Below are 200566 nucleotides of genomic sequence, written 5' to 3' on the forward strand. Positions count from 1 at the left end.
AGGGGGTCAAAACCATCAGAAAATCCACGATTTTCGTTTTGACCCCCTACCCCCGACTGATGCCCTGCTCCAAAACCAACAAGCCAAAAAAGGGCGAATCAAACAATGAACGCGACCGAAGGCACCCTGTTCTGGGGATTCCTCATGGTATACGGCGTGGTGATGTATGCGCTGTCGCCAAAAAGCAAAAACGCCAACTCGTTTTACAAAGGCGCCGACGATCAAGGCAACCCGGTTGGTCAGTGGTCACTGACCGCCAGTATCTTCATCAGCTGGATCTTCGCCAAGTCAGTTACCAACGCAGCCAATCTCGGTGCCAGTTATGGTGTGGTGGGTGGCCTGGCCTACGCCAGCTATTGGTTGTCGATACCCGTGGCTGGTTACGTGATCTACCTGATACGAACCCAAACCGGCGCCCGCAGCCTGCAAGAATTCCTGACCTCTCGATTCGGCCGCCTGGCCAGCCTTGCCTTTGCCGCCGCGATTCTGATTCGGCTTTATAACGAAATCTGGAGCAACACCGCAGTCGTCGGAGGTTACTTCGGCTTGCCGGGTGACTGGGAGTATTACGCGGCAGCGATGTTGTTCACCTTCTTTACCCTGGCCTATAGCCTCAAAGGCGGGCTGCGGTCCTCGATTTTTACCGATGTCATTCAAACCTTTGTGTTTGTGTTCTTCGTCGGTGCGGTGTTGTTTCTGATTCTGCCTGAAAACGACACCGGGGCGTTGCTGACCAACGGCGAGTTCCGGTTGGAAGCCGGAGCCGATTTGTTGTTGGTGGCGTTACTGCAAATGTTCAGCTACCCGTTTCACGACCCCGTACTGACCGACAGAGGCTTTGTGAACAAAGAGAAAACCATGCTCAAAAGCTTTGTGGTGGCGGGGCTGCTTGGCTTCTTGGCCGTGTTCATCTTCAGTCTGGTGGGGGTGCATGCCCGGTTGCACGGCATTGAGGTTGTGGGTAACGCGCCGGCGGCGGTGGGTCAGTCGTTGGGGTTAGCGGCGTTGTTCTTCATGAGTGTGGTGATGATGACGTCAGCCGGTTCCACGCTAGACTCCACTTTTACGTCTTTGGCGAAATCTCTGGCCGTCGATCTGCCGCGTTTGATCAAACGTGCCGGCGCCAAATTGCCCAGTATCCGTGTAGGTGCTGTGGTGATGGTCGTTTTTGCGTTTTTAGGCAATGTGCCCATGTTTGCAGGCACCGATATCCTGAAAGCCACTACCATCTCCGGCACCATGGTGATGGGGTTGGCACCGGTCTTCCTGTTCTACGGTTTTACCCGTTGGTCACCGTGGAGTTTTCATCTGAGTTTCTGGACCGGTCTGGGTTTGGGCGTTTTGATGACCATTGGGTTGATTCCGCAGAGTTGGGCCATCGGTGAAGGTAAATACGCGTTGTTGTTGGGGGTAAACGCGTGGGGCATTTTGATGTGTACTGCCGGGTTCTTTTTGCCGTTGGTCGTGCGCAAGCTGGCGGGGTTTTGGTTGGCTGGACGTAAGGGCGACTCCGGTGTGTGGTAACGATACGCGGTTTCGTTTAGCCGGTGTGCAGACGGCGATGTTTGGAGCCCTAAAGGTTTTGCCGGTAGTTGTTTTTGTTGGCGCGATTTTGAGTGTTGGTCTATGTTTAGGGTTAGTAGGTCTAATTTCGCCTGAAAGCCTGTGTCGCAGTGGCTGCAGAGGTTTTTTTGTGTGTATTCTGGCCGTTTTTAGTGCACGGAAAGCGAGAATTGGCTCGTGGGTTCAGGGTGCGATCTCTGGGCTAAATCGGACTTTTGCTTGAAATATATTTCGTGCTCTATATAATTTATGCCTAAATTTTGACGTGAAACGACAAAACATGACCTCTGAAGGATCGAATACCACCGCCATCACCCTGCGTAAACCAACCAAGGATGATGGCTTCAGGCTCCACCAGTTGGTGGCGGAATGTCCTCCGCTGGACCCCAACTCGATTTACTGCAACCTCCTGCAGTGCAGCCACTTTGCCGAAACCGGCGTGGCCGCGGAGAAAGACGGCGACTTGGTCGGCTTTATCTCCGGATACATCCCTCCCCAGCAGCCCGAAACAGTATTTGTCTGGCAAGTGGCCGTACACGAGAAAGGCCGTGGACAAGGCTTGGCCAAGCGGATGCTGAAAGAAATCGTGGGCCGTGACGCTTGTAAGGGCGTTACCCATATGGAAACCACGATTACGGAAGACAACGACGCTTCCTGGGCTTTGTTCCGCTCGTTCGCCCGTGACCTAGGTGCAGAGCTCACCTACCACGAGCACTTCGAGAAAGGCACCCATTTCGGTGGCAAGCACGATTCCGAGTTCTTGCTGCGCATCGGACCTTTTACGAAGCCTGTCTGAGAGCTCTGATTCACAGCGAGTGAATCTTGACCGAGATTTTATACAGCCCGGGCCGCCCGAGGTGGGCCTGTTATGTGGCTGAAATAAACGCCCGGTAGGTTTGTTGCGACCGACACGTTTTACCAGCAAGCCGCCGAGCACAACCTCGAACCTACTATGCTAAGAGGCAAGACAATGGAAATTTTTAAGTCTACTGAATCCGAAGTACGTGTTTATTCCCGCGCCTTTCCGGTGGTTTTTAACCGCGCCAAGAACGCGCATTTGTACACCGAAGACGGCAAGCAGTACCTGGATTTTCTGGCCGGTGCCGGTTCCCTGAACTACGGCCACAACAACGACACCCTGAAGAAAGCGCTGCTTGAATACATCGAAGCAGACGGAGTGAGCCAAGGCCTGGACCTGTTCACCACCGCCAAGCAGGACTTTATGCAGTCCTACAAAAAGAACATCCTTCAGCCCCGCGGCTTGAACTACAAAATGCAGTTTACCGGCCCGACCGGTACCAACTGTGTCGAAGCGGCCATGAAGCTGGCCCGTAAGGTGAAAGGTCGTACCAACATTATCTCTTTCACCAACGGTTTCCACGGTGTGACCACCGGTGCTGTCGCGGCTACCGGTAACAAACACCACCGTGGTGGCGTAGGCATGCCGCTGGGCAATGTCGATTTCATGTTCTACGACGGTTACCTGGGTGAAGATGTCGATTCCCTGGCCATCATGGACAAAGTGCTGTCAGACAGCTCTTCCGGTATCGAAACCCCGGCTGCCGTAATCGTGGAAGCGGTTCAGGGTGAAGGTGGCTTGAACGCTGCTCGCGCTGAATGGCTGAAAGGTTTGTCGGAGCTGTGCGAGAAGCACGACATTCTGTTGATTCTGGACGACATTCAGGCGGGTAACGGCCGTACCGGTGAGTTCTTCAGCTTTGAATTTGCAGGCATCAAGCCGGACATCGTGACCGTTTCCAAGTCTCTGAGTGGTTACGGCCTGCCAATGGCACTGGTGCTGTTCAAGCCGGAGCTGGATATCTGGGAGTCCGGTGAACACAACGGTACCTTCCGTGGTAACAACATGGCTTTCGTGACCGCCCGTGCCGCCATCGATGCCTACTGGAAAGACGACTCTTTTGCCGATTCGGTGAAAGCCAAGGCGAAAGTGCTGGGTGATGAGCTGCAGGCGATTTGTGATCGTTACCCCGGCGAATTCAAGGTGAAAGGCCGTGGTCTGATGCGTGGTATCGAAGCTGCGAATGCCGACGTCACTGGCCCGATCACCAAGCTGGCGTTCGAGAAAGGTCTGATCATCGAAACCAGTGGCCCGAATGACGAAGTGATCAAGTGCCTGATGCCGCTGACTACCAGCGAAGACGATCTGCGCCGTGGTGCCCAGCTGCTGGGTGAAAGTGTCGATGAAATCATGCAGAAGGGAATCAGCGAGGCGTCTTAAGGCGCCCGCACTGATTTACTCCTATTCTGTAGATGGCAGAGGCAATTTTATGACTACGGCACAGCACACCGTCGAGAAAATCGGCGGTACCTCCATGAGCAACTACGAGGCCGTACGCGACAATATTATTATTGGTAATCGCGATAAGGCGGACCTCTATCAGCGGATCTTCGTGGTGTCGGCCTACGGTGGCGTCACCAACGAACTGCTGGAACACAAGAAAACCGGTGAACCGGGCGTTTATGCCCTGTTTGCCGATGCAGAATCCGATTGGGCGTGGGGCGACGACCTCACCACCCTGATCAAACTGCTGACCGACATCAACGGCGACCTGTTTGCAGACCCCATGCTGAAACAGCAGGCCGACCAGTTTATTACCGACCGCATTGAAGGGGTTCGGGGTTGCCTGATCGACCTTCAGCGCCTGTGTTCCTACGGTCAGTTCCAGCTGGAAGAACACCTGCTGACGGTGCGGGAAATGCTGGCGGGTATTGGCGAAGCCCACAGTGCTTTCAATACCGCGTTGAAACTTCAGCAAGAAGGCATCAACGCCCGCTTCGTTGACCTGACCGGCTGGCGTGACAGTGAATTGCTGCCGCTGGATGAAAAACTGCAACAGGCGTTCGACAATGTAGACCTGAGCCGCGAACTGCCGATCGTGACCGGTTACGCCCAGTGTAAAGAAGGTCTGATGCGTACCTTCGATCGTGGTTACAGCGAGATGACCTTCAGTCGTATTGCGGTCATGACCAACGCCTGCGAAGCGATCATCCACAAAGAGTATCACTTGAGCTCTGCGGACCCGAACATCGTGGGTGAAGACAAGGTGGTTCCACTGGGCCGCACCAACTACGACGTAGCCGACCAGTTGGCGAACCTGGGTATGGAAGCGATCCACCCCCGTGCCGGTAAGGGCCTGCGCCAGAACGAGATCCCCCTGCGGGTGATGAACACGTTCGAGCCAGAGCACACCGGTACGCTGATCACGGGCGATTACGTCAGTGAAAAGCCGCAAGTTGAAATCATTGCGGGTGCCAAGGGCGTTTTCGCCATCGAAGTGTTCGATCAGGACATGCAGGGTGAGCCGGGCTCTGACCGCGCTTTGCTGGACATCCTGTCCCGCTACAAAGTGCGTTTTATCTCCAAAGACACCAACGCCAACACCATTACCCACTATGTGGATACCACGCTCAAGCATGTGAAGCGGGTGGTGAAAGCGATGGAAGAAGCCTTCCCGAATGCCGAGCTGAGCACCCGAAAGGTGGCTTTGGTTTCAGCCATTGGCAGCGATATGAAAGTGCCGGGTATTCTGGCTCGTTCGGTCAAGTCGCTGGCTGATAAAGGCATCAGCGTACTGGCGATTCACCAGTGCATGCGCCAGGTGGACATCCAGTTCGTGATCGACGAAGACCACTACGACTCTGCAATCGCTGCGTTGCACGGTGCGCTTATCGAGCCCCACAACCACGAATATGCAATTGTCGCGGCGTCTGAGACGCCCTGAAAATTACCCGCAGACGAACACGGTCGCTTCGTCTGCGGGTAATGGAGGTTGTCTTGCCTCCCGATCGGGCGCCCGGTCCGCCGTTCTATAGATGGCCGGGTGTGTCCGATCACCTCCTCCTGAGTTTCCTTCTCTGTTTTTCTCTCCGAAACTTAAAGCGATAAGGCTTTGCATTCTTGATGCGCTTTGCAGCTAACCAGATGGTCATTCACCATGCCGGTGGCCTGCATGAAGGCATAGACAATGGTGGGGCCAACAAAGTTGAAGCCGGCCTTCTTCAAGGCTTTGGACATAGCTTCCGATTCGGGCGTGGTGACGGGAACCTCTTCAATCGAGCCCCAGTGATTTTGTATCGGGCGATGATTCACGAATTTCCAAAGGAATTCCGAAAACTCTACGCCCTGCTCTTGCAGTGCCAGGTAGGCGCGTGCGTTTCGAATGATGGATTGCACCTTCAGGCGGTTGCGGATAACCCCTGGGTCATTCAGCAGTCGGGCCTGATCCTGTTCGGTGAACCGGGCGATCGTTTCCGGATCAAAGTTGGCGTAAGCCGCCCGGTAGGAGTCGTGTTTGCGCAAAATGGTTAACCAGCTTAGCCCGGCTTGCTGGCCATCCAGACACAATTTTTCAAACAGTGCCTGATTGTCATACTCGGGTCTGCCCCAGACCGTATCGTGGTAATGCACGTAGAGCGGGTCTGTGCCGCACCATGGGCATCGCTGCTGAGTGTCAGGCATGGTTGCTCCTAGCGTTTGGCCCGAATCGTCCGATGGTAGAGTGGGTCCCAAATGGTGTCCAGAGGCTCGGCCGGTGCCAGGCTGTAATCCTCTGGTGGCGGCTCCAGCAAGGTAACGGCCGGCCAATTGGCCTCCAGGTCGGGATTGTTGGTTTGATACACCAGCGTGGCGAGAAACCCTTCGACGTAACAGCCGCAGCTTTGCCACTGTCGGTCGGGCTGATCCCCGTACAGCTCGAAGTCTTTTCGAACTTCCAGTGTTTGCAGGTTCCCGGCAATGCCCCGGCGTGTGGCCTTCAGCCAAGCTTCTTTCAGGGTCCAGACCTGCAGAAAATTGTAGGGATCGTTTGCCCGCAGTAACCATTCTTGCTCAACCGGTGAAAACCACCGCTTGGCAACGCCCTGCCAATCCGGCTTACGTTGGCTGGGTTCAACATCTATGCCCAACGGCGTTGGACCAATCGCTACCGCATTGAGCCCCTGGCTGTGGCTGAGGGACATATGCCAGCCGACCGGAAACTGCGAGGCTATGGGGCGGCCATCAACAGGGAAGCACTGTTCTGCGGGTACGTTGCCGCTTTTGCCCAAGCCTTGGCGAATCAACCAGCGGCTGGACAAATATTCTCCACGGCGTGGGCCATCCAGCTTTGCCAACGAGTCTCGCTCAAACGCGGTCAGCCAGTCCGGCAAAGAATCCGGTACGCTCGAAATTTGATGGCACAGCCAGATTTGCGGTGTTTCAGGGTTGTAGTCGTTGGATCGTCCAGGCATCCGCTTCTCTCACGTATTCAAATCGGTCGTGAAGCCGGCTGGGTCGTCCTTGCCAGAATTCGATTCGCTCCGGAACCACTCGGTATCCACCCCAGAAATCAGGCAGAGGAATTTCGCCAGAGCTAAACTTGCGTTTCATTTCCGCAACTTTTTGCTCGAGTAAACCCCGTGATGTAATGGCTTTGCTTTGCTCGGAAACCCAGGCACCTATCTGGCTGCCGCGAGGTCTTGAGGTGAAATACCTCAGTGATTCCGACTTACTGACTTTCTCGACCGCGCCTTGAATGCGTACCTGACGGTTCAGGCCGATCCACGGAAACAGCAACGCAGCGCGTGGGTTCTGGTCGAGCTCGCGCGCTTTTCGGCTACTGTAATTGGTGTAAAAAACAAAACCGTGGTCGTCGAAATACTTCAGCAGCACGGTCCGGATATCGGGCATATGATCTGCGCCGCAGGTGGCTAAAGACATCGCATTTGGCTCCAGAATACCAGCCTTGCGACTGTCTTCGAACCAGTTTTGGAACTGAATCACAGGGTCGTCATGCAAATGTTCACGGTCCAGGCCCTCACTTTCAAAGTCCCGACGCATATCGCCGATATCCATAGAGCTGTTCTCCGTTGGCGGTCACAGGAGTTTTTAAGGTGTTGAGGATATAGGGTTCGGCGGCGGCTGTCAGGTATGGCTGACAAAGCCGTTGTGTGAACGCTATGCTTTAGTGATGACCATAACGGGTAAGGGAGAGTTTTGTGGGCCAATCAGCGGCAGCAAGTCATAGGGTCAGAAATCTGTTGATCGGGTTGTGTGTTTTGCTAGTGCTGTATGCGCTGGCTGGATTTCTGTTGCTGCCGTGGTGGCTGGAGAAAGAGTTACCGGGCCAGTTGAAAGACAAAATGGGTTGGCAGGCACAGGTTTCGGACATCCGGTTTAACCCGTTTCTGTTCAGCCTGGAAGCCGACAAGTTTTCGGCCCGGGACGACGATGACCGGCCCGTTGCCGCGTTTGAACATTTGCGTGTCAATCTGGATGTGTTGCATCTTGCCAAAGGTGTGGTGGGGTTTGATGAAATCCGCCTGATCAAGCCCGACGTGCGGCTGGATCTATTGGAGAATTACTCCATCAATTTCGTGCGGGACTGGCAGCAAGCGAACCCGGAAATCGAGGTGGACGCACCCGAGACGGATAAAGAAGCGTCTGAGCCACCTAAGCTCTACTTCCGGCACTTGGCTATCGAAAATGGCCGGTTATTATTCCGAGACTTTACTCATGATGACACCGTCGAGTTGGAGGTGGAGCCGCTGGATCTGGCCGTTGACGATCTGTCCACCTGGTCGCGCAGTGAAGAGGACAGCCGCTACTCCATTCAGGCGGCCATTGGTGATCAAACCCTTGAATGGGAGGGTGAGCTGAGTATTAACCCATTGTATTCCGAAGGCCGGGTTCGGTTTTCCGATGTGAATTATAGAACGTTGTCCAAGTATCTGGAGCCTTACCTACCTTGGCAGTTACAGAATGGGCGGGTTACGGTTGAGTCGGATTATTGGTTGTCAAACGAGCGGGGTTTTCAGCTGCAAACGTCCAACGGTGAGGTCGAGCTGAAAGAGCTGGCGTTCGCGTTGGCTGAAGACATAGACGAGCCGGCGTTGACCCTGGAAGCCCTGTCGGTGGGTGGCATCGGCTTCGATCTGGCCGGCCAGGAAGCGCAGGTCGGTATGGTAAAGATTGAGCAGCCGATGGTGTCGGTTGCCCGGCGAGCTGATGGCAGCATTGACTGGCAAGCCTCATTGAAGTCTGTTGAGACAAGGTCAGCGGCTGAAACGCCGCAGAGCTCTGCCCCGTCGTTCCAGTGGGAGGTCCAGGGTGTTGAGTTAACGCAGGGTCGCTTGCGTTGGCGGGATGAAGCGGCTGTGCAGCCTGCAGAGCTGGAGTTGGTGGATCTGGAGGTTACCTTGGGTGAACTTTCGTACCGGACAGACGAGCCGGTGGACTACCAACTCTCCACCAAGCTGGCCAGTGGCGGGCAACTTACCGCCAAGGGCCAGCTTACCCCCACCCCATTCAACTTCGAAGCGGCATTGGCAGGCTCTGGCATTGCACTGGCTGCGGTTGAGCCCTACATACAGATGGGAGCCAACGTTGCGGTGGCGGATGGTTTACTCGGTTTTGACGGCAATCTGGACCTGGACGGGCAAGACGATCCGGTAACCGGCACCTTCAGCGGTTCGGCGCAAATTACCGGCTTTGATCTGCGCCTGCCGGATCAAGAGGGCGAATTGGTGTCCTGGCAGTTGCTGCGATTGGCACCGGTGGAATTCAACGTTAACCCGGCCCGTTTGGAGATTGGCACGGTCACGCTCGAGCAGCCTGCTCTCAATCTGGTTCGGGTAAAAGGCGGTGCTCACAACGTCGAACGTATTGTTAAAACCGGGCCCGATGCGCAGGCCAGCGAGCAATCCTCAAATGAGGCTTCTGCGGCGCAAGGTAATGACGAGCCGGCGTTTATATTCCGGATTGGCGAGTTGCTGATTGATGAGGGTTCGGTGGGGTACACCGACCGAACGCTCACCCCCGTTTTCTCGACCAGCTTTGAGGCGTTATCGGGTTCTGTCAGTGGTATCAGCAACGTGCCGCCCCAACAGGGGCTGGTCAATCTGCAAGGCGAATTGGCCGGCGGTGCGCCGGTAAAATTCGAAGGCTCGTTGGGCGCTTTGGGTACCGACGAAACCAGCGATCTGAAGCTCACGATGGAAGGCTTGTCTCTGCCGGTACTTTCCCCTTATCTCGGGCGTTATTTGGGGTACGCCGTTGATGCCGGAAAACTGGATCTTGAGCTGGATTACGAAATCACCGGTACCAACTTGAAGGCCTCGAATCAGTTAGTTCTGGATCAGATGCGACTGGGGCAATCGATCGCCAGTGAAGAAGCCGTTAACGCGCCGGTAAAATTGGGGCTGGCCTTGCTGACTAATCAGCAAGGCATTATCAAAGTGGATTTGCCGGTAGAGGGCGATATCACAAATCCGGATTTCCGAATTGGTCAGGTGGTGATGCGCACCTTTGTGAATCTACTGGTCAAAGCGGCCGCATCTCCGTTCAGCATGCTCGGCTCGCTGGCGGACTTTGCCGGGTTCGGCAGTGAAGAGCTGGGCCGTGTCAGCTTTGTGCCCGGTGAAATCGCTTTAGCGGACGGCGAGGCGGAGAAAATCGCAGCCTTGGCTAAGGCGTTGAACGATCGGCCGGATTTACTGCTGAGCATTCGTGGTGCAGCGGCACCCACAGTCGATGGGCTGGAGCTGCTGAAGGCACGCTTGAGAGCAGTCGGAGAAGCCGTCACCGAAGAAGCCTGGGCCCAAGCCCAGCAGGAGTACCGGGCCGGCGAACGCCAATTGCCACCGGAAGCGTTGAGCCAGCTTGCAGCCAAGCGTGGGCAAGCGATTTACCGGTTATTGAAGGACACTCACGGAGTGCCCAGTGGCCAGTTGTTCACACTGGATACGTTGCAGCACTCGGAATTGGACGAACAAGGGAACGTGATCGTGCCGTTCACACTGGATGTGCGCTGATTGCGGTCCAACAGGAAACTGGAATGAGTTTGAAGAAAACGCCCGTAAGCCATTTTTTTGCCTATGTGTCCCGGCTGCGCTGGATCAAACGCTGGGGTTTGATGCGCAATGCCATTGAAGAAAACGTAGCAACCCATTCCTGGGAAGTCGCCACCATTGCCCATGCACTGGCGCTGATCCGCAACACGCAATTTGGTGGTCAGGTAAATGCTGATCGCGTTGCGACCGCTGCGCTCTATCACGATGCCACTGAGGTGATTACCGGTGATATGCCGACGCCAGTGAAGTACCACTCAAAAGTGATGCGGGAAGCGTTCGGCGATATTGAACACAAAGCTGAAAGTGAACTGTTGGCGTTGCTGCCCGATGAGTTGCAGGATGCTTTCTCGCCTTATCTGCGGGAATCGCAGTGGAGCGTGGAAGAAAAAGAGTTGATTAAATCTGCCGACCGGTTGTCTGCGCTGTTGAAGTGCCGGGCCGAAATCCAGACCGGTAATAAAGAATTTGAGCCGGCGGCCGAGCAAATTCTCCGCCGCCTGCAAGAAGACGCGTTGCCGGAAGTGATGTACTTCCTTGACGTGTTCGCGCCCAGTTATGAGCGCCCGCTGGATCATCTACTGGGTTAGCGAGCGCTCATCGCCTTTCAGTTGGTGCCAGCGGAAGCCACCATGCCGCTGCGCAAACCGTCACGCACTACATCTTCGGGGCTGCCCGCCAGTTCCCGGAACATGCCCATAGAGCCCAGCAGCGCGGTCGATTCGTAAGGCACGAACACGCGCTCGCCGTCTTGCGCCATGGTCGGCAGGGCTTTGATGTAGCTTTGGCCCAGCAGGTAGCCCACAACCGTGCGCTTGTTTTCTTCGTTTTCGCCAATCGCATTCAACACCAGGCGAATGGATTCCTGCTCACCCTGAGCCCGCAGGATGGCGGATTCTTTATCGCCCTGAGCATTCAGGATGGCAGATTCACGCTGGCCCTGAGCCATAGCAATCGCCGCGGCTTTTTCACCCTCGGCCTCGGTCACCGTGGCACGACGCTTACGCTCGGCGGCCATTTGCAGGCGCATGGCCTCTTCCACTTCTTCCGGCATGCTGATGTCTTGCACTTCCACGCGCGTAAGCTTCACGCCCCACTTCGATGCGGCTTCTTCCATCTCGGCCTGAATGGCGCTGTTCACTTCGCTGCGGGATTCAAACAGCTTGTCGAGCTCCATTTTGCCGACCACCGAACGCAGCGTGGTTTTAGCCAGCACTTCCACCGCCTGGCTCATGTTGGCGACTTCGTACACGGCACGGCGAGGGTCGATGATCTGGTAGTAAAGCGCGCCATTGATTTTCACCGTCACGTTATCGGTGGTCACCACCGGCTGGCCGGGGAAGTCCATTACCGTTTCCCGGCGATCGATGCGGACTTCATCACTGGTTACCGGGTGGTATTCCTCACCCATGCGCATGTAACGAATCATGCTGATCGGGCGGGGCTTTTCGATAAAAGGAATGATGATGTTGATGCCGCTCTCGAGTACGCGGTTAAACGAACCCAGCCGCTCGATAACCATGACTTCGGATTGGCGAATAATCACCAGACCTTTGGCAATAACGAAAATGCCGACAGCGACAATAATTAAGCTGATAACCAGCCCCGGAGTAATGAATGCTTCCATGTTTAACCTTCCTGTTTGGGTTGAGCTAGGTGCACGATGGCGGTGGTGCCATCAAACTTGTCGAAAATCACGGCGGTGCCTTCAGGCAAGTCAGGGCTACTGCCGTCGGAGAATTTCAGACGATAGAAGTCGCCGTTGACTTTGATGCCGGTGGCACCATCAAAACCACGCAGCAGTGTCCGATACGTTTTGCCATGTTCAACACCGGTGCCGGTGGTGCCGTAAGCCACGCCTTTGGGCGAAAAACGAGGGCGTATCCAGCGAATGGCAACGGGCACCAATATGCCCGACATGATACCCATGGTGACCAATTGCCATTCAAAGGGGGCACCCAGAAACGACACCAGGGCCGTCAGCGCGGCCGCAATACCGAGCGCCAGCAGCAAAAGTACGCCAGAGGTGAGTTCGGCAAGGCTGAGAACCAAAGCCAGAATCAGCCATAAGTGGGTAAGACTCCATTCCATAATCAGTTCCAAGCGAAGGGCATGAATTTACAAGAAGTTTGATTGTAACCAAAGGGTTCGCTGCCGTCTCGAACTGCCTTGCGTTTAACCCGCGACAAAACTGCTAGGGAAAATCCGGTTGCGTGTTTTATAGTCAGGGTATTGCACGACAACAACTAGATAGAAGCCTGATCTAAGGCAGACTCTGTATGCATATGTTAAACCACCCGGATTTGGGCAAGGCGATGACGCTGAGCCGGTCCGGGCTGAGGGATAACCACCGCCGATCGCTCGCCCGGTTTTTGTTGTGGGTGACGGGCTTGGCTCTCATGGTGTTCGCCACTCTGCAATTGTTCAATGGCTACCCGTGGGTATCGGCCGTTGAATTTGTATTTGGCGGCCTGGCGTTTGTTGGTGTTGCCCGTATCAACCACACCCCGCATTTCGAGCGCTGGGTTTACGGTTACCTGTTTACCCTGTTCTCGTTTTTTATTGTCATCATGCTGTTGCCGGATGCCTCCATGGCGGCGTTTGTTTGGGTATTGATGATGCCTGTACTGGCGTATCTTTTGCTGGGAAGGCGCGAAGGCATGATGTTGAGCGTGCCTTTCATGATTTTGGGATGCGTTGTCTACGTCGTTTTTCTCAGTGGTATCGAGGGCCTTAGCTCTGCCGAATTCGTCATTGATTTCCTGAATATGGTGCTGTGTAGCAGCCTGATGCAGGTGTTCATGTATATGTACGAGGCCCGCCGCGAGGAAGCCGAACAGCGTTTGATCGAAGTGGCACAAACGGATGCACTGACCGGGCTGGCCAATCGAGGGAGTTTTCAGTCGACGCTGACACGTACTATCGCCGAGAGCGAACGCAGCAACACAGCGTTTGCGTTGGTGATGATGGACATTGACCACTTCAAAGCGATCAACGATACCCACGGTCATGAAGCTGGCGATTATGTTCTGCAGGAAATCGGCCAGTGCCTGCAGGAACGGCTGCGCACAACGGACTTTGTAGGTCGCCTGGGCGGTGAGGAGTTCGGCCTGATTTTACGGGATGCCCAGCCTGAAGCGGCCTATGAACTCATTGAAGAGCTTCGGCAGCGAATAGCCGCCCGCAAGGTACGTTTAGGCGGTGCGGACATAGCTGTCACCGCGTCATTTGGTCTGGCGCAATGGCCCGAAGATGGCCGCCAGGCAAACACCCTGTTCTCGGTGGCCGATCAGCATCTATACCGGGGTAAGCGAGCAGGTCGAAACCAGGTGACCTCGTCGTTCAATACGCAACCCACGCAAGAGGGTGCAGCGGCTGGAGGTGAGGGCTGAATACGGTATGCTTACGCCGACCGATCATGTTGCTCGAGGAATTATCGAATCATGTGTGAACTGCTGGCCATGAGCGCCAATACCCCGACAGACCTGTGTTTCAGCTTTACCGGTCTCACTCGCCGGGGCGGCGAAACCGGGCCGCACAAAGACGGTTGGGGCGTGGCCTTTTACGAAGGCAAGGGCATTCGCTGCTTCCACGACTCCGATGCCAGCGCCAGCTCGCGCCTCGCCGAGGTGGTGCAAACCCATCCGATCAAAAGTGAAGTGGCGCTTTGTCACATTCGGCAAGCCAATGTCGGCGAAATTTGCCTGGCCAATACCCACCCGTTTATCCGAGAACTCTGGGGCCGTTACTGGGTCTGTGCCCACAACGGCCAGCTGACTGGTTTTCGGGCACCGGAGGGGTTTTACGAACCGGTCGGCAGCACCGACAGCGAGGCGTTATTCTGCGATATGCTGAATCATCTGCGCAGTCATTGTCACCGGGACTACAGTCTGGAACAGGTGGTTGAGCGGCTGGTTAAATTGTCTTCGCAATACGCCAGCCAAGGTGTGTTTAATCTGTTGCTGAGCAACGGCGATTGGCTGTTTACCTATTGCACCACCAAAATGGCCAGCATTACCCGCCGGGCTCCTTTCGGCCCTGCCCGATTGAAAGACACCGATGTAACCATCGACTTTGAAGCGGAAACCACCCCGAACGACGTCGTCAGCGTGATCGTTACCGAGCCGTTAACCACCGATGAGAAGTGGGACATCTACCAGCCCGGAGAATGGCGGTTGTGGCGACAGGGTGAAGTAGTCATGAGAGGTGGAGTAGAAAACTAGGAATTGGTTGAGCGTATTTATCTCAAATATTGATCCGGGAGGACGCAGAAAAACATGATAGAAACTGGCAATACCCACAGCAAGATTATTGGTTACCTGCTCTGGATTTTCGGATTTTTGGGCTCGCACCGTTTCTATTACGGCAAGCCCATTACCGGCACCATCTGGTTTTTCACCCTGGGTTTGTTCTTCATTGGTTGGATCATCGATTTGTTCCTGATTCCGGCGATGGACCGTGAGGCCGACAGTCGGTTTCAGCAAGGCCAAACCGATTACAACATTGGCTGGATATTGCTCACCTTTCTAGGCGTGTTTGGGGTACATCGCATGTATATGGGCAAGTGGATAACCGGCATTATCTACCTGTTTACCGGCGGTTTGTTCTTCATTGGCGTGTTGTACGATTTCTGGACTCTGAACAGCCAGATTTCCGAACGCAACAGCGAAGGTCGCTTCGGGTAAGGCAAGCGGCAAACCGCACCCCCGGGGTTAAGGGTGCGGTCCTCTCAACGATTTCACGGTGTCTTCCAACATTTGGGCGCTGGCGTCTTCCGGGTTCACGGGCTGAGCGGCCAGAAGATGAATGCGCGACCAGAAACGCTTGGGCAAATGTGTGAGCGCCGGCCCGCCGCAATGACTGAAAACGCTGCCCCATAACCCGCGCAGGGCAAGGGGTACCACGGGCACCGGGCGGCGTTGCAAAATAAGCTCCACACCGGACCTGAACGCCGCGACTTCGCCATCCGAGGTCAACCGCCCCTCCGGGAAAATGCACACCACGTTACCAGCCGCCAGTTCCTCATCGATCCGTTCGAACGCCGCCTCGTAGATCTCTGGTACTTTTGCTTTCGGGCCGATGGGGATGGTTTTGGCCATGCGGAAGAACGTGCCCAGCACCGGTGTCGAAAAAATATGGTGATCCATCACAAAGCGAATCGGCCGCTTGACCGCGCCGGCAATTACCGGTGCGTCCATGTAGGACACGTGATTGCAAACCAATAGCACGGGCCCTTCCTCGGGAATGCGGTCCAGATGGTGATGTTTCACCCGGTAAATCGTGTGCGACATCATCCAGATGATGAAGCGCAGCGTGAACTCCGGCACCTGCTGGTACACAAAGGCAGCGACCAGCAGGTTCATGATCGAGAGCACCAAGAAAAACTCCGGAATGCTGAGCCCGATCACACCAAGCATCAACATGCCCAACAGGGCGCTGGCGACCATAAACAGGGCGTTGAACACATTCAGCGCCGCAATCACCCGGGCCCGGGTTTCCGGTGGGGTTTCCTGCTGGACAAACGCATACAAGGGCACGATAAACAGGCCGCCAGAGACACCGATACCCAACAGATCCAGCGCAACCCGGCGGTAACTGCCATCGGTAAAGATCATCCACCAATCTGACGGCACGGGTTGTGCTGGCATGTGCAGGTAGAGGTCGATACCGAACAGACTCAGCCCAAGTGAACCAATAGGAACAATGCCGAGCTCTACCTTGTGGCCAGACATACGCTCACAAACCATGGAGCCCGTCGCAATCCCGACCGTGAAAATGGCCAGCAACACCGTAACCACGGTTTCATCACCGAGCAGTTCATCTTTGGCGAAACCCGGGAACTGCGTCAGGTAGGCCGCGCCCAGAAACCAGAACCAGGAAATCGCCACCACGCTCAGCAGCACGTTGTGGTTGTCTTTGGCGATGGCCATCAACTTCCAGGTTTCTTTCAGCGGGCTGAAATTGATCTTCAGGTCTGGCGCAGCCGCTTCGGCCTTCGGAATCTTCAACGCGGAAACCAGCCCCAAACCCGCAACCACCAACACCGCGATGGCGATCATCGGACCCGGTAGCGGCGCTTTCATCATCACCCCGGCCACCAGTGTGCCGAGCAAAATGGCCACGAAGGTGCCCATCTCCACCAGCGCGTTGCCACCCACCAGTTCGGAGTTATCCAAAGCCTGGGGAAGAATCGCGTACTTAACCGGACCAAAAAAGGCGGACTGAACCCCCATCAAAAACAGCAGCAACAGCAACATCTCGTGCCAGCCGAACCACAACCCAACCGCGGCCACCACCATGATGGCAACCTCCGCCAACTTGACCCAGCGAATAATCCCCGACTTCTCATAGCGGTCGGCAATCTGGCCCGCAATCGCGGAGAACAGGAAAAATGGGAGGATAAACAGCATGGCCGCCAGATTGACCACCACGCTGGAAGAAAGACCAAACAGCCCACCGGCGTTGTAGGTCACCAACAACAACAGCGTGTTTTTGAAAAGATTGTCGTTAAACGCACCGGCAAACTGGGTGACAAAAAACGGTGCAAACCGCCGTTCCGACAACAAACGAAACTGGCTGTGATCTTCCATAACCTGGGGCACTCCGAATCCGCGGGGGTTTGCCGCAGACTATACGCGGCACCACACCCGGTCAAGCGCCTTGAGACGGGCCCCCTAAGCCGCCTGAAACTCCGCTAGACCGGCCGATACCGGAAGCTCCAGCAGAATGCGATCACCGTCCAGCAGCACCGGGTAAGTCTTAAGCCGCACGCCGTCATCCTCGAGACAAAGCCCGGAACGCAAACTGAAATGCTGCTTATACAACGGCGAAGCCACCACCGGCTCACCTCCTACATCCCCGGTAATTCCCCGTGCCAGCACGTTCGAACCACTGAACGGGTCGGTATGACTGACTGCAAATAACGCAGGCAACCGATGCGGCAAATAAAACACCGCAACCGGCCCGGCCTTCGTCCACACCGCAATGCCGGAATCCGGCACCAAGTCTTCAACGGTACAAACCACATCCCAACGAGTCTGAGCTTTCATAGATTTTCTCCAATTATTTATGCTTTCTAGTAGTTCACCAAGGCCTATGGGCCAGGTGGTGTGGGGATGCTTTTCTGCAGGAAAAAAGATGTCTGAGCGAAGCGAGTTATTTTTTCCGAAAGAAAAGTATCCCCATGCCGCCGGGCGCCGCCCCCACAACCAAAACAGGCTACAAAGAGGCCAACTCCAAAACAGGCCGACGCTGCCCCCGCTCCGAAGTCCACTGCTGCACCGGATCCTTCCGCTCCGGCGCATTCACAAACTCCCGGAAACGCTTGCGCTTTTCCGGATCCTCAACCGCCGTCTTCCACTCACACTGATACGTGTCCACAATCTCCGCCATGTGCTGCTCCAACTCCGCACCAATGCCCAAACTGTCCTCCAACACCACCTGCTTCAAATACTCCAAACCGCCTTCCAGGTTCTCCAGCCAAACACTGGTGCGTTGCAACCGGTCCGCCGTGCGAACATAAAACATCACAATCCGGTCAATCGCCTGAATCAGCGCCTCATCGGACAAGTCCGTTGCGAACAAATCCGCGTGCCGGGGCCGCATGCCGCCATTACCGCACACGTACAGATTCCAGCCCTTCTCCGTGGCAATCACCCCGAAGTCTTTGCTTTGCGCCTCGGCACACTCCCGAGTGCAGCCCGACACCCCCATCTTCACCTTGTGAGGCGCTCTCAGGCCCTTGTAACGGCTCTCCAGCAGAATCGCCATGCCGACACTGTCCTGCACGCCATAACGGCACCAGGTGCTGCCGACACAGGACTTCACCGTACGTAGTGACTTGCCATAGGCGTGCCCCGTCTCGAAACCTGCTGAAATCAGCTTTTCCCAGATCTCCGGCAACTCGCTCAACGTGGCTCCGAACAGATCAACCCGCTGACCACCGGTGATCTTGGTGTACAGGTTGTACTCTTTCGCCACCTCGCCCAGCACGATCAGCTTGTCTGGCGTAATTTCTCCGCCGGGGATACGCGGCACGATGGAATAGGTACCGTTCTTCTGCATGTTCGCCATGAAAGTGTCGTTGGTGTCCTGTAACGGCACATGGTCGGTGGCCAGAATGTGATCGTTCCAGCAACTGGCGAGAATCGAGCCCACCGTAGGTTTGCAGATATCGCAGCCCTGACCTTTGCCGTACTGATTCAGCAGGCTGCGGAAGGTGCGAATGCCGTTTACCTTCACTAGATGGAACAGCTCCTGACGGGTGTAGGGGAAGTGCTCGCACAAATCGGTGCAGACCTCCACACCCCGCTTCTCCAGTTCGCTGTCCACCACCTTCTTCAGCAACGCGGTACAGCCACCGCAGCCGGTGCTGGCTTTGGTTTCGGCTTTTACGCCCCCCAGATCCGTACAACCGGCATCAATGGCGCCACAGATGTCGCCCTTGGTGACGTTGTGGCAGGAACAGATCGAGGCGGTGTCGGGCAGCGCATCGGCACCCAGGGTGGGTGCACCGCCCTCGGTTTCGGGCAAAATCAGCACTTCCGGATTACCGGGTAGGTCCAAACCGTTGAGCGCGTATTGCAGCAAGGTGTCATAGTGGCTGTTGTCTCCGACCAGAATCGCACCCAGCAGCTTTTTACCGTCGGAGCTGACCACCATGCGCCGGTAATGCCCCGTTTGTTCGTCGTGGAAACGGATGTTACGCGCACCCGCGGTCTGGCCGTGGGCATCGCCAATGGAGCCGACATCCACGCCCAGCAGTTTCAGTTTGGTGCTCATGTCGGCACCGGTGAAGGCGGCCTCGTTGTCGTTGTTCAGGGCCGCCGCGAGGGTGCGGGCCATGGTGTAGCCCGGCGCCACCAAACCAAAGATTCGGTTGTTCCACAGCGCGCATTCGCCGATGGCGTGAATCTTCGGGTCGGAGGTGGTGCATTGATTGTTGATGACAATGCCACCGCGCTCGCCAATCTCCAGACCGCAGTCCCGAGCCAGAGTATCTTGTGGCCGAATGCCGGCGGAGAACACGATCAGGTCAGTCTCCAGGTGACTGTCATCGGAAAAGTTCATTCTTAGCCGGGCATCAGTGCCGGGCACGATGGCGGTGGTGGCCTTTTCGGTGTGCACCTGAACGCCCAGCTCTTCGATCTTGTATCGGAGTAAAGCACCGCCTTGGTCATCCAATTGAACCGGCATCAGGCGCGGCGCAAATTCCACCACACTGGCCTGCAAACCCAGACTCTTGAGGGCGTTGGCGGCTTCTAAGCCGAGCAGGCCGCCGCCCACCACGACACCGGTTTTTGCGTTATTGGCGCTGCTGCGGATGGCGTCCAGATCGTCCAGAGTCCGGTACACGAAACAGCCGTCGTGATCGTTGCCGGCAATAGGGGGAACAAACGGGTAGGAGCCGGTGGCGAGTATCAGCTGGTCATACTGATAAACACCTTTGGGCGTGCTCACCACCTGATTGTAACGGTCGATGGCAGTGACCTGTTCGTTCAGGTGCAAGTCAATGTCGTTGGTTTCATACCAATCGACGGTACCCATTGCCAAGTCTGAGTGACTGGAACCCGCGAAGTATTCGGACAGGTGCACGCGGTCATAAGCCAGCTGTTTCTCTTCCCCAAAAACCAGGATCTGGAACGAATCAGCTGCGGGGCTCTGCACAAATTGCTCGAGAAAGTGATGGCCGACCATGCCGTTGCCAATCACGATCAGGGTTTGTTTACTCATGGTGTGTTCCTCTCTCAAGGCAGCGCTCAGGCTGCTGCTTCACAATAGGGTTGGCCGAAAGCAATGGCGTTTCGGTAATCGGAAATGTCTTGGGCGCTGCGAATCAGGTCCGTGTACCAAGCGCCGTTTGTGGTGTCGCCCAGCAACATGGCACCGACCACGCGGTTGCGTTCAATCAACAGTCGGCCATAACGGTGTTTGGGGCCATCGCGCCATTGAATGGTTTCGGTATCAGGACCGGGTTCGACACGGCCGCAGGAATAAATCGGAATGCCACTGATCTTCAGGCGAGTGGGTATTTCAACCGGTGCAAAACCTTGGGCATCGGTCTGCTGGCAGAGATGTTCGGCCAGTGCTCGAGCTTGCTGGAAGCCGGGTTCCACCAGCCCGAAGGTTTGGTTGTGAAACTGGCTGCACTCGCCAAGCGCGTAGACAGCGGGATGGGAAGTGCGCATTTGCTGATCGACGCAAATGCCGCGCTCGCAGTGCAAGCCGGCGGCAGCGGCCAGTTCGGTATTTGGCGTAATGCCCGTAGCAATAACCACCAGATCGGTGGTGAGCAAGGTATCGTCATGCAGTTGAACGGCTTTGACCTGCTGTTTGCCCAGCAAGGCCTTGGGTGCATAACCGGTCAGGACACTCAGGCCGCGGTGCTCCAACAGAGCTTTCAACATATCGCCGGAGGTGCGATCCAACTGTCGGTTCAGCACGTGGCTGCTTCGGTGTAATAGCGTCACCGTCATGCCTCGTGCCCGAAGGCCTTCTGCCGCTTCCAGACCCAGAAAACCGCCGCCGATCACCAGGGCGCTCTGGCAGTACCTCGTTTTTTCGATCATGGCGCGGGTGTCCGACAAGCTCCGGAACATCAACACGTCATCCAGTTCTTCACCGGGTATGCCCAGAGACGAGGGGTTAGAACCGGTCGCCAGTATGAGCTTGCTGTACGGTTGAACGAATCCGTGGGCTGTGACAACCCGGCTTTGCTCAACCTCAATGCGGGCGATGGGTTCGTGATTGCGCACCTCGATCTGATGTTGCGAGAACCAATGGGCGGGTTTGAGGGCAAGGTCGGTTTCGGTGACCTCGTTGGCAAGTAGGGAAGACAGCTGTATGCGGTTGTAGGCCGACACCGGCTCGCCGTTAAAGACCACGATCTTGCTAAAGGGGTGACCATTGGCGACGAGATGTTCGATCAGGCGTTGGGCCACCATGCCGTGGCCGCAGATCACCAAGGGAGCGGTTGGGTGTGTGGTCATAATGAGCGCCTTTCCTGATTCAAAAAAAAGCCGGAGCACCGCTGTCTCCCGAGAGAGCGCGATGATCCGGCGCCAATGCCAACAACAATGATCTTTTGGTTCAGCCGTCCTTAGCCGATTCGTCGTCCCTAAAATATCTAATGCGATCTCCGTGCCAGTTTTTAAAGTCTGTAAATTTCAATCAGTTGAAGGATTTTTTTGCTGGTTTTCTAGGTTGTGCCTGCCCTTTGCTGGGGCGCGATGCCCGACGATGAAGCTTTTTGGGGCTGGCCTGTTAATTGCTCAGTTGATTCTTAGCGATGCGAATCAGCCATGGCGATGACAGGAGCAATAACGTGAGCAAGACATCGGGTTCGGCCAGACCACAAGCGGCTACCGCAGCAGACTTTCTGATCGCTTCGCGACAATGCGAAGTGCGCAGCCTCGAGTACTTTTTATTGATGGGGCGCTTGGTGCAAAGCAGTGGGCACCTGATCCATGAATTGCAGCGAGAACGGGGGATCAGTAGCCTTTATCTAGGCTCGGCCGGCCAACGCTTCAAGGGCGAGCGTGCGCACCTCATCGTGGGAACCAATGAGCGGGCAGAGCTGTTCAATCAGGCCTTGCGCGATATCCAGCACGAGTTAATCAGCCATCCGGTCAGCAGTCCGTTACTCGGCCATATTGCCCGTGCCCTTCATGCTTTGGGGCAGCTAGAGGCTATCCGCCATCGAATTGAAGCGCAGACCATTGAAGCGCAAGAGGCGGTGGGCTGGTTCTGCGATACCATCCACCAGTTGATTACCGTGGTGTGCGAGGCCGCAGACACGGTTGTGGAACCTTCCATTGCGGGTTTGCTGGTCGCTCTGGTGCAGGTGATGACCGGCAAGGAATACTGCGGGCAGGAGCGGGCGGCTGGCTCCACGGGGTTTGCCCGCAGGCGTTTTGATCACGCACTGTCTCGGCGCATGATGCACCTTGTTGAAGCGCAGGATCGGTGCTTTGACGTGTTCGTTGCTCATGGCCCCGGGGACAGTCTTGCACTTTGGCGGCAGCTGCGTGCGCACCCTCGTGAACTTGAAATAGAACAGTTGCGCCAGATGGCTGTTTCGATTGGCCCATACAAGCCCTTGGCACCGGAGCTGGCAGAGCGCTGGTTTGCTTTGATGACGGAGCGAATGGACGATCTGAAAACAATTGAGGACGCCGTTGAAAGTGCTTTTCACCATCGCTGCGTGGAACGGTATACCGAAGCCCGACGTTCGTTAGCGGATCAGGCAACGCTGTTGGCTTCGTTGGAGCAAAACGTGCAGACAAGCCGGTCGATCCTGGACTTGATTCAGGAACAAAATCGCAGATTGCAGCAGATGTCCGACGAGCTCCAGTTCGCAAAAGAAGCGCTGGAAGAACGACGGACTCAGGAAAAGGCAGTACTGCTGTTGATGGAGCATCGCAATATTGATGACGACGAAGCACACAGACTGTTGCGCAAGCTGGCGATGGATCAGGGCAAGCGCCTGCCAGAGGTTGCGCGTGCGCTGATTGCCACGGCAAACGTGCTGATTTGAACGCCGATGCCCGGGCTTTGCCAATGCAAAGCCCGGGAGAAGGTCATGCTGTGGCCTTAGCCGGAGTGGAATCGGAAGGAGCCTTTTGTTGGCTGCTTCGGCGTGTATTGATGGATTCAAACTTCCGCTGTTTCTCGTACAGAAACGACAGCACTTCCTGGCGGTAATGCACATATTCGGGGTTATCGGCCAGCGCGACCCGGTCGCGAGGCCGCGGTAACTCAATCCGAAGGTCTTCACCAACGGTGGCTGAGGGGCCATTGGTCATCATGATGATGCGATCCGACAGCAACACGGCCTCGTCCACGTCGTGGGTGATCATGATGACCGTATTGTTCAGCTCCTGCTGGATGTCCATCAAGGAATCTTGCAGGTGGGCACGGGTTAAGGCATCCAGTGCCCCGAACGGTTCGTCCATCAACAGTACGCTGGGTTTCATCGCCAGTGCCCGGGCAATGCCGACCCGTTGCGCCATGCCCCCGGAAATTTCGCCGGGTCGTTTGCCGGCGGCGTGGGCCATATTCACTAATTCCAGATTGTGCAAAATCCACTCTTTCCGTTCCTGCCGGCTCATGGTTCTTTTAAACACCTGCCGTACCGCGAGTTCGACGTTTTCGTAAACGGTCAGCCACGGCATCAACGCGTGGTTCTGAAACACCACGGCGCGCTCCGGCCCGGGGGAATTTACTTCGTGCCCGTCCAGAACGCAGCCCCCTTTGGAGGCTTGAAGCAGCCCGGCCACAATATTAAGCACGGTGGATTTGCCGCAACCCGAGTGCCCGATCAGCGACACAAATTCGCCCTTCCGGATTTTCAGGTTCACGTTGTCGAGCGCGATGAACGGCCCTTTTGCTGTATCAAACGCCATTTCAACGCCCGTCAGTTCAAGATGTAATTTAGCCATGGAATTCACCTTATTCGCTTGCGGAGTGCCGAGAACGGCCTCTTCCAAAGTCAGATTCACAGAGTCGTGCTCAGTGGCCTTCGTTCCAGGCCACCTTTCGCTGAATCAATTGCATCACTCGGTCCAAAACAAACCCGATAAACCCGATGGCGAGCACCGCCACCATAATGCGGCTGAGTGACTGGCTGCTGCCGTTCTGGAATTCGTCCCAGACAAATTTGCCCAGGCCCGGGCTCTGGGCCAGCATCTCTGCGGCAATCAGCACCATCCAGGCAATTCCCAGTGATACCCGAAGCCCGGTGAAAATCATCGGTATTGAGGACGGTAGAACCACTTTACGAACATGGCTCCAGAACGACAGGTTGAGTACCCGGGATACGTTAAGAAGGTCTGGATTGACTGCCGCTACGCCAACGCTGGTATTAATCAGCGTGGGCCATAAGCTACAGAGGGTGACGGTGATCATCGAGGTCAGGAACGACTTCTCGAACATCGGGTCGTCGCTGACATAGGTGGCGGAAACCACCATGGTCACCAGCGGCAGCCACGCCAGAGGTGACACCGGTTTGAAGACCTGAATCAAAGGATTCACCGCTGCCTGAAAGTGTCGGTTCAGCCCGAACAGGATGCCCAGCGGAACGGCGATCAGTGCCGCCACCAGAAAACCCGCAAGGACCGTGATCAGGCTGGTGCCAATTTGGTCAATGAAGGTGGGGGCGCCGGGGTAGTCACGGATGCGGACTTCGGCGTCCGGGTTGTCTGCCAGAATGCGCGCGTTGCGCTGCTCTTGCATGGTGATGAAGCGGTCGGCCTTCGCGCGCTGATTCGAATGTTCCTGCCACAGCTGGCCGGCCTGCTCCCAAACCTGTGCCGGTCCGGGAAAGGTGCCCAGGGAGGTGTTTACCTGAGGCGCAGCCAGATGCCAGAAGCCCACGAACACCAAGATGCCTACAAACGGGAGGATCAATTGGCGGCCTGATGCAGCCAGATTCGAGGGGGCGAAGTTCTCAAGCAGCTGCCTTAAGCTGACATTCATGGCCTGGCCGAACTTTCCGGTGAGTGAATTCATCTACATTCCCCCTTTAAGGCGTCTGGTCAGCTTTCAGACCGATCTCGAAACGATCGATGTAAGCGTTGGGTGTTTTCGGTGTGAAGGGCACACCGTCAATAAGCGCGCCCTGAAACGGACGCTCGAAGTTCTCTTCTGAGAAGTCCGGGAAATCGCTGGCGGCCAGCAGACCGTCGTCGATCAGTGACTGGGCTGCTTGGGCGTACAGGTCGCCCCGGTATACTTTTGCAGCGGTTTTCATGTACCAGTCGTCGGGCTTGGGTTCGGGAATCTGGCCCCAGCGGCGCATCTGCGACAGGTACCAGATAGCATCGGACGGGTAGGGGTAGGTGGCGTGATAGCGGAAGAACACGTTGAAATCAGGCACCTCCCGAACATCCCCTTTCTCGTACTCAAAGGTTCCGGTCATGGAGTTGGCGATGACTTCTGCATCGGCCCCTACGTAGCTGGACTGGGCGAGAATCTTGACCGCTTCGGCGCGGTTTGCGTTGTTATTCTCGTCGAGCCAATGGGCCGCCCGGATCAGGGCGCGCAGCAAGCGGAGGTGCGTGTTCGGGTATTTTTCTGCCCATTCTTCGGTCACCCCGAAAACCTTCTCCGGGTTGTTCGGCCAGATTTCGTAGTCGGTAATGACCGGTACACCTACATCCTTGAACACAGCCTGCTGGTTCCAGGGCTCACCCACGCAGTAGCCCTGAATCGTTCCGGCTTCCATGGTTGCGGGCATTTGTGGTGGGGGCGTGACCGAAAGATGCACATCGGCTTGTAGGGTGCCACTGGTATCTCCGCTCTGGGGCGCATAATAGCCGGGGTTCAATCCACCGGCAGCGAGCCAGTAGCGCAGTTCATAATTGTGGGTGGAAACCGGGAAGACCATGCCCATTTTGAAGCGCTCGCCGCGATCACGATACTGGTCGATGACGGGCTTCAGGGTTGCGGCACTGATGGGATGGGCCGGCTTGTCGCCGTCCAGGGCAAGCTGGGGTTTCATGGTTTCCCAAACGTCGTTGGAGACGGTGATGCCGTTGCCATTCAGATCCATGCTGAAGGCGGTGATGATATTGGCCTGCGTGCCATACCCGATGGAGGCACCAAGAGGCTGACCCGCCAGCATGTGGGCGCCGTCCAGCTCGGAGGTGATCACCCGGTCCAGCAACACTTTCCAGTTGGCTTGGGCTTCCAGTTCAACAAACAGCCCTTCATCAAGGAAGTAGCCCTGTTCCCAGGCAATCGCCAGAGGCGCCATGTCGGTAAGCTTGATGAAGCCCAGCTTGAGATCCGGCTTTTCGGCGGGGCCTATCCCGGCCTGTGCGAATGAGGCCAGGCCCAGCAGCAATACGGTGATGCCTGACCGAAGGTGTTTCAGGGTTCTTGCCATGATGTGACTCGCTCTGATCTTCAGCATCCTTCTTTAACGCAAAAGCGCCTACCCTCCGTTACCGGAAAGCAGGCGCCTTTGCCCGAGAGGAGTGCTGTCGTGTCTTGATGGTTCATAAAGTCTTCAGCACAAGCTGTGCCAGCGGCCGGAAACCATAGAGCTCATCGTGCCTGAGGGGTGAATTGATGCTCGCCAGTGCGAATAGTCGTGGCGGTGAATTGGTGCGTGCTGGTGCAAAAAAGCCGGCGATGCACCAGCGTGATTCTTTTTTATCTGATGGCAGCCCCTTTAACGCTCCGTGTTCGGGGCTGGCCTTTAAATTGCTTCAGGTATGCCAAGTCAAACCGCTAAAGAAGCAATCTAAGAGGACTCAGCGTGAGCCAGAATCCGAATGCGTTAATTCCCGCCGCCACCACTTGCCCTTATTGCGGGGTGGGTTGTGGCGTTCTGGCCCGAGCCGATGGTGTTGAAGGGGATCGCAGCCACCCGGCAAATCAGGGGCGGTTGTGCGTGAAAGGGTCGGCGCTGCACGAAACGCTGGCCCCCGAGGGCGACCGGGCGTTCGCCCCCAAAGTGGCCGGGCAGGAAGTCAGCTGGGAGCATGCTATCGGCCAGGTGGCGACTGTCATCCGCAAAACTGTTAGCGAACACGGCCCCGAGGCTGTGGCCTTCTATTTGTCGGGCCAGCTTTTGACCGAGGACTACTACGTAGCCAACAAGCTGGCCAAGGGATTTATCGGCACGCCCCACGTGGACACCAATTCCCGACTGTGCATGTCGTCGGCAGTGGCAGCTCATAAGCGAGCTTTCGGTGAAGATTGCGTGCCGGGCTGTTATGAAGACCTGGAACTGGCAGATTTGCTGGTGCTGGCCGGCAGCAACGCAGCCTGGGCGCACCCGGTGTTGTATCAGCGTATGAAAGCGGCGCACCGGGCCGGGCGCAAGGTGGTGTTGATTGACCCTCGTGAAACCGCAACCCGTGAGTTGGCGGACTTGCATCTGAAACTGCGCCCCGGCACCGATACCCTGCTCTTCAACGGGCTTTTGGTGTGGTTACACGCACAACAGGCCTTGGATGCGGAGTATCTGGCCGAGCACTGCGGTGGCTTTGAGGAGACTCTGCAAGCAGCCATGCACTCAGGCCCTGATCTGCAAGCGGTGGCTCTGGGGTGTGACCTTGCCGTAGAGGACGTGAAAACGTTTTACCAATGGTTTGCCGAAACCGGGCGCACGGTGACGGCTTTCTCTCAAGGCATTAACCAGTCGGTCGCGGGCACCGATAAGGGCAACGCGATCATCAATTGCCATCTTGCCACCGGGCGTATCGGCAAGCCCGGTGCCGGCCCTTTCTCGTTAACCGGGCAGCCCAACGCCATGGGAGGCCGAGAGGTAGGCGGCCTGGCGAACACCTTGGCTGCTCACATGGAGTACGACACGCCGAAAGCTCGGCAGCTGATTTCAGACTATTGGCAAACCGACAGGCTGGCGGACGGGCCGGGTTACAAAGCGGTGGATCTGTTTGATGCGGTGCACCGGGGGGACATCAAAGTGCTCTGGATTATGGGCACAAACCCGGCCGTGAGCTTGCCAGACAGCGTGCGCATTCGCGAAGCGCTGGCTCGTTGCGAAACGGTGATCGTCTCGGACTGCGTGAGTGCCACCGATACCACCGCCTTCGCCGACATCCTTTTACCTGCGGCCGGTTGGGGCGAAAAAGATGGTACCGTGACCAACTCCGAGCGCCGAATGTCGCGGCAACGTCGGTTTCTTCCGTTGCCGACCGGGGTTAAACCGGATTGGCAGATTATCAGCGAGGTTGGTCAGGCGCTGGGCTACACACAGGCGTTTGGTTATCACAAGCCTGTGAATATCTTTCGGGAGCACGCCGCCTTGTCCGGGGTGGATAATTCCGGAACCCGAATGTTCAATATTGCGGCGCTGGCTCAGTTGACGGATGAAGCCTACGAGCAGATGCAGCCACTCCAGTGGCCCATTCGCGTGGATGAGTGTGGCGCTTTGCAGCAGACCGCCCGCCTGTTCCGTGATGGCCGGTTCCCGACACCGGACGGCCGTGCCCGGCTGGTGCCCGTGCATGCACAGAGTCCCGGGCAGCAACCCGGGGAGCATTACCCGTTGGTGGTGAATTCCGGTCGCATCCGGGACCAGTGGCACACCATGACCCGAACCGGCTTGGCATCGAAACTGTTTGCCCACCGGGAGGAGCCGTTTATTGAGGTGCACCCCGAGGACCTGTCCCGTTATCGGTTGTCTGAGGGCGAATTGGCCGTTTTGGCCGGGCCGACGGGCCAGTATGTGGGCCGTGTAAGGTCTGCTTTTGGTCAAAGGCCGGGAGAAGTCTTTGTGCCCATTCACTGGAACGGCCAATTTGCTTCTTCGGCTTTGGCGTCTGAGTTGATGGACGCAACGGTCGATCCGATTTCCGGGCAGCCTGAGAGCAAACACGGTATCGCGAGCATTAAGCCATTGAGCACCCGGTGGCAGGCGCGGTTGATGCTGTCCGGCGACCAGACTGGTCTGCCCACCCCCATGGCGGCATCGTTCGATTACTGGAGTCGTCAGGTGTTGGGCCACAGCAGCGCGTGGTGGCTGGCGGGCAGTCACCATGGGGACTGGCTCGCGCTAGGCTGGCAGTGTTTCGGTCGAGAACCGGATCTGGTTATGGAAGATACCGCGCAGGGTCGTTTCCGGGCAGTCTGGTTGGACGCCGGGCGGCTGCAGGCGGTGCTTTTGGTTGAGAAAGAAACGGGTGCAATGCCCGGCATTGAATGGCTGGACCAATGTTTCGCTGAGACAGAGGTCAGCCTGGAACAACGCTGGTCTCTGCTGGCGGCCGGCCGTGCCGATGTCGAACCAACGGGTGCGTTGGTGTGCAGTTGTTTTCAGGTGGGTGAAAACGCCATTCTGCGGGCTATTGAAGCAGGCTGCGACAGCGTGGAAGCATTGAGTGAGTCGCTGAAATGCGGGAGCAATTGTGGGTCGTGCCTGCCCGAAGTGCGCGCCCTGCTGACATTGGCGCAAGCGGATGTGGCCGCGCCAGTCGATGTGTCAGCCTAGCGCTTCCAACAAGGCAAACGGAACCCGATACAGCAGGTTTCTGGGTTGGTGCGGGACTTCAACGGTGCAGGTTTTCCGGTTCACCCGGACGATCCTGCCTTGCTTCTGTTTGCTACCACGCCCGAAGCGCACCGGTTCTCCGGCTTGCCACTGAGCTTTGGCCTGATGCGGTGTTGGTATTGCAAACACATCGCGGGAAAGCGGGAGCGCCGCTTCACTTGCCTGCTGCGCCAGAAAATCCCGTGCTGCATCGGCACCGCCACTGGCGTGGAGTTGGTCCAGCACTTCGTAAAAGTGACGGTTATGGACCGAGCCATAATGGCGTTGCCCAGCGCTGTATTGCAGTAAATGGGCGAACTCATGGCAGCAAGTATGCGCCAGAAGATTTAGTTCGCTGACCTCACCGCCAAAATAGCCCCGTTCGCGAATTTCCCGGGAAGACAGCCAGCCTTGGGCCGTCTCCGGCTGACGCTTGGCCGCAATCATGCGCACACCGTAGTTGATCAGATGCTGTTTGGTGCGCGGGTCGTAGCTGTGGTAAGTGGCCTGTCCCGATCCGACTCGCAATAGCAGACCCGCTTGGCTATTGCGCGCCTGCACCCAAGCCTGCGCCGGTTGCCAGAGAATGGTCCGGGTGGTTTGGCACATGAGGGTGCCGATTTGTTTGCTTGTCTGAAGAGAACTGAACATGAGATCCCCAAGTGTTTGGGGCATGTTAGACAGGAAGGCGTGAGGGCTCAATCAAAAACGGCCAGCCCGAAGGCTAGCCGTTTTGGCATGATCGAACCTGAGGGATCAGGCTTCGATCGGCGAACGCCAGTCGTCCGCACCGGAAGTGCCGGCAACGGCGTGCTCCCAGGTGACCTTGCGGTAGGACAGAGACACGGTAACCAGCTGAGTGAAGTCAGCGTTGGCTGCGTCCTGGCAGTGAGGCATGTTGCAGTCGATGTCGATGATGGTGGCATCTTCCAGGATGGTAGAGAAGAAATGCTCCTGCTTACCTTCAACGGAAGTGCGGTACCACTTCAGCTCAACCTTGGGCAGCATTTCGCCGGAAGCCAGAGCGTTGTACATCAGCGGGGTGGACTTGTTCAGAGCGGAGGTGAACTTGAACGGCTTGTGAACGCGCTGACCGGAAGGCTGACCAGACTGAGGATCAGTCGGAACGGTAACAACGTGGCTGAATTCCTGAACCAGCACTTCGTCTTCATGACCTTCAACGTAGATGTTACCTACGGAGTCGGAAGTGAATGCACCAGCGGTGATGTTGCCCTGAGTTTTACCTTCGATACTGATATAACAAGGAGTTGGCATAGTCTGCTCCATGACGTGTGAATGAATAATGGTCCGTTGGGTGATCCCTGGACGCGATTATAGATAACAAGGACTGTGCCAGATTTATTAATGTTTTTAAAAACAATGGGTTGAAGTTTCTTGGCGTGGTGTGAGCAATCGCCTGAGCAAGTGCTTGCTTAGATGGTGGGCGAACACTTGCTGGGCAGGCGAAAAGTTGCCCGCACTGATTGATGGTGGGGAGAATCAGCGCAGCTGGAAACGAACCGGCAACGCATAGGTGAAGCTTTCGCCGCGCATTTCCGCGGGCACTTTCGGTAGGGGCGCCGCTTTGGCCAGCATTTGCATGGCGGCGTCATCTAACAGAGTGTGACCAGAACTGTCGCGTAGGGAGTGGTCAATTAGCGAGCCATCCCGGCGGAATTCGAACACCACAACCGGAGCGCCTTGCTGACCGAGGCGGCGCGCCCTTCGGGGATAGTTGTAGTAGCGGGCCAAGTGCCGGCTGAGTTTGTTCAGATAACTCTGGATTTCCGACGCACTGCCCGCGGTTTGCAGTGGCACGGATGTCTGCTGTTGTTCGGCCTGGCCTTCGTCACCGGAAGACACCGAGGTTTCTGTGGTTGGTGTTTTCGGGGGTTCCGGTTCTGAGGGCTCAACCGGGGCTGGCGCAGGCTCCGGGTCCGGCTCGACAATGGGCTCTGGCTCTGGCTCTGGCTCTGGCTCTGGCTCTGGCTCTGGCTCTGGCTCTGGTTCAGGTTTCGGCTCAGGTTTTGGCTTTGGTTCAGGTTTGGCGACCGGCTGGGGAGCAGGAGACGGCTCGGGCTCGGCAACCGGCTCCGGGGTTTGGCGCCCTGCCAGGCTGATCTTAATCGCAGGGGCGGAATTCACCGCGTTGTCTCCCAGGGTGGGGAGTTGCAGCGGTTGGTTAGGCGCGGCGAGCGCCAAGGCGGCCACCGTGGTGCCAACGGCAATCGCCAGAAACAGAACTTTGAGGCCTTTGGGTGGCGTGTTCATGCGCCCGGCTCCGTTAACAACAACACTTCGGTGTAGCCCCCGTCTTCCAGCACCCGCAACAGGTGCTCCAGATCCACCATTGTGAGGCTTTGGTCTGCCGCGAGTTTCAGCGGTTCCGAAACGTCCGGCTCTGGCAGTGCGGCCAGCAAGGTGTCTTCCGTGAGTGTGCTGCCGTTGACCTGCCACTGACCATCGGCTTTCACAATCAGATCGGCCTCCGGTGCCTGCTCCTGTGCCGATTGGGTGCCGCCGGGCAATTCCGGAAGAGGCTCCTCGGTCAGTTGCCCGGCCACAATGAAGAACATCAGCAGCAGAAAAACCAGGTTGATCAATGGCAACAGCGCGTCTTCAACCCGGTCCAGCAGGCCTTTTCCGGACGTGGTCGGTGGTGGTACCAGTGCCGTCATGGGGTTTCACGCTTCCAGTGCGCGGTAATGCCAGCGTTGTCGAGTGCGCTCAGGGTGCGGGTGAAATCGGCCAGCGCCGAGTCGGGCGTGGTGCTCAGATTGGCTTCGTCGATGCCAGCGGCCTTCAAGGCCGGGAGCAATTCCGGCAAGGAATACGGGTTCTCTCGCCACAGGATGGAGCCGCCGGCGGATATCTGCAGTTCTGGCAAGGGCTCGCCCGCTTCGCTCTGGCGGTCTTGGGTGCTGTTGGCCAGTTCAAGATGGTCCAGCGGCATCAGCCGTGTGGTCAGCATGAAAAACACCAGCAAAATAAACACCACATCAATCAGTGGTGTAATCCGAATGGGCATTGGCCGGCTGGGCCGGGGCTCAACCAGCTGCATGAGCAAGGCGCGAGTTGTTATCGAAATGATCGGACGCAGGGTTTGATTCTGTTACCGCTACTTCCGCCTGCTTTGGTTCGGGCTGAGTCGCATCGGCTGTGGCGGCGACGATATCGTCAGCTGGCAGCACGTTAAATACACTCACCAATGCACTGTTGATGGTTTTGTGGATCCGGCGTAAGCGAAACTCGATCCATGCTGCCAGCGCAGCAAATGGAATTGCCACCACCAGCCCCGCTGCTGTTGTGGCCAAAGCCTCGTAAATACCCCCGCTGAGCTGGCTGGCGTTGGCCCTGCCCTCGGTAGCTGCCATGGCACTGAAGGCTTCCATCATCCCCATCACCGTGCCGAGCAGACCCAGCAGGGGCGCAAGTGCGGCAATCACTTCAATGATTTTAAGCGGTGCTTCAAAGGGTTCGAGCGCGTTCTGGGCGTCTCGTACCGCGGTTTCCCGTACTGCCGCAATGTTGGTGCCTGACTGGCAAGCCGACATAGTATTGACCAGCAAGTGCATCAAAGGATTAGCACGCCCGAAACGGCTGGCATTGGCACGAGTAGCTTCTACCCGGGTGTCGGCAGGTGATTGCTGCCATTGTGCAACGAGTCGCTGCAGCGGCTTGGTAAACCGGGGCGTGTAAAACGCGCCAAACAACATAAGGTAGAGAAAGGTAGCCACGCCGATAAAGGCAATAGCGATCAAAACGACCATCACAGGGCCGCCCATGCTGATTAATTCGGCAAGAGGGCCGTTATCGGTGAGGGCGGATAGAGTGCCTTGGGATGAAAACATACGTGCTGTCCGATCGATGGATAATTGATCGAAATGGTAATGATTATCAGTTGAATTGCAAGTTACGATTGCAGAGAGTGTTGGTGGCTAAAGCAGGCTCAAGCGTCAGCCTGTGGCCGCTTGCCACAAAAGTCTCAGCGCCAGCAAAGTGAGCACCACATTGAAGGCGGTGCTGAACCAGCGGTTGCTCATGGTTTTCAGGATATGGAGCCCAATCCAGGTGCCTGCGAAGCCGCAGGCAATCATGGCGAGGATAAACAGCAGCCAATCGGAAAAAACAAAACCGGTAAATCCGAATATGAACGCCTTGGGAGCGTGCTGCAGGGTCATGGCAGTGGCGAACGTGGAAACGGTTTTGAAGCGGTCTTCATGGATCTGTTTGATAAACGCGGCTACCAGCGGGCCGGTGGCGCCAACAAACAGGCTGATGAAACTGGTAATGCCGGAGGCAATAAAAATACCGGCATTGCCGAAAGAGGTTTTAGGCAGTTTCGGACCCCAGCACAGATACAGCACAAACACCGCAATGGAAAGCTGCCAAAGCTGCGCAGGCATATCGATCAACAGCCAGGCACCGAGTGCCGCGCCCACCAGCACGCCGGGGGTAAACGCGAGGATCACGCGCCAGTCTATATGGTGCCAGGTTAGCACCGCCCTGCCAGAGTTTGAGCCCAGTTGAATCATGCCATGAACGGGAATAATGGCCGCCGCCGGCATCCACGACGCCATTAGCACCAACAGCAATACCCCACCCCCGGCGCCTAGCATTGCGGTGAGCATGGAGGTTACGACAGATGCCCCAAGCAGGAACAAGGCGACGGCAGAGCTGAGGGCTTCGGGAAGTAGGGGCAGGTCCATGGCACTCACTTTGGTAATGACGTAAGCTCCTGAGTTTCCGGTTTATACGATAAATGTCTATAGGTCTTTGGGTATATAACAACAACAGGGTTACCGATGAAACAGTCTGAATATCTGAGCTATGACGCCACAGCCTTGGCAGATTTGATGCGCAGGGGTGAAGTGACTTCGCACGAAGTGGTGGCAGCGGCCATCGAGCGCGCCAACACCGTCAATGGCAAGCTGAACGCAATCTGCCAGCCACAATTCAGTGAAGCGAAGGTGCAATCGTTTCCCGCTGACGGTCCGTTTGCCGGTGTTCCCTTGTTGTTGAAAGATCTGGCTCAGGAGCAGGCGGGCTACCCTTGTACCTACGGAAGCCGGGCTTATCGCGACCATGTGCCGGCCCAGGATTCAGAGTTTGTTCGCCGTGCTCGCAAGGGTGGCCTGGTGTTTCTTGGCCGTACCGCGACCCCTGAATTTGGTCTGAAAGCCGTGACGGAATCGGAGCTTTGGGGGCCCACTCGAAACCCATGGGATCTCAGCCGAACGCCCGGTGGCTCCAGCGGCGGTTCCGGTGCAGCGGTTGCTGCCGGCATTGTGCCTATGGCGGGCGCCAATGACGGCGGTGGCTCGATTCGCATACCGGCCGCGTACAACGGATTGTTTGGTCTGAAGCCTTCTCGGGGGCGCATTTCACCGGGGCCTAACGTGGGAGAAGCCTGGACAGGCGCCTCTGCCGATCATGTGGTGACCCGCACGGTACGGGACAGCGCGGCCATGCTGGATATCTTGGCGGGGCCGGCCAGCGGCGACCCGTTCCGAATTCCCGAACCGGAAACGCCGTGGCTGAAGGCGATGCAGCAATCGCCGGGTAAACTGAAAATTGGTGTCTTTACGGCATCGCCCTACGGCACCGACGTTGCTCCGGAGTGCGTAGCGGCGGTAGAAGAAACCGCCCGCCTGTTGGAAGGCATGGGCCACGAAGTGGAATACGCCCGCCCCGAATTTGACGGCCTGGCTCTGGCCCGCTGTTACCTCTCTTTGTACTTTGGCGAGGTTTCGGTGATGGCCCAGCGCGCCAAGGAACGCTATGGCGCGACCGACAAAGAGTTGGAGCTGGATACCCGCCTTCTGGCGATGCTGGGTAACACCATGCCTTTGCCCGACTACGTTGCGCGGCGGCAGCAGTGGAATGATTTCTCCCGTGCGCTGGGGGCTTATTTTGCTCGGTTTGATCTGTATCTGTGCCCCACAGCCGGGCAACTTCCTGCCAAAATTGGTGAGCTTGATACGCCTGCACATCTGAAAGTCGCTGCGAAACTGATGTTGGCTCTGAAAGCCGGTAAATTGGTACATCGCAGCGGTCAGGTGGACCAGATTGCCATGGAGAGCCTGGCTCGCACGCCGTTCACCCAGTTGGCGAACCTCACCGGAACACCGGCTATGTCCGTGCCGATGCACTGGACTCAAAGCGGCCTGCCCGTTGGCGTGCAGTTTGGTGCGGCGCATGGTGGCGAAGCCCGGTTGTTGCAGCTGGCGGCTCAGCTGGAAGAAACGAATCCGTGGTTTGAGAACTATGAGCGCCTGAACGACGTATTCTGAATGACGCGGCAGGATTTGGGTGCAGGGTTGAGATCTGCGCCCAAGCCCCCACGTTTATCTTTTCTACAGTGAACACGCTATGCTGTATGTCAGGGGCAGGTCCCCTGACCACTCTGATGGCATCGAGGAGGCGAGCATCTTATGAACCAATCGATGGCAATCGACGATCTGGTATCCGTAGCACAGGCGGAAGCCATGGGGGAGTTAGATGCCCCGATGATGGCGATCGTGCTGTCCAGTGACCAAAGCTATGACCTACCCATCCAATCTCTGGAGACCGATGCCGACAAGGCCCGTTGGGGTTTGATTCTGCGGGCTGCGCGAGAACACGTAGAGGCCGACGCGGTCGCTGTGCTGTACCCGGCCTGGACAACGGTTCGGCGTAAACCCACCGAAGAGCAAGCCGTGGAAGCGGCGGTTGACGATGAAGAGCACCCGGAAGACGACGCCGGCCCCATCGACACCTTGTTTGTGCAATTGCACACGCGGGAGCGCATCTATTGGCGAGGTTTTGAGCAAATCAGAGATCCCCGGCACCAGCGCATCATCGGTTTCCGGCGCATCAAGGCGTTATCGTCCGACTACGACCGAGACAGTGCTCCCAACATTGCGGCATGGCTGAATACATTGTTCGAGCCTCTGCCTGATGAAGGCGAAGAAACGGCGATCGATCGCGAGCTGGCAGACCTGCTGGAAGAACCGGAGGTCAGTGCCGCACTTTATCCCCGGCAGTTGCGCTCTCTGCACTGATGGAGTGAGCGCCTAACGCTACGGGTAAGGGCAACTACCCACAAACGGCCCTTGGACAGTGGTTCGGGTTTGGCCGCCGAATACGTTATAATCGGCGGCTTTCACTCTGCCCCACGACGCTTTGACGAAAGCGCTTATCCAAGGCACTGACCATGATTGTATTTGACGAGGTAAGGAAGTCGTACCAGGTGGGTGGCCGGGACATTCCCGCGTTGCGCCCGACCAGTATGACCATCGAAACCGGTGAAGTTTTTGGCATTGTCGGCCATTCCGGCGCAGGCAAATCGACACTGATTCGACTGATTAATAAGCTCGAGCCGGTATCCGGTGGCCGCATTCTGATTGAAGGCGAAGACATTACCGGCTATTCCGCCGCGGAACTGCGTGCTTTTCGCCGCAAAGTTGGAATGATCTTCCAGCATTTCAATCTGCTGTCCTCGAAGACGGTTGCAGATAACATCGCCTTTCCGATGAAGCTGGCCGGTATCTATAGCAAAACCGAGATTCGCGAACGGGTCGAAGAGCTGCTGGCACGGGTGAGTTTGAGCGATCACGCCAACAAATACCCTTCGCAGCTGTCTGGCGGACAGAAACAGCGAGTGGGCATAGCACGGGCACTGGCCTGCCGACCGACCGTATTGTTGTGCGACGAAGCGACCAGTGCACTGGACCCGCAAACGACCCAATCGGTATTGAAATTGCTGGCGGATATCAACAAAGAACTGGGCCTGACCATCGTCCTGATTACTCACGAGATGGACGTGGTACGCCGGGTGTGCGACCGGGTTGCCGTGATGGATGCCGGGCGTGTGGTGGAAATGGGTCCGGTCAGTGAAGTGTTTCTGCACCCCCAACACCCGACCACCCGGGATTTTGTACTGGAAAGCGAGAGCATTGACGGCGATGAGCTGCAGGAAAACCTGCAAAAAGCGGATGGCCGGATTCTGCGCCTGACCTTCAAGGGCGAGTCAACCTACAAGCCTCTGCTGGGCAAGGTGGCCCGACAGTCCGGCGTTGACTTCAGCATCTTGTCCGGTCGTATCGACCACATCAAAGACACCCCCTATGGCCAGCTGACCCTCTCTCTGATCGGCGGCGATGTTGAGGTGGCCTTGAAAGCCCTCGAAGCCGCAGATGTACACGTGGAGGTGGTGCGCTGATGGAAGCTTTAATGGAAACCCTGATGGGCAACGTCGATTGGGCCGAGATTGGTATCGCCAGCTGGGACACCCTGGTGATGGTGGGCATGTCGCTCTTGTTCAGCGTACTGATTGGCCTGCCGATAGGTGTGCTGCTGTTCCTCTTCGGCAAGCGCCAGTTGCTCGAACAACCGGTGGCCTATGCGGTGCTGTCGTTTGTGGTGAACGTGCTGCGGTCGGTGCCGTTTATCATTCTGCTGATCGTGATGATTCCGTTCACGGTGATGCTGATCGGCACCTCTCTGGGTGTGGCTGGTGCGATCCCGCCGTTGGTGGCAGGTGGTGCGCCCTTCTTTGCCCGCTTGGTTGAAACGTCACTCCGGGAAGTAGACCGGGGCATTATCGAAGCCACACAGGCGATGGGCGCGAACATCCGCCAGATCGTATTCGGTGCCTTGCTGCCTGAAGCACTTCCGGGCATCATCGCGGGTATTACTGTTACAGCGATCACCTTGGTTTCTTATGCCGCTATGTCTGGTGTCATCGGTGGTGGTGGTTTGGGCGATCTGGCCATTCGATTCGGTTACCAGCGTTTCCAAACCGATGTGATGGTCATTACCGTCGCTCTGCTGGTGATTTTCGTGCAGTTGCTGCAAATGGCGGGTGATCGTCTGGTGCTGTATTTCAGTCGTAAGTAATCAAGAATAATGAACTTTTAAAGTAGGAGCATGTGTAGATGATTCTGAAGAAAACACTGGTGGCCTTGGCCGCCGCAGCGACTTTCTCAACCGCGGTATCCGCAGAATCACTGTCGGTAGCCGCGACTCCGGTACCTCACGCCGAGCTGCTGGAATTTGTGAAGCCGACGCTGGCGGAGCAAGGTGTCGAGCTGGACGTAAAAGTGTTCACCGACTACGTTCAGCCAAACATTCAGGTTGACCAAAAGCGGATGGATGCGAACTTTTTCCAGCACCAGCCGTACCTGGACGAATTCAATGATGGCCGTGGCACCAGCCTGGTCACCGTAACGGGCGTGCACGTTGAGCCGTTCGGTGCCTATTCCACCAAGATCGAGTCTCTGGACGATCTGGAAGAAGGTGCGGTTGTGGCTATTCCGAACGACCCCACCAACGGTGGCCGTGCCTTGCTGCTGCTTCAGAAAGCCGGTCTGATCACGTTGGAAGATGAAAGCAAAATCACCGCCACTCCGCGTGACATTGCCGACAACCCGAAAGATCTGGATTTCAAAGAGCTGGAAGCCGCCACTCTGCCGCGTATCCTGAATCAGGTAGACGTTGCCCTGATCAATACCAACTACGCGTTGGAAGCAGGCCTGAACCCGTCTGAAGACGCCCTGATCATTGAAGGCTCCGAGTCTCCGTACGTCAACATCCTGGTTGCGCGTCCGGACAACAAAGACAGCGAAGCCATGCAGAAGTTGGCTAACGCATTGAAATCCGATGCGGTTAAAGACTTCATCAAAGAAAAGTATGAGGGCGCGGTTGTTCCGGCTTTCTAAGCACCGGCGATTGCTAACTCATTGATACAAAAAAGGGCAGGTGTTTCACCTGCCCTTTTTACGTTTATAACCCGTAGCGATTAATCACCGCCCCAGTTGGTTTTGGGGTCTGGCGTCATCCGCAGGTAAGACTTAACGGCCTTATAGCCTTTCGGGAAACGCTGTTTGATTTCGTCTTCATCCTGAAGCGAGGGCACGATTACAACATCACCGCCCCGTTCCCAGTTGCCCGGTGTGGCCACTTTGTGGTCGTCGGTCAGCTGCAGGGAGTCGATCACACGCAGAACTTCGTTGAAGTTCCGGCCGGTAGATGCCGGGTACGTGATGATCAGGCGGACTTTTTTGTTCGGGTCAATCACGAACAGAGAGCGAACCGTCAGGCTGCTGTCTGCATTGGGGTGGATCATATCGTACAGCTCGGAAACCTTGCGATCCTGGTCTGCAATGATCGGGAAGTTCACCGTGCAGCCTTGGGTTTCGTTGATGTCTTTGATCCAATCATGGTGAGAGTCGACCGGGTCAACACTCAGGGCAATTGCTTTCACGTTGCGCTCGGCGAACTTGTCTTTCAGCTTAGCCGTCAGACCCAGTTCGGTTGTGCACACAGGGGTAAAATCGGCCGGGTGCGAGAACAGAACACCCCAGCTGTCTCCTAACCATTCGTGGAAGCGGATAGTGCCTGCACTGGATTCCTGTTCAAAATCCGGTGCGGTATCTCCTAGGCGTAAACTCATGCTCGGTCTCCTTTCACGCATTGTTGTAAAACAGAGGTTTTTGGCGGCGCTCGTGGCTGCCAACTGGATAACCCAGTGTATACAAGTAACCATGGAGCCGCAGGGGGGTAAATGCAAGGGGGCTTGATCTACCTCATCTGCAACGCCCACTTCCTTGAGGGCGGATTCCGGATATGAGTCAGAGCGCCCCCGGGCTCATCTGTTTATCAAAATAGTCTTTGGTTAGGCGGAATACCACCGGGCTGAGTAGCAGCAGAGCGATCAGGTTGGGCAGAGCCATCATCGCATTCAGAGTATCGGCCAGCAGCCAGATGAAGCCAAGATTAACGGTGGCACCCACAGGGATCGCAATGATCCAGACAATCCGATAAGGCACAATCGCTTTTACACCGAACAAGAATTCGATGCTGCGCTCACCGTAGAAAGACCAACCCAGAATAGTGGTAAAGGCAAAGATCGCCAGTGCGATGGCCACCATGTAATTGCCCAGACCCGGAAGGCCGGTTTCGAAGGCCAGAGAGGTCAAAGCGGCGCCCGTTTCGCCCGATGTCCAAACGCCGGACGTGATAATCACCAAGCCGGTAATGCTGCACACAATGATGGTGTCGATGAAGGTGCCAAGCATGGCCACCATGCCCTGGCGAACCGGGTCTTTAGTTTGCGCAGCTGCGTGGGCGATGGGCGCAGAACCCAAGCCTGCCTCGTTGGAGAAGATGCCGCGTGCAACACCAAAACGAATGGCGGCCCAGACAGCTGCGCCGGCAAAACCACCCTCGGCAGCCGCAGGACTGAAGGCATAGCTGAAAATCAGATCGAATGCTGCGGGAATTTCATGAGCGTTAATGGCGAGAACCACCAGTCCGATCATCACATAAGACACCGCCATGAAGGGGACCAGCGCACTGGCAACCTGACCGATGCGCTTGATGCCGCCGATCAGAACCATGCCCACCAGCACCATCAGCACCAAGCCGGTAACCCAGTGAGGAATGCTGAAATTAACTTCCAGCACATCGGCGACTGAGTTTGCCTGCACGGTATTGCCAATGCCGAACGCCGCGACCGAGGCGAAAATGGCGAACAGCACACCCAGCCACGCCCACTTTTTACCCAAGCCGTTGCGAATGTAATACATCGGGCCACCCACGTGGGCGCCGCGTTCATCCACTTCTCGGAACCGAACGGCTAGCACAGCTTCGGAATATTTGGTCGCCATGCCCACCAGCGCCGTCAACCACATCCAGAACAACGCACCGGGACCACCCAAAAACACCGCCGTGGCCACGCCGGCGATGTTACCTGTGCCGACGGTCGCCGACAGCGCGGTCATCAGTGCCTGAAATGGCGGAATATCCCCTTCGTCGTCACCGCCGCGAGCCCGGCCGTTCCACATTAGGCGGAAACCTGCGCCGAGCTTCATGATGGGCATGAGTTTGAGGCCGAGACTCAGGAATAAGCCGACACCCAAAATCATGACCAACATGGGTGGCCCCCATACCAACCCGTTGATTTCACTTACAAAGTTAGAAATTGCTTCCATGAGGACTCCCGGTGTTTCCGATGGATTGTGCGGCGGCTTTGGTGTGTTAAGAGATAACTGCTTGAGTTTAGTTGATAATTTTCACCTATGAAATGCTTGGCTGTAACGGTTTCCTATTTCGCAAAGAATTGCCTATGTTTAAAGAGAGGTCTGTCGGCCAGAAAAGAGATTCTTTACCGCGATCAAGGGGGTTGCCGATGCATTCATTGAAGGTTTCTGAAGTTATGTGGAACCACATAGAACCGATTCGGTGCGGAGCGCCACTGACCAATGTGGTTAAAACGCTGTTGGAAAACCACGTGACCGGATTGCCTGTGGTGGATGCGCAGCGACGAGTACTGGGGTTTGTCTCTGAACAGGATTGTATTCACGCGCTGTTGGTCAGTAATTATCACAGCGAAGGTGAGCCCAACGTAGACGATGTCATGTTCCGCAATCCAGTGACGGTGACTCCGGATACGTCTGTGGTGGATTTGGCGCAGAATCTGGGCGCGGGCAAACCAAAAGTCTATCCAGTGGTCGAAAACGGCAAATTGGTCGGGGTAGTTACCCGTTCAGCCATATTGGCTCAGTTGGCGAAAGCGGGCCAAACCATGGAACGGTCACGGTTTGCGGACGCTGAAGATTAGCAAGCTTGAGATTACGAGTTCCGGAAGCCCCAGATCAAACTGAAATCCATGGATGGCATTACTTCCGTTTCTTCAAACTGGACAATAGCGTACTCGGGCTCATCGGTGTTCCGCTCGAACGTTCCAGTATAGCGTTGTCCTCGTGGGCTGATGAGGGTGCTTACAACGGCTCCCTGATGGCCTTCAGGTCGCTGTTTCACCACACCGATTTCATCGTTCGCAAGGCGAACCAGCACCCCAGGGGGGTAGTCGCCCAGTATCTCGAGTAAGGCTTTCGGAATGGCAGGCCGAAACTGGTCGTTGCTAAGGGTGTGGAGCAGTTTTCGGGCCGCAACAACGTTCATCCGGTCTCGGTAGGCGCGTTTCGTAATCATGGCAACGTACCGTTCTGACAGTGCCAAGATCTCCGCTTCCGGCAATATGTCTGAACCTGCCAGGCCGGCAGGATAGCCCGAACCATCGGCTTTTTCGTGATGCTGTATGATGCATTGCAGCATGCGAGTGTTCGATATGCCGGCCGCTCGAAGCGCTTCTACGGCCCGTTCGGGATGCTTGCGAATGACGGCGCGTTGCTCGGTGGTTAAAACGTGGTTTGAAGCATTTAACTGGTCGGCAACGGGGATCAGGGCAAGGTTGGCGGTCAGAGCGGAGACGACCAGCGACGTAGTGCGCTTGTGCTCTAAATTAAACTGACGAGCGATGAAGTGGCTAAGAATGCCGTAGAACAGCGTCTGTTCATAGATGTTCGGGTTGACCGAGTACAAGTGGACCAGTGCCAGCGTTGCGTCAGGTGCCTGCTTGCAAATTCGCTCAAGCATACGCGCGACCCCAAGTAGGCGACTTTTTGCGCTCGGCGCCTGTGAGGTTACTGCAGATAGGGTCGCTTCGAGCGTGGCGAGTAAATCGCCGTATTCGGCAAAGGGGTTGCAGGGGCGTTCGTCAGTGTATTGTTCGAGCCTGCGTGGCCTGGATGCAATCGGTTTGAATTGACCCCGCTCATACAGTTGCTCGACCTGAGCGTCTGAGTAAATAATGTAGCCCTGCCGTAACAGCACGTTGCCGTCCACATCATAAACATCCCATGGCAGAGGTTTTCCGATAACCAGCGCTCCAGGCGCAATGCGGACCAAGCTAGTCAATTTTACATCCCTGTTTGTGCCGTCAAGCGATACATACCTCTATTATGATCGTATACTGGTTGCTAATACAATGTAGACAGCTTTGCTGGATACTTTCTGACAAGATTGTGTCTTTCGATGCATATTTGTTAAGAATCGTAGTCACTTAGCGACCACCGTCCGGGCGTGCGCTAGGCTCTGGATTCTCCACCCCTTTTGCCGGTCACTACGCTGCATGCTCTACCGCCTGAAAAATGACTTCCGGTTGTCCATCGTTACGCTGCTCTCGGGCAGTGCGATTCTTGGTGTCACCCCGTTTGCAATTATGCGCTTTCTGGATGGCAACTTACTCGCCGGTTTCATTGACCTCGGCATATTGGTGGCGCTTGCCGGCAGCTTGGTTTACGCCTGGCTAACGAACGACACCTATCGTTCCGGTATTTTCCTAGCCATAGCGTGCTGCTCCGGTGCGGTTGCGGTAGGTCTGTTGGTGGGCGAAGTCGGTTTGTTCTGGCTCTATCCCTGCTTGGTTACAACGTTCTTCCTGGCGCCCAGTCGAATGGCGGCCGTATTGAACCTGGCATCTGTACTGGCGATGATGACGGTTGAGAGTGTGTTCACGTCGTCCGTGCAAATGTGGACATTCTTTGCCAGCACCACGATTGTGAGTGCCTGTTCCTACGTATTTGCCATGCGCAACCAAGAACAGCGCGATCGCCTTGAGCAGTTAGCGACGATTGATCCATTGACCGGCGTGAAAAATCGCCGGTCAATGGATCAGGAGCTGGATTTGGCGGCGGCCAATGCTGAGCGCACCGGATTGTCTTATGCACTGGTGATTCTGGATATTGATTACTTCAAGAAAATTAACGACGAGTATGGTCACGGTGTCGGTGATAACGTTCTGCGTGATTTGGTCGGTTTGATTGAGGAAAATACCCGCCGAACGGACCAGCTGTTCCGGTTTGGCGGGGAAGAGTTTGTGGTGTTGTTTCCCGGTGTGGATGAAACCAACCTGAAAATCGTGGTTTCTAATCTACAGCAAGGATTACGAAAGTCGCTGAAAGGGCCAGGAGGCCCGGTCACCTCGTCCTTTGGAGTGGCCATGTTGCGGCATGGTGAGAGTGTCGCAAGCTGGTTGTCGAGAGCCGATCACGCGCTCTATCGGGCGAAAGAATCCGGTCGTGACAGGGTGGTCTATGGCGATGAATTCTGAAGAAATTCGCTGCTACCGCTACGTTTTCCTCAGTTATTCATCGGGCTCCGCCTTGGGTTGATAGCGGAACAAACGCCATCCAAGGAATACGCTGGCGGACGTTAAACCGGCGGTAAGACCTACCCAGAACCCTGCAGCGCCAAGCGAAGGTGCGATCCAGTCGGTAAACGTCAACACATATCCCAGCGGCAACCCTACCACCCAAAACGAAAACAGCATGATCAGCATGGGCACGCGGGTGTCTTTGTAGCCCCTCAAAGCACTGATGCAGGTAACCTGAATGACGTCAGCAATCTGGAACATGGCGGCAAACGAAAGTAATCGAATGGTCACCGCTTGTACCTGTGGGTCGTTGGTATAAAGCGCCGCAATAGAGCCGGAAAAAACGAACAGCAATGTTGCAAACACCAAAGCGACGGCCGAAGCCAGTAGCAGCGAACTGCGCGAGATCAGCCGGGCGCTGTCCGGTGCCCTGGCGCCAATCAAGAAGCTCACCCTTAAGGTGAGGGCCATGCCGATGCTCAGCGGTAGCATGAACAGCAGCGACACAACGTTCAGGGCAATTTGGTGGCCGGCGACGATCACAGGCCCCAGCGGTGCCAGAAACAGCGCGATGACGGAAAACATGCTGGCTTCGACAAAGATGGTAAAGCCGATAGGCACGCCAAGCTTTAGAATGTAACGAATGCCCGCCATATTGGGCTTAACCCGTTCCGCCAATAGGTGAAACTGTTTGAAGGTTTTGCTGCGATTCAGGTAGATCAGCAAAGCAATGGCCGCGATGCCGTTTGATAAAGAAGTGGCCCAGCCACAACCCACACCGCCCATGGCGGGGAGCCCAAGCTTGCCGTAGATGAAAATGTAATTAAGCGGCAGGTTAATCAGGGTGCTGAGCACCGAGAACATCATGATTACCCGAGTGTGGCCCAAGCCGTCCGTGAGCCCTCGCAGCGCATTCATCAGCAGCATGGCTGGAATGCCCCAGGCAAAAGCATTCAGATAACCTTGGGTGATGAGTGCCGTATCGGTATCCATTTTCAGTAAGGCAAGAACTGGATGCACGTTGGTCAGAAGCAACGCCATGATGACGGTGCCGCCCAATGCAATGTAAATGCCTTGCCAGGTTGCAGGCATGATTTTACTGGTGGTACGGGCACCGTTGTAGCCGGAGATGATCGGCTGTAGGGCGCCTAGCAAACCCATGAAAAACAAGAACAACGGCATCCATAGGCTGCTTCCGATACCAACGGCCGCCAAGTCTTGAGCACTGGCGTGGCCTGCCATGACGGTGTCGATGACGCCGTTAGCCATTTGTGCCACTTGCGCGATCAGGATGGGCCCACCGAGCAACGCCAGGGTTTTCCATTCGGTAAGTGTGCGGCTCACTAAAGGTTGTCGGATTTCGGGTAACGGCTGGTGAGTCTCGTCCATGATGCTTGGGGCTTTGGCTGCAGGAATGTGAGAACGGGAAGTTCCAAAACAAAGGCTAATCTTACTGCATTCACGCGAACGGCGCGTATAGGGAGTTGCACCGTCTGGGACGCTGCAGGACGCGGTTAAAACGAGTAAAGTACCGCCCCGGATCTTCTAAGGTATCGCGATATGTTTTTTTTGATTCTGGTAACGGTCCTGTGGGCCTTTTCGTTTAGTTTGATCGGCGAGTTTCTTGCGGGACAAGTGGATAGTGATTTTGCCGTATTGAGCCGGGTACTGTTGGCTTCTCTGGTGTTTTTGCCGTTTACCCGTTGGCGCGGTGTGCCGAACGGTATGAAGCTGAGCATTATGGCGACCGGCATGTTGCAGTTCGGCATCACCTACGTTTGCCTGTATCGGTCGTTTGCTTATCTATCTGTGCCTGAAGTTCTGTTGTTTACCATCTTCACGCCTTTGTACGTCACGTTAATCGACGATGCATTTTTCCGACGTTTCTCGCCGGTTGCCTTGTTGGCTGCGGGCGTGGCCACGCTGGGGGCCGGGATTATTCGTTACGATGGACTGAGTGAGGACTTCCTTACCGGCTTCTTGTTGCTCCAGGTGGCCAACATCGCATTCGCGGCTGGTCAGGTCGGCTATAAACACGTAATGCGCAAGTACACGTTGGATCTTCCGGGCTATCGCACCTTTGGCTACTTCTTTTTCGGCGCGCTGGTCATTGCGTTGCCGTCGTTCCTGATTTTTGGCAACCCGGACAAATTACCGGCCACTGCGTTGCAATGGAGCATTCTTGCCTGGTTGGGGCTGGCGGCATCCGGTCTGGGCCTGTATCTGTGGAATCGCGGGGCTTGCGAGGTAGACGCTGGCACGTTGGCGGTCATGAACAACGTGTTGGTGCCCGCGGGGTTGCTGGTCAATTTATTGATCTGGAATCGCGACGCGGATCTTGCTCGTTTAGCACTCGGTGGCGTTGTAATTGCGTTTTCACTTTGGGTGAACGCAAGGTACCACCCTCGTGCGCGAATGCAGTTGGCCAGTTAATGTCTGAAAAACGAGGGCTTTCCTCGCCGTCACGCAGCGGCTGCTATGCTAGCAGCATATCTACGAAATCTCGGGGTTCCTTTTATTATGCGTAAAAATCTACCGGTCACTGATAAAGAAATAGAGGTGGCCGACGGAATGCGTCTGATCAGTGCCACCAATCTCAGGGGCGTGATCACCTACTGCAACGATGATTTCGAAACCATCAGCGGCTACCCCCGTGACGAGTTGATTGGCCAGCCACATAACTTGATTCGCCACCCTGACATGCCGGAAGCGACGTTTGCCAATATGTGGAGTTACCTGAAGGCAGGTAAAGCCTGGATGGGCGTTGTAAAAAATCGCACCAAGTGTGGTGGTTACTATTGGGTCAGTGCTTACGTCACCCCTATCTGGGAAGCGGGCGAAAAGGTCGGCTATGAATCGGTGCGTGTCGCCACCACTCGGGAACAGGTTGAGCGGACTCAAAAACTGTATTCACGGCTTTCGGCAGGCCAGAGGCCATCGGCGCGTATCAGCCGCATAATGTCTACGCTGCGCTCAGGCGCTCCGTTCATTGTCTCGCTGGTGCTTACGTTGCTGGCTTTGCAGCTGACTTCACCTGCATGGGCTGCAGTGGTTGCAACGCTGGGTCACGGTTTGGCCGCTGCCTGGATGTATGGGTCGGTGACGAAACGTTTGAAAAATATCCTGGGCCTTCGAAAAGATGCCTTTCAGGATCCGTTGATTGCTCAGACTTACTCCAACGAACAAGGACTTTTTTCGAGGCTGGCTTTGGTGTTGGTGAGCGAAGAAGCGCGTTTGCGGACGGCACTGGCCAGAATTGATGATCAGGCTGAGTATTTGAATGCTCAGGCGCAGGCATCACACACCTTTATTACGGACGGCGCCGCGGCCATCGCTCGTCAACGCGCTGAAACGGATCAGACGGCGTCAGCGATCAACGAAATGACCGCCTCCATTCAGGAAGTGGCTTCGGCCGTCAACGACAATGCCCAAGAAGCCGAGCAGGCGCATCGTCTGGCCCATGACGGCAGTGCGCGCAGTACCGAAGCTCTGGCGGCTATCGAGCAATTAGTTGATCGGGTCGGCAGTATTGGCGCCTCTGTTAGTCGTTTGGGCGAGTCCACTCAAACCATTGGAGAAGCTGCCAATTTGATTTCAGACATCGCCGATCAAACCAATCTGTTGGCGCTCAATGCGGCGATTGAAGCGGCACGAGCCGGAGAACAAGGGCGTGGCTTCGCCGTGGTGGCCGACGAAGTACGTTCGCTGGCGCAGCGCACGCGAGAGTCTACGGTGAAGATTCAGGAAGTCATCGAAAGTTTTCGGGCTCAGGTCGAAGAAACCAATGAAGCCGTTCGGGCCGGTGAGGCCATCGCAGGTGACGGCCTGAGTAAAGTGCAAGGCGCGGTTGGCGCGCTCAATGCGATTGTCAGTTCCGTTGATTCGATTTCTGACAGTTTCATTACGATGTCGGCGGCGTTCGAAGAGCAGAGCCAGGTTTCCGATGAAATTAATCAACAGATCGTAAACATTGCAGGCTTGGCAGATCAGAGTGATGAGCAGGCGGAAGCCGCCCGGAGCAGCAGTGACAAACTGAGTACTATGGCTCACGGTTTGAAAGACCTGGTTACCCGCTTTATCGATAAAAACCGTTAACCATCGGTAGCTTGGGAAGAATAAGCGCTAGCTTCCGGGCACCCCTCAACAGGCCAGCGCTGGCATCATGTCGCCAGTGCTGGCAGAATTCTGCACCAACTGCGCCAGTTCCCTACACCGGCGTGCATAATTAGTAGTTTCCTCAGCCAAAAGCACAGGAAGAAAAACACATGACACAGTCTAACTCCGCAGCTGGTTCACGCGGACTTTGGTCGTCAAGACTTGCGTTCATTCTGGCGGCGACCGGGTCAGCAGTCGGCCTGGGTAACGTCTGGAAGTTCCCGTATGTAACCGGTGAGAACGGTGGCGGTGCCTTTGTACTGGTATACCTGCTTTGTATTTTCATCATCGGTATCCCCATCATGATGGCGGAAGTGTTCATCGGCCGAAATGGTCGTCACAACCCGATCGCCAGCTTTCGTTTAGTGGCCGAGCGCAACCTGGCGTCTCCCGCCTGGCGCATGTCCGCGATTATCGGCATGTTGGCCGCGTTTATCATTTTGTCGTTCTATTCTGTGATCGGCGGTTGGGCCGCCTCTTATATCGGCCACTCGGCGATGGGCGATTTCACCGGCGGCACCGCTGAAACCGTTGGCAAGCTGTTCGGCGATCTTTTAGCCAGCCCGGTTCAGCTATTGGCTTGGCACACCTTGTTTATGGCCCTGGTGGTCTTTGTGGTGTCTCGCGGCCTGAAAGGCGGTCTGGAACGTGCGGTAACTATTCTGATGCCAGCCTTGTTTGTGTTGTTGCTGGTGGTGGTCGGTTATGCAACCACAACCGGCCATTTCGGTGAGGCGGCCAGCTTCCTGTTTACCCCGAATTTTGAGGCGTTAACGGTTAAAGGCGTACTGGTCGCACTTGGCCATGCCTTCTTCACGTTGAGTTTGGGTATGGCCATTATGATGGCGTATGGCTCGTACCTGAGCCGAGATGTGCCCATTGGCCGCACCGCTGTGAGCGTTGCGTTGATGGACACTGTGGTTGCCCTGTTGGCCGGTTTGGCCATCTTCCCCGTGGTGTTTGCCAACGGCCTGGAAGCGGGCGCGGGTCCCGGTCTGATTTTCCAGACGCTGCCGCTTGCCTTCGGCAACATGCCGATGGGTGGCTTGTTTGGCACTCTGTTCTTCGTGCTTCTGCTGTTTGCGGCCTGGACCTCCGGTATTTCTCTGCTGGAGCCGGTGGTCGAGTGGGTTGAGGAAAAGACCGAAATGGGCCGTACTTCCAGCGCGGTTCTGGCCGGTGGCGCGTGTTGGGCACTGGGCATTGTGTCCATTTTGTCCCTGAACGTGTGGTCAGATGTCACGCCGCTGGGTATGTTTGCCGCGTTCGAAGGCAAAACCATGTTCGACCTGCTGGACTATTTCACCGCGAACATCATGCTGCCGCTGTCTGGCCTGCTGACCGCCTTGTTTGTGGGTTGGTTTGTAGCCAAGGAAACCCTGCAGTCTGATCTGGTGATGGAAGGCAGTGCCTTTACGCTTTGGCACGTGCTGATCCGTTATGTCACCCCGGTCGCGGTTGTGATTGTGTTTGTTTACAACCTGATTGGTTAATAAGCACAAGCCTGATAAAAGAAAACCCGGCGCTGCTCTCAGCGCCGGGTTTTTTGTGCCTGTTCAGATGACGTTGGTTCGAGTGCGCTGCGGGCTAGACTTTTCCGCCGAGCAAAATCCGTACGGCTGTGCAGGCGTCTTCCAGTTCGTCTTCTCTCGGTTCCCGGCCGCCGATAATGTCACTGTACAGACAGGACTCCGCGATGCGAACCATGAAGTACGACAAGCTCTGAATGTTCATAGGCGGAGTCAGGTGCCCGGTGCGTATCTCATCCTTCAGTAAGCGGGTATTCACTTCGACGGTTCGGGCGTGCAGCGTGGAATGCGACGAGGTGAGCATCTTCAAGGCGTATTCCGGATCTTGATGCAGGAATTTCCGCAGGGGGGAAAAATGCAGAATCGTGGTGTTGATATGACGGAACACACCCACCACGTAATCAACGCCATGCCCGGGCGTTATCTCGCGAGCTTCTTTGTACAGAGGCTCGTAGAGTGACCATAAAATCTCACCGATCAGCAGGTCACGGTTGCCGACCCAACGGAACAAGGTCGCCCGGCCGATACCCAAGTCATCGGCAAGGGCGGCAAGGCTGATCTTCTCCCCTTTTAACCACATTCTGCGAGCCCGTTTGAAGGCATCGATCGGGGTTGTCTTGATGATTGATTCGGTCACTTTGAACTCTTTGGCAGATTTGCTCTCATTCTAGCGGTTGCAGGAGGTTCGGGCTACGGTGGCCTATACCCATAGATCGCCGATGGGCGTGTCCGGGCTGAAATGATGAGCGATCTGCGCTTGTAACAGTTCGGCAGTGGCAATGGCATCGATCAGGGCATTGTGACCGGCGTAGTGGGGTAAACCGTAGCGGGTTCGGCTGTCGGGCAGGCGGATTGATGTGGGCTTTTTACCCATCAGTTGCTGCCAGCGCGAGGGCCGTCGCTGGGGGTGCAGGTAGGCTTCGATGGCCATGGTATCGATGACCGGAAAACGCAGTTGTTCGTTTAACCGCCATTGCAAAGCGGTATTAAGAAAAGGGCGCTCGATATTGCGATAATGCACCACCGGTATGCGCCCGGTCAGGTGTTCAAACAGCGGGTCGAGCACTTCTTCGAGGTCAGGCGCGTCCTGAATTTCAGCGTGGGTAATGCCGTGAATTGTGACCGACTCCTGATGCAACGGCAGTTTCGGGCGCACAATCTGATGCCATGACTTACCAAGCTGGATACCTTTCAGGGTAAACGGAACCAAGCCGATACTCACGATTGAGTTCTGGGTAGCGTCCAGCCCGGTGGTTTCGAAATCCAGTGCCAGCAGCGGAACGTCTTTGATCGGCGTCTCGGGGTTGGGGCAGCCGGCTTCGTAAAAGGCACGAATGCGCGGATCGACGGCCTTCGTCGCCTGTACACGATAGTTTTCTGGCCAGTTCTGTTTGCTGTTACGGCTTTTGATGTTGCTAGGCATTCCTGACCGTCCCTGCGTTGTAGCGGAATCTCAGGAATCTCTGAGCATTGCTGACAATCTGAAAGGCGTCTTTCAGGTGGCTTCGTTCGAAAGGTGACAAGTCTTCGGGACGCACGTTGTTGTCCGGCTCACGGCCCTCTTCGATGGCTAAGGCCTGATGGCGGACTCGCACGATGGAAATAAACTCCAGGGCATCACGCAGGTTGCCGGCATCGTCGTCGACCAGCAGTTTGGTGTTGGCAATGTCCTTCAAACGTTCAAACGAGTTCTGGGAGCGAGAGCCGCAGGCCAGTGCGTGTACGCGGATCAGATCGGACAGCGGCGCGGTGCCCCGTCGCTTCAGGTTGAAGGTTTTTTGGTGCTTGCCGTCTTCTTCCAACACGAAGGTGCGGAAGAAGCCCAGTGGCGGTGTGCGGTTCAGCGCGTTGCGGGCCATCAGCGTCAGGAATCGCTGGCTGCTGGAGGCCTTATGGGCGACCAGAGTTTTCAACTGCTCGGCGAAATTGGTTTCACCGTGAATGCCATCGAGGTCGAAGAAAATATTGCTGTTGAGCAGAGTCTGGCCGTTGGGATTTTCGATCCAGTCCGTAAAGTATTTTTTCCACACATGCAGGGGCTGGCGCCATTTGGGGTTGGTGGCCATGATATCGCCGGTGCAGTAGGTGTAGCCACATTCTGCCAACCCGTCTGAGACAAACTTGGCCATCGCCAGAAAGTACTCGTCGTGCTCTTCCGGAATAAAACTGTCATCGAGAATCAGAGCGTTATCCTGATCGGTGACCACCAGCTGCTCATCCCGAGCCATAGAGCCCAGCGCCATGAAACAGTAAGGAACGGGTGGCGGGCCGAGTTTTTCTTCCGCCAGTTCCAGCAGGCGCTGGCTGAAGCTGCGGCCAATGCCGGCCATGGCGCTGCCCACCATGTGGGAGTTGGCATCCTCGTTGACCATGCGCACGAAGCTGTCGCGCACATCCACACTGATTTTCTTCAAGCCCTTCACATTCTGTTGGCGGAAGATGTTGCTGACCAGATAGATACTGCTCTGGCTTTCGTATTTGATGATGTCCGACAGCGCGATCACCCCGCGCACTTCATTGCCGTCCATCACCGGCAAGTGGTGCACGTTGTTATGCAGCATGGTCAGCATGGCTTCGAAGATAAAGGCCCGGCTACGGATGGTAATCAACCCTTCCGTCATGATTTCACTGACCGGGGTTTCAGAGGCTAAGGCGTGGTTCACGGCCCGGGTGCGTAAATCCCGGTCGGTAATAATGCCCACCAGTTTTGGCGTGTCGCCGCTTTCGTCCATCACCGGCAAGGACGATACGCCGTTGTCGGTCATAATCCGCGCCGCTTCCTGCAAACGCACGGTAGTAGGCGCACACACCAGCGCTCGGGAAATCAGCCGGGTCACTTTCGCCGTCATGAGCTGGTTCGATTTTTCCCGGCGCGAGACGGCAGAGCGCAGGCGACTGCGGTCCTCGATTTCAACGAAGTCGGCGAAGTTGTCGTCATGTTCCCACAGGTAGTGAAAAACATGATCGGGGATTTTGTAGATGAGGCTGTCTTCGATGGCTTTCACCGGGAAGCGCACTTTTTTGTTCATCATCAGGCCGAACTGGCCGAATATCTCGCCTTCACCCACGCGGCTGTAGAGTTCGCCCGAGCGCCGGTAAATTTCGACGGCACCACTGCGAACGTAATGCAGGCTATCGGCCTGGTGGCCTAGTTCCACTATTTGAGTACCGGCACGAACGTAAACTACCTCGATGTTGGTGACGATTTTGTCCAGCAGTTCATCGGACATTTCGTCAAACGGTGCGTGTTGGATAATGTGATTTTGAATGTCCAGCAGTTCGGCCTGCATGTTCTCTCCAGCAAATACGAGTTCTGGCCAAACTATAGCAGTTGTGGTTTTTTTTGGTGTACCTTTGGCCCCCTTTCTCACGGGCCTTCAGGAGGCTTGGCATGACGATAAAATTGCTGGTAACCGGCGGCATTCGTTCTGGCAAAACGGCGATGGCTGAACAGCGCGCGCAGGCGGCGCAAGAGCCGGTGGTGTACGTGGCGACGGCCACGGCAGGCGATGATGAAATGGCCTTGCGTATTCGCCGGCACCAACAGCAACGGCCCGCTGCTTGGGGCTTGGTTGAAGAGCCGCTGGGATTAGCCCGGGTGCTCAACGATTATCAGGCGCAATCGTCCAAGCCGCCTCTGCTGCTCATCGATTGTATGAGCCTGTGGCTGAGCAATCTGTTGTTTGCCGAAAGCGGGGTGTTTGAGCGCGAGCGAGCGGATTTTTTAACCGCCGTTGAGCAGTATGCCGGCTCTGTCGTGGTGGTTACCAATGAGGTCGGGCTGGGCACCATTGGCATGGACCCGCTCACCCGGCGCTTTGCGGATGAGCTGGGGTGGTTGAATCAGGCACTGGCCCAGCGTTGTGACGAGGTGGTGATGTCGGTTGCGGGGTTGCCGCTAACGCTCAAAGGCAGCAGTACTTATGGCTGATGGCTGATCACGCTGCGAAACAGACCAAATTCAGACTGATCGATCTGAATACGGCTGCGGCAGGCGTAAGGCACGGCAAAGCCGGTGAAGGATTTCTCCAGCGGTATGCCCAGAACATCAGCCAAGGCCATTCGAATAACGCCACCGTGGCAGACCACCAATACCTTTTGCCCGGACAGTTTTTCCTGCCAACGATGGATGCTGTGGATAACCCGGGCGTAAAAGTCGGCGACCGGTTCACCGCCCGGTGGCAGGAAATTAATCGGGTCCTGCCAGAAGCGATTCAGTCGATCGCCGTAACCGGCCTCGACCTGTTCTGCGGTCAGCCCTTCCCACTCGCCAAAGCCGATTTCCCGGAGTTCGTGTTCGATATGCAGCGGAATGTTCTGTTGCTTGGCAAGCGTTTCCGCAAACCGTTGGCAGCGGGCCATGGGCGAGCTGACGATGGCATCCCAGTGGTCGGTGCTGGCGATGGCGGCGTGCATTTGCTGCCAGCCCTGCTCGCTCAACGGGTCATCTTTGCTGCCCCGGAACATCGGGCCGCCTTCGGGTTCGCCGTGGCGGATCAGGTCAAGAAGGGTGGTCATGGTGGTTTACTCTTCGGATTTTCCGCTGATGTTGGCATCTTCAAAGCTGGCCATGTGATTGTGCAAAGCGCAGGCGGAACGGAGCAAAGGCACCGCTACGGCCGCACCGCTGCCCTCGCCCAAGCGCATACCGAGATCCAGCAAGGGCGAAGCTTCTAACGCTTCCAACACCGCGTTGTGACCGGGTTCGGCGGAGCGGTGGGCGAACAGCAGCCAGTCTCTTACGCACGGTTGCTGGTGTACGGCAATCAATGCAGCGGCCGACACAATAAAACCATCCACAAGCACCGGAATCCCCCGGGCCGTACTGCCCATAATAGCGCCCACCAAACCGGCCAGTTCGAATCCGCCTAACGAGGCCAGCACCGTCAGTGGGTCTTTGCTGTCACCGTGGCGGCTTAGTGCGCGCTCCACCACCGCCGCTTTTCGCGAGACGCCGTCGGCGTTCAGGCCCGTTCCCGGGCCAACCAACTGCTGAGGATGGTGTCCCAGAAGAGCACAGGCGATAGCCGAAGCGCTGGTGGTGTTGCCAATGCCCATGTCGCCACCGATAAACAAGCGGCAGCCCGCCGTTTTCGCTCGTTCCGCGGCATTGTCGCCGCTGGTCAGTGCCGTTTCGACCTGCTCGGGTGTCATGGCGAACGTTTGCGCCATATTCGTCGTGGCGGGAGCGATGATTTCGTTAATCACTCCGGGTAACGCCGGCACGTCTGCAACGGTGCCGAGATTCACCACTTCCAAACGGGCGCCAAGTTCTTTCGCCATGACGCTGATGGCTGCGCCGCCATCAGCGAAATTGGCAATCATTTGCGCGGTAACAGCCTGCGGGAAAGCGGATACGCCTTCAGCGCAAACGCCGTGATCACCGGCGAAAATCACCATACGAACCGGATCAACCGTCGGCGTTTCGCTAGCCGACAAACCTGCGAGCGTAATGGCGACCTGTTCCAACTTACCCAGAGATCCAGGCGGCTTAGTGAGTACTTGCTGACGGGCTGCAGCAAGTTCTAAATGCGCACTGGAGGGTGTGGGGGGCTGCTGAAGCCAGCTTTTGGGCAGAGGCATGGCGTGTTCCTTGTGAACAGAAAGTGGGGATGGTCTATCTGTGGCCCAATGGTGTCAAGGAGAGGCGTCGGTCGGGTAGACTTGCCGGCATTCTTCATGAGGGTATGGTCTTGGATGCGTTTTCAATGTCGGTCGCCGTATGCTGTATGGCGGTTTTGCTGGATGTTTTGATTGGTGAGCCGCGCCGCTGGCATCCGTTAGTGGGCTTTGGCCGTGTGGTTGTCTGGATTGAGCGGCGTTTTAATCGTCGGCCGCAACAACCGGGCCGTAGCGTGGTGCGTGGTGGTATTGCCGTCGTGTTGTTAACGATGCCCCTGGTGGCCGTGGCAATGGTTTTACAGGAGCTGTTGAGTGGCTGGGATGCATTAGGGGTACAGGCGGTTGTGCTGTGGCTGGCCATTGCGCTGCGGGGCCTGGCCGAGCACGGCAAAGCCGTATCGGATGCCTTGCTGCAAGGGAATGGGGAGCAAGCCCGTACCGCAGTGGGACGCATCGTGAGCCGTGATGCCGAATCGCTTTCTGACAGCGGGGTGGCCGCGGCCGCAGCCGAGTCCATGTTAGAAAACGGAGCGGATGCCGTGTTTGCCAGCTTGTTCTGGTTTCTGGTGGCGGGCTTGCCGGGTGTGGTTTTGCACCGGCTGGCGAACACGCTGGATGCCATGTGGGGCTATCGTAACGAGCGCTATCTGTATTTTGGACGCTTTGCCGCCCGGCTGGATGACCTTATGAACTGGGTGCCTGCAAGACTGACCGCGCTGACCTACGCTCTGCTGGGCAACACGCGGCTGGCGATGTCGTGTTGGTTTCGTCAGGCAAAAACATGGGACAGCCCCAATGCTGGCCCGGTGATGGCGGCCGGAGCCGGAGCGTTGAGCGTTTCGCTGGGCGGCCCGGCTCCCTATGCCAGCGGCGTTAAACAACGCCCTCGCTTGGGCAGCGGCCCAGAGGCAACCGCCCGGACAGTTGAAGGGGCTATCGGGCTGGTCCAGCGGGGTGTGGGGCTGTGGTTGATTGTCCTGGCGCTGTTTGCCTTTGGTTTTTGGGCTGGAGGTGCTGTGTGATTCCGTTTCATTCACCGGAGAGCCCCGAGCACGGCGGCAGGCTGGAAGCCGCGGTGCGCAAATGGGGCATACCCCGAGACCAGTGGCTGGATCTTTCCACCGGTATTAACCCCGTGCCCTACCCGATCCCCGAGATTCCCTTAGAAGTATGGCAACGCCTGCCCGAGCCGGATGACGGGCTGGAAAACATCATCCGTCATTGGGCCGGTGCACCGGCCGAGGCGGCCTGTCTGCCTGTGGCGGGTAGCCAGCAAGCCATCATGGCATTACCGGCCGTTCGCAAGCGCTTGCACGGGCTTGGCCGGGTAGCGGTGCCCATGCCGGGTTACCGGGAGCATGGCCATGCCTGGCAGCGGGCGGGTTTTGATGTGGTGGGTATTTCAGCGCAACAGGCGCTGGCGGATGATCTGAGCTGGCTGGATTCGGTGGATGTGGTGGTTTGGATTAACCCGAACAATCCGACCGGGCAGGTGCTGTTGCCGGAGCGATTGTTGGCATGGCGGGAACGGCTAGCGCGGCATGGGGGCTGGTTGGTGGTGGATGAGGCGTTTGTTGAGGGGCTTCCCGATCATAGGCTTGACCCCTGGGCGGGCGCAGCCAGTCTCGTGATACTGAGATCTTTAGGTAAGTTTTTCGGGCTGGCCGGAATTCGGGCCGGCGCGGTGCTAACGGAGAGTGCGCTGGCAAGAAGAATTGGTCAAGAACTTGGGCCTTGGCCTGTAAGTGGCCCGACGCGATATCTAATGAAATGGGTGCTGGTAGATGAGGCATGGCAAGCAAACGCATTGATCAAGCAGAAAGAAGCCTCGAACAGATTGTCCGCTCTGCTTGAGCAACACGGTCTGGGTGTCCCTAGTGGCACGTTGCTGTTTCAAACGGTACGACATCCTCGGGCAGCGGAAATCGCAGACCGACTCGCTCGGTGCGGAGTTCTGGTGCGGTGCTTCGATTCTCCCGAGGCTTTGCGCTTTGGTTTGCCGGCCGCTGAGGCCAGTTGGCGGTGCTTGGCTGACGCTCTGTCGGGAATTTATATATGTCATTGACCACCCCCATCTCGGTTGGTAGTCTTGCCCGCGATTTCAGGTGCTCTGCATGTTCATTTTAGACTGGCGAAAGTCGGGTGAATACTTAGAGTGAAACGGGAAACTGGTGAGAGTCCAGTACTGCCCCCGCAACGGTAATCAGGTTAATCGCAATCCGTTACGCCACTGTGCCGAAGGCATGGGAAGGTGATTGCTCCGGAGCACATGCTCCCCCTGAAAGTCCGGAGACCGGCCTGAAAGACGGAGATTCTCAACTCCGTACACCAGACGTTGCGGAGGGCCACGGCGGTGGGTGACTAGGCTCATCAGCACTACATGCCCTCCACCCCCGTCCGAAAACCTTAATTGTCCTTCGCAGTAACCAAGACCGACCGCGCGGGTGCGTGCGGTGCACTGTGAGTGATGATATGAATCCTTCGAAGGCCATTCCGGCGTTAATTTTGTTGCCTGTATTTGCTTCGGCGGCTGATATTAGCCCCCAAGAAACCCAAAAGCTGAACCCTATTGTAGTGACCGCTACTATGGCACCGAGTACTCAGGGCGAAAGCTTATCCTCGGTGACGGTGCTTGAAGAGGAAGAAATAACAAGGCAGCAGGCATTGCAGTTTTCGGAACTGTTGGAAAGTCAGCCGGGTATTAACGTTACGAATACGGGCTCTTTTGGTAAGCAAACCAGTGTGTTCATTCGGGGGCATGATTCGTCGGGTGCAGTGTTGCTGGTAGATGGTATTCGTTTACGCTCAGCAACTTCGGGTGCTCCAGCGTGGCAGCACCTGCCGCCCCAGATGATTAAACGCGTGGAAATTGTTCGGGGCAGTCGCAGCAGTTTATATGGTGCGGATGCGACAGGTGGTGTAATTCAAGCATTTACCTTGCCAGAAACCAAACAGTCGGCGGGCGGTTGGGTGGAAGTTGGTGCAGGTAACTTCGATAGCCAGCAGTACGGTGCAGGTTTCTCCTTTGCTGAAAGTGACACCAAAGTTAATGTAGGTACTCATTATTTCCGAACCGATGGTGCGCCAGTTGTAATTGGTGGTGAAGATAAGGCGTACGATAATCATTCCTCAGTGGCGAGCGCTAGCCATGTATTTTCAAATGGAGTGAAAGTTTCTGGTTTATTCCTCAACGCGAATGGAACAACAGAGTACGAAGGTGGCGAAACGGATTTTACCCTTCAGACTGCAGGCGCCAGTGTGGAAGCTCCGATCACTCGTTATTGGCGTGCAAAATTGCAGGTTTCTGATGCAAGAGATGAAGGAGAGTCGTTTGAGCCGGGTAGCTCTCCTAGTTTTTTCGATACTCAAAGCCGCACGACGAGGCTAGAGAATTGGCTGACTTGGGGCGTACATGAGTTTGTTGTAGGCGCTGAAAGAATGACAGATCAGGTGAGCAGTACAACTGCTTACGAGGAAAGCCGTCGTGCAAATAACGCCTATTTTGCACAAGCTTTGCTCGGTTTTGGACCTGCAGACGTCCATTTGAGTATTCGTCATGATGATAATGAAGCTTATGGCAAACATACAACTTGGGGCGCTGCGGCGGGCTACCAGTTTGACCGTCAGCACCGTGTTCGCGTCAGTGCTGGAACCTCATTTAAAGCACCGTCGTTTAACGATTTGTACTGGCCTAATTACGGAGACCCAACTCTGGAGCCGGAAGAGGCTATCAGTTATGAGTTAGGGCTTGCGGGACGTTATACCTCCTGGTTCTGGGATGTAGCGATGTTCCAAAGTGACGTGGACGACCTGTCATTGCCCACCGCGAATGGTGCCAGTAGTGTTCCTGAAGCTCGCCTACGGGGAGTTGAGGCATTTGCAGGGCTAGAAGTAGATAAGTGGCTTATAAAACTGGCTGGAACCTTTGGAGATTACGAAGATAGCCAGACTGGTGATCAGTTACGGCGCCGTGCAGAGCAATCAATACGTTTGGACGTTGATCGATCTATGGGGCGCTGGAGTGTTGGTGGTACTGCTCGCGCAGAGAACCATCGTTTCAACGCTACCGGTGAGCAGGGCCGCTTGCCAGGCTACGGGCTTGTTGACCTAAGAGCGAGTTGGTCGTTTGCACCAGATTGGGTGACGAAATTGTCCGTTAAAGACGTGTTCGATAAAACATACCATACAGCTAGTCGATGGACCGGAGACACCTATACAACAGCAGGCCGCACCGCCATGCTGACCGTCCGCTACGACTTTCAATAACGTTTATTGATACTGCCGGGAGGTGCCAGTGATAAAGTGGAAAGCTGTAGCCCTGCTTTTAGGCTTGATGCTACTGGCACCATTCGGGGTGGCAGCCCCGGTTTGCGTAACGGATGATCAAGGGGAAGAACTTTGCCTGGATCATCAGGCCAAACGCATCGCCACGTTGTCTCCTGGCGCCACGGAACTGGCATTTGCCGCGGGAGCGGGCGACAAGGTGGTCGCTGTGGTGAATTACAGCGATTACCCTGAAGCCGCCCTCAAATTACCTTTGGTGGGTAATCACACCCGGATAGATCTGGAAGCGTTATTGGCGCTGAAGCCCGATTTGGTGATCACCTGGCGAACCGGTAATCCCCCGGCGCAAATGGAGATGCTGAGAGCACTCGGCTTGCCCATGTTTGCCATTGAACCACGCACCTTCGAGGGCGTTTCCAAAGTTATTGAACAGCTCTCAATACTGGCGGGTACGGAAAAGGAGGGGTTTGCGGAAGCGGAACGTTTCCGTAAAGGGATCGCCGTGATTGCAAAGCAGTACCGCGACGCAGAGCCCATACCGGTCTTCTATCAAGTTTGGCAGACGCCGCTGATGACGATCAATGATAACCATCTGATTGGTAAGGTAATTCGGCTTTGCGGTGGGGTGAATGTGTTTGGCGATATGCCGCGACTGGTGCCGAGAATCAGTGCAGAAGTGGTGTTAGAGACCGACCCTCATGCAATCATCACAGGAAGCGTTGAGGGTGCCGAAGATAACCAGCTTGATCGCTGGAAGAGTTACACCGGAATGACTGCCGTGGCAAAAAATAACTTGTTCTTTGTCCCGGCATCACCCATCTCAAGGCCGACGCCCAGACTTCTCGAGGCGAGCCGGGACATTTGCCAAAGACTGGATGTTGCCCGTGAACGCGAGTAAGGCCTGCAAACACCCGTGTAAACAGGTGCCAGTAAGATGACTCGCTCTTTACTGGTACTCGGCGCGATTTCTCTGGCCGCGCTGATATTGGCCTTGGCCATCGGCAGCGTGAATATTGCGCCCTCAGAACTCTGGGCTGTCATCCAGGGTGAAGGCAGCGCATTGCATCGCACCTTGTTGCTGGACCTGCGTCTGCCGCGCACCCTTGCGGCTTTCGCGACCGGTGGCCTGTTAGCGGTAGCGGGTGCCCTGATGCAGGTGCTACTGCGCAACCCGCTGGCGGACCCTTATGTGCTGGGGTTGTCTGGTGGCGCCGCTGTTGGTGCGTTGTTGGCAATGCTGACCGGAATGGGAGCCTTTGTGATCTCGGGGTCAGCCTTTGCCGGTGCCATGCTGGCAATGGTGTTGGTGTTTGGCCTTGCCCACGGCACGGGCAGTTGGACGGCCTCGCGTCTGCTGCTGACCGGTGTTGTAGTGGCTGCCGGCTGGGGGGCAGTGATTACGCTCATGCTGGCGGTTACCCCGTCTTACAAGCTTCCCGGCATGTTGTATTGGCTAATGGGCGATGTTTCCTACGCGCGCACGCCGTGGCCCGCATTGGTGGTTCTGATATTCGCGATCGCGGTGATTTTACCGCTTGCTCGTAATCTGAACGTGCTGGCGCGTGGCCCGATGCAGGCAGCGGCACTCGGGGTGTCGGTACGGCCGCTGGAGTGGACTATCTATGTGCTCGCCAGCCTCCTGACCGCGACGGCGGTAACAACCGCAGGCAGTATCGGGTTTGTAGGCCTGATTGTGCCGCATATGCTTCGCCTGGTATTAGGCAACGATCAGCGCATCATCCTGCCGGCCAGTGCCTTGGCTGGCGGCACCCTGCTTGTTTTGGCGGATACTCTCGCCCGCACGGTGATCGCGCCTGAGCAGCTTCCGGTGGGCGTTATTACTGCCTTGCTGGGTGTGCCAACCTTCCTGTATCTACTGCACCGGAGCCGTTAATGAGCACGCTGCATACTCGCGATTTGATCATAAACGTGCCCGGCAGAGCAGACGGTTTTCCTCTTAATTTGAGTGTCGAGCCCGGTCAGACGTGGGGCGTGCTAGGCCCTAATGGGGCCGGGAAAACCACGCTGTTGCATACCCTCGCGGGCTTATTACCTGCGCGCACTGGTCGGGTTGTCTTGAACGACGCCCCGCTGATTGAGCTAAAGCGCCGCGATATTGCCCGGAAGCTGGGGTTAGTGTTTCAGGAGCGGCAAGACAGTTTTCCCGCAACGGTCATGGAAACCGCACTGATTGGGCGTCACCCATGGTTGTCGCCCTGGGAAAGTGAACAAGCCGATGACCAAACTCGTGCGCAACAGGCATTGGCGGCGCTGGACGTCGATCATTTGTCTGACCGATTGCTCAGCACCTTGTCGGGCGGCGAGCGTCAGCGGGTTGCGATCGCAACACTGATGACCCAAAACCCCGATATCTGGCTGCTTGACGAGCCTACCAACCACCTCGATCTGCACCATCAGGTCAAAGTAATGAGTCTGCTCAGAGATCAGTCGGATGCAGGAAAGGCAGTGTTCATGTGTCTGCACGACCTGAATCTGGCCGCACGCTGGTGCAGCCACGTATTGCTGCTTTACCCCAATGGCGATGCTTGTTGGGGGCCCGCTGACAGCATGTTGAAACCATCCGCACTTGAGCAGTTGTATAACCAGAAACTGGTGACCGTAGAGGCCGATGGCGCACCGGTGTTCGTTCCTGTGAGCGCCGGTTAATAACGATGACAAGGGTAAAACTATGAACAAGTCCGTCCCAGCCGTAATGATTACCGGCCCCGCCTCTGGGCAAGGGAAATCCATGGTGACAGCGGCGTTGGCCCGCCTGCACCGGAATGCCGGGCGTAAGGTGCGAGTGTTTAAGCACGGGCCGGATTATCTCGACCCCATGGTGCTGGAGGTCGCATCCGGCCACCCTGTCTATCAATTACACCCATGGATGACCGGAGAAGATGAGTGCCGCTGGCGGCTGTCTGAGGCAGCGCAAGATGCCGACCTTATTCTGATCGAAGGTGCGATGGGGTTGTTCGACGGCGATCCATCCAGTGCTGATTTGGCAAAGCTTATGGGTATCCCTGCACTGCCGGTTATCGACGCCGGTGGCATGGCCCAGACCTTTGGCGCTCTTGTGTTGGGGCTTGCCCGCTTTGACCCGGAGCTGTCAATTTATGACGTGATTGCGAACAAAATCGGTAGCCCGCGCCACGGTGAAATGCTGAAAGAACGACTGCCGGAAGGGATTCGTCTGCTGGGTGCTATTCCCAGAAACGACGCCATGAACATCCCGGAGCGACACTTGGGGTTGATGCAGCCAGCAGAGCTGGGCAACCTCGACCAGAAACTGGATGACGCTGCCCAAGTGCTGAAAGACGCGGGGCTCGACGCATTGCCGAAAGCGGTGGAAATTCCCACCGTTGAACCGGCAACTAAACCGAAAACGCTATTGGCCGGTGTTCGTATCGCGATCGCTCGTGATGCCGCCTTCAGTTTTATCTATCGCGCCAACACTGAGTTGTTGCAGGCTATGGGCGCTGAACTGCACTATTTCTCCCCGCTGGAAGACTCGGAGCTGCCGCCCGCGGATGCGCTTTGGCTTCCAGGTGGTTACCCGGAACTGCACGGCAATACGCTGGCAGAGAATTCCGCGATGGCGAATGCAATTCGTGCCTTTCATAACGCAGGTAAGCCAATATTGGCGGAGTGCGGCGGCCTGATGGCCTGCGCGCAAGAGCTATCGGATAAAGACGGCATTGTACATTCGCTGTATGGCTTGATACCGGGGCGAGCGGGTATGGCCAAGCGCTTACAGGGCCTGGGTATGCACAGCCTGACGACGGAACAAGGCGAGTGGCGGGGCCACACTTTTCACCGATCCACGCTGGATACCACTTGGCAACCTGCTGCCCAAACTCAAAAACAGGCGGGCACCGGCAGTGAAGCTGTTTTTTGTGAGAATGCTCTGGTGGCCAGCTATTTCCACGGTTACTTCCCCTCAGCACCCGAACTTGTGGCGGCGATTTTCCGCGGTGAGGCACTGATATTTCCGGGTAACTCCGAGAAAGATCATTCGTAATCGACCATAACTTGTGAAAGGGCTTCCACGGATGCGATATCTGAAGGCTTTTCTGACGGCCATGACAGTAATGCTTTGGGCGTATTCAGTGATGGCTGCTAGCGTCGTCGGCATTATTTCTGAGCGTTCAGCCGCAGAAATGGCCGCTGGCGCTCACCGTTTTTTAGAACATAACCCAGACCACCGCGTGTTGCTGCGAACCCCCGATCAACTGGCCACTCAGAGCGACCAACAAGTGCTCGAGTTGCTCAAGAACGCTGATGCGATCGTGTTGGCGGCGGTCTTTGGTGACCAGGTGGAGCGCCTTGCCGGGTTGGTAAAAGACGTGGCAGCGGATGACACCGCTGGGCAGATGCCTGTGCTAGGTATCAACAGTGATTGGCGTATTTCACGGCTGTCTCAGCTCAATGGAGAAAAGCCATTGGCGGAGCTGGATGCCGCCGGGCTCAAGGCCTTGGTTGCGGCGCCGGCGGCCGGAGTTGATGCTGCTGAGGATTTGGTTGGTCGGCGGGCCCTGTTTCCCGCCCAGGCTGACTGGTTGGAAGGCCGCGCTTTCTATCAGGGCAGGACGCCGAAACATCTGGATGGCCTGATACGGTGGCTATTGGCCAAAGCGGGACACGACATGGGTTACAACAAGCCCGAGCCCCGTGCCAGTATCCGTTATTACCAGAATGGTGAAGCTAGCACGGATGCTTCAGCACTGACGCTGACCGACGCTCCCGTAGTCGTGGTTCTTGATCTGGACAGCGGAGACCGACCGGGAGATCGGAGCTTACTGGACGACACATGTACGGCCCTGGAAGCTCGGGAGCTGCAGTGCTTTGCGATCCTATCCCGATGGGGTGGTGCCAGCCTTGATGCCTTGCGCACTCTCGAAAAAGCGATTCAACCCGCAACATTGGCGGGTATTGTCAGCCTGCAGGATTTCACCATCGGTGGAGGTGAAGGGCGCAGGGCGGTGACGGAAGAGTTGATCCGCCTCAACGTGCCTGTCATCAAAGGCCTTAGGCTGGCTTCCCGAACTCGTAATCAATGGCAGCTTTCCGTTGATGGTATCCCCACTGATCAAGTGCATTACAACCTGGCCATGCCGGAACTTCAGGGTGTAAGCCAACCCATGGTACTGGCAACGGCGGAGCCTGAAGAGATCGATCCCCAAACTGGCGTTGCGCTGACACTGACGCAACCGGTTCCAAACCGTGTTGCTGCATTGGCTGAACGCCTTAAGCGTTGGCAGGTGCTGCAAACTAAGGATAACGCCGACAAACGGGTGGCTATTGTTTATTACAACCATCCCCCCGGGCGCCAGAATATAGGTGCTGACAACCTGGATGTTCCAGCTTCACTGTTCCAAATGCTGACGTGGCTGAAAGCCGAGGGGTTCAGCACCGGCCCTCTACCTGACAGTCCGGAAGCCCTGCTAGACCTGGTTCAACAGCGCGGGGTTAGTCTGCCGGATGACCCGCGCTCGATGAAGGAAATGGCCAGTGAGGTACCTTCGATGAGCGCAGAAACCTACCAGCGTTATCTGCAATCTCTACCAAACGTTGTGCAGCAAGAAATAGCGCACGGTCCATTGGGGTATCTCCATGAACGCTTGGAACAAGCCCATCAGTTGGGGGAGCAGGACTTGGCCCTGGGCCTTTTGGATCGAGGCGTTAAGGATCTGCGGAATTTAATCGAGCATGTACAACACCCGAACCGGGCCACAGCCCTCGCCCAGCTTGATGAATACGAAGCACTGTGGGGGCAGCGCCTGAAAGAAGGCGGGCACAAAAGCGAATTGAACGAACAGCGAGTTTTATTGGCGGATACGGGCATACCGGGGCTGAAAGGCTGGGGTGAAGCGCCGGGGCTGTCGATGGTGGTGGATGACCGCTTGATCTTCCCCGGTCTGCGGTTCGGGAATATATTCATTGGGCCCCAGCCACCAAGAGGCTGGGAGGTGGATGAAGAGCTGCTGCACGCGAATACCACTTTCCCACCAACGCACCAATATGTGGGTTTCTACCATTGGTTGAGAGACCACTATAAAGCCGATGCGCTGGTATACGTGGGGCGGCATTCCACCCGTGAATTCCTGCCACGGCGTCGCGCTGGCCTGACTGAGGATGATTACCCTGATTTGCTGGGGGGTAACCTGCCATTGATCTACCCCTACATCGTCGACGGAGTTGGTGAAGGCATTCAGGCCAAGCGGCGTGCGCTGGGCGTGATGATCAGTCATCTGACACCGCCCCTAGCGGTTACTGAGCTGTACGACGACCTGCTTGAAATAAGGCAGTTGGTGGAAACCTGGGAGTCGGCGACCGATCCTGATAGCCCAACCCGTGAGCGGGCGCTGCAAATGCTGCGAGAAAAAATCTTGCTGCTGGACATCGACGACGATATCGAGCAGGAAATTGCCAATGAAATGGGGCTTTCCGCCGATGAAGTTTCGATAGAAGAGCTGTCGCCCGAGCTACTGGTTCACGAAGCCGGGCACTATGTGACGGACATCCAGGAGCATTTCATGCCTCTGGGGTTGCATGTGTTTGGGAAGGACTGGACCGACGAGATGCTGGACACGATGCTGACCTCAATGGCGAGCAAGTCGGGTAAGCCAGAACCGAGCTGGCGACAGAGGTTGGCGATGTCACCTGCGGCTGAGCGGAAGAGCTGGCTGAACGCGCTTAATGGTCGTTTTGTAGCGCCCGGGCATGGCAACGACCCGCTGCGAACCCCGGAAGTCTTGCCAACGGGGAGAAATTTTCATGCGTTGTCTGACGACCTGATTCCGACGCGAGTGGCCTGGTCACTGGCCGAGGATTTAGCCGCAAAAGCAGAAAAAACGGGCACCCGACAAAGTAACGAAAGTGATGCATTGGTTCTCTGGGCGTCGGACACGGTGCGTGACGAAGGCGTGATGATTGCCTTCGGCCTGAAACTTATGGGTATCCGCCCGGTGTGGAATAGCCGAGGCATTGTTAATGGTCTGGCGCGACTGCCCGCAGGACCGGGCACAGATAACCCGGTTCGGCGTAATGTGCTCTTTACCACATCGGGGCTCTTCCGGGATCTATACGGAAGCAAGCTGGAGTGGTTGGATCTGGCTTCTCGGTACGCGCTGGCGGGCGCAGCAAAAACCATAGCAACTGAGCACCCGGATTTGGTGCCCGCACTCGATCAGGCTTTGTCGGTTTTACCGGTAGCCCTGCAAGAACACGGTAGCGAATCGCTGGAAATCAATGGTGTGGCCGCACGCTGGGTGGCTGATACTCGGGTTCTCTTAACTGCCGGACAGTCGGTACAGGATGCAGGTAATCAGGCGGCCTACCGGGTGTTTGGCACAGCGCCGGGAGCGTACGGAGCTGGGGTGAACCGGCTGGCTACCCGCACTGGCGCATGGCAGGGGCGGCAGCAGCTGGGCGATGCCTATCGTCGTCGAATGGGGCATGTTTACGGTAAAGAAAGCCTAGGTGAACCGGCGCACGAAGCCTTTGATCGCCAGCTGCTTTCTGTCGACAAAACTTATCTGGGACGATCCAGCCATTTGTATGGCCTGCTTGATAATGATGACGGCTTTGACTTCCAGGGCGGGTTATCCAATGCGGTAGAGCATTTGCGGGGCGAGCCGCCGGAGAATATGGTCTTACAGTACAAGGATCCAAAGAACCCAGCGGTGGACTCGCTTCAGCGGGCACTGCAGGTTGAGCTTCGCGCCCGAAATTTGAATCCCCAATGGCTAGCGCCGTTGATGGAGCACGGCTATGCCGGTGCGCGCACCATGGGCAGTGATTTTCTGGATAACCTCTGGGGCTGGCAGATTACCAGTCCACAGGTGCTTCGCTCGAGTGTCTGGGATGAAATTAATGAGGTGTATTTTCAGGATCGCCATGGGCTGGGCCTGAGTGACTTCTTGGCAGAGGGGCACAATGTTCACGTAAAGACCCATATGCAGGCCATTGCCCTACTGGCAGCCAAGCGTGGTTTCTGGGAAGTGAATGTGTTCACCCTGAAGTCCCTCGTGCGTGATTTCGCCGGCAATATCATTGACCATGGCTTGCCCGGAAGCGGCCACACTCGCCCGGATCATCCCTTGATGGACTGGGTTGCGGGCCAGTTAGACCCGCAACAGCGGGAGGCTTTTGATTCCGCCCGCAAGGGTGGATCTTCGACTTATCAGCTCGCACCCCAGGGCTGACATTCCAAAATGACCAGGAGAATACCCATGCGTGAACGCGCCAAAGACCCCGAACGCCATGCCAGGCGCATGGCAGCAAAACAGAAGATCATGCAGGAACGCATTGCCAGTGCCCAGAAAGAACAGGGCGTGTTGCTGGTGCTCACCGGCCCCGGCAAAGGCAAGAGCAGTTCCGGCTTCGGCATGGTGGCCCGGGCTCTGGGCCACGGTATGAAAGTGGGCATCGTCCAGTTCATCAAGGGTGCGTTCAGCACCGGTGAGGAAGCGTTCTTCCGGAGCCTGCCGAACGTGACCTACCACGTGATGGGCCAGGGCTATACCTGGGACACCCAGAACCGGGAACAGGATGTGAAGAGCGCAACCGATGCCTGGGAAGTTGCAGCAAGCATGCTGAGCGATGACAGCTATGACCTGGTACTGCTGGATGAACTGAATATCGCGCTGAAGTACGACTACATCGATCTGGACCGGGTGCTGGATGACCTGCAGGCCCGGCCGGAGATGCAGCATGTGGTGGTCACCGGCCGTGGTGCTCCCCAGGAACTGATCGACCTGGCCGACACCGTGACCGAAATGGGTGTGGTCAAGCACGCCTTCAAGGATCAGGGCATCAAGGCCCAGAAGGGCGTGGAGCTGTAAATGCCCACCCTGATGGTGCAGGGCACCACCTCGGATGCTGGCAAGACCACGGTGGTGGCGGCGCTGTGCCGCTGGCTGGCGCGTCAGGGGGTGTCGGTGGCACCGTTCAAACCCCAGAACATGGCCCTGAACAGTGCGGTTACCGTGGATGGTGGCGAAATTGGCCGCTCCACGGCGTTGCAGGCACTGGCCTGTGGTCTGGAGCCCCACAGTGACATGAACCCGGTGTTACTGAAGCCCCAGAGCGATTGCGGGGCCCAGGTGATATTACGGGGCAGGGTTCATGGCAATATGGATGCCCTGGATTACCACGCCTACAAAGCTGAGGCGATGAATTCGGTGATGGCAAGCTGGCGGGCTCTGAGCGACCGCTTCGATGTGGTCATCGCCGAAGGCGCTGGCAGCCCGGCGGAAATCAACCTGCGGGCCAACGACATTGCCAACATGGGTTTTGCCGAAGCCGCCGATTGCCCGGTGTTGCTGGTAGGGGATATCGACAAGGGCGGGGTTTTCGCCCAGCTGGTGGGTACGCTGGCGTTGATTTCCGACAGTGAGCGGGACAGGACGGCGGGTTTTATCATCAACCGGTTCCGGGGCGATATTGCGCTGTTGGAGCCCGGGCTGGACTGGCTGACGGAACACACGGGCAAGCCGGTGTTCGGGGTTTTGCCATACCTGCATGGGTTGGTGATCGACTCCGAAGACAGCGTCAGTACCGCCGGCATCAGTGAGGCCGGAGCCCTGAAAGTGGTCGTGCCGGTATTTCCGCGGATCAGCAACCACAATGATTTTGATCCGTTGCGACTCCACCCGGGCGTTGACCTGGTGTTCGTGGGGACGGATGAACCCATTCCGCCAGCGGATCTGATTATCTTGCCCGGCAGCAAAAGCACCCGGCACGACCTGCAGTGGCTGAAGCAACAAGGCTGGCCGGAAGCCATCCAGAAACACCTGCGGTATGGCGGCAAGCTACTGGGTATCTGTGGCGGCTTCCAGATGCTGGGGCTAAAAGTGGAAGACCCGGAAGGGCTGGAGGGTGAAGCCGGCACTACCGAGGGCCTGGCCCTGTTCGAAATGGTTACCCGTATGGTGCCGGGCAAGCAGCTCCGAATGGTAAATGGCGGGCTGACCTCCCATGTTGCCAGCACGGCGGTGACAGGCGCCCTGAAAGGCTATGAAATGCACAACGGTGTCACGGAAGGTGCCGCGCTGGTGCGTCCATTTGCAGAGCTGGAAGGCCGGCCGGATGGCGCCGTCAGTGCGGATGGCCAGGTGGCGGGTACCTACATCCACGGCGTCTTCGACGAGCCAGCCGCCTGCCATGCCATTCTGGCCTGGGCAGGCCTTAAAGCACAGGGCGAGCAGTCGGTGGACTACCAGCGTCACCGTCTGCAGCAACTTGATCGCCTGGCCGATCAGGTGGAGCAGTGCCTGGACACAGACCGGTTAAGGAGGCTGTTGCAGTTGTGAGTAACCCGAATGATCCCTTCACCGAGGCCCAGCGCGAAGGCCTGTACCGGGCCATCTTCGAGCGCCGGGATGTGCGCTCCCAGTTCCTGCCAGATGCCATTCCGGAGGAGGTTCTGGCGCGCATCCTGAGAGCTGCCCACCACGCCCCGTCGGTCGGCTTCATGCAGCCCTGGGATTTCATCGTGATCGACAGCCTGGCGGTGCGCGAGCAGGTGCTGGACAGTTTTAACGAGGAAAACGCAAAGGCCTCGGAAAACTACACCGGCGAGCGCCAGCAAACCTATCGGAGCCTGAAACTGCAGGGCATTCTGGAAAGCCCCATCAACCTCTGCATCACCTGTGATCGATCCCGCGGCGGCCCTAATGTATTGGGCCGAAACTCCATTATGGAAATGGACCTGTTCAGCACCTGCCTGGCGGTGCAGAATCTCTGGCTGGCGGCACGGGCCGAGGGCATTGGCGTGGGCTGGGTGAGCATCCTGGATCAGAACGTACTGTCGAATATCCTGCAGTTACCGGATCATGTATACCCATTGGCCTATCTTTGCCTGGGCTATGTCAGTGAATTCCTCGAGCAACCGGAATTACAGTCCAAAGGCTGGCGTTCCCGGCTGCCGCTGGAAGATCTGGTGCATGGGAATAGCTGGGGACAGCCGATTGCGCATAGGAAACTGAAAAAGCACCTCGCCGGGGAGTGATGGGTACCATAAAAAACTATTATCGTTTTCCTCATAGGTCCCGAATTGGGTACGATCCGACCCGACTTGGGACTTCTGTTCAGGGGGTGAGATGAAGTTTTCTGTGTTTTACCAGCAGGCCTTGGCCCGGAAGGGTGGCGAGCAGGCCCTGAAATCCCTGTTGCCTCCGGTCACCGAAAAGCATCGTCTGGCGGAGATCGGCGACGACCGTTACCTGTCCGAGATCACCCGATGCATTTTCAAGGCTGGTTTTGTCTGGCGGGTAATCGAGAACAAGTGGCCGGATTTTGAGGCGGCCTTCGAAGGGTTTGTGCCCGCCTACTGGCAGCAGGTGCCGCCAGAAGTGCTCGAGCAGCTGGCTACAGACGAGCGTATCGTTCGCAACATGCAGAAGATCCGGACCGTGCCGGAAAATGCCCGGATGATCATGGATGTGGCGAAAGACCATGGCAGCTTTGGTCAGTTTCTGGCCCAGTGGCCGTCGACCGATCAGGTGGGGCTGCTGCTCTACCTGAAGCGTAACGGTGAGCGTCTGGGGGGGAACTCAGCCCAGTACTTCCTGCGCCGGGTGGGTTGGGATGGTTTTATCCTGTCCCACGATGTGGTTACCGCCATGACCCGGGCCGGAATACTGGATGCCTCACCGGCCAGCAAGAAAGGCATGAGCCAGGCCCAGGAGGCGTTCAACCGTTGGCACGAAGAGACGGAAATGCCCATCAGCCACCTGTCCCGGATAGTGTCCTTCACGGTGGATAACTGACGATGCCCCCACGTTAGAGAAACAGCAACAGCGCCAGTTCACTGAACACGACAGCTGCGCCCAGGGTGTCGCCGGTGTAGCCGCCAAGCTGGCTACGAAGATAGCTGCCCCAGAACACAGCAACCAGCAGGACGGCCGTTATGGCTGCCGGAATCAGTAACGGCTGCCAGAGTGATAATCCGGCTGCCAGCAACAACACAAACCCCGCGGCCGCCAGCAAGCGGCTGCGGGAGAAACCGTCTGCCACCGGCTTGGATTTACTCTTGTCGGGGTCAGTGACGTACGGCAGGCAGGCCATCAATATCAGCGGTGTCAGCCGGGAAACCGCAGGTGCCACCAGCAACGCAAGCCAGATCAATTCAGCCTCAGCCAGCAGAGCTACTTTCAGCAGCAAGGCCATCACCAGTGCCACCGTGCCATAGGTTCCGATCCGGCTGTCTTTCATGATCTCCAGCCGTTTTTCAACGGTATAGCCGCCGCCGAGAGCATCAACACTGTCCGCCAGGCCATCTTCGTGGAAGGCCCCGGTGATAAACAGGTGCAGAATAACTACCAGGATAATGGCCGCCAGCGGGCTGGCCACCAATGAGAACAGAAAGTAGGCGGCGCAATTGCCAAGGCCGAGCAGAAGGCCCACCAGGGGAAAATAGACGCTGCTCTGGTTCATCAGGCGCTGGGAGTAATCAATCCGGACGAGCATGGGGATACGAGTCAGGAATCCCAGTGCCAGCCAGAAAGCCTGCCATTCTTGTGCAATCCGCGAGCGAGGGAGCAAGGGCGCCTCCTTGAGAATTCAAAAGCGCCCATTGTACGTGAGACCAGCAAAGTTTGCGGCGTTCTCAGAGTAGCATCAGTCCAGCCACTCCCCGGGGTTGTCGGTGGTAAAGCGTGTCACCTTGTCCGGGGGGGCACAGCTGTCCTTCATGTCCTGGTCGCTCAGCAGCACGTAGGTATCCCGGTGAGCGGTGCCCAGCGGTCGGGCCCCCTGTTTATTGAAACAGCCAAGCTCTCCGTCTTCAGCCACCATTAAATAGCTATCCGGTGTCTCCCGCATCCAGAGCCATGCGTTGCGGCTTTCCTGTTCCCTGTCGCTGAAGTAACTGAAATGGGTAAAGTCCCGCTTTGAAAACAGAATGAACTGTTCCCGGAAATTGATCATGCCAATCTGCCCGTCGGCAGGTACGAACTGCTCGGCTGCGGCGAGCACATTTCTGGGTGTGCGCAATGGCTCGAGAATCCGATAACCCCAGGTTGTGAACACCAGCCAACTCACCATCAGGGCAATGAACCAGCGCCCGAGTGCCCGGCAGCGCCAGAGCGCCATGAGACTTGCGACCCAGACAACCCCAAGGGTGAACAACAGGGTGCCGGCTTCGTGCAGTCGAGCCGGATCCTGAGTGTAGTCAGCGACCTTTTCCACCAGACGAGGGTGGTCATGCCAGGCTAGCACGCCCAGGATGACCAAGGCTGCACCTAGCAGCAGATGCAGAACACTGATGACCGCCCCGAACCAGCGTGCCGGGTTTTGTCCACTCAATGCCGGGGCCAGGCTCAGGGCCAGTGCCGGCAAAGCCGGGAGCACATAGACTCCGCGTTTGCCCGGGCTCAGGCTGAAAAACGTCACCACCAACACGATCCATGCCAGCAGAACCACCACGTCCAGCCTGTGTTTGAGAATCTCACGAATGGGCCGCAGCAGTGCCAGGAATAGCAGCGGCAGAGGGAACCACAGCGAGGGAATCACGCTGGCGAGGTAGTAATACCAGGGCTGAATGTGCCCCCAGGAATCGGCATAGCGCTCACCGGTCTGTTTGAACAGAATGTTGTCGCGATAGGCCAGGGCCTCGTCGGTGCCGAGGTGACTGACGGTCAGAACCATCGGCACCAGCCAGGCTGCCACAACGGCCAGCATGACCAGGGGCCCGAGGGCGCAGCGCCAGCGGAGTGTGCCCTGAAACCGAGAAGTGTCCTGCAGTTTCAGGGCCAGCATCGGAATGAACAGCAAGGCGGGCAGAAAGCCAACCCCTTTGGTAATAATGCCAAGCCCCATAAAGGCCCAGGCCACGAAATACCAACGCCAGGACGGCTGCACGAAAAAATGCCGGATCAGACCGTAACAGGCCACCATGATCCAGCAGGCCACCATGGCATCAATCTGGGCTCGCTGGGCCTGAATCAGGAACTGGGGCGTCAGCATCAGCAGCAATGCGGCGATGGTGCCCGTGCGTTGATTCCACAAGCGTGTGGCAAGATCGAACACCAGGCCCAGTGTTAGCACGCTGCACAGGGCGTTCGGCAGTAGAAACGCGATTTTCAGGTTGCCGGTCAGCCAGTAGAAAAAGGCAATGGCCCACATGAACACCGGTGGTTTGTCCGGGTAGAGTTCGCCGCCCCGCATGGGCAGCAGCCATTGCCCGGAGGCCACCATTTCCCGGGCGACTTCGGCGAATCGCGGTTCGTCGGCGGGCCACGGGGAGCGTAACCCGATGCCGGTCAGAATCATGAGTGCCGCGAAGGCCAGTACCACCAGTAACAATTGATTGTACGGCAGATTGAATAAGGTGTCGGGTAAACGCCGAAGACGGAAGTCGAGTGTCATAATTGCAACTCAGGAGGGGTCAGATACGGAATCAGCAAGGGTCTGATTGCGCTGGTTGTGATACAGGTAAGCGCCAATGGCACTTGCCAGCGCGAACAGAACCGCGCTTACCACAAGCTGGTCAAGACGGGCCTGGCCAATCCCTGCGCCGGCCATTGCAAAGATCACCATCTGGGGCAGGTAGCCAAGAACGCTGCCCCAAAAAAACGGGACGAATCGTATCCCGGAACACCCGGCGAGGAGGTTGGTGACAAGATTGCTGCCTACCGGCAACAGCCTGATCATGAGGATTTTGAGCAGGGTGCCTTCCGTGAACAGGCTGTCGAAGCGCTGCATGCGAAGTTCAAAACGGTGTATGAGTGGTGCCCGCAGTAGCCACCGGGCGGCGTAAAAGCAGCCAGTTGCGCCAAGGGCGGTGGCAAGCGTCGAAATGACTGCACCTTCCACGCTGCCGCTGGCAAAACCAAGGATAAAGGCGAGTGCTTGCCGGGGGGCGCCAAATCCGGTGAACAGTGCGCCGAGCAGGGTGATTGCGGCAACTCCTGGCCATCCATACCTTTGCAGGAAGTTGGCGACACTTACCTGGTCGGTGATGAGCCCGAGCCAGTGTCCGTTGATGGCGAAATAGCCGGCAACAAGCAGGCTGATAAGGACCAGCCAGCGAAAAACCGTGGTCATATCATGCATGATCGGTGATGGGTTGTTCGTCGCCGTTTTCTGCGACGCTCGCGATCCGGGGCACCCGTGTGCGGTGAAGCAGCCACAGAACGCCGATCATATCGACAATGCCGGCCCAGGCGCGGTTCCAGGCATTGTATTTTGATACCCCTGCGGTGCGTGGCCGATGATTGACTTCAACAACGGCAATGTCGCCCCCCAGCCCCTTTACCAGTGCGGGAATGAAGCGGTGGGCGTGGTCGAACCAGGGCAGCTTGAGAAAAGTGGCGCGAGGGAACAGTTTCAGACCACATCCCGTGTCTGGCACTCCGTCATGTAGAAACGCATTGCGAATGCGGTTGGCAAGTCGTGACTGAAAGCGTTTCCATGGCGTGTCTTTCCGGTTCCGACGGTAACCGGCAATACAGAAATCCTGTTGGTTCACGCTGCTGGCTTTTTGCAACAATGCCGGGATGTCGGCAGGGTCGTTCTGGCCGTCGCCATCCATGGTGGCGATCCATTGACCTCGGGCTTGGCGTATGCCCGTGGCCAGTGCTCCGCTCTGGCCAATGCTGTGGGTATGTCGAACTGCGTTCAGGTTGCCGTTGAGCACTGCGGCTGTGCGACGGGCAGTCTCCAGCGTTCGGTCGTTGCTGCCATCATCGACGAGCACAATTTCAAATTCTGGATAGTCGCGCATGACGGTAAACGCCTCCGTCAGCAGCGCAGCGATGTTGTCCTGTTCGTCTTTTGCAGGTATGACCAGTGAAAGGGTCGGTTGCCGTGGCATCAGAAAGCTCTCCCGAAAGTGGCATCCAGGGACTCAGGGCCCTGGTAACGGGAGCAAGTATCAGCTTCCAACCTTAATCAAACCTTAACGCCGGTGCTGCTCGCATCGGTAACTGGTGGGTAGCCAGACCCGGACGCACAGGCCGGAACCACCGTCTGGCCGGTCTGACAGAACCAGATGACCGCCATGCAGTTCGGCAATCCGGCGAGCGATGGCAAGTCCAAGCCCGGCGCCTCCTCCCTGGCGTTGATCCAGACGGACAAAGCGACTGAGGGCGCGCTCTCGTTCCCCAGCGTCAATGCCCGGGCCCTGATCGCAGACAGAGATGCTGTAGCCATCGCCCTCAGCGATCAGGCGGGTCAGGATGACAGTGTTCCGTGGACTGTACTGTATGGCGTTGGCGAGCAGGGAGCGCATCAGGGTATTGATCAGGGCACTATGGCACAGAACCATTGCCTGATCGGTATTATCCTCCAGTACGGGGTCAATCTGTTTCTTCAGTGCCAGGGGGGCAACGTCGGCAACGCTCTGTTCAAGGATCGCCGACAGGTTGTTCCGGGTCGGGACGAAGTCAATGCTGGAGTCCACGCGATTGAGTAGCAGCATCTGCTCAACCAGGTGCACCATGCGATCGACGGATTGGATCAGGTCCTGCGACAATTCCGGATGTTCCGTACAGGCCCGCTCCAGATTGAGACGCAAGGCTGCGAGGGGGGTGCGCAACTCGTGAGCCGCATCGGCGGAAAACCGCCGTTCGCGCTCGAGGGCCAGGTCAAGGCGTCGGAGCAAGGTGTTCACCGCCTGAACCAGGCCAGCGACTTCCTTTGGTGCCTGTCGGTCGTCGAGCGGATGTATACGCTCCGGCGCCATATGTCGGATGGGTTTCTCCAGCCTGGCGAGGGGGCGGAACCCGAGTTGAACGGCGACAATCACTGCCACGAGTAGCAGCGGTAACGCCAGAATTAATGGCAGTACGTTCCCGAGTGCCAGTTCCTGACTGAGTTCGCCTCGAATGTCTTCCCGTTGTGCGGTGCGTATCCAGAATCCGGTTTCCGGATCCTGCAGGGTAAAGGTGCGCCAGCGATGGCCGCGTGATTCTGCCCAGGAATAACCGGGAGCCAGCCCCAGATTGTCATCCGAGTTCAGGGTGTCCAGCAGGGGTTCTCTTTCTGGCGTCCACACTTCAAACGCCAGTTTCTTCTCATATTTGTGTCCAACCCCGCCGGGCAGGATTTCGTCTTCATCGGCTTCCAGGTCAAGTTCAACCGCAGGATCAAGTGGCAGCGTCAGGGTCTCGCTCAGGGTTGCCGGCAACTGCTCAATGGCCTGGGTGTCCACCAGATGGCGAACCAGCCCCTGTACAATGCGTGTGCTTTGGGCAAGCTCGGCATCGAACAGTTCCTCCAGCTCGTGATTGCTCTCGATATAACTCCAGAGGGAGGCGATCAGTGCGATCAGGAGCACTGTCGAGGTAACCAGAAGCGTTAACGTGCGAGTCAGCGACATGCGGATGCCCCCGCCGCCTCGGGATCCAGAACGTAGCCGACGCCACGAATGGTGCGTATGACGGGCTTGCCGATCCGGCGGCGAAGGTGGTGAATGTGTACTTCCAGGGCGTTGCTTTCAGCGCCCGAATCCCAACCGTAGAGCTGCTCTTCCAGGCGCCGGCGCGTGGCAACCTGGCCGGGGTGTCGCATCAGGTAGTGAAGAATCTGGAACTCGCTGCGAGGCAGTACGGATGTTTCGCCACCTGCCACAAGCTGGCCGGTATCGGTATTCAGTTTTATTTGCCCCACCTGAAGCTCGGCATCGCCGCTGGTAGAAGCCCCGCGCCGGGTTACTGCACGCATCCGGGCTTTCAGTTCGGCCATGGCGAAAGGTTTGGTCAGGTAGTCGTCCGCCCCGGCATCAAGGCCCAGGAGCTTTTCATCCAGTTCGGTGCGAGCGGTCAGAATGATCACGGGTGTGTGGTTCCCGGCCTGCCTTGCGCCCCGGAGAACATCGAGGCCATCGAGCCGGGGTAAAGTCAGGTCAAGTATGACCAGGTCAAAATGGTCTTGCTTCAGCGCTGTCAAAGCCTGCTGGCCGTCGTCGAGCCAGTCGACCGTATGTTGGTCCTGCCGGAGCATGTCCAGCATTGTGCGGGCAAGTGGATGGTCGTCCTCCACCAACAGTATGCGCATGGATGGTTCCTGCTAAATGTGATCCTGGCGAGTGTGCCACAGAAAGCTTAACGCGGGCTTAAGAAATCTCCGACACTGCCTTAAGGATGGGTTAAGACTCTCCACCTAATCTGGCAGCCGTGACCAGAGGGCCAGCCTGGCCCTGGCTGTTGGAGAACCCTGATGACTGATCCGTTGACCATTTCTGCTTGTTGTCCGCCGGACGCTCCAGATGTCGTGCCATTGCTTCGTTGCGCCGGACGGTGGTTCAGTGAAATCGTGCCTGGTACAGGGATGGCGGAGAGCGTTGCGGCCTTCATTCGCCGCCGCTTTCAGCAAGCTTACGGCGCCGAACCGAACCTGCGTATCCCCTCCCTGCTCGCCTTGACTACGGCCCAGGGCAGCCTGATGGCCGCGGTCGGTGTCCGAAATGCTGCGACTGACACCCTGTTTCTGGAGGACTATCTGTCGGTGCCGGTGCAAACACTGATGCCGGAACCGGGAACAAGGCGCAGCGGTATTGCCGAAATTGCCCACCTGGCCGGGGTGGAAGCCGGGGTCAGCCGCTATCTGTTCGCCTCGCTCTCAGTGTGGTTGGATGCTGCCGGCTATGACTGGGTGGTGTGTACCGGTACCGACCAGTTGCGCAACAGTTTCCATCGGCTCGGCATCGCCACGCAGGTGCTGGCGGATGCCGACCCTTCAAAATTGCCGGATGGCGGCGCTGGTTGGGGTCGCTATTACGACCATCATCCGGTGGTGATGACCATCAAGGTCGCTGATGGTATGGCGGCCTTGCGCGCCGCCGGCTTGCTGGAGCTGGTGCAGCCGGTTGTTGCGGCCGAGGATAAACCGCAGGCGGACCTGGGAGGTGCCTATGGCCGCCTTGCCTGATCTGTTGCTCCGGCGCGTACAGCAGCATCCGGATCACATCGCCCTGCGCGGGCCGGATGCCGGGCTCAGTTACCAGGATTTGTGGCGCGCAGCCGGAGCAGTGGCTGATCAGTTGCGAAATCTGGGCGTCAAACGCATCGGGCTGTGTGGCGACAACACCCCGGCCTGGGTGGTGGCGGACCTGGCCTGCCTGATGGCAGAGGTGGTGTGTGTACCGGTGCCGGTGTTTTTTTCCAGAAGCCAGAACGAGCACCTGATTCAGCGGGCCGGGCTGGATGCCCTGGTATTCAGTGGCGAAGCAGAACAGGCGGAGATGATCGGTCATGGCGTCTGGCTGAGACATGTGCCGGTGTCCCCTGCTGCCTCCTGGATGCCGGAACACACCGCCAAGATTACCTTCACCTCCGGCAGTACTGGTACCCCCAAGGGCGTGTGCCTGTCGGCGCAGCAGCTGGCGGCGACCGCCGGTGCGCTGCAGCAGCGGCTGGAAGGTGTGGAGCTGGAGCAACACCTGTGCATTCTGCCGCTGGCAACCCTGCTGGAGAACATTGCCGGGGTTTACCTGCCCCTGCTGATGGGCGCCACGGTGACGGTTGCCCCGTTGCAGACTCTGGGCATGACCGGCAGCAGTGGCCTCGATCTCGGCCAGCTGTTGGCCGGCCTGAATCGGCATCAACCCCATTCCGTGATTCTGGTGCCTGAGCTGGCGATGGCGCTGGTCAATGCCGGCGAGCAGGGATTGCTGACAACGGATTCGTTTCGCTTCCTGGCGGTCGGCGGCGGCCGGGTATCGCCGGACCTGTTGGCCCGGGGACGGTCGATTGGGTTGCCTCTGTACGAGGGCTACGGTTTGTCTGAATGTGGCTCGGTGGTGGCGCTGAACGTGCCCGGAGCCGAGCGAGAAGGCTCGGTGGGCCTTCCCCTGGGGCATGTGCAGGTAAAGGTGGATAACGAACACCGGATTCTGGTTCGGGGCAATACCCATCTGGGGTATCTCGGTGATGAGCCGCAAGCCGATGACTGGCTGGATACCGGAGATCTGGGCGACCAGGACGCCGAGGGCTTTCTGGCCGTCAACGGCCGGGCCAAGAATCTGTTGATCACCAGCTTTGGCCGGAACATCAGCCCGGAATGGCTGGAAAGTGAACTGGTCCAGGCATTGGGGGCCACTCAGGCCGTGGTATTTGGCGATGGTGAGCCACAACCCGGTGCTTTGGTGGTGATCACCGATAATCGAAGCCCTGATGATGTGCGTGCGGCCCTGACGTTGCTGAATGCCGGTTTGCCGGATTATGCCCGCCTGCAGGCTGTGTACCTGCGCCGGCAACGGCTGACCCAGGCCGAGGGTCACATCACGGCCAACGGTCGCCCGGTGCGGCACCAGATTCAGGCTGACCTGCCCATGCTCATGGCCGAAGCCTTTCCCCTTTTTATGAATCTTTCTGTGCCTGCGGGCACTTCTCCCCAACAGACAACGCCAGGAGTCTCCAACATGGCATTTTTTGACCGACTGCAATCCGAAACCGAACAGGCCCGGGCCCATGTCACCGGAGCCCCGGTGATTCAAGCCATCCAGGAGGGTCGCTTTGACCTTGAAGGCTACACCTGGTTTCTGACCCAGGCCTACCACCACGTGAAACACACGGTACCGCTGATGATGGCTTGCGGCGGGCGGCTCCCTGAGCGGCTGGAGTTTGTGCGCAAGGCGCTGGTGGAATACATCGAGGAAGAATACGGCCACCACGAGTGGATCCTGAACGACCTGGAAGCCTGTGGTGAAGACAAGGAAGCCATCCGCCATGGCCAGCCGGATACCTCCATCGAGCTGATGGTGGCTTACCTGTACGACCGCATCCAGCGCGGCAACCCGGCCGCCTTTTTCGGCATGGTTCAGGTACTGGAAGGCACCTCCATCGAACTGGCCACGCCGCTGGGCGAAGCCATCCAGAAACAGCTGGGCCTGCCTGACCAGGCCTTCAGCTATCTGTATTCTCACGGCGCACTGGACCAGGAGCACTTCGAGTTTTTCCGCAACCTGATGGACAGCATTACAGATCCGGACGACCAGCAGGTCATCATCGAGTCGGCCCGCATGGTGTATCGACTTTACGGCGACATGCTGCACAGCATTCCGCTGCCGGCCAGTAACAAGGAGCAGCGCCATGAGGCTGCATGACCGAACCTTTCTGCTGCTGGGCGGCACTGGCGGCATTGGCCAGGCCCTGATCAGCCCCCTGGTGGAAAGTGGTGCCCGGGTGATTGTGGCGACCCGCCATCCCGAGCGGCTGGAAAAGCGCGCAGGCGTTTCCCCGGTGCACCTGGAGCTGGCCAGCCTGGAACTGGACCGGCAACTGCAACAGCTGACCGAGGTGTATCCGGATATTGATGGCGTGATCCACTGCGCCGGCCAGAACCGCTTTGCGGCGCTGGAGGGCATGGCGGTCAGCGACCTGGACGCCCAGCTCATGGTCAACCTGCGTTCCGCCATGCTGGTCGCCCGGCATTTTGTCCCGCGGTTCCGTAAAGCGGGGATGGGCGGCCTGGTGTTTGTGGGTTCCACCTTCGGCAGTATCGGGTTCCCGGGCTACACCGCTTACTGTGCCAGCAAATTCGGCCTGCGCGGCTTTACCGAAGCCCTGCGCCGGGAGCTGGCGGATACCCCGGTGCAGGTGGTGTACGTGGCCCCCAGGGCGACCGCCACGGCCATGAACCCGGAGCCGGTGAACGAGTTGAACCGGGCGCTGGGCAATGCCATGGACGCTCCGGAAACCGTGGCGGCCCAGATTCTTCAGGCCATGGAAAAGGATGAGCGCCGGCGCTTCCTGGGCTGGCCGGAAAAACTGTTTGTGGTGATCAACGGCATCCTGCCGAAGATGGTGGATAAAGCCATGTTGAAACAACTGCCGGTCATCCGGCGCTTTCTGGATTCAGGAGCAATGTCATGAAGTGGATAGCAATGATGTTGGCCAGTGTCCTGGCCATGCCTCTGTGGGCTCAGGACATACAGGCTGAGCTGGTGCACATTCAGCAACGCTGGGCCGAGATCCAGTATCAGTTGCCCGAGGACGACAGGGAAAAGGCGTTTGAAGCACTGGCCAGGGACGCTGAGACCTTTGTCGCCGATTACCCGGGCCGGGCCGAACCGCTGATCTGGCAGGGTATTGTGCTCAGCACCTACGCTGGCGCCAAAGGCGGTCTGGGCGCCCTGGGGCTGGTAAAAGAGGCCAGGGCTTCACTGGAAGCGGCACTGGACATCGATCCAGAGGCACTGGATGGCTCGGCCTACACGTCTCTGGGTAGTCTATACTACCAGGTGCCGGGTTGGCCGCTGGGGTTCGGGGATGACAGCAAGGCGCGGAGTTATCTGCAAAAAGCCCTGGCGATCAACCCTGATGGCATTGATGCCAATTATTTTTTCGGGGATTTTCTGCTGGATCAGGATGAGCCGGAGCGGGCGCGGGTGTACCTGGAAAAAGTACTGTCGGCGCCAGGCAGGCCGGGTCGTGAGCTGGCAGATGACGGTCGCCGCCGCGAGGCCACACAGCTTCTCGGGCAACGCTGAGCAAACACCCTGCCGGGGGCCGGAACGTGTTCCGGTGCCCGGTGTGATGCATCGAGCTTATCGCCTATATAAGAAAACAGAATTTCACCTTATATATCGTTTCAGTATATCCTTAGATCAAATCATAGATATCGGCGACATCCAAGGTGAATACCATGACTCAGCCTATCGTTCAGCATTTCTTCGATGAACCCACCAACACGTTCAGCTATGTGGTGCGGGATCCGGACAGTCAGGCCTGTGCCATCCTCGATTCGGTTCTGGACTTTGATTACGCGGCCGGTCGTACCGACGTTCGTTCCGCTGACGCCATTATCCAGTACGTTCGCGACAATGATTTAAAAGTTGAGTGGATTCTGGAAACCCACGTGCACGCGGATCATTTATCCGCTGCCCCGTATCTGCACGAGCAGCTGGGTGGTAAAACTGGTATTGGCGCCCGTATTACCGATGTTCAGGAAATCTTCGGTAAGGCTTTTAACGCAGGCACCGAGTTCGCCCGAGATGGCAGTCAGTTTGACCGGCTGTTCAAAGAAGGCGACACATTCACCATTGGTGGACTGGAAGGGCACGTGCTCCATACTCCCGGTCATACCCCGGCCTGCCTGACCTACGTCATCGGCGATGCCGCCTTCGTAGGCGACACCCTGTTCATGCCGGATTACGGTACAGCCCGCTGTGACTTCCCCGGTGGTGATGCCCGTACCCTGTTCCGCTCGATCCAAAAAGTGTTGGCCCTACCGGAGCAGACTAGAATTTTCCTGTGCCACGACTATAAAGCGCCGGGCCGGGAGGAATTCCATTGCATGACCACGGTGGCTGAACAGCGCGAAGCCAACGTGCATGTGCACGAAGGGGTTTCCGAGGATGGGTTCGTTAAGATGCGCACCGAGCGTGACGCGACATTGGATATGCCGCGTCTGATTTTGCCTTCGGTTCAGGTGAACATGCGGGCCGGTGAGATGCCTCCAGCGGAGGATAATGGGCAGGTCTATCTGAAAGTTCCGCTGAACCTGTTCTGAGCCGGGTATGAACCTCAAACGTTATTTGCCAATCCTGCAATGGGCTCCAGTGTACGGCCGTGGTGAGGCCACCAGCGACTTAATTGCGGCAGCGATTGTGACGGTAATGCTCATACCCCAATCGCTCGCTTACGCGCTGCTGGCGGGTCTGCCGGCTCAGGTTGGCCTGTATGCCAGCATTCTGCCGTTGGTGGCTTATGCGGTCTTCGGCACCAGTCGCACCCTCTCGGTGGGGCCGGTGGCGGTGGTTTCGTTGATGACCGCTGCGGCTTTGGCGCCCTTGGCGGCACTGGGCTCTGCGGAATACATTGCCGGTGCCGTGCTGATTGCCATTATGTCTGGCCTGATGCTCACGGTGATGGGCATTCTAAGGCTCGGTTTTTTGGCGAACTTTTTGAGTCATCCGGTGATTTCCGGATTTATCTCAGCCTCCGGTTTGGTGATTGCTGCCAGTCAGCTAAAACATCTGTTGGGTGTGCAAGCATCCGGCCATAACCTGCTGGATATTGGCGGATCTCTGCTCAGTGCGTTCGGTGATATCAATGTGCCAACCCTGTTGGTGGGTGCCGGAACGCTGTTTTTCCTGTGCTGGGCCCGGCATGGCTTGAAACCGCTGTTGGAAAAGCTGGGCCTGACAGCACGCCTTGCTGACATTCTGACGAAAACCGCCCCTATCCTGGCCGTTCTGGCGACCACTTGGCTGGCCTGGCAGTTCAGACTGGACCAGCAAGGCGTGCGCTTGGTTGGCGATATTCCCTCTGGCCTGCCTTCGTTTACACTGCCGAGCCTGGATCCTGCGCTTTGGTCCCAGTTGGCCGTAAGTGCCTTGTTGATCAGTGTGGTTGGTTTTGTTGAATCCGTCTCGGTGGGGCAGACGTTGGCGGCTAAGCGGCGCCAGCGTATTGATCCGGACCAGGAGCTGATCGGTTTAGGAGCGGCCAATCTCAGTGCCGGCTTGTCCGGAGGAATGCCGGTGACCGGTGGTTTCTCCCGCTCTGTGGTGAATTTCGATGCGGGTGCTGAAACGCCGGCGGCCGGAGCCTATGCCGCAGTCGGTATCGGGCTGGCAACCTTGTTTTTGACACCCGCAATTGCGTGGCTGCCTCAGGCAACCTTGGCCGCAACCATCATTGTGGCCGTGGTCACCTTGGTTGATCTACCCGCCCTGCTCCGCACCTTCCGTTACTCGCGCACCGATTTTGGCGCCATGCTGGCGACCATAGTGCTAACGCTGGTGCACAGCGTCGAAGCGGGCATCATCGCCGGCGTGGGCCTGTCGATTGGTTTGTTCCTGTACCGCACCAGTCGCCCGCATTGCGCAGTGTTGGGCCGTGTGCCGGGCACCGAACATTTTCGGAATATTCTGAGGCACGATGTGGAGGTGTGCCCGAAAGTCACCTTCTTGCGGGTGGACGAAAGCCTGTACTTCGCCAACGCGCGCTTCTTGGAAGAGACCGTGATCGAGCTTGTGGCCCGGGAGCTGGAGCTGAAGGATCTGGTGCTGGTGTGCCCTGCGGTCAATCTGATCGATGCGTCGGCGCTGGAAAGCCTTGAGGCCATGAACGAACGCCTTTCAGATGCGGGGGTCCGTTTGCATTTGTCCGAGGTGAAAGGGCCGGTAATGGATCGCCTGAAAGGCACGGAGCTGCTACAGCGAATGGGCGGTCAGGTTTTCTTAAGCACGTATCAAGCATGGAGAACGTTGACCGGGCACCATGGTGCGGCGGTGCCTGCTGAACGCTGAGTCAGCGCCAACGGGAATGCTTTTGCAGTTTACGCTGCAAGGTTCGCCGATGCATGTTGAGCGAGCGTGCCGTGGCGGAAATATTGCCATCGTGTTCGTTTAACACGCGCTGAATGTGTTCCCACTCCATTTCCTCCACCGAAGGCGGTGCGGGTCGCAGTTCCGGCTCGCCGTCAACGGGGTCAAAGCCGCGCATCAGTTGCTGAACGGTGACCGGTTTGCACAGGTAGTTCACCGCACCGCGCCGAATCGCTTCAACCGCAGTGGCAATGCTGCCGTAACCGGTCAGCACCAGAACTTCCAGTTCCGGCTTTTGTTTGAGCAGCTCCGGCAGCAGCTGCAAACCACTTTCGCCGGCCAGGTTCAGGTCCAGAACGCACCGATTAAACGTCGAATCTGTAAGGGCGGCCAAGGCCGAGGCGTGATTATGAGCCACCGCTGCGGTTATATTCTGCCGGGCAAGCGAACGAACCAGCACTTGGGTAAAAGCCTGATCGTCATCCACCAATAACCACTGTTCTGCTGGCATACTAATGCGCTCCGCTCGTATGAGGTGTGATGACAGGCAAAGCGATCGTCATCGTGGTGCCTGACCCACTGGTTTGGGCTTTCAGGCTTCCGCCGAGCCGTTGAATGGTAGCATTCGACAGAAAAAGCCCAACCCCCAAGCCATTGCGAGAATCGACGATTTCTTCGCCCGGCGCACCTTGAAGTGAAGATTCCAGCCCATCCCCGTGATCTTCAACCATCAGTTCAACGCGCCCGTCACCTGAAAGCCGGCTGCTGACTGACACCCATTCCGGGCTTGCGGTCAAAGCGTTGGCCATTAGGTTGAGCACCGCTTGATCCAGCGTTGCCTCCACTTTCACGTGGGCGTCAGGATAGTTCGCGGGCCAGTGCAACGGTCCCGTCGGCCACAGCAAGGTGGCTGATTCTCGAAGTCGCTCCAGCCAGCGTTTAACCGTTACCGTTTCCAGTTGCGCGGTTTTGGCTTCCACCGCGGTTTTGGTCAGCTGTTGCAGGTGTGCGCTGCAAAGCTGCACCTGTTGCTCCAGCAGGTCCAGATCTTCAGACAACTCCGGAGTGGTCTTGCCCCGGGTGTGGGCCCGGATTTCCCCAATGAGCAGCGTCATGGTGTTTAGCGGCGTACCTAACCGGTGCGCTACTGCGGCTGAGGACAGCCCCAAGGCAATCACCTGTTCATCCCGAAGCCGGCTTTCACGAAAGCTCGAAAGCTGGCTTTGTTGATGTCGCAGGCGGCGGGCGAGTGTGCCCACTACCAACAGGAGGATGGCGGCCGTCAGCGCAAAAGTCGCCCACATTCCGATCAGATGCAGTTGGGCCAGATCGCCGTCATGGTGATGGAGTACCACCGGGGTATGCCACAGAGCTAATGCTGTGTAGGCTGCAATGCCTGCGAGTGTGAGCACAAGGCTTTGACGTGTCGGCACCAGAATAATGGCCACTGCGATGGGTAACAGCAACAGGGAAACCAATGGGTTGGTATAGCCGCCGGTAAAATACAGCCACCCGCCGATCAGCGCCAGATCGATGGCCAGGGTCAGGCTAACGGGCGAAGACGCCTGCGGAGGTCGGCGGTTAAACCAGAGCCAACCTAAAGCCGCTAAGACACCATACAGCAGGCAAACCAGCAGTGCTTCAGCCCGGTGTGCCAGTTGAACCGTGGTTTCGGCAACGGCAATCGCCACCAACTGAATGGCAATGATGGCCAGCCGCATGCTCAGCAGATAGCGAGCGGCCTGGCGAAAACCGGTTTGAGAGTGCGTGAACCATTCCATGGCCGCATTCTAGCAGCAAGCGCTACCTGCGCCTCGGGGTAAGGTGCGACTTATTGTCTCGGATCAACCCGTGAAGTAACACACCAGCTGCTGGCTAAGGACATCGCCGGTCAGTTGCAAGTGGCCTGCGGTCAGGGAGTGTACGTGAACGGCCGCGGCTACCGGGTTGTTGGGTTCAGCCTTGCTGTCTGCATTGTCTGGGTGCAAGCGGTCCGGGTGGTATTGGCAGTGCGGCATGTCCGGGAACAATGCCCCGTAAGCTATGCCGCTTTCGACCAGATCCTGAAAGAAATGAGAGCCGTAGGATAAGTCCGGCACCATGTCACCGGCATTCTCCGATACTTCAATCAAAGCGGCGACACCGGCAATATCGGAAAAACGCGCGGGCACGCCGAGTTCCGGGCTGCTGGTGCCCCAGCGGCCGGGGCCTATCAACATGGTGGGTTCGGCCGACAACCGCATGATTCGTCCAATCAGCCGGGCCACCTCGTAGCGTTCACTCGTGTTCAGGTTGGCGTAAACCGAAGCATCCACACGAATGACCCGAGTGATGGCCAGATTGATATTGCCGCCCATAAAATGACCCCGGGTTTGGAACAGCAACCGGGATCGCGGCAATGGGTCAGGAACGTGAACGGGCCCGGTTTCACCGATGGTGGCCAGCGGGCGACATTGCACCAGATTGAACGACGTTTCGCCTTGGTCATTCAAGTGCAGAGTGAACTCCACGTCTACGGGGTGTCGGTAGCCGGCTTCAAGTGTGGTCAACAGGCTCGATAACTGGGCAATAAAGCGGCTGCCTTTCACGAGCGGTCGGAATGTCAGGCGCCAGACCGGGCCTTCAAGGCCGATTTGTTCCGCTCGGTTCGTGGCGGCTCGGTCTACCTCTGCCAAATATTTCATGGGCAGAGTTTTTGATGTCTCGAGAAGCTGACTGAGCGGACGGGTTTCGAGGTGTCCGGTTTCCAGATCCAGCAAATCGACCAGATGCTGGGAATACTGAAAGCTTTCATCCTGGTCGCGAAACGGCTGGCGGGTGGGGTAATCCAGTGCCATCACGCAGGCGTGGTCGCCCTCGATGCGGTCAACCGCACGCGTGCCTAGCCCCATAACCAGCCGCACCATGCCCGCTTTGGGGTCCATTTTGCTGTCCCACGCGAAGGTATTGCGCGATACGCCTACACCCGCGGCGTCTGGCAGGTAGTAGCGGCCATGAAAGCGACCGTTCACGCGCTGAATCAGCAGGGCCATGGGCTCTTCCCGCTGGTCCAGCCCGCGTCGCTTTCGGTACACCAGTGCGTCTTCGCTCATGGACGAGGCGTAAACTTCCCGAATGGCATTTTCCAGCGCTTCCAGACGCTCCTCAGGAGAGCCCTGATTGACCAGGAAAACACTGTCGTATTTTCCCGCAAAGGCATTGCCGAACCCATCTTCCTGCAGGCTGGAAGAGCGCACCAGAATCGGGTATTGCCCGTAGTGGTCAAGCAGTCGTTCCAGATCCGCTCGGATTTCGTTCGGAAAGTGGCCGTCCAGAATGCCTTTTTGCAAAGCCGGGGCTTCGTTCAGGTAACCGCCGTCAGAACGTTGCCGCATGATGGCCGGCCACAGGCCGTTGTGGACTAAAAACGAATAGTAGGCATCGGTGCCCAGATAACTGGAATCGTGAGGTTCCAGCAGTTCGGACCATTGTTCAGGATCGTCTTTCAGCAGGATATTCCGAGCCACCAGCATGCCGGTGGCTTTGCCGCCAATATAGCCGCTGCCGATGAGCCGGCTACGGATGGCGAGCAGATCTTCCAGTGATAGATAGCGCCGGGCCAACTCCAATATCTGCGGGTCCCGGCTTACCAGCACTTGCAGGACCTGTTCCTGCAACGCGGCGATGGCGCCAGGATTCTGGTTGGCTAAGGCGCGGCTGGCATCCTGAAACAGGCGATCCCAATAATCCAGCAACGGTTGATTGTGGAGGTTTTCCTGCTCCAGAGAGGCCTGGACCCTCGTTGCATCGCTGCTGTAGGTGATGGGGTGAAACTGCCCATGAAGCTCGCGGTGAGGCAGGAACATGGTGGGTGATTGCCGTCGCCAGACCTTGATCGGTTGCACCTGCACATCGTCGTCGTGACGGTGTACGTCCAGAAGCACCTGGGTGGTCTGGCGGATGCGGTCCAGCGTCATGCGCGAGTGACGGTCCGGGTGCAGGGCGAACCAGGCGACCGTGTCCAGTTCAAACAGAAACGGGCAGATAACCCGAAAGAAATTGCCCACCATGGCATCGGTTGCCCAGGCGTTAAGCAATTCGCTGAGGCTGTCGCTGATGTAAAACGCGCCTCGGCCATGCTGTTCAATCAGGCGCCAAACTCGGCTGGTGAAGCTTTCGAAACCGCCCAGAGCGTCTATTTCGATGGTGCGTACAGCGGGATGGTTTTCGATGATCGGCGGATGGTCGCCAAAACGAAGGTAGAGAATCTGCCGGCCTGAATGTGCGGCCGCTTCGACAAAAGGAAGGACGAAACGGCGATAGTCATCGAGGTGGGAAGCCCGCCAGACAACGTTATCGCCGATTCTGAGGTGATCCAGAACCTCGTCGAGCCCTGCCAGACCGGTAGATACCCGGTCCGGAGACTGACGAGACTCTTCGCCGTTCATAGCGGGATCAGATAACGCCCATGGCGTCCATGGCCTTGGCTACACGCAGGAAGCCATTGATGTTGGCACCTACGACATAGTTACCTTCGGCGCCAAACTCGGCTGCGGTTTCGTAGCAGTTCTTGTGGATATCGATCATGATTTCCTCAAGACGTTTCTGGGTGTAGTTGAAGGTCCAGGAATCGCGGCTGGCGTTCTGCTGCATTTCCAGTGCAGACGTAGCCACACCGCCGGCGTTTGCGGCTTTACCCGGGCCGTAGCAGATTTTGGCATCTTGGAACAACAGAATGCCTTCCGGAGTAGTCGGCATGTTCGCGCCTTCAGCAACCGCAATACAGCCGTTTTCTACCAGAATCTTGGCGTCGTTGGCGTTCAGTTCGTTCTGGGTGGCACATGGCAGAGCCACGTCGCACGGAACGCTCCAGATGTTGCCGCCGTCAACGTACTTGGCGTGCTTATGGAGTTCAGTGTAGGCACTGATGCGACGACGCTCAACTTCCTTGATCTGCTTGAGCGCTTTCAGGTCGATACCCTTTTCATCAACGATGATGCCCTGAGAGTCGGAGCAGGCAATAACCTTAGCGCCCAGCTCGTGACACTTCTCGATGGCGTAAGTGGCTACGTTACCGGAGCCGGACACCACAACCGTTTTGCCTTCCAGTGAGTCGCCACGGGCTTTCAGCATTTCGTGGGTAAAGAACACAGTGCCGTAACCGGTTGCTTCGGTACGGGCACGGCTGCCACCCCAGTCCAGACCCTTGCCGGTAAATACGCCAGACTCATAACGGTTGGTGATGCGCTTATACTGACCAAACATATAGCCGATCTCGCGACCGCCTACACCGATGTCGCCGGCCGGTACGTCTGTGTACTCGCCCAGATGACGATACAGCTCGGTCATCAGGCTCTGACAGAAACGCATGATTTCGTCGTCTGAACGGCCTTTCGGGTCGAAGTCGCTGCCGCCTTTACCGCCGCCGATGGGCAGGCCGGTCAGTGCGTTTTTGAAAATCTGTTCAAAGCCCAGGAACTTGATGATGCCCAGATAAACAGACGGGTGGAAACGCATGCCACCTTTATAGGGGCCCAGAGCACTGTTGAACTCTACACGGAAGGCGCGGTTGATGTGGATCTCGCCTTGATCGTCCTGCCAGGGCACACGGAAGATAATCTGACGCTCAGGCTCGCAAATGCGCTGAATAATTTTCTTGTCTGCGAACTCGGGGTACTTCACCAGAACTGGGCCGAGAGTTTCCAAAACCTCGTGCACAGCTTGGTGGAACTCCTTCTCGCCCGGGTTACGGTGAAGGACGTCCTGGTAGATCGGTACCAGCTTTTCGTCGAGTTTTGCTGTCATAGGAATAGCCCTCGGGATACGCGTATTGAAACCCGAAAAAAATTCGGGTGCCCAAAAAAAGGGCAGTGATTGCACCACAATAACGCACCATTTGGCAAGTCGATTGGTCAACTATTGGCGCTTTCCTCATTACTAGGTACCTAAAAAGAGGTGCGGCATCGTGTCTCAAGGCAAGCCGGTTAGGGTTCTTTATTATTCATATCGTCTCTCCCGAAGTTACAGATGATAGCCCCAAAAGGATCCTTTCGAATGCTGAAAAACCGTCTGCCCCGCTCTCTTGGTTATGTCGTGGCTGGTTGCACGTTGGCTGTACCGGTTCTGGCGCAAAACGGTGCAGATACGACCGTGTTGATCCGGGTAACTGAAGGCCAATCGGCAGAAGCCGCTCGTCTTTCGGCCGCGGCCGTTCAATCGGAACCGGTAGCGCGCTTGTCGTCCAATGCCTCGGTATCGCTATCCCGCATGGGCGGCCGCGGATTAGACCCGGTGGTGCGTGGGCAGAATGAAGAGCGTGTTGATGTCCTACTGGATGGAATGCGCGTCGAGGGCGCTTGTCCAAGCCGGATGGACCCGGCAACCAATCGGCTCAGTGTGGCACTGGCGCCAACACTTGAGGTACGTACCGGCAACCGTACTCTCCGGTGGGGCCCGATTGCCGGTGGCCGGATTGTGGCGACCACGTCCGCGCCGGTATTTGCAGATGACAATGTGACAGCGGGGCATATAACCATCGGTGGTGCCGATAATGGTGAAGGCAAACTGGTGAATGGCAGCGTGGCCGTGGGGCATAACGAGGCCTTTCTGCGTTTGGCCGGTGGATACGATGAATCCGATGATTACCAAGACGGCGACGGCAAAGACGTTCGCAGTTCCTATGAAAATTCTGAAGGCCGCATAGATGCCGCATGGACCGCGCAGAACGGGTTCTTTATCAAAGGCATGGCGAGCCGGCAGGAAGAAAGGGATGTCAGTTTTCCCGGCCGGGGAATGGATGCACCGAAAACCGATACGGACCTATACCGTTTGGAAGTGGGGGCGCCGGTAACCGATGGCAGCTGGAACCTGATGCTTTGGAAGGCGGATGTCGATCACGTGATGGATAATTTCAGCCTGCGTCAGGCAATGATGAAAATGCAGACCAACTCGAAAACCCGAACCGAAGGTGCCCGGCTGGTGCTGGACCAAACTCTCAATGACACCAACGATATTGCTTTGGGTATTGATGTAGAACGCAATGACTGGGATGCCACCATGTTCAACGGTATGGCTCTCGCTAATGAGGCTTCACTGATGTGGCCGGGCGTTGAACGAGAACGGGTGGGTGTGTTTGTGGAAGGCTTTCACCAGATTCGTGCAAATGCGCGTTTGGGGGCCGGAGTTCGCTATGATCGCATAGAAATGGACGCAACCCGTGCCGGGCAACGCTTCACCCCTATGTCGGGCGGAATGATGTCATTCACACCGGCTGAGTTGTATGCCAGCGCCTATGGCACCGATAGAGTTAGCGCTAACGATGACAATGTCAGCGGATTTGTGACGGGAGAGTGGCGTTTCTCACCTGGGCAGGCTCTTGAAGTTACTGCCAGTCACAGTGCGCGGTCGCCCGGTGTCAACGAACGCTACGTAGCTCGCAAAACCATGTCTGGCTCATGGGTGGGTAACCCGGGTCTGGATGTTGAAAAACACAACAAACTCGATGTAACGCTTTCCGGGCGGGCCGGAAATTGGCATTGGCGTCCGTCGCTTTGGGTGGATCAGGTTGATGATTACGTACTACGTTCTGAGAGCCGGTATTACAACGTGGATGCTCGCTTGCTCGGAGTAGAGGGAGAGTTTGGTTGGAGCAACGGGACCTGGAGCACAACCAGCCGGTTTGCTTCGGTTCGCGGCGAAAACCGGGATGACGATCAAGCGCTCTCCCGCATTCCGCCGATCCAGTTTAATCAGACAGTGGCTTGGACTCACAAAGGCCATGTCTTGGAAGTTGAATGGGAGTTGGCCCGCCGGCAAGACCGGGTATACCTCGAAGAAGACGGAGGGCTGGATCCTGCTACTTCCCCCGGATACGGGGTGCTCAACCTGACCGGCTCCCACCCTTTAATGACCAATCTCAGCCTGACCTGGGCGGTGGACAATGTGTTTGATAAAACCTGGGCCCGGCATGTCAGCAAAGACAATCTTTCGGATGAGGGCGTTTACCGTGTCAACGAACCCGGCCGCACCGTTCGCGCGGCGCTGACGGCGCGTTGGTAAGATTAATTATGGCGGTTGCCCGCTTCTCATAGCCGGCGGGTGACTTTTCCCCCAGGGCAGATGTTGTGTCTGCCTCGGGGCTTTTTTGATTCAGTGTCCATGTTGATCTGGTGCAGCGGGGTTAATTGCCTTCCCAGTAACGCTGCATTTTCATGAACAGGAAGGATGCGCTCCAGGTAATCAGTACCAGCCCGGTGAGCCCCTCTATTCCGGTTAGAAAACGCAGTGCGCCAACGGGCTCAATGTCACCATAACCGACCGTGGTAAAGGTAGCGAACGAAAAGTAGACACAGTCCAGAAAGCTGCCGTTAAAATTGCCTTGCAGTGAGCCCCAGGAGTCGGCGTGATGCATGAAAAAATAGGCAATCGCAAACACCCAAACCTGTGCGGTGTGGGCAATGAGCACGCCCAGGACCGCGGTCACCAAGCGCAGGTTGTGACGACTGTGCATGATCTTCAACAAAGCACTCAGGCGAACGAGCGCTTCGCGGTGCATAAGCACCACAAGCACGACAATGAAGGCGTTAATGACGGTGGCGCTTGCAAGATTGGCATAATCTGCTGAAAACAAACGTATAGTACTCCTGAGCGTACTTTTTTGTAGCAATCTGAAGATGCCTTTCAGAGGTATATTGTCATTCGTCGCCTGATCAGGGCGGAACTTAATTTACCTTAGCCGGCTAACTCGTTATGTCCAAAAGAATTATACCTGTAATTATTCTGATCGCCGGGGTTTTAGGATTCCTGTTTCTGAAAATGACCCGGCCGGAGCCCGCTCAGGTAACAGCGGTCGAGCGTAGCTGGCGAGTGCAGGTTCTAGTGGTTGAGCCCAAAACTCACACCCCTGTGCTTCCGTTATACGGAGAAGTCGTTGCGCCCGGAAAGGTATCGGTGGTCGCGGCGATGGCAGGGCGTATTGCGGAGCGGCCAGTGGCCGAAGGGCAGAGGGTTGAGCGGGGGGAGTTGTTGGTTGCGCTGGATCGTCAGGATGTCGAGCCGCTTCTGGCACAAGCGCAAGCTCAGGTTTCTGACCTAGAAGCGCAAATTCGGTCAGAACAGGTGCGTTATCAGAACGACTTGGCCTCGTTAAAAAGTGAAAAAGCCATCCTGAGCAATGCCCGCCGACAACGGGATCGCGCTCAGGCGCTGGTTGAACGCAAGTTGGCTTCCCGAGAGAACCTGGAGGCAGCAACCGATGCTGCTGCGCGGGCGGAACTGACACTCAATGTGCGGCAACGAGCCGTAGATGAACACCCTGCGCGTTTGCAGAGCCTGAAAGCCCGATTAACACAAGCGCAAGCGAGCTTGGCGAGCACCCGGCGAGACGCCGAGCGTGCCCGGGTTGTTGCTCCTTTCCAAGGCGTGGTCACCGATGTGCAAGTGGCCGAAGGCGATCAGATAACCCGTAACCAACCACTGTTGTCTATATACAACACAAACAGCTTGGAACTCCGTGCCAGAGTCCCTGACCGGTATCGGGAAGAGTTGGTTGCTGCTTTGGCGGCCGGCGATCGGCTTGTGGCTTACGGCGAGCAGGGGCAGGTTCGTTTCCGGCTGGAGCGCTTTGCCGGAACCAGCGACCCGGCGGGAACTGAAGTCATTCTCACGCCAACGGTCGGCGCGGAAGGTTTGCGGCCCGGGGCGTTACTGCCCGTCAGCCTTGAGCGACCCGTGCGGGAACAAACCGTAGCCATTCCATTCAGCGCACTGTATGGCGCCGACAGCGTGTACCTGATGACCGATGACCAGCGCCTGAAGCGGATTAAGGTAAACCGCATCGGCGAAGCTCAAAGCCATAACGGTGAGCGCCGGTTGTTGATATCGGCAGAGCAGCTAACCCCCGGAACACAATTGATTACGACGCACCTCCCCAATGCGGTGACAGGGCTAAAAGTTGAAGTGGCCGATGCAGCGGGAGGTGTCTCCCGGTGAAACGTAAGAAAGGCGTGATCGGATTTTTTGTTCACCACCGGGTTGCTGGCAATCTGGTGATGCTGGTTATGTTGCTGGGCGGTGTCTTGGCGCTGACTCGAATGAACATCCAGTTTTTTCCGACCTTCGCCTTGGACATGGTGAGCGTGCGGGTGGTCTGGAGCGGGGCTTCCGCCGAGGATGTGGAGCTGGGCATTACCGATCCACTGGAGCAAAAGCTTCGCAGTGTGGACGGGTTGAAGAAAATGACCTCGACCTCAGCCCAGAGCGTGTCGTCGATCACGCTGGAGTTCCACGAGGGCACCGACCCGGTTCAGGCCGTGGATGATGTACGCCAGCAAGTGGATGAGTTCAACAATCTTCCGGCGGATGCGGAAGAGCCCCGGGTCACGCGGATAGAGCGTTACGAGCCGGTCGCCCGTTTGCTGGTGTACGGTGATGTGGACCGCAGTGAACTGCGTGACATGGTGAATCGCTTTGAAGATGAACTGTTGAGCCGGGGTATCGACCGGATCAGCATCCGCGGTTTACCGGAACAGCAAATCAGCATCGATGTGCCAGTAGAGCGTCTGGACACCTTGGGGCTGACACTGGAACAGATCGCAGACCGGGTTGCCTCGATCTCGCGGGATTTGCCCGCCGGGATGATGGCACAGCAGGATGCAACCCGCGAACTACGCTCGGTGGAGCAGCGCCGGAGCCCTCAGGAATTTGAGGCATTACCGATTCTGAGTAGCGACCGTATCCGGCTGCAACTGGGTGATGTTGCCATCATCCATCAAGAGAGTCGCGACAATCAGACGGTGATGGAAAATGCCGGCCTGCCCGCTGTGGAGCTGCAATTGCAGCGAGTGGAGAACGGTAATTCGCTGGAGGCCGCAAGGATTTTGGAAGGGTGGCTGGAGGAGACTCGTCCTACCTTGCCACCGACGATCAAGCTCGCTGTTTATGACGAAACCTGGCAATTGCTGGAAGACCGGATTTCCTTGTTGGTCAACAACGGTTTGAGCGGTTTGGTTGTCGTGATCGCCCTGCTGTACTTGTTTTTGCCCGGGCGCGTGGCAGCGTGGGTCGCAATTGGCATCCCCACAGCGTTTATGGCGGCCTTGGCGGTACTGTGGCTGCTGGGTGGCTCCATCAACATGATGTCGTTGTTTGCGTTGATCATGGCGTTGGGGGTGATTGTGGATGACGCCATTGTGGTGGGCGAAGACGCCGATGCCCACGCGCGATTAGGGGAAGAGTCCATTTATGCCGCCGAAGGGGCGGCGAAACGCATGGTCTGGCCGGTACTGGCCTCGTCGCTGACCACGGTTGCCGCGTTTATGCCGTTGCTGGTGGTGGGCGGCATTATCGGCAACATTCTGGGCGATATTCCGCTGGTGATGATCTGTGTGCTGGTGGCGTCGCTGCTGGAATGCTTCATTGTCTTGCCCGCACACTTACGACGCGCTTTCATCACCAAGACCAAAACCGGCCGAGGCGAAGCCGCTCGCACGAATCCCGTAACCCGCTTTCGAGATCGGTTTGAGCAAGGTTTTGACCGCTTTCGTCAGGGGCCGTTTCGGCGATTCTCCCGCTACAGTCTGGCACATCGGGGTGCCACCGTTGCCACAGCGGTGGCACTGGCTTTGTTGACTGCGGGTTTGTTAGCCGGCGGGCGATTGGGGTTCAATTTCTTCCCGACGCCGGAACCCTCGGTGTTTTACGCCAACGCCAGTTTCGTTGCTGGCACGGATAAGCGCACAGTAGAGCGCTTCATCCATGACATGCAGCGGTCGCTCGCAGAAACCGACGAGGCTTTGGGGGGCGGTCTGATTTTAAACGCGGTCACCACCTATGGCGCGACTTTAGGCGCTGAGGGCAGCTCACGGAATGACGATGAGCTGGGTGCGATGCTGGTTGAACTGGTGCCCTCTGATCGGCGTTCTGTCCGTAATCCCGATTTTATCCGGGAGTGGCGTAGTCGCCTCACCTTACCCGCCGGTCTGGATGCGTTGAACATCAACGAACGACAGGCCGGGCCGCCGGGTCGGGATGTCAACGTGCGATTGACCGGCAGCAATGCGACGGATCTGAAAAGAGCCGCCGAGGAACTGGCGCAAGCCCTAGGCACGTTACCCGGTGTGCTGGATGTGGAAGATGACATGCCTTGGGGGCGGGAGCAGCTGATCTATCAGGTGAGCGCCTATGGCGAAGCGCTGGGATTGACTACGGTGGATTTAGGCCGGCAGCTAAGGGCGGCGTTTGATGGTCGTGTGGCGCAGATTTATCAACAGGGCCGCGACGAGATCGAAGTGCGCGTGCAGTTACCGCAAGTTCAGCGAGAACGGTACGCCACGTTGGAGCGTATGACCGTGCGTGTGCCGGATGGACGTTTTGTGCCGCTGATGCAGGTGATGAATCTGGATCACCAACAGGGGTTTCAGGCCTTGCGCCATGCCGACGGCAAGCTGGCGGTGGAGGTGACATCGGCACTCAACAGTCGGATAACCACCACGGACCAAGTGTTAGAGAGCCTGGAGGCCAATGCGTTGCCTGACATCGCCAGCCGGTATGGCGTGCGTTACAGCTTCGAAGGCCGGTCGGCGGATCAACGAGAAACCATGGATGACATGAAAACGGGGCTGATCATCGGCGTCGGTTTGATGTACGTGGTGCTGGCGTGGGTTTTTGCCTCTTGGCTACTGCCCGTGATTGTGATGGCGATCATTCCGTTTGCTTTGGTGGGCGCGTTGCTGGGGCATTGGCTGATGGGCCTGCAGCTTACGATTTTATCGTTATTCGGTCTGTTCGGGCTGTCCGGTATCGTGGTGAATAACGCGATTATTCTGGTCGCCTTCTACAATCAGCAGCGACAGAAAGGATTGGGGATAACCGATGCGCTGAACGAGGCCGTCGTTCAGCGCGTTCGCGCTGTGCTATTGACCTCGCTCACCACCATTGGCGGACTGATGCCGTTGTTGTTCGAGACATCACTGCAAGCCCAGTTCCTGATTCCCATGGCCACGTCGATAGCGTTTGGTCTGGCTTTGTCTACGGTACTAGTGCTGCTGGTTATTCCGGCTCTGTTGTCGTGGGTTGAGCACTTCCGGGCGTGGCGGAGCGAACATCAATGATGGTTTCGCCCTGTCGGCTACTCCTATGAATCAGCTCTCTCAGGCGCATGCGTTCTTCTTCTTGGGGTTCGTACATATCAACAATAATCTCGACGCGGCGGTTCTTGGCGCGGCTTTCTGAGGAATCGTTCTCAACCCGCGGTTCGGTATCCGCGAGCCCCTTAACGGCCAGCCGCGTGGGTTCAACGCCGCCGGTTGCCAACACCGCATTGGCAACGGCTGCGGCGCGGGCCGCCGACAAATCCCAGTTGCTGTAAAAACGCGAGTTGCGAATGGGAATATCGTCGGTGTGGCCCTCGACGGTAAGCTCGCCGGGGATATCCGCCAGTACCTCGGCCATTTCCAGCAACAAGGTTTCAAACTCCCAGGTCAGCTCGGCAGAACCCGACGGGAAAGACCCCTTCTCCTCAACCCGAATAACGATACGGTGCTGATCCGAGTCAGCCTCGACTGTAATTCGCCCATCTTCAAGCGCTTCGGCCAGCACCTCGCGAATCCGTGACGCGTTGTCCTCGAGTGCCTCCTTGGCCGCCTCTTCCCGGGCTTCCTCGGTTGGGCTCTTGAGTGTTTCCAACTCCGGCTTTTGGTCGGTGGTGGTTTGGCGGATTTCATTGACCACCGTTGGCTCGGGGGGAGCCGGAGAGAACTTATCAAAAATAGGGCTGGTCCCTTGAGGTATCTCAAGAGCGGGCACGTCGCGCTGTACGCCGAAGGCTTTCGAGAGCTCGCCGGCAATCTGCTTGAACTTCATGGCGTCGATCTCAGAGAACGACAGCAAAAGCACAAAGAAGCACATCAACAACGACATCAGGTCAGCGAAGGTCACAACCCACGCCGGAATCCCCGGTTTTTCTTCTTCTGGCAGCTCATCCATAGTGCTTATCCGCCGCTGGTCTCTGCCTCGGGCGCTTTATCGCGCTGGTTCGGGGGCAGGTAACTTGACAGCATCTGTTCGATAACGCGGGGGTTGGTGCCTTGTTGTATAGCCACCAAAGCATCGGTATAGAGCATTTGCATGCGCGCTTCTTCGGTCATCCGAAGGGAGAGCTTGTCAGCAATCGGCGATGCAATCATGGTAGCGATCATCGCGCCGTAGAGGGTTGTCAGCAGTGCCACTGCCATGGCCGGCCCGATGGATTTCGGGTCTTCCATGTTGGACAGCATTTGTACCAGGCCGATCAGGGTGCCGATCATGCCCATCGCCGGCGCAACATCGGCCATGGCGGTAAATACTTTGGATCCGGAGCGGTTGTAATCCAGCGTCATCAAACGCTCTTTATCCAGCAATTGTTTGATGGTTTCGTCGTTTTGGCCATCGACCAGCATCTGGATGCCGCTGGCGAGAAACGGTGAACTGACATCCCGGCCTTCAAGGCCAAGCGGGCCTTCTTTGCGGGCAATGCTCGCAATTTCGACCAGTTCCTCAATGCTGTCCTGGGTTTCCGGCAGTTTGAATTTAAAGGCCCGGACGGCTGCTTTAAAGGCGCCGAGGAACTGAGGAATGCTGAATTTGGCTAACACCACGAACATGGTGCCGCCCACGACGATCAGCAGGGAGGACGAGTTAACGAAAACATCAGGGGACACGCCGAGAATAACGGCTGAAGCGATGAGTAACAGTGCGCCGACAAGGCCGACCAGAGTAGCGAAATCCACATGCGCTCCGGAAAGTTATTGATTGAGGGTTGGGTGAAGATTACTGACAGTGTGCGGCTCAGGCAATTGCTTTATGTATCTATTCGTTATCTGATGATAGTTCTTTCCAGGCAGCATATTTGTGCAAATCCGATTCGACCCATTTCAAGCAAAGTGCCACAACACCTGCATCGTCAAGAAAGCCGAATCCGAAGATGAGATCAGGGATCAAATCCAGCGGATTCATCACGTACAGTAAGGCCCCGGCAACCGCGGCAATGGTTTTCCATGGCACGGTGTGGTAACGACCGTTCCAATAATCCCGAATCAGGGAAAACATCAGTTTAATGTCGGTGCTGAAGCGTTCGAGGCGGCCGCTGCTTTTTACTTTTGCCTCGATCGCCTCCTGTCGTTTCAGCAGTGTTTCCAGATCGTTTTTACGGACCTTACCGGCTTCTTCACTCAGTTGCTGTTCTGCGGTTCTTTTGGAAAACACTGCCATGACTGTACGCCTATAAGTTTTAGCCTACGAAGATGCGTTTGGCCAATCCGGCACCTTTTAGACCCTGAATGGAAAGCGTGGTAATCAAGCCGCCAATCATCGCGCCCACAAGGCCGCAGGTCAAAATGTCCTGCCCGGTCAGGTACAACCCGGGGATGTCGGTTTTGGGCTTAAGCCAGCGCTGTTCAAACCGTTTCGGGGTATGGTCCAGACCGTAGAGCTCGCCTTCTTCGTAGCGGCAGAACCAGGCGGTGGACAGCGGCGTGGACGTTTCCACGTAATCGATCTTACCGCGTAGCTGGGGCAGCTTGTCGTAAACCTCTTCCAGCAGTTTGTCGGTAATCTCGGCTTTAAGTGCCTCGTACTCTTCGCCGCGCTTGCCCCAGGTGCTGCCCTGCCAGGACTCGAACATTTCCCAGGAGGTAGGTGCCACCACTTCCAGCGTTGAGGTGCCCGGCCAGCGGTTTTGATAATCCGGATCTTTGGCGGCGGGGAACGACAGGTACACCACCGGGAAAGGCGCGTTGTGTGGGTCCTTCAGAAAGTTATCCACACTGGCATCGTGGTCTGGCCCGGGATAGATCCAGAAGTTGGTGCGAGGCAAACCGAGTTCTTCCGGTGTGCCTTTCAGACCAATGTACAGGCCGATGTGGGCCATGGACGGTTTAATGCTCTTGCGATCCTGTGGATAACCGACTTTTTCAGAAACCTCTTTCGGCAACAGCCGCTCATAAGTGTTGATGACTCCGGCTCCACTGATGATTTTGGGGGCGCGGATTTCTTCACCATCGGCCATGCGAACGCCTACGGCTTTGCCCTTCTCGATCAGAATGTCGGTGACATCGGCGTAGGTAAATACTTCGCCGCCTGCGGCCTGAATGCCCGGGATAATGGTTTTGGCGATTTCGGAGGCACCGCCGACCGGATAGTAACCGCCGTGCAAATAATGTTTGGCGATGATGGCGTGAATCATGAAGCTCGACTGCTTCGGGGTTACACCGCAGTCGCCCCATTGGCCGGTAATGGCACCGATGAGTTCTTCGTTATCGGTCAGTTCCCGCAGTACATCGTACGTGGTGCGGTTGAAGCAATCGGGCAGTACGGTGTCCAAGCCTTTGGACACGAGCGGGCTGATCAGCGACGGCGAGAGTTTGGACAGGGTATACCACTGCATGCCGCTGGTGACCTGATCGAGCAGCGCAACGTAACGGTCGATAGCCTCGCCTTCGTCCGGGAATGAGGCCAACAGCGAGTGACGCAGGCCTTCTTTGCCCGCTCGCAGATTGACGACTTTGTCGCCGAGGAAGAAACGGTCGTAGTTTTCATCCATTGGCGCCCACTTGAGCTTGCTGTCGGTGATGTAGTCGAACAGACGGCGGGCGAGTGTGGTGCTTACGCCCATATCACCAATGTAGTGAACGCCCACATCCCACTCATAGCCGTTGCGGGCGTAGCTGTGAGTATAGCCACCGGCGGTGTAATGTTGTTCGAGAACCAGAACCCTCTTACCCGCACGGGCGAGACAGGCGGCGGCTGTCAGCCCGCCGATGCCTGAACCGATGACGATCGCATCGTAGGGACCTTTTAAACGGTTTGCGCGGTATCGGGTGCCGATTCGGATGGTACTGGGTTTGAGCTTTTTTGGAGCTACTGCCTCTGCCACTGCGGTATCCTCATGATCATGCGTCGGTGCGGTCTGTTGGCGCCATCCAGGGCCAGCCGAACCGGTATTATTTTTAGAGTATCTTCAGCATCCTATGGTTGGGTTGGCTTGTCCAGACCCGAAAGGCGAACCTCGGAAACTTCATTCAGTTTTGTTAACTGACGTCATCAACCTTGCAGCATGAAGATTTTGTACTCCGGAACTTATAGCGCCTGATGCGGTCTAGTGGAAGTCGTTGGGAAGAGAGGCAGGTATGACAGATATTCGGTTGTGGGATTTGCCGACGCGATTGTTTCACTGGCTTTTGTTGTTGGCCGTAACGGGCGCGGTTGTCACCATCAAAACGGGAATGCCCGAGTGGCATAGCCGCTTCGGTTTGTTTGTGGTCGGTTTGTTGAGCTTTCGGATCGCTTGGGGTTTTTTGGGGTCTACCTACGCCCGCTTCAGTTCGTTTGTCCGCGGACCGTCGGCGGTTTTGCGCTACCTTCGTGGTCAATGGCAGGGCGTGGGCCACAATCCTCTGGGTGCGCTGTCGGTGTTGGCACTGTTGGCTTTGTTCGGGTTTCAGGCTGTCACGGGATTGTTTGCCAATGACGAGATTTCGTTTCAGGGCCCGTTGTACCCTCTCATTTCCTCAGGCTGGAGCGACACGCTGAGTAGCTGGCACAGGCTGACCGAGTGGTACCTGTACGGCTTGGTTGCTCTGCATGTGCTGGCGGTGGTGTGGTACACGAAAGTGAAGAAGGACAACCTGGTGACACCGATGATTACCGGTAAAAAACGAGTGCCACCGGGCCTTGCTTCAGATGCGAAGGGGGGCGGTGTCGTGGCTTTTCTGGTGTCTCTGGTATTGGCTGCGGGCGTTGTTCTCGGCGCCAGCGGCAGCCTGATGTCACCGCCGCCGGCTCCGGAACCACCACCCCAGAATCTGGGATGGTAAAGCGTGCTACTTACTTAGCACGGAAGTTGTCGTGGCAGGCCTTGCAGGTCTTGCCCACGGCCGCAAACTGGCGAGCCAGTGCGGCTTTGTCACCCTCGGCGGCAACCGCTTGAAGTTTGTTGGCTTCACGGCCAAAGTTCATGCCCACTTCGCGGGCTTTTTCCGGTTGTTCGAAAAATTCGGGCTTCAGGCGAGTGTCGTCAGCCTTGTCTAGTGACGATTCCGGGCTGAACAGTGCGCCCATGCCGGAGTTGGCAACAGCGGCAATGGCGTTTGCGGCGGCTTTCATCTGGTCCGCGTTGTAGGCAACGTCGCCATCGACGGCTTGCGCTTTGATTTTGCCCATGTTCCAGGCCATGAACTGGTAAGCGCCCTGACGTGCTGTGATCTGGTCTTCAACGCTCATTTGGGCGGCTGCGGGCAGGGTAATCGACAATGCCAAAGCAGCGGTGGCGATTAGGCGTGTTCTTTTCATTTTAATCCCTCTCTTTCTAGTTCTGGTGGTAAATGATAAAAGCGTTTATAAAGGCGTGGTTCTAAGCATGCTACCTGTATAGACTCACCCCATGACAACTATATGCGTTTAAAGTTCAACCCGGAGACACTTCACAATGGCAATTTGGACAGTAACCCCCAGTATTGAACAGATGACTGAGGCCAGCAAGAACACAGCGGTCGGTCATATGGGTATTGAATACCTCGAAATCGGTGACGATTATGTGAAAGGCCGTATGCCGGTGGATGAGCGCACCATCCAGCCGTTTGGTATTTTACATGGAGGCTCTTCGGTGGTGCTGGCGGAAACCCTGGGCAGCATGGCAGCCAACTGTGTTCTGAAAGACAAAGGTACCGTTGCGGTAGGACTGGATATCAACGCGAATCATATTCGCCCGGTGAGTAGCGGCTGGGTGTATGGCACCGCTAAGGCCCAGCACATCGGCAGTGCAACCCAGGTTTGGGAAATTCGTCTGGAAAATGAACAGGGTAAGCTGACCTGTATTTCCCGTTTGACCATGGCTGTGACCAAACGCCGGTAATCGTGGTGCTCCAGGGAGCAGGGTCAGTCGGTATAAAGCGAGATTCGGTCGCGACCCTGCTCTTTGGATTGATACAGCGCTTGATCGGCCCGCTTAAGAAGGGCTTCCAAATTGGGGTCGTTTGGCCTGTTACTGGTAATGCCAAAGCTGGCCGTGAGTTTGATGGTATGGCCTTCGTGCGGTACGCCTAAAGCGCGGATGATGACCAACAGTTGCTGAGCGATTTCGCGGGCTTTGTTGATGGGTGTTTCGGGTAGTAGCAGAACGAATTCCTCTCCGCCCATTCGGGCTATAAGGTCTGATTCGCGTAGCCGTGCTTGCATGACTTTAGAGACACGAATGAGCACTTCGTCACCGGCCTGGTGGCCATAGGTGTCATTCACTCTTTTGAAAAAGTCGAGATCGACCATCACCATCGACAGCGTTGATTGGTTGCGCAGAGCCTGATGCAGCATTTGATGGCCAAACTGGAAGACGGCCCGGCGGTTGGGTAGTCCGGTAAGTTCATCTTCCAAGGCCGCTGCCTGTGCACGTTCGTGAGCTTCCTGCAAAGCCAGCTCGATTTCTTTTCGAGCGGAGATGTCGGTGGCAATTTCGAGGCGAACGAGTTTGCCATCGGTCCAGGGGATGGCTTGATCCCGGCACTGATACCAGCGTTGGTCAACACGATTCTGGAATTCCCACACGTGGGGCGGTGTGGGAGAACCCTCGGGTGTACGTAACAAATGGTTGGTGCAGAAGCGGCACGGGCCGCCGGCATTTTGGAGCACCTGCCAACATTTCCGGCCGTCAACTTCACCCCATCTCTGTCGCCCATAGGCGTTCATATAAAGAAGTTCATGGGTTTCGAAGTCAGAGACGTAAACCAAGGCATCGAGATTGTCGAGTACAGCTTGCAGTCCACCCGCAGAAATCATCGTTGCTGGCGCATGCGTGTCCAGCTCGTCCGGGAGCTCGGTAGAGGGTATTTTGGATGTCATGGCGGGTGTAGCCTGCGTTCAGTTCCGTTGATCGGTAAAGTATGGCCCAGTTAGCGGTGATTGCCAGTGCGTCGCTTTAATTTGCATGTTGCGACGAGTGCGGGGCGGGTTCAATTAGACCATAGCCGTCAGGGCTAAGATTTATTGTTTCAGGAGTGAGTGTTTATGGAAGCAGCTAACTCACCGGCACAATGCCCCTGCGGCAGTGGTGCAGATTACTCACGTTGTTGTCAGCCTTGGCTCCTTGGCCAGCCTGCACCCACGCCGGAAGCGTTAATGCGCTCCCGATACACGGCTTTTGTTAAACACAACGTCGAATACCTGCTAGCGACCTGGCATTCAGCTACTCGCCCTTCGGAGTTGGAGTTGGAAGGTTCGCCAGCATGGACGTCGCTAAACATTATTGAAGCAAGCGAAAAATCAGACCGGGGAACGGTGCATTTCCGCGCGCTTTATCGGACAGGTTCCGGTTGGGGCTATCTCGAAGAACAGTCCGATTTCGTTCGGGAAGAGGGCCGCTGGTTCTATCTGAGTGGCACAACAAGCGAAGGGCAGCTCAAGCCCGGGCGAAACGATGTCTGCCCTTGTGGCAGCGGCCGTAAATTCAAAGTGTGTTGTCTGCGCAAGTGAGTGATTCATGAACAAGGCAGTGTCGGAAACCAGTAAAGGTGTGGCCTATGGCTTGGCGGCTTACACCATGTGGGGCAGCTTTCCGCTGTATTTTGCGCTCTTTGAGGGCATTCCCGCATGGGAGGTGCTGATTCACCGAGTGGTCTGGTCCTGCGTATTTCTTGCAGTGGTTATTTCGCTGCTGAAACGGTGGACTCCGGTTAAAACGGCATTGAAGAGCCCGAAACGGCTGGGGTTTGTACTGGGGTGCGCGATTTTCATTGCCCTGAACTGGGGAATATACATCTACGCGGTGGAAACCCGGCAAGTGATGCAGGCCAGTCTGGGCTACTTCCTGACACCGCTGGTGAATGTGGCGATGGGGCTGCTCATCCTGGGTGAGCGCATATCCCGGCTGCAGGTGGCCGCGGTGGTGTTGGCGGCGGTGGCGATTGTCTACCAAATTGTTTTGCTGGGTGTGTTGCCTTGGATAACCCTGGCGCTGGCCTTCAGCTTTGGCACCTATGGGCTGATGCGTAAAAAGGTGGATCTGGATGGATTGTCGGGTTTATTTGTTGAAACACTCTTGTTGTTGCCGCTCGGGCTGCTCGCGTTGGCGTGGTTGTCGGCCCAGGAATTGTCGCATCTGACGGATAGCACCCGCAGTGCCCTGCTGCTGATGTCCAGCGGAATAGTAACGGCTATTCCGTTGTTGGCCTTTGCCGGTGCCGCCCGTCGGTTGCGGCTGTCTACTGTCGGGTTTCTTATGTACATCAACCCCACCTTGCAGTTTTTGATTGCGATGTATGTTTTTCACGAGCCGTTGGGTACCGAGAAGTTGGTCAGTTTCGTGATGATTTGGGTGGCTTTGGCGATTTATTCCTGGTCGGCATGGAATGGCAGGGCTCGGGCATGAAACAGCCGATTACGGGCTACCACAAAGATGATGAAAGCCATTGGGTTGCGCAATTGGCGTGCGGGCATAACCAGCATGTACGCCATGATCCGCCGTGGGTGAATCGGCCGTGGGTCATCACACCCGAAGGCCGGGAATCTATGCTGGGGTTCGAGTTGGACTGCAAGAAGTGCGATCTTGCCGCCCCGGCAGCTGAGCAGCCTTAAGCCATGGTTTCCAGATAGGCTTCCAGCTCGTTTGCCAGCCAGCCGACGACAGCGCCCCCTTGGGCCTGCTCCGTTTCCAGGGCGCTGAAAACTTTCCACCATCGCGCGCTCCGGTGGTTGATGGTTTTCAGCTGCTCTTTCCTCAAAGCCTCGGCAATCAGTGGTAAGGGCAGGTCCGCCCAGCCCGCGCCCTCGATAACCGCATCCCGAATCAGTTCGTATTGTGTGAAAGCGAGATAGTTGGCGGTTTCCGGCGACTCTGCCACCAGCTGATCGTCTTTCATGTAAGCCATGGTGACTTCCGTGTGGGCCACGAGCTGATCTTGAGTAACACGCTTCAGCTGACACAGCGGATGGTCTGGCGCAGCGACGGTGAGCATGCGCACATCAGCCAGCTCGCGAAACCATTGGTAGCCTTCGCTTAACAGCTCGGGCATTAATCCGTAAGCGACATCGACGGATTGGTTGCGGACCAGGTGCGTGAGTTCCCGGGGCGGCGCCAGATACACCGACAAGCTGGTTTGGGGGAATCTCTGCTTCAGGCGTTTCAAAAGGTCACGCCAGATGACTTCCGGTATCGCATCGTCGCGGGCGATGCGCAGCACCGATTCCGCCCCGCTTAGATGGTGTTGGCAGCGTGACCGAATCTGGCCCGCTACCTGGTCGAAGCGTCGGCAGTCGGTCACGATGGACTGGCCGATGGCGGTCAGGTGTAACTGGTTGCCGCTGCGCTCAAACAGTTCGACGCCTAGCTCATCTTCCAGGGCCGCTAACACCGTGCTGACGGTGGTGCGGCTGCGATTTAGGTGTCGGGCCGCCGAGGCAATGCTGCCGTGATCGACCACCGATAGAAATGTTTTGATTTGTGATGCTTTCACGGTGACTTCTTTCCGACGGATTTTCCGTCGCTCAGTGACTCACGCCGACGAATTGATCCCACTAATATGGCCGCTTATTCACAGGAGGTCAAAATGTTCACTTCTCTAGCGCGGGAAAATATGGCGCTGAAATTGTCTGCTGTCGGTGCCGGTTTGTTTGCGGTAGCCGGAATTGTCTGGGGCCTTTGGGTCGATTCGTTGGTGATTCTTTTTGACGGTGCCTATTCTTTGGTCAGTTTGGCGCTGTCGCTGCTGTCCTTGTATGCCGCGCGTTTGGTTCGCCGGCCGGCAACGAAAGACTATCCGTTTGGTATGGGTGCCGTAGAGCCGCTGGTTATCGCGGTTAAAGGGTTGGTTATTGGCTTGGTGTGTGTGCTGTCATTTGCCTCGGCGGTGGTTTCAATTATCCAGGGTGGCCGCCCGGTGGAGGCTGGCATGGCACTGGTTTTCGGCACGGTCAGCGTTGTTGGCTGTTTGGCCGTTTGGGCTTATTTGCGTTGGACCAGTCATCGCAATGGGTCAGGTCTGGTGTTGGCGGAACAAGACCAGTGGCTGATGGATACCGTATTGAGCACCGCCGTTATGCTCGGGTTTGCGGTGGCATGGTTGATAGAACGTAGCGAGTGGTCGGCTTGGTCGGTGTACGCCGACCCGGTCATGATGTTGTTGATCTCCGGTTATTTCATGACCGTGCCGGTGAAAATGGTTTTAGGCGCCGTTCGGGAGTTGTTGTTGGCCGCCCCTGCCGACGAGAGTAAGGATGAAATTCGTGATGCCTTGGAAGGCTTAGGCGTCAATCCCGAGTCTGTCAAAGTAGCGAAACTCGGACCGAACCTTCTGTTGGAGGCGAAGTTGGTACGCATGAGTTGAGCTGGCGCTCCGGGCTAGACATTTGGCTAGACTGCACTTAAGTTGCGGCGATAATGGTCGATACCTATGAAAGCGACCGCTGCCTATAGGCTATCGCCAACACTAACAATAACCCGGAGCCACCGATATGCCCCTGATAAGCGCCCTGCGAATACGAACTCGATTATTAATCGGTGTCTTGGTGCCGGTACTTCTGACCGCGGGAGCTATCGCCTGGATCACGGTCGTGGAAATTAACGCCAACGGCCAGGCTGAGCTGGAACGGCTGGAGGCAGAGTTGTTTGCAGCCAAGAAACAGGGGCTTCGCGATCTGATTGAAGCCGTCAATGACGTCGTCGAAGAAGCGAAAAACAATTCCTCTCTCTCGCCCGAAGAAGCGAAAAACGAGGCGCGAAAGCGCATTCGGACCATCTCGTTTGGCGAATCCAATTACGTGTTCGCGTACACCCGGGATGTCTTCAATCTGGCGTATGCGCCAAACCCCGATCGGGAAGGCCCAACCACCAATCCCAAGGTTCGGCGGTTGGTAGGTGATCTGTTTCAGGCGGCAAGCCGAGATGGATTTTACCAGTACGAGTGGCCAAACCCCGCATCGAACGGTGCTATTGAACCAAAACTGTCGTACACCACCTTGGTGCCCGACTGGGGCTGGATGATCGGCGCAGGTGTCTATATTACCGATATTAATCGGGTGCTGGCTGCGGCAGAGCAAGACATCGACGACACTATCTCTTCAGCCATGTTATTTATTCTCATTGCAACCATCGGCGTTGTGATCGTCGCGCTAATTGTGGGGTTGTTGATTGGCCGCACGGTGACCGCACCGCTCAAGAAAGTCAGCGATACGATGCAGGAGATTGCAAATGGCGATGGTGATTTGCGCCAGCGCCTGCCGGAAGATGGTTCGGATGAGTTGGCCGAATTGGGGCGTCGGTTCAACCAATTTGTCGTCAAGATGCAAACGACTATCCGTGAAGTGGGTATCACCACCGACCAAGTGGCCTCCGCCGCCGAGGAACTCAGCCGGGTGGCGAATGAAACCAGCCAGTCGGTGCAGGAGCAGGGTTCTGAAACCGATCAGATTGCCTCGGCGATTAATGAAATGGCCGCCACCATCCAGCAAATATCCGGTAACACCAACGAAGTGGAAAGCGCGGCATCCGATGCCGACCGCATGGCCCGTGAAGGCGGCGAAACCATCGCCAGTGCTCAGGGGGCGGTGACACAATTGTCAGGTGAAATCGAAAGCACCGCTGCCAGCATCAATGCGCTGGCCGAGAAGTCCGGCGACATTCAGCAGGTTCTGGATGTTATTCACGCAGTCACCGAACAAACCAACTTACTGGCATTGAACGCAGCGATCGAAGCCGCCCGGGCGGGTGAACACGGCCGTGGTTTCTCGGTGGTGGCCGATGAAGTGCGCCAGCTGGCGCGCCGGTCTGCCGAATCGGCGGATCAGATTGGCGAGATGATTGGCGGCTTTGTGGCGGAAACCAAAGCCTCGGTAGAACGGATGAACCATTCCCGCCGGAGTTCCGAGGCAACTGTTGAACGGATCAACCATGCGACCACCGCTCTGAATACCATCGTGAGTTCGATCGCCCAGATTCACGATCAGGTAACCCAAATTGCCACGGCGGCAGAACAGCAAAGCCAGGTCGCGGAAGAGGTGAACCAAAACGTTGTGCGCATTGTGGATGCGGCACAGCGAAGTGACACAGGTGTCACGCAGACCAATGAAGCCAGCCATGAACTGGCACGCTTGGGCGAAAGTCTGCGCGAGTTGGTTGGCCAGTTTAAGGTGTAAGGTTGATTGCAGTCTTGCCGACAAGAGCACAAAGGGCGAGACTGTCGGTTTAGTGTGGTTTAATAGCAGGTTACTGCCTGTGACCTATAGCGATAATAACGGAACCTTTTACTATGTTTATGCGTAACACCTTCCTGGCCGCCTTCGCTGCGGTTGCTGTTCTGGCCAGCCCCTTTGCGGCAGCAGACAAAACCTACACCATTCGCCTGGCAGAAACCTGGGGGCCTAACTCCGGGTTGCTTGGCGATACGCCGCGCAATATGGCCGCCATGGCCGAAAAAATGTCCAATGGCCGGTTGAAGTTTCGGATCGATTCCTCCAACAAACACAAAGCACCGTTTGGCATTTTCGATATGGTGCGCAACGGCCAGTACGATATGGGGCACACCGCCTCGTATTACTACAAGGGCACCATCCCGAACGCCATGTATTTCACCACCACACCGTTCGGCATGATCGCACCGGAAATGTACGCCTGGTTCTACCATGATGACGGTATGGAACTGATGCAGAAGGTGTACGAGCCGTTTGGTTTGTTGTCGTTCCCGGGTGGCAACACCAGCAACCAGATGGGCGGCTGGTTTCGTAAAGAGATTAACTCACTGGAAGACCTGAAAGGTCTGAAAATCCGCACCCCCGGTTTTGCCGGCGAGGTGATGTCCGAGCTGGGTGTGGCCGTGACTAATTTGCCACCGGGCGAGCTGTATACCTCCCTTGAACGCGGCACCATTGACGCGGTGGAATGGGTGGGTCCGGCGCTCGACCTGAAAATGGGCTTCCACCAGATTGCCGACTACTATTATTCCGGCTGGCAGGAGCCAAATGCCGAAGTGCAGTTCCTGATCAACAAGAAAACCTGGAACAAGCTGCCGGAAGATCTGCAAGAAGTGCTGCGAGTGGCGATGCGCACGGCGGCCTACGATATGTATATTCAAAGCACCCATGAAAGTGGCGCTGCCTGGGCCAGCATGAAGGAAGAATATCCGAATGTGACCCACAAAGTGTTCCCGCCGGAGGTGATTGAGGCGCTTCGCGAAACCACCAACCGGCTGTTGAACGAGTTTGCCGAAAACGACGAACTGGCGAACGAAATTATTACGTCTCAGCGCGAATACCTGAAGCAGGTTCGCCCCTGGACAAACATTTCGGACAAGGCGTATTTGAACAGCGTAGCTGACCAGTAAAACCGGCCTGAAAGGCGCAAGGGGCGCGGGGTTGTGGAATACCCTGACGCCCCTTTTTGTTGGCCGCGGTTTCTGGAAAAATACGCCGCTAACTTTTTAGGCGGCGGCCGATGAAACAGACACTGCTTTCTTTGAGTAAACTCTCCAAGCAATTTGATGACCGCAAGGTATTGGATTCGCTGGACCTTGAGATCCTTGATGGTGAGTTTATTACGTTGCTGGGCCCTTCTGGCTGCGGAAAAACCACGCTTCTGCGCATGATGGCCGGGTTTGAACACCCGGATGAAGGGTCAATTACCCTCGGTAGCCAAGACCTGACTCATACCCCGCCAGAAGCTCGTCCTCTGAATACCGTGTTTCAGAATTACGCGCTGTTTCCGCATATGTCGGTTTTCGACAATGTGGCCTATGGCCTGAAGATGGAAAAGCGCCCGAAGCCTGAAATTAAACAGCGGGTGGAAGAGGCTCTGGCCATGGTGCAGCTGGAAGACTTTGCCAAGCGCAAACCGCACCAGCTGTCCGGTGGCCAGCAACAACGGGTCGCGATTGCCCGGGCGGTGGTCAAACGCCCGAAAATGCTGTTACTGGACGAGCCTCTTTCCGCGCTGGATTACAAACTGCGCCGCACCATGCAGGTGGAGCTGAAACGTTTGCAGCGCGAGCTGGGCATTACCTTCGTGTTCGTGACCCACGATCAGGAAGAAGCCTTGTCTATGTCAGATCGCATTGTGGTGCTCAAAGATGGCCTGATTCAGCAGTTGGGCACCCCCCGGGAAGTCTATGAGCGCCCTGCTAACCTGTTTACGGCCCGGTTTGTGGGTGAAACCAATTTCTTCCCAGGCCGCGTGGATGCCCTGAACGATGACGGCACCATTATTGTGGATGTCTTCGGCCTGAAACGCCGGTTCCGTAAACCAGACTTTTCCGTGGTGAAAGGGCAGCCCTTGCACGTATTGCTGCGGCCGGAAGACATCCGGGTACTGGCACCGGGTGACGATGACGGCGTAGCCGGTAAAGTGGTGGAGCGGAACTACAAAGGCAGTACCTTGGATTCGGTCATTCATTTAACTGACGGCACCGAAGTGCTGGCCTCGGAATTCTTCGATGAAGATGACCCAACATTCGACTACCGCTTGGGCGAGCCAGTCCGGGTCAGCTGGGTTGATGGCTGGGAATGGTTGCTGCCGGAAGAGCCGGCGGTGGTGGCCGAGGAAGAAACTGTTGATGGGTAATACATTGCAGCAACCGTTCAGAACCGCCGTGCTGGTGCTGGTATGGGGTTGGTTGCTGTTTTTAGTATTCACCCCCAACCTGTTGGTGGTCGGTGCCAGTGTGATGACTCGGGACCCGAGCACGTTCATCTCGCTCCCGATGAATCTGGATGCCTACCGCCAACTTCTGAACCCGCTCTATCTGGATGTGTTTCTGCACTCCTTGTATATGGCGGCCATGACCACGTTGATTTGCCTGCTGATTGGCTACCCGTTCGCGTGGTCTTTGTCGAAAGTGGCCAGAAAGAATCGGCTATTGCTGATCTTCCTGTTGATCGTACCCTTTTGGACCAACTCCTTGGTGCGCACCTACGCCCTGAAATTGATCCTGGCGACCAATGGGCTGCTGAACAATGCATTGATGGCGATGGGCATCATCGATGAACCCATGCAGATGTTGTACACCGAGGGCGCCGTCATCATTGGCTTGGTGTACCTGTTGTTGCCGTTCATGATTTTGCCGTTATACACGGTGTTTGAGGATCTGCGCGAAGACTTCCTGCGGGCTTCTCACGATTTGGGTGCGGGTCGCTGGTCCACATTCATTCACGTTATCGTGCCGTTGACGCTGCCCGGTGTGTTGGCTGGTGTGATGCTGGTGTTGTTGCCGGCTATGGGCTTGTTCTTCGTGCCAGACGTGTTGGGTGGTTCGCGTAACTTGCTGGTGGGTAACGTGATCAAAAACCAGTTTCTGGATGCCCGAAACTGGCCCTTTGGCGCAGCGGCCAGCATCATGCTGACGTTGGCTATGGCGTTTTTGATGTTTGCCCATCGCTTGAGTAAACGGCGAATCGGGGAGGACGGCGTATGAGCCGCTGGCTGCCCCGGACCTACCTGACCCTCGTGTATCTGCTGCTGTACGTGCCCATCGCCGTGCTGGTGGTGTTTTCGTTCAACGATTCCCGCACCGGCTATGAATGGGGAGGCTTGAGCTTTCGCTGGTATGAAGCGCTGTTTAATAACCGCGCCATGGTGCAGGCGATGTGGAATTCCCTGTGGCTGGCGCTTTCGGCTGCGACTGTGTCGACCCTGATAGGCGCGCTTACTGCACTGGCCTTGCACCGATACCGATTCCGGGGCAAGCAAGTGCTGAACGGCATGCTGTTTATCGTGATGATGTCGCCGGAAATTGTTTTGGCGATCTCGCTGCTGGGGTTGTTCCTGATGGTGGGGCTGCAGCTGGGTTATGTGTCTTTGCTGCTGGCACACGTTACCTTCTGCCTGCCCTTTGTGGTCATCACGGTGATGGCTCGCCTGAGTGGGTTCGACGAGCGCCTGCCCGAGGCGGCCCGGGATTTGGGCGCCAGTGACTTCACCATGACCCGCACCGTATTGATTCCGGTGATCATGCCGGCACTGCTGGCGGGGTGGCTGCTCGGCTTTACCCTGTCACTGGACGATGTGGTGGTGAGCACCTTTGTCAGTGGCCCCAGTTATGAAATTTTGCCGCTGCGCATCTACTCTATGGTGCGAGTGGGGCTGAAACCGGAAGTAAATGCCCTAGGTACCCTGTTGCTGGTGTTTTCACTGGTGATGCTGATGTTATCCCAATGGATCCTGTTAAGGAGTAAACGATGAAGAAACTGGCACTGGCCACGATGCTGGCGGTTGGCCTGACCGGCTGCAGCAGTTCCGAAGAAACCCAAGTGTTGAACCTGTACAACTGGTCGGAGTACATGCCGCAGGAAGTGCTGGATCGTTTCACCGAGGAAACCGGCATTCAGGTGGTTTACACCACCTACGATAGCAACGAAGCTATGTATGCGCGGCTGAAACTTCTGGACGACAGCGCAGCCTATGATTTGGCGGTGCCATCGACTTATTACGTGAGCAAAATGCGCCAGGAAGATCTTCTGATGCCGATCGATCGCAGCAAGATCGAAGGCTTTGATAACCTGTCGCCGGAGCTGGTCAACCTGGATATCGACCCAGAGAATGCTTACAGCGTACCGTTTTTATGGGGTACCACCGGTTTGGGTGTCGATACCGCCGATGTAGACGGCGAAGTAACCGCCTGGGCTGACCTCTGGGACGAGCGCTTCGACGGTCGCATCGTGCTGACCAACGACATGCGTGAAGTGTTCCACGTTGCTCTTAGAGTGTTAGGTCATTCTGGCAACAGCACAGACCCTGAACATATTGAAGAAGCGTACGAGAGGTTGGCCGAGCTGATGCCGTCGGTTCGCACCTTCAACTCTGACGCTCCGCGCATGCCCTTCCTGGAAGGCGAAACCGACATTGGCATGATCTGGAACGGCGAAGCCGTAATGGGCCGTGACGCGCTGCCGACGCTCGAATACGTGTACCCGGAAGAGGGCATCATCGCCTGGCTGGACAGCTTCGTGATCCCGAAAAACGCGAAAAACCCGGAAGCCGCGCACAAGTTCATCAGTTTCGTGCTGAAGCCTGAAATCTCGGCGCTGATAAGTGAAGACATCGGTTACGCCACGCCAAACCTTGCCGCTCGTGAGTTGCTGGATGAATCGGTCGCCAGTGATCGCGCCAGCTACCCGACCGCTGAAGACATGGTTAATGCTGAGTTCCAGACCGATATCGGTGACGAAGCGTTGCAGGTTTATGCGAAGTACTGGGAAAAGCTGAAGTCTGGCCTTTAAGGCGTTTTAGCGCATGCCATTGAAAAAGGGAGGCCGAGGCCTCCCTTTTTCGTGGGCGGTTTTCACATAACCGTCATATATGGTCTATAACTTCCTGATAACAAGAAGTTAGCGAAGTGCTTCGCCACAAAAATCAGAGGAAGGAACGACCATGAACGCGAATAAAACACGGAATTCGGCACTACTGTGTACCTCTCTGTTGGCGGCAACGGCTGCCAGCCCGTTGTTAGCTGAAGAGCTCCGGCTTATTACATGGGGTGGTTACGCACCGGACGAAGTAGTGGCGCAGTTTGAAGAAGAAACCGGTATCGATGTAAAGATTACCTTGTCGAACAACGAAGACATGATTTCCAAGCTGCGGGCCACCGGCGGTGCAGGTTTCGATCTGGCTCAGCCGAGCCAGGACCGGATCGTTGGCGTTCAGCGTCAGTTCAATGTCTACAAGCCCATCGATTACAGCCGAATCAATACCGACCAACTACAGCCGTCTATGGTCAAGGCCACTCAGGAAGCTACCGGGTTAAATGGGAAATCCTACGGTGTGCCGGCCGTTTGGGGCACCAGTGGTTTGATTGTGCACAGCTCTGTGGCCGATACCGTCAAGGATTACACCGACCTGTGTGATCCCGCGGTAGCTGGCAAAGTGAGCTATCGCCTTAAACGCCCAACCCTGATGGGCTTCGCTTTTGCCATGGGGCTGGATCCGTTCGCAGCCTACAACGATCGTGACGAATACGCGTCGATCATGGCGAAGGTGGAAGACAAGCTGATCGATTGCAAAGCCAACGTGAAAACCTATTGGACCGGTGGCGATCAATTGCTGTCGCTGCTGCGCACTGAAGAGGTCATCGCGGCCATGGCCTGGGATGCCGGTGGCTGGAAACTGAATGCCGAGAACCCGGAGATTCAATTTGTTGCGCCGGAGTCCGGTGCTTTGGGTTGGATCGACACCTTTGCGATCCCTCGCCGCAGCGAAAACGAAGATGCGGCCTATAAGTGGATCAACTTCGTGATGCAGCCCGAAATCGCCGCGAAGATTACCAATGCGTCTGGCAACTTTACCGCATCTAAAGGCGCAGACGAATTTGTGAAAGCGGACCTGCGTGATGCCTATCGGGCGAGTTTCGATGAGCAAGCCATCACCAATATCAAATGGTACCCGCCTGTGCCGCCAGGGCTGGAAGCCACCGAAGGCCAAGTGCTGGATCGTGTTCAAGCGGCGAACTGATCTACATGGCTACACAATCAGACCTTTCCTGTAACGGGCTGGTGCGGCGCTTCGGCGCCCACACAGCGGTAAATAACATTTCACTGGACGTGCCGGCCGGCACGTTCTTCTCCATTCTTGGCCCGTCCGGTTGTGGTAAAACCACGTTGCTGCGCCTGCTGGCGGGCTTCGATAGGCCCAACCAGGGAGATATCTATATCCGTGGGGAGCGGATGAACGATGTACCCCCCAACCACCGCCCGGTGAACATGGTGTTTCAGCATCTGGCTTTATTTCCCACCATGTCGGTAGGCGACAACATCGGCTATGGTTTGAAACGCCGGAAAGTACCTGCGGCCGAACGCCGGAAATTAACGGCAGAGGTGTTGGAGCAGGTTGGCCTGCCCGGGCTTGAAAACCGGAATCCGATGGAATTGTCCGGTGGCCAGCGTCAACGCGTGGCTCTTGCCCGGTGTTTGGTGCTGAAGCCTACCCTGTTGTTACTGGATGAGCCGCTCGGTGCGCTTGATCTGAAACTGCGTGAGCAGATGAAGGTGGAGCTCAAGCACCTTCAGAAGCAGTTCGGTACAACCTTTGTGTACATCACCCACGATCAGTCCGAAGCCATGGTGATGTCTGACCAAGTGGCGGTGATGAAAGACGGCCGCTTCGATCAGGTCGCCCCACCGGAAGAACTCTACCGTGAGCCCGCGACTCCGTTCGTGGCGGGCTTTGTGGGCGACAACAACCGTCTGGGCGGAGAAGTCGTCTCGCTGGAAGACAATCTGGCCCAAATCCGGCTGGATAGCGGCGAATTAGTGCGTGGCCGCGTGGCTTCGAATGAGGTGCGGCCGGGTGAGCGTGCGGAGTTATATGTTCGCCCTGAATCTCTGGTGTTTGCTGGTTCGGTGCAGAATAACGATTATTCGGTGATGCAGGCCAGTGTGAAAACAACTCTTTTTGACGGTGCGAATAGTCGAGTGGAGGCGGAAAACAGCGGCAGTCTGGTATACGCCCGCTTGCCCCAAGACGGCTCCGCGCCGGCGTTGGCTTTAAACAGCTCAATCAAGCTTTCTTGGGACCCCCGATTTGCCCGGGTGTTTGGGGCCGATCGATCATGAAATCGTCCGCGAGCCGCCTATCACTCTGGCTGTTGCTAACCCCCTTCCTGTTGTGGATTGTGTTGTTGGTGTTGGTGCCGCACATACAGATGCTCAGGGTGTCGTTTCAGGTTCGTGAGAGCTGGGATACGTTGGCGTGGGGGTTGGAGCAGTATCAGAACTTTTTCACAGAATCCTATTACTGGCGCACCTTCGTCCGCACCGGCGTGATGTCGTTGTTTACCACCTTCCTGACGCTGCTGGTGGCGTTTCCCATTGCCTGGTACATCGCCAAAATGGCCCGCGGCCGCAGTAAGGGCGTATTATTTCTAGCCTGCCTGATCCCATTCTGGGCCAGTGAGTTAGTACGTACTTACGGTTGGATGATTCTGCTCCGAGAAAGTGGCTTGTTCAGCTCTTGGTTGCAGGCGTTGGGTTGGGCCGATGGCCCGGTAGAAATGCTCTATAACGATGTCGCGGTAATTATCGGCCTCGTCTACAACGGTTTGCTGTTTATGGTGGTGCCCTTGGTGACCACCTTAGACGGGATGGATGAGAATCTGGTGGAGGCTGGCTATGATCTTGGCGGTGGCCACGCCACGGTACTTCGGGAAGTTGTGGTGCCTTGGGCTATGCCCGGAATTGTTTCCGGGTGCATCGTGGTATTCATGTTAACCCTTGGCAGCTACCTGACTCCGGTTTTGATGGGTGGCAAAGACAGCGCCTGGTTCACCGAACAGATCTTCACCCAGTTTATTACCCGTTTCAATTGGGAACAGGGAGCCGCTCTGGGCGTCTTGTTGCTGGTGCTGTCGTCGGTGATGGTGTGGCTGGGGCTGAAACTGTCGGGCCAGTCTTTGCGTAAGGTGATGGGGTAACATCATGATTCGGTCTGTACCTCGTTCCCGTTTGTTTGATGGCCTGTATCTGGCTTATCTGGTGGCGTTTTTCGTGTATTTGGCGTTGCCCCTGTTAGTAACCGCGGCCTTTGCATTCAACGATTCACCGTTTCCCTCGTTGCCATGGCAAGGGTTTACGCTTGATTGGTATTTGGCTGATGGTAGCGAAGGGCGAACGGGTCTGTTCCATGACGACGGCTTGATCAATGCCTTGTGGGTGAGTGCCAAGATTGCCTTTTGGGTCACGCTGGGCAGCGTTGCGCTGGGTTGCGTCAATGCCGTGTTGTTTGAGCGCCTGCAGTTTCGTGGCAAGGAATTCCTGTACCTGCTGATGCTGTTGCCACTGGTGATTCCCGGTGTGATTCTGGGGGTTTCTATTTTGGTGTTCTACAGCGGCACGGCCAACGAAGTGTCTCGGCTGTGGGGGATTGAGCTGGATATCTTTCGGCCGGGGATGACGTTGGTGGTGATGGGGCAAGTAACCTTTATCACAACACTGGCCACTCTGGTCATCGGCGCACGGCTGAGGAAGTTTGATCCACAATTGGAAGAAGCTGCGTTGAATCTGGGTGCGACGCCTTTGGTTGCATGGTTCACCGTCACCTTACCTTGGTTATTACCCTCGATATTCGGGGCGGCAGCCATGGCGTTTCTGATGTCGTTCGAGAACTTTAATACCACGGTCATGCTGACCGGTAGCGATACGCCGTTGACGGTAGCGTTGTTCAATCGGTTGCGAGAGGGCTCTACGCCAGTGCTCAATGCGGTAGCGTTGTTTCTTATGGTCGTATCTGGCTTGTTAGCAATGCTGGCGTTGCGACAAAACCGGGGAGAACAATAGGTCGAGGAAAGGAAAGAAATGCCCTGCAGCCATCATCGGATAGCTGCAGGGCATTGCACATTAGCGCCAGATACTGCTGTCGATTTTCTCGTCCAGCTCTGGGTAATCTGCGGATTTGAACTGCGGTACTACGCCTTCTTTACGCTGAGCCAGATAGTCTTTGGTCAGCTTAATCACAGTGCCCGACAAGAGCACAATGGCAATCAGGTTGATCACCGCCATCAGACCCATGGACGCATCCGCGGCGTTGAATACGGTGACAACCGCTTCGTAACCTCCCCAAATCACCATGCCCAAAGCGGCCAGGCGAAGAATGGTCAGGCCCAGGGTGTTGCCGCCTTTCAGGTACACCAAAGCGTTTTCAGCGTAGGTGTAGTTGGCAACGATGGAAGTAAAGGCAAAGAACAGAATGGCCACGGCAATGAAGTAGCTGCCGAACTCGCCAAGGTGAACTTCCATAGCCTGCTGGGTTAGCTGGGTGCCGGTTACGCCGGAACCTGGCTCCAGAACGCCCGCCAGCAAAATCATGATTGCTGTGGCGGTACACACAACGATGGTGTCAACGAACACACCGAAAGCCTGTACCAGACCCTGAGAAGACGGGTGGTGCGGTGCAGGCGTTGCCGTTGCGGCAATGTTCGGTGCCGAGCCCATACCCGCTTCGTTGGAGAACAGGCCGCGCTTGATGCCGTTCAGCATGGCCGCGGTGACGGAACCCACAGCGCCACCGGCTGCTTCTTCCAGGCCGAACGCGCTTTTTACGATCAGCGCTAATACGCTCGGTACTTCGGTGATGTTCATCGCCATCACGCCCAGTGCCAACAGTACATAGGCGCCGGCCATAAACGGCACTACAAATTCCGCAAAGCGAACGATTTTGCGCAGACCGCCGAAAATCACAACGCCCGCACAGGCGGCGATCACCACGCCGACGCCAAGTTTGGGTGCGCCGAACGCACCTTGCATGGCATCGGCAATGGAGTTGGCTTGAACGGCGTTGAAGACCAAACCAAAGGAAATAATCAGGCAAACCGCGAAAATGGCTGCGGCCCAGGGTGCTTTCAGGCCTTTGGCGATGTACACAGCCGGGCCGCCTCGGTATTGGCCCTTACCGTCACGCACTTTGTAAAGCTGAGCCAGTGTGCTTTCTGCATAGCCCGTGGCCATGCCCACCAGAGCGACCATCCACATCCAGAAAATGGCCCCGGCACCGCCCAGATAAAGAGCAACCGCGACACCGGCAAGGTTACCGGTGCCAACGCGTGAGGCGAGGCTGGTGCACAGAGCTTGGAACGGGGAAATACCGTGAACGTCACTTTCCCGGGAACCGCGGATGGCTCGTACCATCTCTCCGAAATGACGGAATTGAAGAAAGCCGAGGCGAACGGTGAAGAAAATGCCTACGGCAAGCAAACCGTAAACGAGGACATAGCCCCAAATAATAGAGTTGAGAAAATCGACAATTGCGGTCATCGACAAGCGCCTTGTGATTTGTGAATGAAAGTTAACCTAGAGGCGCGGCAGTTTAGCACGGTGAAATTTCACGCAGCTTGCGGATATCCGTGATACCCCGGCAGCAAAAAATCTGCTGCCGGGGGTATTCAGAAGCCCGGTAAAAGCGTTAGACAACCAATACGGGGCATTTAGCCTGGGAGGCAACCCGGTGAGAAACACTGCCCAAAAACATGCCGTCTTTATCACTGTTGGTGCCTTTGGTACCGACCACGATGAGATCGGCCTCTTTTTCCTTGGCGAACTTCACAATCACCTTGGAAGGCCGGCCCGCTTTCACGAAACCGCGCACTTTTGTGGCGCCGTGCTCTTTCGCAAACTCCTTCGCGTGGTTAACCACTTCTTTAGCGAATTCCGATAAAACTTTATCCGGGATGTCCATATCGTCGGGGCGCCCGATGGATAAGGAAGCTTCGAATAAGCTGTGATGCTTGTAAACACAGATGATGAAAATCTCCACCTCTGGTAACAGCCGTTGCAGCTCGATTGCCTTGTCCAGTGCCCGAAGCGATGTTTTGGAGCCATCCACGGCCGCCAGAATTCGATTAAACATAGCAGTCTCCTGTTATTGGCCGGGTATCCGGCTTACTGTGGGTAAGCCAGATCCCTCAGGAACAGCGCAATTTGCGGGAAGGCGATGATCAGGCCTGCGGCAGCCACCAACATGAATATAAACGGCGGCGTGCCGCGGATAACTTCCAGATACGGCCGTTTGAAAATCGCAATCGCGGTGAATATGTCGCAACCGAACGGTGGTGTGGCAGAGCCAATGGCCACCTGCAAGGTGATCAGAACACCCACCAATACCGGATCAAGGCCCGTAGACTGAATCGCAGGGGCGAAAATCGGGGTGAGCACCAGAATCACCACGATGGGGTCTACAAACATACAGGCGATGAAGAACGCGACACAAATCGCGATCAGAACGCCTACCGGGCCAGCCTCGTTGACGCCAACGGACTCCAGAATGGCTTGCGGAATCTGGGCAAAGGAAATGATCCAGGAGAAACCGTTACCCACAGCAACCAGAATGAAGACCACGGCGGTGATCAGGCCGGTTGATTTGGCAATTCGATACACATCGGTCAGTTTCAGCGAGCGGAAAATCACGAACTCCAGCAGGAACGCATAAAGCACGCACACGGCGGCCGCTTCCGTTGGGCTGAAAATACCGCCGTAAATACCGCCGACAATAATGACCGGGAACATCAGTGGCCAAGACGCATCCCGAACTGACACGGCACGCTGTTTCCAGCTGGCTTTCTCTTCCGTGGGTACGTTGTTCTTGTAGGCGTAAATCAGACAGTACACCGAAAACATCAGCAGGATCAGCAAGCCCGGACCAATACCGGCAATGAACAATTCGGCAATGGAGGTTTCCGAAATAACCCCGTAAATAATCATCCCGATGCTGGGCGGGATCAGAAACGCAATGTCACTGGCGTTAACGATCAAAGCCAAGGTAAAAGAGTCAGAATAACCGGCTTTAAGCATCTTCGGACGCAGCGGCGAACCCACCGCAACCACGGTTGCCTGAGTGGAACCAGAGACCGCACCGAACAAGGTGCAGGAGGTGGCGGTACTGATCGCCAGCCCGCCCTTAACGTGGCCAATAAACGACATGACCATGTTGATCAGCCGGTCGGCAGACTGACCGCGCGTCATAATGTCGGCAGCCAGAATAAACATAGGTACTGCGATCAACGACGCCGGCCGGATGCCGCCCATCATCTGCTGGATGAAGGTGCCCATCTGGCCGAAGCCGTCAAACATCATTACAAAACCAACCACCGCGGCGGTGATCAGTGGAATCATCATCGGGAAGCCCAGAAGCAGCAGCCCGATCATGATGAGCATCATAATAGTTGCCATAGTATGCGTGTCCTCAACCTTCCAGGTTTGTGCTGCTTTTAAACTTCCGATTCTGTGTCGGCATAACCGTCAACCACCCCTGTTGAAAGGTAAACATCCTTGCTGGTGAAGTTTTTAATGGCGGTGAGGAAGTACTGAATGCCCGTTATGGCAAAGCCGATCGGTGCCCAGATATAAATCCACCAGATGGGAAGGCCCAACGCTGGCAGGATTCGGCCCCGGCCGTGCAGTGTTTCGATGTAGCCGTATGAGTAGTAACACAGGAAAAACATCACAACGGAGGTGAAGAGTGCGATGACGATCATCAGAACTTTCCGGCCGCTGGCAGGAAAGGCATCGTAGACCGCTGACATGCGAATATGGCGACCGTGCCGGGCGGCATAACCAATGCCGGCAAAGGTGATCAGGATAATGAGGATTCGGTTGATCTCGCCGGAGAAAAACAAACCTTCTCCGAAAACAAAACGGCCAATAACGTTAATGCAGGTGTTGATGGCCATCAGGATAACGCCAGCAGCCAGCATGACTGCTTCGGTTTTGGCTATCCATTCGTCGATGGTGCCGAGAATGCCGGGTAAACCGGATTCATAGGTGCCGGTATCGTCTTCAACAGCCTCTTGAGGATGCTCAGACATGGGTGGTGCTCCACAACTGATTGCTCCCGGCCGTTAAAGCACACGGCGGGGCAGATTTAAACCTTAGCCGGACAACAAAGGGTGGCCAGAGCCACCCTTTGAATCCTGCCGTTTATTCGCCTTGAACAGCTTCAAGGTCGGCTTTGAATTGCTTAAGGAGTTTCTTGCCGCCGTCGCCAGTCATCTCGATGAATTTCTCTTCAACTTGAGGTGCCCGTTTGCGGAACGCCTCAATCTGTTCATCGTTCAGACGGGTAACGGTCACGTCGTCACCTTTTTCGACAATTTTCTCAAGCGCTTCATCTGCCAGACCATCGATGTGATCGATGATTTCTTCAAAGGCGAAGTCAGCGGCGTCTTGCACCAGCTTTTTGTCTTCGTCAGACAAACCGTTGTAGAAGTTCTGGTTCGCCATCATGGCGGTGGTGAACCAGCCGTGGCCGGTGAATACCAGGTTCGGAGACACTTCGTACAGACCGCCGGATTCAATCCAGAAGATCGGGTTTTCCTGACCCTGAATCATATTGGTTTGCAGAGCGCCGTATACCTCGCCCCAAGGCAGGGGTGTGGGGGTGGCACCAAACGCGGAATAGGTTTCAGACAACAGCGGGTTGGTCATCACCCGGATCTTCTTGTTCTGGAACTCTTCTGGCGATGTCACCGGCTCATCCACGGTGACAACGAATTCGCCTTCCGGGTACATCTTCAGCAACTCCAGACCTTGTTCGGAATAGAGTTTCGGGAAGTCTTCGTTGATGGCCTTGGACTCACGGAAAAATTCGATCACCGTGTTCATGTCGGTTGGCAGCAGGTAGGGAATGAAGAAGATCTGAGCTTCTGGAATCAGTGCGCCCGTGAAACCCGGGGACTGGTTCACGAAGTTCAGGATGCCCGCCTGGGTCTGCTCCATGATGTCGTCGGACTCACCCAGCTCGCCAAAGCGGAAAACCTGCAATGTGTGGTCCGAGTTTTCTTCGATGTATTCTTTGAATTTGTAGGCGTAGACGTCTTGAACATCACCCTCGTACTCTTCGTGGGCATAACGCCAGTTGGCTGCATTTACCGCATTGGCTGCGGTCAGACCGGCAAACGCCAGTGCTGAAATACCCGCCAGTTTCCTGAATTTGCTTGTGCTGTTCATCGCGTTGTCTCCGCTCTTTTTTTCAGTTAATTCCTTGTTACCTTTTTTTAGACTGGCAAAACAACGCGGTTTTCGCAAGGAAATGACCAAAATCAGGGAATTGGGGCTGGCGATTATTCCGGCATTGCAAGTCTATGAATTCAGGCCTGATTCTGTTTTGTGAAGCAGGCCTGAAGGAACTGCCGGAACTCCCGGGCCACCCTGTCGACACTGTTCTCCAGCCGGTGCCCGTCTGGCAGTACAAGGGTTTCGAGGCGCTGCTCACGGGCCAGTTCCAGAACCGGCATCACCGGTACCACATCATCATCCCAGCCGTGAATGATGCGGGTATAATGGGCGCCGATCAGCGGGCTCGATTGCGGATATTTAGGCAACGCCAGTGCCGGCGCCAGCAGAAAACAGCCCAGTACCGGGGTGGTGGCGCTGGTTTGGGCGCACACCCAGCCACCCATGCTCGAGCCGGCCAGGATGGTCCGCTCCGGCACGGCGCCGGCACTTTCCATGGCGGCTCGCATCTGCTCCAGCCGGACTGCCGGGTCTTTGCTGCTGCGGTGGTCGATGGCCTCGGCCCGCACGCCATCAAACTGTTCCGCCACCGCTTTCAGGGCCTGGATCTTGGTGCTGCCCGGGCCGCTTTCCAGGCCATGGGACAGAAACACGAAAAACGGTTGTTCGGGCATGTCAGGCTCCCTGCATTCGGTCAGTCGGTTCAGGTCCGGGTTTGGGCCAGGATGTCGAGGGCGTGGCGGCGCCTGGCCGGCTCGTAGATATCAACGGTGAACATCAGCTCCTCCACCTGAATATCCGACAGCAGTTCCTCAAGTTGTTGCTTCAGGTCGTCGGAATTACCAATGACCTGCAAGCCCAGAAAATCCTTAACCCCGGCTTCTTCAGCGGCATTCCACAGGCCATTCATGGACTCCACCGGCGGCTTCATCCACAGCGGCTGGCCACGGAACAGCGACAGAATCCGCTGGTAGCTGGTGGTGCTCAGGAATTTGGCTTCTTCCATGGAGTCCGCCGGTACGGCCGGAATGGCCAGCATGGCGTAGGGCTGCTGCAGCTGCTCGGAAGGCTGGAAATTATCCCGGTACACCCTGAGCGCTTCGCGATACAGGCGCGGTGCAAAGTGGCCGGCAAAGGCATAGGGCAGCCCGCGCATGGCGGCCAGCTGGGCACTGTACAGGCTGGAGCCCAGCAGCCAGATCGGCACGTTGGTGCCGGCGCCGGGAATGGCTTTGACCGGCTGGCCCGGCTGCAGCGGCCCGAGCAGGGTTTGCAGGCGAGTGACGTCTTCAGGGAACTGCTCCGCGCCCAGACCCTCCCGGCGCAGTGCCCGAGCGGTAATCTGGTCGGTGCCCGGCGCCCGGCCAAGGCCCAGGTCAATGCGGCCCGGGTACAGGCATTCCAGGGTGCCGAACTGTTCGGCAATCACCAGGGGCGGGTGGTTGGGCAGCATCACGCCACCGGAACCGACGCGGATGCTCTCGGTCTTGCCGGCAATGTGGCCCACCAGTACCGAGGTGGCAGAACTGGTGATGCCTTCCATGTTGTGATGCTCGGCCAGCCAGAAACGCTTGAAACCAAGCTTCTCGGCATGCTGGGCATAGGCCACGCTGTTGGCCAGTGTGGTGGAGACGGAATCGCCTTCGCGGACGGAGGCCAGTTCGAGCAGGGAAAAATCGGGTTTAATGGACATGGAGCTCCGGGATTCTGAAGGACTATCGATAGTGATCAATAAACAATGATGGTTCGGGCCGGTTTCTTCAAGGGCTGGCACGGTAGCGGGGCCGGATTTCCCTGCAAGTGCTAAAGTGCATGAACAGTCTGGCGCTCTGGTTCGTATATACCGGCCAGACAACAGGAGGAAAGATCATGCGTAGGGTGCTGATACAGTGTGTGAGTTTGGTTGTGTTTCTGGGCTTTGCCTCTTCGGCGGCTGCCCAATCTTGCCCGGAATTCCTGGACCACGAGCAGCGCAAGCTGCATTCCCGGGATTCCGTTAATCTGTGCGAGGTGGCGGCGGGCCAGCCCATGCTGGTGGTTAATACCGCCAGCCGTTGCGGTTATACCGGCCAGTTTGAAGGGCTGGAGGCCTTGCACCAGCAATATAAAGACCGGGGCCTGGTGGTGGTCGGTTTTGCCAGTGATGATTTTCGCCAGGAAGCGGACACCGAGGAAGAAGCGGCCAAGGTCTGCTTTGTGAACTTCGGGGTGACCTTCACCATGATTGCGCCCACGCCGGTTACCGGCGAGCAGGCCAACCCGGTGTTCCGGGAAATCAACCGCCAGAGTGAGCAGCCGCGCTGGAACTTCACCAAGTATGTGGTGGACCGCAGCGGGAAGGTGGTTGAGCGTTTCCCCAGCAAGGTCCGGCCGGACGACCCGCAACTGATCGAGGCGGTAGAGTCTGTACTGTAACGCCCGGGATGGCATAACCGGCTACCCTTACAGGCAGGGTATCTGAACCGTTGTACAAGGAACCTTCAATGGCAGAAAGCATCTTTGCCGCTGTGCGTGAACAGATAAAACAGAATGTATCCGACACCCTGAATGCGTTTGGCGATGGCCAGGCGGACTGGGGGGAACTGGCGGTGCATGCCCTCAGCCAGCTTCTGATTTCGGCCTTGTATCTGGGGCTGTTTCTGGTGGTGTACGCCCTGCTGATCAGCATTGTGCGTTTTGCCGTGGGCAAAAAGCGGGCCCGGCACCCGTTATTTAACCATGCCCGTACGGGGATCCGGTATCTGTTCGGGCTGGGCGCTTTGCTGGTGATCATGGCCCAGTTCGGGGCGGCGCCGGAATTGCTGAAATCCATGGCCCGGGCCGGGCTGATGGCCTTGGGGTTCTTTGTGGGCTGGCTGGTTGCCGGCCGGCTGATCCGGGAAGCCATGAGCCGCTACCGGCTGGATCCGTCCATCCGGCAGCTGGTGGAAAACCTGTTCTCTGTGCTTACCGCTACCTTTGCGGCGGTCACCGTGCTGGCACAGTTTGGCTTTGATGTGGTGTCGATTGTGGCCGGGCTCGGGATTGTCGGTATTGCGGTGGGCTTTGCGGCTCAATCGACCCTGTCCAACTTCATTGCCGGCATTACCCTGTTGATCGAACGGCCATTCCGGATTGGCGACTGGGTAACCATCAACGGGCAGGACGGCAAGGTGGTCAAGATAGCCCTGCGCACCACCTGGCTGCGCACCCGGGACAACATTTTCACCATGATTCCCAACGACAGCGTGGCGTCTTCCGATATCGTCAATTACAGTGCCGAGGGCGCGACCCGGCTGAATATACCGGTGGGTATCGCCTACAAGGAGTCCGCCAAGGCAGCCCGGGAGGTGATCATGCCGGTGCTGCTGGCGCATCCGGAAGTGCTGCAAAGCGCCGGTATGGAACCCCGGGTGGTGCTGAAGAACCTGGGCGATTCCTCGGTAGACCTGGAAGTGAAAATCTGGATTACGCCGGATAACCTGGATGTTCAGCCCAGAATCATGGCCGATGTGCTGGAGCAGGTTAAGGAGGCACTGGATGACGCCGGCATCGAGATTCCTTTCCCGCACCTGCAGCTGTTTATTGATGAAGCCAAGGGCCTGAAACCCCTGGTGGAACCGCTTTACCCGAAACTGGCCGGCAAGTCCTGACCTGCCGGTACGAGGAGAACAAAATGACGGAGCCGACGGGCTACTACGAAGACAACACCACCCTGGCCCAGTACCTGGAGTTCCACTTTGGCGAGAGCTGGCATGGCGAGGCGAACTTCCCGAAAGAGCTAGCGGATGCCGCCATGGAGGCGCTGGACGGCCGGCAAACCTGCCGGGCCCTGGATATTGGTTGCGCAGTAGGGCGAACCACGCTTGAGCTGGCGCGGCATTTTGATCACGTGGATGGCATCGACTTTTCCGAAACGTTTATCCGCAAATGCAAGGAAGTGGTGCGGGAGGGAGTGGCCCGCTATGCCCGGCCAGAAGAAGGTGAACTGGTCAGTTATCAGGAGCGTTCGCTGGCAGCTCTGGGTTTGTCTGATGCCATGCACCGGGTGGCTTTTCACCAGGGCGATGCCTGCCAGCTGGGTGCGCGTTACCGGGATTACGACCTGGTGCTGGCGGGCAACCTCATTGATCGACTCTACAAACCATCCCTGTTCCTGGAAACCGTTCACGAACGCATAAATGACCTGGGCTTGCTGGTGATCGCTTCCCCGTACACCTGGCTGGAAGAATACACGCCCAAGGCCGAGTGGGTTGGCGGTTTCCTGAAAGATGGCAAACCTTACACCACACTGGATGGCCTGAAGGATATGCTGGCGCCCCACTTCCGGATGCTGGGCGAACCCAGGAGCCTGCCTTTTGTCATTCGCGAGACCCGCAACAAATTCCAGCACAGCTTCTCTGAGTTGACGGTCTGGGAAAAATTACCGGATTAACCGCGATGTCACGAAAGGGTCATATAGAGCGGGTATTCTGAGGATTCATCAGGACAATGCATTGTGTTGGTGCATCGTGTGATTGCTTCAGCCGGGGACTCCCCGGCTTTTTTACGCCTGGTGTTTTTTGCCGGAACTGTCCCGGCGAAGGGCCCGTTCCCGACGGCGCTCGCTTTCCGTGTTTTCCTCAATGGTTTTCTGCACAAATTCGATATGCTCTCCGGCTATTGCCCGTGCCGCCTCGGCCCGGCCTTCCACAATCGCGGTAAACAGTTTCTGATGCTGGCTGATCAGGCCCGTCCGGGTGGCGGCTTCCTTGGAGTACATCCCGCCGATGTTGGTGACAATATTGTTCTTCAGCAGGCTGAACAGGTTGCGCATGGTGTGTAGCAGCACCACGTTGTGGCTGGCTTCGGCAATGGCCAGATGAAAGCCGGCATCCGCCGCGCCTTCCTGCTCGATGTTTTCTTTGGAAGGGGTCTGGTAGCAGGCATCAAGGTCCTGCCAGGCCTTGGTCAGGCGCGCCTTGTCAACTTCAGTCGCCCGCTGCGCCGCGTAGTAGGCGCAGTCTGCTTCCAGGGTGCGCCGGAACTCCAGCAGGTCTCGATGGGCTTCGGGTCGGTTTTCCAGCAGCTGAACAAGGGGATCACTGAAGCTTGCCCCCAGGCTTTCGGTTACAAAATTTCCGCCACCCTGGCGGCTGATCAGCAGGCCTTTCGCTGCGAGCTTTTGCACCGCTTCCCGTAACGATGGCCTGGAAACCCCAAACTGCTCGGCCAGTGTCCGCTCAGGTGGCAGGCGCTGGCCGGGCTTCAGGGTGCCTTCGAGAATCATGGTTTCCAGCTGTTCGACAATGGTGTCTGCCAGGCGTTTCGGGGCGATCTGGTTGATCGACATAGGGCTCCGGAGTTCACGGATTAAATTGGTCTTACCAAAAAAACTGACTGCCTTTGTACTTGTTTTAACAGCAAAACAGCAAGCCCTTAAGACCAATGTCTTAGTTTGGGGTTTTGACAGTCTTTAATCGCTCAAATACTGTGCTTGGATCAGATTTGTCAATTGGTAAGGCCAATTATCCAAAGATAGAGCCCAATAACAATACTCTGGAGAAAACCATGTCATCCGGATTACTCGCCCTGCTGGCATTTGCCCCCATTCTGCTGGCCGGAATTCTGCTTCTCGGCCTGCGATGGCCCGCCCGAACTGCCATGCCTGTTGTCTTTCTGGCAACGGCCGTACTTGGCTATACCGCCTGGGACATGACCCTGAACCGAATTTTCGCCTCGACCCTGCAGGGACTGGTGATCACGATCGGTGTGTTGTGGATTATCTTCGGCGCCATTTTGCTACTGAACACCCTCAAGCACTCGGGAGCCATTGCTACCATTCGCTCTGGTTTTACCAATATCACGCCGGACCGGCGGATCCAGGCCATTATCATTGTCTGGCTGTTTGGCAGTTTTATTGAAGGCGCATCCGGTTTCGGTACGCCAGCAGCCATTGTGGCGCCGTTACTGGTGGCGGTAGGTTTTCCGGCCATGGCGGCGGTTATGCTCGGGATGATGGTGCAGAGCACGCCGGTGTCGTTTGGCGCGGTCGGCACACCGATCATTGTCGGTGTGACCACGGGGCTGGACGAGGCCACGATCAGTGGCCAGCTTGAGGCTGCGGGTTCCAGCTGGGAAGCCTACCTGCAGCTGATTACCTCCGAAGTTGCCATTACCCACGCCATTGCTGGCGTGATCATGCCGCTGCTGATGGCGGTGATGATGACCCGTTTCTTCGGCCAGAACAAAAGCTGGAAGGAAGGTCTGGAAGTGTTGCCGTTTGCCCTGTTTGCAGGCGTTGCCTTCGTGGTGCCCTATGCCATCACGGGTATACTGATGGGGCCGGAGTTTCCGTCGTTGCTGGGTGGCCTGATTGGCCTGGCGATTGTCACGTTTGCGGCCAGGAAGGGCTTTCTGATTCCGAAGAAAACCTGGGACTTTGCCGAGCGTGAAGACTGGCCAGCCGAGTGGGTTGGCAAGCTGGAAATGAAACTGGAAGACATCGCTGCCCACCCCATGAGTGGCTTTCGTGCCTGGCTACCGTATGTTCTGATGGGTGCAATTCTGGTGATCAGCCGCACGGTAGCGCCGGTGAAAGACTTCTTCGTCAGCATTGGCGTATCCTTCTCGAACATTCTGGGTGAGGCCGGGGTCAGCGCCGGTGTGCAGCCACTGTACCTGCCTGGCGGCATTCTGGTGATGGTGGTGATTGCTACCTTCTTCATTCACCGGATGAGCACCAGGGCCATGGGTGAAGCCCTGAAAGAGTCGGGCGGGGTGTTGCTCAGCGCGGGCTTTGTACTGCTGTTCACCATTCCGATGGTGCGGATCATGATCAACTCCGGCGTCAACCTGGCCGACCTGCCAAGCATGCCGCTGGCCATGGCCACCTGGGTGGCGGATTCTGTGGGCGGCATCTATCCCTTCCTGGCGCCTACAGTCGGTGCGCTGGGCGCTTTCCTTGCCGGCTCCAATACCGTATCGAATATGATGTTCAGCCAGTTCCAGTTTGGTGTCGCCCAAGGCCTCGGCTTGTCCACGGCGCTGATGGTGGCGGTGCAGGCTGTTGGTGCGGCTGCGGGTAACATGATCGCGATTCACAATGTGGTGGCGGCTTCGGCGACGGTTGGTTTGCTGGGCCGTGAAGGCCAGACCCTACGCAAAACCATTCGCCCGACCATCTACTATCTTGTAATGACCGGTGTGGTTGCCTTGGTGGCAGCCTATGCTTTGGGCGTTACCGACCCTTTGATGAACTGATCTGAAACAACGGGCAGGGCTGCCACGCAGCCTGAAGAACCCGGAGGCAATAACTGATGACTGAGCTGTTCTACGACGCCGCCCCCAATGCCACCCGCGTGGCTCCTGAACGACCCGGGCCACGAACGTATCCGGCCAAGCCGCCCGAGGTCACGCTGTTCGGCACCTGCGTGGTGGACCTCTTCTTCCCGGAAGCCGGCCTGGACGCCATCCGCCTGCTGGAGCGGGAAGGCATTCGCGTGCACTTCCCACAGGAACAATCCTGCTGCGGCCAGCCGGCCTGGACCTCCGGCTACGTGAACGAGGCCCGGGAGGTGGCACGGGCACAGCTCAACCTGCTCGACAACGGCTTGCCGGTGGTCGTCCCCTCGGGCTCCTGTGCCGGCATGTTCCGGCAGCACTACCGGGAAGTGTTTGCGGAAGAGCCGGATACCCTCAAGCGTGTGGATGACCTGGCCGAGCGTACCTTCGAGCTGACCGAGTTTCTGCTGCACGTATGCAAGGTAGACTGGCAGGATCTCGGCCAGCCCACGCAGATTGCCCTGCACACGTCCTGTTCCGCCCGTCGGGAAATGAACACCCACCTGCACGCCCGGGAGTTGCTGGGCAAGCTGGCGAACGTCGAGCGGCTGGATCACGACCACGAAAGTGAATGTTGCGGCTTTGGCGGCACCTTCTCGGTGCGCATGCCGGAAGTTTCCGGCGCCATGGTGCTGGATAAAACCCGCTCGCTGCGGGAATCCGGGGCGGTGGAAATGGTGACCGCCGATGGCGGCTGCCTGCTCAACATCAACGGCTCCCTGGAAAAACAGAAACAGACGTTCCGGGGCCGGCATCTGGCCAGCTTTCTTTGGGCGCGGGTGAGTGGAGAGGTGAAATCATGAGCCAGCGTATACCGGTAAAAGAACTCACCGACAGCTTCCGTGGCCGCGCGGTGGGCGCCCTGGCCGACGCCCAGCTGCGCACCAACTTCCGCGTCGCCATGGACTCGCTCATGAAAAAACGGGCCGATGCTTTTCCGGACGAGGAAGAGCGTGAAGGACTGCGGGAACTCGGCAACCACATCAAAGCCCGGGCCCTGTCCCGGTTGCCGGATTTGCTGGAACAGCTGGAAGCGAAACTGACCGAAAACGGCGTTCACGTCCATTGGGCAGAAACCACGGAAGAGGCCAATCGCATTGTGCACACCATCATTGAGTCGAAACAGGGCTCGCAGGTGGTGAAGGGCAAGTCCATGGTCAGCGAAGAAATGGAGATGAATGATTACCTGGCCGAACGGGATATCGAGTGCCTGGAGTCCGACATGGGCGAGTACATCGTCCAGCTGGATGGCGAAAAACCGTCCCACATCATCATGCCGGCGATTCACAAAAACCGCCGGCAGGTTTCGAAACTTTTCCACAACAAGCTGGGTGTGGACGAAACCGACGATGTGAACGAGTTGATTCAGATTGGCCGGCGCACCCTGCGCAAGAAGTTTCTGGAAGCGGACGTCGGGGTGTCGGGTGTGAACTTTGCGATCGCGGAAACCGGCACCCTGCTGCTGGTGGAAAACGAAGGCAACGGCCGCATGAGTACCACGGTTCCTCCGGTGCATGTGGCGGTTACGGGTATCGAAAAAGTAGTGGCAAACCTTCGGGATGTGGCGCCTTTGTTGTCGCTCTTAACGCGCTCGGCACTGGGTCAGCCGATTACCACGTACGTGAATATGATCTCTGGCCCTCGCAAAGCGGATGAACTTGACGGCCCGGAAGAAGTGCATTTGGTGCTGCTGGATAACGGCCGAAGCGGAGCTTTCGCGGACGCTCAGCTGCGCCAAACCCTGAACTGCATACGCTGCGGTGCCTGCATGAACCATTGCCCGGTATATACCCGGGTGGGTGGTCATACCTACGGCGAAGTGTACCCGGGGCCGATTGGCAAAATTGTCACGCCGCATATGGTGGGTTTGGATCATGTACCCGATCATCCCAGCGCGTCGTCATTGTGCGGTGCGTGTGGTGAGGTCTGCCCGGTGAAGATCCCTATTCCGGAACTGCTTCAGCGGTTGCGACAGGAGAACGTAAAAAGTCCGGACGAGCCAGCGGTTGTGCAAGGCGGTGGCTCGAAGTATTCATGGAAAGAGCGCGCCTTATGGCGAATGTGGATGGCACTGAACACTCGTCCGACTTTGTATAAGTGCTTCCTGTGGGCCGCCACGCGGCTTGGCAAGCTGACACCGAAGAACCTTGGCCCCTGGACGGAGAACCACACCGCACCGGTACCAGCCCGGCGGTCTTTACACGATTTGGCGAAAGCCCATCTTAACGCCGAGAAAACATCGGGGGACCGGTCATGAGCGCTCGTGACAACATCTTGAAAAAGCTCCGGGCGGGCCTGGAAGGCAGCACTCCAAGGCCTGACCAGTTCGACGAAACGCTGGTGACCGAACCCTGGCAGTATGCACCGGAAGACCGGATCCAGCGTCTGCGCAGCCTGATGGAAACGGTTCATACCGAGGTGTACACGCTGGCGGCCGCGAATTGGCCGGCGAAGGTGCAGGAACTATTGGAGAACCGAAGACTCGCCAACCTGTTGTACGCACCGGGTACCGGGCATGGGCAGCAGCTGGCGGAGTTCTGGGCGGAAGCCGCTGCCGAGCAAAACCTGTTGGCCTACGACCGCCCGATTGAGGAATGGAAAGAAGAACTGTTCTGGCAAGTGGATGCCAGTATCACCGGCACCGCAGGCGCAATTGCGGCAACCGGCTCTTTGGTGTTGTGGCCAGACCGGCATGAGCCGCGGCTGATGAGCCTGTTACCACCGCTGCATATCGCCCTGTTAAAGGCCAGCGAGGTCGAAGACAACCTATATGTCATGATGGAAAAACAGAACTGGCCGGCCGGTTTGCCCACCAATCTCTTGCTGGTATCCGGGCCCTCGAAAACGGCTGACATCGAGCAGGTGCTGGCGTACGGCGCTCATGGCCCGAAAGAACTGGTTGTCCTCATCCTTGAGGATGCCTGATCTTCAAACGCGCACAGTCAGTGCTTACTTAATGCCGAAACCGCGTTTATTCAGGAATTCTTTCATATGAGCGCGCAGCTTGCTGGTGAACAAGGGCTTCAACTGCTCGGACCAGTTGGTGTTTTTATTGCCGCCCGTGCGCTCCCGGTAATAGCGGGCCATGGTGTCGTCAAACTCGGCAACCAGCGTTTCATCATCAGAATCGTCGTAGACGTCTTGTTTCAAAATGCTGGCCAATGGCAGGCGGGGCTTCACCTCGGGATCTTGATCCGGGTAGCCCAAGCACAGGCCGAACACGGGGTAAACATGCTCAGGCAGCTTCAGAATCTCGCTGACTTCCTGCGGGTTATTGCGAATGCCGCCAATGTAACAAATGCCCAGACCTTCCGACTCCGCTGCAACCACCACATTCTGGGCCATTAAAGCCACATCGACACTGGCAACCAGCAGTTGCTCGGTCATCCCGCGGGTGACTTCCGCACCCGATCGTTCGGCGGCTTCTGTTGAGCGTTTCATATCGGCGCAGAACATCAGAAAATCGGAGGCGCTTTCGACATAGGGTTGGCCGCCCGCCAACTCCGCCAGACGCGCGCGGCTTTCCGGGTTCACCACATGAATCAGGGTGTAAGCCTGCACGTGGCTGGAGGTGGCCGCGCTTTGGCCAGCCCGAATCAGCTCTTCAAACAGCTCTCTGGGGATCTGCTGATCCTTGAACTTGCGGATGGAGCGGTGTGACTGTAGAAGTTCGATTGTTGGATTCATAGCCCCTCATCGGTTGTGAATAAAATCGTAAGCAAGGTTCCTATCCTCGGTTAATTGCGTGTACTATGCTACTGTATAAATATACATGCATTTAACGACTGCGAGGACGCCTCATGGCAGTACAATCTTTATACTTTTCGGATCGGGACGGACTGGAAATGGCGCTAAGCAACCCGGACACCATGCTCTTTCAAAGCAAGGCTGAGGCTGATGCACGGGATAAGGTGTTGGAGCTGGCAGAAAACGTAGCGCTCTGGTTGGAGAAAAACGTAGAGGGGCTTTCTGAAGACTTGGCAGAACAGTGCGCCATGAGCATCGCCGAAAACAAAGACCTGTTCGCCAAAGCCATGAAAAAGCCGGAATTGCTGGTCGAGGCTGCCGAGCCCGCGCCCTCGGAAAGCTGAGAGACTGGGGGGCTTCAGCCCGGGCGAGTTATCCGCGGTTCAGTTCGTAAGCTGCCATATTCACGGCCGAGGCCAGATTCAGGGACTCTATCGCTGCCGCGCCAGGGATGGTGTAACGATGAGCGTTGAGTTTGGTTAAGGCTGCGGCCGGCACACCTCGGGCTTCGTTGCCGAACAGGTAACAATCGTGGTTTTGAAAACCGGGTTCTGTAAGGCGGTCACCGCCGATGTCCAAACACGCAATGTTCGGGTAACGCTGGCTTAGGGCATCCAGACTGATGTCGGTTTCCAGAGGCACGTGAAAAATAGCACCCATGCTGGAGCGGACGACCTTTGGGTTGTAAGGGTCAACACTGCCGGGGCTGAGCAGGCAACGCATGCCGCCAAACCACGCTAGCGTGCGCAAAATGGTGCCAAGGTTGCCGGGGTCCTGAACTTCGTGCAGGTAAACGGCTTTTTCAGTGTCTATGGAACCAGTGCTGGCGGCGGTGGGCAGAGGAACCACCGCGAGAATGCCTTGCGGGGTTTTGGTGTCTGCCAGCTGAGCCATTTGCCGATCACTGATTACCTGCTTGGGCCACGGGCTGCGCCAGTCTTCGTAGGCGCTGGTGACAAACAACTGAGCCCGCTTCCAGTGCGAATTGCTGGCCGCTGCTTTTTCGAGTTCGAGCACCAGGTGTTCGCCTTCCACCAAGAAATGCCCCAAGGATTGGCGATATTTCTTCTGATGCAGTTTCTTGATGTCGTCCAGCTTCACGGTAGGCTTCCAGTGTTAAGCAGTGCTTGGCGTTGTTGCGCCATTGTACTGGTGCGCCCGAAGCTTGTCAGGCGCTTGGCGGCTTTTGCGGTCGTGTAGGCAGCGGCGTACAATGGCGTTCTCCCGCAGTAAACAGAAGACTATTCCGATGGCCCGTTCAAAAAGCAGTAACCGCTGGCTCGAAGAGCACGTCAACGACCCCTTTGTAAAACAGGCTCAGTTGGACGGCTATCGCTCCCGCGCCAGTTATAAGTTACTGGAAATCAACGACAAAGATCGTTTGATTCAGCCCAATGGCTTGGTAGTCGATCTTGGTTCTGCGCCGGGCGGATGGTCACAGGTGGCGGCCAAGCTGGTGGGTCACAAAGGCCGGGTGCTGGCGTCGGACATACTGCCGATGGATAACATCGCCGGCGTGGAGTTTATTCAGGGCGATTTCACCGAAGAGTCGGTGTTTGACGAACTGATGGCGGCGTTAGACGGTGCCAAAGCCGATGTGGTGATCTCTGACATGGCACCCAACATCAGCGGTGTGAATGCGGCAGACCAAGCGGCATCTATGTACTTGGTGGAGCTGGCTTTGGATATGGCGTGTCAGGTGCTGAAACCAAAAGGCAGTTTTGTCGCCAAAGTGTTCCACGGCGAGGGTTACGATGAGTACGTCAAAGCGGTGCGCGCTGCTTTTGACAAGGTTTCCGTGCGCAAGCCGGATTCCTCAAGAGCCCGGTCCCGTGAAGTTTACTTGGTGGCCAAGGGATTCAAGGGCGCCTGATTCATTAAGGGGCCCTCCGTCCCCTCGAAACCTATTGTATTATAGGGTTCTCCTTCCTGAAAGTGCTCCTCCTTGGGGCGACTTCTTGTCTTGTGCCGTCCCTGAGTAGCGCCTTTTTCCTTCTTTTTTAAACAAATTCCGTGGATTTGCTTCTGATTTTGCCAATCGAGGATCGGCTAAATCCGTCTAACTGAATGATTTAAAAGATAATCTGATCCGTGGTTTTGTTCCTCTCTTGGGGTTCCAAATAAACTCACCCGAGAAACCAAGTAAAAACCATTGATTGTATGGGTGTTAATGCCTAGTATTCTGTTGGGGAGTAAATCCTAAGCAGTAGCATTTCCAAATTCCGATGGATGGAGAACAAAAACAATGTCCGTGCAGAAGAGACCAACAGGTGGCGAGCAGCCATCAGCGTTAGGGGCGTTAAAATTGCGCGTGCCCTTCGTGCACTACAAACTAGAAATTCCGGATATTTTGCAGGGTGCGATACTTTGTGTTGTTCCACTGAGTATCACGGCGCTTATGACCTCAGTGTTGGGTATTCCGTTTGAAATCGCGGTTGCCTTTGTGCTTTTCAACAACATTCTTTATTTACTGCATACGCATTTTGGTGACCCAACCGTTGCTGGCTGGATCACCGCGGGAATCCCTCTGTACGTGGCATTTTTGATGGGCTATCCAGAGGGGGAGGCGAGGATACTGGCGCTCATTGCACTGCAGTTAACGGTCGCCTTGGTTTTCTTGGGGCTAGGGGTTTTTAAGGGGGCTGACTCGCTAGTACGAAAAATGCCTATGTCTCTAAAGGCAGGCATCCTTATCGGTGCCGGGGTTTCTGCGGTGATGGGTGAATTTGCGGCTGATGGTCGTGTTTGGACGATGCCAATCACCATTTTGACGGGCGCCGTGCTTGGCTTCTTCATGCTCTTTTCCGAAACCGCAGGACCACTCCGCGCTCGTTACGGTTTTTTCCGCTTTGTTGCTCAGTACGGTATCGCGATACCTTTCCTAATCGCTTACGTGTTCGGCTTGATTATCGGAGAGGTCGAAATGCCCGTAATCGAGTGGGGTTTCACGACGATTCCGGTAGGTACAATCCTTCAGGAATACAGCATCATTGGTCTTGGAATTCCGCCGTTTCAGTACTTTATTGATGCTATCCCGCTGGCTTTGGCTGCTTACATCATTGCCTTTGGCGATATCCTGGTGATGGACTCGCTTTTCAAGAATGCCGATAGCGCTCGCAAGGACGAGAAGCTTGTCTTTAGCCCCCGTCGGAACAGCATCATTGTAGGGATTCGTAATACTCTTCATGGCATTTTTGCGCCTTTCATCAGTCTGTCGGGTCCGGCTTGGACCGGTGGGCAGGCGCTGGTTATAAACCGCTATATGAACAATCCACGTTCGGTCATGGACAGTTATTGGGGTGGCGCAACGAGCCTGTACTGGGGGATGACTATCGCCATTGTGTTGGTGCCCGTTGTGACCTTGTTTAAGCCAGGGCTCAACATTGGTATGGCATTGACGTTGCTGATTCAGGGTTATTTGTGTGGATATCTGGCCATCGAAATGCTGGAACGTGAAACCAATCTTGAACGAGGCGTTGCGATCATTGTTGGGTCGGTTCTCGCCGTTAAAGGCGCAGCATGGGGTTTAGGCATCGGTCTCGTGTTATGGCTAGTGTTGGAAAAAAACTGGTTCGCAGACGCCTACAAAGCAACACATCACCATGATGACGAACCTGCACCGGATACAGATGCTGTCGTCGACCGAAGTTAAAGGCAGCAGAGCGTCATCTAAGGGAACAACAAGAGGTTAAACGAAATGGAAAATATGTTTGAGGTCGGACTCGATAAAACAGAGGCGAATTACACGCCTCTGACACCGATCACCTTCATTCAGAGAACGGCCCTGGCGCATCCTTCGCGCACAGCGGTTATTCATGGGAACATCCGTCGGAATTGGTTGGAAACCTACGAGCGCTGCCTGAAAATGGCCTCGGCGCTGCGCAAGCTCGGGGTGCGTAAAGGCGATACGGTCGCTGCCTTGTTACCGAACATCCCTGAAATGCTGGAATTGCATTTCGCGGTGCCGATGATTGGTGCGGTTTTGAATGCCCAAAATACCCGGCTTGATTCAAAGACCATGACCTTCATGCTCAATCATAGTCGTGCCAAGGTATTCTTTACCGATAAAGAGTACAGCGACCGAGCTCGGGAAGCGCTCCAGGGTTGTGATGCCAAACCCACAGTCATTGATGTCGACGACCCGAACTTCGACGGCGGCGAGCTAATTGGCACCTTGACCTATGACGCTTTGCTGGCGACCGGTGACGATGATTTCCAATGGGATATGCCTGACGATGAATGGCAGGCCATTGCTCTGAATTACACCTCTGGCACTACCGGTAACCCAAAAGGCGTGGTTTATCACCACCGCGGCGCAAATTTGAATGCCATGAGCAACGTCATTGGGTTTGGGCTCCCTGCAGGTGCTGTTTACTTGTGGACCCTGCCGATGTTCCATTGCAACGGCTGGTGTTACCCCTGGGCAGTGACCGCGGTGGCGGGTACACATGTTTGCTTGCGCTCACCGCAGCCTAAGGCCATCTATGAGGCGCTCTCAACACACGGTGTGACTCACTTTTGTGCCGCCCCGGTGGTTATGAACATGCTCATTAATGCCCCCGAAGAAGACAAAAAGCCGTTTGACCAGCGCGTGACAGCCGCAACCGGCGGCGCGGCGCCCCCAGCCGCAACCATTGAGGCCATGGAAGCAATGGGTGTGCAGGTGGTGCACTTGTATGGTTTGACGGAGACCTACGGCCCTAGCCTGATTTGCGAATTCCAGGACGAATGGAACTCGATGGATGCCAAGAACAAAGCTGCCAAGATGGCACGGCAAGGCATTATCTCTTTGTCTATGACAGACATGATGGTTGCGGACCCGGTCACGCTTGAGCCCGTTGCAAAAGACGGAGTGAGCATTGGCGAGCTGTTTGTCCGAGGCAACTCCGTGATGAAGGGTTATCTCAGTAACCCAGAGGAAACTGCTAAGGCGTTTCATAACGGTTGGTTCCACACAGGTGATTTGGGGGTATGGCACAACGATGGCTATGTGGAAATCAAAGACCGTTCCAAAGATATAATTATCTCCGGCGGTGAGAATATTTCGACGTTAGAAGTCGAAAGCACTCTTTATGAGCACCCGGCGGTACTGGAAGCGGCGGTGGTCGCAGCCCCGGATGACCATTGGGGTGAAATTCCTTGTGCCTTTATAACTCTGAAATCCGGGAATGAAGGATTGACAGAAGAGGACGTAGTCACTTTTTGTCGAAACAAACTGGCCGGTTTTAAAGTGCCTAAGAAAATCGTATTCGCAGATAATCTGCCGAAAACATCAACCGGTAAACTGCAGAAGCATGTGTTGAGGAGTCAGCTGACAGCATAGTGGTAGACTTGTTGAAATGCTGTAGCTATGTTCCCCCGGCCTTGGCCGGGGGCTTTTTTTGGCCCCAAAAAACCCGGCTAAAAGCCGGGAATAAACGATGGGGTGCCAAGTTAAAGGGCGAAGCCCCCCAGTTTGGTTTCCAGATATTCTTCAATGCCTTCCTGCGCACCTTCCCGTCCGAGACCGCTGTTCTTCATGCCGCCAAACGGCGCGGCAGCGCTGGTGGGGTTGATGTCGTTAATGCCAATAATGCCGAAATCCAGAGCTTCGAACGCGCGCATGGCGGTGGTCATATTGTTGCTGTAGATATAAGCAGCTAGGCCATACTCGGTGTCGTTGGCCATAGCGATGACATCATCTTCTGAACGATAGATGATGACCGGAGCAACCGGGCCAAAGGTTTCCTCCCGATAGATTTTCATCTCAGGGGTTACACCGGAGAGCACGGTTGGGGCGTAGAAGTAACCGTCTGACAGGCCGTTATCCACCAAACGCAGGCCACCGGTCTCTAGCTTTGCGCCTTTGGCAACGGCGTCTTTAACCTGGCTATCAACCTTTTGGATGGCCTGGTCGTTGATCAACGGGCCAATACCCACGCCTTCGGTCATACCGTTACCGGCCAACAGACGGTTGGCGCGGCTGGTGAGTTCTTTAATGAACGGTTCAAGATGATCTTCGTGCACGAAAATACGGTTTGGGCTGATACAGGCCTGGCCAGTGTTCAAGAATTTCACCAGAGACAGGCCTTTGGCGGCATGCACTGGATCGGCATCAGGGAAGACAATGGCCGGTGCATGGCCGCCGAGCTCCATAGAGACACGCTTCATGTTAGCTGCGGCCAGACCGTTCAGTTTTTTACCTACAGGCGTCGAGCCTGTGAAGGTCAGCTTGCGAACCCTCGGATCGGTACAAAAGGCATCGCCCACCCGGGATGGATCCTGCACGGTCAGCATGTTAATTACGCCAGCTGGGAAGCCTGCTTCGGCGAAAATTTCCATCATGGCCTTTGCGCACAAAGGCGTGCTTTCCGCCGGTTTCAGAATGACAGTGCAGCCGGCCGCCAGCGCAGGTGCGAGCTTGCGAGTAATCATCGAAATTGGGTAGTTCCAGGGTGTAATCGCGCCGACCACGCCAACCGGTGATTTCTGCACCATAAAACGCTGGTTTTCACGAGCGGAAGGAATACTTTGCCCGTATACGCGTTTGGCCTCTTCGGCAAACCACAGAAGGAAATCCGCACCGTACTGAACTTCGTTGAGGGACGCTTTTAGGGGTTTGCCCTGTTCGCGTGTCATCAGTTCAGCCAGTTCGCGCTTTTGCCGGATCATCAGTTCCCAAGCCCGGTAGAGCAATTGGGAGCGGTGGTAAGCGGTGGTCTTTCGCCATTCTTTAAAAGCACAATCGGCGGCCGTAATGGCCGCCTCAATATCCTGATCTGTGCAATCGGGCACCTGCCCGATGACTTCACCCGTTGCGGGGTTGGTTACCGAGAGCTCAGGGCGCCCGGTTAACCATTCTCCGTTAATGTACATGAGGCGATACCTCTTGGTTGTTATTAAAAGTCTGTTTCCGATAGCGCCATGATGGCGTCGTCACCGGATCGCATCGAGCTCATGTGCGCAGAGCATCGTGGCAGAATGTGATCGATGAAAAAGTTCGTGGTGGCCAGTTTGTTTGCAGCGAAAGCACTCTGGTCAGCCGGATCATTTGCGGCTGCAGTAGCGGCTTTTAGCATCAGCCAGCTTGCTGTCACGATTGAACTCAGCATCAGGTAGTCGAAGGCAACGGCACCTGTGAATTGGTCGTCATCGCCGCGTTCCAGAACGATACTGGTGGCATCTTCGAGGAACGTCACTGCTTGGTCAAATTTAGCCTGGCGGTCTGCGGAGATCACAGAGCCACTTTGCGCCAGACCCGTGAACGAACGAATATCATCAATCAGCTCGGCCATTGCCTGGCCATTGTCCCGAATCGTTTTACGGCCGATCAGATCAAGGGCCTGAATGCCGTTTGTGCCTTCGTAGATGGGTAAAATTCGAGCGTCACGATAGTGCTGCGCGGCGCCGGTCTCTTCAATGAAACCCATGCCGCCGTAACATTGAATGCCCAGAGACGTGACTTCCTGTGCGATTTCTGTGCACCAGCCTTTAACCAGTGGTGTCAGCAGGTTAGCCCGTCGCGTATAGCGACTTTTGAGGTCGTCAGGCAGACTCTCTGCGTTGGCATAATCCATGGCCACACAGCCGGTGTAGGCGAGCCCCCTAGCGGCTTCAGTCAGGGTTTTCATGGTCATCAGCATCCGGCGGACGTCCGGGTGTTTGATGATCGGTGAAACACCTTTTTCGCCGGGCGCGGTGCCTTGAGTTCGCTCGAAGGTATAGTCCCGCGCCTGTTGGTAAGCGCGTTCGGAAATGGAAACGCCCTGCAGGCCAACGGTTAGCCGTGCGTTGTTCATCATGGTGAACATACAGGCCAGACCTCGATTCTCCTCGCCCACCAGATAACCGGTGGCGCCTTCGTTGTCGCCATAAGCCATGACGCAGGTCGGGCTGGCATGGATGCCTAGCTTATGTTCCAGTGAGACGGCATGGCAGTCGTTCCTTTCGCCCGGCTCCCCCGAGGCATCTGGCAGATACTTGGGTACGGCAAACAATGATATGCCCTTGACGCCGGGAGGCGCATCGGGCAGGCGAGCAAGTACAAGGTGGATGATGTTCTCCGCCATGTCGTGCTCACCCCAGGTGATGAAAATCTTTTGACCTTTGATTCGGTAGACATCGCCGTCCGGATGGGCTTGGGTACGGATATTTGATAAGTCCGAACCTGCCTGTGGTTCGGTCAGATTCATGGTGCCGGTCCAATGTCCGGAAATCATTTTCGGTAGCAACTGCTCTTTCAGAGCGTCGCTGGCGTTCTCGGAAAGCGCCTCTACGGCGCCTTGAGATAACAAAGGACAGAGCCCCCACGCCATGTTAGCGGCATGCCACATTTCCTGAACCGGAATGGCCAAAGAGAACGGCAGGCCCTGACCGCCAAACTCCGGATCGAACTGCAGGCTGGCCCAGCCGCTGTCTGCGTATTGCTGGTAAGCCTCTTTAAAGCCTGCCGGGGTAGCCACTTTGTAGTCGCTATCCAGGCGCACACCGGTTTGATCGCCGGTGACGTTCGTTGGAGCGATGACGGAACCGGCAAAACGAGCGGCTTCTTCAAGAATGGCGGAAACGACATCCTCGGAAGCATCTTCGTAGCCGCAGGCTTTTGTCATTTCTGAAAACCCCGCGACGTGCTTCAGGGTAAACGCCATCTCACGGGTGGGTGCTCTGAACTCTGTCATGGTATGCTCCCTTAAGCCATGTACTGGCCGCCGTTAACCGACATGTTGGTGCCGGTCACGAAGCTGGCTTCATCAGCTGTCAGGTAGGCTACGGCTCTGGCGATGTCTTCGGGCTTGCCAAGGTGACCAACCGGGATGCCAGCAACAATGTTGTTCAGGACTTTTTCGGGTACCTGGCGAACCATAGGGGTATCGATATAGCCCGGAGAAACCGAGTTGGCGGTCACGCCTTTACGGGCGCCTTCCTGAGCAATGGACTTAGTGAAACCATAGATGCCGGCTTTTGTGGCGGCATAGTTACACTGGCCGAACTGCCCCTTCTCACCATTCAGCGACGAAATGTTCACGATACGGCCAAAGCCGCGCTCACACATGCTTTCAAATACCTGTTGGCACATGTTGAACATAGACGTCAGGTTTACGTTGATGACCTGGTTCCACTGTTCGGGTTGCATTCTTTTTAGCGGAGCATCATTGGTGATGCCGGCGTTGTTAACAAGAATGTCGATTGGCCCAAGATCCTGTTCAACGGCGGCAACAAACGCTTTGCAGCCGTCGAAGTCGGTGACGTCTAACGCGTAAATAGCGGCATCGATGCCTTCCTCGCGGAGGTTTGCCTGCCAGTCATTGGCTTGCGCCTCTTCGCCGGGCAAGTGAGTGCCTACTACTTTGCGACCCTGAGCGGCCAGCGCTTTAGTCATGGCGGTACCCAGGCCACCGTTTGCTCCGGTAATAACTGCAATGCGATTCGTCATGGTGTTCTCCTTTCGTTTTACGGATTGTCTATTTCAAGAGTTTCTTGATGTGTGATGATTGGGAAATGACTCCCTCGGAGGTGTACCGATTGCTGCGGTCAACAATCTTCGGTAGCTCGTACAGGTAATTCACCATCAGGCCGGCAGATTGCTTCAGGCCTTTGTCTGAGGTGTCGGCCATCCAATTAAGTCTCGCAACCTGAGCGCCGTTGCTTAAATGGAAGTTGGCCACCGGGTCAATGGCACGCGGCTTACCGGGTTTCAGGGAGCACAGGTAGGACGCCGCCAATTTCATGATGGCTTCTTGCTGGGCGCCGGTGGCATCGCCTTGGCTTGCTCGCACGGGATCCCGGGGCGGTGGCGAACTTAGCCATTCTTCTCCGCCCGGCAGCTGAGTCAGTTCATCTGCCGGTGTGTTTTCCAGCCAGCGTCGGAAACCCGGAATGGGGGAAAGCGTGGCGAACTGTTTTAACTGCGGGAACTCCACCTGAAGCTTGCTGACCACCTGCTTGATGAGGAAGTTACCAAAGCTGATGCCAGCCAATCCCTGCTGGGCGTTGGAGATTGAATAGAAAATCGCAGTATCAGCTTTGTCGATGTCCTGGGTGGGGGCGTGTTCGTCCAGAAGCTTTTGAACGTTATCCGCGAGGCCGTTCACCAACGCCACTTCAACGAAAATCAGCGGTTCGTCGGGCATATTCGGATGGATAAAAGCAAAGCAGCGGCGGTCGAAATCAAGACGATTCTTTAGGTCGCTCCAGCTCTTGATGGCATGGACGGCCTCATAGGCAATCAGTTTCTCCAGAATGGCCCCGCTAGAGTTCCAGCTGATTTCTTCCAGCTGTAGTAAACCGATGTCGAACCAGGTTGCCAGCAGGTCACGGAGGTCGGTTTCCAGCGGTTTCAGTTCTGGATAGTCTTTGCATAACTGCAACAGTTCTTCACGCATATCCACCAGAAATTTGACTCCGGAAGGTACGCCGTTGAACTGTTTTAGCAGTGCTGTGCGGCTAGGAATTAACGCCTTGCGTAACGCCTGTGCGGCTTTGGTTTTCTCATTGGCCTTGGCGCTATGCCACTGATCGATAGCCCTCTCTACACTGGTTTCGTTTACACCATAGTGTTCTGCGAGCAGGCCCAGAAAACGGGTTCGTCCTGTTAGAGACAGTTTTAGGTAGGCGCGGCCGAGCAAGGCTGCGCGCTTGCGAGCTTCTACCTGGCCACCGTTTTCGGCAAGGCAGTCGTCAATCCATTCCTTAACAGTGGCAAGATCCGGCTCCGGCAAGTCTTCGGCGATGTTTACGATGTCCGAGCCGCGACGGCCCATTGATTCCAATCCGCCCGGAACCAGCTTTTTAAAGGCTCTTTCAAAAATGCTTACGGGTTGCCTCTGCATAACCGCGACTCCCTATGTACAAAGCGGTGTTGTCTAAGTGGATAACAGAAGGCTACCAGAGCATTTTATAAAAACCAAGTAAAAGTACTTGGTTTGATGGATATAAACCAGTAATGTAGTGGGTGTATGGATCACAGAGAGGAAGAAGCAATGCAAGAACTACATGGCTATTACCTGGAAGACCTTGAAGTTGGAATGGAGGCGTTCTACGCCAAAACGATTACCGAAGCAGATGTAGTGTTGTTCGCTGGTATCAGCGGTGATGACAACCCGGTGCATATTAATGCTGAGTATGCGAAGACCACGCCGTTCAAAGAACGCATTGTGCACGGCATGTTCAGTGCTGCGCTGATTTCTGCCGTGTTGGGTACACGTATGCCGGGCCCTGGTGCCATTTATATCGACCAGCAGATTAAGTTCAAAGCGCCGGTTCATATTGGAGACACCGTTGTTGCCTCTGCCAAGATTATTGAGATCAATGAAGAGCGACGTCGAGTAAAGCTGGAAACCGTCTGTAAGGTGGGCGACACCGTGGTCGCTGAGGGCGTTGCTACAAATATGGTTGACCGCCGCCCGGCGTAAGTCTGGAGATTATTATGTTAATGGATCAAGAGAATTGCATCGTTGCCGTGATCGATGTGCAGGCCCGTTTGTTGGGCGGGGTACATGAAAACGAGAAGCTGGTGAACAACTGCAGTTGGTTGGTGCGCCTTGCCGGGTTGATGAACGTACCGGTGATTGGATCTGAGCAGTACCCGGATGGCCTTGGCCATACGGAAGAGGGTTTACGCGAGCTGGTGGGGCCTGCCAACATTTACGGCAAAACTTTCTTTGCGTGTATTGACGACCCGGGTTTCGAAAAGGCGTTTCAAACGCATGATCGCAAGCAAGTCGTTTTATGTGGTATGGAGTCTCAAGCGTGCGTGATGCAATCGGCGCTAAGGCTTCTGGAGAAAGGGTTGGAGGTGTTTGTGGTGGCGGATGCTATTTCAGCACGCAACGCCTACGACACGGAAGTAGCGCTACGTCGAATGGAACAGGCCGGAGCCAGAATCGTTACCAAAGAAATGGTCGGGTTCGAATGGCTTCGACGCTCGGATGCAGGTCAATTTAAAGCCTTTAGCAAGGAGTTTTTGCGCTAGTCAATCGCGGGGCCCAGGCACGTTGTGGCCAAGGGCCCCGGAGACCTTCAGAATAGGGTTGATTAACGCACCCTGAGTTCCAGAGAATCCCATAGACATGAAAAACCGCACCCCGGAAGAAGGGCGAACTGCCCTGACGGACGATGCCGAACGTAACCGCTTGTTGGCGGAAATGGCGGAACAATCTACGGACATGATCTCCCGGCACACACCGGAAGATTGGCGTTTCATCTATGCTTCGCCGGCGGTAACGCATTTGCTGGGGTATTCGGTTGAAGAAATCGTGGGTATCTCTGCCTACGATCTGTATCACCCAGATGATGTGGAGGATTTCCGATTACGGGCACCTACAGTTAACTACGATCGGGGTTTGTATACCCACACCTATCGGTTTCGATGTAAAGACGGGCATTACACCTGGCTGGAAAGTACCAGCCGAACCATTCGGGATCCTGAAACCAATGAAATTCGGGAAATTCTTGTGGTGTCCCGAGATGCGAGTCACCGAGTCAAGGCAGATAAAGCCAGTCGTCGGCTAGCGCGAGTTCTGGAAAGTACTCAAGATCTGGTTATTTTTGCGAACCTCGATTTCACGGTTTCACACCTGAATGAAACGGCGCGAAATGCGTTGGCGGTGGAGCATACCGACTATACTGCTTTCCCGCTATCCTGCTTTGTGACCGAAAAGGGCCTCGCAACCTTGATGGAAGAAGGTTTCCCGACAGCCGAGAAAACGGGGAACTGGCGTGGTGAACTGACCATGCAGAGTCTACAAGCCGCCCGTATACCGGTCATGCTGGAGTTGCTTGCCCACCGCTCTTTGCATGGGGATATCGAGTATTTCTCACTGGTGGCTCACGATCTGACAGAAAAAAAAGAAGCGGAAGAGCAGCTTAAGCAATACCAGGCTGATATCAATCACGCGAGTCGGCTGGTAACCATGGGCGAGCTGGCGTCGAGCTTGGCTCACGAGTTGAACCAGCCACTCTCAGCGATGGTGAATTACCTCCGGGGCATCGAGCGACGGTTTGCGGATAAGCCTACTCTTGCCTGGAAAGATGTTGAGTTACCCATTACCAGAAGCATCAAGACAGCGTTGAGAGCGGGAGAAATCATCCATCGAATGATGGACTTTACCCGCAAACAGGAGCCGGTTGTTACGCACCTTAATTTGCCGGAGTTGATCGGTGAAATGATCGATTTTTGCGAGAACATGGCGGAACGGCACAACGTGCGGATCGTGTTTGAGCAACCTCCAGAATTGCCGTTTGTTAAAGGTGATAAGATTCAGCTGGAACAGGTTTTATTGAATCTGGTCGTGAACGCGATAGAAGCAAGCATCTCATCAGACGATGAAGAGGCAACCACCGTGACAATTAGTGTTAAACCCCACGAGAATGACCAGTTGCGGGTTGAGGTGAATGATCAGGGGCGGGGGATTTCAGAATCGGATAGGTCTCGCCTTTTTGATCGTTTTTATTCAACCAAGGAAGCCGGTCTTGGAATGGGGCTGGCCATCAGCCGTTCATTGGTAGAGAATCTCGAGGGCGAACTCTGGGCAGAAAACAACGCTGCCGGAGGAGCTCGCTTTTCATTTACTCTTAATATTGCCGATTGATCACTCATGAACCCGAATACAGATGCACAAACAGTTTTCGTTATTGATGACGATACCGACGTAAGAGATTCTTTAAAGTGGCTGCTTGAGTCTGTTGGCCTTAATGTACAGTCCTACGAAAATGCGTTGGCTTTTTTCGAGGGGTTCGATGCGCGAGCGAGCGGTTGTATTGTGATGGATGTGCGAATGCCGGGCCTTAGTGGTATTAACGCTCAAAAGAAGTTGCCTGAATACAATATCGAACTGCCTGTCATCATGATTTCCGCCCACGGAAATGTGGACATGGCGGTGACAGCGTTGACGCAAGGCGCGATTACGTTTATTGAAAAGCCATTTGATGACCAAGTGCTTATCGATCATGTTCATAATGCTCTAGAAAAAGATCGGGCTCGGTTTACTCAACGCCGCTCGCAGTCGCGAATCCGGGAGCGCTATGACAGCCTGACCCGCCGAGAACGCCAGGTTTTGGAGCTGATTGTGAAGGGTCTGTCGAACCAGGATGCGGCCGATGAGCTCGGTATCAACAGGAAAACCGTTGAAGGACATCGAGCGAATATGATGGCTAAAATGAAAGTTGATTCATTCGCCGAACTGGTGCAAGTGGCTATAGCCTTGGGGCTTGTTCAGGGTTTAGCTCAGTAATACCGTCTGATGGGTTCCTGCCCCCGCCGAACTCTGCGGGCACCGTGTTTTCTAAATTTTTTTTAGCGCGCCTCCCTGGCGCGGTTTCAATTTTCTCCCATGACCGACGACCTGCACGACATCATGAGTGTTTGCCTCGGTTACTTTTGTTTTCACATCGTTTGAATCCTAGTCTCCTGCATTTTTCCGAGTAAAAATAATTGGTTTTATTTCTATTTTCGGGTATGTGAGCTCGGTTTTGTCCTGTGCTGGTGTGAGAAAACAACAACAATAAGAGGCTTGATCCATGAAACCTGAATTTAAAATCGAAGGAACCCTGGCCAGCAGCCATTGGGGAACCTATCGTGTTTGTACCAATGCTGGGCGTGTTGTCGCACTCAAGGGGTTTGAGAAGGACGAAGATCCCTCCCCCATCGGTCAAGGTATTGTTGATGTACTGGATGGGCCGACACGTATCAAATCGCCAATGGCGCAGTAGGTTGTCACGTACAGAAGCGAGGCATGCGGGAGGCCGCTGCCAATGGAACGAAGATGGTAAATGTCAGCCCGTTACGCTCAGACGTTCTCGAGGAAATGAATGCCGACTGGTTAGCGATTTATCCTTGCAGCGATGTCGCATTGCTGCTCGGTATTGCCTGCACCCTCCAGGACGAGGGGTTAGCCGACACAGAGTTTCTCTCCAAGTATACGGTTGGTTATGAGACGTTTCGGGCATACCTGGTGGGAAGGATCGATGGCATAAAAAAAGACAGCGACTGGGCTGCGGTTAAAACGGGTATACCTGCAGAGCGTATCCGCGACCTTGCGCGCGATATGGCGCGCAAGCGTACGATGATCTCGGTGAGTTGGTCCCTGACGCGGCAGGATAACGGCGAACAACCCTATTGGGCGGCGATAGCGGTCGCATCAATGTCAGGACAACTTGGGCTTCCAGGCGGCGGCATCGGCTTTGGTTGCAGCGCGATGAATGCGATCGGTGCTAATTACCAGGGCATTCCCGGGGCGGCTCTGCCCCAAGGAAGTAATCCGGTAAAAAGCTTTATTCCCGTTGCTCGAATTACCGACCTGCTGGTGCATCCGGGTGAGACTTTCGAATACAACGGGAGAACCGGAATCTATCCTGAGATCAAACTGATTTATTGGGCGGGCGGAAATCCGTTCCACCACCATCAGGGTCTCGTTTGAATGAGGGCGGCGTGGCAGAAACCGGATACGGTGATTGTTCACGAATGGTGTTGGAATGCCTAGGCGAAACACGCGGATATCGTGATGCCGGATTTCGAGGCGTTCAAGAGTAAAGGCTGGTTTGAAAATGCGATGCCATCAGAGCCATAGGTTCTTTTGAAAGGCTTTCGCGATGACCTGCATGGTGGATATTTAAGTCTAGCGTGGTGAGGTGCCGCCTATGAAGGCACACACCCCACCAGTGATTCGGCGCTAAACCTAAAGGTCTATAGCCCTCGGTGCCTTGTGTGGCCGAGGGTTTTAGGAGGTTTTTTTAAGCTTCACCATCATCTTGGTATATCCGCGCACAAAGTTTGACTGCACATACTCCGGCTCGCCCACCACCTCGATATCATCAAAGCGCTTCAGAATCTCTTCCCAAAGAATACGCAGCTGCATTTCCGCTAAACGATTTCCCATGCAGCGGTGTACCCCAAAACCGAAGGACAGGTGTTTGCGCACGTTCTTGCGATCGATGATGAACAGGTCCGGGTCTTGCTCGAACGCCCGTTCATCCCGGTTGCCGGAGGCGTACCACATCACCACTTTGTCGCCTTGCTTGATCGTTTGGCCATTCAGTTCAACGTCCTGCTTTGCAACGCGGCGCATGTAAGCCAAAGGCGTTTGCCAGCGAATGATTTCCGACACCATGCTGGGGATTAGCCCCGGATTTTGTTTGAGCTTGGTGAATTCTTCAGGGAACTGATTCAGCGCTAAAACGCCGCCGGTCATGGAGTTACGAGTCGTATCGTTCCCACCTACGATCAGCAGCACCATGTTGCCAAGGAACTCCATAGGGCGGTTGATCATGGTGCGGGTGTTTTCGTTGGCAAGCAGCAAGCTGATCAGATCGAATCCGGGTTCCTCCCCGGCGGCTTTTCGGGCTTCTTTCTCACGCCACAGCAGCGACATCTGCCTTGCCATATCGGCCGAAGCCGCGAAGGATTCATCGATGTCTGCGGTACCACCGGTCGATTCAGGTGGTGCGGCGGCCATGTCGGACCAATAAGCGAGTTTATGGCGTTGTTCATAGGGGAAATCGAACAGGGTGGCCAGCATGCGGGAGGTCAGGTCGATGGATACTGTCTGCACCCAGTCGAAAGGCTCAGCAACAGGCAGGTGATCCAAAACATCTTCGGTGCGACTGCGAATCAGGCTTTCCATTTGCGCCAGATTTTTAGGCGCCACCACGCCTTGAACTGCTTGGCGCTGCACATCGTGCTTGGGTGGGTCCATGGCGATGAAGGTTTCGATTTCCAGGCCGGGAGGTGGCGGGCCAAGTGAAATGATGGGCTCGGCTGAAAACAGGTCGTAGTGGGTGTCCACAAACATGATGTCTTCATAGCGAGTTACCGACCAGAAGGGCCCGAAGGGGCTGCTTTTCTGATAGTGCACCGGGCACTCGTCCCTTAGGCGCTTAAAGTAGGAGTGCCATAGCCCTTGCCGGTACAAGAACGGGTTGCTCACATCGATATCTTCCAACGCCAGTTCGGACACAGGTGGCAGCGGAACCTCTCTGAAAACCGGTGGCTGTTCACGCTTACCCATGCGTTTTTTCAAGTTCTGAAACGCATGCATTCCTTTAATCTGCCAGTCAATCGGCACAGTGGCAGCGGCTTTGTTCGCTAAAGGTTCAAGGACGGGGCTGAGTAGGCTCATGCAAAACTCCAGGGTCAGTTTTTATAGAATCGTTTTCATCGACCACGAACGAACTGATCGACGGCTGCCTACATTTGATATTCCGGGAGCCGCACGACCAGTCCGTCGAGAGATTCCGTGAGGGTCACTTGGCAGGACAAGCGTGACGTGTCGGATTTCTCCGGAGTGAGTTGGAGCATCCCTTGCTCATCGGCGTTGATGCTGCCGGTGGCGGCAATCCAATTGTTATCCACAATGACATGGCAGGTGCCGCAGGCACAGGCACCACCGCAGTCGGCATCGATTCCGGGAACGCCGTTATCAACCGCTGCCTGCATCAAAGATTGGCCTTCTTCGATGTTTACTACATGTTCCGTGCCTGTGTGCTCAACGAACGTGATCTGCCCCATAAACACCTCGCTTGTGTTTTATCAAGGAATGGTTGTTCTCAGCTCAGATTACGTTTTGCCGGATACCGCAGGCAGGTCATTACTTGACAGGAGGGGGTCATTAAAAGACTCTTGGTCAAGTTGTGATCGATAGGCTGTGTCTGCAGTCGCAGATTAACGAACGGATATAACAACAATGATAAGCGCAGTGGATGTTGACGAACCCAGCATTCCCTCCAGTTACAGCCGCTTAGCAGCCCGTGAACTGGGCTTGCTGGCTCGCGATGTGACAGAGGTGTTAACGGGTACACAATTGTCCGTGGATCAGTTTTTACGGGAAAGCACGTTGCTGACGCCAAACCAGCAACTTCAGATTTTGCGAAACTGTTTGCAGATTGCCAAAAACGAGGCCTTTGGCCTGCGGCTAGGCCAAAGGTTAACCTCGCCCACTCATGGCGCACTGGGGTTTCTGGTGAACAGTAGCCCGGATTTGCTAACCGCCTTGCAGGCGTTTCAAGCGTATTTGCCAACGCGCATGAATCTGGCTCGGCTTGATCTGATTATCGAGGGTGAATGGCTCGAGTTAAGCTGTGAGTACGCCGTAGATCTGGAAGAGGAACTTCTCCGCTTGCTAAGCGAGATCTTCACGGTGATCTTTTTCGACACGGCCGAGTTCATTGTCGGGCGACCGCTGCGTGAGGCTTATATCGATTTCATGCATCCGGAGCCTGCCTATTCCGCGCGTTATACCGACCACATCCCGGCCGCCATAGGGTTTGGTGCCGATGCCTATGTGTTGAGAGTCCCTCTTGAAATCTGCAAAGCTCCCAACGCTTCCGCTAACCACGAAAGCTATGTCATGGCGCTCAGACATTGCGAGGCTATGCTGGCGCAGTTGAACCCGAACAAAAGCACCTGCACGTATCAGGTGCAGAAGATGATACTGTCGCACCCGCCCGGCGTGCTGAGCGAGGAAGAACTTGCCGCTGCGCTCTTCATCTGCAAGCGCACGCTCGCCCGGCGTTTGAAGCAGGAAAATACAAGTTTTCGAAAGGTGAGGGATGAAATTCTGTCGCAACAGGCCATCGGCTATTTGCTGGATAGCCAGTTACCGGTAGAAGCAATTGCAGAGTTGCTGAACTACCACGACAGCGCGAACTTCCGGCGGGCATTCAAACGCTGGTTTAACCTGACCCCGGGCCAGTACCGTCGTCAGCATTCGGCTTTTTAGGCCGCGTGTTGAGTCTTTTTTTCAAGCGTCATGCCGGTTCCGCCTGCGATACTCTCCGGGCGAAATGCCCATCCATCGTCGAAAGGCGCGGGTAAAGCTGGCGGTATCGGTGTAGCCCAGATGAATGGCCAGTTCATCCAGCTTCATGTCGCTGCCACTAAGAATTTGAGTGGCAGTTTGGCGCCGTTCTTCTTCTATGATGGCCCGGAAACTGCTGCCTTCCTGGTCCAGCTTCCGGCGTAGGCTCCGGGGTGACATGGCAAGCTTGCTGGCGACTTCGTCGAGCGTGGCGACCAGCCCTAACGATCCCAATACCTGCTGCCGCACCATACCCGTTAGACCGCTGGTTTGCCGTTGTTCAAGCTGAAACCGGCATTGGTCATCCAGCATGCGTACGAGCCGTGGGCTGAACGTGGGAAGAGGCTGGTCTGCGGCGTTCGAGGAAACCAGCATGGCGTTTCGACTGCTATGGAATCGGGGTGCTACCCCCATGGTTTCCGTGAATAATTCTGCGTAATCGGGCGGTGGGCCCTGAAAATCGACGGCGCAGATATTCAAGCCAGACAGACTGAGTTCTTTCAGCAGGTTGATTCCGGTGGCGAGATCCCGTTCAAGCAGGAACTGGCGCAAATGCGGGGGGATGGGTTCTGGGTCCAGCCCGATCCCAAAGCGGCCATCCTCCTCAAACGTGTACATACGGCAGTAGGCTGTGCTCAAGGGCAGGTAGCGCAGTGCGGTGCTGGCAGCATCCCGCAGAGTTCGGCTGGTACGCAGCGCAAAGCCCCACACCCCGAAGGTTGCCACGTTGTACTGCAGCCCGAGTTTGAAGCCTAGCCCGGGTACCTCAGGGAGCGCCCGAATCAGGTTCTCGATCAGACGGATTTCCTGTTCCCGGGTAATCAGTGCCTCCCCGTCTTGTAAGTCCTCGGAGCTGATGGCCGTTCCGTCCAGGCAAATGTCCTTCGCAATACCGTGGCTGGCAGCAAAGTTAATCATGACCTGACTAATAGCAATCGGGTGAAGCGTGGATTCTTGTTTTAGCATGATCGGAGTTTAGCGGTTTCGGTAACGGCATGGTACTTGGCCTAAAGAGTCCCGCGATTGGCCGTAGATGTCCTTGGGCGATGGTATTGAGGTGACTAGATTGAATAGGTGTCGGAATTACACCCATGAGACTGAAGCTATGACGCACGATAAGTACAATCCAAACCGCGAGGCGGTGGCGTTCGCTAAACACTATATGGGCGAACTGGCCTGGCCAACAGTATTGGTGGTGATGCTTGTGTTAACAGGCTATCTGGCGGGTTTGTGGCTGTTTGCCGTGGGGTGGTTAAGCCCGCCAGTGACGGTGTTGGTGCTGGCGATGCTGACTTATATATCGTATACGCCGGTGCACGAGGCTGTTCACGGCAACGTGCACGGCAAGCACGAGCGTCTGCAATGGCTTAACGACGCCTGCGGCTATTTGATGGCACCTCTTATTGCCATCCCTTACGCCTCGCACCGGCTGGAACATATGACGCATCATCGGTACACCAATCAGCCCGATAAAGATCCGGATTTTGTGATTAGCGGTATCGGCAAAGGGCCTGTCGGCGCTGTGATCACAGTATTCAAGTTTCTTTGGCTGCAGAATACGTTTTTTGCCCGTACTCATTGGCATAAAGCCACCACCAAAGAGCGGGTGGTTTATTGTACGGAAATCGCCGTATCCCTAGGCTGGCGGGTAGCCTTTGTCATGCTGACGGACGTGGCCTATGCCGGGTGGGTACTTTTTTCGAGCTACTTTATCGGCGGTTTTTTCACTGCGTATTGGTTCGCTTACCGGCCGCATATTCCCTACAAGGATTCGGCCCGGTACCGCAATACGAACAGCTTGATCATGCCTGTGTGGATGAAACCTGTGGGCTGGTTTTGGTTAGGGCAGAACCTGCATTCCATTCACCACCTGTTCCCGAGGGTACCGTTTTATCGTTACCAGGCGTTGCACGATGACATCGAGCCAATTTTGCGAGAGCAGGGTACGCCGATTGTGGGGATATTCAGTCGCAAGCCAATCGAGAAAGCGGGGGCTGAATCGCCCCCGATAGAAAGGCCAACGGTTATGCGTTGGTTTTCTTGAGTCGGCGGGACAGGCCCAGCCCAAGCATGCCTAGAGCAATCAGGCCGATACTGCTTGGTTCGGGCACCGAGGCACTCGGGTCGCTGGGGTTAGAGGCGGAATCGGGGCCGTCGAGCCAAACACTCCAGTTCGGTCCCATGCCGCGACCGTTTGCGGGTTGATCCCAATCGGCCAGTGCAATGGGTGCTTCGCTGTCAAACGCGAAACCATCGCTGATGTTGTCGCCCAACGCAAAGTTATTGTAGGTGGCTACGGAGAAAATGTAGTCGCCCGCGACCAGGCTGGCCAGCGAGAACCCTGAGTCATAGCTGGTTTGAGTTGCCGGGTTGATGCTGTCGTCGTCATCGTTTTCGAAAAGCAGCGTGCCATCGCCTTTCCATAATGCCGTGATCGGATCGAAGTTGTCTCCACCCATAAAGGAGTCTGTCCAGACACGTACGTTTGTGGTGTCTTGGTCCAGTGTGAAGTAGGTCAATACAACATCGTTGTGGTAGTCAATTGTGCCTTGGAAGTTAATTAAAGCGGCGTTTGCAGTGGAGGTGGCGGCAAGGAGTGCGGCACCAGCAATCATAGATTTTAGCTGTGTCATAAACGGATCCATCCTGGAATGTTTTATAAAAACATCGCCATACAGCGACGGCCGTCTAATCAGCAAGGTTTACGCCAAAACCATTTAAGCTATTGTTTTATAACGGTCTGTATTTTGAGGTGACTGTGGAGGCTGGATCTTCTGTAAAAGGATCTGACACTACGAGGACAGTCCCTGTGCTCGTAGTGTGAAAGAAGTTGAGGAAATGGCTCTAATCCGGAAGCACGGCATCGTAAAGCTTGCGGAGCAACGCACCATCAAACAAAGCAAATAGCGGGGTTTCCAGTGTAGTTACCCCTGACCACTGTTGGTTCCAGTTACCGGAACAGTTCCAGGAGATCAATTTGTTGTTGCTTCGGTCGTAATCGAGGCACTTGTTGCTAGCTTCGTTGCGCAGTTGTAACAGCTCTTCGTTATAAACCCAGCGCTGGTCGGCGCGGCCATCGCGACACGTGGCCAAACTGATGCGTTGGCCCGCAGGTGTTAAGCATTGCCAGGGAGCATCGGTCGGGTGGATACGCCCTCTCAGATCTTTGATCCAGTGGCTGGCATTGTCGATGTTATCAGGCAGTTCGGTTAGTTCGATGTAGGCACCGTCTCCTAGGCTGCTGTCGAAGTAGCGGCCGTTTCCGCCGATAACGTCACCGATGGAAAAGAGGTCTTCAGAGGATTCAATCAATCCGTTATCAGTCAGCGCTGTCAGCAGAGTCTCCCGGGTTTTCTGGCTGGACCAACGTTCGCGCTCTGCCTTGCCAAGAAGAATCGCAATCTGGTGTGCCGCGGCCTGTTGGTTTTGTATTATTTCCAGAAGCATCCACGCGCTGTCTGACAAATAGGTCGCCAGTTCATCTTCGCTGTAGCTGGCTACTTTAACGGCCAGCGCATCGTCGAGTACGTTGAACCGGGCTGGATCCATGGCGGTCAGCGCCTGTTCAATGTCCGTCATGTCGCGCTCACGGGCCTGCTGGTACTCTGCGCCTTGGCCAACAATGGCAACGGGTGGCAGCTCCGGGATCTCACCATCAAACGTGGTTTGTGTAAGCAGCTGTTCGGTGCCACCACGGCGGCAGCTCAAGCTGGCGTTTGTTGGCCGGAAATCAGCGCGTAGGTTGAAGTGAAATTGGTTCACGCTGTTGGCACTGTGTCTGGACGCAGCTACCTGAACGCGTTTTTGTGCACCGGCTTGGTTACTGACGGTTATCCAGCACAAGTTGCTGGTGGCGGTGAGGTCCGGCTCGGGCAGGTTAAACACATTGCCGTAGTTACCGTGGAAAACAGGGTAGATAACAGCGGCGGTGCCGTCTGGATCATAGCCGCCCAAAATCGTTGCCACTGGCACGCCGGTGCTGACAGGAACGGGGTGTTGGTTTGGGAAATCCTGGTACTGCCCGGTGGTGGTGTCCCATTTTTTGTAGCCGCTCGGAAAATTTTCATCGGGAACGGCGAATCTTCCGATGTCATTCTGGATAAGTCGAGCGGAGTAGCCGGTGTAGTGGGTGTAAACCGAGAAAGGTCCACCGTCAGAGCCTCCAGACATGGCGTCTCGTTTGAAACTGTAACTGCCGTCGTCAGCTAGTCCGAACAGGTTGGCGCGCATACGATTGCGGTGGGCAACATAGCCCCAGCCGCTATCAGCGTGGTGCACGGCCCAGCGCCCATCCTCCGTCAGACCTTTGCCAGGATAGTGACCAAGGCCATACGCGTGACCCCATTCGTGACTCGCCTCGTTTCCCCAGGATTGATAGAGCGTGCCGATGCCATTGCCCCCGCTGAGGCCGTGGTCAACACGGCCGTTGGCATACATGCCCCAGGCGTGATGGTTGGTGATCTGTTTAAAAACGTGGGGATGGCCTTGGTTCATGTGGTTGCTGGTATACCCGAAGTTGGCCATGTTAATGCCGACACTGACCTGAGATTTGGCGACGTTTTCCCGCATGTCGCCGGAATAAACGCTTCCTTCAACAGCGCTGGAGCCGTCAATGTCTTTATCGTAGATAGCACCGGACCGAATGATCACCCGATCGAGTACCGCATCGGCGTAACTGCCCATGACCAATCTTGAGGCGGGCAGTGTCTGGAAATAATCCGTTGCCGCCATGACAGGATCACGAAGGCTGTAGTGGCCGTTTACTTGAGAGGGCGTTGTTAGCATGCCCAAGCGAATGCTTTGAAGCACAAGCTGGGAGGCTTCGCCGATGTCGATCTTGGAGGCGGGTAAATATCCGAATGTGTGAGAGGCAGCGTCTTTATTGGCGATAAACCGCAAAGATAAACCGTTACGTACCGAATCCCACGGTAGGCGTGTCGACCAGGCTTGCTTGGAATATTGGATGGCGGCTGAACCGGTCACATCGGAGAGAGGGAGCGCGCCAGGGTGCGCCATGGGTAAGGTTACTAATGGCTCGCCGTTAACGCTGATTTCAACGTGTACGGTGGTTGGCTCTGTATCGTTCGATGGAATGAAGAGGAGTAGAGCATCCCGAAGTGCCGTAATCCGGGGCATGTACCGGCTTTGTGTTTCATCTCCGGTGTTGCGTTCATAATTACCTGCAGGTGCCACCGAATGGGACTGTACGAACTGGACCTCACCGGCCAGTGCGCCGCCAGACAGATCATTTCTCAGTGCTCGGGGTTCCCCGTTGAAATCCGTGGAATAGAAGTCTAAAGCCGGTTGCTCGAGAAAGGCCTCTGCGTGTTCCACTTTGATCGAACCGTTCAACACTAGACGGCGCGAGCCATTTGAAACGGTTACAGTCAGAGGCGTTTCTGCGGTGGCATCTTTGGGGCCGGGCGTGCCAGAAATGACGCCGGTTTCAGGGTTAATAGAGGCCCAGTCAGGCAAAGTGTCGGCACTGTATTTAAGCTTTCCAGCGAGGACTTCGTGCTCTGGCTGAAACTTATAGGTGAGTGCGGTAATGGCGTTAGGAGCATCGAGTGTGTGTTCTGACACGGTCGGTGGGTTTGCTGCATCATCCTTCTTGTCATCAGAAGAGCTTCCGCCACAGCCTGCAATCAAAAAACCGGTTAACCCGTACACCATTATTCGCCCGAGCAGCATCTTGAATCCTTGGAAGTCGTTATGTGATTTAACGTGGTCTAACAAAGGATTGGGATTGTGCGCTGTTATCAGTTGAGGCCATACGCAGGATTTGTTGCTGAAATGTAATTGTGTGAGCAGTGTCACCGGTGGGGTGGCATGAGTGCACGTTTCAGAGGTTGAAGCGCTCAACGTTCGCTTGTTTTCAACGGAACGTTGAGCGGCGTTTCGGAAAGGTGACGCTAGGCCAGCTTTTGATGAGGTGGCTTCGTTATCGCCTACCTCGGTTGGCTTCAATTGGGCGTAATAAGCCGCGACGTCCAAGATTTGTTGCTCAGATAGCATGTTTGCGAACGCCATCATCGACGCGTTTTTACGGGTGCCATTTTTGAACTCTTGCATTTGTTTGGCAATGTAATCTGCGCTCAGTCCGGCGAGCCGAGGCCAAGATTCACCGCCTCCAATATGTTTACCTCCACCGTTCGCTTGGTGAGACCCGATGCAATTGGCTGCTGCCTTTGCACCCATGTCGGGGTCTCCTGTTGCTGACTGAGCGGAAGCTGCAAAAATCAATATCCCTGATGGTATATGAGGGGCTTGCTTGGGAGTGGGGTTTATCTATTAATACTATTGGTTCTATAGATATAACTATACTGGCTATATGCCTGGAAAGAGGTTATTGTTATCTCGCCGTGACGAGGCAGCCTGCTTTTGCCAATCGTACAGCACCCTTTTTTAGGTTTTGACTCCGGTCAAAGATCAAGTGATATGGTTATAACCATTATTGATTGCGCCGCTATCACAGGCGTATTCTGAATATCATCGGGATTGCCGAATCCAGGAGAGCACCATCATGAAACAGATACTGACAGCCTTGCTTGTCACTTTTGCCATTAGCTTCAGCGTGCAGGCAGAAGAAGCTCTTTCCCTGACTCCACAGCAAACCTATGACATGGTTCAGGCGCAGGGGGATGAGTTCTTGTTCGTGGATGTGCGGGATCCGGTGGAAATCATGTTTATCGGTTACACAGATCTGGTCGATAAGAATATTCCGTTCAAACTTGCTGATCGCTCGGACTTTCTGGACGACAAGGGCCGTTTCGCCATGAACACGAACCCGGAGTTCGCGGCGCAGGTGGAAAATGCCCTTAAAAAAAAAGGCCTTACCAAGGATGATCTGGTTATTACCATGTGTCGTTCCGGTTCCAGTCGTGGCAAGCCGAGCGCGGAATACCTGATGGAACGAGGTTTTACCAATGTGAAATACATTGACCACGGCTTTCAGGGTAGTGGTGCCAAAGAAGGTAAGAAGAAAGGCATGAGAATTGTAAACGGCTGGCAGAACGACGGCCTGCCATGGTCTATGAAGCTCAACCCCGAGAAGATCTATCGTCCGTAATCCGGATCATCGTTTTACCGGCTTTGAAGTCGCGTCAGCAGGGAGTCTTTGACGTCTGTTGATGACAGCTCACTGTGGAGCAATTTCAGCTGGCAACCCGAAACGGTTTGTTTGCGGTGATCCGCTACTACCTGATCGGGACTTTTACCGGTGAGGCGCACCCTTACCGGAAAACCACCCGTGCCAAGCACAACCCTCTGCAGCATCACGCCTACCTGTTTTTTAAGCTGATGATTACACCGATCATCTGGCTCAGTGGTCTGCTTTATTTATTCTACAACGACTGGCCCGCAACCCTGTCAGGCGCGCTGGAACTGGAGACGGTGGCACTGGTTCATGCCGCGGCTGCCTTTGCCAGGCTGATTTTCATCATCGCCCATGTCTACATGGCAACCATGGGGCCGACGATTACCAGCCTGATCAAATCCATGGTCACCGGCTACGAGGACCTTGAAGAACACCGTTAGAGTCTTTAGCTATTCTTCGATGTAGGCCGCCGCCGGATCGGGCGACCATGTATTTAGAACGTGAACGTCCTGATTTTCGGGTTCAGCATTTGGCCAGACATTTCAGGCGGCATGGCAACGCCGACGCCGTCGATCAGGTCATCTTTGCCATACGGGCTGTTGGGCAGGTAAAGCGCACAAACCTTTGCTTGGCCGCCTTGATTGAGAAGACTTCGTAACATTTGCCCCGGGGTCACATTCTTTGGCTTGAGCGCCGGCGCTTCGTATGACTTCAGCGCCAGATCCCCGGCTTGGTCGCACAGGAGTACGTTTACCTTGGCCCCTTGTTGGGCCATCGTGTTTGAAAGAACCATGGCCATGCCTTGGGTTTGCAGGGAATCGCTGGACAGAATTACCAGCACTTCTTCAACGCTGCCGTTATGGCTGTCGGCTTGGACACCGAAAGGTACGGCAGCAATCAGCGTAGCCGCGGCCAAGGCTTTAATGGATTTGAACATGGGGAAGCTCCTCAAGGAAATTTTTAAATACCGTCTGCCTTTAGCTGTTGGCCACCAAATTGGCCACCGCTTTAGATTGCAGGGTTAGGCGGTTGTAGGCTTGCTTTCACCCTGTAACGGTACTTTGGTCGTTTTACACCTTTCTCTAGACTCGTTTTATGATCGTTTTTTGCAGGTCTTTATGCCGAGCAGTGAGTAAGCAGGACAATTGCCGGCCGCAGCGGTTACTAGCGGGATAATCCCAATCCAGCCCCAGGGTGTCTGCGGGCCAAAGAAAACGAGCGACAGAAGTAAAACGCCGACAAGAGCTCGAATGACACGGTCTGCTGATCCCATATTGGTACTCATTGTGTGCACTCCAGTGTGGTTGAAAGATGATATAAAAAGTGTAGCGCCGACTACTAAGCTCAGTCAGTGATAAAGTCACACAAGCTCTAGCCAGCTTTGATAGCCGAGGTGCGGTTTTTCATGGGAGTCCCGAGGGTGCGCCATAGCATTTTTGATACGTTGCCCGAGAGCTTGCGCAGCGAGATATTGGGTGTTTTTCAGACCATGCATTTTGAGCATGGAAAAATTTTGTTCTGTGCGGGAGAGCCCTGTTCTGGTCTTCCCCTTGTGTTGAGCGGAGTCGTAAGGGTCCAAATGACCGGGTTGTCCGGCAATAATATAGTGCTTTATCGAATGGGTGCAGATGAAATCTGTACCTTGTCTATTGGGTGTCTGATGACGGGCGAGGGTTTTAGGGCAGAGGCCGTCGTTGAGGAAGACACGGAAGTGTTCATGATGCCGAGAGATGTTTTCGACCGCCTGATGGATCAGTCAGCGGGCTTTCGGCGCGGCATTATGGATTCCTACGGTCGTCGCCTGAACGATTTGATGCTTTTGGTTGAGGAAGTCGCATTCCGACGTATGGATGAACGTCTTTTTTGCTGGCTTGAAGCCCGGGCTGAGCAGGGATTTCTCATGATTACCCATCAAGAGCTTGCCACAGAGCTGGGCACTGCCAGAGAGGTAATAAGTCGACTGCTCAAGGAATTGGAACGCAAAGGCAAGCTGAGGCTCGCCCGCCGGAGGATTGAGTTCACCCGTCAGTTTTTTGATTGACACGCACTTACCCAGGTCTGCATAGCAAACGCACTTAATAGGCTAGGCGTATCCACTGCGTTGGAGTAAGTCCAGCTGCGCTCAGCGATTGTATATAAACTGCTCAAGTTCATTGGGCGCCTGCCGATATGCGAGTAGGTACCTAATGAGCTTTGAGGTAAGCAGCCGCCATGATTATATCCAGCCAAATTTCGTTCCTTCAGGGAAGCTCGCGCCACGAGACGGCTTTTAGCCAAAGCCAACTGCGGATTAACCAGCAGTCCCTATCCAAAGGCCTTGCCGATGCGCAGGGTGGCGGCAGACAGCTTAACCTTGTGCGTGATGCCAGTTATCGTTACAACAGCCAGGAACGCCTTGGGTTTACGAGCTCCGGCACCGTTAGTGGTGGCGATAGCAATAAGGTGTATTCCAGTGCGGAATTAGTAGAGAAAACCACAGACTTATACCTCCGTGGCCAACAGGCTCTCAGTGTGGGTCGTGCCGCCTTGAGCGGTGATGCCACCGCCCAAGCGAGCGGCAGTATGTCCATTGAAGCGAACCGCTACATGTTCTATTCGCAAAGTGAAACCCGGTCGTTTACCTCTACCGGAAGCATTTCACTTGAGAATGGTGAATCCATTGATTTCACCCTGTCGCTTCGCCAGTCGCAATCGCAAACCTACGAATACTCCGAAAACTTGCGGATTGAAGAGCGTCCGATGACGGATCCATTGGTGATTAACTTTGGCAGTGCCACCGCACAGTTGACCGACACGCTTTTCGAATTCGATATGGAAGGAAATGGAAAAACCGCGCAGTTCGCTAGCCTCGGAAGTGGCAGTGGTTATCTCGTGTTTGATCGAAATGGCAACGGTGAAGTGGACGACGGCACGGAACTGTTTGGGCCGCAGAGTGGCTCCGGCTTCAGTGAACTTGCAAAGTTTGATGACGATGGCAACCAATGGATTGATGCCAGTGATGACGTGTTTTCTTCATTGTCTGTGTGGGTGCAAGCAGCCGATGGTTCTCAAACATTGAAGTCTCTTGCGGAGGTGGGCGTGCAAGCGCTGTACGTCGGCAGTACTGAAGACAGCTTTACCCTGACGAACCGCCAAGGCATTCCCTTGGGACAGATACAGGCCTCCGGTATCTACCTGACGACAGAGGGCGAAGTTCGCACGCTCGAAGAAATCACCTTGGCAGAGCAGAATACGGAAGAAGTTCCGCCGGCAGTTCAGCGTATTGGCAGCAACGGTGCCGCCATACCAGAAGGTAGTGAAGGCGAGGGCGAAATTGGTGGGCTCTTGGGTGCGCGTATCGAAGCTATTCGCGGTGCGCTGAAAAAGCTCAACGAGATCCGAGAAAAACAAAAAGCTTTTATCGAAGAAACCAAAAACGCAGGGGAACAGGACTCACCCCTCGACGGCTACATGCGTATTATCGACCGGTTAAGGCTGGAATTGTTAAGTAGCCAAGACGAGAAAAAGCAGGCCGCCAGCCGGTATCTGGAGTTTGCGAAGGGCTGACTTCCGGCTGCCGATTTTTTGCCCACTCAATAAAAAGGCCCTACGCTTTCACGTAAGGCCTTGAAATCTATGGCCCGCCCGAGAGGATTCGAACCTCTGACCTTCGCCTCCGGAGGGCGACGCTCTATCCAGCTGAGCTACGGGCGGATACGAAATCGGTGAGTGCTCATCAATTTCGAGTGCGCAATCTTACGTGCGCACGGGGTTTCTGTCTAGCCCTAGAGGCAAGTCACGGCATCATTGTTGCGGCAGGCGTTGCTCGGGCGTGATGCTGACAAGGCTCGTGTCGTTACTGAAGGTCACTTCACCATCCTGAATCGAAACCTGAAGTGTCATCGAGCGCTCTGCTAAAGCGGCCAGTAGGATCAAAGGGTCAGCGGGAAGTTCGACCACAGTCAGGTTGCCAAATCTCGTTAGCTTGTTATGGTGTTTTTCCCACCACACCGGCACTGCTCGGCCACCGTAGGTGTACAGTATGACGTGTTGCGAGCGGTTGCAGGCCTTGCGGATGCGGTCTTCGTCGGGCAAGCCCAGCTCTATCCAGAGTTCGATTTCGTCCGACAGAGACTTTTGCCAAAGTTCTGGCTCATCGTCGCTGCTGAGGCCTTTGGTGAATTCAAGCGTGTCGCTGGCATTCAGGGCAAAGGCTAGTAGCCGGATCATCATGCGCTCGTCGGTTTCCGATGGATGACGCGCAACGGTCAGGTGGTGGTCGCTATAATAATGCCTGTCCATATCCGCAATATGGAGCGTAGCTTTGAATATGGTGGCTTTCAGTGCCATTGGGAATCCTGTCGGTTAGTCGGGCAGGGGCGTAGTGTAAAGCAAATTAGACGAGGCAGTGCATAGCAGTATGGTGATGTTGCGTGGTTTTCTGGTTCTGGTGGTGTTCTTCCTGCTTGGCGAAGCGTTGCGTTTGGTGGCTGGGTTGCCGGTCAATGGTGGTGTACTCGGAATGATCATGGTGACGTTCACGTTGATGCTGCGAGGCAAGGTCAGTGATGAACTGGCCGAAGCCAGCCGAGGTTTGATCTCGGTTTTGGTGCTCCTTATTACGCCGGGGGTGGTGGGCGCTTTCTTTATTGTGGATCAGTTCAGCGGTTATTGGACAACCGTTTTGGTGGCGCTGGTTTTGGGTACGTTGCTCAGCGTTTTTACCACGCTATTGTTGATGAAGAAAGCAACTGGCGCGGCCGTGGAGGGTGATGAGCGTGACTGAATCAACGCTGCCTACCGACGCTCTAAAGGCGTTAGCTGCGGGGCCTATGCTGTCCGTTGCGTTAACGCTGGGTGCTTTTCTGGCCGCCCAATGGTTGTTTGCCCGCTTCCGAAAACCCTTATGGATGCCGCCGGTACTGATCGCGGCGGTTTTATTGGCTTTGGTGGTGGCAGTTTCAGGCCTCGGGTTTGACCGATATTACGCCGGCGCGTCCTGGTTAACGGTATTGTTGGGCCCGACCACCGTGGCTTTGGGGGTGCCACTGTACCAACAGATGCACCATATTCGCGCGCTTTGGAAACCCATTGTAATGACGTTGCCGCTCGCAGCCACCCTCGCCGCGGTGTATGCGCTCGGCATTGCCTGGCTGATGGGAGCAACGCCGCTGGTGCTGGCATCGCTGGCACCCAAGTCCGTGACGGCGCCGATTGCGATGGGGATCGCAGAGCAAATCGGAGGCTCCATTTCACTCACGCTGGGCGCTTTGCTGATCACCGGTGTGCTGGCGTCTTTGTTTGTGGATTGGACGGCGAAGTGGTTAAAAATTACAGATGACCGGATCATCGGTTTTGCCCTGGGCCTGAATGGCCATGCCATTGGTACCGCCAGAGCCTTTGAAATCAGCCCTACTGCAGGAGCGTTCTCATCGCTGGGGATGGGGTTGACCGGAGTCTTTACCGCAGTATTTTTGCCGCTGGCCTTTCATTTGGTCGAGCCTCTCTTGTAAGAGTGGTTCGTGACCTGATTATTAGGTGTGATAGATTTGCTTGCTGTAAGCCTATGTCACGGCTAGTTTGTTTTTAGACAGCCGCACCTGCGTGTGCCGGTGTTCCGTGGAAAACTCCTAAAATAGAGACGGAAATTGCGATGAAAAAATTATTAGCAGCTTTTGTAGGTTCTATGGCGCTGGCGGCTGCGCCGGTAGCAATGGCCGCAGAAGCAACGAAAGAACTGAAGGTCGCGTACGATTCTGATCCAGTCACGCTGGACATCCATGAGCAACTGTCTGGCGGTATTCTGCAGTTGTCCCACATGGCGTTTGATCCGCTCGTGCGTTGGAGTAAAGATCTCGGGTTTGAGCCGCGTCTGGCTGAAAGCTGGGAGCGTGTAGACGAAAACACCATGCGTTTTACGTTGCGCAAAGGTGTGAAGTTTCACTCTGGTAACGAACTCACCTCAGCGGATGTGAAGTTCACCTATGACCGTCTGAAAGAAAGCCAAGACTTTAAGGCCATCTTCCAGCCGTTCAGCGGCATTGAAGTTGTCGATGATTATACCTTCGAACTTAAGACCGCCGAGCCGTTTCCGCTACTGCTGAACACGGCGACCTATATCTTCCCGCTGGACAGCGAGTTTTACAGCGGTGAAACCGAAGACGGCAAAGATAAAGACGCCATCCTCAAGCACGGAAACTCCTTCGCTTCGGAGAACCTGTCTGGTACCGGGCCTTTCACCGTTGCGGATCGTCGTCAGGGCGTGCGTGTTGAATTTGAACGCTTTGAAGATTACTGGGACACCGAGTCGCCGGGCAACGTCGGCAAAATTGTCCTGACGCCGATCAAGGAAAACGCGACGCGTGTGTCAGCCCTGCTGTCCGGCGGCGTGGATTTCATCGCACCGGTGCCACCGAACGATCTGGACCGTATCAAGCGTGACCGCAACAGTGAGTTGGTCACCATGAGCGGTACCCGCATCATCCTGTTCCACATGAATCAGGAGCGGGTTGAAGCATTCAAGAACCCGAAGGTGCGCCAAGCCATCGCTTATGCCATTAATCAGGAAGGCATTGCCGCCAAAATCATGAAGGGTTTTGCCACCCCTGCAGCACAGATGTCACCAGCCGGTTATCAGGGCCACAACGAAAACCTGAAACCCCGGTTTGATGTGGCCAAAGCCAAGCAGTTGATGAAAGAAGCGGGTTACGAAGACGGTTTCACCATTACTATGATGTCGCCGAACAACCGCTACGTGAACGATGACAAAATCGCGCAGGCGGCTGCCGCAATGTTGGCTCGCATCAATATCAAAGTAGACCTGAAAACTTTGCCGAAAGCGCAGTACTGGCCGGAGTACGATAACCGCGCCGCCGACATGATGCTGATTGGCTGGCACGCCGACACCGAAGACTCGGCAAACTTCTTCGAGTTCCTGACGTTCTGCCCGGAAGCGGGTTCTGGCGCAGGACAGTACAACGCGGGCAACTACTGTAACCCGGAAATCGACGCACTGGTGAAGAAAGCCAACGTCGAAACCGATCTGGACAAGCGTGCAGCCATGTTGCAAGAAGTTGAGCAGCGCTTGTACGATGACGCCGCTTTTGTACCTTTGCACTGGCAGGACCTGGCGTGGGCGGCCAAGAAAGGCGTAAACATTGCACCTGTGCTCAACGTGATGAACTTCCCGTATCTGGGTGATCTCGTCGTTGAATAACAGGCACTAGTTCCTGTGCTCAAACCCCTCTTCCGCAACGGGAGAGGGGTAAACTAGTACTCACCAACGGTAAATCCTTCATGCTAGCGTTTTTGGTTCAGCGGATATCCCAGGCGTTGCTGGTCATGTTTGTGATCAGTGTGATCGCCTTTGCCATACAGGATGGCCTCGGGGACCCGCTTCAGGAAATGGTAGGCATGTCCGTTTCAGAAGAGGAACGGGAAGCCATTCGCGAAGAGTTGGGGTTGAACGATCCCTTTCTGGTCCAGTATTTCCGGTTCGCCGGAAACGCCATTCAGGGCGATCTTGGAAACTCTTATTTTTACAGCAAGCCGGCACTTGAGGTGATTGCAGAGCATTTGCCTGCAACCCTTGAATTAGTGATCGGTGCCAGCTTAATAATCATCTTTTTGTCGGTTCCGATAGGTGTTTATTCGGCCATCCGGCCGCAAGCCTGGCTGTCCAAATTCTTTATGGGTGTGAGCACGGTGGGTATTTCGATCCCGGTGTTCCTCACGGCCATTGTCTTGATCCAGTTGTTCTCCATCGGTGTCACCGTGAATTGGTTCCCGGGCGATACCGGTTGGGGGCAGTGGATGAACGAATTTCTCACCACCGAAGGCGGCTTACCGTCGTATGGCCGCGGTGATGATCTCGTTCACTTGTTTGGCACTTGGTATTCCGGATTGTTTACCCGCGAAGGCTTGGCGCACCTATTGCTGCCGTGCATCTCGTTGGCCTCGATCATGTTGCCGTTGTTCATTCGCCTGATCCGCGCGGAAATGATGGAAGTGTTGCAGAGCGATTACATTCGTTTCGCCCGAGCCAAAGGTTTGAGCGCCGGCCGAATCAATTTCCTTCACGCGTTGAAAAACACCATGCTGCCGGTGATTACCGTTGGCGGCGTGCAAATAGGCATCATGGTGGCGTACACGATTCTGACCGAGACGGTGTTCCAGTGGCCCGGATTGGGTCTGATGTTCCTGGAAGCCATCACCCGCAGTGACATCCCGCTGATTGTGGCTTACCTGATGGTGGTAGGTCTGATCTTTGTGATTACCAACACTCTGGTGGATCTGATCTACGGATTGGTCAACCCCACCGTCAAACTGGCAGGTAAGAAAGCATGACAACGGCAACGGTTTCCCGCTGGGACCGCTTCCGCGAGTCCTTTTTCTGGTACAGCTTCAAACGCGACAAGGTGGCTATCGCCAGTTTTATCGTCTTGCTGCTGATGGTGTTGGCGGCGGTGTTTGCGCCCATGCTGGCACCCGCTGACCCTTATGATCTGGCGCAGATCGACATCATGAATTCCGAGCTGCCGCCGGCGGGGCTGGACGGCGCCGATCCGGCCTTCCCGTTAGGCACCGATGCTCAAGGCCGTGATCTGCTCTCGACCATCTTGTACGGCACCCGGGTGTCGTTGATGATCGGCTTTGGTGCCGTCTTGCTGCAATCCATTTTGGGTGTGCTGTTTGGCCTGCTGGCGGGTTATCTGGGCGGCAAAGTCGATGCGGTGCTGATGCGCATTGCCGATGTTCAGCTGTCGTTCTCAACCCTGATGGTTGCGATCATTGTCGGCGCGGTTTTTAAAGCCAGCTTTGGCAACCTGATGTTCGGTGAAATTGCCATCTACATGCTGATCTTCATCATCGGGGTGGCCGAATGGCCGCAGATTGCCCGGACTGTACGTGCCTCGGTGCTGGCGGAGAAGAAGAAAGAGTACGTGGACGCCGCCAAAGTCATGGGTTTTGGCACTCCGCGCATTATGTTCCGTCATATTTTGCCGAATACGCTGTCGCCAATTTTTGTTATTGGCACGGTGCAGATCGCTAACGCCATTATTTCCGAAGCGGCGCTGTCGTTTCTCGGCTTGGGGATGCCGGAAACCCAACCGTCTCTGGGCTCATTGATCAAATCCGGATTTGACTACATTCAGAGTGGCTCTTGGTGGATTACCTTGATTCCGGGGCTGGTGCTGGTGGTGCTCGTGCTGGTCATCAACCTGTTGGGTGACTGGTTGCGGGATGTAATGAACCCACGGCTGTATAAGGGGTAACGCCATGGCACTGTTGGAGGTAAAAAATCTGGATGTGCGTTTTGCCGTGCGTGGCGGCGATTTAACGGCCTTGCGCGGCATCAGTTTCAGCCTGGATAAGGGCGAGCGTTTGGGGTTGGTAGGGGAGTCCGGTGCCGGTAAATCGGTGGCGGCGTTCTCCGTTCTGAACCTCATCGCCAAGCCGGGGTACATTGCCGGTGGTCAGATTCTGTTCGAAGGCAAAGATCTGGCCGCCATGAGTGAGCGGGAATTGCGCAAGATTCGCGGCAATCGCATCGCAATGATTTTTCAGGATCCGATGATGACTCTGAACCCGGTGCTGACCATTGGCACGCAAATGGTTGAGGCCATTCTGGCGCATCGAAAAATCAGTAAGAAAGAAGCCCGGGCGATTGCTTTGGACCGGCTTCAAAAAGTGCAGATTCCGTCGCCGGAGAAACGGCTGGATCAGTACCCTCATGAACTGTCAGGCGGCATGCGCCAGCGGGTGATCATTGCGATCGCCTTGTTGCTCGACCCGGAGGTCATCATTGCCGATGAGCCCACCACCGCGCTGGATGTCACCATTCAGGCCGAAATCATGGATTTGCTGCTGCATCTGTGTGAGCAGGAAAACGTTGCACTGATGCTGATCACTCATGATCTGGGTGTGGTGTCTCAGGTGACGCAGCGGATGTTGGTGATGTACTCGGGCCGGATCATCGAACAGGGTCCAACCCGCGACATTATCGACAATGCGCAGCATCCGTATACCGGAGGTTTGATCAGCGCCTTGCCACAAATGGGCGAGCCCGGAGCGAGGCTGTTCCAGATTCCCGGCTCTATGCCGTCTCTGAAAAACGTACCTACCGGTTGCCCGTTCCACCCCCGCTGCGAATACGCGACCGACGAGTGTCGGCAGGCGATGCCGGATTATGTGCAGGCAGGGCGAGTAGACGTGGCATGTTTCGAAGTCAGCAAACGGATTGAGCAGGAGAAGCACATGCAGGAGGAGCGCCCATGACCTCCCCCTTGGTTGAAATTCGTGACTTGGAAAAACAGTTCGATCTGTCTGGCAGTTTGCTGGAGCAAATCACCTTCAAGGACGGCCGTTTTCAGCGAAAACAGGAAGCTGTGCATGCCATCAACGGCGTGAACCTGCAGGTGCATAAAGGCGAAGCTCTGTGTGTGGTCGGCGAATCGGGTTGCGGTAAATCGACGGTGGCGCGCACGGTCATGGGGCTGCTGTCGCCGACGGCCGGCGAAATCCATTATGACGGTAAGCGTATCGATAACCTGAAGGGGCGCGATGCGCTGCCGTACCGTCGTAAAATGCAGATGATCTTCCAGAACCCCTATGCGTCGTTGAACCCGCGCATGACCATCCAGCAAACGCTGGAAGAGCCGGTAAGGTTTCACCAGCCAGATTTGTCCCAGAGTGAAGTGCGCGCCAAGGTTCAGGAAGTGATGCAGTCGGTCGGGATTGACCCCGATTGGGGCGCACGCTTCGGTCATGAGTTCTCTGGCGGCCAGCGTCAGCGTATCGCCATAGCCCGAGCCCTTGCGGTAGACCCTGAGTTTATCGTGGCCGATGAGCCCATTTCCGCATTGGACGTTTCCATTCAGGCGCAGGTGCTCAACCTGATGATGGAAGCGCAGGAAACCCGCAACCTGACGTATTTGTTCATCACCCACGACTTGGCGGTGGTTGAGCACTTCGGTACCCGGGTGGCAGTGATGTATCTGGGACGGGTGTGTGAGCTGGCGGACACGAAAACCTTGTTCGCTAACCCGCGCCACCCTTATACGCAGGCGCTGTTGTCTGCCATTCCCAAGCTGGAAGATGAACGGCCCAATTACATTCGGCTGCAAGGGGAAGTGCCAACGCCGGTGAACTTGCCTTCAGGGTGTGTTTTCCACGGCCGTTGCCCGCACGCCAACGAGCGCTGCCGCACCGAGGTGCCAAGGCTGATTGCCACCGATGCCAACGTGCAGGTGGCTTGCCACGCAGTGGAAGAAGGGCGGCTCTAACAAGCCGAGGTTGCTACGGGAGACAGCAGGGAGGCTTTCTTCAACGACATTAACTGAGCAGGAACCCACCATGTTGGATGCCGATTTGCTGACGCTTCAGCGCGATCACATCAAAACGCTTCAAACCCGATACCAGGCCGTGCTGGCGGAATACGGGTACGACGGGTTACTGATCAGCTCCGGGGCGTCGCCTCTGCAATACGGTGACGATCAGGGCTGGGCGTTTCAGGGTTATGGACCGTTCTTGCACTGGACAGGCTTGGCCGGGTTCGAACACGCTTGGCTGTTGATCCGGCCCGGGCATAAACCGTTGTTGTCGTTGCATAAACCGGTGGACTTCTGGCATGCGACCTTAGAGTTGACATCGGAGCCTTGGCACGAAGAAATCGAGCTGACTTTTCGCGAACACCGCGCTGCCCCGGAATTCGAGGGCGTGAGCGAGTTAGCCGTTATCGGCGATCCGGATCTGCTTGTCGGTTTGTCCGGCCACCATAACCCCGAACCACTGTGCGCCGCGCTGAATGAAACCCGAGTACACAAAACTCCATACGAAATCGCATGCTTGGCTAAAGCCAACGTATTGGCGGTGGCTGGCCATAGGGCCGCACGCGATGCCTTTTTGGCCGGTGCCAGCGAGTTTGATATCAGCTTGGCCTACCAGCAGGCCACTCGACAGCGGGAAGCCGAAGCGCCGTATAACAGCATTATCGGCATCAACGAACACGCCGGTACCTTGCACTACCAATACTACGACACCGCAACGCCGACAAAGTCCCGCAGCTTGTTGATTGATGCCGGTGTGCGTTACCGGGGCTATTGCTCTGACATTACCCGCACCACCGCTGGAGTAGAGGAAGGACGCTTTGCTGCCTTGGTGCACGGGCTTGAACAATTGCAGTTCCGCTTGTGCGACATGGTGGCACCTGGGGTGGAGTATGTGGATATTCATCGCCGTACCCACCAAGGCATTGCCGCGCTCTTGAATGCCGCGGGACTGGTGACCGGGCTGAGTGATGAAGACATGGTGTCTGAGGGTATCACCCGAGCCTTTTTCCCCCATGGCATTGGGCATTTCTTAGGGGCACAGGTGCACGATGTGGGCGGTAAACCTGCCCCGCCACCGGACGATGCTCCGTTTCTGCGCCTGACTCGAACGTTGGAGCCCGGCATGGTGGTGACCATCGAGCCGGGGTTGTATTTCATACCCTCTTTGCTTGAACCGATACTGGCGGGGCCGCTGGGGCAGCACCTAAACCGCGAACGGTTGTACGAACTGATGGGTTGCGGGGGTATCCGCATTGAAGACAACGTGGTGGTAACCGAGACGGGGAACCGCAACCTGACCCGCGAAGCAGAATCGTGATCCCGATTATTGAACAAAAATAACGCAATCGGGGTTGCAATCAGGGATGGGAATGACAATAATTATCACTAACATTGTTATCGTTAGTGAGAGCCCTCTATGTACGTATGCCTTTGCCACGGAGTTACCGACAGAGACATCCGCGAAGCCGCAGAAAATGGCGCCTCGTCTGTACGCCAGCTTGGTAAAGAGTTGGGTGTTGGCACCCAGTGCGGCCGCTGTGCGAGCATGGCCCGGAGCATACTGAAAGAAACCCGTTCATCGGATTATCTGGCGATGGCCAACATGTTGGCGACTCCAGCCTGACGGGTTTTTTACCCCCCTGATTTCGAAATAGGTTCTAACACGCTATCCTTGTCTGGTGATACGCGAAATCCATAGGGATTCGCGGAACCCGAAACAGCCGCTGGCACCGTTTCAACTTTGATACGGCCCCGGAGAGATAAGGAGCGTTGCAATGAAAGGTGATAAGAAAGTCATTCAATACCTGAACAAGGTACTTGCCAACGAATTGACGGCCATCAACCAGTATTTCCTGCATTCACGCATGTACAAAGACTGGGGCATCACCAAACTCGCCGCCAAAGAATACGAAGAATCCATCGATGAAATGAAGCACGCCGATCAGCTGATCGAGCGTATCCTGTTTCTCGAAGGCCTGCCCAACCTGCAAGACCTGAACAAGCTTCTTATTGGTGAGAATGTGCAGGAAATGATCGAATGTGACCTGAAAATCGAACACATGGCCCATGTGGATCTGAAAGAAGCGATTGCTTACTGCGAGCAGGTGAACGACTACACCACCCGACAGTTGTTCCGCAGCATTCTGGACAGTGAAGAAGAACACATCGATTGGCTGGAAACTCAGCTCGAAATGATCAAACAGATGGGCATCCAGAACTACATACAGCTTCAGTCATCCGCAGCGGAGTAATTACTTACAATGGATCTGTCTTGCTTTAAGGCCTATGACCTGCGCGGCAGCGTACCAGAGCAGCTGAACCCGACCCTGGCCGAGAAAATCGGCCGGGCGTACGTCGAAGTCACCGGCGCGAAAAAGGTCATCGTTGGATACGACATTCGCTTATCTAGCCCGGAAATCGCCGAAGCCCTGAACTCCGGCCTGATGGCCGCCGGTGCTGACGTGCTCGACATCGGCTTGTGCGGCACTGAGTACGTGTACTTCGCGACCAGCCATTACCGCGCAGACGGCGGCATCATGGTCACCGCCAGCCACAACCCCAAGCACCACAACGGCATGAAAATGGTGGGGCCGGAATCCCGCCCGATCAGTTCCGATAACGGCTTGAACGAGATTCGTGATCGGGTAAAAGAGCCGTTCGCGGATGCCCCGGTGCAAGGCAAATACGAAACACTGGAAGTTACCAGTGCCTACATCGACCACCTGCTGGGATACATCGACGCGGCCGCCCTGAAACCGATGAAGATCGTGGTCAACGCCGGCAACGGCGGTGCAGGTCTGGTGATCGACGAACTCGAAAAACACCTGCCATTCGAATTCATCAAAGTGCACCACCAGCCCGATGGCAACTTCCCGAACGGCGTGCCTAACCCCATCCTCGAAGAAAACCGAGCGGCCACCGCTGACGCCGTTAAAGAGCATGGCGCCGCTATGGGCATCGCCTGGGACGGCGACTACGACCGCTGCTTCTTCTTCGACGAAAACGGCCGCTTCATCGAAGGCTACTACATCGTCGGCCTGCTGGCAGACCAGTTCCTCAGAAAAACCGGCCCCGGCAGCGTCATCCACGACCCAAGACTGGTCTGGAACACCCAGGATCTGGTAGAAGCTGCCGGCGGCAAAGCCATTGAAAGCAAAACCGGCCACGCCTTCATTAAACAAAGAATGCGCGACGAAGACGCCGTCTACGGCGGCGAAATGAGCGCCCATCACTACTTCCGCGACTTCGCCTACTGCGACAGCGGCATGATCCCATGGCTACTGATCGCCGAACGCCTGTGCCAGTCCGGCCAAACCCTGTCGTCCCTCATCGACGCCAGAATCGAAGCCTACCCGGCCAGCGGTGAAATCAACCGCACCATCAACGACCCGGCGAAGGTCATTGCTGCCATCGAAGAGAAATACTCCTTCGGCGCGAAAAACGTCAGCTTCGTAGACGGCCTGAGCATCGAATTCGACAACTGGCGCTTCAACCTGCGCATGTCGAACACCGAACCGGTGGTTCGCCTAAACGTAGAATCCAGAGCGGATATCGCCCTAATGGAAGAGAAAACAAAAGAACTACTAGGAGAAATGGAAAAGCTGAACGCGTAACGAAAGGCGTTCAGCACAAAGATCGGGGCCGAGGTATCGGGTACACCCTCTAAAACATTCAGGGAAACCACGTTTTCCGTTTTAGAGGGTGTACCCGATACCTCGGCCTTACTCCTTTGCTTGCCTTAGTGCTTAGAGCCAATCGTTCAACATAACCCCAATACCAAACCGCTCAACCCGCACGTTATAGTCAATCAAACTCTCGCCATAGCCGTTGTAATACTGGAAGAACCCCTTCAAAGAATCCCCCATAGGAAAGCTATAACCAAACTCCACCGACGTCCGATTATCCGACCTCAAATTATTCAGCAGCTTCAACGAAAACGTACGATCCTCCGTCAGCTTATACACCGCATGATAACTGGCGTGCCCCAAATACCGCTCAATATCCGCATTGTCATCATCACTGCCGCTCTCAGGCAACCGCAACCAAGGCTTCACCATAAATAGCCAGCGATTATAACTGTACGCCGCCGAGCCCATAATGCGGTTCCAACTCCGCGAACGCGGGTCCGCCTGCCCGTTCGACTGATGATTGAGCCCCACCGACACCGTGTTTAACGTACCCGGGCCAATGTTCCAATTCAGTTGGTGGCGGAAAAACAACTCCGGCTCATAATTGGTTTCCCGAAACGGCGCAGACTCATCCTGATTGTACACCTGCCAAAACGACTTCTGGGTATAACCAAACCAGAACGTGGTTTGCTCATCGAAAATCCCCGTCAACAGGGGAATCTTGAAGCTGAGCTGGTACTTCGCCTCCTCCCGGCTGAGATCGTAATCGTAAAACGTGTGGCCCAATCGAGGGCTGTACGGCGTGTAATTCGGGTCTTTCACCCAGGTCAGGGGCAAAATGTAATTGGGCTTGTGGGAAACAAAGCTGCCGGTGAAGTAAAACAAGCTCTTCTCTGCTTCCAGATAACTGCTGACCAGCGAATCCATTACGCCGGCATCCGGATCATCCTCCAAAGCATTACCCACAATCTCCTCGCGCTTCTCCTTGTCGACGGCCAAGACATCGGCACGCTTGTTTGCCTGCTCGACAGATTCCTCCTTCGCTTCTTCCCGGGCCGCTTTTGGATCATGTTGGGCGTCGTAACAGGCAAGCCTGCGAACGCCGTCTACAATGAGCGCACAGTCCACGTTATCCGGCTCATTCTCACCGTCGGCCCAGGCCGGTAACGCCGGTGCCAACGTGAGCATGCTCAGTGAAAAGGCGAAATGAAATCGAAACGTCATAAGGAATTCCTTTAACTGGCGCTGAGACTAATCCATGTGTTACCGATGCCGTATATCCAAATACCCAAAAGCGTGATGGCGAGTAAGGCAAAAATCACCTTGTGGCGGCTGCGGCGTTCATCGGTGGCGGCCGCGACCCAACGCAAATACATTAAACCGATAAAGCTTAAAAACACACCGAGGCTGGCCAATGCCGGAACCAGCAACCAAGCCGGACTGATGGGGTTGTCGGCGCTGGACTGACTGCTGAACCAGCCCATTGAAAACAGCAGAATCGCCAAAGAACTAAACTCGAGAATCAGCAGCGGCTTGCGGCGCTTATCGGGTTGATTGTCAGGTATTTGGGGCATGCTAAGGCTCACAGGTCGTGAAGGGTGGTACAGTAGCGCCTATGGTAACCGGAAACGAATAGCATTGGGTTGCAGCCTACAAAACTGTCATTAAATGGGTTGAAATCAAATTCTGATTCTGCTGTTTGGTTTTTTTGCAGGGGCTCAATCGCTATAATGCTGCGACCGAAATATTATAACGCTCAAATGCGAGGTGCATTGTGAAGATGAAGAGAGTCCTGGCTGTTGGTTTGCTTGGCTTTAGCCTGGCTGCCGGTACTGCACTGGCAAGTGTTGAAGACGAAATCCGTGAGCGCATCAAGCCAGTAGGTGAGCTGTGTTTGCAGGGTGACGAGTGCGGCCAAGCGGTTGCCGCACCGGCCAGCTCCGGGCCGCGTTCAGGCAGCGAAGTTTATGAAGCTACCTGCACCGCCTGTCACGCAACAGGTGCTGCGGGTGCGCCGGTTGTTGGTAATGCCGATGCCTGGGCTCCTCGCATCGAGAAAGGTCTGGAAACCTTGTTTGAGCACGCGCTCAACGGTTTCAATGCCATGCCGCCGAAGGGTGGCTGTGCCAGTTGCGGGGATGAAGAAATCACCGCAGCGGTTGAGCACATGGTCGAGTCAAGCCAGTAAGATTGGCTTGAAATGCAACAAAGCCCCGCGATGCGGGGCTTTGTTGGTTTAGAGGCCGAGATCTCCGATCAGAGCACTGAGGGTCGCCTTGCCCTTTTTCTGGTTGGCTTCTTTATCCTGATCACCCAAGCCTTCCCACTTCACGTCTTCCTCCGGTAACTCGTCCAGAAAACGGCTGGGGATGGTTTCCAGCTTTTCGCCGTATTGTTTCCGTGAAGCAGCATAGGTTAGCGACAGAGTTTCCCGCGCGCGGGTGATGCCCACGTACATAAGCCGCCGTTCTTCCTCAATGTTGCCTTCTTCAATGCTGCTTCGGTGTGGCAGAATTTCCTCTTCAAGCCCCATGATAAACACGTGCGGAAACTCCAGCCCCTTGGAGGCGTGCAGCGTCAGCAGCTGGACCTTGTCGCTGTCATCTTCCTCTTCCCGCTGTTCCATCATGTCGCGCAGAATCAGTTTGGCGATGGCATCTTCAATGCCCAGCTCATCCGCGGTGCCTTTGCCGTCGTCCAGCATGCGCTGGATGGATTCCACCAAATACCAGATGTTTTCCATCCGGCGCTCCGCTTGTTTCGGGCTGCCGGAGTGCTGGTGCAACCATTCCTCGTATTCGATATCGGTGAAGAGTTGCTTGATCACCGGAATCGGGTCTTCTGAAAACAGCCTTTCGCAGGTTTTGTCTACCCAGTGGGCAAAGCGGCGCAGGCGATCCAGCCCTTTCTCGGTGACATGGGTTTCAGCGCCCATATCACTGAGGGCCTTGAACAGGCTAACGTTGCGGGACCGAGCGTAATGGCTCAGTTGTTCCAGAGTGCGCGGGCCAATTTCTCGTCGCGGCACGTTCACCACGCGCAGAAAGGCCGCATTGTCGTCCGGGTTGATCAGCAACCGCAGGTACGACATGGCATCTTTGATTTCGCTCTTGGAGAAGAACGACTGACCGCCGGAGAGACGATACGGAATCTGGTAGGCCTGCAACTTCATTTCCAGCAGCCGGGCTTGATGGTTGCCCCGGTAGAGCACCGCAAAATCCTGAAAGTTCAGCCCGTTTTTAAGCTTTTGGTCGAGAATTTCGGTGGCAACCCGCTCTGTTTCGGCGTCTTCACTGCGGCAGCGGATGATGCGGATTTCCTCACCGATGGTGTGGTCACTCCACAAAGCCTTTTCAAACACGTGGGGGTTGTTGGCGATCACGGTGTTGGCGCTGCGCAGAATCCGGCCCGTGGAGCGGTAGTTTTGCTCCAATTTAACGATTTTCAGGCTAGGGAAATCTTCTTTAAGCTGCACCAGGTTTTCCGGGCGGGCACCTCGCCAGGCATAGATCGACTGATCGTCGTCGCCGACCACGGTAAACGCGGCGCGTTCAGCCACCAATTGTTTGACCAACTCATACTGGCACACGTTGGTGTCCTGATACTCATCCACCAACAGGTAGCGAATCTTTTTGCGCCACTTTGCCAGTACGTCCGGGAAATCCCGGAACAACTGAACGGGCAGCAGAATCAGATCGTCAAAATCAACAGCGTTGTAGGCTTTCAGGTACTCGTTGTACTGCTTGTAGATGATGGCGATGCGTTGTTCGCGTTCATCAGCGGCTTTGCTGTAGGCCTCGGCAGGACTGCGCAGTGCGTTTTTCCACGACGAAATGGTCATCTGCACGTCGTTCACTTCGTCGCCGGCCTCCGCACTGCCACCACGCATCATCAGATCTTGCAGCAGGGCTTTGGCATCCTCGGCATCGAAAATCGAAAAGCCGGGGTGATAGCCCATATGCGGGTGTTCATCCCGAATGATGTTCAGGCCCAGGTTGTGGAAGGTCGATACAATCAGGCCACGGGCCTTTCCCCGATCAACGATCTTGCCCACTCGTTCCTTCATTTCCCGAGCGGCTTTGTTGGTAAAGGTCAGTGCCGCAATGTGACGGCCGGGGATGCCCAGATCTTCAATCAGGTGGGCAATTTTTCGGGTGATCACGCTGGTTTTGCCGCTGCCTGCACCGGCCAGTACCAACAGGGGGCCGTCTGCGTAACGAACCGCTTCTCTTTGTCTGGGATTGAGCTTGTTCACAGTAATGAGGCCAAATATAAGAATCGTGCAGGAAGAATCACTATTTTTTATTCTACACCAGCCCGGCAGTATGTACCTTCGGGATCTTACGCTATGCTAGAAACTACGGATGTTACGCTTACCGATACATGGATCCCGTGCAATGACCTTGCCCCCTGACAGCCGGCACGATCGCCTGCGTCTTCTTGTTTTAACTACCGAGTACACAGATTTCTTGTGGTATCAGGATATGCTCTCCGGCGATGCTGCACTGAGCCTCGATGCAACTTGGTGCCCGGACCTCATCGATTGTGACGACCTGATCTACAACGCCAGCTTTGATGTCATCGTTTGGGATTGCGTGTTTCATGCCGGGTGTGAATCGTCGTTTCTTCAGTATTTAACCGTCTCCGGTGGTGATAAGCCAGTTCTTGCCATCAGCGCGGAGGCCAGCGACGATAAAGGGCCGGAACTTTTGGCTGGCGGTGCAGCGGATTATTTGTGCCGGCAAAGTTTGGAAACCTGGGGCTTTCGGCGCGCGGTAAAATGTTTGTGGTATCGGGAGCAACTCTCTGTGTTGTCTCACGGTCAGTTGGGTCGCGAGGTGGCCTCCGGTTTTATCAATCGGGATCTGTTCTTTGAGCGCTTGCAGCATGCTTTGCTGCGCGCCGAACGGACTCAGAGCCGGCTCGCACTGATTCACTTGAATGTGGACAGTTTTCGCAGCATTAACGAATCTTTCGGGTACCAGAAAAGTGATCAGCTCATTGTTCAGTTGGCTGATCGGCTCAGGCGGGAGTTGCGACGTCTGGATTCGCTGGCCCGTATTGGCGGCGACGAGCTGGCGATTATCATTGAGAAAGTCGAAGATTCCCTGGACCTTAGCCAGATCATTCGCACGTTGGTGATGAAGGTGCCCGAGCCCGTGGTGATCGATGGCCAGAGTATTGTGATCAGTGCCAGCTTGGGCGTGGCGACCTATCCGGAAGCCGGCGACAGTCCGGAAGAGTTAATGCGCCGTGCGAATCGGGCCATGTTTGAAGCCAAGCAAGATACCGGTACCAGTTACCGTTTCTACAATCGCGAGTTGCATATTTCGACCGGGTATCAGCTGCGACTGGAAACAGACCTGCGCCACGCGATCCGGGCGCAGGAATTGGAGTTGTACTACCAGCCCCGTATTGACCTGGCGACGGGCGAAGTGCGCGGAATGGAGTGCCTGCTGCGCTGGAACCACTCGAAGCGAGGCATGATCGGGCCTGATGAATTTATTCCGGTGGCAGAGCGTAGCGGCCTGATTGTGCCGATTGGCTACTGGGTGATCGAGCAAGCCTGCCGGCGCTTGCAGGAAAGTGCCGAACTGGGTTTCCCGGGGCTGGTGATGGCGGTGAATTTGTCGTTCCGGCAGTTCCACGACCCGAAAATGACCGAAACCATATTTCGGATTATTTTCAACGCCAATGTGGATACCAGTCTGTTGGAGCTGGAACTCACCGAAAGCGCTATGATGCACGACCCGGAATATGCCCAGCGTTGCCTGCGTGAGCTTAACCAGCTGGGGGTCAGCTTTGCGCTGGATGATTTCGGTACCGGTTATTCTTCGTTGAGTAACCTGCAGCACCTGCCCATCTCATTGGTGAAAATCGATAAGTCGTTTATACAGGACCTGGGAAATTCAGCGGATGCGGAGCACATTATCCGAGCCATTATCACGCTGGCCCACAGCCTGCACATGAGTGTTGTTGCTGAAGGTGTAGAGACGAAAGAGCAGCTGGAATTTCTCCAGCAACAGCATTGCGACGAGATTCAGGGTTACTATTTCGCACGGCCTATGCCGTGGGATGATCTTGTTCAATTTTTGACCCAACAGAACCGGTCCGCTTGCCTGTAAGAGTAAGCCGCTGTACCTTTGCGCTTTAATTTCGCAAGCGATATGACAGAGGTTGCATGAACAGTATCTCCCAGCGTATAGCTGAAGAACTCGGAGTACGCGAGCAACAGGTTAACGCCACGGTTGCTATGCTGGATGAAGGAGCCTCGGTTCCGTTTATTGCCCGCTACCGGAAAGAGGTAACCGGCTCGCTGGACGACAGTCAGTTGCGAACCCTGGAAGAGCGCTTGCGCTACCTGCGAGAACTTGAAGATCGTCGCGGTGCGATTCTGAAAAGCATCGACGAGCAAGGCAAGCTGACCGATGAGCTGTGCGCCAGCATCAACTCAGCCGATACCAAGAACCGGCTCGAAGATTTATACCTGCCCTACAAACCCAAGCGCCGGACCAAAGCTCAGATAGCTCGTGAGGCTGGTCTGGAGCCTTTGTCCGATGCGCTTTATGACGACCCTACACTGGACCCCGAAAGCACCGCTGCAGGCTACCTGAACGGCGAAGCCGGCATCGCTGATACCAAAGCGGCGTTGGACGGCGCACGTTACATCCTGATGGAGCGCTTTGCCGAAGACGCGGAGCTGTTAGGCTCACTGCGAAATTTTGTTTGGCAAGACGGGCAACTGAAAGTAACCGTGGTCGCCGGTAAAGAAACCGAAGGCGCTAAGTTCCGCGATTATTTTGATCACGTGGAACCGCTCAAAAAGGTGCCGTCGCATCGCGCATTGGCCATTCTGCGTGGCCGTAACGAAGGCGTACTGACGTTTTCTATTGTCATGGGCGATGGGGAAGACGACCGCCGTCAGCCGCACCCCGCTGAGCAGCGCATTGCCGCACATTGGAATATTCGTGACAACAGCCGGGCCGCAGACAAATGGTTGAACGACGTAGTGCGTTGGACCTGGCGCGTGAAACTGTCTACCCAGATCGAAACCGATCTGATGGCGCAGGTGCGCGAAGCAGCCGAGGCCGAAGCCATCAATGTATTTGCCGCCAATCTGAAAGATCTGCTGTTGCTGGCACCTGCCGGGCCCCGGCCGACACTGGGGTTGGACCCCGGCCTTCGTACCGGCGTCAAAGTGGCAGTGATCGACGGCACCGGCGAGGTGTTGGACCATGGCGCCATTTTCCCGCACGCACCACAGAACCAATGGGATCGTTCGATTGCCCAGCTGGCGGCCTGGTGTCAGAAATTCAAGATCGAGCTGGTCGCTATCGGTAACGGTACGGCCTCCCGGGAAACTGAAAAGCTGGTGGCGGATCTGACCAAACGTTACCCGGATCTGAAGCTGGCCCGCATTGTGGTGAACGAATCCGGCGCGTCCATCTACTCCGCGTCGGAATTTGCCTCCCGGGAACTGCCAGATCTGGATGTGACCATCCGTGGTGCCGTATCGATTGCCCGTCGCCTGCAGGATCCCTTGGCAGAATTGGTGAAGATCGAGCCGAAATCCATTGGCGTGGGCCAGTACCAGCACGACGTGTCTCAGGTGCAGCTGTCACGTAGCCTGGACGCGGTGGTGGAAGACTGTGTTAACGGTGTTGGCGTAGATCTGAATACGGCTTCCGTTCCGTTGTTGGCGAGAGTGTCAGGCTTGAGTCAGACCATCGCGCAAAATATTGTGGATTTCCGGAGTCAGAACGGTGTTTTCAAAAGCCGCAAACAGCTGCTGAAGGTTGCCCGTTTGGGCGAGCGGACGTTCGAACAGGCAGCAGGTTTCCTGCGGATTGCCAGCGCTGAAAACCCGTTAGACGGTTCTTCGGTGCACCCGGAAGCCTATGGCGTGGCCGAAGCCATCGCCAAACGCAACAATCGCAAGATTGAAAACATCATGGGTGATGCCAGTTTTCTGCGCAGTTTGAACCCGCAGGATTATGTTACCGAACAGTTTGGTTTGCCCACCGTGAAAGACATCATTGCTGAGCTGGAAAAACCAGGCCGGGACCCGCGCCCGGAATTTCGCTTTGCTAGCTTTGAAGAGGGTGTCGAAACCCTGAACGATCTGAAACCGGGCATGGTGCTCGAAGGGTCAGTCACCAACGTGACCAATTTCGGAGCATTCGTTGACATCGGCGTGCATCAGGACGGCTTGGTTCATATTTCTGCCTTGTCTAATACTTTCGTCAAAGACCCCCGCGAAGTGGTTAAAGCGGGTGATATTGTGAAGGTCAAGGTCATGGAAGTGGACATCCCCCGTAAACGGATTGCCCTGTCGATGCGCATGGACGATCAGCCGGGCGCAGATACCTCGGCCAAGTCTGCCAAAGGCGGTGACCGGGCAGGCAAACGTTCCAGCAGCAAACCACAAAACAGTCAGGGCCAGAGTGCCATGGCGGGTGCGCTGGCTCAGGCTTTGGCTTCAGCGCGAAAAGACGGTCGCTGACCTCTATTCATGATTCAGTGGCGGTGTACGCAATGATAAGCGCGCCGCCTTACAGGAGCATACAATGGCTGATTCCCGCCACTCCCTGTTTTACCAATTCTCTGCGTCCGATTGGGGCGGCTTTCTCAAGGGTGTCGAAAAAGAAGGTTTGCGGGCCGATGCCAATGGCTTTATCGCGCAAACACCGCACCCGTCTGCTCTGGGGGCAGCGCTCACGCATCCTCAGATCACAACAGACTACTCTGAAGCTCTGTTAGAACTGATCACACCGGTATTTAACACCACCGAAGGTATGCTCGCGTCGTTGCGGGATACCCACCAGTTCGTGCAGCAGAACCTTGGCGATGAAGTGTTCTGGGCTGCCAGTATGCCTTGTGAGATCAACGGCAACGAGAGTATTCCGATTGCTGAATTCGGCACGTCCAATACCGGCCAGCTAAAGCACGTCTACCGCCAAGGCCTGGCCGTGCGCTATGGCCGTATTATGCAGAGTATTGCCGGGACTCATTACAATCTCTCGTTACCCGACAGCTTCTGGACGAAGTGGCAGGAAGTGACCGGGAGTACCGGCGCGTTGAAGGATTTCAAATCCGAGCAGTATTTCTGGTTGATTCGGAACTTTCGTCGCCGGAGCTGGTTGCTGATGCTGCTGTTTGGCGCCTCGCCGGCACTGGATGCCAGTTTCGTGGCGAGCGTAAAGCACGATCTGAAACGCTTCGACGATCGCACTTGGGCCGGTACTTATGCCACCTCGCTGAGAATGGGCGATCTGGGTTATCACAACAACGCCCAGTCGTCGTTGAACATTTGTTTCAACGAGCTAACCACCTACACCCAGACGCTGGATCAGGCCATTCATACCGACTGGCCGGATTACCAGGCGATCGGCACGCGCCGGAACGGCGAGTTCATACAGCTCAACACCAGCATCCTGCAGATAGAAAACGAGTATTACAGCGCGATTCGCCCCAAGCGTACGGCAGAACGCGGCGAAAAGCCGATTCAGGCGCTGGATGCCCGTGGTGTCGAATACATAGAAGTGCGGTGCCTGGATCTGGATCCGTTCTCGCCGATTGGCATCAATCGCGAGCAAGTGGATTTTCTGGATCTTTTCTTGTTGGACTGCCTGCTCTCTGAGTCCCCGGTGATTGGAAAAGACGAGTGCGACCGTCTCGATGACGGCTACAAAGACGTGGTTGCCCAAGGGCGCTGGCAGGATTTGACCTTGTGTCAGGGTGGTGCGCGGGTTGCTGTGGGCCCGGCGGCCAAAGAACTGTTGTCGCGTTTGCAGCCCTTAGCGGAACTGCTGGACAGCTGGCAAGGCGGTGAAACCTATCAGACGGCACTGTCGGCCCAGCAAGCGAAGATTGAAGGCGACGACTGGTCTGTGCCGTCGGCACGGGTAATGGAAGCCATGAGTGCCTCCGGTTTGGGGCACCGGGATTGGGTGCTGTCTGTGTCGAAACAACATAAACAGACACTGACCGAAAAGCCGCTGTCGGCGGATACCCTCGCGCGCTTTGAAGCCATGTCCCGCGACTCCAAAGCCGAGCAGGCAGCTATGGAAGCCGCTGATACCCAATCCTTCGCTGAGTTTTTGGACGATTATCTGAAATCCTGAACCGTACTGTGCGTCACCACTAAAAAGGGACGTGACGCACAGATTACTGATCTGGGTTTGCGGCCTCTGTTACCTGCTGTTACGTTGTGTAATACAAAGTAGGGAGACACGTTATGGCAAAGGACAGTGGGCTCGGTTGGGATGTCGAAGCGCTTAATAAAGCGTATCGCCAAGGCGCAATGGCAGGTTCTATGGGCATGGCAAAGTCTCGTTGCCCCTACCGTGGCGACGTGGTGATCGCGGCATGGGAAGCCGGCTGGGATGACGCGCAAGCGGTTGCCGAGGCTCAGAAACAGCAGCAGAACGACAACCTGTTTGCACACATCGCCTGAATCCGCGCGTTAACGCTGCACCACAAACTCCGTAAACAGTACCCCGGTGATTTGCTCCCCGGTTTGCTGCTCTTCAAGTACGCTGTTAATTCTTCGGGTGGCTTCTTCGCGCAAGGCCTGTTGCCCTTCCATCGATGACAGCGTGTCTAAATCCGTTTGTTCCCCGAATAGCACCACCAGTTCATGGCGCAGTCTTGGAGAGTGTGCCTCTACTGCTGGCCGTACCGACTCGCCGGAGGCTCGCAGAGTCACAGCGGCTTTCAGGTAGTTTATCTTGTTGCCCGGCTTGCCTACGTGGGTAACAAAAGCTGGCTTCATTTCAATGTAGTCAGTGACAGCCTTCTCCTCGGGGGCGTCTTCTTCGCCCTCCTCGGCCACCGCGGCGTTCTGCCACAAACTCATCGTAAGAAGCACCAATAGCAGGCGTAAGAAAAATATCCGGTTCTTGGTCATGTGCTTAGCGTTATTCATAGGTTACGATTGGGTCCATCGAGTATGTGTACCTGACATCATGATTCCGAGGTGACGTTTTGACAAGCAGATGGGTATTCGGCTTTGTGTTTTTACTGTGTGCGGGGCTGCTGGCGGTGGCGTTCTATATGGAACACGTTATGGGAATGAAGCCGTGCCCGCTTTGTTGGCTGCAGCGCTTCGGTTTCATGGGCGCAGGGTTGGTGAGTCTGATCGCCTTTCTGCACGGGCCCGCCGAGATGGGGCGCCGGATATACGGCTTCTTTCTCATTCTTACGGCGGGTGCGGGTTTGGGTATCGCCGGGCGACAGCTCTGGTTGCAGAATTTGCCGGCCGATCAGGTTCCGGCGTGTGGACCTTCGGTTGATTACCTGTTGCAGGCTTTGCCCTGGCTCGATGTGCTCAAAACCGCACTTCGCGGCACCGGAGATTGCGCCGCGGTGGTATGGCGTTTCCTGGGCTTAAGCATACCGGGTTGGACCGCCGTATTCTTTGCCGGGCTGGTTTTGTTGGGCTTGGCTTTGCTGTTTTGCCCCCGTTGGTTTGGCCAAAAGTTGCAGAGCTGAAATAGTTGCGACTCACGGCAGCCTTGGGGTAACTTGACTAGACGAAAGCGAAGCCACTTGAATAATAAAGCCAGTGAACTGGTTGCTTGGTCGAAGGGAGACAGGCGTCATGTTGGAGAATTGTCGGAATGCCAAGGAGCGCTGGGGCGGCGTCAGTGAGTTGATTGACCGCTGGTTGAAAGAACGGCAGCAGCTTCTGGTTCATTACTGCGAGCTGTCCGGCGAAAGCGATCGCAGTCCATCAGAGGCCCTGAGCAAAAAGTTCATCCGGTTGTGTGAAGTGCTGGTGGACTATGTATCGGCGGGCCACTTTGAAGTCTACGAACAGTTGATTCAGGAGGCGCGGGAGTTTGACGACGGCGGACTGGAATTGGCTGCCAAAGTCTACCCGGAGATTCAGAAGACCACCGAAGTGGCGTTAGCGTTCAATGATCAAGTCGATAGCCGTATTTTGACGCAAGAAGATGTCGATACTTTGTTTAACGAGCTCTCGCGCTTAGGTGAAGTGCTGGAAAGCCGGTTTGAGATGGAAGATTTTCTGATTGAGAACTTGCACGGAGCCCATGCGGAGAAGGTAGCCTCGGCCTGAAGCCGGTTCTGAGCAAACCTTTGTTGTATTCAAAAAAGCCGGTCTGGGGTTGCCCCTCAGACCGGCTTTTTAGTGCCAATCGCGATTATTCGGCTTCTGGGTTAATTTTCAGAAGCTCAACATCGAAGACCAGCGTTTCGTTCGGAGCAATGGCCTGGTTGCCGGCGGCACCGTAGGCCAGTTCTGCCGGGATATACAGCTTGTAGCGAGCCCCTTCGCTCATCAGCTGCAGGCCTTCGATCCAGCCCGGGATTACCTGGCCAACGCCAAAGGTGGTCGGCTTGCCACGTTCCCGTGAGCTGTCGAACACCTCACCGTTGATCAGCTCGCCGGTGTAGTGCACTTGCACACGGTCTGAAGCGGTTGGCTTGTCACCGTCGCCTTCTTCAATCACTTCGTATTGAAGCCCGGACTCGGTGGTTTGCACTTCTTCACGCTCGGCGTTTTCAGCCAGGAAAGCTTCACCGGCTTCTTTGTTCTTCTGGGCCAGCTCTTCGTACTGTTCTTTTTGCTGGCTTTGCAGCTCTTCCTGATAGGCCATCAGCGCGGTTTGGATTTCTTCACGGGTCAGACGCTTGGCATCTTCGTCGCCGGATTGGCCATGCTCAAAGCCTTGAATGAACTGCTGCAGTTGCAGGTCGGGCAGGTCATTGCTCATGCGCTCGCCCATGACCAGGCCCATGCCATAGCTGACTTTCTCTGGTGTGGTTTCCAGTGACGGATCTGGCTCGGTGGTTGAGCAACCGGCAACAACACCGGCCATGGCTACGGCTAAGAGTGTTTTCTTCATGAATCGTTCCTTTGCACATGTTTCAGGGCTCTTCGGCCCTGTTGGAAATTTAGGGTCAACAACTTAACGGGTTCTGTAAGAGGATGCTACTGAACAAGTGTTAAGGCTGCGGCATGGTGATTGTCATGACTCTCTGTTGTAGGCTGGGCCGTTGAGAGAGAAAGGCGCGCTATAGGGCGTTTGCCAGTCATCACCGGCATTGGCCGCGGGGGCATTTTTTGAAGGTGCTTCGTTGCGCTCGATCGCCAGTGCGTTCCACTGGCCCTGAGCGGGGGGCTGGTCGGCGTAGTGCCAGTGGCCATCCGTATCTTTCCATTTGAATACGATATCAGGGCCGTTGGTAGGGGCCGGAGACGGAACAAGCCCTTCAAAGGGGGGCAGCGGTGCCTCGGCTTCGGCGTTGCGTACCGGCTCGGACACTTGTTCCGGATCGCCCAGTCCGAAAAAGATCAGCAACAACAGCAGACCAAGGGCAGGGAATGATAACCGTATCAGCCATTTCATCAGCATGGCTCGGTGCTCCGTTGAGAATGCTCCGCCAAAAGGCTGGCAAGCTTGGTAATTTGGGTCATAGGCTGAGTTTCCCGTGTCGTGAGTGGAGCTGCGGAAAGTAAGTTCTGCACGATAACCGTGGTGCAGTTGTGCATGCTCGCAACGTCCGGGTTGCGCTCATAAAGCGTTTGCCATGCCAGCGCCAGTTCTGTTTGCTCAGCCTGTAATTCAGCTTTTGCGAGGGCGCTTCGGAATTCATGAGTCGGGCCATGATCCCGGGGGATCGATTTTCTTGCTGCGCGGATGCGACCGGTTACATGCTCGCGCCACTCTGTTACCTTAGCGTCCTCGATACCGGTGAACGTACGTCCGTTCACCCCTAACCAGCCAGCGCAAAGAATACGGGTTACGCTCCAGCCTTGCGCCTGCAACATCAGGCAGGTTTCGGCTAAGTCCGGTTTTTGCCAACAGGCCAGTGCATAACGCCAAAGTGGGTTGTCCGGTTCCATTAAGGCCGGCAGAGTCAGTGAATCTGTCTGCGTCATGGTCACGGTAGCCCTCTTCCTTGGCTGACATCCATGAATTAAAGTTGCTCTATGTTAACGATAACCGATCTCAGTTTACAACGGGGCGGCGTCTGGTTGCTAGAAAACGTCAACGTGACGGTTCAGCCGGGCCAGCGTGTTGCCATTGTCGGCGCCAATGGTGCCGGTAAATCCAGTTTGTTTCAGCTCTTATTGGGCCATTTGAGCCCTGAACAAGGCAGTGTTGCTTTGCCCGGCGGCTGCCGGATTGCACACATGGCACAGGAGGTGGCGGCATCGTCCCGATCAGCGCGGGATTTTGTGCTCGATGGCGACTTGGAATTGCGGCGGCTGGAAGCGGAGCTGGTCGCTGCTGAAGCCCGCGGAGACGATTACGCGGTTGCCCACATCCACGGCGATCTGGATATCCATGAGGCTTGGTCGGCTACTCGCCGGGCTGAGGCGCTGATACGCGGGCTGGGGTTTGCCGATAGCGATGCAGACCGCCCGGTTTCTGCTTTTTCGGGTGGCTGGCGTATTCGTCTCAACCTGGCTCAAGCGCTCATGCGCCCGTCGGATCTGCTCTTGCTTGATGAGCCAACCAACCACCTGGATCTGGATGCGTGTCTCTGGCTGGAAAACTGGCTGCGTAAGTATCCGGGCACGCTGTTGTTTATCTCTCACGACCGGGATTTCATGGACCGGGTCTCAACCCATCTGGTGCACTTCGACCAGAAGAAGCTGGAGCTCTATACCGGTAATTACTCAGCGTTTGAAATTCAGCGTAGTGAACGACTGGCCCAGCAACAAGCCAGCTTCGAGCGGCAGCAGGCGCGTATTGCTGAAATCCAGCGCTTTATTGATCGATTCAAAGCGAAAGCCACCAAGGCCAAGCAAGCGCAAAGCCGGGTCAAATCGCTGGAACGCATGGAGCGGATTGCGCCAGCACATGTGGACTCGCCGTTCAGCTTCGAATTCCCTGTTGCCGACAAGGTGTCGAGCCCGTTGTTATCGATTCGTCACGGCTCGGCGGGGCATGGCGAGACTACGATTTTAAAAGATATCAACCTATCTTTGTTGCCGGGTTCACGCATTGGCCTTTTAGGCCCCAACGGTGCCGGTAAATCAACGTTTATGGATGCGCTTCGTGGCGAAAATACGCTGATGTCGGGTGAGCGCGCGGCGGGTGAGAATCTGGCCATCGGTTATTTTGCTCAGCATCAACTGGAATCGCTGGATCTGGATGCCAGCCCATTCCTGCACCTGCAGCGTCTTGCCCCACAGGCGTCAGAACAAAAAGTGAGAAACTTTCTTGGCGGTTTTGATTTCCACGGTGACGAAGCGCTGAGCCCAATCCGTTCGTTCTCCGGGGGTGAAAAAGCGAGGGTGGCGTTGGCGGTGATTGCCTGGCAGAAGCCCAATCTGCTGCTATTGGACGAACCGACGAACCACCTTGATCTGGAAATGCGCCAGGCGTTGACCATGGCGCTTCAGAATTTTGACGGCGCTATTGTCGTGGTGTCGCACGATCGTCATTTGCTGCGTAATACCGTGGATGAATTCTGGTTGGTGTCCGACGGGGTGGTCAAAGAATACGACGGCGATCTGGAAGATTATGAGCGCTGGCTGGCGGATCGTCGGAAAGACGATGAAGAACCACCCCTGCGGCAGGTTGTTGAGCAAAAGGCCGGTAACAAAACCGGTACAGCCACACTAAGCGCAGACAAACGTAAGGCTAGAAAGCGGCAGGAAGCGGAGATCCGCAAGAAGATCAGCCCGTGGCGCAAAAAACAGGGCGTGCTTGAAAACCGCATGGAGACACTTCAGGAAAAGCTGTCCTCCGTAGAAGCCTCGTTGTCTGACCCTTCGGTTTATGATGACAGCAACAAAGTGCGCTTGAAGGAACTGCTGGCGGAGCAGGCCGGCTTTAAGCGCGAGCTGGACGAAGCCGAGGCAGAATGGCTGGACGTGAGTGAAACTGTTGAAACCCTTGAGCAGGAATTGACGCTCAGCTCGGCCGAGTCTTGATCTCCAGAGTAAACATCTGGCGCGCAAGATAGTCTTGCTCATTGTGCAGGTCGGCCAGTGTCAGCGGCCGATCGTCCAGCCAGCCTTTCGGAAACTCGACAGTGAGTTTGTCTTCCTCTGCTCGGAGGACGAAGTCAGGGGCCGGCTCCAGATTTCGGGAATGCTGGATGACCACCGCCAGCCGCAGCAGGATGCACAGGTATCGTAGCCGGGGCTTGTCTTCTGCTTCCACGTACTCGAATACCGAGGGCGTTAGCTTTCGCCGATGCCCGCGCACTAAGGTCGCCAAGGCTCTCTGAAACTGCAGGGTGAAACCCGGCAAATCCGAATAGTGCAGCAAGTAAGCACCGTGTTTGTGGTATTGCGAGTGGGAAATGGTCAGGCCGATTTCATGTAGCCGGCAGGCCCAGCGCAAGGCGTCTTCGTCTGCAGGCGTATGCAAGTTCCATGTGTTTGCAACTTGCGCCCAGGCGGCAAGCGCAGTTTGTTCGACAGCGGTACCGTGCGCCTGATCGATGTGGTAGCGTTCCTGTAGTGCGCTAATGGTTCGCTCGCGTACGTCTTCATGCTGAATGCGACCCACCAGATCGTACAAAAGGCCTTCGCGGAGCGCGCCGTCGGCGAATTCCATCTCCTGAATGTCCAGTGCGCGAAACGCGGCCAGAAGAATGGCGAATCCGGCTGGGAAAATGCTTTGACGATCTTCCCGAACGCCAAGGTCGGCGAGTTTGTTGACGTTCCCCATATCCACCAGACGCGTGCGGAGCTCGTCCATCGCGGTGCGGGTGATTCGGCCGTCGGTGAGTTTCAGGGTCGCCAGTACGCTGGCGATTGCCTTGATGGAGCCGGATGAGCCAACAGCACTTTGCCAGCCGATTGATCGATAGCGGCGCCAAATACTCTGCAATTCCTGCTCGGCGTGGATGATCGCCTTGTCCATCTGTTTGCGGGTGATCTTGCCCTCCGGGAAATACAAATTTCGAAACGATACGCAGCCCATGTGCATGCTAGAAAGCTCTTGTGGCTCGAAGCGCTCTCCAATCACAAACTCGGTGCTGCCGCCGCCGATATCGATCACGAGCCTTCTGCCTTCGTCGTCCGAGAGCGTGTGGGAAACCCCCAGATAAATCAGGCGCGCTTCTTCCCGGCCGGCGATCACCTCAACAGGATACCCCAGCACTTCTTCCGCTTTGTCGATGAACTCTTGTGAGTTGCGGGCCACACGCAGTGCGTTGGTGCCGACAATCTGTACGCCCTCGGGCGGCGTTCCTTTGAGTCTTTGAGCAAACCGGCGCAGGCACTCAATGCCGCGTTGCTGGGCTTCTTCGCTGAGGTTGTTGTGCTCATCCAGGCCCGCGCCCAGCTGAACTTTTTCACCCATTTTCTCTACGGTGCGAATTTCACCATGTACCAGACGGGCAACAACCATATGGAAACTGTTGGATCCCATATCAATGGAAGCCAGCAGGTCCGGGGTGGGAGCGTCGTACTCGGCATTAGATGCGGCCGTCACGGTAAGAGGTGTCCTGTGTAGAGTGAACTTGTCCGTACTATAAGGGAAACATCATCAAAGTGTCAGTAGCCAAATGCGGACAATACTGACCGCAATCAAACTGGCCGTGGATACAACCTACTTCACATACACGCCGCCAATCGCGTAAAGTATTGCTTATCGACTTTCGGGTAGACGGCTTCCATGAACCGAAGATTAACCGTCTGCTATAGCCAACAGCGACTCCTTTGCTGACACGAAAACAGCGGGAGCGCCTGAATCAGGAATAGGTAATGAGCGGAAATATCGTTAATGTCACCGACGCTTCCTTCGAGCAGGACGTACTGAAGTCTGACGTTCCGGTACTGGTAGATTACTGGGCTGAGTGGTGTGGTCCGTGCAAAATGATCGCGCCGGTTCTGGAAGAAATCGCCGACGAATACGAAGGCAAGCTCAAAGTCTGCAAACTGAACATCGACGAAAACGAACAGACGCCACCTAAATTTAACATTCGTGGCATCCCGACCTTAATGCTGTTCAAAAACGGCAACGTGGACGCCACCAAAGTCGGCGCGCTGTCCAAGTCTCAGCTGGCGGCATTCCTGGACAGCAACCTCTAATTGCTTCCAGTTGCCTGAAAACCGTCCCGGAGCCCTGCTCCTGGGCGGTTTTTTTATGCGCCGTTCAGGCGTTTTAGATGACTTGACCCAGCTCGCTGATGTCGTAGCCGCCCAAGGCTTCGGCTTCAATTCCCACCCCGACTCGGCTTCGGCCGCGCCAGTGCCGAAGTGGGGGCGGTGATGATGGTGGGCGGCAACATTGACGGAGTCACCCGGGTCATGACCACCGCTATCGTGCTGGAAACCGGCAAAGGTAACCTCCCGCTGGCCCTTGGGCTGGGCATTGTCCTGCTGACATTGGTGATGTTGATTAACGCCGGTGCCTATCTGGTGGGTGAAGTGACCCGAATGCCAAATAAGTGAATTTCTGGCATGATCGTTACATGTTCCATTCTGTGGCGATCATGAAACGGCTATAACAGAAATGACGATTGAGCCCTTACTTCCAGACCCCAAAGACCCACGTCTGTCTCGTGGCGTTGAGGGCGTTGACGAAAATGGTGAGCACAAATCCATCACCGTGACCGATGTCGAAAGCAAACTGGAAAAGAAAACCCGCACCTCGGGCTGCGCTGTAGGCACGGTGTTTGGCGATATGATGGCCGGGCATGACTGAGTGCGCGGTGATTCTGGCGGGCGGCCAGGCCAATCGCATGGGAGGTGGTGACAAAGGCCGGTTAATGCTTGGCGGGCGCTCGTTAATGGGCCGCGTCATCGAGAGAATCACCCCGCAAGTTGAAGCTGTCGTGCTGAATGCCAATGGAGATCTGAGCCGCTTCGAGGATTTGAGCTTACCCGTAGTGGCGGATTCTATCGAGGGGTTCCCCGGGCCGTTAGCAGGCATACTTGCGGGCATGGACTGGGCCGCCGAGCAGGGGTATGACTGGCTGATCAGCGTGGCTGCCGATACGCCGTCTTTTCCGCGGGATCTGGTGCAGCGGCTGGGCGAGTACGACACGCCGGTGGTGCTGGCCGCTACCCCGGACCCGGAGCGAGGGCGATTGCCCCAGCCGACCTTTGGGCGCTGGCGGGTCGCCCTGCGGCATGATCTGCGCGCCGCCCTGAAGGACGGCGTGCGCAAGATTCGCCAGTGGACGCAGGCGCAGGGCGAGACACTGGTGGTTTTCAGCGAAGGCGATTTTTTCAACATCAACACGCCGGATGATCTGGCATGGGCGGAGAAACACCTGACGTGAATGTGATCGGTATCGTGGGCTGGAAAGATTCCGGAAAAACAACCCTGGCCAGCGCCTTGATCAGCGAACTTTCCGGTAGAGGGCTGACAGTCAGTTCGATCAAGCACGCACACCACGGTGTGGATGTTGATCAACCGGGTACAGACAGCTACAAGCACCGGCAGGCTGGCGCTCAGGAAGTGATTCTGGCGGGTGGCCAGCGCTTCGCCATCATGCACGAATTGCGCGGTGCCGAAGAGCCAACGCTGGATGAATTGCTGGCGCGTTTGGGCCCTTGCGATTGGGTTGTCGTGGAAGGGTTCAAAACCCACTCGCATCGAAAAATTGAGGTGCATCGGCAGGAAGGTTTGCGAGCGCCTTTGTATCGCGAGGACTCCAGCATCATCGCGGTGGCCGCGGATTACCCGGCCGAGTTCTCCGGCCCCGTTTTTGATCTGGACGATGTGTCCGGTATTGCTGACTTTGTGCTGAGCTGTGAACACTTAACATCGGGAGAGTCATGAAACCGCTCCGTAACGATTGTTTTGCCTTGCCCCCCGGGGTTAACTGGACCCCAGCTGCAATTCGGCGATTGATGGCTATGCGCTTGCAGGGCCGTCGCGCTATTTGTTCCAGGCCTCACCTCTGGCGACATCCGACGCTTTTTGCTCAACCCAGTGTTCGCCTGTTTCGGACAGTTCTTTTTTCCAGAACGGCGCGGAGGTTTTCAGCGCGTCCATAATGAACTGGCAGGCCGCAAACGCATCGGCACGATGGGCACTGCACACGCCGACAAACACGATTTGATCTTGCAGCTGCAGCTGGCCGACCCGATGAATAACCCGAGCTTTGCGCACATCCCATCGTTGCGACGCTTCTTCGATCAACGATGCAATCACTTGTTCAGTCATGCCCGGATAGTGTTCCAGAAATAATCCGGAAACATCCTGGGTGTCGCCAGAATCGCGAACCAGCCCGGTAAAGCTGGCAATCGCGCCCGTGCCGGCACCGCTGTCGCGAAGTGCTAAGTACTCAGCGCCCGCATCAAAATCTTCGGTCTGAATGCTGATCATGCTAACCCCCGGTTACCGGTGGAAAAAAGGCAACTTCGTCGCCGGCTCGGATTGGCGCCGAGGATTTGGCCATGGCCTGATTGATGGCAATCATCACAGGTTGGTCGCCTTGAAGTTGCGCCCAAGGGCCACCCCGGCCAGCCAGTTCTGCCAGCAGATCCCCGACGGTCTGATGCCCGGATATTGCCAGTGTCAGTTGCTCCGTGCCTAATTCTTCACGGAGGCGGGCAAAGAAACGGACGGTAACGGTCTTGTCGGTCATATCAGCTCTGCAACTCCGTAAACGGGTAATAGGTGATCAGGTTTCCTTTGGAAAGGGTGCTGTGCTCTGGAATAACGGCTAAGCCATCGGCCCAGCATGCCGAACTCAACACGCCTGAACTCTGGTTCGGGTAGGCGCTGACTTGCGTTTGGCCATCTACCAGTTCCGTGCGCGCACGGACGAATTCTCTGCGCACAGAGGGCGTGCTAACGTCAAAGCCGGCCGGGAGTTGCTGGCCAACCGGATGAACCCGCTGTCGTCCTTGTCGGGCGCGAATATAGGGCATCACGACCATCAGAAACGTAACCAGTACCGAGGCCGGATTGCCGGGCAAACCGAAGACCGGCGTTTCGTTGACGGCCCCAAACGCCAGAGGCTTGCCGGGCTTGATCGCAAGGCGCCACAGCGACAGTTCGCCGGCTTCTTCCAAAGCCGCCCGAACGTGGTCTTCTTCGCCCACGGAAACGCCACCACTGGTGATGATCAAATCTGCTTGTGCGGCTGCCCGTGCAAGGGTTTCTCGGGTTGCTGCCCGGGTATCGCGCAGGGTTTCGCACAGCACAACCTCACAGCCGGCTCCGGCCAGCAGAGCGAGCAGAGTGTACCGGTTGGTGTTGTAGATCTGGCCCGGCCCCAGAGGTTTGCCGGGGTCGACCAGTTCATCGCCTGTGGACAAAATGGCCACCCGCAGCTTTTTAACCACTGCAACCTCAGCTAAACCCAGAGACGCTAAAAGGCCCATTTCCTGTGCACGGATTTTTGTGCCTTTACTCAGGGCAAGGCTGCCTTTGGTCAGATCCTGGCCCTGCCTGCGGATATTCTGGCTGGCCTGAACTTCTGCGTTGATCAGAATGCCACTGTCGGTCACCTCGACGCGCTCTTGCATGACCACGGTGTCGGCGCCCGCCGGGATTTCTGAACCTGTGAAAATGCGAGCCGTGGTTCCGGGTTGCAGTGGCGCTGGTGCGGAGCCAGCGGGAATCCGGTCAGATACCGGTAGCGGCTGGCCGGGCACATGATCCCCAGCTCGCAAGGCGTAGCCGTCAACAGCGCTGTTATCGGCGGGCGGCACATCAGCCGGAGCCTGATAGTCCTTGGCCAGTATGCCGCCAAAGCTCTCTGTAAGAGGCTGCACCTCCGTCGCGGTAATGGTCGGCGCCTGGTCGAGCAGATGAGCAAGGGCGTCTTCGAGCGATGTGAGCTGGGCGGTCATATACGAGTCTCCGGGATCAAATCTAGCGTGTTGCACGGGTTCCGATGATGTCGTTCAGGCGCGCAATTGCGCGCTGCGGTTTGCGTCTTACCAAAGCTGAAAAATTACAGGGACCGTGGCGGCTGTCCAGTTGCGGACGCAGGATGCCATTCCAGCCTGTTCGGCAGGCTCCCGTTGAACCTGGTAGACAGAAAACGACGGTGTGGTTGGCAAGGCCGGCAAAGGCGCGGGATTGAATGGTGGAACTGCCAATTTCCGCGGCGGATAAACGGCGGAACTCCTCACCAAAGCCTTCGATCGACTTGTCCAACAGCGGTACGACTGCTTCCGGCGTGCTGTCTCGCTCGCTAAAGCCGGTACCGCCGGTGATGATCACAGCATGAATATCCGGATCGGCAATCCAGAATGATATGGCGGCGCGTATCAGATAAACATCGTCCGGCAATATGCGGCGAGACGTCACGTTATGCTCCGCTTCCACCACGCTGTCTTCGAGAAACTGGCCAGAGGAATCTTCATCAAAACCACGGGTATCGGATACGGTCAGAATCGCAATGTTGAGAGGCTCGGGTGCGTGCGTGGGTTCAGTGCTCATGGCGAATCGCTCCGAAAGTCACAGGGAAAGTAGTCTCTGTCAGTATCCCTTTCAACGCCGGCCAATGGAAGGGAGTAACCTGCCAGAGAGGGGTGCTGGGCTTACGAACAGGCATTTGGATCAAAAATTGGCGTAAATTTGTCCAGTACACTTGACATATCCGGTCAAGGTGGTCGATTATGCTGACTGCCCGGCGAACAGTTGTTCCCACTCTACTGGCTCAAGCAATTATATTCGGCTTCCCTCTGCACCGGATGCTCCATCTGCCAGCACCTTGTTTCAATATATATTTATGATCAACGCGTTCAGGGGCATCCCTGCAATTTCAACCGTCGTTTACTTCCATTCCTGAAAAATCCTACAAATTATGAATCTTACTGAACTCAAGCAGAAATCTGTGCCCGAATTGCTCGAAATCGCGCAAGAAATGGGCCTCGACAACCTCGCCCGTTCGCGCAAACAAGACGTCATCTTCAGCATCCTGAAGAAGCACGCTAAGAGCGGCGAAGACATATACGGTGATGGTGTACTGGAGATTCTGCAGGATGGCTTCGGCTTTCTACGTTCTGCCGACGCGTCATACCTGGCCGGCCCTGACGACATTTACGTGTCGCCAAGCCAGATCCGCCGTTTTAACCTGCGCACGGGTGACACCGTCGCCGGCAAGATCCGCCCACCCAAAGACGGTGAGCGTTACTTTGCTCTGCTGAAAGTGAGCGAGATCAACTTCGATAAGCCCGACAATGCTCGCAACAAGATTCTGTTTGAAAACCTGACGCCGCTGTTCCCGGATGAGCGTTTGGTACTGGAAGTGGGTAACGGCAGTACCGAAGACCTTTCTTCACGGGTACTCGACCTGGTATCACCCATCGGTAAAGGCCAGCGTGGTCTGATTGTGTCGCCACCCAAGGCCGGTAAAACGCTGTTGATGCAGGGTATCGCCCAATCCATCGTTCGTAACAACCCGGAGTGCCACCTGATGGTGCTGCTGATTGACGAGCGTCCGGAAGAAGTGACCGAAATGCAGCGCACCGTGCGCGGTGAAGTGATTGCCTCTACCTTTGACGAGCCACCGGCCCGCCACGTTCAGGTAGCCGAAATGGTGATCGAAAAAGCCAAGCGTTTGGTTGAGCACAAAAAGGACGTGGTCATCCTGCTGGATTCCATGACTCGTCTGGCTCGTGCCTACAACACGGTGATTCCGTCTTCCGGTAAAGTATTGACCGGTGGTGTGGATGCGCACGCTCTGGAGAAGCCGAAGCGCTTCTTTGGTGCCGCCCGTAACGTCGAAGAGGGTGGCAGTTTGACCATCCTGTCGACCGCGTTGGTTGATACCGGCTCCAAGATGGATGAAGTCATCTACGAGGAGTTTAAAGGTACCGGTAATATGGAAGTCCATCTGGACCGTAAAATTGCCGAGAAGCGGGTTTACCCGGCCATCAACGTGCGTCGTTCCGGCACTCGCCGTGAAGACCTGTTGATGTCTGAATCAGAAATCCAGCGTATCTGGATTCTGCGTAAGTTGCTGCACTCCATGGATGACGACACTGCATCTTTGGAATTCCTGCTGGATAAACTGCGGGACACCAAAACCAACGACGAGTTCTTCCAGTCCATGAAGCGTCGTTGAGTTTGAACTTCGGAGTAAGGCGAATTCCGCCCAAGCGCGGATCCTAAGCCTAACACTGGAAGAACCAAGCCGGGCGAGGGGGCCAAAACATTCAGGAAAACCACGTTTTCCGTTTTGGCCC

General features: G+C 56.0%; 187 protein-coding genes, 1 tRNA gene and 1 riboswitch. Of the genes, 107 read left to right on the top strand and 81 right to left on the bottom strand.

Going from position 1 to position 200566, the window contains the following annotated elements:
* The first annotated feature begins 105 nt into the window (after positions 1-105).
* From MWU64_RS09155 to MWU64_RS09170, 4 genes are all read left to right on the top strand, one after another.
* On the top strand, positions 106-1524 hold the full coding sequence (locus MWU64_RS09155; RefSeq protein WP_247063691.1) for a sodium:solute symporter: 1419 nt from the start codon (positions 106-108) through the stop codon (positions 1522-1524).
* A 319-nt stretch (positions 1525-1843) separates the two neighbouring features.
* A complete protein-coding gene (gene ectA / locus MWU64_RS09160) occupies positions 1844-2359 on the top strand; it encodes a diaminobutyrate acetyltransferase (protein ID WP_247063693.1) in 516 nt (171 codons plus the stop codon).
* A gap of 174 nt (positions 2360-2533) precedes the next feature.
* Entirely contained in the window at positions 2534-3802 is a 1269-nt protein-coding gene (gene ectB / locus MWU64_RS09165; protein ID WP_247063694.1) for a diaminobutyrate--2-oxoglutarate transaminase, read from the top strand.
* 49 nt (positions 3803-3851) lie between these two features.
* On the top strand, positions 3852-5306 hold the full coding sequence (locus tag MWU64_RS09170) for an aspartate kinase (RefSeq protein ID WP_247063695.1): 1455 nt from the start codon (positions 3852-3854) through the stop codon (positions 5304-5306).
* A 152-nt stretch (positions 5307-5458) separates the two neighbouring features.
* On the opposite strand, the gene MWU64_RS09175 is transcribed toward MWU64_RS09170, so the two are convergent.
* The 3 genes from MWU64_RS09175 to pdxH are packed head-to-tail and all read right to left on the bottom strand — an operon-like array spanning position 5459 to position 7417.
* Entirely contained in the window at positions 5459-6043 is a 585-nt protein-coding gene (locus MWU64_RS09175) for a DNA-3-methyladenine glycosylase I (RefSeq protein WP_247063696.1), read from the bottom strand.
* 8 nt (positions 6044-6051) lie between these two features.
* A complete protein-coding gene (locus tag MWU64_RS09180; protein WP_247063697.1) occupies positions 6052-6813 on the bottom strand; it encodes a 4'-phosphopantetheinyl transferase superfamily protein in 762 nt (253 codons plus the stop codon).
* Positions 6782-7417 carry a pyridoxamine 5'-phosphate oxidase gene (gene pdxH, locus MWU64_RS09185; protein WP_247063698.1) on the bottom strand — a complete coding sequence of 212 codons (636 nt, stop codon included), beginning with the start codon at positions 7415-7417 and terminating at the stop codon, positions 6782-6784. The genes MWU64_RS09180 and pdxH overlap by 32 nt, the downstream gene beginning before the upstream one ends.
* A 143-nt stretch (positions 7418-7560) precedes the next feature.
* Here pdxH and MWU64_RS09190 point away from each other — a divergent pair, with 143 nt between their 5' ends.
* Positions 7561-10374 (top strand): DUF748 domain-containing protein, encoded by a 2814-nt coding sequence (locus MWU64_RS09190; RefSeq protein ID WP_247063700.1) that lies wholly within the window; start codon positions 7561-7563, stop codon positions 10372-10374.
* A 23-nt stretch (positions 10375-10397) separates the two neighbouring features.
* Positions 10398-11000: a 5'-deoxynucleotidase gene (yfbR, locus tag MWU64_RS09195; RefSeq protein ID WP_247063702.1), complete on the top strand. Its 603-nt coding sequence runs from the start codon at positions 10398-10400 to the stop codon at positions 10998-11000.
* A 17-nt stretch (positions 11001-11017) separates the two neighbouring features.
* Here the strand turns inward: yfbR and MWU64_RS09200 are convergent, their stop codons facing one another.
* Both MWU64_RS09200 and MWU64_RS09205 read right to left on the bottom strand, forming a co-directional pair.
* Entirely contained in the window at positions 11018-12037 is a 1020-nt protein-coding gene (locus MWU64_RS09200) for an SPFH domain-containing protein (protein ID WP_247063705.1), read from the bottom strand.
* 2 nt (positions 12038-12039) lie between these two features.
* Entirely contained in the window at positions 12040-12501 is a 462-nt protein-coding gene (locus MWU64_RS09205; RefSeq protein WP_247063706.1) for a nodulation efficiency, NfeD-like protein, read from the bottom strand.
* A 188-nt stretch (positions 12502-12689) separates the two neighbouring features.
* Here MWU64_RS09205 and MWU64_RS09210 point away from each other — a divergent pair, with 188 nt between their 5' ends.
* The 3 genes from MWU64_RS09210 to MWU64_RS09220 are packed head-to-tail and all read left to right on the top strand — an operon-like array spanning position 12690 to position 15095.
* A complete protein-coding gene (locus MWU64_RS09210) occupies positions 12690-13802 on the top strand; it encodes a sensor domain-containing diguanylate cyclase (protein ID WP_247063707.1) in 1113 nt (370 codons plus the stop codon).
* A 51-nt stretch (positions 13803-13853) separates the two neighbouring features.
* Positions 13854-14633 (top strand): class II glutamine amidotransferase, encoded by a 780-nt coding sequence (locus MWU64_RS09215; RefSeq protein ID WP_247063708.1) that lies wholly within the window; start codon positions 13854-13856, stop codon positions 14631-14633.
* 54 nt (positions 14634-14687) lie between these two features.
* Positions 14688-15095 carry a TM2 domain-containing protein gene (locus MWU64_RS09220; RefSeq protein ID WP_247063709.1) on the top strand — a complete coding sequence of 136 codons (408 nt, stop codon included), beginning with the start codon at positions 14688-14690 and terminating at the stop codon, positions 15093-15095.
* A gap of 27 nt (positions 15096-15122) precedes the next feature.
* On the opposite strand, the gene MWU64_RS09225 is transcribed toward MWU64_RS09220, so the two are convergent.
* The 4 genes from MWU64_RS09225 to MWU64_RS09240 form a co-directional block, all read right to left on the bottom strand.
* Positions 15123-17000: an MFS transporter gene (locus MWU64_RS09225; RefSeq protein WP_247063710.1), complete on the bottom strand. Its 1878-nt coding sequence runs from the start codon at positions 16998-17000 to the stop codon at positions 15123-15125.
* An 84-nt stretch (positions 17001-17084) separates the two neighbouring features.
* Complete coding sequence (gene nirD, locus MWU64_RS09230) at positions 17085-17459, bottom strand: nitrite reductase small subunit NirD (RefSeq protein WP_247063712.1); 375 nt, start codon at positions 17457-17459, stop codon at positions 17085-17087.
* A gap of 169 nt (positions 17460-17628) precedes the next feature.
* Positions 17629-20142 (bottom strand): nitrite reductase large subunit NirB, encoded by a 2514-nt coding sequence (gene nirB / locus MWU64_RS09235; RefSeq protein ID WP_247063714.1) that lies wholly within the window; start codon positions 20140-20142, stop codon positions 17629-17631.
* A 26-nt stretch (positions 20143-20168) separates the two neighbouring features.
* Positions 20169-21398 (bottom strand): FAD-dependent oxidoreductase, encoded by a 1230-nt coding sequence (locus tag MWU64_RS09240; protein ID WP_247063716.1) that lies wholly within the window; start codon positions 21396-21398, stop codon positions 20169-20171.
* Positions 21399-21733: 335 nt separating this feature from the next.
* Between MWU64_RS09240 and MWU64_RS09245 the strand changes: the two genes are divergently transcribed.
* Positions 21734-22945 carry a nitrate regulatory protein gene (locus MWU64_RS09245; RefSeq protein ID WP_247063718.1) on the top strand — a complete coding sequence of 404 codons (1212 nt, stop codon included), beginning with the start codon at positions 21734-21736 and terminating at the stop codon, positions 22943-22945.
* A gap of 43 nt (positions 22946-22988) precedes the next feature.
* Here the strand turns inward: MWU64_RS09245 and MWU64_RS09250 are convergent, their stop codons facing one another.
* The 3 genes from MWU64_RS09250 to MWU64_RS09260 form a co-directional block, all read right to left on the bottom strand.
* Positions 22989-23849, bottom strand: coding sequence for an ABC transporter ATP-binding protein (locus MWU64_RS09250; protein ID WP_247063720.1), 861 nt, complete (start codon positions 23847-23849; stop codon positions 22989-22991).
* 70 nt (positions 23850-23919) lie between these two features.
* Positions 23920-24918: an ABC transporter permease gene (locus tag MWU64_RS09255; RefSeq protein ID WP_247063721.1), complete on the bottom strand. Its 999-nt coding sequence runs from the start codon at positions 24916-24918 to the stop codon at positions 23920-23922.
* Between the two features lie 13 nt (positions 24919-24931).
* On the bottom strand, positions 24932-26296 hold the full coding sequence (locus MWU64_RS09260; RefSeq protein ID WP_247063723.1) for a CmpA/NrtA family ABC transporter substrate-binding protein: 1365 nt from the start codon (positions 26294-26296) through the stop codon (positions 24932-24934).
* Positions 26297-26671: 375 nt separating this feature from the next.
* On the opposite strand from MWU64_RS09260, the gene MWU64_RS09265 reads away from it, so the two are divergent.
* Entirely contained in the window at positions 26672-29371 is a 2700-nt protein-coding gene (locus MWU64_RS09265; RefSeq protein ID WP_247063726.1) for a nitrate reductase, read from the top strand.
* On the opposite strand, the gene MWU64_RS09270 is transcribed toward MWU64_RS09265, so the two are convergent.
* From MWU64_RS09270 to MWU64_RS09300, 7 genes are all read right to left on the bottom strand, one after another.
* Positions 29363-30061, bottom strand: coding sequence for a hypothetical protein (locus MWU64_RS09270; protein ID WP_247063728.1), 699 nt, complete (start codon positions 30059-30061; stop codon positions 29363-29365). The genes MWU64_RS09265 and MWU64_RS09270 overlap by 9 nt on opposite strands.
* A 105-nt stretch (positions 30062-30166) precedes the next feature.
* On the bottom strand, positions 30167-30685 hold the full coding sequence (locus MWU64_RS09275; RefSeq protein WP_058342275.1) for an Hcp family type VI secretion system effector: 519 nt from the start codon (positions 30683-30685) through the stop codon (positions 30167-30169).
* Positions 30686-30910: 225 nt separating this feature from the next.
* A complete protein-coding gene (locus MWU64_RS09280; RefSeq protein WP_247063730.1) occupies positions 30911-31681 on the bottom strand; it encodes an energy transducer TonB in 771 nt (256 codons plus the stop codon).
* Positions 31678-32088, bottom strand: coding sequence for a biopolymer transporter ExbD (locus MWU64_RS09285; RefSeq protein WP_247063731.1), 411 nt, complete (start codon positions 32086-32088; stop codon positions 31678-31680). Before MWU64_RS09285 ends, MWU64_RS09280 begins: the two co-directional genes overlap by 4 nt.
* Positions 32085-32438: a biopolymer transporter ExbD gene (locus MWU64_RS09290; RefSeq protein ID WP_247063732.1), complete on the bottom strand. Its 354-nt coding sequence runs from the start codon at positions 32436-32438 to the stop codon at positions 32085-32087. The genes MWU64_RS09285 and MWU64_RS09290 overlap by 4 nt, the downstream gene beginning before the upstream one ends.
* Positions 32439-32457: 19 nt before the next feature.
* Positions 32458-33261, bottom strand: coding sequence for a MotA/TolQ/ExbB proton channel family protein (locus MWU64_RS09295; protein WP_247063733.1), 804 nt, complete (start codon positions 33259-33261; stop codon positions 32458-32460).
* 105 nt (positions 33262-33366) lie between these two features.
* Positions 33367-34119, bottom strand: coding sequence for a sulfite exporter TauE/SafE family protein (locus MWU64_RS09300; RefSeq protein WP_247063734.1), 753 nt, complete (start codon positions 34117-34119; stop codon positions 33367-33369).
* 96 nt (positions 34120-34215) lie between these two features.
* Between MWU64_RS09300 and MWU64_RS09305 the strand changes: the two genes are divergently transcribed.
* From MWU64_RS09305 to MWU64_RS09325, 5 genes are all read left to right on the top strand, one after another.
* Positions 34216-35703, top strand: a complete 1488-nt coding sequence (locus tag MWU64_RS09305) for an amidase (RefSeq protein ID WP_247063735.1) — start codon at positions 34216-34218, stop codon at positions 35701-35703.
* Positions 35704-35844: 141 nt separating this feature from the next.
* Positions 35845-36453: a hypothetical protein gene (locus tag MWU64_RS09310; protein ID WP_223134698.1), complete on the top strand. Its 609-nt coding sequence runs from the start codon at positions 35845-35847 to the stop codon at positions 36451-36453.
* A gap of 152 nt (positions 36454-36605) precedes the next feature.
* Positions 36606-37613 (top strand): methionine ABC transporter ATP-binding protein, encoded by a 1008-nt coding sequence (locus tag MWU64_RS09315; protein WP_247063736.1) that lies wholly within the window; start codon positions 36606-36608, stop codon positions 37611-37613.
* The gene (locus MWU64_RS09320) at positions 37613-38290 is read left to right on the top strand and encodes a methionine ABC transporter permease (RefSeq protein ID WP_247063737.1); all 678 of its coding nucleotides are present in this window, start codon (positions 37613-37615) and stop codon (positions 38288-38290) included. Before MWU64_RS09315 ends, MWU64_RS09320 begins: the two co-directional genes overlap by 1 nt.
* A gap of 38 nt (positions 38291-38328) precedes the next feature.
* Positions 38329-39111 (top strand): MetQ/NlpA family ABC transporter substrate-binding protein, encoded by a 783-nt coding sequence (locus MWU64_RS09325; protein ID WP_247063738.1) that lies wholly within the window; start codon positions 38329-38331, stop codon positions 39109-39111.
* A gap of 80 nt (positions 39112-39191) precedes the next feature.
* Here MWU64_RS09325 and MWU64_RS09330 read toward each other — a convergent pair whose 3' ends face one another.
* Together MWU64_RS09330 and MWU64_RS09335 are read right to left on the bottom strand one after the other, a co-directional pair.
* On the bottom strand, positions 39192-39845 hold the full coding sequence (locus MWU64_RS09330) for a peroxiredoxin (protein ID WP_247063739.1): 654 nt from the start codon (positions 39843-39845) through the stop codon (positions 39192-39194).
* 178 nt (positions 39846-40023) lie between these two features.
* On the bottom strand, positions 40024-41385 hold the full coding sequence (locus tag MWU64_RS09335) for a sodium:alanine symporter family protein (RefSeq protein ID WP_247063740.1): 1362 nt from the start codon (positions 41383-41385) through the stop codon (positions 40024-40026).
* Between the two features lie 197 nt (positions 41386-41582).
* On the opposite strand from MWU64_RS09335, the gene MWU64_RS09340 reads away from it, so the two are divergent.
* Positions 41583-42014: a CBS domain-containing protein gene (locus MWU64_RS09340; RefSeq protein WP_247063741.1), complete on the top strand. Its 432-nt coding sequence runs from the start codon at positions 41583-41585 to the stop codon at positions 42012-42014.
* A gap of 11 nt (positions 42015-42025) precedes the next feature.
* On the opposite strand, the gene MWU64_RS09345 is transcribed toward MWU64_RS09340, so the two are convergent.
* Complete coding sequence (locus tag MWU64_RS09345) at positions 42026-43153, bottom strand: HD domain-containing phosphohydrolase (protein WP_247063742.1); 1128 nt, start codon at positions 43151-43153, stop codon at positions 42026-42028.
* A gap of 214 nt (positions 43154-43367) precedes the next feature.
* Between MWU64_RS09345 and MWU64_RS09350 the strand changes: the two genes are divergently transcribed.
* On the top strand, positions 43368-44348 hold the full coding sequence (locus MWU64_RS09350; RefSeq protein ID WP_247063743.1) for a GGDEF domain-containing protein: 981 nt from the start codon (positions 43368-43370) through the stop codon (positions 44346-44348).
* A 33-nt stretch (positions 44349-44381) separates the two neighbouring features.
* Here MWU64_RS09350 and MWU64_RS09355 read toward each other — a convergent pair whose 3' ends face one another.
* Positions 44382-45779, bottom strand: a complete 1398-nt coding sequence (locus MWU64_RS09355; protein WP_247063744.1) for an MATE family efflux transporter — start codon at positions 45777-45779, stop codon at positions 44382-44384.
* Positions 45780-45950: 171 nt separating this feature from the next.
* On the opposite strand from MWU64_RS09355, the gene MWU64_RS09360 reads away from it, so the two are divergent.
* The 3 genes from MWU64_RS09360 (at position 45951) to MWU64_RS09370 (ending at position 50038) form a co-directional block, all read left to right on the top strand.
* Entirely contained in the window at positions 45951-46823 is an 873-nt protein-coding gene (locus MWU64_RS09360; protein ID WP_247063746.1) for a carboxylate/amino acid/amine transporter, read from the top strand.
* An 87-nt stretch (positions 46824-46910) separates the two neighbouring features.
* Positions 46911-48485, top strand: coding sequence for a PAS domain-containing methyl-accepting chemotaxis protein (locus MWU64_RS09365; protein ID WP_247063747.1), 1575 nt, complete (start codon positions 46911-46913; stop codon positions 48483-48485).
* A 170-nt stretch (positions 48486-48655) separates the two neighbouring features.
* Positions 48656-50038, top strand: a complete 1383-nt coding sequence (locus MWU64_RS09370) for a sodium-dependent transporter (protein WP_247063749.1) — start codon at positions 48656-48658, stop codon at positions 50036-50038.
* Between the two features lie 94 nt (positions 50039-50132).
* Here the strand turns inward: MWU64_RS09370 and MWU64_RS09375 are convergent, their stop codons facing one another.
* From MWU64_RS09375 to MWU64_RS09385, 3 genes are all read right to left on the bottom strand, one after another.
* A complete protein-coding gene (locus MWU64_RS09375; protein ID WP_227537605.1) occupies positions 50133-50711 on the bottom strand; it encodes a QsdR family transcriptional regulator in 579 nt (192 codons plus the stop codon).
* A gap of 63 nt (positions 50712-50774) precedes the next feature.
* On the bottom strand, positions 50775-51497 hold the full coding sequence (locus MWU64_RS09380; protein WP_247063751.1) for a 3'-5' exonuclease: 723 nt from the start codon (positions 51495-51497) through the stop codon (positions 50775-50777).
* Positions 51490-53364, bottom strand: coding sequence for a putative nucleotidyltransferase substrate binding domain-containing protein (locus MWU64_RS09385; RefSeq protein ID WP_247063753.1), 1875 nt, complete (start codon positions 53362-53364; stop codon positions 51490-51492). Before MWU64_RS09385 ends, MWU64_RS09380 begins: the two co-directional genes overlap by 8 nt.
* 101 nt (positions 53365-53465) lie before the next feature.
* On the opposite strand from MWU64_RS09385, the gene cobU reads away from it, so the two are divergent.
* A complete protein-coding gene (gene cobU / locus MWU64_RS09390) occupies positions 53466-54005 on the top strand; it encodes a bifunctional adenosylcobinamide kinase/adenosylcobinamide-phosphate guanylyltransferase (protein ID WP_247063755.1) in 540 nt (179 codons plus the stop codon).
* Here the strand turns inward: cobU and MWU64_RS09395 are convergent.
* Together MWU64_RS09395 and cobT are read right to left on the bottom strand one after the other, a co-directional pair.
* A complete protein-coding gene (locus MWU64_RS09395) occupies positions 53996-54592 on the bottom strand; it encodes a histidine phosphatase family protein (RefSeq protein ID WP_247063757.1) in 597 nt (198 codons plus the stop codon). The genes cobU and MWU64_RS09395 overlap by 10 nt on opposite strands.
* A 6-nt stretch (positions 54593-54598) precedes the next feature.
* Positions 54599-55657 carry a nicotinate-nucleotide--dimethylbenzimidazole phosphoribosyltransferase gene (cobT, locus tag MWU64_RS09400; protein WP_247063759.1) on the bottom strand — a complete coding sequence of 353 codons (1059 nt, stop codon included), beginning with the start codon at positions 55655-55657 and terminating at the stop codon, positions 54599-54601.
* 125 nt (positions 55658-55782) lie between these two features.
* On the opposite strand from cobT, the gene cbiB reads away from it, so the two are divergent.
* From cbiB to MWU64_RS09460, 12 genes are all read left to right on the top strand, one after another.
* The gene (gene cbiB, locus MWU64_RS09405) at positions 55783-56718 is read left to right on the top strand and encodes an adenosylcobinamide-phosphate synthase CbiB (protein ID WP_247063761.1); all 936 of its coding nucleotides are present in this window, start codon (positions 55783-55785) and stop codon (positions 56716-56718) included.
* A complete protein-coding gene (cobD, locus tag MWU64_RS09410) occupies positions 56715-57761 on the top strand; it encodes a threonine-phosphate decarboxylase CobD (RefSeq protein ID WP_247063763.1) in 1047 nt (348 codons plus the stop codon). Before cbiB ends, cobD begins: the two co-directional genes overlap by 4 nt.
* A 58-nt stretch (positions 57762-57819) precedes the next feature.
* A riboswitch (cobalamin riboswitch) is annotated at positions 57820-58013 on the top strand.
* A gap of 143 nt (positions 58014-58156) precedes the next feature.
* A complete protein-coding gene (locus MWU64_RS09415; RefSeq protein WP_247063765.1) occupies positions 58157-59962 on the top strand; it encodes a TonB-dependent receptor in 1806 nt (601 codons plus the stop codon).
* 28 nt (positions 59963-59990) lie between these two features.
* Positions 59991-60878, top strand: a complete 888-nt coding sequence (locus MWU64_RS09420) for a cobalamin-binding protein (protein WP_247063767.1) — start codon at positions 59991-59993, stop codon at positions 60876-60878.
* Positions 60879-60914: 36 nt separating this feature from the next.
* On the top strand, positions 60915-61874 hold the full coding sequence (locus MWU64_RS09425; RefSeq protein WP_247063769.1) for an iron ABC transporter permease: 960 nt from the start codon (positions 60915-60917) through the stop codon (positions 61872-61874).
* Positions 61874-62647: an ABC transporter ATP-binding protein gene (locus tag MWU64_RS09430; RefSeq protein ID WP_247063771.1), complete on the top strand. Its 774-nt coding sequence runs from the start codon at positions 61874-61876 to the stop codon at positions 62645-62647. The genes MWU64_RS09425 and MWU64_RS09430 overlap by 1 nt, the downstream gene beginning before the upstream one ends.
* A gap of 22 nt (positions 62648-62669) precedes the next feature.
* Positions 62670-64001 (top strand): cobyrinate a,c-diamide synthase, encoded by a 1332-nt coding sequence (locus MWU64_RS09435; RefSeq protein ID WP_247063773.1) that lies wholly within the window; start codon positions 62670-62672, stop codon positions 63999-64001.
* Between the two features lie 31 nt (positions 64002-64032).
* Complete coding sequence (locus MWU64_RS09440; RefSeq protein WP_247063775.1) at positions 64033-68187, top strand: cobaltochelatase subunit CobN; 4155 nt, start codon at positions 64033-64035, stop codon at positions 68185-68187.
* A 27-nt stretch (positions 68188-68214) separates the two neighbouring features.
* The gene (cobO, locus tag MWU64_RS09445; RefSeq protein WP_247063777.1) at positions 68215-68826 is read left to right on the top strand and encodes a cob(I)yrinic acid a,c-diamide adenosyltransferase; all 612 of its coding nucleotides are present in this window, start codon (positions 68215-68217) and stop codon (positions 68824-68826) included.
* On the top strand, positions 68827-70296 hold the full coding sequence (locus MWU64_RS09450; RefSeq protein ID WP_247063779.1) for a cobyric acid synthase: 1470 nt from the start codon (positions 68827-68829) through the stop codon (positions 70294-70296). It abuts the gene before it with no gap.
* A complete protein-coding gene (bluB, locus tag MWU64_RS09455) occupies positions 70293-70994 on the top strand; it encodes a 5,6-dimethylbenzimidazole synthase (protein WP_247063781.1) in 702 nt (233 codons plus the stop codon). Before MWU64_RS09450 ends, bluB begins: the two co-directional genes overlap by 4 nt.
* A 91-nt stretch (positions 70995-71085) precedes the next feature.
* Positions 71086-71754, top strand: a complete 669-nt coding sequence (locus MWU64_RS09460) for a DNA-3-methyladenine glycosylase I (RefSeq protein WP_247063783.1) — start codon at positions 71086-71088, stop codon at positions 71752-71754.
* Between the two features lie 13 nt (positions 71755-71767).
* Here the strand turns inward: MWU64_RS09460 and cobS are convergent, their stop codons facing one another.
* The 6 genes from cobS to MWU64_RS09490 all read right to left on the bottom strand — a co-directional run bounded on the left by cobS (position 71768) and on the right by MWU64_RS09490 (position 77983).
* A complete protein-coding gene (gene cobS / locus MWU64_RS09465; protein WP_247063785.1) occupies positions 71768-72529 on the bottom strand; it encodes an adenosylcobinamide-GDP ribazoletransferase in 762 nt (253 codons plus the stop codon).
* A gap of 75 nt (positions 72530-72604) precedes the next feature.
* On the bottom strand, positions 72605-74353 hold the full coding sequence (locus MWU64_RS09470) for a glycosyltransferase family 39 protein (protein WP_247063787.1): 1749 nt from the start codon (positions 74351-74353) through the stop codon (positions 72605-72607).
* A 9-nt stretch (positions 74354-74362) separates the two neighbouring features.
* Positions 74363-75031 carry a VTT domain-containing protein gene (locus MWU64_RS09475; protein WP_206854019.1) on the bottom strand — a complete coding sequence of 223 codons (669 nt, stop codon included), beginning with the start codon at positions 75029-75031 and terminating at the stop codon, positions 74363-74365.
* Between the two features lies 1 nt (position 75032).
* Positions 75033-75800: a glycosyltransferase family 2 protein gene (locus tag MWU64_RS09480; protein WP_247063789.1), complete on the bottom strand. Its 768-nt coding sequence runs from the start codon at positions 75798-75800 to the stop codon at positions 75033-75035.
* 84 nt (positions 75801-75884) lie between these two features.
* On the bottom strand, positions 75885-77306 hold the full coding sequence (locus MWU64_RS09485) for an ATP-binding protein (protein ID WP_247063790.1): 1422 nt from the start codon (positions 77304-77306) through the stop codon (positions 75885-75887).
* Entirely contained in the window at positions 77297-77983 is a 687-nt protein-coding gene (locus MWU64_RS09490; protein WP_247063792.1) for a response regulator transcription factor, read from the bottom strand. The genes MWU64_RS09485 and MWU64_RS09490 overlap by 10 nt, the downstream gene beginning before the upstream one ends.
* A gap of 162 nt (positions 77984-78145) precedes the next feature.
* On the opposite strand from MWU64_RS09490, the gene MWU64_RS09495 reads away from it, so the two are divergent.
* From MWU64_RS09495 to sulP, 6 genes are all read left to right on the top strand, one after another.
* Positions 78146-78856: a thermostable hemolysin gene (locus tag MWU64_RS09495; RefSeq protein ID WP_247063794.1), complete on the top strand. Its 711-nt coding sequence runs from the start codon at positions 78146-78148 to the stop codon at positions 78854-78856.
* A complete protein-coding gene (locus MWU64_RS09500; protein ID WP_247063796.1) occupies positions 78840-81032 on the top strand; it encodes an AMP-binding protein in 2193 nt (730 codons plus the stop codon). Before MWU64_RS09495 ends, MWU64_RS09500 begins: the two co-directional genes overlap by 17 nt.
* On the top strand, positions 81019-81801 hold the full coding sequence (locus MWU64_RS09505) for an SDR family oxidoreductase (protein WP_022990577.1): 783 nt from the start codon (positions 81019-81021) through the stop codon (positions 81799-81801). Before MWU64_RS09500 ends, MWU64_RS09505 begins: the two co-directional genes overlap by 14 nt.
* Positions 81798-82418, top strand: coding sequence for a tetratricopeptide repeat protein (locus tag MWU64_RS09510; protein ID WP_058342315.1), 621 nt, complete (start codon positions 81798-81800; stop codon positions 82416-82418). Before MWU64_RS09505 ends, MWU64_RS09510 begins: the two co-directional genes overlap by 4 nt.
* Positions 82419-82573: 155 nt before the next feature.
* Positions 82574-83440 carry an MBL fold metallo-hydrolase gene (locus tag MWU64_RS09515; protein ID WP_247063799.1) on the top strand — a complete coding sequence of 289 codons (867 nt, stop codon included), beginning with the start codon at positions 82574-82576 and terminating at the stop codon, positions 83438-83440.
* Positions 83441-83447: 7 nt separating this feature from the next.
* On the top strand, positions 83448-85184 hold the full coding sequence (gene sulP / locus MWU64_RS09520) for a sulfate permease (protein ID WP_247063801.1): 1737 nt from the start codon (positions 83448-83450) through the stop codon (positions 85182-85184).
* A 1-nt stretch (position 85185) separates the two neighbouring features.
* Here the strand turns inward: sulP and MWU64_RS09525 are convergent, their stop codons facing one another.
* The 4 genes from MWU64_RS09525 to gdhA form a co-directional block, all read right to left on the bottom strand.
* Positions 85186-85713, bottom strand: coding sequence for a response regulator (locus tag MWU64_RS09525; protein WP_247063803.1), 528 nt, complete (start codon positions 85711-85713; stop codon positions 85186-85188).
* A 1-nt stretch (position 85714) separates the two neighbouring features.
* The gene (locus tag MWU64_RS09530) at positions 85715-86983 is read right to left on the bottom strand and encodes a HAMP domain-containing sensor histidine kinase (protein WP_247063805.1); all 1269 of its coding nucleotides are present in this window, start codon (positions 86981-86983) and stop codon (positions 85715-85717) included.
* A 63-nt stretch (positions 86984-87046) separates the two neighbouring features.
* The gene (locus tag MWU64_RS09535) at positions 87047-89629 is read right to left on the bottom strand and encodes a PEP/pyruvate-binding domain-containing protein (protein ID WP_247063807.1); all 2583 of its coding nucleotides are present in this window, start codon (positions 89627-89629) and stop codon (positions 87047-87049) included.
* A gap of 7 nt (positions 89630-89636) precedes the next feature.
* Positions 89637-90986, bottom strand: a complete 1350-nt coding sequence (gene gdhA / locus MWU64_RS09540) for an NADP-specific glutamate dehydrogenase (protein ID WP_247063809.1) — start codon at positions 90984-90986, stop codon at positions 89637-89639.
* Between the two features lie 249 nt (positions 90987-91235).
* On the opposite strand from gdhA, the gene MWU64_RS09545 reads away from it, so the two are divergent.
* Positions 91236-93239 (top strand): TonB-dependent receptor, encoded by a 2004-nt coding sequence (locus MWU64_RS09545; RefSeq protein ID WP_247063811.1) that lies wholly within the window; start codon positions 91236-91238, stop codon positions 93237-93239.
* Positions 93240-93360: 121 nt separating this feature from the next.
* Here MWU64_RS09545 and MWU64_RS09550 read toward each other — a convergent pair whose 3' ends face one another.
* The gene (locus tag MWU64_RS09550) at positions 93361-93810 is read right to left on the bottom strand and encodes a potassium channel family protein (protein ID WP_247063813.1); all 450 of its coding nucleotides are present in this window, start codon (positions 93808-93810) and stop codon (positions 93361-93363) included.
* A gap of 119 nt (positions 93811-93929) precedes the next feature.
* Here MWU64_RS09550 and MWU64_RS09555 point away from each other — a divergent pair, with 119 nt between their 5' ends.
* A complete protein-coding gene (locus MWU64_RS09555) occupies positions 93930-95171 on the top strand; it encodes an HlyD family efflux transporter periplasmic adaptor subunit (protein ID WP_247063815.1) in 1242 nt (413 codons plus the stop codon).
* Positions 95168-98290, top strand: a complete 3123-nt coding sequence (locus MWU64_RS09560) for an efflux RND transporter permease subunit (RefSeq protein WP_247063817.1) — start codon at positions 95168-95170, stop codon at positions 98288-98290. Before MWU64_RS09555 ends, MWU64_RS09560 begins: the two co-directional genes overlap by 4 nt.
* Here MWU64_RS09560 and MWU64_RS09565 read toward each other — a convergent pair.
* From MWU64_RS09565 to MWU64_RS09580, 4 genes are all read right to left on the bottom strand, one after another.
* Complete coding sequence (locus MWU64_RS09565) at positions 98229-99164, bottom strand: MotB family protein (RefSeq protein WP_247063819.1); 936 nt, start codon at positions 99162-99164, stop codon at positions 98229-98231. The two genes, MWU64_RS09560 and MWU64_RS09565, sit on opposite strands and share 62 nt — an antisense overlap.
* Positions 99165-99169: 5 nt before the next feature.
* Entirely contained in the window at positions 99170-99946 is a 777-nt protein-coding gene (locus tag MWU64_RS09570) for a MotA/TolQ/ExbB proton channel family protein (RefSeq protein WP_247063821.1), read from the bottom strand.
* Positions 99947-100025: 79 nt separating this feature from the next.
* The gene (locus tag MWU64_RS09575; RefSeq protein ID WP_247063823.1) at positions 100026-100427 is read right to left on the bottom strand and encodes a YkvA family protein; all 402 of its coding nucleotides are present in this window, start codon (positions 100425-100427) and stop codon (positions 100026-100028) included.
* 19 nt (positions 100428-100446) lie between these two features.
* Complete coding sequence (locus MWU64_RS09580; RefSeq protein ID WP_247063824.1) at positions 100447-102090, bottom strand: NAD(P)/FAD-dependent oxidoreductase; 1644 nt, start codon at positions 102088-102090, stop codon at positions 100447-100449.
* Positions 102091-102343: 253 nt separating this feature from the next.
* On the opposite strand from MWU64_RS09580, the gene MWU64_RS09585 reads away from it, so the two are divergent.
* A complete protein-coding gene (locus tag MWU64_RS09585; RefSeq protein ID WP_247063826.1) occupies positions 102344-103030 on the top strand; it encodes a cytochrome b/b6 domain-containing protein in 687 nt (228 codons plus the stop codon).
* Between the two features lie 10 nt (positions 103031-103040).
* Here the strand turns inward: MWU64_RS09585 and MWU64_RS09590 are convergent, their stop codons facing one another.
* Positions 103041-103505: a cytochrome c gene (locus MWU64_RS09590; protein ID WP_247063829.1), complete on the bottom strand. Its 465-nt coding sequence runs from the start codon at positions 103503-103505 to the stop codon at positions 103041-103043.
* A 136-nt stretch (positions 103506-103641) separates the two neighbouring features.
* Between MWU64_RS09590 and MWU64_RS09595 the strand changes: the two genes are divergently transcribed.
* Positions 103642-104067: a hotdog fold thioesterase gene (locus tag MWU64_RS09595; protein WP_114334939.1), complete on the top strand. Its 426-nt coding sequence runs from the start codon at positions 103642-103644 to the stop codon at positions 104065-104067.
* Between the two features lie 23 nt (positions 104068-104090).
* On the opposite strand, the gene MWU64_RS09600 is transcribed toward MWU64_RS09595, so the two are convergent.
* Positions 104091-105047 (bottom strand): sensor domain-containing diguanylate cyclase, encoded by a 957-nt coding sequence (locus MWU64_RS09600; protein WP_247063831.1) that lies wholly within the window; start codon positions 105045-105047, stop codon positions 104091-104093.
* 165 nt (positions 105048-105212) lie between these two features.
* Here MWU64_RS09600 and MWU64_RS09605 point away from each other — a divergent pair, with 165 nt between their 5' ends.
* From MWU64_RS09605 to MWU64_RS09615, 3 genes are read left to right on the top strand one after another with little or no spacing between them, the layout of a single operon-like run.
* Positions 105213-105677: a YchJ family metal-binding protein gene (locus tag MWU64_RS09605; protein ID WP_247063833.1), complete on the top strand. Its 465-nt coding sequence runs from the start codon at positions 105213-105215 to the stop codon at positions 105675-105677.
* A gap of 7 nt (positions 105678-105684) precedes the next feature.
* Complete coding sequence (rarD, locus tag MWU64_RS09610) at positions 105685-106572, top strand: EamA family transporter RarD (RefSeq protein ID WP_247063834.1); 888 nt, start codon at positions 105685-105687, stop codon at positions 106570-106572.
* Positions 106569-106778, top strand: a complete 210-nt coding sequence (locus MWU64_RS09615; RefSeq protein ID WP_247063836.1) for a DUF3565 domain-containing protein — start codon at positions 106569-106571, stop codon at positions 106776-106778. Before rarD ends, MWU64_RS09615 begins: the two co-directional genes overlap by 4 nt.
* Here MWU64_RS09615 and MWU64_RS09620 read toward each other — a convergent pair.
* Positions 106775-107656 carry a LysR family transcriptional regulator gene (locus tag MWU64_RS09620; protein WP_247063838.1) on the bottom strand — a complete coding sequence of 294 codons (882 nt, stop codon included), beginning with the start codon at positions 107654-107656 and terminating at the stop codon, positions 106775-106777. The two genes, MWU64_RS09615 and MWU64_RS09620, sit on opposite strands and share 4 nt — an antisense overlap.
* A 93-nt stretch (positions 107657-107749) precedes the next feature.
* Here MWU64_RS09620 and MWU64_RS09625 point away from each other — a divergent pair, with 93 nt between their 5' ends.
* From MWU64_RS09625 to MWU64_RS09675, 11 genes are all read left to right on the top strand, one after another.
* Entirely contained in the window at positions 107750-108526 is a 777-nt protein-coding gene (locus tag MWU64_RS09625; protein WP_247063840.1) for a cation diffusion facilitator family transporter, read from the top strand.
* 127 nt (positions 108527-108653) lie between these two features.
* A complete protein-coding gene (locus tag MWU64_RS09630) occupies positions 108654-110333 on the top strand; it encodes a methyl-accepting chemotaxis protein (protein WP_247063842.1) in 1680 nt (559 codons plus the stop codon).
* A gap of 113 nt (positions 110334-110446) precedes the next feature.
* Positions 110447-111517: a TRAP transporter substrate-binding protein gene (locus tag MWU64_RS09635; RefSeq protein WP_199005369.1), complete on the top strand. Its 1071-nt coding sequence runs from the start codon at positions 110447-110449 to the stop codon at positions 111515-111517.
* A 110-nt stretch (positions 111518-111627) separates the two neighbouring features.
* The gene (potA, locus tag MWU64_RS09640) at positions 111628-112749 is read left to right on the top strand and encodes a spermidine/putrescine ABC transporter ATP-binding protein PotA (protein ID WP_247063844.1); all 1122 of its coding nucleotides are present in this window, start codon (positions 111628-111630) and stop codon (positions 112747-112749) included.
* A complete protein-coding gene (gene potB / locus MWU64_RS09645; protein WP_247063847.1) occupies positions 112742-113599 on the top strand; it encodes a spermidine/putrescine ABC transporter permease PotB in 858 nt (285 codons plus the stop codon). The genes potA and potB overlap by 8 nt, the downstream gene beginning before the upstream one ends.
* Positions 113596-114366 (top strand): spermidine/putrescine ABC transporter permease PotC, encoded by a 771-nt coding sequence (gene potC, locus MWU64_RS09650; protein WP_247063849.1) that lies wholly within the window; start codon positions 113596-113598, stop codon positions 114364-114366. Before potB ends, potC begins: the two co-directional genes overlap by 4 nt.
* Positions 114363-115403, top strand: a complete 1041-nt coding sequence (locus tag MWU64_RS09655) for an extracellular solute-binding protein (RefSeq protein WP_247063851.1) — start codon at positions 114363-114365, stop codon at positions 115401-115403. Before potC ends, MWU64_RS09655 begins: the two co-directional genes overlap by 4 nt.
* 151 nt (positions 115404-115554) lie before the next feature.
* Positions 115555-116631: an extracellular solute-binding protein gene (locus tag MWU64_RS09660; RefSeq protein ID WP_247063853.1), complete on the top strand. Its 1077-nt coding sequence runs from the start codon at positions 115555-115557 to the stop codon at positions 116629-116631.
* 5 nt (positions 116632-116636) lie between these two features.
* On the top strand, positions 116637-117731 hold the full coding sequence (locus MWU64_RS09665; RefSeq protein WP_247063856.1) for an ABC transporter ATP-binding protein: 1095 nt from the start codon (positions 116637-116639) through the stop codon (positions 117729-117731).
* Entirely contained in the window at positions 117728-118588 is an 861-nt protein-coding gene (locus MWU64_RS09670) for an ABC transporter permease (protein WP_247063858.1), read from the top strand. Before MWU64_RS09665 ends, MWU64_RS09670 begins: the two co-directional genes overlap by 4 nt.
* A gap of 4 nt (positions 118589-118592) precedes the next feature.
* Positions 118593-119450: an ABC transporter permease gene (locus MWU64_RS09675; protein ID WP_247063859.1), complete on the top strand. Its 858-nt coding sequence runs from the start codon at positions 118593-118595 to the stop codon at positions 119448-119450.
* A gap of 60 nt (positions 119451-119510) precedes the next feature.
* On the opposite strand, the gene MWU64_RS09680 is transcribed toward MWU64_RS09675, so the two are convergent.
* The 7 genes from MWU64_RS09680 to MWU64_RS09710 form a co-directional block, all read right to left on the bottom strand.
* On the bottom strand, positions 119511-120923 hold the full coding sequence (locus MWU64_RS09680) for a sodium:alanine symporter family protein (RefSeq protein WP_247063862.1): 1413 nt from the start codon (positions 120921-120923) through the stop codon (positions 119511-119513).
* Between the two features lie 148 nt (positions 120924-121071).
* On the bottom strand, positions 121072-121515 hold the full coding sequence (locus MWU64_RS09685) for a universal stress protein (RefSeq protein ID WP_247063864.1): 444 nt from the start codon (positions 121513-121515) through the stop codon (positions 121072-121074).
* Positions 121516-121547: 32 nt separating this feature from the next.
* A complete protein-coding gene (locus tag MWU64_RS09690; protein WP_247063867.1) occupies positions 121548-122834 on the bottom strand; it encodes a TRAP transporter large permease in 1287 nt (428 codons plus the stop codon).
* A gap of 38 nt (positions 122835-122872) precedes the next feature.
* Entirely contained in the window at positions 122873-123469 is a 597-nt protein-coding gene (locus MWU64_RS09695; protein WP_133006748.1) for a TRAP transporter small permease, read from the bottom strand.
* A gap of 112 nt (positions 123470-123581) precedes the next feature.
* Complete coding sequence (dctP, locus tag MWU64_RS09700; RefSeq protein WP_247063869.1) at positions 123582-124610, bottom strand: TRAP transporter substrate-binding protein DctP; 1029 nt, start codon at positions 124608-124610, stop codon at positions 123582-123584.
* 140 nt (positions 124611-124750) lie between these two features.
* On the bottom strand, positions 124751-125290 hold the full coding sequence (locus MWU64_RS09705; RefSeq protein WP_247063871.1) for a YqiA/YcfP family alpha/beta fold hydrolase: 540 nt from the start codon (positions 125288-125290) through the stop codon (positions 124751-124753).
* A 29-nt stretch (positions 125291-125319) separates the two neighbouring features.
* The gene (locus tag MWU64_RS09710) at positions 125320-126309 is read right to left on the bottom strand and encodes an LLM class flavin-dependent oxidoreductase (protein ID WP_247063873.1); all 990 of its coding nucleotides are present in this window, start codon (positions 126307-126309) and stop codon (positions 125320-125322) included.
* Positions 126310-126485: 176 nt separating this feature from the next.
* On the opposite strand from MWU64_RS09710, the gene MWU64_RS09715 reads away from it, so the two are divergent.
* The 3 genes from MWU64_RS09715 (at position 126486) to MWU64_RS09725 (ending at position 129030) form a co-directional block, all read left to right on the top strand.
* Entirely contained in the window at positions 126486-127031 is a 546-nt protein-coding gene (locus MWU64_RS09715) for a glutathione peroxidase (RefSeq protein ID WP_247063875.1), read from the top strand.
* A gap of 68 nt (positions 127032-127099) precedes the next feature.
* Entirely contained in the window at positions 127100-128248 is a 1149-nt protein-coding gene (locus MWU64_RS09720; RefSeq protein WP_247063876.1) for a mechanosensitive ion channel family protein, read from the top strand.
* 23 nt (positions 128249-128271) lie between these two features.
* Complete coding sequence (locus MWU64_RS09725; protein ID WP_247063878.1) at positions 128272-129030, top strand: putative 4-mercaptohistidine N1-methyltransferase; 759 nt, start codon at positions 128272-128274, stop codon at positions 129028-129030.
* Positions 129031-129141: 111 nt separating this feature from the next.
* Here MWU64_RS09725 and MWU64_RS09730 read toward each other — a convergent pair whose 3' ends face one another.
* Positions 129142-129927, bottom strand: coding sequence for a GntR family transcriptional regulator (locus MWU64_RS09730; protein ID WP_247063880.1), 786 nt, complete (start codon positions 129925-129927; stop codon positions 129142-129144).
* A 218-nt stretch (positions 129928-130145) separates the two neighbouring features.
* Between MWU64_RS09730 and MWU64_RS09735 the strand changes: the two genes are divergently transcribed.
* From MWU64_RS09735 to MWU64_RS09750, 4 genes are read left to right on the top strand one after another with little or no spacing between them, the layout of a single operon-like run.
* Positions 130146-131837 carry an L-lactate permease gene (locus MWU64_RS09735; RefSeq protein WP_247063882.1) on the top strand — a complete coding sequence of 564 codons (1692 nt, stop codon included), beginning with the start codon at positions 130146-130148 and terminating at the stop codon, positions 131835-131837.
* A gap of 56 nt (positions 131838-131893) precedes the next feature.
* Positions 131894-132721 (top strand): (Fe-S)-binding protein, encoded by an 828-nt coding sequence (locus tag MWU64_RS09740; protein WP_247063884.1) that lies wholly within the window; start codon positions 131894-131896, stop codon positions 132719-132721.
* Entirely contained in the window at positions 132718-134175 is a 1458-nt protein-coding gene (locus MWU64_RS09745; protein ID WP_247063886.1) for a LutB/LldF family L-lactate oxidation iron-sulfur protein, read from the top strand. Before MWU64_RS09740 ends, MWU64_RS09745 begins: the two co-directional genes overlap by 4 nt.
* On the top strand, positions 134172-134843 hold the full coding sequence (locus MWU64_RS09750) for a lactate utilization protein C (RefSeq protein ID WP_247063888.1): 672 nt from the start codon (positions 134172-134174) through the stop codon (positions 134841-134843). The genes MWU64_RS09745 and MWU64_RS09750 overlap by 4 nt, the downstream gene beginning before the upstream one ends.
* A 24-nt stretch (positions 134844-134867) precedes the next feature.
* Here MWU64_RS09750 and nfsA read toward each other — a convergent pair whose 3' ends face one another.
* The gene (nfsA, locus tag MWU64_RS09755) at positions 134868-135605 is read right to left on the bottom strand and encodes an oxygen-insensitive NADPH nitroreductase (RefSeq protein WP_247063890.1); all 738 of its coding nucleotides are present in this window, start codon (positions 135603-135605) and stop codon (positions 134868-134870) included.
* 113 nt (positions 135606-135718) lie between these two features.
* On the opposite strand from nfsA, the gene MWU64_RS09760 reads away from it, so the two are divergent.
* A complete protein-coding gene (locus MWU64_RS09760) occupies positions 135719-136009 on the top strand; it encodes a YebG family protein (RefSeq protein ID WP_247063892.1) in 291 nt (96 codons plus the stop codon).
* A gap of 28 nt (positions 136010-136037) precedes the next feature.
* Here the strand turns inward: MWU64_RS09760 and MWU64_RS09765 are convergent, their stop codons facing one another.
* Positions 136038-136766 (bottom strand): RNA methyltransferase, encoded by a 729-nt coding sequence (locus MWU64_RS09765; protein ID WP_247063894.1) that lies wholly within the window; start codon positions 136764-136766, stop codon positions 136038-136040.
* Positions 136767-136914: 148 nt separating this feature from the next.
* Here MWU64_RS09765 and rlmE point away from each other — a divergent pair, with 148 nt between their 5' ends.
* From rlmE to MWU64_RS09780, 3 genes are all read left to right on the top strand, one after another.
* Positions 136915-137538, top strand: coding sequence for a 23S rRNA (uridine(2552)-2'-O)-methyltransferase RlmE (gene rlmE / locus MWU64_RS09770; RefSeq protein ID WP_114334910.1), 624 nt, complete (start codon positions 136915-136917; stop codon positions 137536-137538).
* 372 nt (positions 137539-137910) lie between these two features.
* Positions 137911-139317 (top strand): hypothetical protein, encoded by a 1407-nt coding sequence (locus MWU64_RS09775; RefSeq protein ID WP_247063895.1) that lies wholly within the window; start codon positions 137911-137913, stop codon positions 139315-139317.
* Positions 139318-139362: 45 nt separating this feature from the next.
* Positions 139363-140988 carry an AMP-binding protein gene (locus tag MWU64_RS09780; RefSeq protein WP_247063897.1) on the top strand — a complete coding sequence of 542 codons (1626 nt, stop codon included), beginning with the start codon at positions 139363-139365 and terminating at the stop codon, positions 140986-140988.
* A gap of 110 nt (positions 140989-141098) precedes the next feature.
* Here MWU64_RS09780 and MWU64_RS09785 read toward each other — a convergent pair whose 3' ends face one another.
* From MWU64_RS09785 to MWU64_RS09800, 4 genes are read right to left on the bottom strand one after another with little or no spacing between them, the layout of a single operon-like run.
* Positions 141099-142520, bottom strand: a complete 1422-nt coding sequence (locus MWU64_RS09785; protein WP_247063899.1) for an NAD-dependent succinate-semialdehyde dehydrogenase — start codon at positions 142518-142520, stop codon at positions 141099-141101.
* A gap of 23 nt (positions 142521-142543) precedes the next feature.
* Complete coding sequence (locus tag MWU64_RS09790; protein ID WP_247063901.1) at positions 142544-144322, bottom strand: acyl-CoA dehydrogenase; 1779 nt, start codon at positions 144320-144322, stop codon at positions 142544-142546.
* Positions 144323-144333: 11 nt separating this feature from the next.
* On the bottom strand, positions 144334-145077 hold the full coding sequence (phbB, locus tag MWU64_RS09795) for an acetoacetyl-CoA reductase (RefSeq protein WP_247063903.1): 744 nt from the start codon (positions 145075-145077) through the stop codon (positions 144334-144336).
* Between the two features lie 28 nt (positions 145078-145105).
* Positions 145106-146473 carry a malonyl-CoA decarboxylase gene (locus tag MWU64_RS09800; RefSeq protein WP_247063905.1) on the bottom strand — a complete coding sequence of 456 codons (1368 nt, stop codon included), beginning with the start codon at positions 146471-146473 and terminating at the stop codon, positions 145106-145108.
* A 150-nt stretch (positions 146474-146623) separates the two neighbouring features.
* Between MWU64_RS09800 and MWU64_RS09805 the strand changes: the two genes are divergently transcribed.
* The 6 genes from MWU64_RS09805 to MWU64_RS09830 all read left to right on the top strand — a co-directional run bounded on the left by MWU64_RS09805 (position 146624) and on the right by MWU64_RS09830 (position 151060).
* Positions 146624-147055 (top strand): MaoC family dehydratase, encoded by a 432-nt coding sequence (locus tag MWU64_RS09805; RefSeq protein WP_133006731.1) that lies wholly within the window; start codon positions 146624-146626, stop codon positions 147053-147055.
* A gap of 14 nt (positions 147056-147069) precedes the next feature.
* On the top strand, positions 147070-147615 hold the full coding sequence (locus MWU64_RS09810) for an isochorismatase family protein (RefSeq protein ID WP_247063907.1): 546 nt from the start codon (positions 147070-147072) through the stop codon (positions 147613-147615).
* A gap of 97 nt (positions 147616-147712) precedes the next feature.
* Positions 147713-149233 carry an ATP-binding protein gene (locus tag MWU64_RS09815; protein WP_247063909.1) on the top strand — a complete coding sequence of 507 codons (1521 nt, stop codon included), beginning with the start codon at positions 147713-147715 and terminating at the stop codon, positions 149231-149233.
* 6 nt (positions 149234-149239) lie between these two features.
* Entirely contained in the window at positions 149240-149875 is a 636-nt protein-coding gene (locus MWU64_RS09820) for a response regulator (protein ID WP_247063911.1), read from the top strand.
* A gap of 286 nt (positions 149876-150161) precedes the next feature.
* On the top strand, positions 150162-150353 hold the full coding sequence (locus MWU64_RS09825) for a hypothetical protein (protein WP_247063913.1): 192 nt from the start codon (positions 150162-150164) through the stop codon (positions 150351-150353).
* A 23-nt stretch (positions 150354-150376) separates the two neighbouring features.
* Entirely contained in the window at positions 150377-151060 is a 684-nt protein-coding gene (locus tag MWU64_RS09830; RefSeq protein ID WP_281496315.1) for a molybdopterin-dependent oxidoreductase, read from the top strand.
* A 300-nt stretch (positions 151061-151360) separates the two neighbouring features.
* Here MWU64_RS09830 and MWU64_RS09835 read toward each other — a convergent pair whose 3' ends face one another.
* Together MWU64_RS09835 and MWU64_RS09840 are read right to left on the bottom strand one after the other, a co-directional pair.
* A complete protein-coding gene (locus MWU64_RS09835; RefSeq protein WP_247063917.1) occupies positions 151361-152758 on the bottom strand; it encodes a cytochrome P450 in 1398 nt (465 codons plus the stop codon).
* A gap of 68 nt (positions 152759-152826) precedes the next feature.
* The gene (locus MWU64_RS09840; protein ID WP_247063919.1) at positions 152827-153147 is read right to left on the bottom strand and encodes a 2Fe-2S iron-sulfur cluster-binding protein; all 321 of its coding nucleotides are present in this window, start codon (positions 153145-153147) and stop codon (positions 152827-152829) included.
* 175 nt (positions 153148-153322) lie between these two features.
* Here MWU64_RS09840 and MWU64_RS09845 point away from each other — a divergent pair, with 175 nt between their 5' ends.
* Entirely contained in the window at positions 153323-154357 is a 1035-nt protein-coding gene (locus MWU64_RS09845; RefSeq protein WP_247063921.1) for an AraC family transcriptional regulator, read from the top strand.
* A 21-nt stretch (positions 154358-154378) separates the two neighbouring features.
* Here MWU64_RS09845 and MWU64_RS09850 read toward each other — a convergent pair whose 3' ends face one another.
* Positions 154379-155401: an AraC family transcriptional regulator gene (locus MWU64_RS09850; protein WP_247063923.1), complete on the bottom strand. Its 1023-nt coding sequence runs from the start codon at positions 155399-155401 to the stop codon at positions 154379-154381.
* Between the two features lie 139 nt (positions 155402-155540).
* Between MWU64_RS09850 and MWU64_RS09855 the strand changes: the two genes are divergently transcribed.
* Entirely contained in the window at positions 155541-156479 is a 939-nt protein-coding gene (locus MWU64_RS09855) for a fatty acid desaturase (RefSeq protein WP_247063925.1), read from the top strand.
* Here the strand turns inward: MWU64_RS09855 and MWU64_RS09860 are convergent.
* Together MWU64_RS09860 and MWU64_RS09865 are read right to left on the bottom strand one after the other, a co-directional pair.
* Entirely contained in the window at positions 156460-157068 is a 609-nt protein-coding gene (locus tag MWU64_RS09860) for a DVUA0089 family protein (RefSeq protein ID WP_247063927.1), read from the bottom strand. The two genes, MWU64_RS09855 and MWU64_RS09860, sit on opposite strands and share 20 nt — an antisense overlap.
* Before the next feature lie 211 nt (positions 157069-157279).
* Entirely contained in the window at positions 157280-160633 is a 3354-nt protein-coding gene (locus MWU64_RS09865) for a M66 family metalloprotease (RefSeq protein WP_247063928.1), read from the bottom strand.
* A 325-nt stretch (positions 160634-160958) separates the two neighbouring features.
* Here MWU64_RS09865 and MWU64_RS09870 point away from each other — a divergent pair, with 325 nt between their 5' ends.
* Together MWU64_RS09870 and MWU64_RS09875 are read left to right on the top strand one after the other, a co-directional pair.
* Positions 160959-161504 (top strand): rhodanese-like domain-containing protein, encoded by a 546-nt coding sequence (locus MWU64_RS09870; RefSeq protein ID WP_247063931.1) that lies wholly within the window; start codon positions 160959-160961, stop codon positions 161502-161504.
* A 74-nt stretch (positions 161505-161578) separates the two neighbouring features.
* Entirely contained in the window at positions 161579-161971 is a 393-nt protein-coding gene (locus MWU64_RS09875) for a cytochrome b/b6 domain-containing protein (protein WP_247063933.1), read from the top strand.
* A gap of 53 nt (positions 161972-162024) precedes the next feature.
* Here the strand turns inward: MWU64_RS09875 and MWU64_RS09880 are convergent, their stop codons facing one another.
* Together MWU64_RS09880 and MWU64_RS09885 are read right to left on the bottom strand one after the other, a co-directional pair.
* Entirely contained in the window at positions 162025-162468 is a 444-nt protein-coding gene (locus tag MWU64_RS09880) for a hypothetical protein (RefSeq protein ID WP_247063935.1), read from the bottom strand.
* A 156-nt stretch (positions 162469-162624) separates the two neighbouring features.
* Positions 162625-162816 carry a DUF2892 domain-containing protein gene (locus MWU64_RS09885; RefSeq protein WP_247063937.1) on the bottom strand — a complete coding sequence of 64 codons (192 nt, stop codon included), beginning with the start codon at positions 162814-162816 and terminating at the stop codon, positions 162625-162627.
* Between the two features lie 204 nt (positions 162817-163020).
* On the opposite strand from MWU64_RS09885, the gene MWU64_RS09890 reads away from it, so the two are divergent.
* Positions 163021-163572 (top strand): Crp/Fnr family transcriptional regulator, encoded by a 552-nt coding sequence (locus MWU64_RS09890; RefSeq protein ID WP_247064006.1) that lies wholly within the window; start codon positions 163021-163023, stop codon positions 163570-163572.
* A 170-nt stretch (positions 163573-163742) separates the two neighbouring features.
* Complete coding sequence (locus MWU64_RS09895) at positions 163743-165077, top strand: hypothetical protein (protein WP_247063939.1); 1335 nt, start codon at positions 163743-163745, stop codon at positions 165075-165077.
* Positions 165078-165147: 70 nt separating this feature from the next.
* On the opposite strand, the gene MWU64_RS09900 is transcribed toward MWU64_RS09895, so the two are convergent.
* Together MWU64_RS09900 and MWU64_RS09905 are read right to left on the bottom strand one after the other, a co-directional pair.
* Positions 165148-165224 (bottom strand) — tRNA-Arg (locus MWU64_RS09900).
* A gap of 90 nt (positions 165225-165314) precedes the next feature.
* Entirely contained in the window at positions 165315-165860 is a 546-nt protein-coding gene (locus MWU64_RS09905; RefSeq protein WP_247063940.1) for a YaeQ family protein, read from the bottom strand.
* A 70-nt stretch (positions 165861-165930) separates the two neighbouring features.
* On the opposite strand from MWU64_RS09905, the gene MWU64_RS09910 reads away from it, so the two are divergent.
* From MWU64_RS09910 to MWU64_RS09960, 11 genes are all read left to right on the top strand, one after another.
* Positions 165931-166296, top strand: coding sequence for a CidA/LrgA family protein (locus MWU64_RS09910; RefSeq protein WP_247064008.1), 366 nt, complete (start codon positions 165931-165933; stop codon positions 166294-166296).
* A gap of 46 nt (positions 166297-166342) precedes the next feature.
* Positions 166343-167023 carry an LrgB family protein gene (locus MWU64_RS09915; protein WP_247064010.1) on the top strand — a complete coding sequence of 227 codons (681 nt, stop codon included), beginning with the start codon at positions 166343-166345 and terminating at the stop codon, positions 167021-167023.
* A gap of 140 nt (positions 167024-167163) precedes the next feature.
* Positions 167164-168726: an ABC transporter substrate-binding protein gene (locus tag MWU64_RS09920; protein ID WP_247063942.1), complete on the top strand. Its 1563-nt coding sequence runs from the start codon at positions 167164-167166 to the stop codon at positions 168724-168726.
* An 80-nt stretch (positions 168727-168806) separates the two neighbouring features.
* Positions 168807-169856: an ABC transporter permease gene (locus tag MWU64_RS09925; RefSeq protein WP_247063944.1), complete on the top strand. Its 1050-nt coding sequence runs from the start codon at positions 168807-168809 to the stop codon at positions 169854-169856.
* Positions 169853-170785 (top strand): ABC transporter permease, encoded by a 933-nt coding sequence (locus MWU64_RS09930; protein WP_247063946.1) that lies wholly within the window; start codon positions 169853-169855, stop codon positions 170783-170785. The genes MWU64_RS09925 and MWU64_RS09930 overlap by 4 nt, the downstream gene beginning before the upstream one ends.
* A gap of 4 nt (positions 170786-170789) precedes the next feature.
* On the top strand, positions 170790-171788 hold the full coding sequence (locus tag MWU64_RS09935; protein ID WP_247063948.1) for an ABC transporter ATP-binding protein: 999 nt from the start codon (positions 170790-170792) through the stop codon (positions 171786-171788).
* Positions 171785-172795: an oligopeptide/dipeptide ABC transporter ATP-binding protein gene (locus tag MWU64_RS09940; RefSeq protein ID WP_247063950.1), complete on the top strand. Its 1011-nt coding sequence runs from the start codon at positions 171785-171787 to the stop codon at positions 172793-172795. Before MWU64_RS09935 ends, MWU64_RS09940 begins: the two co-directional genes overlap by 4 nt.
* 70 nt (positions 172796-172865) lie before the next feature.
* A complete protein-coding gene (pepQ, locus tag MWU64_RS09945; protein WP_247063952.1) occupies positions 172866-174158 on the top strand; it encodes a Xaa-Pro dipeptidase in 1293 nt (430 codons plus the stop codon).
* Positions 174159-174257: 99 nt separating this feature from the next.
* Entirely contained in the window at positions 174258-174464 is a 207-nt protein-coding gene (locus MWU64_RS09950; protein WP_247063954.1) for a bacterioferritin-associated ferredoxin, read from the top strand.
* A gap of 151 nt (positions 174465-174615) precedes the next feature.
* Positions 174616-175092, top strand: a complete 477-nt coding sequence (bfr, locus tag MWU64_RS09955) for a bacterioferritin (protein ID WP_247063956.1) — start codon at positions 174616-174618, stop codon at positions 175090-175092.
* 9 nt (positions 175093-175101) lie between these two features.
* Entirely contained in the window at positions 175102-176454 is a 1353-nt protein-coding gene (locus tag MWU64_RS09960; RefSeq protein ID WP_247063958.1) for a phosphomannomutase, read from the top strand.
* Positions 176455-176586: 132 nt separating this feature from the next.
* Here MWU64_RS09960 and MWU64_RS09965 read toward each other — a convergent pair whose 3' ends face one another.
* Both MWU64_RS09965 and MWU64_RS09970 read right to left on the bottom strand, forming a co-directional pair.
* Positions 176587-177657, bottom strand: coding sequence for a phospholipase A (locus MWU64_RS09965; RefSeq protein ID WP_247064012.1), 1071 nt, complete (start codon positions 177655-177657; stop codon positions 176587-176589).
* 47 nt (positions 177658-177704) lie between these two features.
* The gene (locus MWU64_RS09970; RefSeq protein WP_247063960.1) at positions 177705-178043 is read right to left on the bottom strand and encodes a hypothetical protein; all 339 of its coding nucleotides are present in this window, start codon (positions 178041-178043) and stop codon (positions 177705-177707) included.
* Between the two features lie 206 nt (positions 178044-178249).
* Between MWU64_RS09970 and MWU64_RS09975 the strand changes: the two genes are divergently transcribed.
* Positions 178250-178657: a cytochrome c5 family protein gene (locus tag MWU64_RS09975; RefSeq protein WP_247063961.1), complete on the top strand. Its 408-nt coding sequence runs from the start codon at positions 178250-178252 to the stop codon at positions 178655-178657.
* 48 nt (positions 178658-178705) lie between these two features.
* Here MWU64_RS09975 and rep read toward each other — a convergent pair whose 3' ends face one another.
* A complete protein-coding gene (gene rep / locus MWU64_RS09980; protein WP_247063963.1) occupies positions 178706-180724 on the bottom strand; it encodes a DNA helicase Rep in 2019 nt (672 codons plus the stop codon).
* A gap of 142 nt (positions 180725-180866) precedes the next feature.
* On the opposite strand from rep, the gene MWU64_RS09985 reads away from it, so the two are divergent.
* From MWU64_RS09985 to MWU64_RS10000, 4 genes are all read left to right on the top strand, one after another.
* Positions 180867-182594, top strand: coding sequence for a bifunctional diguanylate cyclase/phosphodiesterase (locus MWU64_RS09985; RefSeq protein ID WP_247063965.1), 1728 nt, complete (start codon positions 180867-180869; stop codon positions 182592-182594).
* Between the two features lie 56 nt (positions 182595-182650).
* Positions 182651-184972, top strand: coding sequence for a Tex family protein (locus MWU64_RS09990; protein ID WP_247063967.1), 2322 nt, complete (start codon positions 182651-182653; stop codon positions 184970-184972).
* Between the two features lie 64 nt (positions 184973-185036).
* On the top strand, positions 185037-186593 hold the full coding sequence (gene gshA / locus MWU64_RS09995) for a glutamate--cysteine ligase (RefSeq protein ID WP_247063969.1): 1557 nt from the start codon (positions 185037-185039) through the stop codon (positions 186591-186593).
* A 113-nt stretch (positions 186594-186706) separates the two neighbouring features.
* On the top strand, positions 186707-186925 hold the full coding sequence (locus MWU64_RS10000) for a hypothetical protein (protein ID WP_247063971.1): 219 nt from the start codon (positions 186707-186709) through the stop codon (positions 186923-186925).
* Positions 186926-186934: 9 nt separating this feature from the next.
* Here the strand turns inward: MWU64_RS10000 and MWU64_RS10005 are convergent, their stop codons facing one another.
* Positions 186935-187327 carry a flagellar basal body-associated FliL family protein gene (locus MWU64_RS10005; RefSeq protein ID WP_247063973.1) on the bottom strand — a complete coding sequence of 131 codons (393 nt, stop codon included), beginning with the start codon at positions 187325-187327 and terminating at the stop codon, positions 186935-186937.
* Between the two features lie 128 nt (positions 187328-187455).
* Between MWU64_RS10005 and MWU64_RS10010 the strand changes: the two genes are divergently transcribed.
* Both MWU64_RS10010 and rsd read left to right on the top strand, forming a co-directional pair.
* On the top strand, positions 187456-187962 hold the full coding sequence (locus MWU64_RS10010; protein ID WP_247063975.1) for a disulfide bond formation protein B: 507 nt from the start codon (positions 187456-187458) through the stop codon (positions 187960-187962).
* Between the two features lie 109 nt (positions 187963-188071).
* Positions 188072-188551 carry a sigma D regulator gene (gene rsd, locus MWU64_RS10015; RefSeq protein ID WP_247063977.1) on the top strand — a complete coding sequence of 160 codons (480 nt, stop codon included), beginning with the start codon at positions 188072-188074 and terminating at the stop codon, positions 188549-188551.
* An 85-nt stretch (positions 188552-188636) separates the two neighbouring features.
* On the opposite strand, the gene MWU64_RS10020 is transcribed toward rsd, so the two are convergent.
* The 3 genes from MWU64_RS10020 to MWU64_RS10030 all read right to left on the bottom strand — a co-directional run bounded on the left by MWU64_RS10020 (position 188637) and on the right by MWU64_RS10030 (position 190378).
* Positions 188637-189341 (bottom strand): FKBP-type peptidyl-prolyl cis-trans isomerase, encoded by a 705-nt coding sequence (locus MWU64_RS10020; protein ID WP_247063979.1) that lies wholly within the window; start codon positions 189339-189341, stop codon positions 188637-188639.
* A 123-nt stretch (positions 189342-189464) separates the two neighbouring features.
* On the bottom strand, positions 189465-189851 hold the full coding sequence (locus MWU64_RS10025) for a DUF4124 domain-containing protein (protein WP_247063981.1): 387 nt from the start codon (positions 189849-189851) through the stop codon (positions 189465-189467).
* A complete protein-coding gene (locus MWU64_RS10030) occupies positions 189845-190378 on the bottom strand; it encodes a DUF2390 domain-containing protein (RefSeq protein WP_247063983.1) in 534 nt (177 codons plus the stop codon). The genes MWU64_RS10025 and MWU64_RS10030 overlap by 7 nt, the downstream gene beginning before the upstream one ends.
* 51 nt (positions 190379-190429) lie before the next feature.
* Here MWU64_RS10030 and MWU64_RS10035 point away from each other — a divergent pair, with 51 nt between their 5' ends.
* Positions 190430-192385 carry an ATP-binding cassette domain-containing protein gene (locus tag MWU64_RS10035; protein WP_247063985.1) on the top strand — a complete coding sequence of 652 codons (1956 nt, stop codon included), beginning with the start codon at positions 190430-190432 and terminating at the stop codon, positions 192383-192385.
* Here MWU64_RS10035 and ppx read toward each other — a convergent pair.
* Positions 192366-193898, bottom strand: a complete 1533-nt coding sequence (gene ppx / locus MWU64_RS10040) for an exopolyphosphatase (protein ID WP_348645554.1) — start codon at positions 193896-193898, stop codon at positions 192366-192368. The genes MWU64_RS10035 and ppx overlap by 20 nt on opposite strands.
* Positions 193899-194170: 272 nt before the next feature.
* Here ppx and trxA point away from each other — a divergent pair, with 272 nt between their 5' ends.
* From trxA to mobB, 5 genes are all read left to right on the top strand, one after another.
* Positions 194171-194497 (top strand): thioredoxin TrxA, encoded by a 327-nt coding sequence (trxA, locus tag MWU64_RS10045; RefSeq protein WP_014420340.1) that lies wholly within the window; start codon positions 194171-194173, stop codon positions 194495-194497.
* A 219-nt stretch (positions 194498-194716) separates the two neighbouring features.
* Positions 194717-194860: a hypothetical protein gene (locus MWU64_RS10050; protein WP_247063987.1), complete on the top strand. Its 144-nt coding sequence runs from the start codon at positions 194717-194719 to the stop codon at positions 194858-194860.
* Positions 194861-194921: 61 nt separating this feature from the next.
* Entirely contained in the window at positions 194922-195113 is a 192-nt protein-coding gene (locus MWU64_RS10055; protein ID WP_247063989.1) for a hypothetical protein, read from the top strand.
* Positions 195106-195693 carry a molybdenum cofactor guanylyltransferase MobA gene (gene mobA / locus MWU64_RS10060; RefSeq protein WP_247063991.1) on the top strand — a complete coding sequence of 196 codons (588 nt, stop codon included), beginning with the start codon at positions 195106-195108 and terminating at the stop codon, positions 195691-195693. Before MWU64_RS10055 ends, mobA begins: the two co-directional genes overlap by 8 nt.
* Entirely contained in the window at positions 195669-196196 is a 528-nt protein-coding gene (gene mobB / locus MWU64_RS10065) for a molybdopterin-guanine dinucleotide biosynthesis protein B (RefSeq protein ID WP_247063994.1), read from the top strand. The genes mobA and mobB overlap by 25 nt, the downstream gene beginning before the upstream one ends.
* A gap of 99 nt (positions 196197-196295) precedes the next feature.
* On the opposite strand, the gene MWU64_RS10070 is transcribed toward mobB, so the two are convergent.
* From MWU64_RS10070 to moaB, 4 genes are read right to left on the bottom strand one after another with little or no spacing between them, the layout of a single operon-like run.
* Complete coding sequence (locus MWU64_RS10070; RefSeq protein WP_247063996.1) at positions 196296-196745, bottom strand: molybdenum cofactor biosynthesis protein MoaE; 450 nt, start codon at positions 196743-196745, stop codon at positions 196296-196298.
* Between the two features lies 1 nt (position 196746).
* Positions 196747-197007 carry a molybdopterin converting factor subunit 1 gene (gene moaD, locus MWU64_RS10075; protein ID WP_247063998.1) on the bottom strand — a complete coding sequence of 87 codons (261 nt, stop codon included), beginning with the start codon at positions 197005-197007 and terminating at the stop codon, positions 196747-196749.
* Position 197008: 1 nt separating this feature from the next.
* The gene (glp, locus tag MWU64_RS10080) at positions 197009-198220 is read right to left on the bottom strand and encodes a gephyrin-like molybdotransferase Glp (RefSeq protein WP_247064000.1); all 1212 of its coding nucleotides are present in this window, start codon (positions 198218-198220) and stop codon (positions 197009-197011) included.
* A gap of 22 nt (positions 198221-198242) precedes the next feature.
* Positions 198243-198815: a molybdenum cofactor biosynthesis protein B gene (moaB, locus tag MWU64_RS10085; protein ID WP_247064002.1), complete on the bottom strand. Its 573-nt coding sequence runs from the start codon at positions 198813-198815 to the stop codon at positions 198243-198245.
* 367 nt (positions 198816-199182) lie between these two features.
* Here moaB and rho point away from each other — a divergent pair, with 367 nt between their 5' ends.
* The gene (rho, locus tag MWU64_RS10090) at positions 199183-200445 is read left to right on the top strand and encodes a transcription termination factor Rho (RefSeq protein WP_247064004.1); all 1263 of its coding nucleotides are present in this window, start codon (positions 199183-199185) and stop codon (positions 200443-200445) included.
* Positions 200446-200566: the final 121 nt, after the last annotated feature.

It is taken from the genome of Marinobacter sp. S0848L, assembly GCF_023016065.1.
Taxonomy (GTDB): domain Bacteria; phylum Pseudomonadota; class Gammaproteobacteria; order Pseudomonadales; family Oleiphilaceae; genus Marinobacter.

Coding starts and splice junctions, on each gene's coding strand:
- MWU64_RS09535 (WP_247063807.1), bottom strand. CDS start 89,629: ATGAACGGCGAAGAGTCTCGTCAGTCTCCGGACCGGGTATCTACCGGT.
- MWU64_RS09290 (WP_247063732.1), bottom strand. CDS start 32,438: ATGCCCATTCGGATTACACCACTGATTGATGTGGTGTTTATTTTGCTG.
- potC (WP_247063849.1), top strand. CDS start 113,596: ATGAGCCGCTGGCTGCCCCGGACCTACCTGACCCTCGTGTATCTGCTG.
- MWU64_RS09930 (WP_247063946.1), top strand. CDS start 169,853: ATGACAACGGCAACGGTTTCCCGCTGGGACCGCTTCCGCGAGTCCTTT.
- MWU64_RS09750 (WP_247063888.1), top strand. CDS start 134,172: ATGAGCGCTCGTGACAACATCTTGAAAAAGCTCCGGGCGGGCCTGGAA.
- MWU64_RS09660 (WP_247063853.1), top strand. CDS start 115,555: ATGAACGCGAATAAAACACGGAATTCGGCACTACTGTGTACCTCTCTG.
- MWU64_RS09175 (WP_247063696.1), bottom strand. CDS start 6,043: ATGCCTGACACTCAGCAGCGATGCCCATGGTGCGGCACAGACCCGCTC.
- potB (WP_247063847.1), top strand. CDS start 112,742: ATGGGTAATACATTGCAGCAACCGTTCAGAACCGCCGTGCTGGTGCTG.
- MWU64_RS09365 (WP_247063747.1), top strand. CDS start 46,911: ATGCGTAAAAATCTACCGGTCACTGATAAAGAAATAGAGGTGGCCGAC.
- MWU64_RS09680 (WP_247063862.1), bottom strand. CDS start 120,923: ATGACCGCAATTGTCGATTTTCTCAACTCTATTATTTGGGGCTATGTC.
- MWU64_RS09595 (WP_114334939.1), top strand. CDS start 103,642: ATGGCAATTTGGACAGTAACCCCCAGTATTGAACAGATGACTGAGGCC.
- MWU64_RS09360 (WP_247063746.1), top strand. CDS start 45,951: ATGTTTTTTTTGATTCTGGTAACGGTCCTGTGGGCCTTTTCGTTTAGT.
- MWU64_RS09225 (WP_247063710.1), bottom strand. CDS start 17,000: ATGGAAGATCACAGCCAGTTTCGTTTGTTGTCGGAACGGCGGTTTGCA.
- MWU64_RS09825 (WP_247063913.1), top strand. CDS start 150,162: ATGAAACCTGAATTTAAAATCGAAGGAACCCTGGCCAGCAGCCATTGG.
- MWU64_RS09480 (WP_247063789.1), bottom strand. CDS start 75,800: ATGCCACGGCAACCGACCCTTTCACTGGTCATACCTGCAAAAGACGAA.
- MWU64_RS09605 (WP_247063833.1), top strand. CDS start 105,213: ATGGAAGCAGCTAACTCACCGGCACAATGCCCCTGCGGCAGTGGTGCA.
- MWU64_RS09575 (WP_247063823.1), bottom strand. CDS start 100,427: ATGGCAGTGTTTTCCAAAAGAACCGCAGAACAGCAACTGAGTGAAGAA.
- cobO (WP_247063777.1), top strand. CDS start 68,215: ATGCGTGAACGCGCCAAAGACCCCGAACGCCATGCCAGGCGCATGGCA.
- MWU64_RS09170 (WP_247063695.1), top strand. CDS start 3,852: ATGACTACGGCACAGCACACCGTCGAGAAAATCGGCGGTACCTCCATG.
- MWU64_RS09555 (WP_247063815.1), top strand. CDS start 93,930: ATGTCCAAAAGAATTATACCTGTAATTATTCTGATCGCCGGGGTTTTA.
- MWU64_RS09925 (WP_247063944.1), top strand. CDS start 168,807: ATGCTAGCGTTTTTGGTTCAGCGGATATCCCAGGCGTTGCTGGTCATG.
- MWU64_RS09790 (WP_247063901.1), bottom strand. CDS start 144,322: ATGACAGAGTTCAGAGCACCCACCCGTGAGATGGCGTTTACCCTGAAG.
- MWU64_RS09845 (WP_247063921.1), top strand. CDS start 153,323: ATGATAAGCGCAGTGGATGTTGACGAACCCAGCATTCCCTCCAGTTAC.
- rlmE (WP_114334910.1), top strand. CDS start 136,915: ATGGCCCGTTCAAAAAGCAGTAACCGCTGGCTCGAAGAGCACGTCAAC.
- trxA (WP_014420340.1), top strand. CDS start 194,171: ATGAGCGGAAATATCGTTAATGTCACCGACGCTTCCTTCGAGCAGGAC.
- MWU64_RS09730 (WP_247063880.1), bottom strand. CDS start 129,927: ATGTCGATCAACCAGATCGCCCCGAAACGCCTGGCAGACACCATTGTC.
- MWU64_RS09870 (WP_247063931.1), top strand. CDS start 160,959: ATGAAACAGATACTGACAGCCTTGCTTGTCACTTTTGCCATTAGCTTC.
- MWU64_RS09865 (WP_247063928.1), bottom strand. CDS start 160,633: ATGGGTGCAAAGGCAGCAGCCAATTGCATCGGGTCTCACCAAGCGAAC.
- sulP (WP_247063801.1), top strand. CDS start 83,448: ATGAACCTCAAACGTTATTTGCCAATCCTGCAATGGGCTCCAGTGTAC.
- MWU64_RS09775 (WP_247063895.1), top strand. CDS start 137,911: ATGTCCGTGCAGAAGAGACCAACAGGTGGCGAGCAGCCATCAGCGTTA.
- MWU64_RS09705 (WP_247063871.1), bottom strand. CDS start 125,290: ATGCCCGAACAACCGTTTTTCGTGTTTCTGTCCCATGGCCTGGAAAGC.
- yfbR (WP_247063702.1), top strand. CDS start 10,398: ATGAGTTTGAAGAAAACGCCCGTAAGCCATTTTTTTGCCTATGTGTCC.
- MWU64_RS09525 (WP_247063803.1), bottom strand. CDS start 85,713: ATGCCAGCAGAACAGTGGTTATTGGTGGATGACGATCAGGCTTTTACC.
- MWU64_RS09745 (WP_247063886.1), top strand. CDS start 132,718: ATGAGCCAGCGTATACCGGTAAAAGAACTCACCGACAGCTTCCGTGGC.
- MWU64_RS09295 (WP_247063733.1), bottom strand. CDS start 33,261: ATGTTTTCATCCCAAGGCACTCTATCCGCCCTCACCGATAACGGCCCT.
- MWU64_RS09895 (WP_247063939.1), top strand. CDS start 163,743: ATGATTATATCCAGCCAAATTTCGTTCCTTCAGGGAAGCTCGCGCCAC.
- MWU64_RS10025 (WP_247063981.1), bottom strand. CDS start 189,851: ATGCTGATGAAATGGCTGATACGGTTATCATTCCCTGCCCTTGGTCTG.
- MWU64_RS09215 (WP_247063708.1), top strand. CDS start 13,854: ATGTGTGAACTGCTGGCCATGAGCGCCAATACCCCGACAGACCTGTGT.
- MWU64_RS09785 (WP_247063899.1), bottom strand. CDS start 142,520: ATGTACATTAACGGAGAATGGTTAACCGGGCGCCCTGAGCTCTCGGTA.
- MWU64_RS09315 (WP_247063736.1), top strand. CDS start 36,606: ATGATTGTATTTGACGAGGTAAGGAAGTCGTACCAGGTGGGTGGCCGG.
- MWU64_RS09675 (WP_247063859.1), top strand. CDS start 118,593: ATGATTCGGTCTGTACCTCGTTCCCGTTTGTTTGATGGCCTGTATCTG.
- MWU64_RS09530 (WP_247063805.1), bottom strand. CDS start 86,983: ATGGAATGGTTCACGCACTCTCAAACCGGTTTTCGCCAGGCCGCTCGC.
- MWU64_RS10055 (WP_247063989.1), top strand. CDS start 194,922: ATGACGATTGAGCCCTTACTTCCAGACCCCAAAGACCCACGTCTGTCT.
- MWU64_RS09965 (WP_247064012.1), bottom strand. CDS start 177,657: ATGCTCACGTTGGCACCGGCGTTACCGGCCTGGGCCGACGGTGAGAAT.
- MWU64_RS10030 (WP_247063983.1), bottom strand. CDS start 190,378: ATGACGCAGACAGATTCACTGACTCTGCCGGCCTTAATGGAACCGGAC.
- nfsA (WP_247063890.1), bottom strand. CDS start 135,605: ATGAATCCAACAATCGAACTTCTACAGTCACACCGCTCCATCCGCAAG.
- MWU64_RS09380 (WP_247063751.1), bottom strand. CDS start 51,497: ATGCCTAGCAACATCAAAAGCCGTAACAGCAAACAGAACTGGCCAGAA.
- MWU64_RS09495 (WP_247063794.1), top strand. CDS start 78,146: ATGACTGATCCGTTGACCATTTCTGCTTGTTGTCCGCCGGACGCTCCA.
- nirB (WP_247063714.1), bottom strand. CDS start 20,142: ATGAGTAAACAAACCCTGATCGTGATTGGCAACGGCATGGTCGGCCAT.
- MWU64_RS09670 (WP_247063858.1), top strand. CDS start 117,728: ATGAAATCGTCCGCGAGCCGCCTATCACTCTGGCTGTTGCTAACCCCC.
- MWU64_RS09545 (WP_247063811.1), top strand. CDS start 91,236: ATGCTGAAAAACCGTCTGCCCCGCTCTCTTGGTTATGTCGTGGCTGGT.
- MWU64_RS09490 (WP_247063792.1), bottom strand. CDS start 77,983: ATGCGCATACTGTTGGTGGAGGACGACCATCCACTTGCCCGCACAATG.
- rho (WP_247064004.1), top strand. CDS start 199,183: ATGAATCTTACTGAACTCAAGCAGAAATCTGTGCCCGAATTGCTCGAA.
- ectB (WP_247063694.1), top strand. CDS start 2,534: ATGGAAATTTTTAAGTCTACTGAATCCGAAGTACGTGTTTATTCCCGC.
- MWU64_RS09505 (WP_022990577.1), top strand. CDS start 81,019: ATGAGGCTGCATGACCGAACCTTTCTGCTGCTGGGCGGCACTGGCGGC.
- MWU64_RS09335 (WP_247063740.1), bottom strand. CDS start 41,385: ATGGAAGCAATTTCTAACTTTGTAAGTGAAATCAACGGGTTGGTATGG.
- potA (WP_247063844.1), top strand. CDS start 111,628: ATGAAACAGACACTGCTTTCTTTGAGTAAACTCTCCAAGCAATTTGAT.
- MWU64_RS09985 (WP_247063965.1), top strand. CDS start 180,867: ATGACCTTGCCCCCTGACAGCCGGCACGATCGCCTGCGTCTTCTTGTT.
- MWU64_RS09905 (WP_247063940.1), bottom strand. CDS start 165,860: ATGGCACTGAAAGCCACCATATTCAAAGCTACGCTCCATATTGCGGAT.
- MWU64_RS09715 (WP_247063875.1), top strand. CDS start 126,486: ATGCGTAGGGTGCTGATACAGTGTGTGAGTTTGGTTGTGTTTCTGGGC.
- MWU64_RS09940 (WP_247063950.1), top strand. CDS start 171,785: ATGACCTCCCCCTTGGTTGAAATTCGTGACTTGGAAAAACAGTTCGAT.
- MWU64_RS09910 (WP_247064008.1), top strand. CDS start 165,931: ATGGTGATGTTGCGTGGTTTTCTGGTTCTGGTGGTGTTCTTCCTGCTT.
- MWU64_RS09280 (WP_247063730.1), bottom strand. CDS start 31,681: ATGAACACGCCACCCAAAGGCCTCAAAGTTCTGTTTCTGGCGATTGCC.
- MWU64_RS09655 (WP_247063851.1), top strand. CDS start 114,363: ATGAAGAAACTGGCACTGGCCACGATGCTGGCGGTTGGCCTGACCGGC.
- MWU64_RS09850 (WP_247063923.1), bottom strand. CDS start 155,401: ATGCTAAAACAAGAATCCACGCTTCACCCGATTGCTATTAGTCAGGTC.
- rsd (WP_247063977.1), top strand. CDS start 188,072: ATGTTGGAGAATTGTCGGAATGCCAAGGAGCGCTGGGGCGGCGTCAGT.
- MWU64_RS09890 (WP_247064006.1), top strand. CDS start 163,021: ATGCATTTTGAGCATGGAAAAATTTTGTTCTGTGCGGGAGAGCCCTGT.
- bfr (WP_247063956.1), top strand. CDS start 174,616: ATGAAAGGTGATAAGAAAGTCATTCAATACCTGAACAAGGTACTTGCC.
- MWU64_RS09635 (WP_199005369.1), top strand. CDS start 110,447: ATGTTTATGCGTAACACCTTCCTGGCCGCCTTCGCTGCGGTTGCTGTT.
- MWU64_RS09630 (WP_247063842.1), top strand. CDS start 108,654: ATGCCCCTGATAAGCGCCCTGCGAATACGAACTCGATTATTAATCGGT.
- MWU64_RS09990 (WP_247063967.1), top strand. CDS start 182,651: ATGAACAGTATCTCCCAGCGTATAGCTGAAGAACTCGGAGTACGCGAG.
- MWU64_RS09600 (WP_247063831.1), bottom strand. CDS start 105,047: ATGACATCCAAAATACCCTCTACCGAGCTCCCGGACGAGCTGGACACG.
- MWU64_RS09970 (WP_247063960.1), bottom strand. CDS start 178,043: ATGCCCCAAATACCTGACAATCAACCCGATAAGCGCCGCAAGCCGCTG.
- MWU64_RS09440 (WP_247063775.1), top strand. CDS start 64,033: ATGCGATATCTGAAGGCTTTTCTGACGGCCATGACAGTAATGCTTTGG.
- MWU64_RS09385 (WP_247063753.1), bottom strand. CDS start 53,364: ATGCAGGCCGAACTGCTGGACATTCAAAATCACATTATCCAACACGCA.
- MWU64_RS09320 (WP_247063737.1), top strand. CDS start 37,613: ATGGAAGCTTTAATGGAAACCCTGATGGGCAACGTCGATTGGGCCGAG.
- MWU64_RS09260 (WP_247063723.1), bottom strand. CDS start 26,296: ATGGCAAGAACCCTGAAACACCTTCGGTCAGGCATCACCGTATTGCTG.
- MWU64_RS09205 (WP_247063706.1), bottom strand. CDS start 12,501: ATGGAATGGAGTCTTACCCACTTATGGCTGATTCTGGCTTTGGTTCTC.
- MWU64_RS09835 (WP_247063917.1), bottom strand. CDS start 152,758: ATGAGCCTACTCAGCCCCGTCCTTGAACCTTTAGCGAACAAAGCCGCT.
- MWU64_RS09340 (WP_247063741.1), top strand. CDS start 41,583: ATGCATTCATTGAAGGTTTCTGAAGTTATGTGGAACCACATAGAACCG.
- MWU64_RS09470 (WP_247063787.1), bottom strand. CDS start 74,353: ATGACACTCGACTTCCGTCTTCGGCGTTTACCCGACACCTTATTCAAT.
- MWU64_RS10070 (WP_247063996.1), bottom strand. CDS start 196,745: ATGATCAGCATTCAGACCGAAGATTTTGATGCGGGCGCTGAGTACTTA.
- MWU64_RS10005 (WP_247063973.1), bottom strand. CDS start 187,327: ATGAGTTTGTGGCAGAACGCCGCGGTGGCCGAGGAGGGCGAAGAAGAC.
- gdhA (WP_247063809.1), bottom strand. CDS start 90,986: ATGACAGCAAAACTCGACGAAAAGCTGGTACCGATCTACCAGGACGTC.
- MWU64_RS09935 (WP_247063948.1), top strand. CDS start 170,790: ATGGCACTGTTGGAGGTAAAAAATCTGGATGTGCGTTTTGCCGTGCGT.
- MWU64_RS09860 (WP_247063927.1), bottom strand. CDS start 157,068: ATGACACAGCTAAAATCTATGATTGCTGGTGCCGCACTCCTTGCCGCC.
- MWU64_RS09740 (WP_247063884.1), top strand. CDS start 131,894: ATGACTGAGCTGTTCTACGACGCCGCCCCCAATGCCACCCGCGTGGCT.
- MWU64_RS09615 (WP_247063836.1), top strand. CDS start 106,569: ATGAAACAGCCGATTACGGGCTACCACAAAGATGATGAAAGCCATTGG.
- MWU64_RS09330 (WP_247063739.1), bottom strand. CDS start 39,845: ATGAGTTTACGCCTAGGAGATACCGCACCGGATTTTGAACAGGAATCC.
- MWU64_RS09880 (WP_247063935.1), bottom strand. CDS start 162,468: ATGTTCAAATCCATTAAAGCCTTGGCCGCGGCTACGCTGATTGCTGCC.
- MWU64_RS09460 (WP_247063783.1), top strand. CDS start 71,086: ATGAAGTTTTCTGTGTTTTACCAGCAGGCCTTGGCCCGGAAGGGTGGC.
- MWU64_RS09200 (WP_247063705.1), bottom strand. CDS start 12,037: ATGGAAGCATTCATTACTCCGGGGCTGGTTATCAGCTTAATTATTGTC.
- MWU64_RS09435 (WP_247063773.1), top strand. CDS start 62,670: ATGAACAAGTCCGTCCCAGCCGTAATGATTACCGGCCCCGCCTCTGGG.
- MWU64_RS09220 (WP_247063709.1), top strand. CDS start 14,688: ATGATAGAAACTGGCAATACCCACAGCAAGATTATTGGTTACCTGCTC.
- MWU64_RS09975 (WP_247063961.1), top strand. CDS start 178,250: ATGAAGAGAGTCCTGGCTGTTGGTTTGCTTGGCTTTAGCCTGGCTGCC.
- MWU64_RS09690 (WP_247063867.1), bottom strand. CDS start 122,834: ATGGCAACTATTATGATGCTCATCATGATCGGGCTGCTGCTTCTGGGC.
- MWU64_RS09565 (WP_247063819.1), bottom strand. CDS start 99,164: ATGGATGAGCTGCCAGAAGAAGAAAAACCGGGGATTCCGGCGTGGGTT.
- MWU64_RS09325 (WP_247063738.1), top strand. CDS start 38,329: ATGATTCTGAAGAAAACACTGGTGGCCTTGGCCGCCGCAGCGACTTTC.
- MWU64_RS09760 (WP_247063892.1), top strand. CDS start 135,719: ATGGCAGTACAATCTTTATACTTTTCGGATCGGGACGGACTGGAAATG.
- MWU64_RS09270 (WP_247063728.1), bottom strand. CDS start 30,061: ATGTTCAGTTCTCTTCAGACAAGCAAACAAATCGGCACCCTCATGTGC.
- MWU64_RS09250 (WP_247063720.1), bottom strand. CDS start 23,849: ATGGCTAAATTACATCTTGAACTGACGGGCGTTGAAATGGCGTTTGAT.
- MWU64_RS09485 (WP_247063790.1), bottom strand. CDS start 77,306: ATGTCGCTGACTCGCACGTTAACGCTTCTGGTTACCTCGACAGTGCTC.
- MWU64_RS09805 (WP_133006731.1), top strand. CDS start 146,624: ATGCAAGAACTACATGGCTATTACCTGGAAGACCTTGAAGTTGGAATG.
- MWU64_RS09920 (WP_247063942.1), top strand. CDS start 167,164: ATGAAAAAATTATTAGCAGCTTTTGTAGGTTCTATGGCGCTGGCGGCT.
- MWU64_RS09820 (WP_247063911.1), top strand. CDS start 149,240: ATGAACCCGAATACAGATGCACAAACAGTTTTCGTTATTGATGACGAT.
- MWU64_RS09840 (WP_247063919.1), bottom strand. CDS start 153,147: ATGGGGCAGATCACGTTCGTTGAGCACACAGGCACGGAACATGTAGTA.
- MWU64_RS09725 (WP_247063878.1), top strand. CDS start 128,272: ATGACGGAGCCGACGGGCTACTACGAAGACAACACCACCCTGGCCCAG.
- MWU64_RS10035 (WP_247063985.1), top strand. CDS start 190,430: ATGTTAACGATAACCGATCTCAGTTTACAACGGGGCGGCGTCTGGTTG.
- MWU64_RS09305 (WP_247063735.1), top strand. CDS start 34,216: ATGAAACAGTCTGAATATCTGAGCTATGACGCCACAGCCTTGGCAGAT.
- MWU64_RS09885 (WP_247063937.1), bottom strand. CDS start 162,816: ATGAGTACCAATATGGGATCAGCAGACCGTGTCATTCGAGCTCTTGTC.
- MWU64_RS09855 (WP_247063925.1), top strand. CDS start 155,541: ATGACGCACGATAAGTACAATCCAAACCGCGAGGCGGTGGCGTTCGCT.
- moaD (WP_247063998.1), bottom strand. CDS start 197,007: ATGACCGACAAGACCGTTACCGTCCGTTTCTTTGCCCGCCTCCGTGAA.
- mobB (WP_247063994.1), top strand. CDS start 195,669: ATGGGCGGAGAAACACCTGACGTGAATGTGATCGGTATCGTGGGCTGG.
- MWU64_RS09810 (WP_247063907.1), top strand. CDS start 147,070: ATGTTAATGGATCAAGAGAATTGCATCGTTGCCGTGATCGATGTGCAG.
- MWU64_RS09685 (WP_247063864.1), bottom strand. CDS start 121,515: ATGTTTAATCGAATTCTGGCGGCCGTGGATGGCTCCAAAACATCGCTT.
- mobA (WP_247063991.1), top strand. CDS start 195,106: ATGACTGAGTGCGCGGTGATTCTGGCGGGCGGCCAGGCCAATCGCATG.
- MWU64_RS09370 (WP_247063749.1), top strand. CDS start 48,656: ATGACACAGTCTAACTCCGCAGCTGGTTCACGCGGACTTTGGTCGTCA.
- MWU64_RS09275 (WP_058342275.1), bottom strand. CDS start 30,685: ATGCCAACTCCTTGTTATATCAGTATCGAAGGTAAAACTCAGGGCAAC.
- MWU64_RS09450 (WP_247063779.1), top strand. CDS start 68,827: ATGCCCACCCTGATGGTGCAGGGCACCACCTCGGATGCTGGCAAGACC.
- MWU64_RS10000 (WP_247063971.1), top strand. CDS start 186,707: ATGGCAAAGGACAGTGGGCTCGGTTGGGATGTCGAAGCGCTTAATAAA.
- MWU64_RS09430 (WP_247063771.1), top strand. CDS start 61,874: ATGAGCACGCTGCATACTCGCGATTTGATCATAAACGTGCCCGGCAGA.
- MWU64_RS09710 (WP_247063873.1), bottom strand. CDS start 126,309: ATGTCCATTAAACCCGATTTTTCCCTGCTCGAACTGGCCTCCGTCCGC.
- cbiB (WP_247063761.1), top strand. CDS start 55,783: ATGTCGGTCGCCGTATGCTGTATGGCGGTTTTGCTGGATGTTTTGATT.
- MWU64_RS09585 (WP_247063826.1), top strand. CDS start 102,344: ATGACAGATATTCGGTTGTGGGATTTGCCGACGCGATTGTTTCACTGG.
- ectA (WP_247063693.1), top strand. CDS start 1,844: ATGACCTCTGAAGGATCGAATACCACCGCCATCACCCTGCGTAAACCA.
- MWU64_RS09475 (WP_206854019.1), bottom strand. CDS start 75,031: ATGACCACGGTTTTTCGCTGGCTGGTCCTTATCAGCCTGCTTGTTGCC.
- MWU64_RS09720 (WP_247063876.1), top strand. CDS start 127,100: ATGGCAGAAAGCATCTTTGCCGCTGTGCGTGAACAGATAAAACAGAAT.
- MWU64_RS09515 (WP_247063799.1), top strand. CDS start 82,574: ATGACTCAGCCTATCGTTCAGCATTTCTTCGATGAACCCACCAACACG.
- MWU64_RS09510 (WP_058342315.1), top strand. CDS start 81,798: ATGAAGTGGATAGCAATGATGTTGGCCAGTGTCCTGGCCATGCCTCTG.
- MWU64_RS09300 (WP_247063734.1), bottom strand. CDS start 34,119: ATGGACCTGCCCCTACTTCCCGAAGCCCTCAGCTCTGCCGTCGCCTTG.
- MWU64_RS09285 (WP_247063731.1), bottom strand. CDS start 32,088: ATGACGGCACTGGTACCACCACCGACCACGTCCGGAAAAGGCCTGCTG.
- MWU64_RS09735 (WP_247063882.1), top strand. CDS start 130,146: ATGTCATCCGGATTACTCGCCCTGCTGGCATTTGCCCCCATTCTGCTG.
- MWU64_RS09155 (WP_247063691.1), top strand. CDS start 106: ATGAACGCGACCGAAGGCACCCTGTTCTGGGGATTCCTCATGGTATAC.
- MWU64_RS09255 (WP_247063721.1), bottom strand. CDS start 24,918: ATGAATTCACTCACCGGAAAGTTCGGCCAGGCCATGAATGTCAGCTTA.
- MWU64_RS09915 (WP_247064010.1), top strand. CDS start 166,343: ATGCTGTCCGTTGCGTTAACGCTGGGTGCTTTTCTGGCCGCCCAATGG.
- MWU64_RS09210 (WP_247063707.1), top strand. CDS start 12,690: ATGCATATGTTAAACCACCCGGATTTGGGCAAGGCGATGACGCTGAGC.
- MWU64_RS09180 (WP_247063697.1), bottom strand. CDS start 6,813: ATGCCTGGACGATCCAACGACTACAACCCTGAAACACCGCAAATCTGG.
- MWU64_RS09395 (WP_247063757.1), bottom strand. CDS start 54,592: ATGACCACCCTTCTTGACCTGATCCGCCACGGCGAACCCGAAGGCGGC.
- cobU (WP_247063755.1), top strand. CDS start 53,466: ATGACGATAAAATTGCTGGTAACCGGCGGCATTCGTTCTGGCAAAACG.
- gshA (WP_247063969.1), top strand. CDS start 185,037: ATGGCTGATTCCCGCCACTCCCTGTTTTACCAATTCTCTGCGTCCGAT.
- MWU64_RS09425 (WP_247063769.1), top strand. CDS start 60,915: ATGACTCGCTCTTTACTGGTACTCGGCGCGATTTCTCTGGCCGCGCTG.
- MWU64_RS09355 (WP_247063744.1), bottom strand. CDS start 45,779: ATGGACGAGACTCACCAGCCGTTACCCGAAATCCGACAACCTTTAGTG.
- MWU64_RS09960 (WP_247063958.1), top strand. CDS start 175,102: ATGGATCTGTCTTGCTTTAAGGCCTATGACCTGCGCGGCAGCGTACCA.
- MWU64_RS09590 (WP_247063829.1), bottom strand. CDS start 103,505: ATGAAAAGAACACGCCTAATCGCCACCGCTGCTTTGGCATTGTCGATT.
- pepQ (WP_247063952.1), top strand. CDS start 172,866: ATGTTGGATGCCGATTTGCTGACGCTTCAGCGCGATCACATCAAAACG.
- MWU64_RS09625 (WP_247063840.1), top strand. CDS start 107,750: ATGTTCACTTCTCTAGCGCGGGAAAATATGGCGCTGAAATTGTCTGCT.
- MWU64_RS09500 (WP_247063796.1), top strand. CDS start 78,840: ATGGCCGCCTTGCCTGATCTGTTGCTCCGGCGCGTACAGCAGCATCCG.
- pdxH (WP_247063698.1), bottom strand. CDS start 7,417: ATGGATATCGGCGATATGCGTCGGGACTTTGAAAGTGAGGGCCTGGAC.
- MWU64_RS09815 (WP_247063909.1), top strand. CDS start 147,713: ATGAAAAACCGCACCCCGGAAGAAGGGCGAACTGCCCTGACGGACGAT.
- MWU64_RS09310 (WP_223134698.1), top strand. CDS start 35,845: ATGAACCAATCGATGGCAATCGACGATCTGGTATCCGTAGCACAGGCG.
- MWU64_RS09830 (WP_281496315.1), top strand. CDS start 150,377: ATGCGGGAGGCCGCTGCCAATGGAACGAAGATGGTAAATGTCAGCCCG.
- MWU64_RS09350 (WP_247063743.1), top strand. CDS start 43,368: ATGCTCTACCGCCTGAAAAATGACTTCCGGTTGTCCATCGTTACGCTG.
- cobT (WP_247063759.1), bottom strand. CDS start 55,657: ATGCCTCTGCCCAAAAGCTGGCTTCAGCAGCCCCCCACACCCTCCAGT.
- MWU64_RS09665 (WP_247063856.1), top strand. CDS start 116,637: ATGGCTACACAATCAGACCTTTCCTGTAACGGGCTGGTGCGGCGCTTC.
- MWU64_RS09780 (WP_247063897.1), top strand. CDS start 139,363: ATGGAAAATATGTTTGAGGTCGGACTCGATAAAACAGAGGCGAATTAC.
- rarD (WP_247063834.1), top strand. CDS start 105,685: ATGAACAAGGCAGTGTCGGAAACCAGTAAAGGTGTGGCCTATGGCTTG.
- MWU64_RS09800 (WP_247063905.1), bottom strand. CDS start 146,473: ATGCAGAGGCAACCCGTAAGCATTTTTGAAAGAGCCTTTAAAAAGCTG.
- MWU64_RS10050 (WP_247063987.1), top strand. CDS start 194,717: ATGACCACCGCTATCGTGCTGGAAACCGGCAAAGGTAACCTCCCGCTG.
- nirD (WP_247063712.1), bottom strand. CDS start 17,459: ATGAAAGCTCAGACTCGTTGGGATGTGGTTTGTACCGTTGAAGACTTG.
- moaB (WP_247064002.1), bottom strand. CDS start 198,815: ATGAGCACTGAACCCACGCACGCACCCGAGCCTCTCAACATTGCGATT.
- MWU64_RS09695 (WP_133006748.1), bottom strand. CDS start 123,469: ATGTCTGAGCATCCTCAAGAGGCTGTTGAAGACGATACCGGCACCTAT.
- phbB (WP_247063903.1), bottom strand. CDS start 145,077: ATGACGAATCGCATTGCAGTTATTACCGGAGCAAACGGTGGCCTGGGT.
- dctP (WP_247063869.1), bottom strand. CDS start 124,610: ATGAACAGCACAAGCAAATTCAGGAAACTGGCGGGTATTTCAGCACTG.
- glp (WP_247064000.1), bottom strand. CDS start 198,220: ATGACCGCCCAGCTCACATCGCTCGAAGACGCCCTTGCTCATCTGCTC.
- MWU64_RS10020 (WP_247063979.1), bottom strand. CDS start 189,341: ATGAAGAAAACACTCTTAGCCGTAGCCATGGCCGGTGTTGTTGCCGGT.
- MWU64_RS09240 (WP_247063716.1), bottom strand. CDS start 21,398: ATGACCACACACCCAACCGCTCCCTTGGTGATCTGCGGCCACGGCATG.
- MWU64_RS09950 (WP_247063954.1), top strand. CDS start 174,258: ATGTACGTATGCCTTTGCCACGGAGTTACCGACAGAGACATCCGCGAA.